Raw genomic sequence first — 230686 nt, 5'->3', positions numbered from 1 at the left:
CGTTATCACTAGTCAAGGGCATGAGCTCTTGCAGGTTATTAAGGAGAAAACGGAGGTAATAGAAGTATGATTTATACAGTCACACTCAATCCATCCATTGACTATATCGTTCGTTTGGACCAAGTCAAAGTTGGTAGTGTAAATCGTATGGACAGTGATGATAAGTTTGCTGGTGGGAAAGGAATCAATGTCAGCCGTGTCTTGAAACGTTTGAATATACCAAATACAGCGACGGGATTTATCGGTGGCTTTACTGGTAAATTTATCACAGATACTTTAGCAGAGGAAGAAATCGAGACACGTTTTGTCCAGGTGGCAGAAGATACTCGTATCAATGTTAAAATCAAAGCAGACCAAGAAACAGAAATCAACGGAACGGGTCCAACTGTTGAACCGGTTCAGCTAGAAGAATTGAAAGCTATTTTATCTAGTCTGACAGCAGAAGATACAGTTGTCTTTGCAGGTTCAAGTGCTAAAAATCTAGGCAATGTTATCTATAAGGATTTGATTTCCTTGACGCGCCAGACTGGTGCGCAAGTGGTCTGTGACTTTGAAGGACAGACCTTAAATTGATAGTTTGGACTACCAGCCTCTTCTTGTAAAACCAAACAATCATGAACTTGGAGCGATTTTTGGGGTTAAACTCGAAAGTTTAGATGAAATTGAGAAATACGCTCGTGAGTTACTGGCTAAGGGTGCTCAAAATGTTATTATCTCTATGGCTGGTGATGGCGCCCTTCTTGTCACATCTGAGGGAGCTTACTTCGCTAAACCAATCAAAGGAACAGTCAAAAATTCAGTTGGAGCTGGTGATTCTATGGTTGCTGGATTCACAGGTGAATTTGTCAAATCAAAAGACGCAGTAGAAGCCTTCAAATGGGGAGTGGCTTGCGGAACGGCAACTACCTTCTCAGATGACTTGGCAACGGCGGAATTTATTAAAGAAACATATGGAAAAGTTGAGGTAGAAAAAAGATGAAAATTCAAGACCTATTGAGAAAAGATGTCATGTTGCTAGATTTGCAGGCAACTGAAAAAACAGCTGTCATCGACGAGATGATTAAAAATTTGACAGAGCACGGTTATGTAACAGATTTTGAAACATTTAAAGAAGGAATTTTGGCGCGTGAAGCTTTGACTTCTACTGGTTTGGGTGATGGAATCGCAATGCCTCACAGCAAAAACGCTGCTGTCAAAGAAGCGACAGTTCTATTTGCTAAGTCAAATAAGGGTGTTGACTACGAGAGCTTGGATGGACAAGCAACTGACCTCTTCTTCATGATTGCAGCTCCAGAAGGTGCCAATGATACTCACTTGGCAGCCTTGGCAGAATTGTCTCAATACTTGATGAAAGACGGTTTTGCAGACAAACTTCGTCAAGCAACATCTGCAGACCAAGTTATCGAACTTTTTGACCAAGCTTCAGAAAAAACTGAGGAACTTGTTCAAGCACCTGCTAATGACTCTGGTGACTTTATCGTAGCTGTTACAGCTTGTACAACAGGTATTGTCCACACTTACATGGCCCAAGAAGCCCTTCAAAAAGTAGCTGCTGAAATGGGGGTTGGTATCAAGGTCGAAACCAACGGTGCTAGCGGTGTTGGAAATCAACTAACTGCAGAAGATATCCGTAAGGCTAAAGCTATTATCATTGCAGCAGACAAGGCCGTTGAAATGGATCGATTTGATGGAAAACCATTGATCAATCGTCCAGTTGCTGACGGTATCCGTAAGACAGAAGAGCTAATTAACTTGGCTCTTTCAGGAGATACTGAAGTCTACCGTGCCGCTAATGGTGCCAAAGCTGCAACAGCCTCTAACGAAAAACAAAGCCTTGGTGGTGCCTTGTACAAACACTTGATGAGTGGTGTATCTCAAATGTTACCATTCGTTATCGGTGGTGGTATCATGATTGCCCTTGCCTTCTTGATTGACGGTGCTTTGGGTGTTCCAAATGAAAACCTTGGCAATCTTGGTTCTTACCATGAGTTAGCTTCTATGTTCATGAAAATTGGTGGAGCTGCCTTTGGTTTGATGCTTCCAGTCTTTGCGGGTTATGTTGCCTACTCTATTGCTGAAAAACCGGGTTTGGTAGCAGGTTTCGTGGCTGGTGCTATTGCCAAAGAAGGTTTTGCCTTTGGTAAAATTCCTTATGCCGCAGGTGGTGAAGCAACTTCAACTCTTGCAGGTGTCTCATCTGGTTTCCTAGGTGCCCTTGTTGGTGGATTTATCGCAGGTGCCTTGGTTCTTGCCATCAAGAAATACGTTAAAGTTCCTCGTTCACTCGAAGGTGCTAAATCAATCCTTCTATTGCCACTTCTTGGAACAATCTTGACAGGATTTGTTATGCTAGCTGTGAATATCCCAATGGCTGCAATCAACACTGCTATGAATGACTTCCTAGGCGGTCTTGGAGGAGGTTCAGCTGTCCTTCTTGGTATCGTCCTTGGTGGAATGATGGCTGTTGACATGGGTGGACCAGTTAATAAAGCAGCTTATGTCTTTGGTACAGGTACGCTTGCAGCAACTGTTTCTTCAGGTGGTTCTGTAGCCATGGCAGCAGTTATGGCTGGAGGAATGGTGCCACCACTTGCAATCTTTGTCGCAACTCTTCTTTTCAAAGATAAATTTACTAAGGAAGAACGTAACTCTGGTTTGACAAACATCATCATGGGCTTGTCATTTATCACTGAGGGAGCGATTCCATTTGGTGCCGCTGACCCAGCTCGTGCGATTCCAAGCTTCATCCTTGGTTCAGCAGTAGCAGGTGGACTCGTTGGTCTTACTGGTATCAAACTCATGGCGCCACACGGAGGAATCTTCGTTATCGCCCTTACTTCAAATGCTCTCCTTTACCTCGTTTCTGTCTTGGTAGGAGCAATCGTAAGTGGTGTGGTTTATGGTTACCTACGCAAACCACAAGCATAAAAAATAGAAAAATGAAAAGATTGGACCGTTTGGTGCAGTCTTTTTCTCTTCCCGAAATGCCTGTGAAATATGGTATAATAGAAGAATGGCAAACAAGAATACAAGTACAACAAGACGGAGACCGTCTAAAGCAGAACTGGAAAGAAAAGAAGCGATTCAACGAATGTTGATTTCGTTAGGAATTGCGATTTTATTGATTTTCGCAGCCTTCAAATTAGGGGCTGCAGGTATAACCCTTTATAATTTAATTCGCTTGCTAGTGGGTAGCCTAGCTTATCTGGCGATATTCGGCCTATTAATCTATCTCTTCTTTTTCAAGTGGATACGAAAACAGGAAGGACTCTTATCTGGCTTTTTCACCATATTTGCTGGCTTACTCTTGATTTTTGAGGCCTACTTGGTTTGGAAATATGGTTTGGACAAGTCCGTTCTAAAAGGGACCATGGCTCAGGTTGTGACAGATCTGACTGGTTTTCGAACGACTAGCTTTGCTGGAGGAGGCTTGATCGGGGTCGCTCTTTATATTCCAACAGCCTTTCTCTTTTCAAATATCGGAACTTACTTTATTGGTTCTATCTTGATTTTAGTGGGTTCTCTCCTAGTCAGCCCTTGGTCTGTTTACGATATTGCTGAATTTTTCAGTAGAGGCTTTGCCAAATGGTGGGAAGGGCACGAGCGTCGAAAAGAGGAACGCTTTGTCAAACAAGAAGAAAAAGCTCGCCAAAAGGCTGAGAAAGAGGCTAGATTAGAACAAGAAGAGACTGAAAAAGCCTTACTCGATTTGCCTCCTGTTGATATGGAAACGGGTGAAATTCTGACAGAGGAAGCTGTTCAAAATCTTCCACCTATTCCAGAAGAAAAGTGGGTGGAACCAGAAATCATCCTGCCTCAAGCTGAACTTAAATTCCCTGAACAGGAAGATGACTCAGATGACGAAGATGTTCAGGTCGATTTTTCAGCCAAAGAAGCCCTTGAATACAAACTTCCAAGCTTACAACTCTTTGCACCAGATAAACCAAAAGATCAGTCTAAAGAGAAGAAAATTGTCAGAGAAAATATCAAAATCTTAGAAGCAACCTTTGCTAGCTTTGGTATTAAGGTAACAGTTGAACGGGCCGAAATTGGGCCATCAGTGACCAAGTATGAAGTCAAGCCGGCTGTTGGTGTAAGGGTCAACCGCATTTCCAATCTATCAGATGACCTCGCTCTAGCCTTGGCTGCCAAAGATGTCCGGATTGAAGCACCAATCCCTGGGAAATCCCTAATCGGAATTGAAGTGCCCAACTCCGATATTGCCACTGTATCTTTCCGAGAACTATGGGAACAATCGCAAACGAAAGCAGAAAATTTCTTGGAAATTCCTTTAGGGAAGGCTGTTAATGGAACCGCAAGAGCTTTTGACCTTTCTAAAATGCCCCACTTGCTAGTTGCAGGTTCAACGGGTTCAGGGAAGTCAGTAGCAGTTAACGGCATTATTGCTAGCATTCTCATGAAGGCGAGACCAGATCAAGTTAAATTTATGATGGTCGATCCCAAGATGGTTGAGTTATCTGTTTACAATGATATTCCCCACCTCTTGATTCCAGTCGTGACCAATCCACGCAAAGCCAGCAAGGCTCTGCAAAAGGTTGTGGATGAAATGGAAAACCGTTATGAACTCTTTGCCAAGGTGGGAGTTCGGAATATTGCAGGTTTTAATGCCAAGGTAGAAGAGTTCAATTCCCAGTCTGAGTACAAGCAAATTCCGCTACCATTCATTGTCGTGATTGTGGATGAGTTGGCTGACCTCATGATGGTGGCCAGCAAGGAAGTGGAAGATGCTATCATCCGTCTTGGGCAGAAGGCGCGTGCTGCAGGTATCCACATGATTCTTGCAACTCAGCGTCCATCTGTTGATGTCATCTCTGGTTTGATTAAGGCCAATGTTCCATCTCGTGTAGCATTTGCGGTTTCATCAGGAACAGACTCCCGTACGATTTTGGATGAAAATGGAGCAGAAAAACTTCTTGGTCGAGGAGACATGCTCTTTAAACCGATTGATGAAAATCATCCAGTTCGTCTCCAAGGCTCCTTTATCTCGGATGACGATGTTGAGCGCATTGTGAACTTCATCAAGACTCAGGCAGATGCAGACTACGATGAGAGTTTTGATCCAGGTGAGGTTTCTGAAAATGAAGGAGAATTTTCGGATGGAGATGCTGGTGGTGATCCGCTTTTTGAAGAAGCTAAGTCTTTGGTTATCGAAACACAGAAAGCCAGTGCGTCTATGATTCAGCGTCGTTTATCAGTTGGATTTAACCGTGCGACCCGTCTCATGGAAGAACTGGAGATAGCAGGTGTCATCGGTCCAGCTGAAGGTACCAAACCTCGAAAAGTGTTACAACAATAAAAAAATAGCTTCTTTCCAAGTTTGGAGGGAAGCTATTTTTCTGGCTATTGATTGCTTTTATTTTCTGAAGTTGGCGCATTGGACTGTTTTTCGTTTTCAGTAGCAGGTTTACTTGAAGCAGGAGTAGAAGAGTCCTGAGTTGCTGTTTTCTGATCTTCTTTTTTCTCTTCCTTGACGCTAGATTTTGGTGTTTCCTCTTGCTGTGTTTTTTCTTGACTAGTGTTAGTCTCTTTAGTTGGACTGGTGTTTTCCTTAGGGGATTCCTTTTGGATTTCTTTGACAATGGTTGTCGTCTGGCTTGTCGTAGGTTCTTTTTTAATATTTTTGTTATTATCCAAGGCGTTCATAATCGTGATACTTGCGGTAATCAAGCCAAGGATACTAGCGATTGTAGCAACGGTTTTTTGAAAGACTGTAAAGCCTTTTTTGATGTGTTCTGTTTTTGGTTTTGAAGTTCTACGATAGTTAGACATACATTCTCTCCTTTGATTATGATTTATTATACTCTGTTTCTTTAAAAAAATCTTAAAAAAAGAGAAATTTCCCTTTCTTGTCGCAAGCTCCGTTTCATGATACAATAGAGGAAGTGATTTTAGAAAGCGTGAGAAACATGATTTACTTTGATAATTCAGCGACGACCAAGCCTTATCCTGAAGCCCTTGAAACCTATATGCAGGTCGCTTCAAAAATTTTAGGAAACCCATCTAGTCTCCATCGTTTGGGAGACCAAGCAACACGAATCTTAGATGCTTCTCGCCAACAGATTGCAGATTTAATCGGTAAGAAAAGCGATGAAATCTTCTTTACCTCGGGTGGAACAGAAGGGGATAACTGGCTTATCAAGGGTGTGGCCTTTGAAAAAGCTCAGTTTGGCAAGCACATCATTGTTTCAGCCATTGAACATCCAGCAGTCAAAGAGTCAGCCCTCTGGTTGAAAAGTCAAGGATTTGAAGTGGATTTTGCTCCAGTTGATAAGAAAGGCTTGGTCGATGTTGAGGCGTTAGCAGGTTTGATACGGCATGATACAATCCTCGTTTCCATCATGGCTGTGAACAATGAAATCGGCTCTATCCAACCTATTGAGGCTATTTCAGAATTCTTGGCAGACAAGCCGACTATTTCCTTCCACGTTGATGCGGTTCAGGCGCTTGCCAAAATTCCGACTGAAAAGTATCTGACAGAACGGGTGGATTGCGCGACTTTCTCTAGTCACAAGTTCCACGGGGTTCGAGGTGTTGGCTTTGTCTATATCAAATCTGGCAAGAAGATTACACCTCTTCTTACAGGTGGTGGCCAGGAGCGAGATTATCGTTCGACAACTGAAAATGTGGCAGGGATTGCAGCGACAGCCAAGGCCCTCCGTTTGTCTATGGAAAAGCTAGATATCTTTAGGAGCAAGACTGGGCAGATGAAGGCAGTGATTCGCCAAGCTCTTCTGAACTATCCGGATATTTTTGTCTTTTCAGATGAGGAAAACTTTGCACCTCATATTCTGACTTTTGGAATCAAAGGTGTTCGAGGTGAAGTCATCGTTCACGCCTTTGAAGACTATGATATTTTCATCTCAACAACCTCAGCTTGTTCATCTAAGGCAGGAAAACCAGCCGGTACCTTGATTGCCATGGGAGTGGACAAAGATAAGGCCAAGTCAGCTGTGCGTCTTAGCCTAGACTTGGAAAATGATATGAGTCAGGTCGAGCAGTTTTTGACCAAGTTAAAATTGATTTACAATCAAACTAGAAAAGTAAGATAGGAGCATTCATGCAGTATTCAGAAATTATGATTCGCTACGGAGAGTTGTCAACCAAGGGTAAAAACCGTATGCGTTTCATCAATAAACTTCGTAATAATATTTCGGACGTTTTGTCTATCTATACCCAAGTTAAGGTAACAGCAGATCGCGACCGTGCCCACGCTTACCTCAATGGAGCTGATTACACAGCAGTTGCAGAATCTCTCAAACAAGTTTTTGGAATTCAAAACTTTTCTCCTGTTTATAAGGTTGAAAAATCTGTAGAAGTTTTGAAGTCTTCTGTCCAAGAGATTATGCGGGACATCTACAAGGAAGGTATGACCTTTAAGATTTCTAGCAAGCGTAGCGACCACAACTTTGAACTTGATAGTCGTGAACTCAACCAAACACTTGGAGGGGCTGTATTCGAAGCCATTCCAAATGTGCAAGTTCAAATGAAAAGTCCTGACATCAATCTTCAGGTGGAGATTCGTGAAGAAGCAGCCTATCTTTCTTATGAAACCATTCGTGGGGCTGGTGGTTTGCCAGTTGGAACTTCAGGTAAAGGGATGCTCATGTTGTCAGGAGGGATTGACTCACCTGTAGCAGGTTATCTTGCTCTTAAGCGTGGGGTGGATATCGAGGCAGTTCACTTTGCTAGTCCACCATATACTAGTCCTGGTGCCCTCAAGAAAGCGCAGGACTTGACTCGTAAATTGACCAAGTTTGGCGGAAATATCCAGTTTATCGAGGTGCCTTTCACAGAGATTCAAGAGGAAATCAAAGCCAAAGCGCCAGAAGCTTATTTGATGACTCTAACTCGTCGCTTTATGATGCGGATTACTGACCGTATTCGTGAGGTACGAAATGGTTTGGTTATCATCAATGGGGAAAGTCTAGGTCAAGTAGCCAGCCAAACCCTTGAAAGTATGAAGGCTATCAATGCTGTTACCAACACTCCCATCATTCGTCCTGTGGTTACCATGGACAAGTTGGAAATCATTGACATCGCCCAGGAAATCGATACCTTTGACATTTCAATCCAACCGTTTGAAGACTGTTGTACCATTTTTGCACCAGATCGTCCAAAAACAAATCCTAAAATTAAGAATGCGGAGCAGTACGAAGCGCGTATGGATGTTGAAGGCTTGGTTGAGCGAGCAGTGGCTGGAATCATGATTACTGAAATCACACCTCAAGCCGAAAAAGATGAAGTTGATGACTTGATTGACAATCTGCTCTAATTCAGAAAATCCAAAAGAATAGCGAAAATCAGTAAAAAAAGTTAGTTTTTTCTCTAAAAACAGGTAAAAAACTAACTTTTTTTATTTTTATGATATAATGATATAAAATTTTGAATATAGAGAGTTTTCTGACAATGAATCAATCCTACTTTTATCTAAAAATGAAAGAACACAAACTCAAGGTTCCTTATACAGGTAAGGAGCGCCGTGTACGTATTCTTCTTCCTAAAGATTATGAGAAAGATACAGACCGTTCCTATCCTGTTGTATACTTTCATGACGGGCAAAATGTTTTTAATAGCAAAGAGTCTTTCATTGGACATTCATGGAAGATTATCCCAGCTATCAAACGAAATCCGGATATCAGTCGCATGATTGTCGTTGCTATTGACAATGATGGTATGGGGCGGATGAATGAGTATGCGGCTTGGAAGTTCCAAGAATCTCCTATCCCAGGGCAGCAGTTTGGTGGTAAGGGTGTGGAGTATGCTGAGTTTGTCATGGAGGTGGTCAAGCCTTTTATCGATGAGACCTATCGTACAAAAGCAGACTGCCAGCATACGGCTATGATTGGTTCCTCACTAGGAGGCAATATTACCCAGTTTATCGGTTTGGAATACCAAGACCAAATTGGTTGCTTGGGCGTTTTTTCATCTGCAAACTGGCTCCACCAAGAAGCCTTTAACCGCTATTTCGAGTGCCAGAAACTATCGCCTGACCAGCGCATCTTCATCTATGTAGGAACAGAAGAAGCAGATGATACAGACAAGACCTTGATGGATGGCAATATCAAACAAGCCTATATCGACTCGTCGCTTTGCTATTACCATGATTTGATAGCAGGGGGAGTACATCTGGATAATCTTGTGCTAAAAGTTCAGTCTGGTGCCATCCATAGTGAAATCCCTTGGTCAGAAAATCTACCAGATTGTCTGAGATTTTTTGCAGAAAAATGGTAAGTTAAGAAAGGAAAAAACGAAATGCATATTGAACATCTTAGCCACTGGAGTGGTCATCTTAACCGTGAAATGTACCTTAACCGTTATGGACATGGTGGGATTCCAGTTGTGGTCTTTGCTTCATCAGGTGGTAGTCACAACGAATACTATGATTTTGGCATGATTGATGCCTGTGCTTCCTTTATCGAGGAAGGCCTTGTCCAGTTCTTTACCCTATCTAGTTTGGATAGTGAGAGCTGGTTGGCTACTTGGAAAAATGCTCATGACCAAGCGGAAATGCACCGTGCCTACGAACGTTATGTGATTGAGGAGGCCATTCTTTTATCAAGCACAAGACAGGTTGGTTTGATGGCATGATGACGACAGGTTGCTCTATGGGAGCCTATCATGCACTCAATTTCTTCCTCCAGCATCCAGATGTCTTTACCAAAGTGATTGCTCTCAGTGGTGTTTACGACGCACGTTTCTTTGTCGGTGATTACTACAACGATGATGCTATTTACCAAAACTCGCCAGTAGATTATATTTGGAACCAAAACGACGGCTGGTTTATTGACCGTTACCGTCAGGCAGAGATTGTGCTGTGTACGGGGCTTGGAGCCTGGGAACAAGATGGTTTGCCATCCTTTTACAAGCTCAAAGAAGCCTTTGACAAGAAACAAATTCCAGTCTGGTTTGCTGAATGGGGACATGATGTCGCCCATGACTGGGAATGGTGGCGTAAACAAATGCCTTATTTCCTCGGTAATCTCTATTTATAAAAGGAGTTACCTATGAATTACCTTGTTATTTCTCCCTACTATCCACAAAACTTTCAACAGTTTACCATCGAACTAGCTAATAAAGGCATCACAGTCTTGGGAATTGGTCAAGAGTCTTACGAGCAATTGGATGAGCCCTTGCGCAATAGCTTGACCGAGTATTTTCGTGTTGATAATCTTGAGAACATAGATGAAGTCAAACGTGCAGTTGCTTTTCTCTTTTATAAACATGGTCCAATTGGCCGCATCGAGTCTCACAATGAATACTGGCTTGAGCTAGACGCAACACTCAGAGAACAATTCAATGTTTTTGGTGCCAAACCAGAGGATCTCAAAAAGACGAAATATAAGTCTGAAATGAAGAAACTTTTCAAAAAAGCAGGTGTTCCTGTGGTACCTGGAGCTGTTATCAAGACGGAAGCAGATGTTGATCAAGCAGTGAAAGAAATCGGTCTTCCAATGATTGCCAAACCTGATAATGGAGTGGGAGCAGCCGCAACCTTTAAACTTGAGACAGAAGACGATATCAATCACTTCAAGCAAGAATGGGACCATTCAACCCTTTATTTCTTTGAAAAATTTGTCACTTCCAGCGAAATCTGTACCTTTGACGGGCTCGTGGACAAGGATGGAAAGATTGTCTTCTCAACAACCTTTGACTACGCCTATACACCGCTTGACCTCATGATTTATAAGATGGACAATTCTTATTATGTGCTCAAGGATATGGATCCTAAACTGCGCAAGTATGGGGAAGCAATTGTCAAAGAATTTGGTATGAAAGAACGGTTTTTCCATATTGAGTTCTTCCGTGAGGGGGACGATTATATTACCATCGAGTACAATAACCGCCCTGCAGGTGGTTTTACCATTGATGTTTATAACTTTGCTCATTCCTTGGACCTTTATCGTGGCTATGCAGCTATTGTCGCAGGAGAGGAGTTCCCGGCGTCAGACTTTGAAACTCAGTATTGTTTGGCTACTTCTCGCCGTGCAAATGCTCACTATGTTTATTCAGAAGAGGATTTGCTTGCCAAATATAGCCAGCAGTTCAAGGTTAAAAAAGTCATGCCAGCTGCCTTCGCGGAACTTCAAGGAGATTACCTGTATATGCTGACCACTCCGAGTCGACAAGAAATGGAGCAGATGATTGCAGATTTCGGACAACGTCAAGAATAAGAACTATCGGATTAAGGAAATTAACTCCCTTAATCCTTTTGTTTTGTCTGATAAAAAATAAGAGCATCCCAACAAGGTAGCTATCATAAAACTTGTTCGATAACTATTTGAAGCAGGATTAGGTGGTCAGAAATTAAATTTTAATATTTCAATTGAGTCATAGTATTGTGTTTGCGTATCCTTAAATCAGCTAAAAGGATCCATGACGACACCTATACGATATAGTTTTCAAGATACCAAACAAGTCTATTAATATTCAATGAAAATCAAAGAGCAAACTAGGAAGCTAGCCGCAGGTTTCTCAAAACACTGTTTTGAGGTTGTGGATAGAACTGACAGAGTCAGTATCATATACCTACGGCAAGGTGAAGCTGACGTGGTTTGAAGAGATTTTCGAAGAGTATAAAATATTCAGGTGACGCATAGATATAGTTAATTGAAGCTTTGTTTGAAATCTGATAAAATAATGATATTACTAAGTTTTAAAAACTAAAGAAAAGGGAAGATATGATTACAGGCGAATTAAAAAATAAAATCGATCAGCTGTGGGAAATTCTTTGGACAGAAGGAAACGCAAATCCTTTAACAAATATTGAACAGTTGACTTATCTCTTATTTATGAAAGATTTGGATAGTGTCGAGCTTGGACGTGAAAGTGATGCTGAATTTCTAGGGATTCCTTATGAGGGAGTTTTTCCAAAAGATAAACCTGAATACCGTTGGTCAACTTTTAAAAATATAGGAGATGCTCAGGAAGTTTATCGTTTAATGACTCAGGAGATTTTTCCGTTTATTAAAAATCTCAAGGGGGATACAGATGATACAGCCTTTTCACGATATATGCGAGAAGCTATTTTTCAAATAAATAAACCTGCTACGCTTCAAAAGGCAATTTCTATCTTAGATGTTTTTCCAACTAGGGGATTAGATGTAGATTTTGATAATGACAAACAAAGTATTACTGATATCGGAGATATCTATGAATATCTGTTATCAAAATTGTCGACCGCAGGTAAAAATGGACAGTTCCGTACACCTCGTCACATCATCGATATGATGGTTGAGTTGATGCAACCGACTATCAAAGATATCATCTCAGATCCCGCTATGGGTTCTGCTGGCTTCTTAGTATCTGCTAGCCGTTACTTAAAGCGTAAGAAAGATGAATGGGAAACCAATACAGATAATATCAATCATTTTCATAATCAGATGTTTCATGGAAATGATACGGATACGACTATGTTGAGACTTGGGGCGATGAACATGATGCTACATGGAGTAGAAAATCCACAAATCAGTTACCTTGACTCGCTGTCTCAAGATAATGAAGAAGCCGATAAATATACTTTGGTTTTAGCAAATCCTCCTTTTAAGGGCTCACTTGACTACAATTCAACCTCTAATGACCTTCTTGCAACCGTAAAAACCAAAAAAACAGAATTACTCTTTCTTTCTCTTTTCTTGCGAACTTTAAAACCAGGTGGACGAGCAGCAGTTATCGTACCTGATGGTGTCCTTTTTGGTTCGTCTAAAGCTCATAAAGGAATTCGTCAGGAAATTGTAGAGAATCATAAGCTTGATGCTGTAATCTCAATGCCTAGTGGTGTGTTCAAGCCTTATGCTGGAGTTTCAACTGCCATTCTCATCTTTACAAAAACTGGTAATGGTGGTACTGACAAAGTCTGGTTTTACGATATGAAAGCGGATGGTTTAAGTTTGGATGATAAGCGACAACCGATTAGCGACAATGATATTCCAGATATTATCGAACGCTTTCATCATCTTGAAAAAGAAGCAGAACGTCAGAGAACGGATCAATCTTTCTTTGTTCCAGTTGCTGAGATAAAGGAAAATGATTATGATTTGTCTATCAATAAATATAAAGAGATTGAGTATGAAAAAGTTGAGTATGAACCAACAGAGGTCATCTTAAAGAAAATCAATGATTTAGAAAAAGAAATTCAAGCTGGCTTGGCTGAATTAGAAAAATTACTCAAGTAGAGAGGTGGCTGTATGAAAAAAGTGAAGTTGGGGGAAGTCTTATCTCTAAAAAAAGGCAAGAAAGCCACTGTACTTGCTGAACAAACAACTCTAAGCCAACGTTATATTCAAATAGATGATTTAAGAAATAATAATAATTTAAAATTCACTGAAAGTTTAAATATGACTGAAGCACTCCCAGATGATATTCTGATAGCATGGGATGGAGCTAATGCAGGAACAGTTGGTTATGGATTATCGGGAGCTGTTGGTAGTACAATTACGGTCTTAAAAAAGAATGAGCGATACAAAGAAAAAATTATATCAGATTACTTGGGAGTCTTTTTGGAAAGTAAATCGCAGTATTTACGAGATCATTCAACAGGTGCAACAATTCCTCATTTAAACAAGAATATATTACTTGATTTACAATTAGAATTGCTAGGTATCGAAGAACAAGAGAACATTATCTGTATTCTTAATACGATTAAAAGGCTTATTACTAAAAGAAAATTGCAGTTAGATGAACTAAACTTGCTCGTCAAATCCCGATTTAACGAGATGTTTGGGGAAAATAAAATATTTGAAAGCATTGATAACTTATTTGATATTATAGATGGTGATAGGGGCAAAAATTATCCTAAATCAGATGAGTTGTTTAGTGAGGAGTACTGTTTATTTTTAAATACAAAGAATGTTACTAAAAACGGATTTTCATTCGATACAAAGCAATTTATCACTAAAACAAAGGATAAATTACTTCGAAAAGGCAAACTTGAGCGTTATGATATAGTCTTGACAACAAGAGGTACTGTTGGAAATGTAGCGTACTACGATGAATTAATAAAATATAAACATTTACGTATAAATTCAGGTATGGTAATATTACGTCCCAAGACACCAAATCTAAATCAGAAATTTATTATCCATGTTTTAAGGAATAATAATTATAGTCGAGTGATATCAGGAAGTGCTCAGCCTCAGTTACCAATTACAAAATTAAAAAAAATACTTCTCCCCCTCCCCCCACTAGCCCTCCAAAATGAGTTCGCAGACTTTGTAGTCCTGGTCGACAAATCACAATTTGCTTGTGAGATAGCTATAAAAGTGTGGAGAAATAGCTTGAAATTTAGTATAATATAGCTAAACTATTTGTTTAAAGTGAGAAAAAAATGGGAAATTTTAGCTTTCTTTTAAAAAATGACGAATATGAATCTTTTTCAAAACCTTGCATTGAAGCTGAAAATATGATTGCTACATCAACTGTGGCTACTGCCTTTATGGCGCGTCGTGCTTTGGAGCAGGCTGTCCATTGGATATATAGTCACGATTCATATTTAGAAGCTCCCTATCGTGCTACTCTATCTTCTTTAGTATGGGATGATGATTTTAGGGATATCGTAGATTCTGAACTCCACAAGCAGATAGTTCTGTTGATTCGGTGGGGAAACCATGCTGCTCATGGTGGTGAAATTAAGGAACGAGAAGCGATTTTAGCTTTACATCATTTGTATCAGTTTGTTAATTTTATCGATTATTGTTACAGCAATGAATTTGTGGAGCGTTATTTTGATGAGAAGTGCTTACCACTTTCAGCAAACATCAAATACCGAGAAACTCCACAATCTATGATAAAGTTACAAGACAGTTTACCAGAACTGCCTGATTTTCATGAACAGATGGCTGCTCAGTCCGTAGAAGTTCAAGAGACTTATACTGAAAAACGTGAGACTGCAGCGCAACGGCAAGATGTGCCTTTCCATATTGAACAATTATCTGAGGCAGAGACAAGAAAGCTCTTTATTGATATCGATCTCCGTTTAGCAGGATGGATATTTGAAGAAAACTGTCGTGTTGAGATAGCCGTTGATGGTCTCAAGCACGGTTCAGGAATTGGTTACTGTGACTATGTACTTTATGGTAAAAATGGGAAAATTTTAGCGATTGTAGAGGCTAAAAAAGCCTCTGTCAATCCAGAAGTAGGGGAAGTACAGGTCAAAGAATATGCTGAAGCTCTTGAGAAACATATCGGCTATCAGCCAATTTGCTTTATTACAAATGGGTTGAAGCACTATATACTTGATGGTCCGAACCGACGCCAGATTGCAGGCTTTTACTCTCAAGAAGAATTGCAATTAGTGATGGATAGACGTCATCTTCAAAAACCACTTGAGGATATTTCTAGTAAAATTAGAGATGATATTTCCGGGCGTCACTACCAAAAACATGCGATTGCAAGCGTTTGTGAAGCTTTCTCTGATCATCGTAGACAGGCACTTTTGGTTATGGCAACTGGGGCTGGGAAAACTCGTACAGCAGTTTCTCTAGTTGATATCTTATCACGTCATAACTGGGTAAAAAACGTTCTCTTCTTAGCCGATAGAACTTCCTTGGTTAAGCAAGCATATGATTCGTTTAGAAAATTACTCCCAGATCTTTCCGTTTGTAACTTCTTAGAAGATAAAGAAGGAGCTCAATCAAGTCGCATGGTCTTTTCAACTTATCCGACCATGATTGGAGCGATTAGTGGTCAAGAAGAAGTAAATCAACGCCCTTTCACTGTTGGGCATTTTGACCTTATCATAATTGACGAATCTCACCGTTCTATTTATCAGAAATACAAGTCCATTTTTGATTATTTTGATGCAAGGATTGTAGGCTTAACAGCTACTCCGCGTCAAGATTTAGATAAAAACACCTATGGATTCTTTAATTTGGAGAATGGGGTTCCAACATATGCATATGATTTGGAAGAGGCTGTTAAAGACGGATATTTAGTAGCCTATCATTCTATCGAAACCAAACTGAAACTACCTACGGATGGTCTACATTATGATGATTTGTCCAAAGAAGAAAAGGAACATTTTGATAGCAAATTTGAAGACGATAGCTGTGAAAAAGATATTGATGGGAGTGTATTTAATTCCTTTATTTTCAATAAAAGTACAGTAGAAATTGTTTTAAATGAACTCATGACAAGAGGAATTCAGACAGCCTCGGGTGATGAAATTGGTAAAACTATTATTTTTGCTAAAAATCATGATCATGCGGAATATATCAGAGGTATTTTTAACAACCGCTATCCTGAAAAAGGGAGCGACTATGCTCAGGTAATTGATTATAGTATTAAGCATTATCAGACCTTGATTGATGATTTTAAAATTAAGGAGAAGTATCCTCAAATTGCGATTTCTGTAGATATGTTAGATACAGGTATTGATGTACCAGAGGTTGTTAATTTAGTCTTCTTCAAGAAAGTACGCTCTAAAACTAAGTTTTGGCAGATGATTGGTCGAGGAACCCGTCTGTGTAAAGATTTATTTGGACCTGAGCAGGATAAGGAAAACTTCTTGGTATTTGATTATGGGGACAATTTTGATTATTTTCGTGCAGATCCAAGAGATGGAGAGGGTCGTCACATTGTTTCGTTGACTCAGCGTTTATTTAATATCAAAGTGGACTTGATTCGAGAACTTCAGGGACTCCAATACCAAGAAGATCAGTTTGCGAGAGCATACCGTCAGCAGCTTGTCTCGGAACTTCAAGGTCGTATAGAGAGCTTAAATGAGTTGGACTTCAGGGTTCGTATGGTTTTAGATACAGTTTATAGCTATAGGAAATTGGAAAGTTGGCAGAATCTAACTGCTGTTACAAGTGAAACCATTCAAAAAAATCTCTCTCCGCTTTTATTTGATGAAGATAAAGAAGATGAGATGGCGAGGAGATTTGATTTGTGGTTGCTTCATATTCAGTTGGGGCAACTGACAGCTAAATCTTCCACTGTTCATATTTCCCAAGTGATGAAGACGGCTAGAGCTCTTTCTGCTATTGGCAATATCCCGCAGGTTTTTGAGCAGGCTGAAATTATCAGGAAAGTACAGGAGCCTGAATTTTGGAAAGAAGTTAACTTGTCTGATTTGGAAAAAATTCGTCTTGCTATTCGAGATTTATTACAGTTTTTGGATAAAACAGACCGTAAACCCTACTATGTTAACTTTGAAGATCGTATACTCTCCACTGTTCACGAGACCACAGCATTTTTGCAGGTCAACGATCTTCGGTCTTACAATGAAAAAGTTGAGCATTATTTGAAAACTCATCTGGATGAGGAGTCCATTTCTAAGCTATACCATAATAAAAAGTTGACATCTGATGATATGCTTGCACTTGAAAAATTGCTCTGGGAAAAATTAGGTAGTAAAGCAGACTACCAAAGTCATTATGAAAATAAGGCAATTCCGAGATTGGTTCGTGAGATTATTTGCTTAGATAGAGAGTCTGCCAATCGTATTTTTTCTAAATTTTTGTCGGATGAGAATCTTAATGCCAGGCAGATTTCATTTGTAAAATTGATTGTAGACTACATTGTAGAAAATGGTTTTTTAGAGACGAAAGTGTTAACGCAAGAGCCGTTTAAATCTTATGGTTCTGTTCAACTACTCTTCCAACACCAACTACCAGTACTTCGTAATATTGTTCAAATCATTGAACTTATCAATAATCGAGCTGGAGAAGCGGCTTAAATTCTAAAGTGATTGCCATGCTGAGACTCATTTAAAATTAAAAAGAGTAGAAATTTATGCTATATATGAGAAGTTTTATTAGGAAGAATGTCATCGTTTTCCTAGAATACAGTATCAGTTGTTAAGTGGCTGATAAATTTCAAAGTAGATACTTGTACCACGATGTTTGTTGATCGAGTTATTAACAAAAGAGCTACTTTGATTTTAAAGAAATAGAAAACAAAAAGCCGAGCAAGAATTCAATTGCAGGAGAAAATGAAATAATACTCAATGAAAATCAAAGAGCAAACTAGGAAATTAGCTGCAGGCTGCTCAAAACACTGTTTTGAGGTTGTAGATAAGACTGACGAAGTCAGCTCAAAACATGGTTTTGAGGTTGTAGATGAAACTGACGAAGTCAGTAACCATACCTACGGCAAGGCGACGTTGACGCGGATTGAAGAGATTTTCGAAGAGTATAAATCTTCCTAGGATAAAGCAAAACGCATAGTATCAAGTGTTGAAAACCCTTGATACTATGCGTTTTCTGATGTTAAAGACTTTCTACCAGTTTTTTTAAGCATAATTGTTAGTTGTAGTCATTTATTATTCTTCAAAGAAAAATGGTGGGGCGAATTTTTTCAGTTCTTCAAAGCACTTTTGAGCAGTATCTGCATCTTCACAGATGATAAGACAGACATCATTACCACAAAGGGTAGCGATAGCGTCAGGGAAGCTCAAAGTATCAATGATAGAACCAAAGGATTGAGCCAGTCCAGGAAGGGTTTTTAGTAGGACTTGGTGTTGAACTGGGCGCATCCAGACAAGGGCGTCTTCCATGTAGAGTTCGAGACGTTTTTCCCATTTTGAGATGGAACCATTGTTAAGAACATAATAAGCGCTATCTTCTTCGCGGACTTTTGATAGGTTCATATTTTTGATGTCGCGTGAGAGGGTTGCCTGGGTTACTTGAATGTCGTTCTTAGCAAGAAGGGCTTGCAACTCAGCCTGTGTATGAATCTTGTTTTTTGTGATAAGAGCGCGTATAAGTTGGTGGCGGTGTTCTGATTTATTCATAATAATGTAACTCCTTTTAGCAAGGTAAGGTAAGCATGGACTGAGCGAGGTCGACAGTCAAGTGGTAGTCTGTATTGTCACGGATGGTGATTTCAAAGTCAGTAGTATAGAGGACTAAACGGAGAGTGTCTCCTTCTTTTAGCTTGTAAATAGTTGGCTGCAGTTCAAATTGAACGTCCATCCATTCATCTGCAGTAATATCCTCTACTAACAGTAAATCATTTCTATTTTGTAAATTAAGGTAACCTTTTGTCACGACTCGTTGTGCCTCTGGTCTAAATGGCAATTCACAGAGATTTTCCAACATGTGATAGCGACCGTTATCAATGGTTCTAGCACTTAAAATAGCTGGATAAGGTTGTAGGTATTTCTTTTGCCCAAATTCTAGCAGTTGGGCAGATAAGAGCCCCTTGTTTGTACTGGATTTGATACGAAGATTGAGCTGAGCGCGACCGTTTAGGTGGAGATCTTTAGTCACAGGAAGGTTAATAGTAATCTGATTAGCTTTCCCTTGATAGAGCTCTGTATTGAAGGTTTGGTATGTCTTACTATAGCGCTCAAAATCCTTATCTGGGTACTGGTTTTGAATAGCTTGCTCTTCTTGACCAAGTGAGAAGGTTTTACAGTTTTCTTGCCCACCGAAGTTATCAAGTGATAACCAAGTCTGTGGAGCTGTATTGTCCTGCCAGATAACAGTAGGAAGTTGAAAGTCTGTTTCCTGTCCTAGTAATTTCTTGGTTAATAAGGCATTTATGGACTCACGGAAGTCAATTGATTGCCAATTGTTCATGTAAACATGGGCACCATTATGGAAAAAGAGATGCTTGTGTATATGAGTAGGAAGAGCATGGAACATCTGGTAAACATGAAGTGGTTTGACATTCCAATCCTGAGAACCATGAGTAAAGACAACCTCTGCCTTTACTTTATGGGCATTGAGCAGATAATTGCGGTCATGCCAAAACTGATTGTAGTCCCCAGTTTTTCGGTCTAGCTGAGCTTTCACTTTTTCTAAGTCAGCTTGGTGAGCTTCATTGCCACGGATATAGTCGCCAGCTAAGAGATTACGAGAATAGGTTAACTCAGCAAGGGAGTCAAAGTCCTCACCTGGATAACCACCTGGGCTAGTCACCAGACCGTTTTCACGGTAGTAGTTGTACCATGATGAAATTCCTGCCTCGGCAATGATAACTTCTAAACCATCGACTCCTGTAGTCGCAAGACCATTGGACATGGTACCTAGATAGGAAAGTCCCGTTGTAGCAACTTTTCCGTTTGACCAATCAGCCTTGACTTGACGCTGGCGCGTGTGATCAGTAAAGGCACGGCAACGGCCGTTAAGCCAATCGATGACATTTTTATAAGCCTCGATTTGCTGGTAGTCTCCATTAGTCATGAAACCTGTCGAGTCTTTGGTACCAACACCTGAGACATAGAGATTGGCAAAGCCTCTCGGAAGGAAGTAGTCGTTTAGTGTATAGCTAGAGTTGATGTGAGTTAGCTTTTCCTCAGCCTCTGCTATAAGCTCAGCTTGACCTTGGGGTTGGACGAGATTTAGTTGAGGTTTCTCTAGCTCAATCTTGTGAGGAAGCTTAACCTCAAGCTCGCCCTCCATCTTGTAGAGAGCCTTGTCACTAGCCTTGTCATTGGTTCCCTGATGATAAGGGCTGGCTGTCATGATGGCAGGGATTTTTCCATCAAAACGAGGGCGAATAATGCTAACCTTTACTAGGTCTGATAGCCCTTTTTGGTCAGTATCGACACGAGACTCAACGTAAACGACTTCACGAATGACATCCTGGTTAGAAAAAGTAGCCAAACTCTTGCCGTTAAAGTAGTGGTAGTCATTATCCTCCGGAATAAGACCATCACTAACAAGTTGGTCGATAAGAGTATTTCCTTTTTTGGTGCGAGTATTGAGTAACTGATAGAGATTTTCAATCAAGTCACCATATATAATGGGAAATCCAGTTTCTTTACGAAAAACGTCACTATCTTCGAAGTCAACCAAATAAGAAAAGCCTAAAAGTTGAAAAGCAACAGTATAAAAAATATCTGCTGTCAGTTCATCTTCTGATTGAAAAAATGTCAGCAGGTCTGTTTTTTTATCAGCTGCTAGGATAGAAAGTGGGTAGTTGGTGTCTTGATAAGTGAAAAAGAAACGACGTAAAAAGGTTTCAAGTGAGTCTTTGTGATTGGCTGTATTTTGTAAATCAAAGCCACATTTTTTTAGCTCAGATAAGACATTTTCTTTTGGAAAATTGATATAACTATATTGATTAAAACGCATAGAACCTCCATATAGAATGACAGTTAAGGTTATTATATCAAAAAAAAAAGCAGAAAGGGAATTGTTAACTTCAAAAGGAAATAATCCAATAAAAATGAATAAAGTACTAAATTCAATATAGAGAACAGAGTAACAATAAGAATAATAGATAGGGTATAAAAGTTCTAGGAGATTTATATTATATGCTTTCTATTTTTATATACAATATAGTATAAATATAAAAATGATGACAAAAATACAAATGAATAGAAAATAAATTAGTAAGCTGATGAAATTTTTCTCAAGAGAAGCCATTTATAGGTGAAAATGGTATAATATAGTGAGAAGGATAGAGGAGAAGTGTAAATTGATCGCACAACTAGATACAAAAACAGTCTATAGTTTTATGGAAAGCGTCATTTCGATCGAAAAGTATGTGAGAGCAGCTAAAGAATACGGCTACACTCATTTGGCTATGATGGATATTGACAATCTTTATGGCGCTTTCGACTTTCTAGAGATTACAAAAAAATACGGCATTCATCCTTTGCTAGGGCTTGAAATGACAGTGTTTGTAGATGATCAGGAAGTGAATTTGCGCTTTTTATCTCTATCTAGTGTGGGCTATCAGCAGTTGATGAAGCTTTCGACAGCCAAGATGCAGGGGGAGAAAACTTGGTCAGTCCTGTCCCAGTACCTGGAGGATATCGCGGTCATTGTGCCTTATTTTGATAGAGTTGAGTCGTTAGAACTAGGCTGTGATTACTATATAGGGGTTTATCCAGAAACACTAGCAAGCGAATTTCATCATCCTATCTTACCTCTTTATCGGGTCAACGCTTTTGAAAGCAGGGATAGAGAAGTTCTTCAAGTTTTAACAGCGATTAAAGAAAATCTACCGCTCAGAGAAGTTCCCTTGCGTTCGAGACAAGATGTCTTTATATCAGCAAGTTCTTTAGAGAAACTATTCCAAGAGTGTTTTCCGCAAGCTTTGGACAATTTAGAAAAGCTTATTTCAGGCATTTCTTACGACTTGGATACTAGTCTGAAACTGCCTCGTTTTAATCCAGCTAGACCAGCAGTAGAGGAGTTGAGAGAGCGTGCTGAACTGGGGCTTGTTCAGAAGGGGTTGACTAGTAAAGAATATCAAGATAGACTAGACCAAGAATTGTCTGTTATTCATGATATGGGCTTTGATGATTATTTCTTGGTTGTTTGGGATTTGTTGCGTTTTGGACGATCGAATGGCTATTATATGGGAATGGGAAGGGGTTCTGCAGTAGGCAGTTTGGTTTCTTATGCCTTAGACATCACGGGGATTGACCCAGTAGAGAAAAATCTGATTTTTGAACGCTTTCTTAATCGTGAACGCTATACCATGCCTGATATTGATATTGATATCCCAGATATTTATCGTCCAGATTTTATCAGATATGTTGGTAATAAATATGGTAGTAAACATGCGGCACAAATCGTTACTTTTTCAACCTTTGGAGCCAAGCAAGCTCTTCGAGATGTCTTGAAACGCTTTGGTGTGCCAGAGTATGAATTATCTGCAATTACTAAGAAAATCAGTTTTCGTGACAATCTTAAGTCGGCCTATGAGGGCAATCTCCAGTTTCGTCAGCAAATCAATAGTAAGTTAGAATACCAAAAAGCTTTTGAGATTGCTTGCAAGATAGAGGGCTATCCAAGGCAAACCTCTGTCCATGCGGCTGGTGTTGTAATTAGTGACCAAGATTTAACCAACTACATTCCTCTAAAGTATGGTGATGAAATTCCACTGACTCAGTATGATGCTCATGGAGTTGAGGCTAGCGGACTTTTGAAGATGGACTTTCTGGGACTACGAAATTTGACCTTTGTCCAGAAGATGCAAGAGTTGCTTGCTGAAACAGAAGGTATTCACCTTAAAATTGAAGAAATAGATTTGGAAGACAAAGAAACGTTAGATTTATTTGCCTCTGGAAATACAAAAGGTATCTTTCAATTTGAGCAACCTGGTGCCATTCGCTTGCTCAAACGTGTTCAACCAGTCTGTTTTGAAGATGTCGTAGCAACTACTTCTCTAAATCGACCAGGTGCAAGTGACTACATCAATAATTTTGTGGCAAGGAAGCATGGGCAGGAAGAAGTGACTGTTCTAGATTCAGCTCTGGAGGATATTTTGGCTCCAACTTATGGCATTATGCTCTATCAGGAGCAGGTTATGCAGGTTGCTCAGCGATTTGCTGGATTTAGTCTTGGGAAGGCCGATATTTTGCGTCGAGCTATGGGTAAAAAGGATGCCTCTGCTATGCATGAGATGAGGGCTTCCTTTATTCAAGGCTCCATAGAAGCAGGCCATACTGCGGAAAAAGCAGAGCAGGTTTTTGATGTTATGGAGAAGTTTGCAGGTTATGGATTTAATAGATCTCATGCCTACGCCTACTCAGCCTTGGCCTTCCAGTTGGCTTATTTCAAAACGCATTATCCAGCCATTTTTTATCAGGTCATGTTAAATTATTCCAACAGTGATTACTTAATAGATGCACTTGAAGCAGGTTTTGAAGTAGCCTCTCTATCCATCAATACTATTCCCTATCACGATAAAATTGCCAACAAGTCTATCTATATAGGTTTGAAATCGATTAAGGGGCTCAGCAAGGACTTGGCGCTTTGGATTATTGAACATAGACCTTATTCTAACATTGAAGATTTTATAGCTAAATTACCTGAGAATTATCTGAAACTTCCTCTGCTAGAACCTTTGGTAAAAGTTGGTCTTTTCGATTCATTTGAAAAAAATCGTCAAAAAGTATTTAATAACTTAGCTAATCTATTTGAATTTGTGAAAGAGTTGGGAAGTTTGTTTGGAGATGCTATTTATAGTTGGCAGGAATCGGAAGATTGGACGGAACAAGAAAAATTTTATATGGAACAAGAGCTTTTAGGGATAGGTGTCAGCAAACATCCACTACAAGCTATTGCAAGTAAGGCTATTTACCCGATTACCCCAATCGGAAATTTGTCAGAAAATAGCTATGCTATTATTTTGGTTGAAGTTCAGAAAATAAAAGTGATTCGTACCAAAAAGGGTGAAAATATGGCCTTCTTACAGGCAGATGATAGTAAGAAAAAATTGGATGTCACTCTCTTTTCAGACTTATATCGTCAGGTTGGACAGGAAATAAAAGAGGGAGCCTTCTACTATGTAAAAGGAAAAATACAATCACGTGATGGCCGTTTGCAAATGATTGCACAAGAAATAAGAGAAGCAGTTGCTGAACGCTTTTGGATACAGGTGAAAAATCATGAATCGGATCAAGAAATTTCACGTATTTTAGAACAATTTAAAGGCCCAATCCCAGTCATCATCCGGTATGAAGAGGAACAGAAAACCATCGTTTCTCCCCATCATTTTGTAGCTAAATCCAATGAATTAGAGGAGAAATTGAATGAAATCGTTATGAAAACGATTTATCGCTAAAAATACGGAAAATAGAAGAATTTTAAAATCAAATGTGATATAATCAAGAAGAATGTTAAAAGAAAAAGGAGCATAAACCAATATGAAACGTATTGCTGTTTTGACTAGTGGCGGAGACGCACCTGGTATGAACGCTGCTATCCGTGCAGTTGTTCGTCAAGCAATTTCAGAAGGAATGGAAGTGTTTGGTATCTATGACGGATATGCTGGTATGGTTGCCGGTGAAATTCATCCCCTAGATGCAGCTTCAGTAGGAGACATCATTTCTCGTGGTGGTACTTTTCTTCACTCAGCTCGTTACCCAGAGTTCGCTCAACTTGAAGGGCAACTTAAAGGGATTGAGCAATTGAAAAAACACGGAATTGAAGGTGTAGTTGTTATCGGTGGTGACGGATCTTACCACGGCGCTATGCGTTTGACTGAACATGGCTTCCCAGCTATTGGTCTTCCAGGTACAATCGATAACGATATCGTTGGTACTGACTTTACAATCGGTTTTGACACAGCGGTTACTACTGCCATGGACGCTATCGATAAGATTCGTGATACATCATCAAGTCACCGTCGTACTTTTGTAATCGAAGTTATGGGACGTAACGCTGGTGATATCGCTCTTTGGGCTGGTATTGCAACTGGTGCTGATGAAATCATCATCCCTGAAGCAGGCTTCAAGATGGAAGATATCGTAGCAAGCATCAAAGCTGGTTATGAATGTGGTAAAAAACACAATATCATCGTCTTAGCTGAAGGTGTGATGTCAGCGGCTGAATTTGGTCAAAAACTTAAAGAAGCTGGAGATACAAGCGACCTTCGTGTAACAGAACTTGGACATATTCAACGTGGTGGTTCTCCAACTGCGCGTGACCGTGTTTTGGCGTCACGTATGGGTGCACATGCTGTTAAACTTCTTAAAGAAGGTATCGGTGGTGTTGCGGTTGGTATTCGTAACGAAAAAATGGTTGAAAATCCAATTCTTGGTACTGCAGAAGAAGGGGCATTGTTTAGCCTTACTGCAGAAGGTAAGATTGTGGTTAACAACCCGCACAAAGCCGATATTGAGCTATCTAGCTTGAATAAGAGCTTGTCATAATTTACAATTTAGTTAATAAGACCAAAAAGGTCATATATATAAAGGAGTCACAAAAATCATGAACAAACGTGTAAAAATCGTTGCAACTTTGGGTCCTGCGGTAGAAATCCGTGGTGGTAAAAAATTCGGTGAGGACGGATACTGGGGTGAAAAACTTGATGTTGAAGCTTCAGCTAAAAACATTGCTAAATTGATTGAAGCTGGTGCTAACACATTCCGATTCAACTTCTCACACGGCGACCACCAAGAACAAGGTGAGCGTATGGCAACTGTTAAACTTGCGGAAAAAATTGCAGGTAAAAAAGTTGGTTTCCTTCTTGATACAAAAGGACCTGAAATCCGTACAGAATTGTTCGAAGGTGAAGCTAAAGAATATTCATACAAAACTGGTGAAAAAATTCGTGTTGCAACTAAACAAGGAATCAAATCAACTCGTGAAGTGATTGCGTTGAACGTTGCTGGTGCTCTTGATATCTATGATGATGTTGAAGTTGGTCGTCAAGTTTTGGTTGACGATGGTAAACTTGGTCTTCGTGTGGTTGCTAAAGATGATGCAACTCGTGAATTTGAAGTTGAAGTTGAAAACGATGGTATCATCGCTAAACAAAAAGGTGTGAACATCCCTAACACTAAAATTCCTTTCCCAGCTCTTGCTGAACGCGATAACGACGATATCCGTTTCGGTCTTGAACAAGGTATCAACTTCATCGCAATTTCATTCGTACGTACTGCAAAAGATGTGAACGAAGTTCGTGCAATCTGTGAAGAAACTGGAAACGGACATGTTCAATTGTTCGCTAAAATCGAAAACCAACAAGGTATCGATAACTTAGACGAAATCATCGAAGCAGCTGATGGTATTATGATTGCTCGTGGTGATATGGGTATCGAAGTACCGTTCGAAATGGTTCCAGTTTATCAAAAAATGATTATCAAGAAAGTCAATGCTGCAGGTAAAGTTGTTATCACTGCAACAAACATGCTTGAAACAATGACTGAAAAACCACGTGCAACTCGTTCAGAAGTATCAGACGTATTCAACGCTGTTATCGACGGAACTGACGCTACAATGCTGTCAGGCGAGTCTGCAAACGGTAAATACCCACTCGAGTCAGTAACTACAATGGCTACAATCGACAAGAACGCTCAAGCTCTTCTTAATGAATACGGACGTCTTGATTCAGATTCATTTGAGCGTAACTCTAAGACAGAAGTAATGGCTTCTGCTGTTAAAGATGCTACTAACTCAATGGATATCAAATTGGTTGTAACTCTTACTAAGACAGGTCATACTGCACGTTTGATTTCTAAATACCGTCCAAATGCTGACATCTTAGCATTGACATTTGACGAATTGACAGAACGTGGCTTGATGTTGAACTGGGGTGTTATCCCAATGTTGACAGATGCTCCATCTTCAACTGACGATATGTTCGAAATCGCTGAACGTAAAGCGGTAGAAGCAGGTCTCGTTGAGTCAGGCGATGATATCGTTATCGTTGCTGGTGTGCCAGTAGGAGAAGCTGTTCGCACAAACACAATGCGTATCCGCACAGTACGTTAAGAAAAATATAAAAACCTATCATATCCAGCTTTCTAGCCTGTATGATGGGCTCTTTTTTTGTCCAGGGGGCAAAACTTTCATAATGGATTGATACTCTTCGAAAATCAAATTCAAACCACGTCAGCGTCGCCTTACCGTACTCAAGTACAGCTTGCGGCTAGCTTCCTAGTTTGCTCTTTGATTTTCATTGAGTATGAAATAAGATATGTACAAATTGATTAGAAAGTCAAATGAATTTCTACAAATGTTTTAGTAATCGCAATCTACTTGTCTAGATTCGATCTGATATATTTTCGATTTAATGATATGGTATTTAAAACCTCCAAAGTAGCTTGCTCCATTCTTTTACTTACGTGAGTGTAGATGTTATTTACTGTTTTAGCGTTTTTGTGTTCCACTCTAACCATTATAGCATTCTTCTCAGCTAGTGTACTAAGGAGTGTGTGCCTGAAAATATGGGAACTAAGGGGCTGGTTTATCGGTTTCTCTAGTTTAGTATTTGCCTTTTGCAAAGTGATGTTAAATGCCTTTCTCTAAATTCACATATCACTATTGTTTAACAAAATCTAATCTACTTTAGGTCACTTATTCTTTTTTTGAAATGTAGAATGAACTTTTTCAAAGTTTTTCGAATCTTTTAAAATCTGTTTGTTTTATATCGCCATTCTCCCCCTTTTTTAATTCTCCCTATATAGCCTGATAGCTTTCCCGATGGTACGAATATGGTTGCTTTCGTCTAGGTGGATGTCGGGGTATTCGGGATTGAGTTTTTTTGAGGCAGCCTTGGCGGAGTTTCTTGACATAGTTAGTGCCGTCTACTTGGAAGATGCCGATGGTATTATAGTCAATCTGTGGGGTATTCTTGATAAATAGGTAGTCGCTGTTTCTTATCTTTGGCTCCATGGACTTGCTGACGACATAAGCGATTGGGTCGTAGTCGTCTGGGATAATGGAAACTCCATAACTAAATCGTCGTCCTGCATCGAGCGGCTACCTGCAGAGATAAACTACCTAACACGAGAGTAAGTAGTCTGTCTGTAGTCGTCCAGTCTGATGATTTTTACGATACTTCGTTTTTCTGATCATACAGTTGCCTCTCGGCATAGGTCAGAACTTTACCTTGTCTGGGTGGTGCCCGTTGGTCGTAGATAGATTGGATATCGCTAGGAGAATCCTTTTGAACTGGAGGAAAGAGGGCATCAATCAAGCTACTGAATACTTTAACTAAGTCAAATATAGTATTTTTCTTAGTAGACCTAACCCTTTTTTCATAATTTCTAATGGTGTTTTTACTTATACCTATCTTAGTACCCAATTCTTATTGAGTCCAACCATTACTAGTCTATATTGTTTTATAGTTGATTGAGTTTGGAATAGTACGCTGTAGCTGCTAAAACATTTCTAGGAATTAATTTGCCTTTCCTAATAGAGTTGTTCATATCTTATTTCAATCTATTATATTTTTCGCCTCTAACAATCGCAATCTCTTCTTTATCTACGAACGAAATCGCTTTCTATTTTTGTAAGTAAAGCATCACACGAAATCCACGAAAATGAAAACCTTTGTTGTGTTTTCGTAAAAAATTTGTTGACAGAGCACGAAACGCCTACTATAATTAAATCAAGTTTAAGGAAATAACAAAAAAACAAATCGGAGGGAAAGACGATGAACACATTAAATGAGAAAGTAATCAATATCTGTAAAGCAGTAGTTAAAGAAACTTTAATCCAAGACATTTAGGAGAAAGAAATGAAGAAATCAAGAAAATTAGCCACATTAGGAATCTGTTCAGCCTTGTTTTTAGGCTTGGCTGCTTGTCAACAACAACATGCTACTTCTGAGGGTACGAATCAAAGGCAAAGCAGTTCAGCGAAAGTTCCATGGAAAGCTTCATACACCAACCTAAACAACCAGGTAAGTACAGAAGAGGTCAAATCTCTCTTATCAGCTCACTTGGATCCAAATAGTGTTGATGCATTTTTTAATCTCGTTAATGACTATAATACCATTGTCGGCTCAACTGGCTTATCAGGAGATTTCACTTCCTTTACTCACACCGAATACGATGTTGAGAAAATCAGTCATCTCTGGAATCAAAAGAAGGGCGATTTCGTTGGGACCAACTGCCGTATCAATAGTTATTGTCTTTTGAAAAATTCAGTCACCATTCCAAAGCTTGAAAAGAATGACCAGTTGCTTTTCCTAGATAATGATGCGATTGATAAAGGAAAGGTCTTTGATTCACAAGATAAGGAAGAGTTTGATATTCTATTTTCGAGAGTTCCAACTGAGGCAACTACAGATGTCAAGGTTCACGCTGAAAAGATGGAAACATTCTTCTCACAATTTCAATTCAATGAAAAAGCTCGAATGCTGTCTGTAGTCTTGCACGACAATCTGGATGGCGAGTATCTGTTTGTAGGCCACGTTGGGGTCTTAGTACCTGCTGATGACGGTTTCTTATTTGTAGAGAAATTGACTTTCGAAGAGCCCTACCAAGCGATTAAATTTGCTAGTAAGGAAGATTGCTACAAGTATTTGGGCACCAAGTATGCGGATTATACAGGCGAGGGACTGGCTAAGCCTTTTATCATGGATAATGATAAGTGGGTTAAACTTTAATAGTGTTATGATATGACAGTAATCTTAGGATTTTTATTTCTATTTTTGATAAGTTGGTGGGTTATTTCAATCGTTAATAGCCAGAAACCACGCAAAAATGAAACATTTATTGGCTATGTCCAAAGATACGATATTGATGGGAATGGCTATCAATCATTACCGTGTCCTCAGAACTGAGAGGAGTTCTTGAAATCGTAAAACCACTTTGAACAAGAGTTACTTCAACCCATTGGCTCCGACGGATTAAGTTGCTTTCGTGAATACCAAAATCAGCCGCAATTTGTTCATAAGTGCGGTATTCTCGCACATATTGAAGAGTGGCCATAAGAAGGTCTTCTAGGCTTAATTTAGGTTTTCGTCCACCTTTTGCGTGTTTAAGTTGATAAGCTGTTTTTAATACAGCTAATATCTCTTCAAAAGTCGTGCGCTGAACACCAACAAGACGTTTAAATCGTGCATCAGTTAGTTGTTTACTTGCTTCATAATTCATAGAACTACTATACCATATTTTGTTTCGCAGGAAGTCTAATGCTAAAATCTTATCAGTGAGAAGATTTCTTAAAGTTTATTCTTTGTAGTTTCATCTGTATTAGTACATAATTTAACTTAGAGAAAATAGGAGGACTAATCGAATGGAATTAAAAGATTTTACAGAAAAAGAACAGGAAATGATTAAGAAAAGGCTTACAATGTCTAATATTAGTGACAAAGAAACTACTGAGAAGATTCTGGCGCTAGTCCCACAAGACTTGATTAAGCGAATCCCGTTTTTTGTCAGAAAACATGCTACAACACGTACGATTAAACGCATTTCAATTGAATACCCTGAACTCTACGCTGTAGCTCAAACAAGTGGTGAGATTCCAGAAAAAAAAACGCGAAGAATTGCGTCAGATTATCACAACTATCTTTGAACAAAAGATGAATAAGCATAGTATTAAGTAGAGAATGAAAAAATATTTTATTGGCGGTTTGGGAAGCAATGCCTATCATAGCAAGGATTTTCTTCAAGAACTAGATTCGCAGGTCTATTTTCTAAATCCATATGAAAAGCATCTTCGAGATGAAACAGAATTGAAATCATGGTTTAAAAATGAGATTGTAGAGGAAGAATCTATCTGTCTGATAGGTCATTCTATTGGAGGCGATTTAGCTCGTTATTTCGCATCGGAATTTGAAGAAGTAAAGAAACTGATTCTTTTGGATGGTGGCTATCTAGATTTAGATAAGATTTTACCTTTGGATACAGAGTTAGAGGAAACTAAAAATTATATCAAATCTCAAATTATTTCGGACTTAGATGTTCTTACTTCTAAAGAAAAATCTGAAGCAAAGCATTGGTCAGAAAATATGGAGAAAGCTGTAAGACAGTCCTATCACTGGAATGTTGAGTATAATAGATATGAGTTGGCTATAAATTATGAAAATATAGAAGCGATACTCCGCCTACGGAGAAAAATACAAGCTTTTAAGAGAGAAGTGGGAGATACCTTGTTTATTAGTCCTCGCTATCCTAATGAAGCTACATGGAGAGAGGAAGCCCTAAAAGAATTGCCAGACTATTTTGATACTATTTTTTTAGAAAACTTTGGCCATGAGCTTTATACTCAAGCACCTAAAGAAATCGCTAGTCTAATGAATGAGTGGCTCGCTTATTTTCTATGAGCTACTTGTATTGCTGGAAATGGTATAAGATGAAAATCTACAAGTCACTAATTTTCATATAACCAAAAAACGAACAGGCTCTTTTTCTGTTATTCAGAAGAGAACTTGTTCGTTTTTATCTTGATTTTCTTAAAAAGCTCTATATACATAGGGATTTTCTGGTTTATCGACTTTGGTAAAGCTGTCGATTTCCAAGGTTGGAAGGTTTTGTTTGAGTTCTTTATGGTAGTGATTGACCAGTTTTCCTTTGGCTGAAATCCAAGTGTTGTTTTCATACTGCCGGGTATTGCCCTTGGTCAGCAATCCATAGACACCAGAATCTGCGATGCAGTGAATAATGCCGAAGCGGAACAGAAATTGGCTATTGGCATGACTGGGGTCATTATAGACAAAGCCTGTGAACTGGATTGTCTTACCCTCAAATTCATCTGGATAGTCGTAGATAGCCTCCATGACCTCCATATAGTTTTCATTAGTGATCTGAATACTATCTTGGGATAAGTATTTATCCGCCGCCGTTCGCATTTCCTTTTCATAGGCTGATTTTGAAAAATAAGAACTGGTATCTGGTTTCAAATATTGGCTTGTCGTCCCTTCGCTTGTCTGAATGGCTAGATCCGTTCCTTCCGATAGGGGGAAATGATAACCTTTAGCAGAAACGGTCTGAGAATCCAAGCTAACAGTTGGGAAAGTTAAGCCGATGACAAGTGGAATAGCCAGAAGAGAAATACTCGTCATCTTGGCTAATCGGCTGTTCAGATGACTGTGGGTTTTGACTTGCTTCATCCAGATATACAATTGAACGATAGCCAAGATAAAAGAAAGCACCATGGAGATATAGGCCAGATAGGAATAGTGCATGTTGATGTACTGGTTTAGTTTGCCCGACAGATGGAGGTAAATAGTCAGTTCAAAATAGCCAGCTAAAACTAAAAATCGAATCATAGGATGACTCCAATCAAGAGAGAATAGACTAAGACGACAAGAGTTACAATTGTTATGAAGTGACTGATAAATCGTGCTTTCAAGTAATTTTTCATCATGAGAATATTTTTGATATCCAGCATTGGACCAATGACGAGAAAGGCCAGAACTGGTGCCAAACCGAAACTCGAGAGAAGAGAAGCACCTATAAAGGCATCCGCCTCACTACAGAGCGAAAGAAGAAAGGCTAAAATCATCAAGAGCAGGATGGCAAAAAGAGGGGTCGCACTGATAGAGGTCAGAATCCGAGTCGGAACGTAGACCTGTATTATAGAAGCAAAGAGGCAGCCAAATACCAAATAACGCCCCGTATCAAAAAATTCATCAATGGCCTGCACAAAGACTTGAAAAACTTTTTTTGCAGAACTCAAGTAAGAAAAATCATGCTCATGACAAGCCAGACGATTTTCTTTCTGAATCGGTTCTTGCCAGAAAAATCCTAGAAAAATTCCTAGTATTACAGCCACAAGAATGGAACCCAGAGCTCGTAATAGGGCGACATGGAAGGAGTTGCCAAAGGCAGAATAGGTCGCAAAAAGAACAATGGGATTGATAACAGGTGCTGTCACAAGAAAAGGAACGGCCGTGTAACTTGGAACCTTTTTTTCCAGAAAACGATTGATGATGGGGACGATTCCACATTCACAAGAAGGGAAAAACATACCGACGAAGGTCCCAAAAAAGATTCTCCCCCAACGATTTCGAGGGAGAAAATGATAAACCTTGTCAGGTGTGATATAAACTTCAATCAGCCCTGAGACAATGCTTCCTATCAGAACGAAGGGAAGGGCTTCAATGATAATGGAGAGAAAAATGGCTCCAGTTTGAAGTACACTAGATGGGAGTTGTTGAAAAGCAGTCATCTAGTTTTTCTTTTCTGCTTTGGCTTTTTTCTCTTTGTCATCAGGGAAAGTAACTTGTTTCAAATCAGGGAGTTTAGCAAACTCTTCAAACATCTTGTCCAAGTCGTCTCGTTTTGTAAATTTTACAGCCATAGGTGTACCTCGATTCTAAATTCTACCTCTATTATACTATTATTTTGCGGAAAAGGGAGTTTTTTAATTTGTTTTCGATAGTTGATACTCTTCGAAAATCTCTTCAAACCACGTCAGCTTCGCCTTACCGTAGTACGGTTACTGACTTCGTCAGTTCTATCCACAACCTCAAAACAGTGTTTTGAGCTGACTTCGTCAGTTCTATCCACAACCTCAAAACAGTGTTTTGAGCTGACTTCGTCAGTCTTATCCACAACCTCAAAACAGTATTTTGAGCAGCCTACGGCTAGCTTCCTAGTTTGCTTTTTGATTTTTATTGAGTATGAAAAGGATTGGAGAAAGCCTTCCAGCTTGTGGTATAATAGATTTATGGATAAAAAATATGAAAAAATCTCTCAGGATTTGGGAGTGACGTTAAAGCAAATTGATACCGTTCTAAGTTTGACAGCTGAAGGGGCGACTATTCCCTTTATCGCGCGTTATCGCAAGGACATGACTGGTAGTCTGGATGAGGTGGCGATTAAGGCTATTATTGATTTGGATAAAAGTCTGACAAATCTCAATGACCGTAAGGAAGCTGTCTTAGCTAAGATTCAAGAACAAGGTAAGTTGACCAAGGAATTGGAAGAAGCTATCTTAGTTGCCGAAAAATTAGCAGACGTTGAAGAACTCTATCTTCCTTATAAGGAAAAGCGTCGTACCAAGGCAACCATTGCCCGTGAAGCTGGACTCTTTCCTCTTGCTCGCTTGATTTTGCAGAATATAGTTGACTTAGAGAAAGAAGCTGAAAAGTTCGTCTGTGAAGGATTTGCGACTGGCAAGGAAGCCTTGACCGGTGCAGTTGATATTTTGGTCGAAGCCTTATCGGAAGATGTGACCTTGCGTTCTATGACTTATCAGGAAGTGCTGAGACACTCTAAACTCACTTCTCAAGCCAAGGATGAAAGTCTTGATGAAAAGCAGGTTTTTCAGATTTATTATGATTTTTCAGAGACAGTTGGAACTATGCAAGGCTATCGTACCTTGGCTCTCAATCGTGGGGAGAAACTTGGTGTCTTGAAGATCGGTTTTGAACATGCGACGGACCGTATTCTTGCCTTCTTTGCTACTCGTTTCAAGGTGAAAAATGCTTATATTGATGAAGTTGTTCAGCAATCCGTTAAGAAAAAGGTCTTGCCTGCTATCGAGCGTCGTATTCGGACAGAATTAACTGAGAAAGCTGAAGAAGGAGCTATCCAACTTTTTTCTGACAATCTGCGCAATCTCCTCTTGGTTGCTCCACTGAAAGGGCGCGTGGTTCTTGGATTTGACCCAGCCTTTCGTACAGGTGCCAAGTTAGCTGTCGTGGATGCAACAGGAAAAATGCTGACAACTCAGGTTATTTATCCTGTTAAACCAGCATCAGCTCGTCAAATCGAAGAAGCCAAGAAAGATTTAGCAGATTTAATTGGTCAATACGGTGTAGAGATTATTGCCATTGGAAATGGAACGGCCAGTCGTGAAAGTGAAGCTTTTGTAGCGGAAGTTCTGAAAGATTTCCCTGAAGTCAGCTATGTTATCGTTAATGAAAGTGGTGCTTCTGTCTATTCTGCCAGCGAACTTGCTCGTCAGGAGTTTCCAGACTTGACCGTTGAAAAACGCTCTGCCATTTCTATCGCCCGTCGTTTGCAAGATCCTCTTGCGGAATTGGTCAAAATCGATCCTAAGTCAATTGGTGTCGGTCAATACCAACACGATGTCAGTCAGAAGAAACTATCTGAGAGTCTGGACTTTGTTGTCGATACAGTGGTTAACCAAGTTGGTGTCAATGTCAATACAGCTAGCCCAGCTCTTCTTTCACACGTAGCTGGACTCAACAAAACTATCTCTGAAAATATTGTCAAATACCGCGAGGAAGAAGGAAAAATCACTTCACGCGCCCAAATCAAGAAAGTTCCTCGTCTGGGAGCCAAGGCCTTTGAGCAGGCTGCTGGTTTCCTTCGTATCCCTGAAAGTAGCAATATCCTTGATAATACAGGAGTTCACCCAGAGAATTACACTGCAGTTAAGGAACTCTTCAAACGTTTAGATATTAAAGACCTAAACGAAGAAGCCCAAAGCAAACTCAAGTCCCTTTCAGTCAAGGAAATGGCTCAAGAGCTAGACCTCGGTCCAGAAACCCTTAAAGATATCATTGCAGATCTTCTCAAACCAGGTCGAGATTTCCGTGATTCCTTTGACGCACCTGTGCTTCGCCAAGATGTCCTAGATATCAAAGACCTAGTGGTAGGTCAGAAGCTAGAAGGTGTTGTGCGTAACGTTGTTGACTTCGGTGCCTTCGTTGATATCGGGATTCACGAGGACGGCTTGATTCATATTTCTCATATGAGTCGCAAGTTTATCAAACACCCTAGTCAAGTGGTGTCAGTTGGAGATTTGGTGACCGTTTGGGTCAAGAAAATTGATACTGAACGTGAAAAAGTTAATCTGTCGCTCCTCGCTCCAAATGAAACTGACTGATTATGTCAAGCAGGTTTCACTAGAAGACTTCGGGAGAGCTTTTATCCATCATGTCCAGTGGAATAGGCGTCTACGTTCGACAGGTGGGCGATTTTTCCCCAAAGATGGGCATCTGGATTTTAATCCCAAGGTTTATCAGAAACTGGGTATGGAGGTTTTTAGGAAAATTGTCCGACATGAACTCTGTCATTATCACCTTTATTTCCAAGGGAAGGGCTATCAACACAAGGATCGGGATTTTAAGGAACTTTTGAAAGCAGTGGATGGATTAAGGTTTGTACCATCCTTGCCCAATAGTAACTCTAAACCACTCAAGCTTTATCGTTGTCAATCCTGCCAGCAAAGGTATCAGCGCAAGCGTAGGATTGATACCCAACGCTATCGCTGTGGACTTTGTCGAGGTAAATTGCTTCTGATAAATCAGCCTGAGGACTGATGAAAGCCGAGCCTCCCCGTGATATACTATGTCTAACCTAGCAGAAAGAGGAAATATCATGAACAGTAAATTTTATAAAATGAGACGCAATCGCATGATTTCAGGAGTTCTGGCAGGTCTGTCAGACAAGTGGAATTTTGATGTTACCCTAGTTCGTTTCTTGTTTGCCATTTTTACAGTTGCAAACTTTGGACTTGGCGTGATTATCTATATCATCCTAGCTTCTATCATGCCTACCAAGGAAGAAATCGAAGCAGAAATGTACGGAACAGGCCCACGTAAACGCAAAGAAGCCCAAGCCATTGACGACAATGAAGGCTGGTTTTGGTGAGGTTCTACAGAAGATTTGGAATAAGCAAAAATCTTTAAATCAATAGTCTAAACTGCTTGATTTAAAGCTTTTTTACTTTTATACTCAATAAAAATCAAAGTGCAAACTAGGAAGCCAGCCACAGGCTGTAATTTAGTCGGCAATGTGAAGTTGACATAGTTTGCACTTTGATTTTTGAATAGTATTAATAATATTTCGCCAGCTTCATCCACAAACTATAGTGGATTGGAACTAGAATAGTACACCTCTACTTCTAAAACATTGTTAGAAATCGATTTGACTATCCTGATCGATTTGTCCTGTTCTTATTTCATTTTATTATAAAAGCAGTAATTTAAACTCAGTTTTTTAATCTATTTTTGCTGCTGAGACAATACATTTTTGGAAAAATGGTGGATGCTGATAACAACTGATAACCAGCAAATAACATAAGCAGTGCCGGTAAATTCTGTACCGATAAAGTGTGTGTGTTCAACTAAGAGCTGACCGATGAATGGAGAGAGCAGATAGAGAAGTCCGATGAGTATATGTTCTTTGTGTTTCATTAAAGCGCACCTTCTTTCCTTATAGGTTGAACGACTTGCAAGTGTTAAATTGAATGGTATGTTATCTAGGTAACCTTACTAAAATGTTAGTTCCCGCTTCCTCCTTTTCAAAGTAATCCTTTTCACACTTATATTTTACAACTTTAAAAATAGGAAATCAAATCATTTTCTAAGTAATTTTGCTTATATTTCACCCAATCTTACAAAAATGTAAGATTAAAGTCTCTTTTGTAAGGTTAGGTTATGGCAAGCGGTCTTTTTTTGATGTAAACTAGACTCATAAAGAACAAAGGAGTAACATCATGAAACAAATCTTACATAAGAAAACTAGAAAACCAAGTCACAAAGAAATTGAGCGCGTTCAGCTGGGATGCACTATGATGCAAGCTACATTTCATTTGATGGGATATTAAGAAAGGAGATTCTCATGACACTTTTAGATGTAAAACACGTTCAAAAAATTTATAAAACACGTTTTCAGGGCAACCAAGTAGAGGCCCTCAAGGATATTCACTTCACCGTAGAAAAGGGTGACTACGTTGCTATCATGGGTGAGTCTGGTTCTGGTAAATCCACTCTGCTCAATATCCTAGCTATGCTGGATAAACCAAGTCGTGGGCAGGTTTACCTAAACGGAACTGATACAGCAACTATTAAAAATTCACAGGCTTCTAGTTTCCGGCGTGAAAAGCTAGGATTTGTCTTCCAAGACTTTAACTTGCTAGATACTCTGTCTGTTAAGGACAATATCTTGCTTCCGCTTGTCTTGTCAAGAAGACCTATAACGGAGATGATGAAGAAATTGGTGATGACAGCTGAAAATCTGGGTATCAACCAATTGCAAGAGAAGTACCCTTACGAGATTTCTGGTGGTCAGAAACAGCGTGTAGCAGTAGCCCGCGCCATCATCACAGAACCTGAAATTCTCCTTGCGGACGAGCCAACAGGAGCCCTTGATTCCAAGTCATCTGCAGCCTTACTTGATGTCTTTAATGAAATCAATGAGCGTGGGCAAACCATCCTCATGGTAACCCACTCAACAGCAGCTGCTAGCAGGGCCAAGCGTGTTCTCTTTATCAAAGACGGCATTCTTTACAATCAAATCTACCGTGGAGAGAAGACAGAACGTCAGATGTTCCAAGAAATCTCTGATACCTTGACTGTCATGGCAAGCGAGGTGAATTAGTATGTTTCGATTAACCAATAAGTTAGCGGTATCGAACTTGATTAAAAACCGCAAACTCTACTATCCCTTTGCACTGGCTGTTCTCTTGGCAGTCACCATCACCTATCTCTTTTACTCCCTAACCTTCAATCCAAAGATTGCGGAAATCCGTGGAGGAACCACCATTCAAGCAACACTTGGATTTGGTATGTTTGTCGTTACCCTTGCGTCAGCCATTATCGTCCTCTATGCCAATAGTTTTGTCATGAAAAACCGTTCCAAGGAACTGGGTATATATGGCATGTTAGGCTTGGAGAAGCGCCATCTAATCAGTATGACCTTTAAGGAGTTAGTGCTATTTGGGATTCTAACTGTTGGAGCAGGAATCGGTATTGGAGCCTTGTTTGACAAGTTGATTTTCGCTTTCCTACTCAAACTGATGAAATTGAAGGTGGAACTGGTCGCTACCTTCCAGATGAAAGTTGTCATTACAGTACTTCTTGTCTTCGGTTTGATTTTCCTAGGCCTCATGTTCCTGAATGCCCTTCGAATCGCCCGTATGAATGCCCTCCAGCTCTCACGTGAGAAAGCTAGCGGAGAGAAAAAAGGTCGCTTCCTTCCTCTCCAAACTATTCTTGGTTCCATAAGTTTAGGGATTGGATATTATCTTGCCCTTACGGTAAAAGATCCTCTTACAGCCTTAACAACCTTCTTCATAGCTGTTTTACTGGTTATCTTTGGTACTTATCTTTTGTTCAATGCAGGGATTACCGTTTTCCTTCAAATCTTAAAGAAAAATAAGAAATACTATTACCAACCTAATAATCTCATATCTGTTTCTAACTTGATTTTCCGTATGAAGAAAAATGCAGTTGGACTAGCAACTATCGCTATTTTGTCAACAATGGTTTTGGTAACCATGTCAGCAGCGACAAGCATTTTCAATTCCGCAGAATCCTTTAAAAAAGTTCTAAATCCTCATGATTTTGGGGTTTCAGGGCAAAATGTTGAAAAAGAAGATTTGGACAAACTCTTGAGCCAGTTTGCAAGTGACAAAGGTTATAAGATTAAAGAGAAAGAAGTGCTTCGTTACACTTACTTTGCTGTTGCGAATCAAGAAGGAACCAAGTTAACTATTTTTGAAAAAGGACAAAACCGTGTCCAACCAAAAACAGTTTTCATGGTATTTGACCAAAAAGATTATGAAAATATGACTGGTCAAAAACTGTCTCTATCAGGAAATGAGGTCGGTCTCTTTGCCAAAAATGACGGACTGAAAGGACAGAAAGCTCTAACTCTAAATGATCATCAATTTTCTGTCAAAGAAGAATTTAATAAAGATTTCATTGTGAACCATGTTCCAAATAAGTTTAATATCTTGACTACTGATTACAATTACCTTGTTGTTCCTGATTTACAAGCCTTTTTGGATCAATTCCCAGATTCGGCTATCTATAATCAGTTTTACGGTGGTATGAATGTAGATGCCAGCGAAGAAGAACAACTCAAGGTCGCTGAGGAGTATGAAAACTACCTCAATCAATTTAATGCTCAATTAGACACAGAAGGTAGCTATGTTTATGGTAGCAATCTAGCAGATGCTAGTTCTCAGATGAGTGCCCTCTTTGGTGGTGTCTTCTTTATCGGTATTTTCCTATCCATTATCTTTATGGTCGGAACTGTTCTGGTCATCTACTACAAACAAATTTCTGAAGGCTACGAAGACCGTGAACGCTTTATTATCTTGCAGAAAGTTGGTTTGGACCAAAAGCAAATCAAGCAAACCATCAACAAACAGGTTTTAACTGTTTTCTTCCTTCCTTTGCTCTTTGCCTTCATACATCTCGCCTTTGCCTACCATATGCTTAGCCTGATTTTAAAAGTGATTGGTGTACTGGATACGACTATGATGTTGATTGTGACCTTGTCTATCTGCGCTATCTTCCTCATCGCCTATGTGCTGATTTTCATGATTACTTCAAGAAGTTATCGCAAGATTGTGCAAATGTAAAAAAGATACCTCGACTTCAAAATCGAGGTATTTCTTGTATTCTAAATGCTGAAAAGTTGTTCGAGCAGGAAGGTAACTCCCATGGTCAAGAGACCAATAGCAAGGTTCCGAATCATAGCTGTTCTAGTCGGATCCTTTCCAAGTCTGGCACTAGTGTAACCAGTGAGAAGAAGGGCCACACCGACAATAAGGACAGTAGCAGGGATGCGGTAATCACTTGGAAAAATGGTCACTGACAGCATTGGAGGCAAACTTCTAAGGAAAAAGGCAACGAAGCTAGAAATGGCAGCGTGCCAAGGATTGGTAAATTCTTCATACTCAATCCCATATTTTTCCTCTACCAGAGCCTTGAGTGGATTTTTAAGAAAGATCTTATTGGTCAAGAGTTGGGCAGAAGTTTTGCATTCTCCATTTTGGATATAAGCAGCATCGAGGGATTTTTTGGCTAGTTCCCTATCTTGGTCTAACAAGAGTTTTTCTCGCGAAACGGCAGCTTCCTCGGTATCTTTTGGAGTTGAAACGGATACATATTCTCCACCAGCCATTGAAAAGGCACCAGCTAAGATAGCCGCAAATCCTGATAAAAAGATAATCCAGATATTGGTCGTGGCACTGGCAACCCCGATAACCACACCAGCAATGGAAATAATTCCATCGTTAGCACCAAGAACACCTGCGCGCAGGATATTTAAACGACCTGCAAAATTTGAATCGATTTCGTGATTTGTTTCTGACGCTAAATTTCAAGTTCAAGTTAGCCATCAAGAAGTCTTCTCTGGGTGACTTGTAGTCCAAGCATTTTTTAGGATAGTTGTTAATCCACTTTTCGATGAATGCGACTTCTTTGGGAGTCATTTTCTTGGTTCCCTTAGGTAACCATCTACGAATGAACCTGTTGTGATTCTCATTAGTTCCCCTTTCCCAAGAGGCATAGGGGTGCGCATAATAAATGTGCTCCTCAGAAAATACATCAGACAAGCGATTGAATTCCGTTCCATTATCTGCCGTGATGGAAAGAATCTTGTGTTGTTTTAAGATGAGTTTTAGAGCCTGATTGACCACCTCAGCACTTTTATTTGGAATCAATCGGATGATCTGATGTCTACTCTTTCGATCCGTCAAGACAAGCAAGCAGTAGTTTTTCGCTCTCGTAAGTAGAACCGTATCAATCTCATAATGCCCATTCTCCAAGCGAAGATTGATAGCTTCAGGCCGCTGTGCGATGGATTGACCAGCAGGTTTAAAGTTGGTGCTGGCCTGTTTCTTAAGCGCTTTTCCTTTTCTAGGGTAAGGCAAATCCTGCTTGCTTAACCCCAATTTTCCATGATGAATCCAATAGTAAATGGTTGAAATTCCCACGTTAACCCCTTTAGCCATCACCATCATTTCAGGCGAAAATTTTTGGTTATGATAGTGGAGAATCTTTTCCTTTAGTTCCTTGGTCAAGCTTGATTTCTTGACCGAGCGCTTGCGATTGTTTTCATAAGACTGTTGAGCGTAGTCGGCAGAATAAACCTCTTTGAAGCGCCCTTTTCCAAGACATTGTCGGACTGTCCCACGCTTGATTTCAGTGTGGATAGTTTGAGGAGCTTTTCCAAGTAGAGAGGCAACTTCTCTATTTGATTTTCCTTCTTTTTTCCATCTTTCGATTAAGCGACGGCTATCGATTGTCAAATGTTTACCTTTTGTAGTATAATTGTCTTGCATTTCTGTGCCTTTCTTGTGTTTGTGGTTGAACAACAAGTATAACACAGAGGTGTTTTCTTATGCCTACAAGAGCTATCAGCTAGTTGAACCATCTAATTTTTAGGAGGGCTGGGTGGCTAACTTCATTATAGAACTTTCATTTACGAACATATAGTAAAATGAAACAAGAACAGAACAAATCGATCAGGACAGTAAAATCTATTTCTAATAATGTTTTAGAAGCAGAAGTGTACTATTCTAGTTTCAATCTATTATATTTTTGTTTTTTATCAAAAAATACTTTACAAGTTCTTAAAAACATGATATAGTAATAAAGCTTAGAAAATGAGATGATGTTTTCTAGCAAATATAAACCCGAGTAAAAAATGCCTACGGACAGGCAGGGTTGAATGCCGAAGCGTGGTTGAAAAGCCACATTATTGATAGGGTTAAAAGCCTACTTTTATAAGTTGATGTTAGGACACTTGTCCTAATTCATAAATTTTTAGTGTGGTGAAAGCACACGTCATCTTGTGAAACGATCAATAAAGTACGTAATATTTGCTACTAGAGAGTTAGGAAACATCGGGAACAGACATACTCAACAGAAACCAAAATAAACACGTCAGAAGATTGCAGAGCAGGTGAAAACCTGCTCTTTTTTCATGAGTCAACCTTTAGTTCCTTAGTTTTCATAAGGTCCTAAAAATATTGAAAGGAGTATGTTTTGAAAGAGTTAGATCAAAACCAAGCCCCAATTTATGAGGCCTTGGTGAAGTTACGCAAGAAAAGGATTGTTCCCTTTGATGTTCCAGGTCACAAGCGTGGACGGGGAAATCCAGAACTTGTCGAACTCTTAGGAGAAAAATGTGTAGGCATTGATGTCAATTCGATGAAACCCTTGGATAATTTAGGCCATCCTATTTCGATTATTCGTGATGCAGAGGAGCTGGCTGCAGATGCTTTTGGAGCTAGCCATGCCTTTCTAATGATTGGTGGAACAACTTCATCGGTGCAGACTATGATTCTGGCAACCTGCAAGGCAGGAGATAAGATTATTCTGCCACGAAATGTCCATAAATCTGCTATCAATGCGTTGGTTCTATGTGGTGCCATTCCCATCTATATCGAGATGAGTGTAGATCCTAAGATTGGTATCGCTTTAGGTCTTGAAAATGACCGAGTAGCACAGGCCATAAAGGACCATCCAGATGCTAAGGCTATCCTAATCAACAATCCTACTTACTACGGCATCTGTTCAGACCTAAAGGGGTTGACAGAAATGGCTCATGAAGCTGGCATGATGGTTTTAGTAGATGAAGCCCATGGAGCGCATTTGCATTTCACTGGTAAACTTCCAATTTCTGCTATGGATGCAGGAGCTGATATGGCAGCAGTTTCCATGCATAAGTCTGGTGGGAGTTTGACACAAAGTTCGCTTCTTTTAATCGGGGAGCAGATGAATCCCGAGTACGTTCGTCAGATTATAAACCTGACCCAGTCTACATCTGCCTCTTACTTATTGATGGCTAGTTTGGATATTTCACGTCGCAACTTGGCCCTTCGTGGTAAAGAGTCGTTTGAGGAAGTCATTGAGCTATCCGAGTACGCTCGTCATGAAATCAATGCCATTGGCGGTTACTATGCTTACTCAAAAGAGTTAATAGATGGTGTGTCGGTCTGTGATTTTGATGTAACCAAGTTGTCAGTTTACACTCAGGGAATAGGCTTAACAGGTATCGAGGTTTATGACCTCTTGCGAGACGAATACGACATTCAGATCGAGTTTGGTGATATCGGCAATATCTTGGCCTATATTTCCATCGGCGACCGCATCCAAGACATCGAGCGCTTGGTTGGTGCTCTGGCTGATATTAAGAGACTCTATTCACGAGATGGGAAGGACTTAATAGCTGGAGAATATATTCAGCCCGAGTTGGTGCTGTCTCCACAAGAAGCCTTCTATTCAGAGAGAAAAAGTTTGACCTTAGATGAGTCTGTTGGACAGGTCTGTGGAGAATTTGTCATGTGCTATCCTCCAGGGATTCCTATCTTGGCTCCTGGTGAACGCATTACACGAGAAATTGTAGACTATATCCAATTCGCCAAGGAACGTGGTTGCTCCCTCCAAGGGACGGAAGATCCAGAGGTCAATCATATCAACGTTATTAAGAGAAAGACAAACTATAAGAAAAGTCAATAGTTTTATCTAAACTATTTCTTATTTCAATTTGATGATTTGGCGATGATTTTAGAGCACGGCAAAAAGCCCTTGAATTAGAAGCGGTCAATCGCTTAATTTCTATCAGCTTATCAAATCCTGCCTCAATCCTTTTCTGAGGATTAGGGTAGCGTGTCAAGAGTTGGTAGGTATATTCTGAATGCTTTCCAACGATTTTATCCAACTCAGGAAAGATGATATCAAGACAACGAGTGTATTGTACTTTCCAATCAGACTGTTTTTCTTGAGACGATGAATATGTCTAGCCAGTATTTTTAGTTCTACTTGCCGATTATCGTGTTGAAATTGTTCACGATTGGGGTCAGAAAGAAGTTTAAGAGCGATGCCATGAGCGTCTTTCTTATCCGTTTTAGTCTTGCGAAGTGATAATGATTTGGCAAATTCCTTGATGAGCAAAGGATTGCAGGTGTAAACTTTATATCCTTGTTCATGCAGGAAGTTCAGTAGATTAAAGGCATAATGTCCGGTATTTTCAAGAGCGATGAGACAGTCTTGGTTGAGTTGTCGAAGAGACAGATCTAAGAGTTCAAAACCAGCTTTATTATTTGAAAAAGTGAGTGGTTTAAGAACAGTTTTTCCTGGAACATTCAAGGCTGTAACATCGTGTTTATTTTTAGCGACATCAATGCCCACATAAAGCATGGGAGTACCTCCAGATGTAGTATTTCAAGTCTACTTGGTTATCCACGAATTTTTTGTCTTGTTACCTTAGACGAGATAAAACGTCTATGCGTTATCAAACTCATTACCAATTGAAACAAAAAACTGTGGTTAGAGCCTTTCGGAAATCGTCAAGCGATTGGAGGGAATAAACTAATCCACAGTGGCTTATTCCAAGTATACCACTTGGGCTTTGGCAGTAGCTAACTGCGCTAAATATAATATAAGGAGAAATAGATGGATTTATGGTTTTCTGAAGTTCATACTCCAGATGTCAAATTGTCTCTGAGAACAGCCAAGCAACTTTACGCTGGAAAAAGTGAATGGCAGGATATCGAAGTCTTGGATACGCCAGCTTTTGGGAAAATACTGATTTTAAATGGCCATGTCTTGTTCTCAGATGCGGATGATTTCGTCTACAATGAAATGACCGTTCACGTTCCCATGGCTGTCCACCCAAATCCAAAGAAAGTATTGGTTATTGGGGGTGGTGACGGCGGTGTTGCCCAAGTATTAACACTCTATCCTGAACTGGAACAAATCGATATCGTGGAACCGGATGAGATGTTGGTCGAGGTCTGTCGTGAGTATTTCCCAGACTTTGCTGCAGGGCTAGATGATCCTCGTGTTACCATTTACTACCAAAATGGGCTACGCTTTTTGCGAAACTGCGAAGATGATTACGATATTATCATCAACGATGCGACAGATCCATTTGGCCATACGGAAGGACTCTTTACCAAGGAATTCTACGGCAATAGTTATCGAGCTCTGAAGGAAGACGGCATCATGATTTACCAGCATGGGAGTCCCTTCTTTGACGAGGATGAGTCGGCCTGCCGAAGCATGCACCGCAAGGTCAATCAATCCTTTCCAATCAGTCGGGTTTATCAGGCCCATATTCCAACTAGCCCAGCTGGCTATTGGTTGTTTGGATTTGCATCGAAAAAATACCACCCTGTCAAAGATTTTGACAAGGAAGGTTGGAAAAAACGCCAGCTTTTCACAGAATACTACACTGCAAACTTACACGTGGGATCCTTTATGTTGCCCAAGTATGTTGAGGACATTTTAGAAGAAGAGGAAGGAAAAAAATGAGTCGTTTACTAGTTATTGGTTGTGGGGGCGTTGCCCAAGTTGCTATTTCAAAGATTTGTCAAGATAGCGAAACATTTACAGAGATTATGATTGCTAGCCGTACCAAGTCAAAATGCGATGACTTGAAAGCGAAGCTAGAAGGCAAAACAAGTACTAAAATTGAAACTGCAGCACTTGATGCTGACAAGGTTGAAGAAGTGATTGCCCTGATTGAAAGCTACAAACCAGAAGCCGTTTTGAATGTAGCTCTGCCTTATCAAGATTTAACCATTATGGATGCTTGTTTGGCAACAGGTGTTCACTATATCGATACAGCCAACTACGAAGCAGAAGACACAGAAGACCCTGAGTGGCGTGCTATCTACGAAAAACGTTGTAAGGAACTTGGTTTTACAGCCTACTTTGACTACTCATGGCAGTGGGCTTATCAAGAGAAATTCAAAGAAGCAGGCTTGACTGCTCTTCTTGGTTCTGGTTTTGACCCAGGTGTAACTAGTGTCTTTTCAGCTTATGCCCTCAAACACTATTTTGATGAAATCCATTATATCGACATTTTAGACTGTAATGGCGGTGACCACGGTTATCCATTTGCAACCAACTTTAATCCAGAAATTAATCTCCGTGAGGTTTCTGCTCCAGGTTCTTACTGGGAAGATGGGAAATGGGTCGAAGTCGAAGCTATGTCTATCAAGCGTGAGTATGATTTCCCTCAAGTTGGACAAAAAGATATGTATCTCCTTCACCATGAAGAAATCGAATCATTGGCCAAGAACATTCCAGGTGTCAAACGCATTCGTTTCTTTATGACTTTTGGTCAATCTTACTTGACGCACATGAAATGTCTTGAAAATGTTGGACTCCTTCGTACGGATACCATTAACTTTAACGGCCAAGAAATTGTTCCAATTCAATTTTTGAAAGCCTTGCTTCCAGATCCTGCCAGTCTTGGGCCACGTACAGTCGGAAAAACCAATATTGGATGTATCTTTACAGGTGTCAAAGATGGCGTTGAAAAGACTATCTACATCTACAATGTTTGCGACCATCAAGAGTGCTATGCAGAAGTCGGGTCACAAGCAATTTCATACACGACAGGCGTTCCAGCCATGATTGGGACAAAATTAGTCATGAACGGAACTTGGAAACAAGCTGGAGTGTATAACCTTGAGGAGTTAGATCCAGATCCATTCATGGAAGCTTTGAATGAGTATGGTTTGCCATGGGTTGTGGTTGAAAATCCACAAATGGTGGACTAATGAAGTTAGAACAAGTACCAACACCAGCCTATGTTATTGACTTGGCCAAGTTAGAAGCTAATTGCCGCATTCTACAATATGTACAAGAAGAGGCCGGTTGCAAGGTCTTGCTTGCCCAGAAGGCATATTCCCTCTACAAAACTTATCCCTTGATTAGCCAGTATCTATCAGGTACGACAGCTAGTGGACTCTATGAGGCCAAATTGGCAAGGGAAGAATTTCCTGGTGAAGTCCATGTATTTGCGCCTGCTTTCAAGGATGCAGACTTGGAGGAATTGCTAGAGATAATGGACCATATCGTCTTTAACTCAGAGAGACAGTTGCGTAAACACGGTCCGCGTTGTCGAGAGGCTGGTGTCAGTGTTGGTTTGCGCCTCAACCCTCAGTGTTCAACTCAAGGAGATCACGCGCTCTATGACCCTTGTGCACCAGGTTCTCGCTTTGGAGTTACTATAGACAAGATTCCGAGTGATTTGCTAGATTTGGTTGACGGACTTCATTTTCATACCCTTTGCGAGCAGGGAGCAGATGATTTACAAACAACTTTGAAAGCAGTAGAAGAACAGTTTGGTCCCTACTTACATGAGGTAAAATGGCTCAATATGGGTGGTGGTCATCATATTACAAGAGAAGGTTACGATGTGGATTTGCTGATTTCAGAAATCAAGCGTATCCGAAAAACTTACAATCTTGAAATCTATATCGAGCCTGGTGAAGCCATTGCGCTTAATGCGGGTTATTTAGCAACTGAGGTATTAGATATTGTAGAAAACGGTATGGAAATCTTGGTTTTAGACGCCTCTGCGACCTGCCATATGCCTGATGTACTTGAGATGCCCTATCGTCCATCTTTGAGAAATGGCTTTGAGGCACAGGAAAAAGCCCATACCTACAGATTTTCTTCTAATACCTGTCTGACGGGCGATGTGATTGGTGATTATAGTTTTGAAAATCCAGTCCAAATCGGAGACAGACTTTATTTTCAAGACATGGCCATTTATTCTTTTGTCAAAAATAATACCTTTAATGGTATTGGATTGCCAAGTCTCTATCTCATGGACGAACAGGGAGACTGTAGCTTACTCAAAGCTTTTGGCTATCAAGACTTTAAAGGGAGATTATCATGATGGACAGTCCAAAAAAATTAGGCTATCACATGCCAGCAGAGTACGAACCCCATCATGGTACCCTCATGATATGGCCGACTCGACCAGGATCATGGCCTTTTCAAGGAAAGGCTGCTAAAAGAGCATTTACTCAGATCATCGAGACCATAGCAGAAGGGGAAAGAGTCTATCTTTTGGTGGAGCAGGCCTATCTATCTGAAGCCCAATCCTATCTTGGAGACAAGGTTGTTTATTTAGACATTCCCACCAATGATGCCTGGGCGCGTGATACTGGCCCAACCATTCTCGTCAATGATAAAGGTAAGAAATTAGCCGTGGATTGGGCCTTCAATGCTTGGGGAGGCACCTATGATGGTCTTTATCAAGATTATGAAGAGGATGACCAAGTAGCCAGTCGTTTTGCTGAGGCCTTGGGAAGGCCTGTCTATGATGCTAAACCTTTTGTACTGGAAGGAGGCGCAATCCATAGCGATGGTCAAGGAACTATTCTCGTAACTGAAAGTTGCTTGCTTAGTCCTGGTCGCAATCCTAACCTGACTAAAGAGGAGATTGAAAACACATTATTAGAAAGTCTTGGTGCTGAAAAAGTTATTTGGCTTCCTTATGGTATTTATCAGGATGAAACCAATGAACACGTCGATAATGTTGCTGCCTTTGTTGGTCCTGCTGAGCTTGTTTTGGCTTGGACAGATGACGAAAATGATCCCCAGTATGCCATGTCAAAAGCAGATCTCGAACTCTTAGAACAGGAAACAGATGCAAAAGGTTGTCACTTCACCATTCATAAATTGCCTATCCCTGCAGTTCGACAAGTTGTGACAGAAGAAGATTTGCCAGGCTACATCTATGAAGAAGGAGAAGAAAAGCGATACGCAGGTGAACGACTAGCAGCTTCCTACGTAAACTTTTATATCGCCAACAAGGCTGTCTTGGTTCCACAGTTTGAGGATGTAAACGACCAAGTGGCCTTAGATATCCTCAGCAAGTGTTTCCCAGACCGTAAAGTTGTCGGAATACCAGCCAGAGATATTCTCTTAGGTGGTGGCAATATCCACTGTATCACCCAACAAATTCCAGAATAGGAGAAAAAGATGAGAAATGTAAGAGTTGCAACCATTCAGATGCAATGCGCTAAGGATGTGGCAACAAATATCCAAACCGCAGAGCGTTTAGTACGTCAGGCTGCTGAGCAAGGAGCCCAAATTATTCTCTTGCCCGAGTTGTTTGAACATCCCTATTTCTGTCAGGAACGTCAGTATGACTACTACCAGTATGCCCAATCTGTAGCGGAAAATACTGCCATTCAGCATTTTAAGGTGATTGCTAAGGAACTACAAGTTGTTTTACCAATCAGTTTCTATGAAAAAGATGGTAATGTCTTGTATAACTCTATTGCCGTCATTGATGCAGATGGGGAAGTGCTGGGCGTTTATCGAAAGACCCACATACCAGATGACCATTATTATCAAGAAAAATTCTATTTCACGCCTGGTAACACTGGTTTCAAGGTCTGGAATACTCGCTATGCTAAGATTGGTATCGGTATCTGTTGGGATCAATGGTTCCCCGAAACAGCCCGCTGTCTTGCTCTGAATGGGGCAGAATTGCTCTTTTATCCAACAGCCATCGGTTCAGAGCCGATTTTGGATACAGATAGTTGTGGTCACTGGCAACGTACTATGCAAGGGCACGCAGCAGCGAATATTGTTCCAGTCATCGCAGCCAATCGTTATGGTTTAGAGGAGGTTACTCCTAGTGAGGAAAATGGCGGACAGAGTTCCAGTCTTGACTTCTACGGTTCCTCCTTTATGACGGATGAAACAGGAGCTATTCTAGAACGAGCTGAAAGACAAGAAGAAGCTGTTCTGTTAGCTACTTATGACCTAGACAAGGGAGCAAGTGAACGCCTAAACTGGGGCTTGTTTCGAGATAGAAGACCAGAAATGTATAGACAAATTACAGATTAGTGTGGGAGAAATGAGAGATTCATTCTGCTAGACTAACTTCTTATTAGCAACTATAAGATACTATGGCATCTAGTAAATCGATTTTTATGATTCGCTATTCTTGTCTATTGATTAGTCCGTATTTTAAAATATTAGCAAAAAAGCAAATAGCAGTAACTTCTGTCTATTTGCTTTTCTTTTTTATAGAATATATTTCTCAATAGCACGCGCAACGCCGTCTTCTTCGTTGCTTGAGGTAACGGCATCCGCAAGAGATTTGACATAATCGCTGGCATTTCCCATTGCAATCCCAAGCCCTGCAAACTGGAGCATTTCGATATCGTTATTAGCATCGCCCATGGCCATAATCTCTGAGGAATCAATCTTCAAAATCTCAGCTAGTCGTGAAAGAGCAGTAGCCTTTGTCGTTCCAAGCGGCATTGCTTCATAAATGACAGGCTGCGAACGAACTCCACTGAATCGTTGGCAAAGCTCTTCAGCAAAACGCTGCTCAAAATCGTCTGTTTGTTCTTTTGTTCCTAAAAACATACCTTGGAACATCCGTAACTTTCCACTAGTCGCTTCTTCAAGAGAAATTTCAGTCAGGTCTGAAAATACTAGTTTAGCATCATTTTCAATAACTTGATTGGGTTTGCCACCGAGAACAAAATAATGTGACTCGTCAAAAAGTGTCAACTGAACATCACTCTTTTCAGCAAGGTCATAGAGGTATTCGATGTCAGCTGGACTAAGTTCTTGCCAGTCAACCAAGCCCCAGTCGCTAGTCTGGTGAGTTGAACAACCGTTGTTAACAATCACATACTCATTCTGGAGGTCGAGTCCCAGTTTTTTGTAGTAGGGGAGGACACCGAAAAGGGGGCGACCCGTACAGAGAACCAGTTTGACACCTTTTTCAATGGCTTGGTGAATAGCAGCGATGTGAGCCTGTGGGATTTCCTTGGCTTCATTGAGGAGGGTTCCATCCATATCCAAGGCTAGTAGTTTAATCATAGGTCTTCCTTCTTTATCTTTTGCTATTATTATAGCATATTTTGGAGAAGAAATTGATAGAAAGCTTGAGACTAATTGATTTTATAGTTTAAGATGTTTTGATGACAATTCATGATTTGAAGAGGATATTTGGCAAAGATATGCTATACTATGTTTGTCAATGTTGCAACTAGACAAATTAAAAAACCAACTTAATATAATAGTTTTTTTGTAAGTAGGTATGAGTATCAGATTACTCAACTAATCTGAAGAATAATGGAGGAAATATATCATGATTTTAATGACAAAAAATATAAATCTAACAAATGAAGAATTAGAGCTGATACAAGGTGGAGCAGATCCATATGGTAAAAATCCTAATGGTAGGTACGATTGGGAAATAGAACCAGTATTAACTCTGCCGGTTCATGGATTTTGTCCCAGAGGCACCTATGATTTAGGATATATTGGAGGAGGCAATCATCTTTGCAAAGGAAGTGCTGCGAGATTTTAAGTAAAATTTATTAGTAATATGAAGAAACAAGTGGAGAAAGCAGAGAATTTAATATGAAAAAACGGGCTATTCAAATTTTACTAGCATTGTCCTTAATTTTTTACAAATCAACTTGGTTTTGGAGAGTTTTCAATCACCTCGCAAAGCCCTATCTACCAGCAAGTCGTGAATTTTTTCAGATTCTGCTTTTGATGGAGAGCGGAGTTCTTTTCTTAGCGGTCATCTATCTACTGGTTTTTGCAGGAAAGAAAATTTTTCATTTCAAGTGGCAGCTGAGGTACTTCATCTACCTTTTACTGGGCTACATCATTTCATATATGTCTGACTTCCTCTTTTCGTATTTCATATCCCTGTCTTCAAATCAGATTTCTTTGAATGAAACGGTAGAAATGATGGGGAGACAGGAGTTCCCTTATTTCTTGCTCATCGTTTGCTTCATCGCCCCTATTGCTGAGGAATTGATTTATCGAGGTGTGCTTATGACAACCTTTTTCAAAAACTCACCTTGGTACGGAGATGTTTTGCTTTCTGCTATTATTTTCGGTTATATTCATATCAATTTTGCTTTAACTCCTCTTGCTTTTTTCATTTATGCTAGTGGAGGTCTTATTTTAGCTCTATTGTATCGCATGACTAAAAATCTCTACTATCCAATACTAGTTCATATTCTCATCAATATCACTGCCTTCTGGGATGTGTGGTTACTCCTATTTTCAGGAAGTTAGCTTACTAAAAAAATGTCGGAATTTTCCGGCATTTTCTTTTTTCACAAATAGTCAACGTTTTTCTTTCCGATACTGAAGTGGTGTGTAGCCACTTATTTTTTTGAATTGATTTTGAAAATAAGATTGGCGTGAGAAAGGCAGATAGTGAAGATAGTTAAGAAGAATAGGATGTTCTTTTTTCCTTTTTGGAAAACTTCTAAAATATGGTATAATGAAAAGATAAAGAAGTTGGGGGTAGAAGATGAACATTCAACAATTACGCTATGTTGTGGCTATTGCCAATAGTGGTACTTTTCGTGAAGCTGCTGAAAAGATGTATGTTAGTCAGCCGAGTCTGTCTATTTCTGTTCGTGATTTGGAAAAAGAGTTGGGCTTTAAGATTTTCCGTCGGACCAGCTCAGGGACTTTCTTGACCCGTCGTGGGATGGAATTTTATGAAAAAGCGCAAGAATTGGTTAAAGGATTTGATATTTTTCAAAATCAGTATGCCAATCCTGAAGAAGAAAAAGATGAATTTTCCGTTGCTAGCCAGCACTATGACTTCTTACCACCAACTATTACGGCCTTTTCAGAGCGCTATCCTGACTATAAGAACTTCCGTATTTTTGAATCAACTACTGTTCAAATATTAGATGAAGTGGCGCAAGGGCATAGTGAGATTGGGATTATCTACCTCAACAATCAAAATAAAAAGGGGATTATGCAACGGGTTGAAAAGTTAGGTCTGGAGGTCATCGAATTGATTCCTTTCCATACCCATATTTATCTCTGTGAGGGTCATCCTTTAGCCCAGAAAGAGGAATTAGTCATGGAGGATTTAGCGGATTTACCAACGGTTCGTTTCAGTCAAGAGAAAGACGAGTACCTTTATTATTCAGAGAACTTTGTCGATACCAGCGCTAGCTCACAGATGTTTAATGTGACAGACCGTGCCACCTTGAATGGTATTTTGGAGCGGACGGACGCCTATGCGACAGGTTCTGGATTTTTAGATAGTGACAGTGTTAATGGCATTACAGTTATTCGTCTCAAGGATAACCTAGATAACCGCATGGTCTATGTTAAACGTGAAGAAGTGGAGCTTAGTCAAGCTGGGACTCTCTTCGTAGAAGTCATGCAAGAATATTTTGATCAAAAGAGGAAATCATGAAAAAAAGAGCAATAGTGGCAGTCATTGTACTGCTTTTAATTGGGCTGGATCAGTTGGTCAAATCCTATATCGTCCAGCAGATTCCACTGGGTGAAGTGCGCTCCTGGATTCCCAATTTCGTTAGCTTGACCTACCTGCAAAATCGAGGTGCAGCCTTTTCTATCTTACAAGATCAGCAGCTGTTATTCGCTGTCATTACTCTGGTTGTCGTGATAGGTGCCATTTGGTATTTACATAAACACATGGAGGACTCATTCTGGATGGTCTTGGGTTTGACTTTGATAATCGCGGGTGGTCTTGGAAACTTTATTGACAGGGCCAGTCAGGGCTTTGTTGTGGATATGTTCCACCTTGACTTTATCAACTTTGCAATTTTCAATGTGGCAGATAGCTATCTGACGGTTGGAGTGATTATTTTATTGATTGCAATGCTAAAAGAGGAAATAAATGGAAATTAAAATTGAAACTGGTGGTCTGCGTTTGGATAAGGCTTTGTCAGATTTGACAGAATTATCACGCAGTCTTGCGAATGAACAAATTAAATCAGGCCAGGTCTTGGTCAATGGTCAAGTCAAGAAAGCTAAATACACAGTCCAAGAGGGTGATGTCGTCACTTACCATGTGCCAGAACCAGAGGTATTAGAGTATGTGGCTGAGGATCTTCCGCTAGAAATAGTCTACCAAGATGAGGATGTGGCTGTCGTTAACAAACCTCAGGGAATGGTTGTGCATCCGAGTGCTGGTCATACTAGTGGAACTCTAGTCAATGCCCTCATGTATCATATTAAGGACTTGTCTGGTATCAATGGGGTTCTGCGTCCGGGAATTGTTCACCGTATTGATAAGGATACGTCAGGTCTTCTCATGATTGCTAAAAACGATGATGCGCATCTAGCACTTGCCCAAGAACTCAAGGATAAAAAGTCTCTCCGCAAATATTGGGCGATTGTTCATGGAAATCTGCCTAATGATCGTGGTGTAATTGAAGCGCCGATTGGCCGGAGTGAAAAAGACCGTAAGAAACAGGCTGTAATTGCTAAAGGGAAGCCTGCAGTGACGCGTTTTCATGTCTTGGAACGCTTTGGCGATTATAGCTTAGTAGAGTTGCAACTGGAGACAGGGCGCACTCATCAAATCCGTGTCCACATGGCTTATATCGACCATCCAGTCGCTGGTGATGAGGTCTATGGTCCTCGCAAGACTTTGAAAGGACATGGACAATTTCTTCATGCCAAGACTTTAGGTTTTACTCATCCGAGAACAGGTAAGACCTTGGAATTTAAAGCAGATATCCCAGAGATTTTTAAGGAAACCCTGGAGAGATTGAGAAAGTAAGAATGAAAAAGAAATTAACTAGTTTAGCACTTGTAGGCGCTTTTTTAGGTTTGTCATGGTATGGGAATGTTCAGGCTCAAGAAAGTTCAGGAAATAAAATCCACTTTATCAATGTTCAAGAAGGTGGCAGTGATGCGATTATTCTTGAAAGCAATGGACATTTTGCCATGGTGGATACAGGAGAAGATTATGATTTCCCAGATGGAAGTGATTCTCGCTATCCATGGAGAGAAGGAATTGAAACGTCTTATAAGCATGTTCTAACAGACCGTGTCTTTCGTCGTTTGAAGGAATTGGGTGTCCAAAAACTTGATTTTATTTTGGTGACCCATACCCACAGTGACCATATTGGAAATGTTGATGAATTACTGTCTACCTATCCAGTTGACCGAGTCTATCTTAAAAAATATAGTGATAATCGTATTACTAATTCTGAACGTCTATGGGATAATCTGTACGGTTATGATAAGGTTTTACAGACTGCTTCAGAAAAAGGTGTTTCAGTTATTCAAAACATCACACAGGGAGATGCTCATTTTCAGTTTGGGGACATGGATATTCAACTCTATAACTATGAAAATGAAACCGATTCATCAGGTGAATTAAAGAAAATTTGGGATGATAATTCCAATTCCTTGATTAGTGTGGTAAAAGTCAATGGCAAGAAAATTTACCTTGGGGGCGACTTAGATAATGTTCATGGAGCAGAAGACAAGTATGGTCCTCTCATTGGAAAAGTTGATTTGATGAAGTTTAATCATCACCATGATACCAACAAATCAAATACCAAGGATTTCATTAAAAATTTGAGTCCGAGTTTGATTGTTCAAACTTCGGATAGTCTACCTTGGAAAAATGGTGTTGATAGTGAGTATGTTAATTGGCTCAAAGAACGAGGAATTGAGAGAATCAACGCAGCCAGCAAAGACTATGATGCAACAGTTTTTGATATTCGACAAGACGGTTTAGTAAACATTTCAACTTCCTACAAGCCTATTCCAAGTTTTCAAGCTGGTTGGCATAAGAGTTCATATGGAAACTGGTGGTATCAAGCGCCTGATTCTACAGGAGAATATGCTGTCGGTTGGAATGAAATTAAGGGTGAATGGTATTACTTTAACCAAACGGGTATCTTATTACAGAATCAATGGAAAAAATGGAACAATCGTTGGTTCTATTTGACAGACTCTGGTGTTGCTGCTAAAAATTGGAAGAAAATCGCTGGAATCTGGTATTATTTTAACAAAGAAAACCAGATGGAAATTGGTTGGATTCAAGATAAAGAGCAGTGGTATTATTTGGATGTTGATGGCTCTATGAAGACAGGTTGGCTTCAATATAAGGGGCAATGGTATTACTTTGCTCCATCAGGGGAAATGAAAACGGGCTGGGTAAAAGATAAAGAAGCCTGGTACTATATGGATTCTACTGGTATCATGAAGACAGGTGAGATAGAAGTTGCTGGACATCATTACTATCTAGAAGAATCAGGAGCTATGAAGCAAGGCTGGCTTAAAAAGGCAAATGATTGGTATTTCTACAAGACAGGTGGTTCACGAGCTATAGGTTGGATTAAAGACAAGGATAAATGGTACTTCTTGAAAGAAAATGGTCAATTACTTGTGAATGGTAAGACACCAGAAGGCTATACTGTGGATTCAAGTGGTGCCTGGTTAGTGGATGTTCCGATCGAGAAATCTGCTACAATTAAAACTACAAGTCATTCAGAAATAAAAGAATCCAAAGAAGTAGTGAAAAAGGATCTTGAAAATAAAGAAACGAGTCAACATGAAAGTGTTACAAATTCTTCAACTAGTCAAGATTTGACATCCTCAACTTCACAAAGCTCTGAAACGAGTGTAAACAAATCGGAATCAGAACAGTAGTAGAAAAGAAGGTTTTAGGGCCTTCTTTTTCCTATCAACTCTTTTCTATTTCCTGTTATTCATGTTATAATGGATAAATATGAATAATCGGAGTGAGACTATGAAATACAAACGGATTGTCTTTAAGGTGGGTACTTCTTCTCTGACAAATGAGGATGGAAGTTTATCACGTAGTAAGGTAAAGGATATTACCCAGCAGTTGGCTATGCTGCACGAGGCTGGTCATGAGTTGATTTTGGTGTCTTCAGGTGCCATTGCGGCTGGTTTTGGAGCCTTAGGATTTAAAAAGCGTCCGACTAAAATTGCTGATAAACAGGCTTCAGCAGCGGTAGGGCAGGGACTTTTGTTGGAAGAATATACGACCAATCTTCTCTTGCGTCAAATCGTTTCTGCACAAATCTTGCTGACCCAAGATGACTTTGTGGATAAGCGTCGTTATAAAAATGCCCATCAGGCTTTGTCGGTTTTGCTCAACCGTGGGGCAATTCCTATCATCAATGAGAATGATAGTGTCGTTATTGATGAGCTCAAGGTTGGGGACAATGACACTCTAAGTGCTCAAGTAGCGGCGATGGTCCAAGCAGACCTTTTAGTTTTCTTGACAGATGTGGACGGTCTCTATACTGGAAATCCTAATTCAGATCCAAGAGCCAAACGCTTGGAGAGAATCGAGACCATCAATCGTGAGATTATTGATATGGCTGGTGGAGCAGGTTCGTCAAACGGAACTGGGGGTATGTTAACCAAAATCAAGGCTGCAACTATCGCGACGGAATCAGGAGTTCCTGTTTATATTTGCTCATCCTTGAAATCAGATTCCATGATTGAGGCGGCAGAGGAGACCGAGGATGGTTCTTACTTTGTTGCTCAAGAGAAGGGGCTTCGTACCCAGAAACAATGGCTTGCCTTCTATGCTCAGAGTCAAGGTTCTATTTGGGTTGATAAAGGGGCTGCGGAAGCTCTCTCTCAACATGGAAAGAGTCTTCTCTTATCTGGTATCGTTGAAGCAGAAGGAGCCTTTTCTTACGGTGATATCGTGACAGTATTTGACAAGGAAAGTGGAAAATCACTTGGAAAAGGACGCGTGCAATTTGGAGCATCTGCTTTGGAGGATATGTTGCGTTCTCAAAAAGCCAAGGGTGTCTTGATTTACCGTGACGACTGGATTTCCATTACTCCTGAAATCCAACTACTTTTTACAGAATTTTAGAGGTAAACTATGGTGAGTAGACAAGAACAATTTGAACAGGTACAGGCTGTTAAAAAATCGATTAACACAGCTAGTGAAGAAGTGAAAAACCAAGCCTTGCTAGCCATGGCTGATCACTTAGTGGCTGCTACTGAGGAAATTTTAGCGGCTAATGCCCTCGATATGGCAGCGGCTAAGGGGAAAATCTCAGATGTGATGTTGGATCGTCTTTATTTGGATGCAGATCGTATAGAAGCGATGGCAAGAGGAATTCGTGAAGTGGTTGCCTTACCAGATCCAATCGGTGAAGTTTTAGAAACAAGTCAGCTTGAAAATGGTTTGGTTATCACAAAAAAACGTGTAGCTATGGGTGTCATCGGTATTATCTATGAAAGCCGTCCAAATGTGACGTCTGATGCGGCTGCTTTGACTCTTAAGAGTGGAAATGCGGTTGTTCTTCGTAGTGGTAAGGATGCCTATCAAACAACCCATGCCATTGTCACAGCCTTGAAGAAGGGCTTGGAGACGACTACTATTCATCCAAATGTGATTCAACTGGTGGAGGATACTAGCCGTGAAAGTAGTTATGCTATGATGAAGGCCAAGGGCTATCTAGACCTTCTCATTCCTCGTGGAGGAGCTGGCTTGATCAATGCAGTGGTTGAGAATGCGATTGTACCTGTTATCGAGACAGGGACTGGGATTGTCCATGTCTATGTGGATAAGGATGCAGACGAAGACAAGGCGCTGTCTATCATCAACAATGCTAAAACCAGTCGTCCTTCTGTTTGTAATGCCATGGAGGTTCTGCTGGTTCATGAAAACAAGGCAGCAAGCATCCTTCCTCGCTTGGATCAAATGCTGGTTGCAGAGCGTAAGGAAGCTGGACTGGAACCAATTCAATTCCGCTTGGATAGCAAAGCAAGCCAGTTTGTTTCAGGTCAAGCAGCTGAGACCCAAGACTTTGACACCGAGTTTTTAGACTATGTCCTTGCTGTTAAGGTTGTGAGCAGTTTAGAAGAAGCGGTTTCGCACATTGAATCCCACAGCACTCATCATTCGGATGCTATTGTGACGGAAAATGCTGAAGCTGCAGCATACTTTACAGATCAAGTGGACTCTGCAGCGGTGTATGTTAATGCCTCAACTCGTTTCACAGATGGAGGACAATTTGGTCTTGGTTGTGAAATGGGGATTTCTACTCAGAAATTGCACGCGCGTGGTCCCATGGGCTTGAAGGAATTGACTAGCTACAAGTATGTGGTCACTGGTGATGGACAGATAAGGGAGTAAGGGATGAAGATTGGATTTATCGGTTTGGGGAATATGGGTGCTAGTTTAGCCAAGTCTGTCTTGCAGGCTAGACCGTCAGATGAGATTCTCCTTGCCAATCGTAGTCAAGTCAAGGTGGATGCTTTCATCGCTAACTTCGGTGGTCAGACTTCTAACAATGAAGAAATATTCGAAGAAGCAGATGTGATTTTTCTAGGTGTTAAGCCTGCTCAGTTTTCTGAACTGCTTTCTCAATACCAGACCATCCTTGAAAAAAGAGAAAGTCTTCTTTTGATTTCGATGGCAGCTGGATTGACCTTAGAAAAACTAGCAAGTCTTATCCCAAGCCAACACCGAATTATTCGTATGATGCCTAATACCCCTGCTTCTATCGGGCAAGGAGTGATTAGTTATGCCTTGTCTCCTAATTGCAGGGCTGAGGACAGTGAGCTCTTTTGTCAGCTTTTAGCCAAGGCTGGTCTCTTGGTTGAATTAGGAGAAAGCTTAATCAATGCAGCGACAGGTCTTGCAGGTTGTGGACCAGCCTTTGTCTATCTCTTTATTGAGGCCTTGGCAGATGCAGGTGTTCAGACGGGATTACCACGAGAAACAGCCTTGAAAATGGCAGCCCAAACTGTGGTAGGAGCTGGGCAATTGGTCCTAGAAAGCCAGCAACATCCTGGAGTTTTGAAAGATCAAGTTTGTAGTCCAGGCGGTTCGACTATTGCTGGCGTAGCAAGCCTAGAAGCGCATGCTTTTCGAGGAACGGTCATGGATGCAGTTCATCAAGCCTATAAACGAACACAAGAACTAGGTAAATAAGAGGTAGTTTTATCTGCCTCTTTTATGGTGGTTGATACTCTTCGAAAATCAAATTCAAACTGCGTCAGCTTCACCTTGCCGTACTCAAGTACAGCCTGCGGCTAGCTTCCTAGTTTGCTCTTTGATTTTCATTGAGTATGAAATGAGAAGACAAAAAGATTGTCACAAACCCCTATTTTTTTGATAGAATAGAAGTAGTAAAAAAGAAATGAGTTAGACATGTCAAAAGGATTTTTAGTCTCTCTTGAGGGACCAGAGGGAGCAGGCAAGACCAGTGTTTTAGAGGCTCTGCTACCAATTTTAGAGGAAAAAGGAGTAAAGGTGCTGACGACCCGTGAACCTGGCGGAGTCTTGATTGGGGAGAAGATTCGGGAAGTGATTTTGGATCCAAGTCATACTCAGATGGATGCTAAAACAGAGCTACTTCTCTATATTGCCAGTCGCAGACAGCATTTGGTGGAAAAAGTTCTTCCAGCCCTTGAAGCTGGCAAGTTGGTCATCATGGATCGTTTTATCGATAGTTCTGTTGCCTATCAGGGATTTGGTCGTGGCTTAGATATTGAAGCCATTGACTGGCTCAATCAGTTTGCGACAGATGGCCTCAAACCCGATTTGACACTCTATTTTGACATCGAGGTGGAAGAAGGGCTGGCTCGTATTGCTGCTAATAGTGACCGCGAGGTTAATCGTTTGGATTTGGAAGGGTTGGACTTGCATAAAAAAGTTCGTCAAGGCTACCTTTCTCTTCTGGATAAAGAGGGAAATCGCATTGTCAAGATTGATGCTAGTCTCCCTTTGGAGCAAGTTGTGGAAACTACCAAGGCTGTCTTGTTTGACGGAATGGGCTTGGCCAAATGAAACAAGATCAACTAAAGGCTTGGCAACCAGCTCAGTTTGACCGTTTTGTCCGTATCTTAGAACAAGACCAGCTCAATCACGCCTATCTCTTTTCAGGTTTCTTTGGAAGCTTGGAAATAGCGCAATTTTTAGCTAAGAGCCTCTTTTGTACGGATAAAGTTGGCGTCTTACCATGTGAGAAATGCCGAAGTTGCAAGCTGATTGAACAGGGAGAATTTCCCGATGTCACCTTGATTAAGCCAGTCAATCAGGTCATCAAGACAGAACGCATTAGGGAATTGGTGGGACAGTTTTCTCAAGCAGGGATTGAAAGCCAGCAACAGGTCTTTATCATCGAGCAAGCGGATAAAATGCATCCCAACGCAGCCAATTCTCTGCTCAAGGTCATCGAAGAACCCCAGAGTGAAGTTTATATTTTCTTCTTGACTAGCGATGAGGAAAAGATGTTACCGACAATCCGAAGTCGGACCCAGATCTTCCACTTTAAAAAGCAAGAAGAAAAACTTATCTTACTCTTAGAACAAATGGGACTTGTTAAGAAAAAAGCGACTCTTTTAGCTAAGTTTAGTCAATCGCGAGCTGAAGCAGAAAAGTTGGCTAATCAGGCAAGTTTTTGGACCTTGGTCGATGAAAGTGAACGCCTGCTGACTTGGTTAGTAGCTAAGAAAAAAGAAAGTTATCTACAGGTTGCCAAATTAGCCAACTTGGCAGATGATAAGGAAAAACAGGATCAGGTTTTACGGATTCTTGAAGTTCTCTGTGGGCAGGACCTCTTGCAGGTAAGAGTAAGAGTGATTCTACAAGATTTACTAGAAGCTAGAAAAATGTGGCAAGCTAATGTCAGCTTTCAAAATGCCATGGAATATCTGGTCTTGAAAGAAATATAAACTCAAAAATGAATGATAAAGAAAGGAAAGAGCTGTTTTATGGACAAAAAAGAATTATTTGACGCGCTGGATGATTTTTCCCAACAATTATTGGTAACCTTGGCCGATGTGGAAGCCATCAAGAAAAATCTCAAGAGCCTGGTAGAGGAAAATACAGCTCTTCGCTTGGAAAATAGTAAGTTGCGAGAACGCTTGGGTGAGGTGGAAGCAGACGCTCCCGTCAAGGCCAAGCATGTTCGCGAAAGTGTCCGTCGTATTTACCGTGATGGATTTCACGTATGTAATGATTTTTATGGACAACGTCGAGAGCAGGACGAAGAATGTATGTTCTGTGATGAGTTGTTATACAGGGAGTAGGCATGCAAATTCAAAAAAGTTTTAAGGGGCAGTCTCCCTATGGCAAGCTGTATCTAGTGGCAACGCCGATTGGCAATCTAGATGATATGACTTTTCGCGCTATCCAGACCTTGAAAGAAGTGGACTGGATTGCTGCTGAGGATACGCGCAATACAGGTCTTTTGCTCAAGCATTTTGACATTTCCACCAAGCAGATCAGTTTTCATGAGCACAATGCCAAGGAAAAAATTCCTGATTTGATTGGTTTCTTGAAAGCAGGGCAAAGTATTGCTCAGGTCTCTGATGCCGGTTTGCCTAGCATTTCAGACCCTGGTCATGATTTGGTTAAGGCAGCTATTGAGGAAGAAATTGCAGTTGTGACTGTTCCAGGTGCCTCTGCAGGAATTTCTGCCTTGATTGCCAGTGGTTTAGCGCCGCAGCCACATATCTTTTACGGCTTTTTACCGAGAAAATCAGGTCAGCAAAAGCAATTTTTCGACTCGAAAAAAGACTATCCTGAAACTCAGATTTTTTATGAATCGTCCCATCGTGTGGCAGATACATTGGAAAATATGCTAGAAGTCTACGGTGACCGCTCGGTAGTCTTGGTCAGGGAATTGACTAAAATCTATGAAGAATACCAAAGAGGTACCATTTCTGAATTGCTGGAAAGCATCGCTGAAACGCCACTCAAGGGCGAATGCCTTCTTATTGTTGAAGGTGCCAGTCAGGATGTGGAGGAAAAAGACGAGGAGGACTTGTTCTTAGAAATCCAAGCCCGTATCCAGCAAGGCATGAAGAAAAATCAAGCTATTAAGGAAGTAGCTAAGATTTACCAGTGGAATAAGAGTCAACTCTACGCTGCCTACCACGATTGGGAAGAAAAACAATAAAGGGAGACAGAATGTAATAATTCTGTCTGTTTCTGTTTAACTTAATTAGTGATGGTAATATAAAGATGTATCACTTGGTATAGAAGCTTTGGTATTAAGTTTTTTATTAAGCCCATACGGAATACCGATGGTTGGAGCAGCAGTTATAGCGTTCTTAGAAGGTATAAATAGAAAAATAAGGTCATTTTAAATCAAAGGATTGATAAATCAGAAAGAAGGTGATTTTTTGCGAACATACGAAAATAAAGAAGAACTAAAAGCTGAGATAGAGAAAACATTTGAGAAATATATTTTAGAATTTGATAATATTCCAGAAAATTTAAAAGATAAGAGAGCTGATGAAGTTGACAGAACTCCAGCAGAAAACCTTGCTTATCAGGTTGGTTGGACCAACTTGGTTCTTAAATGGGAAGAAGATGAAAGAAAGGGGCTTCAAGTAAAAACACCATCGGATAAATTTAAATGGAATCAACTTGGTGAATTATATCAGTGGTTCACAGATACCTACGCTCATTTATCTCTGCAAGAGTTGAAAGCAAAATTAAATGAAAATATTAATTCTATCTCTGCAATGATTGATTCGTTGAGTGAGGAAGAATTATTTGAACCGCATATGAGAAAGTGGGCTGATGAAGCGACTAAAACAGCGACTTGGGAAGTGTATAAGTTTATTCATGTAAATACGGTTGCACCTTTTGGAACTTTCAGAACTAAAATCAGAAAATGGAAGAAGATAGTATTATAAATTATATTTTTAACTTTAAAAAATTTCATAAAAATGGTTACCAAAGGCGATAGAAGAAAAACTATCGTCTTTTTCTTTGCAAATTTTTAAGAAGGGAGGTGATCTTGCATGGACTTTGAATATTTTTATAACAGAGAAGCGGAAAGATTTAACTTCTTAAAAGTACCGGAGATATTAGTTGATAGAGAAGAATTTCGGGGCTTATCAGCAGAAGCAATTATCCTTTATTCCATACTTCTTAAACAGACAGGAATGTCATTTAAGAATAACTGGATAGACAAGGAAGGCAGAGTATTTATCTATTTTACTGTCGAAGAAATTATGAAAAGAAGAAATATCTCAAAGCCAACTGCCATAAAAACATTAGATGAGCTTGATGTAAAAAAAGGAATAGGACTGATCGAAAGAGTAAGGCTTGGACTTGGTAAGCCGAACATCATTTATGTTAAAGACTTTATGAGTATATTTCAGGTAAAAGAAAATGACTTACAGAAGTCAAAAAACTTAACTTCAGAAGTAAAAGATTTTAACCTCAGAAGTAAAGAAAATGAACTTCAAGAGGTTAAGAACCTTGACTCTAACTATATAGAGAATAATAAGAGTAAGTATAGTAAGAGAGAATATAGTTTTGGTGAAAACGGACTTGGAACATTTCAAAATGTGTTTTTAGCTGCTGAAGATATATCGGATTTACAAATCATAATGAACTCACAGCTTGAGAATTACATTAGACTTCCTGCAAAACTAGAATCCTAGTTCATGATTGATAATACCAGCAATCAAATTCATTCGTAATCCGAAGCGTTTACGATGATTTCGATAGGTTGTTGAAAACATTTTAAACGTTTTTACTTTGGCAAAGATGTTCTCAACCTTGCTTCTCTCCTTAGATAGCGCATGGTTACAGGCTTTATCTTCAGCTGTTAGCGGCTTGAGTTTGCTGGATTTACGTGGAGTTTGTGCTTGAGGATATATCTTCATGAGCCCTTGATAACCACTGTCGGCCAAGATTTTACCAGCTTGTCCGATATTTCTACAACTCATTTTGAACAACTTCATATCATGACTATAGTTCACAGCGATATCCAAAGAAACAATTCTCCCTTGACTTGTGACAATCGCTTGAGCCTTCATAGCGTGAAATTTCTTTTTACCAGAATGATTCGCTAATTGTTTTCTTAGGGCGATTGATTTGTACTTCCGTCGCATCAATCATTACCGTGTCCTCAGAACTGAGAGGAGTTCTTGAAATCGTAACACCACCTTTGAACAAGAGTTACTTCAACCCATTGGCTCCGACGGAGTAAGTTGCTTTCGTGGATACCAAAATCAGCCGCAATTTATTCATAAGTGCGATATTCTCGCACATATTGAAGAGTGGCCATAAGAAGGTCTTCTAGGCTTAATTTAGGTTTTCGTCCACCTTTTGCGTGTTTAAGTTGATAAGCTGTTTTTAATACAGCTAATATCTCTTCAAAAGTCGTGCGCTGAACACCAACAAGACGCTTAAATCGTGCATCAGTTAGTTGTTTACTTGCTTCATAATTCATAGAACTACTATACCATATTTTGTTTCGCAGGAAGTCTATTGGAAAGTAAGAAATATTGGAGCTGAGGCGATTAGAAGAAATTGTGAGCGTGGTGCTATTTTTTCAGGTAAAATAAAACATCACGAAGATTCTCAGTTTAAAGGAGAGCACTATGTTGAATGTTATGCTGTTTTAGATAATACGGTTATAGCAAGAGATAGAATAACAGTCCCTATCGATCCGTTATGTGGAAAAGATTTTATAGAGTAGCATATAATTGATTCTTAACTGGAATACTCTCTATCTCTTTACATCAAGAAAATGACTAAACAGGGAAGTTTGCCTTCTTCCCTTTTTTTGTTATACTAGTAGAAGAAAAAAATAGAAAGATTTGTGGGAGTGAAAAAGTCCGGGGGACTTTTTCAGCTTGAGCCAAGAAATTCGAGAGCGAGGAAAGTCCGGGGGACTTTTTCAGCCTGAGCCAAGAAATTCGAGAGCGAAGTAAGTCCAATGGACTTTTTCAGCCTGAGCCAAGAAACTCGAAAGCTTGTAAGTCTGATTGGCTTTTTCAATGTGAATCTTAACTTCACACTCCCAAAGAGGTATTAGTGTCGTGTCTCAATCTTATATCAATGTTATCGGTGCTGGTTTGGCAGGTTCTGAAGCAGCTTACCAAATCGCAGAGCGTGGTATTCCAGTTAAACTATATGAAATGCGTGGTGTCAAGTCTACACCCCAGCATAAAACAGACAATTTTGCTGAGTTGGTTTGTTCCAATTCTTTGCGTGGGGATGCTTTGACAAATGCAGTTGGTCTTCTCAAGGAAGAAATGCGTCGCTTGGGTTCTGTTATCTTGGAATCTGCTGAGGCTACACGTGTTCCTGCCGGTGGAGCCCTTGCGGTGGATCGTGATGGTTTCTCTCAAATGGTGACCGAAAAAGTGGTCAACCACCCCTTGATTGAAGTGGTGCGTGATGAAATTACAGAATTGCCAACAGATGTTATTACAGTTGTGGCGACTGGTCCCTTGACTAGCGATGCCCTGGCTGAAAAGATTCATGCCCTTAATAATGGCGATGGCTTCTATTTCTACGATGCAGCAGCGCCTATTATCGATGTCAACACTATCGATATGAGTAAGGTCTATCTCAAATCTCGTTATGATAAGGGAGAAGCAGCCTATCTCAATGCTCCAATGACCAAGCAAGAGTTTATGGATTTCCATGAAGCCTTGGTCAATGCGGAAGAAGCACCGCTCAATTCTTTTGAAAAAGAAAAGTACTTTGAAGGATGTATGCCAATCGAAGTTATGGCCAAACGTGGCATTAAAACTATGCTTTATGGCCCTATGAAGCCAGTCGGTCTTGAGTATCCGGACGACTACACAGGACCTCGTGATGGAGAATTTAAAACACCTTATGCGGTTGTGCAACTTCGTCAGGATAATGCAGCTGGTAGCCTATACAATATTGTTGGTTTCCAGACCCACCTCAAATGGGGAGAACAAAAGCGTGTCTTCCAAATGATTCCGGGTCTTGAAAATGCGGAGTTTGTCCGTTATGGTGTCATGCATCGCAATTCTTACATGGATTCACCAAATCTTCTTGAGCAGACTTACCGTTCCAAGAAACAACCAAATCTCTTCTTTGCTGGTCAGATGACGGGGGTGGAAGGCTATGTTGAGTCGGCGGCTTCGGGCTTAGTTGCGGGAATTAACGCAGCTCGTCTCTTCAAGGAAGAAAGCGAGGTTATTTTCCCCGAGACGACAGCGATTGGAAGCTTAGCTCATTACATTACCCATGCCGACAGCAAACATTTCCAACCAATGAATGTCAATTTTGGGATCATCAAGGAGTTGGAAGGCGAGCGTATCCGTGATAAGAAGGCTCGTTATGAAAAAATTGCAGAGCGTGCCCTTGCCGACTTAGAGGAATTTTTGACTGTCTAATTTTTTTGAAAGAATTGTTCATGATACTATAAAAATCTTAGAAATTGTGATAAAATAGGTAGGATGAAAGAAGGAGAGTGAAAATGGCGAATCCCAAGTATAAACGTATTTTAATCAAGTTATCAGGTGAAGCCCTTGCCGGTGAACGTGGCGTAGGGATTGATATCCAAACAGTTCAAACAATCGCAAAAGAGATTCAAGAAGTTCATAGCTTAGGTATCGAAATTGCCCTTGTTATTGGTGGAGGAAATCTCTGGCGTGGAGAACCTGCAGCAGAAGCAGGTATGGACCGTGTTCAGGCAGATTACACTGGAATGCTTGGGACTGTTATGAATGCTCTTGTGATGGCAGATTCATTGCAACAAGTTGGGGTTGATACGCGTGTACAAACAGCTATTGCTATGCAACAAGTGGCAGAGCCTTATGTCCGTGGACGTGCCCTTCGTCACCTTGAAAAAGGCCGTATCGTTATCTTTGGTGCTGGAATTGGTTCACCATACTTCTCGACAGATACAACAGCGGCCCTTCGTGCAGCTGAAATCGAAGCGGATGCCATCCTCATGGCTAAAAATGGTGTCGATGGTGTTTACAATGCCGATCCTAAGAAAGATAAGACAGCTGTTAAGTTTGAAGAATTGACCCACCGTGACGTTATCAATAAAGGTCTTCGTATCATGGACTCAACAGCTTCAACCCTCTCAATGGACAACGACATTGACTTGGTTGTCTTCAACATGAACCAATCAGGCAACATCAAACGTGTCGTATTTGGTGAAAATATCGGAACAACAGTTTCAAATAATATCGAAGAAAAGGAATAAGAAAGAATATGGCTAACGCAATTATTGAAAAAGCTAAAGAGAGAATGACCCAGTCTCACCAATCACTTGCTCGTGAATTTGGTGGTATCCGTGCTGGTCGTGCCAATGCAAGCTTGCTTGACCGTATACATGTAGAATACTATGGAGTTGAAACTCCTCTTAACCAAATCGCTTCAATTACGATTCCAGAAGCGCGTGTTTTGTTGGTAACACCATTTGACAAGTCTTCATTGAAAGACATCGAACGTGCCTTGAACGCTTCTGATCTTGGTATCACACCAGCTAATGACGGTTCTGTGATTCGCTTGGTTGTCCCAGCTCTTACAGAAGAGACTCGTCGTGACCTTGCTAAAGAAGTGAAGAAGGTCGGCGAAAATGCTAAAGTGGCTGTCCGCAATATCCGTCGCGATGCTATGGACGAAGCTAAGAAACAAGAAAAAGCAAAAGAAATCACTGAAGACGAATTGAAGACTCTTGAAAAAGACATTCAAAAAGTAACAGACGATGCTGTTAAACACATCGACGATATGACTGCCAACAAAGAGAAAGAACTTTTGGAAGTCTAAAAATAAACAGAAAAACTCAGTTGGCATTGCTGGCTGAGTTTTATTCGAAAGAAGGAAATATGAATACAAATCTTGCAAGTTTTATCGTTGGACTGATCATCGATGAAAACGACCGTTTTTACTTTGTGCAAAAGGATGGTCAAACCTATGCTCTTGCTAAGGAAGAAGGCCAACATACAGTAGGGGATACGGTCAAAGGTTTTGCATACACGGATATGAAGCAAAAACTCCGCCTGACAAGCTTAGAAGTGACTGCCACTCAGGACCAATTTGGTTGGGGACGTGTCACAGAGGTTCGTAAGGACTTGGGTGTCTTTGTGGATACAGGCCTTCCTGACAAGGAAATCGTTGTGTCACTCGATATTCTCCCTGAGCTCAAGGAACTCTGGCCTAAGAAGGGCGACCAACTCTACATCCGTCTTGAAGTGGATAAGAAAGACCGTATCTGGGGTCTCTTGGCTTATCAAGAAGACTTCCAACGTCTTGCTCGTCCTGCCTACAACAACATGCAGAACCAAAACTGGCCAGCCATTGTTTACCGTCTCAAGCTATCAGGAACTTTTGTTTACCTACCAGAAAATAATATGCTTGGTTTTATTCATCCTAGCGAGCGTTACGCAGAGCCACGTTTGGGGCAAGTATTAGATGCGCGCGTTATTGGTTTCCGTGAAGTGGACCGCACTTTGAACCTCTCCCTCAAACCACGCTCCTTTGAAATGTTGGAAAACGATGCTCAGATGATTTTGACTTATTTGGAAAGCAATGGCGGTTTCATGACCTTAAATGACAAGTCATCTCCAGACGACATCAAGGCAACCTTTGGCATTTCTAAAGGTCAGTTCAAGAAAGCTTTAGGTGGTCTTATGAAGGCTGGTAAAATCAAGCAGGACCAGTTTGGTACAGAGTTGATTTAGGGAGGCTTATGAGAAAATCATTTTACACTTGGCTCATGACCGAGCGCAATCCTAAAAGTAACAATCCCAAAGCAATTTTGGCAGACCTCGCTTTTGAAGAGGCAGCTTTTCCAAAACATACAGATGATTTTGATGAGGTCAGTCGCTTTTTGGAGGAGCATGCCAGTTTCTCTTTTAACCTAGGAGATTTTGACAGCATTTGGCAGGAATATCTAGAACACTAGCATTTATTCATTGGGTTTGGGCTAGTAATTTCTCCATCCCTCTGCTATAATAAAAAGAAATAAAAGGATTAGAGAGGTTCTTTATTTGAAGGAACATTCAATAGACATTCAACTGAGTCATCCAGATGACCTGTTTCATCTTTTTGGTTCCAATGAACGCCATCTTCGTTTGATGGAAGAAGAGCTTGATGTTGTGATTCATGCTCGTACGGAGATTGTCCAGGTTTTGGGAGAAGAGTCTGCTTGCGAGGAAGCCCGTCAGGTTATTCAAGCTCTCATGGCCTTGGTAAATCGTGGGATGACCGTTGGTACGCCAGATGTAGTGACGGCTATTAGTATGGTCAAAAATGATGAAATTGACAAGTTTGTCGCCCTTTACGAAGAAGAAATCATCAAGGATAATACTGGGAAGCCTATCCGCGTCAAAACCTTAGGTCAAAAACTTTATGTGGACAGTGTCAAACAGCATGATGTGACCTTTGGAATTGGGCCAGCAGGTACAGGGAAGACCTTCCTTGCAGTGACCTTGGCAGTGACTGCCCTTAAACGTGGGCAAGTCAAGCGAATTATCCTAACTCGTCCAGCGGTGGAAGCGGGAGAGAGTCTTGGATTTCTTCCGGGTGATCTTAAGGAGAAGGTGGATCCTTACCTTCGTCCTGTTTACGATGCCTTGTATCAAATTCTTGGGAAAGACCAAACGACTCGTCTCATGGAGCGTGAAATTATCGAAATTGCGCCCCTTGCCTATATGCGTGGCCGGACCTTGGATGATGCCTTTGTCATTCTCGATGAGGCGCAAAACACGACCATCATGCAGATGAAGATGTTCTTGACGCGTTTAGGCTTTCATTCTAAGATGATTGTCAATGGAGATATCAGTCAGATTGACCTGCCACGTAATGTCAAGTCCGGTTTGATTGATGCTCAAGAGAAACTCAAGAACATCCATCAGATTGACTTTGTTCATTTTTCAGCCAAGGATGTGGTTCGCCATCCAGTTGTCGCTCAGATTATCCGAGCCTATGAATATTCTACTGAAGTTGCACACGACTGATTTTGAGGAAGTTCGCCTGCAAAAGAATATACTTTTGAGAGAGGAAAATCCAGTTGTATAGGCTAAAGGTTTGAGACAACGATTAGGCACGATGGAAAGAACTTTTATGTGGCTGATGACGATCAGTGCATCTTCCTGTGTCATAATCACAGGGCGCAAGAAAGTAGGAATTTGAAAAGATGATTGACCAACTATCTAAGTATTACAGTTGTAGGATACTAACTGAAAAGGATATTCCAAGTATTTTATCTTTATATGAAAGTAATCCTCTGTATTTTCAGCATTGTCCACCAGAGCCAAATTTTGCAACTGTAAAAGAGGACATGCTTTGTCTACCTGAAGGTAAAGCTAAGGCTGATAAGTTTTTTGTTGGATTTTGGAATGGATCTGACCTTGTGGCTGTTATGGATTTTGTCTATGCATATCCTGATGAGGAGACTGTTTTTATTGGTTTGTTTATGGTTGATCAAGCCTATCAGAGGAAAGGGATTGGTAGTCATATTGTGACAGAAGCACTAGCTTATTTTGCTAAGAACTTTCGAAAGGCACGTTTGGCTTATGTTAAGGGAAATCCGCAATCTCAGCATTTTTGGGAAAAGCAGGGCTTTAAATCAATTGGATGCGAGGTTAAGCAAGAACTCTATACGGTTGTTATCGCTGAACAGAGCCTAGAAGATTAGAAATGGCATCAAGTAAGAACTATTTGGAATTTGTTTTGGAACAATTATCAGGATTAGATGATGTGACTTACCGTTCCATGATTGGGGAGTATATTCTTTACTTCCGCGGCAAGATTATTGGCGGCATTTATGACGATCGCTTTTTAGTTAAACCCGTGCAAGCAGTCTTAGATAAGATTGACCAATCTTCTTTTGAGTTTCCATACAAAGGTGCCAAAGAAATGATTTGAGTGGAAGAACTTGATAATAAGATGTTTCTATAAGACCTGATTTTAGCTATGTATAACCAACTGCCAACGCCCAAACCTAAAAAGAAAAAGCAAGGGTGAACGAAGTAAAAAAGAAGTCTGCTAAGGCCCTGTCTTTGCACGGGTAAAATTTTATATATAAAAAGAAGCTGGGACTAAAGAGCTCAGCTTCCTTTGGTTTATATAATTGTCATTACAAGACGAAGTGGTTGGGCGAAACTCTGTTGACTTTATTCAATTTAGAGTTTCTTATGCACAATTGAGTCTGGAACGAAAGTCTCCAGTTGCAAAGTATACAGTACAATAAACCAACGATGTAATAGCTGATGACACAAAGCACAGTGGGTAGGACTTGCGAAGTCACCCTTTTCTTTTCAAAATTTATACTAAATCATTGATATCAGTGTAGTCACGATTAAGTCCTTGAGCAACTGGTAGGCTAGTCAAGTAACCTTGATAAGTGGTCACACCTTGACGCAAGCCTTCATCTTCAGAGATTGCTTGTGCGAATCCTTTGCCAGCCAAAGCTTCGATATAAGGAAGAGTGACATTGGTTAGGGCGATGGTTGAAGTGCGGGCAACCGCACCAGGGATATTGGCAACGGCATAGTGGAGAACACCGTGTTTTTCATAGACGGGTTCATCGTGCGTTGTCACACGGTCAGCTGTTTCGATAACGCCACCTTGGTCAACAGCAACGTCAACGATACAGAGCCTGGACGCATTTGTTTGACCATCTCATCTGTCACCAATTCCGGTGCTTTTGCACCAGGGATGAGAATGGCTCCAATCACCACATCAGCATCTCTCACACTTGCTTCAATGTTGAATGAATTAGATATAATAGTTTGAATTTGACTTCCAAAGACTTCTTCTAGAACTGAGAGACGCTTGGCACTAATATCTAAAATAGTCACTTGAGCACCAAGACCAAGGGCGATGCGGGCAGCATGTGTACCGACGACACCATCACCGATGATAGTTACTTTTCCTTTTGGAACACCTGGTACACCACCAAGTAGAACACCAGAGCCACCAGCTTGCTTAGTAAGGAAGTGAGCTCCGATTTGAACAGCCATACGACCTGCAACCTCACTCATAGGAACGAGGAGCGGTAGTTGTCCTTGATTGTCACGAACAGTTTCATAGGCAATTCCTGTTGTTTTTGCTGCTAACATAGCATCTGCTAATTCTGGAGCAGCGGCCATGTGCAAGTAGGTGAAGAGAAGAAGATCGTCGCGCAAGTAACCGTATTCAGAACTTAAAGGTTCTTTTACTTTCACAACCAACTCTGCTGCCCAAGCTTCACCAGCAGTAGCGACAATCTCAGCTCCTTGCTTTTGATAGTCAGCATCAGTAAAGCCAGAACCGAGACCAGCATTTGTTTCGATAAGGACACGATGACCACGACTAACTAAGCTATGAACACCTGCAGGTGTGAGGGCGACACGGTTTTCGTTATTTTTAATTTCTTTTGGGATTCCGATTAACATTGAGATAACCTACCTTTCAATTGACGGTCTTGTTTTGGTTGTCACATTCCAGTTCATAAATCAAAAATGTGACGGTTTCATTGTATATGAAACCGCTTCAAAAATCAAGAAAAACTTGTCATCCAAATTTTTTTATGCTAGACTAGTGAAAATCAAGCTCTAATGGAGGGAAAAGTATGGAATCAATATTTGTGAAATTTGCCCAGTATCCGTCTATAGAAACGGAGCGTTTATTGCTTAGACCTGTAACTTTGGATGATGCGGAAGCAATGTTTGACTATGCCTCGGACAAGGGTAATACACGTTACACTTTTCCAACCAATCAAAGCTTGGAAGAAACCAAGAATAACATTGCTCAGTTCTACTTGGCTAATCCCTTGGGACGTTGGGGGATTGAATTAAAAGATAACGGCAAGTTTATCGGAACTATTGACTTACACAAGATTGATCCTGTTCTTAAGAAGGCAGCTATTGGCTACATTATCAATAAAAAGTATTGGAATCAAGGATTAACGACAGAAGCCAATCGTGCTGTGATTGAGCTAGCTTTTGAGAAGATAGGGATGAATAAGTTGACTGCCCTTCACGATAAGGCTAATCCCGCGTCAGGAAAGGTCATGGAGAAATCAGGCATGCGTTTTTCCCATGCAGAACCATATGCTTGTATGGACCAGCATGAAAAAGGCCGAATCGTGACAAGAGTTCATTATGTCTTGACCAAGGAAGACTATTTTGCAAATAAATAAGCAGTTGAAAAGAAATTTTTCGACTGTTTTTTCTTCCTCTTACGAATAATCTAAGAGAGGAGAAAATATGGAAGCAATTATCGAGAAAATCAAAGAGTATAAAATCATCGTCATCTGTACTGGTCTGGGCTTGCTTGTAGGCGGATTTTTCCTGCTAAAGCCAGCTCCACAAACATCTGTCAAAGAGACGAATTTGCAGGCTGAAGTTGCAGCTGTTTCCAAGGACTCATCGACCGGAAAGGAAGTGAACAAGGAAGAGAAGGAAGAACCAGTTGAACAAGATCTAATCACAGTAGATGTCAAAGGTGCTGTCAAATCGCCAGGGATTTATGACTTGCCTGTAGGTAGTCGAGTCAATGATGCTGTTCAGAAGGCTGGTGGCTTGACAGAGCAAGCAGACAGCAAGTCGCTCAATCTAGCTCAGAAAGTTAGTGATGAGGCTCTGGTTTACGTTCCTACTAAGGGAGAAGAAGCAGTTAGTCAACAGACTGGTTCGGGGACAGCTTCTTCAACAAGCAAGGAAAAGAAGGTCAATCTCAACAAGGCCAGTCTGGAAGAACTCAAGCAGGTCAAGGGACTGGGAGGAAAACGAGCTCAGGACATTATTGACCATCGTGAGGCAAATGGCAAGTTCAAGTCAGTAGACGAGCTCAAGAAGGTCTCTGGCATTGGTGCCAAGACCATAGAAAAACTTAAAGACTATGTTACAGTGGATTAAGAATTTCTCTATTCCCCTAATTTACCTGAGTTTTCTGTTACTATGGCTTTACTACGCCATTTTCTCAGTATCCTATTTTGCTTTGTTGGGTTTTGTTTTTCTGCTAGTCTGCCTCTTTATCCAATTTCCTTGGAAATCAGCAGGTAAAGTTCTAGTGATTTGTGGAGTCTTTGGCTTCTGGTTTCTGTTTCAAACTTGGCAACAGAGTCAAGTGAGTCAAAATTTGGTGGATTCTGTTGAAAGGGTACGGATTTTACCAGACACTATTAAGGTTAACGGTGACAGTCTGTCCTTTCGTGGTAAGTCTGATGGTCGTGCTTTCCAAGTCTATTATAAACTCCAGTCCGAGGAGGAGAAAGAAGCCTTTCAAGCTTTAACTGACCTTCATGAGATAGGACTAGAAGGGAAGCTTTCGGAGCCAGAAGGGCAGAGAAATTTTGGTGGCTTTGACTACCAAGGCTATCTGAAGACTCAGGGAATTTACCAGACACTCAATATTAAAAGAATCCAGTCACTCCAAAAGGTTGGCAGTTGGGATATAGGTGAAAACCTGTCCAGTTTACGTCGAAAGGCTGTGGTTTGGATTAAGATGCACTTCCCAGACCCTATGCGCAATTACATGACAGGACTCTTGCTAGGACATCTGGACACCGATTTTGAGGAGATGAATGAGCTTTATTCCAGTTTAGGAATTATTCACCTTTTTGCCTTGTCAGGTATGCAGGTAGGGTTTTTCATGGACGGATTTAAGAAACTACTTTTACGATTGGGCTTGACACAAGAAAAGTTGAAGTGGCTGACTTATCCCTTTTCCCTTATCTATGCGGGACTAACTGGATTTTCAGCATCGGTTATTCGCAGTCTCTTGCAAAAGCTACTGGCTCAACATGGGGTTAAGGGCTTGGATAATTTTGCCTTGACGGTGCTTGTCCTCTTTATTGTCATGCCAAACTTTTTCTTGACAGCAGGAGGAGTCTTGTCCTGTGCTTATGCTTTTATCCTGACCATGACCAGCAAAGAAGGGGAGGGGCTCAAGGCTGTTACTAGTGAAAGTCTAGTCATCTCCTTGGGCATATTGCCCATTCTATCCTTCTATTTTGCGGAATTTCAACCTTGGTCTATCCTTTTGACCTTTGTCTTTTCCTTTCTTTTTGACTTGGTCTTCTTACCGCTCTTGTCTATCTTATTTGTCCTTTCCTTTCTCTATCCAGTCATTCAGCTGAACTTTATCTTTGAATGGTTAGAGGGCATTATTCGCTTGGTCTCGCAGGTGGCAAGTAGACCGCTTGTCTTTGGACAACCCAATGAATGGCTTTTAATCCTATTGTTAATTTCTTTGGCTTTGGTCTATGATTTGAGGAAAAACATTAAAAAGCTAACGGTATTGTGCTTATTGATTACAGGGCTCTTTCTCCTGACCAAGCATCCACTGGAAAATGAAATCACCATGCTGGATGTGGGGCAAGGAGAAAGTATTTTCCTACGGGATGTAACTGGGAAAACCATTCTCATAGATGTAGGTGGTAAGGCAGAATCTTATAAGAAAATCAAAAAATGGCAAGAAAAGATGACGACCAGCAATGCCCAGCGAAGCTTGATACCCTATCTCAAAAGTCGAGGAGTAGCTAAGATTGACCAGCTAATTTTGACTAACACGGACAAGGAGCATGTTGGAGATTTGTCAGAGATGACCAAGGCTTTCCATGTAGGGGAGATTCTAGTATCAAAAGACAGTCTGAAACAGAAGGAATTTGTGGCAGAACTACAGGCGACTCAAACAAAGGTGCGTAGTATGATAGTAGGGGAGAACTTGCCCATTTTTGGAAGTCAGTTAGAAGTTCTATCTCCAAGGAAAATGGGAGATGGAGGACACGATGATACCCTAGTTCTGTATGGGAAATTCTTGGATAAGTAATTTCTCTTCACGGGAAATTTGGAGGAGAAAGGAGAGAAGGACTTGCTGAAGCACTATCCAGACTTGAAAGTAAATGTTTTGAAAGCTAGCCAACATGGCAATAAAAAATCATCAAGTCCAGCCTTTCTAGAAAAACTCAAACCAGAGCTTACTCTTATCTCAGTTGGAAAGAGCAATCGAATGAAACTCCCCCATCAGGAAACATTGACACGACTGGAAGGTATCAATAGCAAAGTTTATCGAACTGACCAGCAAGGAGCTATACGTTTTAAGGGGTTGGATAGTTGGAAAATCGAAAGTGTTCGATAGGAAGGATAAATGTTGTAGATTAGTGAAATAAACTAAAAATTTGTTGCATAATAATGATAAAAACGGTATAATGAAAACGCATTCAATATTGAGGATATAAAATCATTAAAAATCAGCAAAAGTTGTTTTAGTTAGTTAGTTTATAATCTATTGGTCTTCTTCAGTCCAGTGTATCTGCTGTGACAGTCACTAAAAGTTACAAGTATGATTGGAATACGGTTTTGGAATATAGTACCAACTATCACGACCATCAGTATGCTTGGATTCCGGAATGGTCTCGTTATTACAGCTATTCTGAGTATAAAGTTGGCGGAGGCTGGAACTACGCTCGTTATGAGGTCATAAACTACTATACTGGAGGTTATTAATCCTTAAAGAGTGAGAAAAGGAGGGCTGGATATGTTAAATCTTACTCATGTTACCTTAAAAACGCGACAAGTCATCTTGCAAGATGCGGATTTTACCTTTAAAAAGGGTAGGATTTATGGCCTTCTTGCTATCAATGGCTCGGGAAAGACGACACTATTCCGAGCTATGAGCAAGTTGCTTCCCCTTAGTAGTGGACACATCGCAGTTCCTCCTTCTTTGTTTTATTATGAGAGCGTTGAATGGCTGGATGGAAACTTAAGTGGGATGGACTACCTTCGTCTCATAAAAAACATCTGGAAGTCAGACCTAAACTTGAGAGATGAAATCGCCTACTGGGAAATGGCTGACTATATCAGTCTTCCCATCCGCAAGTATTCCTTAGGGATGAAGCAACGCTTGGTGATTGCTATGTATTTTCTCAGTCAGGCCAAATGCTGGCTCATGGATGAGATTACAAATGGCTTAGACGAGTATTATCGACAGAAGTTTTTTGATAGGCTAGCACAAATCGATAGACAAGAACAGCTGGTTCTTTTAAGTTCCCACTATAAGGAAGAGTTGGTTGATATCTGCGATAGAGTAGTAACCATTCATCAGGGGCAGATAGAAGAGGTTTAGTTTATGAAAGATGTTAGTCTATTTTTATTGAAAAAAGTTTTCAAAAGTCGTTTAAACTGGATTATCTTAACTTTATTTGTATCTGTACTCGGTGTTACCTTTTATTTAAATAGTCAGACTGCAAACTCACACAGCTTGGAGAGCAGGTTGGAAAGTCGCATTGCAGCCAACGAGAGGGCTATCAATGAAAATGAAGAGAAACTCTCCCAAATGTCTGATACCAGCTCGGAGGAATACCAGTTTGCTAAAAATAATTTAGACGTGCAAAAAAATCTTTTGACGCGAAAGACAGAAATTCTAACTTTACTAAAAGAAGGGCGCTGGAAAGAAGCCTACTATCTGCAGTGGAAAGATGAAGAGAAGAATTATGAATTTGTATCAAATGACCCGACTGCTAGCTCTGGCTTAAAAATGGGGGTTGACCGCGAACGGAAGATTTACCAAGCCCTGTATCCCTTGAACATAAAAGCACATACTTTGGAGTTTCCGACCCACGGGATTGATCAGATTGTCTGGATTTTAGAGGTTATCATCCCAAGCTTGTTTGTGGTTGCGATTATTTTTATGCTAACACAACTATTTGCAGAAAGATATCAAAATCATCTGGACACAGCTCACTTATATCCTGTTTCAAAAGTGACATTTGCAATATCCTCTCTTGGAGTTGGAGTGGGATATGTAACTGTGCTGTTTATCGGAATCTGTGGCTTTTCTTTTCTAGTGGGAAGTCTGATAAGTGGTTTTGGACAGTTAGATTATCCCTACCCAATTTATAGCTTAGTGAATCAAGAAGTAACTATTGGGAAAATACAAGATGTATTATTTCCTGGCTTGCTCTTAGCTTTCTTAGCCTTTATCGTCATTGTGGAAGTTGTGTACTTGATTGCTTACTTTTTCAAGCAAAAAATGCCTGTCCTCTTTCTTTCACTCATTGGGATTGTTGGCTTATTGTTTGGCATCCAAACAATTCAGCCTCTTCAAAGGATTGCACATCTGATTCCCTTTACTTCCTTGCGTTCAGTGGAGATTTTATCTGGAAGATTACCTAAGCAGATTGATAATGTCGATCTAAATTGGAGCATGGGAATGGTCTTACTTCCTTGCCTGATTATCTTTTTGCTATTGGGAATTCTATTTATTGAAAGATGGGGAAGTTCACAGAAAAAAAGAATTTTTTAATAGATTCTAGCTTTCCTATAGGTAGGGAAAATAAGTAAAAACTAACATAGAGAGGGAATCAACTTGATTCTCTCTTTTTGATTCGAAAACCAAACCAAAATACAAACACAAACTTTTCAAAAAATAACTTTTTATCTTGACAAGAGCTAGAAAACTTGGTATCATATAAAAGTTGAGAAAAGCAGAAGTGAGAGCTTCTCGCCTTGTGACATTAAGTTGCCTGGCCCTACGGATGAAAAGTTTCGAAGAAACGCTATCATAACGTGCGGGCTTGTATATTTACGAGTCCGCTATTGTTTTTCTCTAATAAAACAAAAGAGGTGAAAACCATAGCAAAGCAAGACTTATTCATCAATGATGAGATTCGTGTACGTGAAGTTCGCTTGATTGGTCTTGAAGGAGAACAGCTAGGCATCAAGCCACTCAGTGAAGCGCAAGCTTTGGCTGATAACGCTAATGTTGACCTAGTATTGATTCAACCCCAAGCCAAACCGCCTGTTGCAAAAATTATGGACTACGGTAAGTTCAAATTTGAGTACCAGAAGAAGCAAAAAGAACAACGTAAAAAACAAAGCGTTGTTACTGTGAAAGAAGTTCGTCTAAGTCCAACTATTGACAAGGGTGACTTTGATACAAAACTTCGTAATGCACGTAAGTTCCTTGAAAAAGGAAATAAAGTTAAGGTATCTATTCGCTTTAAGGGTCGTATGATTACCCATAAAGGGATTGGTGCAAAAGTTTTAGCCGAGTTTGCTGAAGCAACTCAAGATATTGCCATCATCGAACAACGTGCTAAAATGGATGGACGTCAAATGTTCATGCAATTGGCGCCAGCGACTGACAAAAAATAATTGTCAGAAAGTTAAATAAAGGAGAAAAAATCATGCCAAAACAAAAAACACACCGCGCATCAGCTAAACGTTTCAAACGTACAGGTTCTGGTGGACTTAAACGTTTCCGTGCTTACACTTCTCACCGTTTCCACGGAAAAACTAAGAAACAACGTCGTCATCTTCGTAAAGCATCTATGGTGCATTCAGGAGATTACAAACGTATCAAAGCAATGCTTACTCGCTTGAAATAATAGCTTGACTGTAAGTAAACAATTCTAGGAAATATTTGGAGGAAATAAAACATGGCACGTGTTAAAGGTGGCGTTGTATCACGCAAACGTCGTAAACGTATTCTTAAATTAGCAAAAGGTTACTATGGAGCTAAACACATCTTGTTCCGTACTGCAAAAGAACAAGTAATGAACTCTTACTACTATGCATACCGTGACCGTCGTCAGAAAAAACGTGACTTCCGCAAATTGTGGATCACTCGTATCAATGCGGCAGCTCGTATGAACGGACTTTCATACTCACAATTGATGCATGGTTTGAAATTGGCTGAGATCGAAGTTAACCGTAAAATGCTTGCTGACTTGGCTGTTAACGATGCAGTAGCTTTCACAGCTCTTGCAGATGCAGCTAAAGCAAAACTTGGTAAATAACAACTGATGAGACTGGAACAGGATTGTCCAGTCTTTTTAAAAATAAAGGAGAAAAATATGGCTTCAAAAATGCTACACACTTGCTTACGAGTAGAAAATCTTGAAAAATCAATCGCATTTTATCAAGATGCTTTTGGTTTTAAAGAATTGCGTCGCAGAGATTTTCCAGACCATGCCTTCACGATTGTCTATCTAGGTCTTGAGGGTGATGACTATGAGTTGGAGTTGACTTATAACTACGATCACGGTCCGTATGTGGTTGGTGATGGGTTTGCCCATATCGCCCTCAGTACACCTGATCTTGAGGCACTTCATCAAGAACACAGTGCAAAAGGCTATGAAGTGACTGAGCCAAATGGTCTACCAGGAACTACACCAAACTATTACTTTGTCAAAGACCCTGATGGATATAAGGTCGAAGTCATTCGTGAAAAATAATTTCGTGCAAGTTAAGTAGAATATTCGTTTTTTACTTGACTTTTTTTAGCTGAAAGAGTATACTAATAAAAATTCAACCTTTAAGGGGAGTCCAGAGAGACTCACAAGGTGTCAGATAAAAGAATAGTGCAATTTTCTAGAGGAGACTTTTTGAGTGTGCTCTCTTGTGTTGTACGATTTTAACTGAGGCCTTGCACTAGCAAGGTCTTTTCTTTATCTGGTCCCCTTAAAATTTAAGGAGGAAAAGTTATGAATCCCACATGTAAGAAGCGTTTGGGTGTCATTCGGTTGGAAACCATGAAGGTGGTTGCACAAGAGGAAATCGCGCCAGCAATCTTTGAATTAGTCCTAGAAGGAGAAATGGTTGAAGCCATGCGAGCAGGCCAATTTCTTCATCTGCGTGTACCAGACGATGCCCATCTTTTACGTCGTCCTATTTCAATTTCGTCTATTGACAAGGCAAACAAGCAGTGTCACCTCATTTATCGGATTGAGGGAGCTGGGACTGCAATTTTTTCAACCTTAAGTCAGGGAGACACTCTTGATGTGATGGGGCCTCAGGGAAATGGTTTTGACTTGTCTGACCTTGATGAGCAGAATCAGGTTCTCCTTGTTGGTGGTGGGATTGGTGTTCCACCCTTGCTTGAGGTGGCCAAGGAATTGCATGAACGTGGAGTGAAAGTAGTGACAGTCCTCGGTTTTGCTAATAAGGATGCTGTTATTTTGAAAACGGAATTGGCTCAGTATGGTCAGGTCTTTGTAACGACAGATGATGGTTCTTATGGCATCAAGGGAAATGTTTCCGTTGTTATCAATGATTTAGATAGTCAGTTTGATGCTGTTTACTCGTGTGGGGCTCCAGGAATGATGAAGTATATCAATCAAACCTTTGATGATCACCCAAGAGCCTATTTATCTCTGGAATCTCGTATGGCTTGTGGGATGGGAGCTTGCTATGCCTGTGTTCTAAAAGTACCAGAAAGCGAGACGGTCAACCAACGCGTCTGTGAAGATGGTCCTGTTTTCCGCACAGGAACAGTTGTATTATAAGGAGAAAATTATGACTACAAATCGATTACAAGTGTCTCTACCTGGTTTGGATTTGAAAAATCCGATTATTCCAGCATCAGGTTGTTTTGGCTTTGGACAAGAGTATGCCAAGTACTATGATTTAAACCTTTTAGGTTCTATTATGATCAAGGCGACAACCCTTGAACCACGTTTTGGGAACCCAACTCCAAGAGTAGCAGAGACGCCTGCTGGTATGCTCAATGCAATTGGCTTGCAAAATCCTGGTTTAGAGGTTGTTTTGGCTGAAAAGCTACCTTGGCTGGAAAGAGAATATCCAAATCTTCCTATTATTGCCAATGTAGCTGGTTTTTCAAAACAAGAGTATGCAGCTGTTTCTCATGGGATTTCCAAGGCAACTAATGTAAAAGCTATCGAGCTCAATATTTCTTGTCCCAATGTTGACCACTGTAATCATGGACTTTTGATTGGTCAAGATCCAGATTTGGCTTATGATGTGGTGAAAGCAGCTGTGGAAGCCTCAGAAGTGCCAGTTTATGTCAAATTAACCCCGAGTGTGACCGATATCGTTACTGTCGCAAAAGCTGCAGAAGATGCGGGAGCAAGTGGCTTGACCATGATCAATACTCTGGTTGGAATGCGCTTTGACCTCAAAACCAGAAAACCAATCTTGGCCAATGGAACAGGTGGAATGTCAGGTCCAGCAGTCTTTCCAGTAGCCCTCAAACTCATCCGCCAAGTAGCCCAAACAACAGACCTGCCTATCATTGGAATGGGGGGAGTGGATTCGGCTGAAGCTGCCCTAGAAATGTATCTGGCTGGGGCATCTGCTATCGGAGTTGGAACAGCTAACTTTACCAATCCTTATGCCTGCCCTGACATCATCGAAAATTTACCAAAAGTCATGGATAAATACGGTATTAGCAGTCTGGAAGAACTCCGTCAGGAAGTAAAAGAGTCTCTGAGGTAAACTGCAATCAATCTGTTCTTGATTTTTTATTAGTTTGTAATATGAATTTAGGAGAATTTTGGTACAATAAAATAAATAAGAACAGAGGAAGAAGGTTAATGAAGAAAGTAAGATTTATTTTTTTAGCTCTGCTATTTTTCTTAGCTAGTCCAGAGGGTGCAATGGCTAGTGATGGTACTTGGCAAGGAAAACAGTATCTGAAAGAAGATGGCAGTCAAGCAGCGAATGAGTGGGTTTTTGATACTCATTATCAATCTTGGTTCTATATAAAAGCAGATGCTAACTATACTGAAAATGAATGGCTAAAGCAAGGTGACGACTATTTTTACCTCAAATCTGGTGGCTATATGGCCAAATCAGAATGGGTAGAAGACAAGGGAGCCTTTTATTATCTTGACCAAGATGGAAAGATGAAAAGAAATGCTTGGGTAGGAACTTCCTATGTTGGTGCAACAGGTGCCAAAGTAATAGAAGACTGGGTCTATGATTCTCAATACGATGCTTGGTTTTATATCAAAGCAGATGGACAGCACGCAGAGAAAGAATGGCTCCAAATTAAAGGGAAGGACTATTATTTCAAATCCGGTGGTTATCTACTAACAAGTCAGTGGATTAATCAAGCTTATGTGAATGCTAGTGGTGCCAAAGTACAGCAAGGTTGGCTTTTTGACAAACAATACCAATCTTGGTTTTACATAAAAGAAAATGGAAACTATGCTGATAAAGAATGGATTTTCGAGAATGGTCACTATTATTATCTAAAATCTGGTGGCTACATGGCAGCCAATGAATGGATTTGGGATAAGGAATCTTGGTTTTATCTCAAATTTGATGGGAAAATAGCTGAAAAAGAATGGGTCTACGATTCTCATAGTCAAGCCTGGTACTACTTCAAATCCGGTGGTTACATGACAGCCAATGAATGGATTTGGGATAAGGAATCTTGGTTTTACCTCAAGTCTGATGGCAAAATGGCTGAAAAAGAATGGGTCTACGATTCTCATAGTCAAGCCTGGTACTACTTCAAATCTGGTGGCTACATGACAGCCAATGAATGGATTTGGGATAAGGAATCTTGGTTTTACCTCAAGTCTGATGGCAAAATGGCTGAAAAAGAATGGGTCTACGATTCTCATAGTCAAGCTTGGTACTACTTCAAATCCGGTGGTTACATGACAGCCAATGAATGGATTTGGGATAAGGAATCTTGGTTTTACCTCAAGTCTGATGGCAAAATGGCTGAAAAAGAATGGGTCTACGATTCTCATAGTCAAGCCTGGTACTACTTCAAATCTGGTGGTTACATGGCGAAAAATGAGACAGTAGATGGTTATCAGCTTGGAAGCGATGGTAAATGGCTTGGAGGAAAAGCTACAAATGAAAATGCTGCTTACTATCAAGTAGTGCCTGTTACAGCCAATGTTTATGATTCAGATGGTGAAAAGCTTTCCTATATATCGCAAGGTAGTGTCGTATGGCTAGATAAGGATAGAAAAAGTGATGACAAGCGCTTGGCTATTACTATTTCTGGTTTGTCAGGCTATATGAAAACAGAAGATTTACAAGCGCTAGATGCTAGTAAGGACTTTATCCCTTATTATGAGAGTGATGGCCACCGTTTTTATCACTATGTGGCTCAGAATGCTAGTATCCCAGTAGCTTCTCATCTTTCTGATATGGAAGTAGGCAAGAAATATTATTCGGCAGATGGCCTGCATTTTGATGGTTTTAAGCTTGAGAATCCCTTCCTTTTCAAAGATTTAACAGAGGCTACAAACTACAGTGCTGAAGAATTGGATAAGGTATTTAGTTTGCTAAACATTAACAATAGCCTTTTGGAGAACAAGGGCGCTACTTTTAAGGAAGCCGAAGAACATTACCATATCAATGCTCTTTATCTCCTTGCCCATAGTGCCCTAGAAAGTAACTGGGGAAGAAGTAAAATTGCCAAAGATAAGAATAATTTCTTTGGCATTACAGCCTATGATACGACCCCTTACCTTTCTGCTAAGACATTTGATGATGTGGATAAGGGAATTTTAGGTGCAACCAAGTGGATTAAGGAAAATTATATCGATAGGGGAAGAACTTTCCTTGGAAACAAGGCTTCTGGTATGAATGTGGAATATGCTTCAGACCCTTATTGGGGCGAAAAAATTGCTAGTGTGATGATGAAAATCAATGAGAAGCTAGGTGGCAAAGATTAGTACTATAAGTGAATATGATTTGAGTGAATAGTAAGTTAAAAATCCTGATTTCAAGTAAAATCAGGATTTTTTCATGGATGCAATTTTTTTGGAGTCTGGTGTGACGCGGAGGGTCTTTTGTCCTGTGTAAGTGACAAAGCCGGGTTTTCCACCAGTTGGTTTATTGAGTTTTTTGACTTCAATCATATCTACCTGCACCAGATTCGACAGGCGCCCTTGAGAGAAGTAGGCAGCTAACTCTGCTGCGTCTGTCTTGACTGCATCAGATGGGTCAAGATTTCCTGAGATGACAACATGGCTTCCAGGAATGTCCTTAGCATGGAACCAAAGTTCCTCCTTGCGGGCCATTTTAAAGGTCAATTCCTCATTTTGAAGATTGTTTCGTCCGACATAGATGATGGTTTTGCCATCGCTTGCTAGATATTGTTCTAGTTTTTTGCGTTTCTGGATTTTCTCCCGTTGTCTTCTGCGGATAAAACCTGTTTGAATCAATTCTTCACGGATTTCAGCGATTTCTTCCAGTCCAGCTTGGTTGAGGACGGTTTCTACACTTTCCAGATAGAGAATAGTGGCTTTGGTTTCTTCAATCAAATCAGTCAAGTATTTGACAGCTTCTTTGAGTTTCTGATACCGTTTAAAATAGCGTTGGGCATTCTGGTTGGGAGTCAGAGCCTTATCAAGCGCAATCATGATAGGTTGGTTGGTATAGTAGTTGTCTAGGATAACCTGGTCTTGGTCGTTAGGCACTTGGTGGAGGAAGGTTGTCAGCAATTCTCCTTTTTGACGAAATTCTTCAGCGTTGTCTGTCGCCAGTAACTCTTTTTCCTGTTTTTTGAGTTTGTGTCGGTTTTTCTGAAGTTCATTTTCAACACGACGAATCAGTTCACTGGCCTGCTGTTTGACGCGGTCGCGCTCAGCCTTATCCTTATAGTAGGTGTCCAACAAATCAGAAAGATTTGCAAGAGGCTCTCCCACCTGATTTGCAAAAGGAACTGGACTGAAGGAAGTCTCAGTCAAGCATGGCTTGGTTTCTTGATTGAAAAAATTTCGGAAAGCGGAAAGTTTTTCACTAACCAGTATCCTTTCCAATTCATTTGCCGTATCGCGTCCCAGACCTTGAAAGAGGCTTTGAAGATTTTTTGCTGTTAGTTCTTGGGTTTGCAGGATTTCAAAGAGCTTTTCATCCTTGATAGTAAAAGGATTGAGAGATTTTGTACTTGGCGGAGCGATATAGGTCGATCCTGGAAGTAAGGTGCGGTAGCTATTTTGTGAAAAGCCGACGTGTTTGATAACTTCGAGGATTTTATGACTGCTTTTATCGACCAGTAGAATATTACTGTGTTTCCCCATAATTTCGATAATCAAGGTAGCCTGGATATGGTCTCCAATCTCGTTTTTATTGGAAACTGTAATTTCCACAATACGGTCATTTTCCACTTGCTCAATCGACTCAATCAGGGCCCCCTGCAAATACTTTCTCAAAACCATGATAAAGGTAGAAGGTTGGGCTGGATTTTCAAAAGTCGTTTGGGTCAGCTGAATGCGTCCAAAAACTGGATGGGCAGAAAGGAGCAGGCGATGGCTTTGGCGATTGCTGCGGATTTGCAAGACCAACTCTTGTTCAAAAGGCTGATTGATTTTCTGGATGCGACCATTCACTAATTCGCTTCGCAATTCCTCAACTATGTGGTGTAAAAAAAATCCGTCAAATGACATCGTTCTCTCCTTGTGATTGTATTCCATAGTATTATATCAAAAAGGTAGAATAAAATCATGGAAATGTGGTATAATAAAGCCAAGTAAAGAGAAACGAGAAGCACATGTATATTGAAATGGTAGATGAAACTGGTCAAGTTTCAAAAGAAATGTTGCAACAAACCCAAGAAATTTTGGAATTTGCAGCCCAAAAATTAGGAAAAGAAGACAAGGAGATGGCAGTCACTTTTGTGACCAATGAGCGTAGTCATGAACTTAATCTGGAGTACCGTGACACCGACCGTCCGACAGATGTCATCAGCCTTGAGTATAAACCAGAATTGGAAATTGCCTTTGACGAAGAGGATTTGCTTGAAAATCCAGAATTGGCAGAGATGATGTCTGAGTTTGATGCCTATATTGGGGAATTGTTCATCTCTATCGATAAGGCTCATGAGCAGGCCGAAGAATATGGTCACAGCTTTGAGCGTGAGATGGGCTTCTTGGCAGTACACGGCTTTTTACATATTAACGGCTATGATCACTACACTCCGGAAGAAGAAGCGGAGATGTTCGGTTTACAAGAAGAAATTTTGACAGCCTATGGACTCACAAGACAATAAACGAAAATGGAAAAATCGTGACTTGATATCCAGTTTAGAATTTGCTTTGACAGGTATTTTTACTGCTATCAAGGAAGAACGCAATATGCGAAAACACGCAGTGACGGCTCTAGTGGTCATCCTTGCAGGTTTTGTTTTTCAGGTGTCACGAATCGAATGGCTCTTTCTCCTATTGAGTATTTTCTTGGTAGTAGCCTTTGAGATTATCAACTCTGCTATTGAAAATGTGGTGGATTTGGCCAGTCACTATCACTTTTCCATGCTGGCTAAAAATGCCAAGGATATGGCGGCTGGCGCGGTATTAGTGGTTTCTCTTTTCGCAGCCTTAACAGGCGCATTGATTTTTCTCCCACGAATCTGGGATTTATTATTTTAAACAGTAAGAGGAAATTATGACTTTTAAATCAGGCTTTGTAGCCATTTTAGGACGTCCCAATGTTGGGAAGTCAACCTTTTTAAATCACGTTATGGGGCAAAAGATTGCCATCATGAGTGACAAGGCGCAGACAACGCGCAATAAAATCATGGGAATTTACACGACTGATAAGGAGCAAATTGTCTTTATCGACACACCAGGGATTCACAAACCTAAAACAGCTCTCGGAGATTTCATGGTTGAGTCTGCCTACAGTACCCTTCGCGAAGTGGACACCGTTCTTTTCATGGTGCCTGCTGATGAAGCGCGTGGTAAGGGGGACGATATGATTATCGAGCGTCTCAAGGCTGCCAAGGTTCCTGTGATTTTGGTGGTGAATAAAATCGATAAGGTCCATCCAGACCAGCTCTTGTCTCAGATTGATGACTTCCGTAATCAAATGGACTTTAAGGAAATTGTTCCAATCTCAGCCCTTCAGGGAAATAACGTGTCTCGTCTAGTGGATATTTTGAGTGAAAATCTGGATGAAGGTTTCCAATATTTCCCGTCTGATCAAATCACAGACCATCCAGAACGTTTCTTAGTTTCAGAAATGGTTCGCGAGAAAGTCTTGCACCTAACTCGTGAAGAGATTCCGCATTCTGTAGCAGTAGTTGTTGACTCTATGAAACGAGACGAAGAGACAGACAAGGTTCACATCCGTGCAACCATCATGGTCGAGCGCGATAGCCAAAAAGGGATTATCATCGGTAAAGGTGGCGCTATGCTTAAGAAAATCGGTAGCATGGCCCGTCGTGATATCGAACTCATGCTAGGAGACAAGGTCTTCCTAGAAACCTGGGTCAAGGTCAAGAAAAACTGGCGCGATAAAAAGCTAGATTTGGCTGACTTTGGCTATAATGAAAGAGAATACTAAGTAGAGGTAGGCTCATGCCTGCTTCTTGTTTTTACAGAAGGAGGACTTATGCCTGAATTACCTGAGGTTGAAACCGTTTGTCGTGGCTTAGAAAAATTGATTATAGGAAAGAAGATTTCGAGTATAGAAATTCGCTACCACAAGATGATTAAGACGGATTTGGAAGAGTTTCAAAGGGAATTGCCTAGTCAGATTATCGAGTCAATGGGACGTCGTGGAAAATATTTGCTTTTCTGCCTGACAGACAAGGTCTTGATTTCCCATTTGCGGATGGAGGGCAAGTATTTTTATTATCCAGACCAAGTGCCTGAACGCAAGCATGCCCATGTTTTCTTCCGGTTTGAAGATGGGGGCACGCTTGTTTATGAGGATGTACGCAAGTTTGGAACCATGGAACTCTTGGTGCCTGACCTTTTAGACGCCTACTTTATTTCTAAAAAATTAGGTCCTGAACCAAGCGAACAAGACTTTGATTTACAGGTCTTTCAAGCTGCCCTTGCCAAGTCCAAAAAGCCTATCAAATCCCATCTCCTAGACCAGACCTTGGTAGCTGGACTTGGCAATATCTATGTGGATGAGGTTCTCTGGCGAGCTCAGGTTCATCCAGCTAGACCTTCCCAGACTTTGACAGCAGAAGAAGCGACTGCCATTCATGACCAGACCATTGCTGTTTTGGGCCAGGCTGTTGAAAAAGGCGGTTCCACCATTCGGACCTATACCAATGCCTTTGGGGAAGATGGAAGCATGCAGGATTTTCATCAGGTCTATGATAAGACTGGTCAAGAATGTGTACGCTGTGGTACCATCATTGAGAAAATTCAACTAGGCGGACGAGGCACCCACTTTTGTCCAAACTGTCAAAGGAGGGACTGATGGGAAAAATCATCGGAATCACTGGGGGAATTGCCTCAGGTAAGTCAACTGTGACAAATTTTCTAAGACAGCAAGGCTTTCAAGCAGTGGATGCCGACGCAGTCGTCCACCAACTACAGAAACCTGGTGGTCGTCTGTTTGAGGCTCTAGTACAGCACTTTGGGCAAGAAATCATTCTTGAAAACGGAGAACTCAATCGCCCTCTCCTAGCTAGTCTCATCTTTTCAAATCCTGAAGAGCAAAAATGGTCTAATCAAATTCAAGGGGAGATTATCCGTGAGGAACTGGCTACTTTGAGAGAACAGTTGGCTCAGACAGAAGAGATTTTCTTCATGGATATTCCCCTACTTTTTGAGCAGGACTACAGCGATTGGTTTGCTGAGACTTGGTTGGTCTATGTGGACCGAGATGCCCAAGTAGAACGCTTAATGAAAAGGGACCAGTTGTCCAAAGATGAAGCTGAGTCTCGTCTGGCAGCCCAGTGGCCTTTAGAAAAAAAGAAAGATTTGGCCAGCCAGGTTCTTGATAATAATGGCAATCAGAACCAGCTTCTTAATCAAGTGCATATCCTTCTTGAGGGAGGTAGGCAAGATGACAGAGATTAACTGGAAGGATAATCTGCGTATTGCCTGGTTTGGTAATTTTCTGACAGGAGCCAGTATTTCTTTGGTTGTACCTTTTATGCCCATCTTCGTGGAAAATCTAGGTGTAGGGAGTCAGCAAGTCGCTTTTTATGCAGGCTTAGCAATTTCTGTCTCTGCTATTTCCGCGGCGCTCTTTTCTCCTATTTGGGGTATTCTTGCTGACAAATACGGCCGAAAACCCATGATGATTCGGGCAGGTCTTGCTATGACTATCACTATGGGAGGCTTGGCCTTTGTCCCAAATATCTATTGGTTAATCTTTCTTCGTTTACTAAACGGTGTATTTGCAGGTTTTGTTCCTAATGCAACGGCACTGATAGCCAGTCAGGTTCCAAAGGAGAAATCAGGCTCTGCCTTAGGTACTTTGTCTACAGGCGTAGTTGCAGGCACTCTAACTGGTCCCTTTATTGGTGGCTTTATCGCAGAATTATTTGGCATTCGTACAGTTTTCTTACTGGTTGGTAGTTTTCTATTTTTAGCTGCTATTTTGACTATTTGCTTTATCAAGGAAGATTTTCAACCAGTAGCCAAGGAAAAGGCTATTCCAACAAAGGAATTATTTACCTCGGTTAAATATCCCTATCTTTTGCTCAATCTCTTTTTAACCAGTTTTGTCATCCAATTTTCAGCTCAATCGATTGGCCCTATTTTGGCTCTTTATGTACGCGACTTAGGGCAGACAGAGAATCTTCTTTTTGTCTCTGGTTTGATTGTGTCCAGTATGGGCTTTTCCAGCATGATGAGTGCAGGAGTCATGGGCAAGCTAGGTGACAAGGTGGGCAATCATCGTCTCTTGGTTGTCGCCCAGTTTTATTCAGTCATCATCTATCTCCTCTGTGCCAATGCCTCTAGCCCCCTTCAACTAGGACTCTATCGTTTCCTCTTTGGATTGGGAACCGGTGCCTTGATTCCCGGGGTTAATGCCCTACTCAGCAAAATGACTCCCAAAGCCGGCATTTCGAGGGTCTTTGCCTTCAATCAGGTATTCTTTTATCTGGGAGGTGTTGTTGGTCCCATGGCAGGTTCTGCAGTAGCAGGTCAATTTGGCTACCATGCTGTCTTTTATGCGACGAGCCTTTGTGTTGCCTTTAGTTGTCTCTTTAACCTGATTCAATTTCGAACATTATTAAAAGTAAAGGAAATCTAGTGCGAGTAAAAATTAATCTCAAATGCTCCTCTTGTGGCAGTATCAATTACCTAACCAGTAAAAATTCAAAAACCCATCCAGACAAGATTGAGGTTTTAAAGTATTGTCCCAAGGAAAGAAAAGTAACCCTACATCTTGAATCTAAGTAGATTTTATGGTAAAATAATAGGGATTTTAAGGAGTTTGATATGTATAACCTATTATTAACCATTTTATTAGTATTATCTGTTGTGATTGTGATTGCAATTTTCATGCAACCAACCAAAAACCAATCCAGCAATGTATTTGATGCCAGTTCAGGTGATTTGTTTGAACGCAGTAAAGCTCGCGGTTTTGAAGCTGTAATGCAGCGTTTGACAGGGATTTTAGTCTTTTTCTGGCTAGCCATTGCCTTAGCATTGACGGTATTATCAAGTAGATAAGAAAATAATGGGCAGGACTAGGTCTTTGCCTCTTTTTATTTTTAAAGGATGTTTGAGAAGGTTTTACAGTAAAAGAAAATTAAAAAATCTAGAAAGAAAATATGAAAGATAGAATAAAAGAATATTTACAAGACAAGGGAAAGGTGACTGTTAATGATTTGGCTCAGGCTTTGGGAAAAGACAGTTCCAAGGATTTTCGTGAGTTGATTAAAACCTTGTCCTTAATGGAAAGAAAGCACCAAATTCGTTTTGAAGAAGATGGTAGTCTGAAATTAGAAATTAAGAAAAAACATGAGATTACCCTCAAGGGGATTTTTCATGCCCATAAAAATGGCTTTGGCTTTGTTAGTCTGGAAGGCGAGGAGGACGACCTTTTTGTAGGGAAAAATGATGTCAACTATGCTATTGCTGGTGATACCGTCGAGGTAGTGATTAAGAAAGTCGCTGACCGCAATAAGGGAACAGCAGCAGAAGCCAAAATTATTGATATCCTAGAACACAGTTTGACAACAGTTGTCGGGCAAATCGTTCTGGATCAGGAAAAACCTAAGTATGCTGGCTATATTCGTTCAAAAAATCAGAAAATCAGTCAACCGATTTATGTTAAGAAACCAGCCCTAAAATTAGAAGGAACAGAAGTTCTCAAAGTCTTTATCGATAAATACCCAAGCAAGAAACATGATTTCTTTGTCGCGAGTGTTCTCGATGTGGTGGGACACTCAACGGATGTCGGAATTGATGTTCTTGAGGTTTTGGAATCAATGGACATTGTATCCGAGTTTCCAGAAGCTGTTGTTAAGGAAGCAGAAAGTGTGCCTGATGCTCCGTCTCAAAAGGATATGGAAGGTCGTCTGGATCTAAGAGATGAAATTACCTTTACCATTGACGGTGCGGATGCCAAGGACTTGGACGATGCAGTGCATATCAAGGCTCTGAAAAATGGCAATCTGGAGCTTGGGGTTCACATCGCAGATGTTTCTTATTATGTGACCGAGGGGTCTGCCCTTGACAAGGAAGCCCTTAACCGTGCGACTTCTGTTTACGTGACAGACCGAGTGGTGCCAATGCTTCCAGAACGACTATCAAATGGCATCTGCTCTCTCAATCCCCAAGTTGACCGCCTGACCCAGTCTGCTATTATGGAGATTGATAAACATGGTCGTGTGGTCAACTATACCATTACACAAACAGTTATCAAGACCAGTTTTCGTATGACCTATAGCGATGTCAATGATATCCTAGCTGGCGATGAAGAAAAGAGAAAAAAATATCATAAAATTGTACCAAGTATCGAACTCATGGCCAAGCTTCATGAAACTTTAGAAAACATGCGTGTGAAACGTGGAGCTCTCAATTTTGATACCAATGAAGCGAAGATTTTAGTGGATAAACAAGGTAAGCCTGTTGATATCGTTCTTCGGCAGCGTGGTATTGCCGAGCGGATGATTGAGTCTTTTATGTTGATGGCTAATGAAACAGTTGCCGAACATTTCAGCAAGTTGGATTTGCCTTTTATCTATCGAATTCACGAGGAGCCTAAGGCTGAAAAGGTTCAGAAGTTTATTGATTATGCTTCGAGTTTTGGCTTGCGCATTTATGGGACTGCCAGTGAGATTAGTCAGGAGGCACTTCAAGACATCATGCGTGCTGTTGAGGGAGAATCTTATGCAGATGTATTGTCCATGATGCTTCTTCGCTCTATGCAGCAGGCTCGTTATTCGGAGCACAATTACGGCCACTATGGACTAGCTGCTGACTATTATACTCACTTTACCAGTCCAATTCGTCGTTATCCAGACCTTCTTGTTCACCGTATGATTCGGGATTACGGCCGTTCTAAGGAAATAGCAGAGCATTTTGAACAAGTGATTCCAGAGATTGCGACCCAGTCTTCCAACCGTGAACGTCGTGCCATAGAAGCTGAGCGTGAAGTCGAAGCCATGAAAAAGGCTGAGTATATGGAAGAATACGTGGGTGAAGAGTATGATGCAGTTGTATCAAGTATTGTCAAATTCGGTCTCTTTGTCGAATTGCCAAACACAGTTGAAGGCTTGATTCACATCACTAATCTACCTGAATTTTATCATTTCAATGAGCGTGATTTGACTCTTCGTGGAGAAAAATCAGGTATCACTTTCCGAGTGGGTCAGCAGATCCGTATCCGTGTTGAAAGAGCGGATAAAATGACTGGAGAGATTGATTTTTCATTCGTACCTAGTGAGTTTGATGTGATTGAAAAAGGCTTGAAACAGTCTAGTCGTAGTGGCAGAGGGCGTGGTTCAAATCGTCGTTCGGATAAGAAGGAAGACAAGAGAAAATCAGGACGCTCAAATGATAAGCGTAAGCATTCACAAAAAGACAAGAAGAAAAAAGGAAAGAAACCTTTTTACAAGGAAGTAGCTAAGAAAGGAGCCAAGCATGGCAAAGGGCGAGGGAAAGGTCGTCGCACAAAATAAAAAGGCACGCCACGACTATACAATCGTAGATACGCTAGAGGCAGGGATGGTCCTGACTGGAACTGAAATCAAGAGTGTACGAGCTGCTCGAATTAATCTCAAGGATGGCTTTGCTCAAGTGAAAAATGGAGAAGTTTGGCTGAGCAATGTTCATATCGCGCCTTACGAAGAGGGCAATATCTGGAACCAGGAACCAGAACGTCGTCGTAAACTCCTGCTCCATAAAAGGCAAATTCAAAAATTGGAACAAGAGACCAAAGGGACAGGAATGACCTTAGTTCCCCTTAAGGTCTATATAAAAGATGGCTACGCTAAGCTTCTTTTAGGACTTGCCAAAGGGAAGCATGACTATGACAAACGGGAGTCTATCAAACGTCGTGAGCAAAATCGAGATATCGCGCGTGTGATGAAAGCTGTTAATCAGCGATAAAAAGAGGAATTGAAAATGGAAAAATTAGTTGCCTATAAACGCATGCCTTTGTGGAATAAACAAACAATGCCTGAAGCTGTTCAGCAAAAGCACAATACAAAAGTTGGGACTTGGGGGAAAATTACTGTCTTGAAGGGAGCTCTCAAGTTTATTGAATTGACAGAAGAAGGGGAAGTTCTAGCTGAACACCTCTTTGAAGCAGGGGCAGACAATCCAATGGCCCAACCTCAAGCCTGGCACCGAGTGGAAGCTGCCACAGATGATGTGGAATGGTACTTGGAATTTTATTGTAAACCTGAGGATTATTTTGCTAAAAAATACAATACCAATCCTGTTCATTCAGAGGTCCTAGAGGCCATGGAGACAGTGAAACAAGGGAAAGCTTTGGATTTGGGTTGTGGTCAGGGGCGTAATTCTCTTTTTCTAGCCCAGCAAGATTTTGATGTGACGGCTGTAGATCAAAATGGACTAGCTCTTGAAATCTTGCAAAGCATTGTGGAGCAGGAAGATTTGGACATGCCTGTTGGCCTTTACGATATCAATTCAGCTAGCATTGAACAAGAATATGATTTTATCGTTTCAACAGTTGTTCTCATGTTTCTACAAGCGGACCGCATTCCAGCTATTATTCAAAATATGCAGGAGAAAACCAGTGTTGGTGGTTACAACCTTATCGTTTGTGCCATGGACACGGAGGATTATCCTTGCTCGGTTAACTTCCCATTCACCTTTAAAGAAGGAGAACTGGCAGACTATTACAAGGATTGGGAATTGGTTAAGTACAATGAAAATCCAGGCCATTTGCACCGTCGCGATGAGAATGGCAATCGTATTCAACTACGCTTTGCGACCTTACTAGCTAAGAAAATCAAGTAAACACACATGAAGATTAGGAATTTTCCTGATCTTTTTTCTTTTTTACGAATGATATAGAAAAGGAGGGAATTCATGTTTGTTGCGAGAGATGCTAGGGGAGAATTGGTAAATGTGTTAGAGGATAAACTTGAGAAGCAAGCATACACCTGCCCAGCTTGTGGAGGCCAGCTCCATTTGCGTCAAGGACCAAGTGTACGGACGCATTTTGCCCATAAATCCTTAAAAGACTGTGATTTTTTCTTTGAAAATGAAAGTCCAGAACACCTGGCCAATAAGGAATCCCTCTATCACTGGTTGAAAAAAGAGACAAAGGTTCAATTAGAGTACCCGCTTTCAGAACTTAAACAGATTGCGGATGTATTTGTAAATGGCAATCTAGCTCTAGAAGTTCAGTGTAGTCCCTTGCCTCAGAAAGTCCTTAAAGAGCGAAGTGAGGGATATCGTAGTCAGGGTTACCAAGTACTGTGGTTGCTGGGTCAAAAACTGTGGCTCAAGGAGCGTTTGACTCGTCTACAGCAAGGTTTTCTTTATTTCAGTCAAAACATGGGCTTTTATGTTTGGGAATTAGACAAGGAAAAACAAGTTTTAAGACTCAAATACCTGATTTACCAGGATCTCCGCGGTAAACTCCATTATCAAATCAAGGAATTTTCCTATGGTCAAGGTAGTTTATTGGAAATATTGCGTCTTCCCTATAAGAGACAAAAAATATCTCATTTTACAGTTTCTGAGGACAAGGACATCTGTCGCTATATCCGGCAACAACTTTATTATCAAAATCTCTTTTGGATGAAAGAACAAGCAGAAGCCTATCAAAAGGGAGAAAATATCCTGACTTATGGACTGAAAGAATGGTATCCACAAATTCGACCAATAGTGGGCAAATTTTTCCAGATTGAACAAGACTTGACTAGCTATTATCAGCACTTTTATACCTATTACCAAAAAAATCCTCAAAATGATTGGCAAAAGCTTTATCCACCAGCCTTTTATCAGCAATATTTCTTGAAAAATATGGTAGAATAGAAAGGATGGAGGAATCTAATGGTATTACAAAGAAATGAAATAAATGAAAAAGATACATGGGATCTATCAACGATCTACCCAACTGACCAGGCTTGGGAAGAAGCCTTAAAAGATTTAACAGAACAATTGGAGACAGTAGCCCAGTATGAAGGCCATCTCTTGGATAGTGCGGATAACCTACTAGAAATCACTGAATTTTCTCTTGAAATGGAACGCCAGATAGAGAAGCTTTACGTTTATGCTCATATGAAGAATGACCAGGATACACGTGAAGCTAAGTATCAAGAGTACTATGCCAAGGCCATGACACTCTACAGCCAGTTAGACCAAGCCTTTTCATTCTATGAGCCTGAATTTATGGAGATTAGCGAAAAGCAGTATGCTGACTTTTTAGAAGCTCAACCAAAGCTGCAGGTTTATCAACACTATTTTGACAAGCTCTTGCAAGGCAAGGATCACGTTCTCTCACAACGTGAAGAAGAATTATTGGCTGGAGCTGGAGAAATCTTTGGTTCAGCAAGTGAAACCTTTGCTATCTTGGACAATGCGGATATTGTGTTCCCTTATGTCCTAGACGATGATGGTAAAGAAGTTCAGCTATCTCATGGGACTTACACACGTTTGATGGAGTCTAAAAAACGTGAGGTTCGTCGTGGTGCCTATCAAGCTCTTTATGCGACTTACGAACAATTCCAACACACCTATGCCAAAACCTTGCAAACCAATGTTAAGGTGCAAAATTACCGTGCTAAAGTTCGTAACTACAAGAGTGCTCGTCATGCAGCCCTCGCAGCGAATTTTGTTCCAGAAAGTGTTTATGACAATTTGGTAGCAGCAGTTCGCAAGCATTTGCCACTCTTACATCGCTATCTTGAGCTTCGTTCAAAAATCTTGGGGATTTCAGATCTCAAGATGTACGATGTCTACACACCGCTTTCATCTGTTGAATACAGTTTTACCTACCAAGAAGCCTTGAAAAAAGCAGAAGATGCTTTGGCAGTCTTGGGTGAGGATTACTTGAGCCGTGTTAAACGTGCCTTCAGCGAGCGTTGGATTGATGTTTACGAAAATCAAGGCAAGCGTTCAGGTGCCTACTCTGGTGGTTCTTACGATACCAATGCCTTTATGCTTCTCAACTGGCAGGACAATCTGGACAATCTCTTTACTCTTGTTCATGAAACAGGTCACAGTATGCATTCAAGCTATACTCGTGAAACTCAGCCTTATGTTTACGGAGATTACTCTATCTTTTTGGCTGAGATTGCCTCAACTACCAATGAAAATATCTTGACGGAGAAATTATTGGAAGAAGTGGAAGACGACGCAACACGCTTTGCTATTCTCAATAACTTCCTAGATGGTTTCCGTGGAACAGTTTTCCGCCAAACTCAATTTGCTGAGTTTGAACACGCCATTCACCAAGCAGATCAAAATGGGGAGGTCTTGACAAGCGATTTCCTAAATAAACTCTACGCAGACTTGAACCAAGAGTATTATGGTTTGAGTAAGGAAGACAATCCTGAAATCCAATACGAGTGGGCTCGTATTCCACACTTCTACTATAACTACTATGTATATCAATATTCAACTGGCTTTGCGGCCGCCTCAGCCTTGGCTGAAAAAATTGTCCATGGTAGTCAAGAAGACCGTGACCGCTATATCGACTACCTCAAGGCAGGTAAGTCGGACTATCCACTTAATGTCATGAGAAAAGCTGGTGTTGATATGGAGAAGGAAGACTACCTCAACGATGCCTTTGCAGTCTTTGAACGCCGTTTAAATGAGTTTGAAGCCCTTGTTGAAAAATTAGGATTGGCATAAAATGGTTGAATCGTATAGTAAGAATGCTAACCATAACATGCGTCGTCCTGTCGTCAAAGAAGAAATTGTAGACTTGATGCGTCAGCGTCAAAAGCAGGTCACAGGTTTCTTGAAAGAATTGGAAGACTTTGCCCGCAAGGAAAATATTCCTATTATTCCCCATGAAACGGTTGCTTATTTCCGTTTTCTTATGGAAACCATGCAGCCTAAAAATATTCTGGAAATTGGGACGGCTATCGGTTTTTCAGCTCTCTTGATGGCTGAACATGCGCCAAATGCTAAGATTACAACTATTGATCGTAATCCAGAAATGATTGGTTTTGCCAAGGAAAATTTTGCCCAGTTTGACAGTCGCAAGCAAATCACTCTCCTAGAGGGAGATGCGGTGGATGTCTTATCTACACTGACAGAGTCTTATGATTTCGTCTTTATGGATTCTGCCAAGTCTAAATACATCGTCTTTCTGCCAGAAATCCTCAAACATTTGGAAGTTGGTGGTGTGGTTGTCTTGGATGATATTTTTCAAGGTGGTGATGTTGCCAAGGATATTATGGAAGTCCGTCGTGGTCAGCGAACCATTTATCGAGGCCTTCAAAAATTATTTGATGCAACCTTAGACAATCCAGAACTCACCGCAACATTAGTGCCTTTAGGAGATGGTATTCTCATGCTTCGTAAAAATGTAGCAGATGTTCAACTGTCTGAAAGCGAATGATTTTCAGAAAAATTTAAGAAAAAATAGTAAAATAGATAGAGTAACACTTATCTCAAAGGAGTAGACATGAAGAAAAAATTATTGGCAGGTGCCATCACACTATTATCAGTAGCAACTTTAGCAGCTTGTTCGAAAGGGTCAGAAGGGGCAGACCTTATCAGCATGAAAGGGGATATCATCACAGAACATCAATTTTATGAGCAAGTGAAAAACAACCCTTCAGCCCAACAAGTCTTGTTAAATATGACCATCCAAAAAGTTTTTGAAAAACAATATGGCTCAGAGCTTGATGATAAAGAGGTTGATGATACTATTGCCGAAGAAAAAAAACAATATGGCGAAAACTACCAACGTGTCTTGTCACAAGCAGGTATGACTCTTGAAACACGTAAAGCTCAAATTCGTACAAGTAAATTAGTTGAGTTGGCAGTTAAGAAGGTAGCAGAAGCTGAATTGACAGATGAAGCCTATAAGAAAGCCTTTGATGAGTACACTCCAGATGTAACGGCTCAAATCATCCGTCTTAATAATGAAGATAAGGCCAAAGAAGTTCTCGAAAAAGCCAAGGCAGAAGGTGCTGATTTTGCTCAATTAGCCAAAGATAATTCAACTGATGAAAAAACAAAAGAAAATGGTGGAGAAATTACCTTTGATTCTGCTTCAACAGAAGTACCTGAGCAAGTCAAAAAAGCCGCTTTCGCTTTAGATGTGGATGGTGTTTCTGATGTGATTACAGCAACTGGCACACAAGCCTACAGTAGCCAATATTACATTGTAAAACTCACTAAGAAAACAGAAAAATCATCTAATATTGATGACTACAAAGAAAAATTAAAAACTGTTATCTTGACTCAAAAACAAAATGATTCAACATTTGTTCAAAGCATTATCGGAAAAGAATTGCAAGCAGCCAATATCAAGGTTAAGGACCAAGCCTTCCAAAATATCTTTACCCAATATATCGGTGGTGGAGATTCAAGCTCAAGCAGTAGTACATCAAACGAATAGTCCAAATCAATGAGTCAGGGAAAAAAACTCGACTTCAGGAAAAAATGAAGCAAACATTCCCACAATAAAACGCATAGTACAAGGTTTGTACTGACCCCAAAAGTTAGACAATTAATTTATCTGAAGGATTTAGTTCTGTATTGCACAGGGCTAAGTCCTTTTAGTTTTACCTTAATTCTCTTATTGTTGTAATAATCAATATAGTCTATAATGGCTTGTTCCAATTGATTAAGTGATTTAAATGTTTGCTCATAGCCATAAAACATTTCGGATTTTAAAATGCCAAAGAAAGATTCCATCCTATCGTTGTCTTGGCTGTTTCCTTTGCGTGACATAGATGCTTGAATTCCCTTACTCTCTAGGAAGCAATGATAAGAATCGTGTTGGTATTGCCAGCCTTGGTCACTATGGAGAATCGTATTCTCGTAGTGCTTCTCTTTGAATGCCTGTTCCAACATTAACGATCAATCAATTTAATCATGTACCTAATATTAGAATTGTTTATCCCAAATTTATTTGAAAGCTTCTCTAAGCTATATCCTTGTTTTCTAAGTTCATAGATCTGAACTTTATCATCATAAGTTAATTTCATAATAAAAACACCCCAAAAGTTAGATTTTTTCTGTCTAACTTTTGGGGTGTAGTTCATGTACACCTGATATGATGCGTTTTATAATTTTAAAGACTTTTTGACCAGCCTCATTTTTTTAACTTGATACTCAGTGAAAAGCAAAGATTAAACTAGGAAGCTAGCTGTAGGCTGCTCAAAGAACAGCTTTGAGGTTGCAGATAAAACTTGTGAGGTAACCAACATATATAATGTGAAGCTGACGTGGTTTGAATAGATTTTAGAAGGGTATGAGTCTGGAAGTTTTAATGGATAATGCAAGATTCCATAGAATGGGTAAGCTAGAGTTCTTATGTGAAGAGTTTGGGCATAAACTTTTACCTTTTCCTCCCTACTCATATTAGTATAGAAAAGTGAATCTAAAATAGTACATAACTGCTTCTAAAACATTCTTATAAATTGATTTAAATTCTCAAATCATATTATTCAGTTCTTATTTCATTTTGCTCTACAATCCTGTTGAGAAGACACGTGTTCATATCAAAAAGGTATTGGCAAGTTGAAATACCTTTTTACAAGGTTCTTTTGTCTTATTTTTGTTTCAACTGACTATATCTCCTATGGTTCTAGTTCAGAAGGCTAGGCTATAATTATGATTGATAAGAAGTATCATTCCAAGTATTGAGAGTGAATGTTTCAAAATCATGGGTTTCTATAATGGTCAGGCTGGCATTTGCTAGACCGCCATCTTTACGAAGAAGTGGTTCTTTATAGCCTAGGAGAGTACGAAGACTGGCAGTAAGATTGGCGCCGTGTCCGACAATTAGAATACGCTCAGCTGGACTATCTTTTAATGATTTGATAAATTGGATGGTCCGCTGAGTTGTACTATAGAGGGATTCGGCTCCGAACATTCGAGTGTCAAATTGAGCAAGATTTGAACGAAAAGCCTGGATTTGTTGCGGGTAAATAGCTTCCAGAGTTGCAATTTTCAAACCTTCTAACTTCCCAAGTTGCCATTCACGGAGATTAGGAACGATTTCTAAAGAACAGGGGGTATGGAGTTGACTTTGGATAATCTCAGCAGATTTGACCGCTCGAGGTAAATCACTTGAATAAATCTGATCAAAAGGAATTTCCTTGAGATACTGACCAAGTCGTTTTAGGGTTTCAATGGATTCAGGAAGAAGAGGAGAATCACCGCTAGCACCTTGAAAACGACCTTCTTGGTTCCAGAGGGTACGACCGTGGCGGACAAAGTAGAGTTTCATTACTTGATGTCCTCCAAAATATCTACAAAATCTGCCTTTACAAAGCTAGCCAAGTCTTGTGGCGCGACGATAATGCTGTGTCCGACTTCGCCTGCAGAGACAATCATTCGATCCAAATCTAGAGCAATTTTATCGATAAAAATGGGATAATTGTGTTTCTGACGAATTCCGACAGGATTATTGGCTCCATGAATGTAACCAGTTGTTTTTTCTAAGTCCTTTTGTGGAATCATGCTCACTTTTTTATTGCCAGAAATTTTAGCTAGTTTCTTTTCAGACAAGTGCTGAGTGATAGGGACAATTCCGATAATCGGTCCGGTCTTGTCTCCCAAAAGCGCCAAGGTTTTGAAAATCTGATCTCGTTCATAACCTTGAGGAAGCTCTCCTTCTAGGGCATTGATTTGAATCCCCTGATGAGGGATAGCTGCTTTAGATAGGATTTGTTCCACCAATGTTTTTTTGATTTTAACTTTTTTTGCCATTATTTATATTTATCCTCCAATTGACTCATCCAAATACCAAGCCAGATTCCCAGCGCAAAGAAGAAGGCGATGATGACATAACCGACAAGTGAAAGTCCTGTGTATTGGATACTTTCAGCGTTTCCTGCATTTGGAATTAAGATCAAAAGGGTACTTGATAGGACGATACCGATGATGAAATGATAGACGCGTGAGTGGTAGTTGTTTAAGGCATAATCCATCAATTTTGAAAAAACGATGAGAGTTGCACCTGCACCAATTCCAATCGGAAAGAAGGTTCCCAAGAGATCAAAAGTTTTAAAACCAGTCAAGATAGGAGCATAGAGTCCCAAAATCAAAAGTAAATTCGATGGGCTGAGGCCAGGAACCAAGACGCCAAGGGCCAATAGTGCGCCTGCTAGGACGAAGTTAAGAAAGCTGGCGCTTAAGGTTCCAACGACAAAATTTAAGGCATATAGTCCTAATCCAGAAATGATAAAGGTTGTCCATAACCAAGCTAAATCAATCTTGTCTCGGTCAGATTCTCGAGTTGATTCTTTGAGGAGGCTAGGAACTGTACCGATAATAGCTCCCGCAAAGCTCCATAATACAAAGACCTGATAATTTTCAAGCAGGTATTCAATCGGGTAGGAAAATAAGCCGATTCCCAGAAGCATACCGATGGCAACTGGAATAAAGTACAAAACATTTTCTTTAAGGTCTTTAAAGGGATGGGCCAGAAAGCCAATCATTCGTTCATAGATTCCTAAGATTGCTGCTAGAACTCCTCCGGAAATTCCCGGTAGGATAAATCCAAGAGCAATTACAATCCCTTTAATAACGCGTGCTAACCATGAGAGCATATATTTCCTCCAACTATTTCTATTTCAAAAAATCCTTACTATATTGTATCACAATCAGACACAAAAAGAAAAAGCAAATGATAAACAAATGCTTTTAAGGTTTTAAAAAAAGCTTTCGAAAGGTTTCTTCTTTATTTTTTAAGGGAGAGATAACGTTGATATCTAAATCGTGGTCAAAGCCGGCAATTTTTCCTTTAGATGTGTATTGGTGAATATCATAATCTAAATCAGTTTTAGGACTGCTCTCCAAAAATCCTGAGTCTGAGCCGTAGGACGGAATCCAAACAGAGGTAAACTTGCCTGTATCAATACTGTGTTCTTCCATGAAGTAGACACCAACGTAGATGCCGATGTTTTTAGCACCTAGTGATGCTAGTTTTGCTCGAAAGTTTTCGACACCTTCGTTCATATTAGACATGGTTTTGTCTTCCACGTCAAGCCAATAGTAACTAGGGCTGTAAGGAGAGGCAGCATTGTAGAAAACTTCGGCAGCCTTTTCCATTTCTTGGACACTTTTTCCAGCTACATAAGCGTAGACAGCAACTGGGACATTCCGCTTTTGAAGTTCAGTGATATGACTCTTATAGGCCTTGTCTATTCCATTGATAAATGAAGCATCATTTTCTTTTGTCGTTTGAGCACCACTGTGAACACGAACAATAGCACCTGAAATATTTTGTGAGAGGGCATCGTAGTTGATTTCCTCAGGACGCTGCCAGCCAGAGAGGTCAATAATCGGTTTGTCTAAGTGTTTCAAAGCCTGTGCTTCAATCTGTGCTATATTGGATTTTGTTTTAAACGATTGGTTGTCATTAAGTGGGCGATTGATGATTAAAATGAACATCATAATCCCAAAAAAACTAAATAAAATAAGTGGATGAATTTGTTTTCTCATATCTTATAATTCTACCCTAAAAATCAAAAAAAATCAAAAAAATGGGTTAAGGAAGAGACTTTAGAGCATTTTTTCATTCAAGAGTGCGGAATGATTTGAAATATGGTATAATAAAAGGGAATTTCTACAGAAAAGAGAAGATTATGTCAAATTTTGCCATTATTTTAGCAGCGGGTAAAGGGACTCGCATGAAATCTGATTTGCCAAAAGTTTTGCACAAGGTTGCGGGTATTTCTATGTTGGAACATGTTTTCCGTAGTGTGGGAGCTATCCAACCTGAAAAGACAGTAACAGTTGTAGGACACAAGGCAGAATTGGTTGAGGAGGTCTTGGCTGGACAGACAGAATTTGTGACTCAATCTGAACAGTTGGGAACTGGTCATGCAGTTATGATGACAGAACCTATCTTAGAAAGTTTGTCAGGACACACCTTGGTCATTGCAGGAGATACTCCTTTAATCACTGGTGAAAGCTTGAAAAACTTGATTGATTTCCATATCAATCATAAAAATGTGGCCACTATCTTGACTGCTGAAACGGATAATCCTTTTGGCTATGGACGAATTGTTCGTAATGACAATGCTGAGGTTCTTCGTATTGTTGAGCAGAAGGATGCTACAGATTTTGAAAAGCAAATCAAGGAAATCAACACTGGAACATACGTCTTTGACAACAAGCGTTTGTTTGAGGCTTTGAAAAATATCAATACCAATAACGCTCAAGGCGAATACTATATTACAGACGTCATTGGTATTTTCCGTGAAACTGGTGAAAAAGTTGGCGCTTATACTTTGAAAGATTTTGATGAAAGTCTTGGGGTAAATGACCGTGTGGCGCTTGCGACAGCTGAGTCAGTTATGCGTCGTCGCATCAATCATAAACACATGGTCAACGGTGTTAGCTTTGTCAATCCAGAAGCAACTTATATCGATATTGATGTTGAGATTGCTTCGGAAGTTCAAATCGAAGCCAATGTTACCTTGAAAGGGCAAACGAAAATTGGTGCTGAGACTGTTTTGACAAACGGTACTTATGTAGTGGACAGCACTATCGGAGCAGGAGCGGTCATTACCAATTCTATGATTGAGGAAAGTAGTGTTGCAGACGGTGTGACAGTCGGTCCTTATGCTCACATTCGTCCAAATTCAAGTCTGGGTGCCCAAGTTCATATTGGTAACTTTGTTGAGGTGAAAGGATCTTCAATCGGTGAGAATACCAAGGCTGGTCATTTGACTTATATCGGAAACTGTGAAGTGGGAAGCAACGTTAATTTCGGTGCTGGAACTATTACAGTCAACTATGACGGCAAAAACAAATACAAGACAGTCATTGGAGACAATGTCTTTGTTGGTTCAAATTCAACCATTATTGCACCAGTAGAACTTGGTGACAATTCCCTCGTTGGTGCTGGTTCAACTATTACTAAAGACGTGCCAGCAGATGCTATTGCTATTGGTCGCGGTCGTCAGATCAATAAAGACGAATATGCAACACGTCTTCCTCATCATCCTAAGAACCAGTAGGAGCCTATCATGGAGTTTGAAGAAAAAACGCTTAGCCGAAAAGAAATCTATCAAGGACCAATATTTAAACTGGTCCAAGATCAGGTTGAATTACCAGAAGGCAAGGGAACTGCCCAACGGGATTTGATTTTCCACAATGGGGCTGTCTGTGTTTTAGCAGTAACGGATGAACAAAAACTTATCTTGGTCAAGCAGTACCGCAAAGCTATCGAGGCTGTCTCTTACGAAATTCCAGCCGGAAAATTGGAAGTAGGAGAAAACACAGCCCCTGTCGCAGCTGCCCTTCGTGAATTAGAGGAAGAAACAGCCTATACAGGGAAATTAGAACTCTTGTACGATTTTTATTCAGCTATTGGCTTTTGTAATGAGAAGTTAAAACTATATTTAGCAAGCGATTTGACAAAAGTGGAAAATCCGCGTCCGCAGGATGAGGATGAAACCTTGGAAGTCCTTGAAGTGAGCTTAGAAGAAGCGAAAGAATTAATCCAATCAGGTCATATCTGTGATGCCAAGACAATTATGGCTGTTCAGTATTGGGAGTTGCAGAAAAAATAGAGGAGGTCAGTATGGGTAAATCTTTATTAACGGATGAAATGATTGAAAGAGCTAATAGAGGCGAAAAAATTTCAGGTCCTCCTTTGCTGGATGATAATGAGGAAACTAAGATTTTACCAACCTCTTCTTCCCGTTTTGGTTATGCCAATCCTAAGGATCATGGTTTTAGCCAGGAAACCTTGAAGATTCAGGTCGAACCATCTATTCATAAAAGCCGTCGCATTGAAAATACCAAGAGAAATGTCTTCAATTCTAAGTTGAATAAAATCTTATTCGCGGTCATCTTTCTCTTGATTTTGCTTGTTTTAGCAATGAAACTTTTGTAATAGAAAAGGAATTGAAATGAAAATAGGAATTATTGCTGCTATGCCAGAAGAACTGGCTTATCTGGTCCAGCATTTAGACAATGCCCAGGAGCAAGTTGTTTTGGGGAATACCTATCATACAGGAACCATTGTTTCTCATGAAGTCGTTCTTGTAGAAAGTGGAATTGGTAAGGTCATGTCTGCTATGAGTGTGGCGATTTTGGCTGTTCATTTCCAGGTGGATGCCCTTATTAATACGGGTTCAGCTGGGGCAGTAGCAGAAGGTATCGCTGTTGGGGATGTCGTGATTGCTGACAAATTAGCCTATCATGACGTGGATGTCACAGCTTTTGGCTATGCTTATGGACAAATGGCGCAACAACCGCTTTATTTCGAATCAGACAAAACCTTTGTTGCTCAAATCCAAGAGAGTTTATCTCAATTGGACCAAAACTGGCATCTTGGTTTGATTGCTACAGGAGATAGTTTTGTTGCAGGAAATGACAAGATAGAAGCGATTAAGTCCCATTTCCCAGAAGTTTTAGCCGTGGAGATGGAGGGGGCAGCTATTGCTCAAGCAGCGCATGCCCTCAATCTCCCAGTCTTAGTCATCAGAGCTATGAGTGACAATGCCAACCATGAAGCAAACATCTTTTTTGATGAGTTTATTATCGAAGCTGGACGTCGCTCTGCCCAAGTCTTGTTGACCTTTTTGAAGGCTTTAGATTAAGCGGAAATTTGACAGTTTTTCTAGCTTATGATAAGATTTAAGTAAAGAAAAGCTAGAAAACGTTTCAGAGGATATTATGAGTATTGAAATGACCGTCAGTGAGATTGCAGAGGTCTTAGGATTATCTCGCCAAGCAATCAATAACCGTGTCAAAGAATTACCAGAAGAAGACACAGATAAAAATGACAAAGGGGTAACAGTTGTTACCAGAAGTGGCTTGATTAAGCTAGAAGAAATCTATAAAAAAACGATTTTTGAAGATGAGCCTGTCAGTGAAGATGTCAAACAACGTGAACTGATGGAGATTCTAGTGGATGAGAAGAATGCAGAAATTCTTCGTCTTTATGAACAATTAAAAGCCAAGGATCGTCAGTTATCAGAAAAAGACGAGCAGATGCGTATCAAAGACCGTCAGATTGCTGAGAAAGACAAACAATTAGATCAGCAACAACAATTGACCCTTCAAGCCATGAAGGATCAAGAAAATCTTAAGCTAGAGCTGGACCAAGCAAAAGAAGAAGTCCAATCCACTAAGAAAGGCTTTTTTGCTCGTTTATTTGGAGGATAATCAAGGAGCTGTTTAGGTTAAATGCTAACCTGATGGCTTCTTTTGTTTGTGAATAGTAGAGGAGAGGTACAGAATGGAACGATTAGAAGATTACATTGCTTTTGACTTAGAATTTAATCAGCACGAAGGACAAACACACTTGATTCAAGTATCGGCAGTGCGTTTTAGAGATGGTCGGGAAATCGATGCCTATGATTCCTATGTTCATACCAGCGTCCCTCTAAAAAGCTTTATCAATGGTTTGACCGGGATTACAGCTGAGACCTTAAAAGATGCTCCTCCAGTTGAGAAAGTCTTAGAAGAATTCCAAGAGTTTGTGGGTTCTTTGCTGATGATAGGCTACAATGCTGCTAAAAGTGATTTACCTATTTTAGCAGAGCATGGTTTAGACTATAGCCAACAGTACAAGGTGGATTTGTATGATGAAGCTTTTGAACGTCGGAGTTCAGATTTACATGGTATTGCCAATCTCAAATTGCAAACTGTTGCCTCATTTCTTGGATTTCAAGGTCAGTCTCATAATAGTTTAGAGGATGCTCGGATGACGGCGCGTGTTTACGAATCCTTCTTAGAGTCGGATCAAGCTAGGGAATTGTTAGAGACAGAAAGTAGCTTATCAAACAATCCTTTTGGTGTCTTGGACTTGTCTCAATTATTTGACTAGGAGTGCCTATGAAACCTGAAAAACCTAAAAAATTGGGTCTTAAACAGATTTACCTCAATCTTGATAAAATCCTCTTTCTATTTTTCTTGATTTTTATGATAGTGGAGTATTTGTGGGTACCATTCAATTCATGGTTGGCTAGCTTCTTATTAGATCAGACAGGTTATCTTTTTATTTCCTATAACAATGTCTTAGCCATCCTTACTCATTCTCCATTGATTAGTCTAGCTTTTTTAGCCTTGATTGTAATTAACCTTCTGGTTGCTTATTTTCAAATAGGACTCCTCTTTATTGGTGCTCGTCATCTCCTCTATAATGAAAAGCGAAGGCTAATTGAGTATATCCGCAAGGTTTTCCATGAAAGTTTTGGATTTATGAAAAAGCTAACTGGCGCTAAAGCCTTGTTTATCTTTTTCTATATAGCTATGCTGTTTCCTTTTATACGGAAAATGCTGAAGATTTATTATCTTAATAAAATCGTCATTCCAGAGTTTATCCAAGCTTATTTAGAAGATAGATATTGGATGTGGTGGCTGAGCATCCTACTTCTATCTCTTATCTTTCTCTATGTCTCTGTCAGATTGATGTTTGCCCTTCCGAAGATTGTATATGATCAGCTGACTGTTCGAGAAGCAGTGATGTTTAGCTTGGAGAAAACCAAGAAGAGAGTTACTTTTTATGCTTGGAATTTATTTTACATCTTGCTCAAAGCACATTTATTATTTTATCTTCCTTTGATTCCTTTATTATTGGCTCAAACTTTGGTAGATGATATCACTCAGAGAGAGTCTCTGATTCTTGGTATTTTGAATTTTGTCGTGATTAAAAATCTCTATTATATGGCTCTGACTTATTTTTTGGTTAAATTTGTTTCATTTTTGACAGGAAAGGAGCTGGATATGCTTCCTAGGAGAGAAAAAGATCACATCGTGCGATGGGGTGTCATGACTTGTGCCAGTCTTTTCTTTGCCTTAGAAGGTTATATTTATCTGGAGGCTCCCATGGTTCATCTACCTCAACTTATTTCTCACCGAGGGGTTTCCAATGCAAATGGGATTCAAAATACAGTAGAGTCCTTGGAAACTACAGCACAACTCAAACCAGACTTGGTGGAGACGGACGTGCAGGAAACAAAAGATGGGCAGTTTGTCATGATGCATGATGCTAACTTGAAAAATCTAGCAGGTATCAATAAAAGTCCTCAAGACTTAAACTTGGAGGAGCTTAAAGGGATTGATATTTTTGAAAATGGCTACCAGACTAAAATTTCAAGCTTTGAAGATTATCTCAGTCGAGCCAACGAACTTGGTCAAAAATTACTAATTGAAATTAAAACCAGTAAAAAAGATAGTCCAGACATGATGAACCGCTTTTTAGCCCGTTATGCTGCAAAGCTCAAGATTTATGGACATCAAATCCAGTCTTTAGACTACCATGTTGTCGAAAAAGTAAGACAGTATGATGCCGAACTGCCAGTTTATTTCATCATGCCCTACAATTCTGTCTTTCCTAAAACAAGAGCGACAGGATATACTATGGAGTACTCAACCTTGGATGAATATTTTGTAAGCAAACTATGGACAACGGATCAGAAACTTTATGTCTGGACTGTCAATGATTCAGAAGCTATCAGCAAATCTCTTCACTTAGGAGTAGATGGAGTGATTACAGATGATTTGGAAAAAGTTCAGCGGGAAATAGAAGTAGCCCAAGAAGATCCAGAATATACGGATTTGCTCTTGAAAAAAGCATTGGAATTCTTTGAATTTTAGTAATAAAAAAGAGGAACGGTTGTTCCTCCCATGATAGGTAAGTATTCTTGTGAATGCTTGCTTTTTTGTGGTTGCAATCCGTTTACGAGAATTGTTTGTATTGTTCTTGTTTCAATTTACTTTATAGTGCTTTGAAGTTGGAATGCTACACTATAACTTATAAAATATAGTAAAATGAACCAAAAATAGTACACAATGTGGTATAATCTTTTTATGGCATATTCAATAGATTTTCGTAAAAAAGTTCTCTCTTATTGTGAGCGAACAGGTAGTATAACAGAAGCGTCACACGTTTTCCAAATCTCACGTAATACCATTTATGGCTGGTTAAAGCTAAAAGAGAAAACAGGAGAGCTAAACCACCAAGTAAAAGGAACAAAACCAAGAAAAGTTGATAGAGATAGACTTAAAAACTATCTTACTGACAATCCAGACGCTTATTTGACTGAAATAGCTTCTGACTTTGGCTGTCATCCAACTACCATCCACTATGCGCTCAAAGCTATGGGCTACACTCGAAAAAAGAACCACACCTACTATGAACAAGACCCAGAAAAAGTAGCCTTATTTCTTAAGAATTTTAATAGTTTAAAGCACCTAGCACCTGTTTAGATTGACGAAACAGGATTCGATACTTATTTTTATCGAGAATATGGTCGCTCATTAAAAGGTCAGTTAAGAAGAGGCAAAGTATCTGGAAGAAGATATCAGAGGATTTCTTTGGTTGCAGGTCTAACAAATGGTGAGTTAATCGCTCCAATGACTTACGAAGAGACGATGACGAGCGACTTTTTTGAAGCTTGGTTTCAGAAGTTTCTCTTACCAACATTAACCACACCATCGGTTATTATAGTAAAATGAAATAAGAACAGGACAAATCGATCAGGACAGTAAAATCGAATTCTAACAATGTTTTAGAAGTCCATATGTACTATTCTAGTTTCAATATATCATAACTGTTCCTAGTCAACCTGCAAGCCCTATCCCAGCTCCAAGCTCAGCTCCGACTCAAGATCCTAGAGTGGTAGCAAGCGCTTCGGCTAGCTCAACGAGCACACAAGCTCAAGAGCAAGTTGACAAGTCTGAACTTCGTGCCTTGAGTCAAGAGCTAGACCAACGCTTGAAAGCTTTGGCAACAGTATCTGATCAGAAAATCGATGCAACCAAGGCTGTCCTCCTAGATGCTCAAAAAGCTCCGGAAGATAGTGCCTTGACAGAGTAAGGTCTGCATACTGCAGTAGAGTCTGTGAAGGCTGGGCTGCCTTGGACTCTCTCAAAGATGTGAAAGCAAATGCTAGCGACAGCAAGCCTGCACAGGACAAGAAGGATGCAAAACAAGGAACGGAAGATAGTAAGGATTCAGATAAGATGACTGAAACAAACTCAGTTCCGGCAGGAGTGATTGTGGTCAGTCTACTTGCCCTCCTAGGCGTGATTGCCTTCTGGCTGATTCGCCGTAAGAAAGAGTCAGAAATCCAGCAATTAAGCACGGAATTGATCAAGGTTCTAGGACAGCTAGATGCAGAAAAAGCGGATAAAAAAGTCCTTGCCAAAGCCCAAAACCTTCTCCAAGAAACCCTTGATTTCGTGAAAGAAGAAAATGGCTCAGCAGAGACAGAAACTAAACTAGTAGAGGAGCTTAAAGCAATCCTTGACAAACTCAAGTAAAACATGATTTATGAAATGTCAGACCTAAAAGACATTTTCGTTCACAAAAGCAGCGATGAGTAATCCTTGTCGTTGCTTTTTGGCTATTTTGGGGGATAAGATCCGCCTTGACTAGCAAAAGAAAAGATTGGTCCAATAGTGCCCGATACGATTTTGCGTAGCAGAAAGCTTACAAATAAAATTGAATATAGTAAAATAGGATTAGAATTATTAAGAAAGTTGGTTCTTTATTGGAAACGATAGTATTTTTAATCTCTGTTTTTCTAGCAGGTGTTTTATCCTTTTTTTCTCCTTGTATTTTTCCTCTTCTGCCAGTCTATGCTGGGATTTTATTGGATGATCAAGAAAGTGCAAAAAGCTTTTCTTTGTTTGGGAGAAAGGTTCTCTGGTCAGGCTTGATTCGAACACTTTGCTTTATCGCTGGTATCTCTCTCATTTTCTTTATTCTAGGCTTTGGTGCTGGTTACTTTGGTCATATTCTCTATGCAAATTGGTTTCGATATGGCATGGGAGCTATTATTATCATTTTGGGTCTTCACCAGATGGAAATTTTTCATTTGAAGAAATTAGAAGTTCAAAAAAGTTTTACCTTTAAAAAATCAGATTCTAATCGTTATTGGTCAGCTTTTTTACTTGGTATTACCTTTAGCTTTGGTTGGACACCTTGTATTGGTCCAGTTTTAAGTTCTGTTTTAGCACTTGCGGCTTCTGGAGGCAATGGCGCTTGGCAAGGAGCGATTTATACTCTCATTTACACTCTGGGCATGGCCCTTCCTTTCTTGGTATTGGCACTAGCTTCAGGTCTAGTCATGCCATATTTTAGTAAAATCAAGCGTCATATGATGCTACTAAAGAAAATTGGTGGTTTCCTCATTGTTTTAATGGGAATTTTGTTACTATTAGGACAAGTAAATGTTCTAGCTGGAATTTTTGAATAAAGGAGGACAAATGAAAAAAGTAATGTTTGCTGGCTTAAGTCTCTTGTCATTAGTTGTATTGATGGCCTGTGGTGAGGAAGAAACTAAAAAGACTCAAGCAGCACAACAGCCAAAACAACAAACGACTGTACAACAAATTGCTGTTGGAAAAGATGCTCCAAACTTCACATTGCAATCCATGGATGGCAAAGAAGTTAAGTTATCTGATTTTAAGGGTAAAAAGGTTTACTTGAAGTTTTGGGCTTCATGGTGCGGTCCATGCAAGAAAAGTATGCCAGAGTTGATGGAACTAGCGGCGAAACCAGATCGTGATTTCGAAATTCTTACTGTCATTGCACCAGGAATTCAAGGTGAAAAAACTGTTGAGCAATTCCCACAATGGTTCCAGGAACAAGGATATAAGGATATCCCAGTTCTTTATGATACCAAAGCAACCACCTTCCAAGCTTATCAAATTCGAAGCATTCCTACAGAATATTTAATTGATAGCCAAGGAAAGATTGGAAAGATTCAATTTGGTGCTATCAGTAATGCGGATGCAGAAACAGCATTTAAAGAAATGAACTAGAATCGATAAAATCTGATTACAAGATGTAGTCAGATTTTGGTAACTTCTAAAACTAACTTCCAGTTTCCCACAACCTAGCTTTTAGTATGAGAAAAACGCGTGACATCAGTGGAAATCCGTCTTAGACTAACTTCCACTGGTTTTCTTTTTCTTGATATATAAGGGTTCAAAAGCGAAAAGACTCAGAAAAAAGTGCACGACAAATAGCCCTAAAACAGAGTCGTTTTAGAGTAACTTCCAGTTTTGGGAGAGAGATGGAAGTTACTTTGAGAAGTTACGGTAGTCAGATTTTTTTAGAAAAACATTTTATAAATATTCACATATCTCCTATATTTATGGTAAAATAGAATCATCAGTTTATTTTGGAGTCAAAGATGAATATATTTAGAACAAAGAATGTTAGTTTAGATAAAACAGAGATGCATAGGCATTTGAAGTTATGGGATTTGATTTTGCTGGGTATTGGAGCCATGGTAGGGACAGGTGTCTTTACAATCACAGGTACTGCAGCTGCTACACTTGCTGGTCCAGCACTAGTGATTTCAATCGTTATTTCTGCCTTGTGTGTGGGATTATCAGCCCTCTTTTTTGCAGAATTTGCCTCGCGAGTACCCGCTACAGGAGGTGCCTATAGTTACCTCTATGCTATCTTAGGAGAATTCCCTGCCTGGTTGGCTGGTTGGTTAACCATGATGGAGTTCATGACAGCCATATCAGGCGTAGCTTCGGGTTGGGCAGCTTATTTTAAAGGCTTGCTCTCTCAATACGGGATAGCCCTTCCTCAGGCTTTAAATGGTACCTTTAATCCTCAAGCAGGGACATTTGTTGATTTATTGCCTATTCTTGTCTTGGTCTTGGTGACTTCGCTTGTTTTACTAAATGCCAAGGCAGCCTTACGCTTTAATTCGATTCTAGTTATTTTGAAATTTTCCGCTTTAGCTCTCTTTGTTTTAGTAGGAATTTGGAATATTAAGTTTGATAATTGGAGCAATTTTGCTCCTTACGGTTTTGGACAAATCTATGGAGCTAGTACTGGTATTATAGCTGGTGCGTCCTTGATGTTCTTCGGTTTTTTGGGATTTGAATCCATCTCTATGGCTGTAGATGAAGTCAAGACTCCTCAAAAAAATATTCCTAGAGGGATTGTCTTATCGCTTTCTATCGTAACCATTCTCTATGCCTTGGTGACCCTTGTTTTGACTGGTGTGGTTCACTATAGTCATTTAAATGTCGATGATGCCGTTGCCTTTGCCCTTCGTAGTGTTGGGATTAGTTGGGCAGCCAACTATGTGTCATTAGTGGCTATCTTGACCTTGATTACAGTTTGTATTTCGATGACCTATGCCCTATCGCGTATGATTTACAGTTTAGCACGTGACGGCTTAGTGCCTGCTGCCTTTAAGGAACTGACGAAGACTAGCAAGATACCAAAGAATGCTACTATCTTGACAGGTCTAGCTTCAGCAGTAGCAGCAGGAATGTTCCCGCTAGCCAGTATTGCAGCCTTTTTAAATATTTGTACCTTAGCCTACTTGATCCTGCTGGCTTATGGTCTGATTCGCTTACGGAAAGAAAAAGGAATGCCCAAAGCTGGGGAATTTAAAACACCATTGGTACCTCTGTTACCAATTTTATCGATCATCATTTGTTTATCCTTCATGTTACAGTATAATATGAATACCTGGATTGCTTTCCTAGTTGCGTTGTTAGTAGGAAGTATTATTTACTTCACTTATGGCTATAAGCATTCTACCATAGAAGAATAAAGTGAAAGTCTATTGAGTTGTTGACACTCAGTAGATTTTTATATGTGAAAGAAATTTCAAATTTTTTCTAAAAATATCTTGACAGATTAAATTTTCAGGAGTAGAATATTTACTAGTTAATTAAATGGTTAAGGAGTTGTTCATGAAGAAACAAAATTTATTTTTAGTCCTGTTAAGTGTCTTTCTTTTGTGCTTGGGGGCTTGTGGTCAAAAGGAAAGTCAGACAGGAAAGGGGATGAAAATTGTGACCAGTTTTTATCCTATCTACGCTATGGTTAAGGAAGTATCTGGTGACTTGAATGATGTTCGGATGATTCAGTCAAGTAGTGGTATTCACTCCTTTGAACCTTCGGCAAATGATATCGCAGCCATCTATGATTCAGATGTCTTTGTTTACCATTCTCATACACTCGAATCTTGGGCAGGAAGTCTGGATCCAAATCTAAAAAAATCCAAAGTGAAGGTCTTAGAGGCTTCTGAGGGAATGACCTTGGAACGTGTCCCTGGACTAGAGGATGTGGAAGCAGGGGATGGAGTTGATGAAAAAACGCTCTATGACCCTCACACATGGCTAGATCCTGAAAAAGCTGGAGAAGAAGCCCAAATTATCGCTGATAAACTTTCAGAGGTGGATAGTGAGCATAAAGAGACTTATCAGAAAAATGCGCAAGCCTTTATCAAAAAAGCTCAGGAATTGACTAAGAAATTCCAACCAAAATTTGAAAAAGCGACTCAGAAAACATTTGTAACACAACATACAGCCTTTTCTTATCTAGCGAAGAGATTTGGGCTTAATCAACTTGGTATTGCAGGCATCTCTCCTGAACAAGAACCAAGTCCACGACAATTAACAGAAATTCAGGAATTTGTTAAAACCTATAAGGTTAAAACGATTTTTACAGAAAGTAATGCTTCTTCAAAAGTAGCTGAAACTCTTGTCAAATCAACAGGTGTGGGTCTTAAAACTCTGAATCCTTTAGAGGCAGACCCACAAAATGACAAGACCTATTTAGAAAATCTGGAAGAAAATATGAGTGTTCTAGCAGAAGAATTAAAGTGAGGAAAGAATGAAAATCAATAAAAAATATGTAGCAGGTTCAGTGGCAGTTCTTGCCCTAAGTGTTTGTTCCTATGAACTTGGGCGTTACCAAGCTGGTCAGGATAAGAAAGAGTCTAATCGAGTTGCTTATATAGATGGTGATCAGGCTGGTCAAAAGGCAGAAAATTTGACACCAGATGAAGTCAGTAAGAGGGAGGGGATCAACGCCGAACAAATCGTCATCAAGATTACGGATCAAGGTTATGTGACCTCTCATGGAGACCATTATCATTACTATAATGGCAAGGTCCCTTATGATGCCATCATCAGTGAAGAGCTCCTCATGAAAGATCCGAATTATCAGTTGAAGGATTCAGACATTGTCAATGAAATCAAGGGTGGTTATGTCATTAAGGTAAACGGTAAATACTATGTTTACCTTAAGGATGCAGCTCATGCGGATAATATTCGGACAAAAGAAGAGATTAAACGTCAGAAGCAGGAACACAGTCATAATCACGGGGGTGGTTCTAACGATCAAGCAGTAGTTGCAGCCAGAGCCCAAGGACGCTACACCACAGATGATGGGTATATCTTCAATGCATCTGATATCATTGAGGACACGGGTGATGCTTATATTGTCCCTCACGGCAATCACTTCCACTATATTCCTAAGAGTGATTTGTCTGCCAGTGAATTAGCTGCTGCCCAAGCCTATTGGAATGGGAAGCAGGGATCTCGTCCTTCTTCAAGTTCTAGTCATAATGCAAATCCAGCTCAACCAAGATTGTCAGAGAACCACAATCTGACTGTCACTCCAACTTATCATCAAAATCAAGGGGAAAACATTTCAAGCCTTTTACGTGAATTGTATGCTAAACCCTTATCAGAACGCCATGTGGAATCTGATGGCCTTATTTTCGACCCAGCGCAAATCACAAGTCGAACCGCCAGAGGTGTAGCTGTCCCTCATGGTAACCATTACCACTTTATCCCTTATGAACAAATGTCTGAATTGGAAAAACGAATTGCTCGTATTATTCCCCTTCGTTATCGTTCAAACCATTGGGTACCAGATTCAAGACCAGAACAACCAAGTCCACAACCGACTCCAGAACCTAGTCCAAGTCCGCAACCAGCTCCAAGCAATCCAATTGATGAGAAATTGGTCAAAGAAGCTGTTCGAAAAGTAGGCGATGGTTATGTCTTTGAGGAGAATGGAGTTTCTCGTTATATCCCAGCCAAGGATCTTTCAGCAGAAACAGCAGCAGGCATTGATAGCAAACTGGCCAAGCAGGAAAGTTTATCTCATAAGCTAGGATCTAAGAAAACTGACCTCCCATCTAGTGATAGAGAATTTTACAATAAGGCTTATGACTTACTAGCAAGAATTCACCAAGATTTACTTGATAATAAAGGTCGACAAGTTGATTTTGAGGCTTTGGATAACCTGTTGGAACGACTCAAGGATGTCTCAAGTGATAAAGTCAAGTTAGTGGATGATATTCTTGCCTTCTTAGCTCCGATTCGTCATCCAGAACGTTTAGGAAAACCAAATGCGCAAATTACCTACACTGATGATGAGATTCAAGTAGCCAAGTTGGCAGGCAAGTACACAACAGAAGACGGTTATATCTTTGATCCTCGTGATATAACCAGTGATGAGGGGGATGCCTATGTAACTCCACATATGACCCATAGCCACTGGATTAAAAAAGATAGTTTGTCTGAAGCTGAGAGAGCGGCAGCCCAGGCTTATGCTAAAGAGAAAGGTTTGACCCCTCCTTCGACAGATCATCAGGATTCAGGAAATACTGAGGCAAAAGGAGCAGAAGCTATCTACAACCGCGTGAAAGCAGCTAAGAAGGTGCCACTTGATCGTATGCCTTACAATCTTCAATATACTGTAGAAGTCAAAAACGGTAGTTTAATCATACCTCATTATGACCATTACCATAACATCAAATTTGAGTGGTTTGACGAAGGCCTTTATGAGGCACCTAAGGGGTATACTCTTGAGGATCTTTTGGCGACTGTCAAGTACTATGTCGAACATCCAAACGAACGTCCGCATTCAGATAATGGTTTTGGTAACGCTAGCGACCATGTTCAAAGAAACAAAAATGGTCAAGCTGATACCAATCAAACGGAGAAACCTCAGACAGAAAAACCTGAGGAAGATAAGGAACATGATGAAGTAAGTGAGCCAACTCACCCTGAATCTGATGAAAAAGAGAATCACGCTGGTTTAAATCCTTCAGCAGATAATCTTTATAAACCAAGCACTGATACGGAAGAGACAGAGGAAGAAGCTGAAGATACTACAGATGAGGCTGAAATTCCTCAAGTAGAGCATTCTGTTATTAACGCTAAGATAGCAGAGGCGGAGGCCTTGCTAGAAAAAGTAACAGATTCTAGTATTAGACAAAATGCTATGGAGACATTGACTGGTCTAAAAAGTAGTCTTCTTCTCGGAACGAAAGATAATAATACTATTTCAGCAGAAGTAGATAGTCTCTTGGCTTTGTTAAAAGAAAGTCAACCGGCTCCTATACAGTAGTAAAATGAATGGAGCATATTTTATGGAGAAGTAACCTTTCGTGTTACTTCTCTTTTTTAGAAAAACGTAACAGAAACTTGACAAAAGTAATTTTAAATAGTAGACTATTTACTGGTTAATTAAATGGTTAAATAATCGGTTTAGAAAACTATTTAATAAAGTAAAAGAAGTTGAGAAAAAAACTTCATCATTTATTGAAATGAGGGATTTATGAAATTTAGTAAAAAATATATAGCAGCTGGATCAGCTGTTATCGTATCCTTGAGTCTATGTGCCTATGCACTAAACCAGCATCGTTCGCAGGAAAATAAGGACAATAATCGTGTCTCTTATGTGGATGGCAGCCAGTCAAGTCAGAAAAGTGAAAACTTGACACCAGACCAGGTTAGCCAGAAAGAAGGAATTCAGGCTGAGCAAATTGTAATCAAAATTACAGATCAGGGCTATGTAACGTCACACGGTGACCACTATCATTACTATAATGGGAAAGTTCCTTATGATGCCCTCTTTAGTGAAGAACTCTTGATGAAGGATCCAAACTATCAACTTAAAGACGCTGATATTGTCAATGAAGTCAAGGGTGGTTATATCATCAAGGTCGATGGAAAATATTATGTCTACCTGAAAGATGCAGCTCATGCTGATAATGTTCGAACTAAAGATGAAATCAATCGTCAAAAACAAGAACATGTCAAAGATAATGAGAAGGTTAACTCTAATGTTGCTGTAGCAAGGTCTCAGGGACGATATACGACAAATGATGGTTATGTCTTTAATCCAGCTGATATTATCGAAGATACGGGTAATGCTTATATCGTTCCTCATGGAGGTCACTATCACTACATTCCCAAAAGCGATTTATCTGCTAGTGAATTAGCAGCAGCTAAAGCACATCTGGCTGGAAAAAATATGCAACCGAGTCAGTTAAGCTATTCTTCAACAGCTAGTGACAATAACACGCAATCTGTAGCAAAAGGATCAACTAGCAAGCCAGCAAATAAATCTGAAAATCTCCAGAGTCTTTTGAAGGAACTCTATGATTCACCTAGCGCCCAACGTTACAGTGAATCAGATGGCCTGGTCTTTGACCCTGCTAAGATTATCAGTCGTACACCAAATGGAGTTGCGATTCCGCATGGCGACCATTACCACTTTATTCCTTACAGCAAGCTTTCTGCCTTAGAAGAAAAGATTGCCAGAATGGTGCCTATCAGTGGAACTGGTTCTACAGTTTCTACAAATGCAAAACCTAATGAAGTAGTGTCTAGTCTAGGCAGTCTTTCAAGCAATCCTTCTTCTTTAACGACAAGTAAGAAACTCTCTTCAGCATCTGATGGTTATATTTTTAATCCAAAAGATATCGTTGAAGAAACGGCTACAGCTTATATTGTAAGACATGGTGATCATTTCCATTACATTCCAAAATCAAATCAAATTGGGCAACCGACTCTTCCAAACAATAGTCTAGCAACACCTTCTCCATCTCTTCCAATCAATCCAGGAACTTCACATGAGAAACATGAAGAAGATGGATACGGATTTGATGCTAATCGTATTATCGCTGAAGATGAATCAGGTTTTGTCATGAGTCACGGAGACCACAATCATTATTTCTTCAAGAAGGACTTGACAGAAGAGCAAATTAAGGCTGCGCAAAAACATTTAGAGGAAGTTAAAACTAGTCATAATGGATTAGATTCTTTGTCATCTCATGAACAGGATTATCCAGGTAATGCCAAAGAAATGAAAGATTTAGATAAAAAAATCGAAGAAAAAATTGCTGGCATTATGAAACAATATGGTGTCAAACGTGAAAGTATTGTCGTGAATAAAGAAAAAAATGCGATTATTTATCCGCATGGAGATCACCATCATGCAGATCCGATTGATGAACATAAACCGGTTGGAATTGGTCATTCTCACAGTAACTATGAACTGTTTAAACCCGAAGAAGGAGTTGCTAAAAAAGAAGGGAATAAAGTTTATACTGGAGAAGAATTAACGAATGTTGTTAATTTGTTAAAAAATAGTACGTTTAATAATCAAAACTTTACTCTAGCCAATGGTCAAAAACGCGTTTCTTTTAGTTTTCCGCCTGAATTGGAAAAAAAATTAGGTATCAATATGCTAGTAAAATTAATAACACCAGATGGAAAAGTATTGGAGAAAGTATCTGGTAAAGTATTTGGAGAAGGAGTAGGGAATATTGCAAACTTTGAATTAGATCAACCTTATTTACCAGGACAAACATTTAAGTATACTATCGCTTCAAAAGATTATCCAGAAGTAAGTTATGATGGTACATTTACAGTTCCAACCTCTTTAGCTTACAAAATGGCCAGTCAAACGATTTTCTATCCTTTCCATGCAGGGGATACTTATTTAAGAGTGAACCCTCAATTTGCAGTGCCTAAAGGAACTGATGCTTTAGTCAGAGTGTTTGATGAATTTCATGGAAATGCTTATTTAGAAAATAACTATAAAGTTGGTGAAATTAAATTACCGATTCCGAAATTAAACCAAGGAACAACCAGAACGGCCGGAAATAAAATTCCTGTAACCTTCATGGCAAATGCTTATTTGGACAATCAATCGACTTATATTGTGGAAGTACCTATCTTGGAAAAAGAAAATCAAACTGATAAACCAAGTATTCTACCACAATTTAAAAGGAATAAAGCACAAGAAAACTCAAAACTTGATGAAAAGGTAGAAGAACCAAAGACTAGTGAGAAGGTAGAAAAAGAAAAGCTTCCTGAAACTGGGAACAGTACTAGTGATTCAACGTTAGAAGAAGTTCCTACAGTGGATCCTGTACAAGAAAAAGTAGCAAAATTTGCTGAAAGTTATGGGATGAAGCTAGAAAATGTCTTGTTTAATATGGACGGAACAATTGAATTATATTTACCATCGGGAGAAGTCATTAAAAAGAATATGGCAGATTTTACAGGAGAAGCACCTCAAGGAAATGGTGAAAATAAACCATCTGAAACTGGAAAAGTATCTACTGGAACAGTTGAGAACCAACCAACAGAAAATAAACCAGCAGATTCTTTACCAGAGGCACCAAACGAAAAACCTGTAAAACCAGAAAACTCAACGGATAATGGAATGTTGAATCCAGAAGGGAATGTGGGGAGTGACCCTATGTTAGATCCAGCATTAGAGGAAGCTCCAGCAGTAGATCCTGTACAAGAAAAATTAGAAAAATTTACAGCTAGTTACGGATTAGGCTTAGATAGTGTTATATTCAATATGGATGGAACGATTGAATTAAGATTGCCAAGTGGAGAAGTGATAAAAAAGAATTTATCTGATCTCATAGCGTAAGGAATAGCAGTAGAAAAAGTCTGAATCAAAAATGAAGTTCTCTCAAAAGTTAGAAATAAAACTCTGACTTTGGGAGAATTTCATTTTATTATTAATATATAAAATTTCTTGACATACAACTTAAAAAGAGGTGGAATATTTACTAGTTAATTAATTGGTTAATTAATTTATTTAATCATTTAATAATGAAGACATCATATAAATAATTATAGAAATGAGGTAATTATGAAATTTAAAAAGAAATATATAGCAGCTGGATCTGTTGTTATCCTTTCCTTAAGTCTGTGTGTTTATGCTCTGAACCAACATAGCTAACAGGCCAATACAGATAAAAATCGTGTTTCATATGTAAACAGTAATAAAGACACTAAGAAGACTGAAAATTTGACTCCAGACTAGGTTAGTCAAAAAGAAGGAATTCAAGCAAAACAAATTGTTATTAAGATTACAGATCAAGGTTATGTAACTTCTCATGGCGATCATTATCACTACTATAATGGTAAAGTTCCTTTTGATGCGCTCTTTAGTGAAGAGCTATTAATGAAAGCCCCCAACTATCAGCCGAAAGATCAAGATATCGTCAGTTAGGTTAAGGGAGGATATATTATTAAGGTAGATGGAAAGTATTATGTTTACCTTAAAGATCAAGCTCATGCAGAAAATGTACGAACAAAAGATGAAATCAATCGCCAAAAACAAGAACATGGTAAAGACGATAAAGGAGCTAGTGCAGAAGTATCTGTAGCAAAATTACAGGGACGTTATACTACCGATGATGGTTATATATAGTGAGTTGAATTTAGAATAGCACATCATAGTTTCTAAATCATTGTTAGAAATTACTTTAAAATCCCCTTATCAATTTGCTCATATTCTATTTCAATCTACTATAGTACCACATGGTGGTCACTATCATTTCATTCCTGAGAGTGACTTGTCGGCAGGTGAATTAGCAGCCACATATGTCTTTAACCCTAATGATATTGTCAGAGATACAGGTGATGCTTATATAGTAAGACATGGGGATCACTATCACTATATTCCTAAGTCATCTCTTAACAATCCCCCATCACACTCTAACACGGAAGAGGTAGGAAGTTCTTCTAGTTCTGTATTAAGTAATCCGTCACTACATGTCCATCATGAGGAAGAAGATGGTCATGGTTTTGATGCCAATCGAATTATAAGTGAAGATTCAGAAGGTTTTGTGATTCCTCATGGCGACCACAATCACTACATCAAGGTTCAAACTAAGGGATATGAAGCGGCTTTGAAAAACAAGATTCCATCCCTGCAATCCAACTATCAACCTGGAACTTTTGATGAGAAGGCAGTCTTGGCAAAAGTAGATCAACTTCTAGCTGATAGCAGAAGCATCTACAAAGACAGATTGAGTTAGCTTTAGGTCAGTTTACTGAAAGTTTGAAAAAAATAAAAGTTAGTTGATTGATTACTTCTCTAAATTTTGGGCACACTAAAAAGAGGTCTTGACACCTAAACTTTAAAATTAAAGCATATTGAATCCGTGCTGCTGTGCGAAGCGAATAGCGTCTTGGACGAACATTGTCTTATCTGGATTTCTTATTTCTGTAAGGCCTTGTAATCTTGGATTATAACTCTCCTGTTTTAGGAGTACATGGTAGATGGCAACCAATAATCTGCGACAGATAGCAAGGAAGAAGTAGAAAGTCTTTTGAGCAAGGTAAATCAACTCTTGGAACAAATCCATGAAGAAGGAATCAGACAATCCTTGGCAGAAGAAGTAGAAAATCTAAAAGCTGCCACAAACAAGGCTGATGCAGACTTGGATGAAGTAAACAGTCAGGTAAAAGATGTCTTGACTCGTATCGCTAGCGCCCTTCAACAAGAAAAGGAAAATGCTGAGCAAGATTCTCAGACACTTGTACTCTATCAAAAACTCTACGATATTCTCATGTCGCTTCACTCTTATTTAGAAAGTAATAATGGATCTGATGCGGACTTTGATAAGGTGGATGCATTATTAGATCAACTTTCTGCTAAGAGTAAAGACAAAACAGCTTTACTTGAATCGACAAAAGCTATTCTAGTTTTGAATCATCAAATCCAGTCAAAAGCTAGCGCAAGTGAAGAAACAAGTCCAGCAAGAAATGCTGAAGCAAATAGTGATAACACCAGTGCTGAGAACCAACCAAACGCAACTGCAGAATCTAACATTGAAATTGCTAGCGACGAAAACAAACCAAGCAATACAAGAGATTCTAAACCTGCTGAATCAACTTCAGAAAATGAAACAACAGAATCTTCTACAACTACTGGAAATCAAGAAAAACCAGTAGAATAAAAAGAAAGGCGAAGTAGCTGAGCTACCTCGTCTTTTTAGCCTTTATAAGCTACGATGCCAATGATGGTATCAACTGCACGTTCCATAGTCTGAAGGCTAACGTATTCAAAACGTCCGTGCATATTTTCGCCACCTGCAAAGATATTCGGAGTTGGGATTCCCATAAAGGAAATCTTAGAGCCGTCTGTTCCACCCCGGATTGGTTCGATAATAGGCGTGATACCTAGATCTTCCATAACGGCTTTAGCAATGGTAATTGGAGTCATATCTTTTTCAATGACTTCTTTCATATTGTAGTACTGGTCTGTCAAGTTGAGAGTGACACGGTAGCTCCCAAGTTCTGCATTCATCTTATCAGCGATAGATTGCATGGATGCTTTACGCGCTTCAAAGGCATCTTTTTCAAAATCACGAATGATGTAGCTTGCACGCACCTCCTCAACACTACCTGTCACATCCATTAGATGGTAAAAACCTTGGTAACCTTCAGTTAACTCAGGTCGGTCATTTTCTGGAAGTTGATTATGAAAATCAATTGCTAGCTGAAGGGCATTGACCATCTGCCCTTTGGCAGTACCAGGGTGGACATTACGGCCTTGGAAATGCAATTCAGCACCAGCGGCTGAGAAAGTCTCGTACTGAAGTTCACCTAGTGGACCACCATCAACAGTGTAGGCAAAATCCACATCAAAATCTTCTGCATCAAATTTATTGGCACCAACACCGATTTCTTCATCTGGACCAAAACCAACACGAATCTCACAGTGCTTAATTTCAGGATGAGCAGTTAGATATTCAATGGCTGTCATAATTTCAGCAATTCCTGACTTGTCATCAGCACCTAGCAAGCTTGTTCCATCTGTTGTGATGAGCGTTTGTCCTGGATATTTTTCAAGACTCTTGAAGTCAGCTGGATCGAGTTTGAAACCAGAATTCCCTAGTTCAATCACACCACCATCGTAGTTTTCAATTACCTGTGGATTGACTCCTTCAGCATTAAAATCAGCAGTATCCATGTGCGATATAAAACCAATCTTACGTGTTAAAGACGGATCGTTGGCTGGCAAGGTTCCAATAGCAAAACCATTCGGTAGATAGTAAACATTTTGCAGTCCAACACGTTTCATTTCAGGAATTAGGACATTTGTTGCGAAGTCAACCTGACTCTGTGTACTTGGAGTAGTAGTAGAGTGTTCATCAGAGCGCGTGTTGACCTTAACGTAGGTTAAGAAGCGGTCCAAGAGATTTGGATAAGTCATAAAAAAACTCCTTTTGAATTTATTTTTTCCATTGTATCATAGAAAGAAGAGAAAAACAAAAGACAGAAGATTGAGAATGTCCCTATATTAGCGTTTACTTATCGATTAATTAATGATAAAATAAACTTGATAAAAACATCACAAGGAAGCAGTCATGAAAAAAGCAATTTTAATGATGACCTTCGGTTCACCAGAAGAGATTACCTTTGAAGGTGTAGCTGATTTTTTCACAAATATTCGTCGTGGGGTGAGACCCCAAGACCACGAGATTCAGACTCTCTATGATAATTATGTACGAATTGGAGGCACGCCTCTGCAAAAAATTACCCGTCAAGAGGTTGCCTTGGTAGAAGCTAGGCTGGGGAATGAATACAGTGTCTACTTTGCTAATAAGTTTTCCAGTCCCTTTATTCCAGATGTGATCGGTCAAATGGAAGCAGACGGAATTGAACAGTGTATTTGCTTGATTTTGGAGCCCCATTATTCTTTCTACTCTGTCATGGGCTATGAAAAATTTTTAGAAAGCAAACAAATTCAATTTTTGGTCATTAAGGACTGGTATCAGGAAGAAGCGCTCTTAAACTATTGGGCAGATGAAATTGCTAAGATTTTAAAAGAAGAAGTAAAGCAAGACAGCTTTAAAGTCATCTTTTCAGCCCATAGTGTGCCCATTTTTGCCTTGGACTTTGGTGATCCTTATATAGACCAAATTTTCGAAAATAGCAAGCTAGTCGCTGAAAAACTGGGCTTGAGTTCAGAACAATATACCAACACTTGGCAGAGTGAGAGTGATATTGGTATTCCATGGATTAAACCAGATGTTTTGGAGTATCTCAGAGAACAGACAGAACATCCAGACCATTATATTTTTGTACCTATTAGTTTCATCAGTGAGCATATTGAGGTCTTGTTTGACAATGATGTAGAATGTTATGACTTATGCCAGGAATTTGGGGTAAACTACCATCGTCCACCAATGCCAAATACAGATTCTCGTTTGATTGATGCTTTGGTCAATACAGTTAGAGTCAATGAAAATCAAGAGTTTAAGGAATTTCTCCCAGAAGAAGAGACCTTTGATGAGTTAGTTCCTTCAGACGAGACGAAAAACATTTTAGCTGAATCTGAAGATTTACAAATGCCAGAATTTGTGAAAAAACTGATTGAGAAAAAAGGGCGGGAGAATGTTAAGATGCCTTATCTTATCAAAAAAATGCTTGAAAAAGCAGGCAAGTTACCCAAAGAGTAAAGAAAAAAGGATTTAGCTTTGCGCTAGATCCTTTTAATCGATTATTTTTTCTCAAGGAGAGCTTTTATTTCTTGAAGGACTTCCAATTCGGTTGGTTTTTTTTCGGCAGTTTTTTCTTTCTTTATGCCAGTCAGTTTCTGTGCTTTTTCAATGCCCTTGATAATAAAGAAGAGGGCGGTACCCACAAAGATAAAATTGATAATAGCACTTAAAAAGTTACCATAGCCGACTCCATGCCAAGAAAGTTGAGCGATACGTTCGACTTTAGCAGCTTTCAAAGCGGGATTTAAAATAAGAGGAGTGATAATGTCGTTTACAAGTGAAGTAACGATAGCACCAAAAGCAGAGGCAATGACAACACCGACAGCAAGGTCAATAACATTTCCTCGAAGCAAGAACGATTTTAGATTTTTTAACATACTGTTTTCCTTTCAATGTTTCGTGTTTCATTGTATCCTAAATCATTATAGAAGGCAATTAAAAGGCTCATAAATGGAGCATTATTTTCTAAAAATATAGACCTTGCTCAAGATATAATTGATGATAATAATGAATATTTGTGCAATTATTGTTTCAATAGCATTTATCTTATCAATGTTTTCAGTTACGAATTGCCCTATGATGTGAGGAAATTGGGTTACAAAGAGAAAAGTTAAAAACAAGTCTAACAGAAAAGTAGAAAGGCGAGCAAGAGAAAATTTCACTAAACGGATAAGTCTATTTTTCTTTTTTTGCTTAAATACAATCGTATCATTTGTGATAAAGGCAAATAAGATACCGATAATATTTGCCAAGGCCGTAGCAAGGAGTTCCTGATGACTTAGTTGATAAATGACTAGTCGTGAGAGAATCGAAACTAGAGTTGTCGCAAGGCCAAAAAAGAGATAGGCTAAGATTTCATTGTTAAAAAATTTTTGAATAGGTTTTTTCATGCTTTAAGTATAGCATAAAGCAGGCTATTGTGCTATACTAGTAAGGTTGAATGAATCAACCCTTGGTGCTTAGCTTCTTTCACCAAGCATATTACACGCGGATAACCGCCAAAGGAGAAAAGATGAAAAAATTAACTATTCGTGATGTTGCAGATATTGCAATCGTCGCTGCTATCTACGTCGTTTTGACTGTCACACCGCCCCTAAATGCCATCAGCTATGGTGCTTATCAGTTTCGTATTTCAGAAATGATGAACTTTATGGCTTTTTACAATCCTAAGTACATCATCGGAGTTACCATCGGTTGTATGATTGCTAATTTCTTTAGCTTCGGACTGCTAGATGTCTTTGTTGGTGGTGGTTCAACCTTAGTATTCCTCAGTTTAGGTGTTTGGCTTTTTGCAAAATATAGCAAAGATTACCTCTTTAACGGATTGATTCGAAAAGATCATTTCTTCTTTTCAATCCTCTTTTCAATTTCCATGTTTACTATCGCTGCAGAGTTAAATATTGTAGCAGAATTACCATTCTTCCTTACTTGGTTTACAACAGGAATCGGTGAATTTGCTTCATTGATTATTGGAGCGATTATTATTGGTAAAATTGGTCGTCGAATTGATTTAAGTAAATAGAAGAAGATAAGCTAGGTAGTTCTTACCTGGCTTTTTCCTATGGAAAATTTCTAAGGAAACTTGACAAGTTTTTCTGAATATAGTATACTTCTTAAGTAAGCTGATTTAGCTCAGTTGGCAGAGCGCATCCATGGTAAGGATGAGGTCGCCGGTTCAATCCCGGCAATTAGCATGATATGTATAGGGAAACTCTTGAATACGAGAGTTTTTTGTTATACTCGATCGAAAAAATTTCTTATTGACAAAATCAAGTATCTCTAGTAATATAGAATATGCGATGAGTCGATAGGTAGTCTTCGGACTACTATTGAGCATAAGGAGGTCATAACGCAGGAGCGGACCTTGATGAGTTGTGTGAACCTGCTCATCACATGAAGATGCCTCTTAGTCCCTAGTCTAGCGACTGGGATTTTTATTTTCCAAAAAATGATGAAAAAGCTTTGCAATTCATGGAAAAAGTAGTATAATACTTCTATTATAGAAATTTTTAGAAAATTCCGAAAGAGGTTATTTATGGGATATACAGTTGCTGTAGTCGGCGCGACAGGTGCTGTCGGTGCTCAGATGATAAAAATGTTGGAAGAATCAACACTTCCAATCGATAAAATCCGTTACCTTGCTTCTGCACGTTCAGCAGGTAAGTCATTGAAATTTAAAGATCAAGATATTACAATTGAAGAAACGACTGAAACAGCTTTTGAAGGAGTTGATATTGCTCTCTTTTCAGCAGGTGGTTCTACATCAGCTAAGTATGCACCATACGCAGTAAAAGCTGGCGTGGTAGTAGTAGATAATACATCTTATTTCCGTCAAAATCCAGATGTTCCTTTGGTTGTTCCAGAGGTCAATGCTCATGCACTTGATGCTCACAACGGAATCATTGCCTGCCCTAATTGTTCAACAATCCAAATGATGGTGGCTCTTGAGCCGGTTCGCCAAAAATGGGGCTTGGACCGTATCATTGTTTCAACTTATCAAGCCGTTTCAGGTGCTGGTATGGGAGCAATTCTTGAGACACAACGTGAACTTCGTGAAGTCTTGAATGATGGTGTGAAACCATGTGATTTGCATGCGGAAATTTTGCCTTCAGGTGGTGACAAGAAACATTATCCTATCGCCTTTAACGCTCTTCCACAAATTGATGTTTTCACTGATAATGATTACACGTACGAAGAGATGAAGATGACCAAGGAAACTAAGAAAATTATGGAAGATGATAGCATTGCAGTATCTGCAACATGTGTGCGTATTCCAGTCTTGTCAGCTCACTCTGAGTCTGTTTATATCGAAACAAAAGAAGTGGCTCCAATCGAAGAAGTAAAAGCAGCTATCGCAGCCTTCCCAGGTGCTGTTCTTGAAGATGATGTAGCTCATCAAATCTATCCTCAAGCCATCAATGCAGTTGGTTCGCGTGATACCTTTGTTGGTCGTATCCGTAAAGACTTGGATGCAGAAAAAGGAATTCACATGTGGGTTGTTTCAGATAACCTTCTCAAAGGTGCTGCTTGGAACTCAGTTCAGATTGCTGAAACTCTTCATGAACGTGGATTGGTTCGTCCAACAGCCGAATTGAAATTTGAATTAAAATAGTCATATCGTTTAGGAGTTCAGATGAACTCCTTCTTTGAAATAGAGAGGTGTTTTCGTGTCTTATCAAGATTTAAAAGAATGTAAAATCATTACAGCCTTTATTACCCCCTTCCATGAGGATGGTTCCATTAACTTTGATGCTATTCCAGCCTTGATTGAGCATTTATTGGCCCATCATACGGATGGAATTCTTCTCGCAGGAACGACTGCTGAGAGTCCAACTTTGACCCACGATGAGGAGTTGGAGTTGTTTGCGGCTGTACAAAAGGTTGTCAATGGACGCGTTCCTTTGATTGCGGGTGTAGGTACTAATGATACGCGTGACTCTATTGAGTTTGTCAAAGAAGTAGCGGAATTTGGTGGTTTCGCAGCTGGGCTTGCTATTGTTCCTTACTACAACAAACCTTCTCAAGAAGGGATGTATCAGCACTTTAAGACTATTGCAGATGCTTCTGACCTACCAATTATTATCTATAACATTCCAGGGCGTGTAGTTGTCGAATTGACTCCAGAAACCATGCTTCGCTTGGCTGACCATCCAAATATTATCGGTGTCAAAGAATGTACTAGCTTGGCTAATATGGCTTACTTGATTGAGCACAAGCCTGAAGAGTTCTTGATTTATACAGGTGAGGATGGAGATGCTTTCCATGCCATGAACCTTGGGGCGGATGGGGTTATTTCTGTTGCCTCTCATACAAATGGGGATGAAATGCACGAGATGTTTACTGCCATTGCAGAAAGCGATATGAAGAAAGCCGCAGCAATTCAGCGTAAATTCATTCCTAAGGTTAATGCTCTCTTCTCTTATCCAAGTCCTGCTCCAGTTAAGGCAATTCTTAACTATATGGGATTTGAAGCTGGACCCACTCGTCTACCTCTTGTTCCAGCACCAGAAGAAGATGCCAAACGCATTATCAAGGTTGTCGTAGATGGCGACTACGAAGCAACTAAGGCAACTGTAACAGGGGTCTTAAGACCAGATTACTAATAAAGACAATAAAATCCATGACCGAATGAAGGATCATGGATTTTTCTTATTTTCCTAAACAGAATTGGCTAAAGAGTTGGGCAATAAGTTCATCTGGAGCAGCATCCCCAGTGATTTCTCCGAGGATTTCCCAAGTACGAGTCAAGTCAACTTGAAGCAAATCAACTGGCATCCCCAGCTCAAGACCTTGATTAACGGCTTGTAGGCTTTCAACTGCTTTTTCAATCAGGGAAATGTGACGGGCGTTTGACAAGTAGGTAGCATCTTGCTCGACCAAGCCAGCATTTTCAAAGAAGAGGTTGTTGATTCGCTCTTCAATCTTGTCGATGTTTTGGTTTTTAAGGACTGAAATACGGATAACGTCTTCAGGTAGTTTCGAAGTTTCAATCGTTTCTGGCAGGTCGGTTTTATTAAGTAGAATAATGCGATTGGTATCTTGGCTAATTTCAAGAAGTTGTCTGTCTTGCGCAGTCAGTGGTTCACTGGCATTTAGCACTAGTAGAACCAAGTCGGCTTCCTTGAGGGCTTTTTTCGAACGCTCAACACCGATTTGTTCCACTATGTCATCTGTTTCACGAATACCGGCTGTATCAATCAATTTGAGAGGTACACCATTGATGTTGACGTACTCTTCGATGACATCTCGTGTTGTCCCAGCGATATCTGTTACGATAGCCTTGTCCTCACGCAAGAGGTTGTTGAGAAGGCTGGATTTCCCAACGTTGGGACGTCCGATGATAGCTGTTGAAATTCCTTCACGAAGGATTTTGCCGCGACGGGCTGTTCTAAGAAGATTGGTTAGCAATTGCTCAAACTCCATAGTCTTCTCACGGACAACGGCAGTAGTAGCTTCCTCAACATCATCATATTCAGGATAGTCGATATTGACCTCAACTTGGGCAAGTGTATTGAGGATTTCTTGACGGGTATTGTTAATGAGGTCAGAAAGGGAGCCGTCTAATTGTTTGACCGCAATGTTCATGGCCTTGTCAGTCTTGGCACGGATGATATCCATCACAGCCTCTGCCTGTGTCAAGTCTACGCGACCGTTTAAAAAAGCACGTTTGGTAAATTCACCAGGTTCTGCCAACCGAGCCCCTTCACGAATAGCTAGCTGGAGAATTTCATTGGTCACCGCAATCCCACCGTGGGTGTTAATCTCGATAATATCCTCACGAGTGAAGGTCTTTGGAGACTTCATAGCCCCAACCATAACCTCGTCCATGACTTTACCAGTCAGAGGATCAATAATGTGACCGTAGTTGAGAGTGTGGCTGGCAACCTTGTTCAAGTCTTTTCCTTTAAAAATCTTTTGCGCAATAGCAAAACTGTCTGTTCCGCTCAGGCGGACAATACCAATAGCCCCTTCACCTAGTGGAGTAGAGATAGCAGCGATGGTATCAAATTCACGTGTAATCATAATGTTTCCTTTAATTAATAGCTCTTTTCTTGGAAATTCTCCAAGTTTCTTTTCAAATTGTAACAAATTTAGGATATTTCTTCAATGAATGCTACTTGGAGATTGAAAAAGCCTAAGCAATTCTGCTTAAGCTAGCTTATTTAGTACGCATTTCCCCTTGTGGGAAGTAAGTTCCTTCTGGCATGTCGTTGATGATGACATGGACAGCAGATTGAGGGGCTCCAGTGTTGCGGACAACTGCTTCCGTTACTTCCTTAGCAAGAGCTTTCTTTTGCTCGAGCGTGCGTCCTTCAAATAAATCGATGCGTACAAATGGCATAATAGCTTCCTCCACTAGTTTTGATTTCTTCCATTTTACCACATTTTGCCGTTTAAAGCTTAAGAAAATTATGATATACTAGAATGTAGCAAAAATTTAGAAATGGACGTGAAGCAAGAAACATGGCACAGTTGTACTATCGTTATGGGACCATGAACTCTGGTAAAACGATTGAGATTCTCAAAGTGGCCTATAACTACGAGGAGCAAGGAAAAGGTGTTGTCATTATGACCTCGGCTCTGGATACGCGTGACGGTGTTGGCTATGTGTCGAGTCGAATTGGCATGAAACGCCCTGCCCTTGCGATTGAGGAAACAACGGATATCTTTGGCTATATCCGAGACCTACCAGAAAAACCTTACTGTGTTTTGGTCGATGAAGCCCAGTTTCTTAAACGCCACCATGTTTACGACCTAGCTCGTGTTGTGGACGAGTTAGACATACCCGTCATGGCTTTTGGCTTGAAAAATGACTTTCGCAATGAATTGTTCGAAGGTTCCAAATATCTCTTGCTTTTAGCAGACAAGATTGACGAAATCAAGACCATCTGTCAGTATTGCAAGAAAAAGGCGACCATGGTGTTGCGAACACAGGATGGACTGCCCGTTTACGATGGAGAACAGATCCAGATTGGTGGTAACGAAACCTATATCTCAGTTTGCCGTAAACATTATTTTACGCCAATGATAACCTCTAACAAGGAGCAAAACTATGACAATTGAACTAAGAGATGTTACAATGGAAAATTATTTTGATGTTTTAAATTTGGATGTCAAGGAATATCAAAAACAATTCATTGCAACCAACGCAATTAGTTTAGCTGAAGCATACGTCTACACTAAAAATGGAGATTTTGTAGCTACATTGGCAGTTTATGATAATGATGCAATTATAGGTTTTGTGATGATAGCTTATGATAAAAAGATCGGAATTAGTAGTGGAAATTATTTACTATTTCGTTTTATGATTGATAGGAATTTTCAAAATCAAGGATATTTTAAACCAATTATGGATAAAGTACTAGACTATGTTCGAACAGCGCCAGCAGGTTTAAGCAATAAACTTTGGTTGTCTTATGAACCAGAAAATGAACAGGCAAGATTTTGTTACCTCAGTTATGGATTTAAAGAAACTGGGGAAATAGCCGAGAATGAAGTAGTAGCAATCTATGATTTAACAATTGAGAAATAAGGAGAAAAAATGAACATCTATGATCAACTACAAGCTGTAGAAGACCGTTATGAAGAACTAGGAGAATTGCTGAGTGACCCTGATGTCGTTTCAGACACCAAGCGTTTTATGGAGCTTTCAAAAGAAGAAGCTTCCAATCGTGACACCGTAATAGCCTACCGTGAGTATAAACAAGTCCTTCAAAATATCGTCGATGCCGAAGAGATGATTAAGGAATCAGGCGGAGATGCGGACTTGGAAGAAATGGCCAAGCAAGAACTCAAAGATGCCAAGGCTGAAAAAGAAGAATATGAAGAAAAACTGAAAATTTTGCTCCTTCCAAAGGATCCAAACGATGACAAGAATATCATCCTTGAAATCCGTGGAGCAGCTGGTGGAGACGAAGCGGCACTTTTCGCTGGAGATTTGCTAACTATGTACCAAAAGTATGCGGAAGCCCAAGGTTGGCGCTTTGAAGTCATGGAAGCCTCTATGAATGGTGTCGGTGGTTTTAAAGAAGTGGTTGCTATGGTTTCAGGTCAGTCTGTATACTCTAAGCTTAAGTATGAATCAGGTGCCCACCGTGTGCAACGTGTTCCTGTGACAGAAAGCCAAGGCCGTGTTCATACTTCGACAGCGACAGTTCTTGTTATGCCAGAAGTTGAAGAGGTTGAATACGACATTGATCCAAAAGACCTTCGTGTCGACATCTATCACGCCTCTGGTGCTGGTGGACAGAACGTCAATAAGGTTGCGACTGCCGTTCGTATCGTTCACTTGCCAACCAATATCAAGGTTGAGATGCAGGAAGAACGTACCCAGCAGAAGAACCGCGAGAAGGCTATGAAGATTATCCGTGCACGCGTCGCTGACCACTTTGCTCAGATTGCTCAGGATGAACAAGACGCTGAGCGTAAGTCGACAATCGGTACTGGTGACCGTTCAGAACGGATCCGAACTTATAACTTCCCACAAAACCGTGTCACAGACCACCGTATCGGCTTGACCCTCCAAAAACTAGATACGATTTTGTCTGGTAAATTGGACGAAGTTGTGGATGCCTTGGTGCTTTATGACCAAACACAAAAACTAGAAGAATTAAACAAATAATGAAATTAGCTCAATTATTTTCAAATTTTGAAGAAGAGTTGATAAGACAAGGAGAGGAAGCGGAAAGCCTCTCTTTTGTCTATCGTAGTCTGAAAAATCTATCTTTTACAGACTTTATTTTTGCCCTCCAGCAGGAGGTGACAACAGAGGAAGAAAAACAATTTGTAGAAGATATTTACCAGCAACTAGCAGCTCACAAGCCAGCTCAGTACATCATTGGACAGGCAGATTTTTATGGAATGCATTTAAAGGTGGATGAACGGGTTTTGATTCCTCGTCCAGAAACAGAGGAGTTAGTGGAGCTTATTCTAACTGAAAATCTTGAGACGAATCTCTCAGTTCTGGATATTGGAACAGGTAGTGGAGCTATTGCTCTCGCTCTAGCAAAAAATAGACCAGATTGGTCAGTGACAGCAGCAGATGTTTCTCAAGAGGCCTTAGAGCTTGCATCAGAGAATGCTAGCGATCAAAATCTTAATATATTTTTTAAAAAATCTGATTGTTTTGCAGAAATTTCTGAAAAATATGATATAATTGTATCCAATCCACCCTATATCTCTCGTGAAGATGAGTCAGAGGTAGGCTTGAATGTTTTGCATTCGGAGCCTCATCTAGCTCTCTTTGCAGACGAGGATGGCCTAGCTATTTACTGTAGAATTGCGGAAGATGCAAAAGACTATCTCAAGGATGGTGGTAAGATTTACCTTGAAATTGGATACAAGCAAGGTCAAAGTGTTCCCGAACTTTTTAGGAAACATCTTCCTGAAAAAAGAGTTCGAACACTCAAGGACCAATTTGGTCAAGATAGGATGGTCGTGGTTGATGATGGACAGGATTAGACAAGAGTTGGAAAATGGTGGAGCTGTCATTCTGCCTACAGAGACGGTTTATGGTCTTTTTGCCAAGGCCTTAGACGAAAAAGCAGTTGACCATGTTTACCAGCTCAAACGTCGTCCTAGAGACAAGGCGCTCAATCTCAATGTTGCCTCTTTAGAGGATATCTTGCACTTTTCTAAGAATCAGCCAGCTTATCTACAAAAACTTGTAGAGACCTTTTTGCCAGGTCCCTTGACCATTATTCTCGAAGCCAATGACCGAGTTCCCTATTGGGTAAATTCTGACCTTGCAACTATTGGATTTCGGATGCCCAGTCACCCTATCACACTGGATTTAATTCGAGAGACAGGTCCCTTGATTGGGCCGTCTGCCAATATCTCAGGTCAGGCAAGTGGTGTAACCTTTGAACAAATTCTGAAGGATTTTGACCAAGAGGTTCTGGGTCTGGAAGACGATGCTTTTCTAACTGGACAGGATTCAACTATTGTGGATTTGTCTGGAGACAAGGTGAAAATCTTACGCCAAGGCGCAATTAAACGAGAAGATATTCTTGCTCGGTTGCCAGAGATTTCTTTTGAGGAGGCTTGAAATGCTAAGAGATTTGCAAGAAACAGATGTGAAAGCGATATGTGACATCAACCAAGAGGCTTTGGGTTATACTTTTAGTCCAGAGGAAACGGCTAGCCAACTAGCTAGACTGTCTCAGGATTCCCATCATTTCCTACTTGGCTATGAGGATGCAGCTAATCATGTCTTACTTGGATATGTCCACGCTGAAGTTTACGAATCACTCTATTCCAAAGCAGGATTTAATATCTTAGCTTTAGCAGTTTCACCTCAAGCGCAAGGTCAAGGTATCGGTAAAAGTTTACTACAAGGGTTGGAACAAGAAGCCAAAAGATGTGGTTATGGGTTTATCCGCTTAAATTCTGCCAATCATCGTCTGGGTGCTCATGCATTTTATGAAAAAGTTGGCTATACTTGTGATAAAATGCAGAAACGGTTTATTCGCATCTTTTAGTTTGATTTTCTTATTGTAAAATCAAACTAATGGACTAGTCACACAATAAAGGAGAAGACCTATGATTTTTGACAAAGATGATTTTAAAGCATATGATGCTGATCTCTGGAATGCTATTGCCAAAGAAGAAGAACGCCAACAAAATAATATCGAGTTAATTGCTTCGGAAAACGTAGTTTCCAAGGCTGTTATGGCAGCTCAAGGGTCTATCTTGACAAATAAATATGCCGAGGGTTACCCAGGACGCCGTTATTATGGTGGAACTGATGTAGTAGACGTTGTAGAGACTCTTGCTATTGAACGCGCAAAAGAAATTTTCGGTGCTAAATTTGCCAATGTCCAACCACATTCAGGAAGCCAAGCTAACTGTGCGGCTTACATGTCCTTGATTGAGCCAGGTGATACGGTTATGGGAATGGATTTGGCAGCAGGTGGACACTTGACCCACGGAGCTCCAGTTAGCTTCTCTGGTCAAACCTACAACTTTCTTTCCTATAGTGTGGATCCTGAAACGGAACTTTTGGACTTTGATGCTATCTTGAAACAAGCCCAAGAAGTAAAACCAAAACTGATTGTAGCTGGTGCTTCAGCCTATTCTCAAATTATTGACTTTTCAAAATTCCGTGAAATTGCAGATGCTGTTGGGGCTAAGCTTATGGTTGATATGGCCCACATCGCTGGCTTGGTTGCAGCTGGTCTTCACCCAAGCCCAGTGCCATACGCTCATATCACTACAACAACGACCCACAAAACCCTTCGTGGTCCTCGTGGTGGTTTGATTTTGACCAATGATGAGGATTTAGCTAAGAAAATCAATTCAGCTATTTTCCCTGGTATTCAGGGTGGTCCTTTGGAGCATGTTGTGGCTGCTAAGGCAGTTTCCTTCAAAGAAGTTTTGGATCCAGCTTTCAAGGAATATGCTGCCAATGTAATTAAGAACAGCAAGGCTATGGCAGATGTCTTCTTGCAAGACCCTGATTTCCGTATTATTTCAGGTGGAACTGAAAACCATCTCTTCCTTGTTGATGTGACTAAGGTTGTAGAAAACGGAAAAGTTGCTCAAAACTTGCTGGATGAAGTCAATATTACCCTAAATAAAAATTCAATCCCTTACGAAACCTTGTCACCATTCAAGACAAGTGGGATTCGTATCGGAGCAGCAGCTATTACTGCACGTGGATTTGGTGAAGAAGAAAGTCGCAAAGTGGCTGAACTCATCATTAAAACCCTTAAGAATTCAGAAAATGAGGCTGTATTAGAAGAAGTGAGAAGTGCAGTCAAAGAATTGACAGATGCCTTCCCATTATACGAGGAATAAAACTTTTATGGACATTTATATTAAGAAAGCCATTATTCACCAGTTCAGTCCGGATGATACCGAGCTGTTCTTAGCAGATAAGTTTCTCAATATTACTCCAAAAATCGAAGAATACCTACGTAAAAAAATTGAACATGTGTATTCAGATGAAGCCAAGACTGGGATTTTCGAAGAAGAAAATCCCTTCTTCAATCATATTACAGACGATTTGTTGGAGACATCAGTAACGCTGGCTAATCTCTGGAAAGAGGAGTTTAGCATTTCTGAAAATCTCAAGACCAATGACTTGATTTTTGTTCAATTTTCTAAAGAAGGTGTAGAACATTTCGCTTTCTTGCGAATTGCCCTGCGGGAGACCTTGACCCACCTCGGAGGAGAAGTTGATAATCCAATCAAGCTGACTCAGAATAACCTGCCTGGATTTGGAACGGGTGCTGACGAGGCCTTGGTGGTCAATCTTCAGAGTCGCAAGTATCACCTGATTGAAAAACGAATCAAGTACAACGGGACTTTTTTGAACTATTTTTCAGATAATCTTCTTGCTGTCGCTCCTAAGATTTCTCCTAAAAAATCTATCAAGGAACTGGAAAAAACAGCCCAGAGAATTGCTGAATCTTTTAACACAGATGATTTTCAATTTCAATCCAAGGTCAAATCAGCGATTTTCAACAACCTAGAAGAAAGCAATGAATTGTCACCTGAGAAATTGGCTAATGACCTTTTTGACAACAATCTGACGGCTCGTTTGAGCTTTATTGACCAAGTCAAAGAAGCCGTACCAGAACCTGTTCAATTTGATGAAATTGATGCAAGTCGCCAATTAAAGAAATTTGAAAACCAAAAACTCTCCTTATCAAATGGAATTGAGCTCATCGTTCCCAATAACGTCTATCAAGACGCCGAGTCTGTTGAGTTTATCCAAAACGAAAATGGAACCTACTCTATCTTAATCAAAAATATCGAGGATATCCAAAGTAAATAATGTTTAAACGAATTCGAAGAGTGCTTGTACTAGCAGTCTTCCTTTTTGCTGGCTATAAAGCTTACCGCGTTCATCAAGATGTCAAACAAGTCATGACCTATCAACCCATGGTGCGAGAAATCTTGAGTGAAAAAGACACCCCAGCAAACGAAGAGCTTGTGCTTGCTATGATTTATACTGAAACAAAAGGAAAAGAAGGCGATGTTATGCAGTCTAGTGAGTCTGCAAGTGGTTCCACCAACACCATCAATGATAATGCCTCTAGCATTCGGCAAGGCATTCAAACTCTGACAGGCAATCTCTATCTGGCGCAGAAGAAGGGTGTAGATATCTGGACAGCTGTTCAAGCCTATAATTTTGGACCTGCCTATATCGATTTTATCGCCCAAAATGGCAAGGAAAATACCTTGGCTCTAGCCAAACAGTACTCTCGTGAGACTGTTGCCCCCTTGCTTGGTAATACGACTGGAAAGACTTATAGTTATATTCACCCCATTTCCATTTTTCACGGTGCTGAACTCTATGTAAATGGAGGAAATTATTATTATTCTAGACAGGTACGACTTAACCTTTACATCATCAAATGTTTCACTCTCTTTTCAACATCTGGCTAGACCAGGTGTTTTTGTTATAAGTTTTCTTTAAGATAGATATATTACTATAAAGAAGTAAAGGAGGAAATTCCCTATGAGAAAGAAACTCTTTCTGACTAGTGCTGCGGTCTTGTGGGCAGTAACAGCTATGAATAGCGTCCATGCAGCAACAGATGTTCAAAAAGTTATCGATGAAACCTATGTCCAACCTGAATATGTCCTAGGTTCCTCCCTATCTGAAGACCAAAAAAATCAAACTCTTAAAAAACTGGGCTACAATGCCTCAACAGATACCAAAGAACTCAAGACCATGACACCTGATGTTTATTCTAAAATCATGAATGTGGCCAATGACTCTAGCTTACAGTTGTATTCATCAGCCAAGATTCAAAAGCTAGGTGACAAATCGCCACTTGAGGTCAAGATTGAAACACCAGAAAATATCACTAAGGTGACTCAGGATATGTACCGAAACGCAGCAGTAACGCTGGGTATGGAACATGCCAAAATCACTGTAGCAGCCCCTATTCCAGTTACAGGAGAAAGTGCTTTAGCAGGGATTTACTATTCGCTAGAGGCTAATGGAGCCAAGGTGCCACAAGCTAATAAAGATTTGGCTCAAGAAGAGCTAAAAGCTTTGTCAGATATCAATGCTGAAAACAAGGACAAATCAGGCTATGATGCTAATAAATTAAACGTTGCCCTAGCTGATATCAAGTCAGGACTCGCCAAAGCTAAAGAAAGCAAGGGAAATCTGACAGAAGAAGATATCCGCAAGATTGTTGAAGATACCTTAAAAAATTACAAACTTGATCAGGTCATAACAGGAAACCAGATCAATATCATCATCAATTTTGCCTTGAATCTCTCAAAGAGTGATATCCTCAGCAATGCAGATTTCACTAAAACCCTAAATGACCTTAAACAAAGCATCGTATCACAAGCTGGCGACAGTTTTAAAAATATCAACCTTAACTTTGATGCGGATAAGGCGCTAGAGGACGGTGGTAACTTCTTAAGCTCCCTCTGGCAAGCCCTTGTCAACTTCTTCAAGAGTTTTGGTTCTTAAGAAATTTCATGGTATAATGGATGGTAACCGTAACGTTACCGTCTTTTTTGTCGGCCAATAGAAAGAGAAAAGAATGTTAAAGAAAAATGATATTGTAGAAGTTGAAATTGTTGACTTGACCCATGAAGGGGCAGGAGTTGCCAAGGTAGATGGTTTGGTCTTTTTTGTAGAGAATGCTTTACCGAGTGAAAAAATTCTCATGCGTGTCCTCAAGGTCAATAAAAAGATTGGCTTTGGAAAAGTTGAAAAATACCTTGTCCAGTCACCACACCGTAATCAAGATCTAGATTTGGCTTACCTGCGTTCAGGAATCGCGGATTTAGGACACCTTTCTTATCCAGAACAGCTCAAGTTTAAAACCAAGCAAGTCAAGGACAGTCTCTACAAGATTGCTGGAATTGCAGATGTAGAAGTTGCTGAAACGCTTGGTATGGAACATCCAGTCAAGTATCGCAATAAGGCGCAGGTGCCCGTTCGTCGAGTGAATGGTGTCTTGGAAACAGGATTTTTCCGTAAGAATTCGCACGACCTCATGCCCCTTGAAGATTTCTTTATCCAGGATCCTGTCATTGACCAAGTCGTAGTAGCTCTTCGAGACCTGCTCCGTCGTTTTGATTTAAAACCTTATGACGAAAAGGAACAGTCTGGATTGATTCGGAATCTTGTGGTGCGTCGTGGTCACTATTCAGGACAAATCATGGTCGTTTTGGTGACAACTCGTCCAAAAGTTTTTCGTGTTGACCAATTGATTGAACAAGTTATCAAGCAGTTCCCAGAGATTGTGTCTGTCATGCAAAATATCAACGACCAGAATACCAATGCGATTTTTGGTAAGGAGTGGCGCACTCTTTATGGTCAAGACTATATTACGGACCAGATGTTGGGAAATGACTTCCAAATCGCTGGCCCAGCCTTTTACCAAGTCAATACTGAAATGGCGGAGAAACTCTATCAAACAGCCATTGACTTTGCAGAGTTAAAAAAAGATGACGTGGTTATTGATGCTTATTCTGGTATTGGAACCATTGGTTTATCAGTCGCCAAGCATGTCAAAGAAGTCTACGGTGTTGAACTGATTCCAGAAGCGGTTGAGAATAGTAAAAAAAATGCTCAGCTGAACAATATTTCAAACGCCCACTATGTCTGTGACACAGCTGAAAATGCTATGAAGAATTGGCTTAAAGATGGGATTCAACCAACCGTTATCTTGGTTGATCCTCCACGCAAGGGCTTGACAGAAAGCTTTATCAAAGCAAGCGCCCAAACAGGAGCCGATCGCATCGCCTATATCTCCTGCAATGTCGCAACCATGGCGCGTGATATCAAACTCTACCAAGAATTGGGATATGAATTGAAGAAAGTCCAGCCGGTGGATCTATTTCCTCAAACGCATCACGTCGAGACGGTAGCACTTTTGTCCAAACTTGATGTCGATAAGCACATAAGTGTTGAAATTGAGCTGGATGAGATGGATTTGACAAGTGCGGAGAGCAAAGCAACATATGCTCAAATCAAAGAATATGTTTGGAATAAATTTGAATTAAAAGTTTCGACATTATATATTGCACAGATAAAAAAGAAATGTGGAATAGAATTACGAGAACATTACAACAAGTCTAAAAAGGATAAACAAATTATTCCACAGTGTACACCTGAAAAAGAAGAAGCCATCATGGATGCTTTGAGACACTTCAAAATGATTTAATAGAAAAGAATGACAGTATATGACTTTCTGCATTTATTACATTCCTACTTGGTATAGGAACAGCTATTATTCCTTTCTTGCAAGGTATCAATTAGAAAATAGGCTCAATATAAAGATTGATAGGATCATTTTTATATTTAAAGGAGCGTTGAAATGATTGATAAAGGCAACAAAAAATTTTAGGATAAATTTGCTAAGTTGTATGCCCCTTTTATGAAAAAAGATAAAGAGGTTTATGATAAAGTTTGTGAATATCTTAGTCCTCATTTGAATAAAGATATGGAGGTGCTTGAACTTGCTTGTTGGTTTCGTGTCATAACAGTTATAGAGGCAAATAGTTATGTAAATATAAGGAGTTCAAGACTTCTACCAAAGTTTAAAACTCAAAAAATAAATAGTTGGTATGCTGCTTACAATATCCATTTTAATAATGGATATTGTAAGCAGCATACCAATGAATTTAAAGATTCTTTAAAGAGTCTTATTTTGTGATGAAAATTTAATATGTAAATCTCAGACGATAGAAATTAAAAACTCTATCGTCTTTTTTATACTCAAAATTAGGAGGTAAAAATGGTAAGGATAAGAGGTCCCACTTAAAACAATTTATGGCAAAATAAGGACGGAATAACACAACAAATTCTCTAAAACAAATCACTAAATCAATGTAAGATTGAATAAAATCAATATTTATGCTATAATTAAATAAATCTAATGAAGAAAAAAAGAGGGATATTATGGCACTTAACTATAAACCATTATGGATACAGTTAGCAAAAAAAGGACTAAAGAAAACAGATGTAATAGCTATGGCAGGACTTACAACAAATGTTATGGCACAAATGGGAAAGGATAAACCAATTACATTTAAGAATTTAGAAAGAATATGTAAGGCTTTATCTTGCACTCCTAATGATATTATTAGTTTTGAAGATAATTTTAGTGACGAGGAATAGAAAATGACTTTAAGGACAGAAGATCAAGTTAGGGATTATGCAAGAGAAGTATAGGCTTTAATGAAGTTGAAGAAAACATCAATCAAGGTACTGGTCAAATAACTACTTTTAATCAATTAGGCTTCAAGGGATATTCAGATAAGCCAGATGGTTGGTATTTACCTAAAAATATGAATGATGTAGCAATAATCCTTGAAACAAAATCAGAAGAAAGAGATATTAGCAAACAAATTTTTATTGATGAGTTAATGAAAAATATAGACATAATTTAACTAAAAATAAAAACTAGATCCTTTTTTGAAAAAATTATATTATTAAATTTGTAACTGTATCTATTGACAATGATAATTATTATCGATACAATAGACTTGAAATATGTTTAAGGAGTTTTTATGAAAAACAAATTTTTTCTAATAGCTATTTTAGCTATGTGTATAGTTTTTAGCGCTTGTTCTTCTAATTCTGTTAAAAATGAAGAAAATACTTCTAAAGAGCATGCGCCTGATAAAATAGTTTTAGATCATGCTTTCGGTCAAACTATATTAGATAAAAAACCTGAAAGAGTTGCAACTATTGCTTGGGGAAATCATGATGTAGCATTAGCTTTAGGAATAGTTCCTGTTGGATTTTCAAAAGCAAATTACGGTGTAAGTGCTGATAAAGGAGTTTTACCATGGACAGAAGAAAAAATCAAAGAACTAAATGGTAAAGCTAACCTATTTGACGATTTGGATGGACTTAACTTTGAAGCAATATCAAATTCTAAACCAGATGTTATCTTAGCAGGTTATTCTGGTATAACTAAAGAAGATTATGACACTCTATCAAAAATTGCTCCTGTAGCAGCATACAAATCTAAACCTTGGCAAACTTTATGGAGAGATATGATTAAAATTGATTCAAAAGCCTTAGGTATGGAAAAAGAAGGTGATGAGTTAATCAAAAATACTGAAGCTCGTATATCCAAAGAATTAGAAAAACATCCAGAAATCAAAGGAAAAATCAAAGGAAAAAAAGTATTATTTACTATGATTAATGCTGCAGATACATCAAAATTCTGGATTTATACTAGCAAAGATCCAAGAGCAAATTATTTAACAGATTTAGGTCTAGTTTTCCCTGAATCATTAAAAGAATTTGAGAGTGAAGATAGTTTTGCAAAGGAAATTTCTGCAGAAGAAGCAAATAAGATAAATGATGCTGATGTAATCATAACTTATGGTGATGATAAAACTCTTGAAGCTTTACAAAAAGATCCTCTTTTAGGTAAAATAAATGCAATTAAAAATGGTGCCGTTGCTGTAATTCCAGATAATACACCGTTAGCAGCCTCATGCACTCCAACACCACTTTCAATAAACTATACTATTGAAGAATACCTAAATCTTTTAGGAAATGCATGCAAAAATGCGAAATAAAAAACAAATAAACCTAGGCATAATTTTTGTAATCTGCCTAGGTCTTCTTATTACAATATTTTTGTCATTAAAGCTTGGAACAAAAGAAATTAATATCAGAGATTTTTTAGCAGCTTTTGGAATGGGTAATACAAATGATGATTTTATTAAATCAATTATATATAAAAGAATACCTAGAACTATTTTTGCAATTTTAGCAGGTTCTAGTCTTGCCATAAGCGGTGTATTGATGCAATCAGTTACTAGAAACCCAATAGCTGATCCAGGTATACTCGGTATAAACACAGGAGCAAGTCTTAGTGTAGTAATTGGTCTTTCTTTTTTAGGAATTTCATCAAGCATAAGCCATATAAGTTTTGCAATCATTGGTGGCTTAGTAAGTGCAATTTTTGTATACGCGATTGCTGTAAGCGGAAAAGCAGGCCTTACCCCTATAAAACTTGCCTTATCAGGAACTTGTGTTAGTATGGCTTTAAGCAGTTTTGTAAGTTTTTTAATTTTACCGAATAATAACGTCTTAGACAAATTTAGATTTTGGCAAATAGGTAGCCTTGGAGCAGCTACATTATCTTCTATATCTACACTACTACCTTTTATAATTTTAGGTCACTTGATAGCTATATTTATTTCATCAGATTTAAACGCTTTAGCTATGGGTGATGAAATGGCTGTTGGTCTTGGAGTTAATGTTAATAGGATAAGATCACTTGCAATAATTGCAAGTGTGCTTTTATGTTCAAGTATTACTGCAATTGGTGGACCTATTGGCTTCGTAGGTCTTATAGTTCCTCACTTTTGTGGCTTATTTATAAGCAAAGATATACGCACAATGACCATTTCTTCATCTTTTATAGGTGCAGAGCTCTTGCTTATATGTGATATAATCGGCCGTATGTTAGGTAAACCAGGTGAAATTGAAGTAGGGATAATTACTGCAATAATCGGGGGTCCAGTACTTATTTATGTAACTATGAAAAATAGAGGGGTTAATAACTAATGCAAAATTTAATTATAGGTATTCAAAAAAGAAAAAATAGAATAACACTATTTTCCTCACTATTTTTATTAATAATAATCAGTCTATCATTTTTCATTTTACTTATCGGAGATGAAAGTTATTCTTTTTCAACTTTGATTAAAGTCTTAAATAGTGAAACTGTTCCTGGAGCTAGTTTTTCGATTATGGAAATTAGATTACCAAAATTATTAGCAGGAATTATAGCTGGCTGGTCTTTTGGATTGGCAGGATTTATCTTTCAAACTATGTTAAGAAATCCTCTTGCAAGTCCTGATATAATCGGTGTCACAAGTTCTTCATCTATTGCAGCGGTCTTTTGCATATTGGTATTAAAAACAAATAGTTTAACTACTGGAATTATTTCAATAACTTGTGGACTAACATCATCTTTAATATTATTTTTACTAGCTAAAAAAGATGGTTTTTCAGCAGCAAGACTGATAATATTAGGCATTGGTTTTCAAGCTGTCACAAGAGCAGGCACCTCATTTTTATTGTTGAAAGTAGCAAGATATGAATTACAAGAAGTTATGAGATGGCTCAGTGGCTCTTTATCTTTTACAAAGTTAGATGACATACCTCTTGTTCTAATAGTAAGTATTATTGCTACTATATTAGTTTTATTTTTTAATAAAAGACTAGAAATTATTGAACTTGGTGAAGAAATAGCAATCGGACTTGGAGCAAATCCCGAGCTTTCAAGGCTTGTTTTAATTTTTTGCGCTGTATCTTTAACTGCTTTTTCTACTTCAATTACAGGACCAATAGCTTGTATATCTTTTTTAGCTGGTCCCATAGCCTTAAATATTGGCAAGAAAAGAAGCCCAATATTAGCTGGATTGGTTGGAATTTTACTAGTTTTGTTATCAGACATATTCTCTCAAAATATTTTACCAGCTAGATATCCAGTAGGTGTTGTAACTGGCTTGTTAGGTTCACCATACTTAATATACTTACTAATAAAAATGAACAGGAGGAATATATAATGAAAGGTCTGTGGTCAAATAATCTTACCTGCGGTTATGATGAAAAAATAATCTTGGAAAATATAAATATAAAAATACCTGAAGAAAAAATATCAGTTATTATTGGGTCAAATGGTTGTGGGAAATCAACACTCATTAAAACCTTGTCTCGACTTATAAAGCCATTAGAGGGAGAAGTATTGCTCGATAATAAATCAATTAATTCTTATAAAGAAAAAGATTTAGCAAAACACATAGCTATATTACCTCAATCTCCAATAATCCCTGAATCAATAACAGTAGCTGATCTTGTAAGCCGTGGTCGTTTCCCCTACAGAAAGCCTTTTAAGAGTCTTGGAAAAGATGACCTTGAAATAATAAACAGATCAATGGTTAAGGCCAATGTTGAAGATCTAGCAAATAACCTAGTTGAAGAACTTTCTGGGGGTCAAAGGCAAAGAGTATGGATAGCTCTAGCCCTAGCCCAAGATACAAGTATCCTACTTTTAGATGAGCCAACTACTTACTTGGATATCTCATATCAAATAGAACTATTAGACCTCTTGACTGATCTAAACCAAAAATATAAGACAACCATTTGCATGATTTTGCACGATATAAATCTAACAGCAAGATACGCTGATTACCTATTTGCAATTAAAGAAGGTAAACTTGTTGCAGAGGGAAAGCCTGAAGATATACTAAATGATAAACTAGTTAAAGATATCTTTAATCTTGAAGCAAAAATTATACGTGACCCTATTTCCAATTCGCCTCTAATGATTCCTATTGGCAAGCACCATGTTAGCTCTTAATAATTGAATATCGGAATTCATTTAAAAGTCGCAAATTTTGAACTGACCCTCAAAAGTTAGGCCAAAAAACTAACTAAAGGAGGTCAGTTTTTTAATGGCAAATACAGCACAGAATTTAAGATAAAATTAGTAAAAGAATATCATGAATGAAAAATAGGATATAGAGAATAACAGCAATATTAAAAAGATCAGGACTGATAATAAACAAAAAGAAAGTACAACGACTAGTTCAAAAGCTAAAACTTCAAGTAAAAAGTTATTCAAGAAAATCTAGAAAATACTCATCCTACAAAGGACAGGTAGGAAAAATATCGGACAACAAAATAAAAAGAAATATTTATTACCGAAAAAAAGGGGAAATCGAGTCAAGTACCAACAGGCTCATCTATTCCAAAAAGATATTTACTCGATGGAAAAACTCCTAGAATTAGTGCTACAAATATTGACAATGGTATCTTAGGTTACTACGAAGATATAGATGATAAAAATTATAGAGTTTTTGAAAATTTTATATCTGTTTCATTTTTAGGAGCAGTCTTTTATCATAAATATAAAGCAAGCCTAGATATGAAAATTCATTGTTTAAAATTAAAAAATAAAGAATTGAATAAAGAAGTAGCATTCTATTTAACTTCAATTATTAGGCAAGCTTTAAAAAATACTGAATATAAAGATCAAATATCTAGCACAGTATTGCCAGATATCAAAATTAAATTACCGATAGACAGTAGAGGTACTCCAGATTGGAATTACATGGAAAGATATAGAGATAGATAAAGAGAGAGAGGGAGAGATAGATAAAAAGTCCACCCCCATTTTTTATGGAGAATTCAAAAATGTAAGGTTAAGCAAAGAAGAATATAAAAATCTAAAAGAAAAATTAAACTCACACACAGATATAATGATAAATAAACTATCCAGATACATGGAAAGCAGTGGTAAGACCTATCAAAACCACTATGTGACAATCTTAAAATGGTATGAAGAAGATAAAGACAAACTAAGACAGAAAGGTTTAAATAAAAAAATGAATTATGATGTAGGAGAATCTTTATAGATAAAAAGAGGTGGAAAGGCACTATTAAAGACTTTAAGTCTAAAAAGGTATCAAAGTATGCCAGAGATAAAAAAATATAAATATGACACTTTAAAGGCGATTAGAAAATTAAAGAAATGCTAGAAGACTTTTAGATGACAGTTACCAAGAGGGTCTAATTTTCACTGCTACTTATGCAGTGGGAATTTGACCTTTTTATATAAGCAAATTCTATTTCAAAATTGGTTACCAAGAAAGACTTCTTTTCACTGTTAAGTATAAGAGGGTAATTTATAGAATTTTGTTACATTAAGATAAATATTTTCTGATGGTCAAATTTTAAAAAGATTAATAACTCTCGATAAATTTTGAACCTTAACAATTGAATAGACCAAGACAAGACGTTAATTATTTTTGGAGCGTAATAACCTATCCGTCAAGATCTTTCGGCTGAATAATTCGGCAAAAAAAGTTCTGCTAAGTAAAAAGAAAGTGAGCGATAAGTAAGAGTTTGAATATAGGGAGGGATACCCTATCCGCTATGAAGAAAATGAGGATAATGATACTTCTAAGGTTGAAGCCGGCTCATCCGGAATAGAGGCGGAGGTGAGATTCCTATGTTGCTAATCCAAAGCACTTGTCAATGTCAAAAAACTTAATTAAACAAATAATTATTAGATATAAAACTTTAGAGGAGGTATATATTGGACAATGACTGGAATGGATTGGCTGATTTAATAGCAAATCTGATTGCAAAATATGCTGGTGCTTTAGATTTAGATAATCTACCCGATCCAACGCCAGCAAAAAATCAAGAGATGAAAAATAGTTTTGACATGGCAAAAACACAAATTGAGACGGACTAATAAAAGTGTTATAATATACTTGAAATGATAGTCCAAACTTAAATTAAAAAAATTATATATGATATAGAAAAATTATATTGAGGTTAATACTATGTCAAAAGAAAAAATAAAAGTATACCTCTATACACGAGTATCTACGTCAATACAGATAGAGGGGTATTCGTTAGAGGCACAAAAATCACGAATGAAAGCTTTTGCTATTTACAACGATTATGAAATTGTTGGAGAGTATGAAGATGCCGGGAAGTCTGGCAAGTCTATTGAAGGTAGAATACAGTTCAATCGAATGATGGAAGATATAAAATCTGGAAAAGATGGAGTATCTTTTGTTCTTGTGTTTAAGTTATCAAGATTTGCAAGAAATGCCGCTGATGTTCTTTCTACACTTCAGATAATGCAGGATTATGGAGTTAATCTTATCTGCGTTGAAGATGGCATTGATTCATCTAAAGATGCTGGGAAACTAATGATTTCTGTTTTATCAGCTGTGGCTGAAATAGAAAGAGAAAACATCCGTATTCAAACAATGGAAGGTTGCATTCAAAAAGCAAGGGAAGGAAAATGGAATGGTGGCTTTGCTCCGTATGGATATAAACTTGAAGACGGCAAGCTGTTTATAAATGAGGAAGAGGCAGTTGCAATAAGAACGATTTTCGACCAGTATGTAAATACTACGATAGGAGCCAATGGGATATCTAAATACTTAGAGAATCATGGAATTAGAAAAATCCCAAGACAGAATGGTAAGAATCCTTTGTTTGATGCAGGTCTTATAAGAAAGATATTAAAGAATCCTGTATATAATGGGAAAATAGCATTTGGAAGAAGAACTTTAGAAAAAGTTCATGGTACAAGAAATGAATATAAGCAGGTTGAACAAGATGAATATCTAATATCTGAAGGGATACATGAAGCTATAGTTTCCGATGAAGTTTGGTAAGCTGCTCAGGTTAAGCTAAAATCTCAAGCAAAGAAATATGAGCATGTGAATAAAGGAAAAGATACACGCACACACTTGCTTTCTGGAATTGTAAAATGCCCGATATGTGGAGTGGGAATGTTTGGGAACAAGTGTATCAAGAAAAAGAAAGATGGCACAAAGTATAAAGATTTTTATTACTATGGTTGTAACCATAGGCAGATGATAAGAGGTCATAAGTGTACATTCAGTAAGCAAATTAGAGAAGAATTGTTAGATGATGCTGTTGCAGAGGTGATTGTCAAGATAGTAAGTAATCCGAAATTTGCTTCTATGATGCAAGAAAAAATCAACATGAAGGTGGATACCTCTGAAATAGAAAAAGAAATAGATAATTACCAAAAGGAATTGAGAAAGAGTCATTCTACAAAGTTTAAGCTAATTGAGGAAATAGATAATTTAGATGTTGAAGATAAGCATTATAAGAGAAGGAAACAGGATTTAGATGATAGACTATATCGTATGTATGACAAAATAGATGAATTAGAATCATCACTAATTGATGCGAAAGCAAAGAAACAGACTATTGAAGCTGAAAAGCTTACAGGAGATAACATATATAAGGTTCTGATCTATTTTGATAAGCTCTATAAAGTCATGAATGATGTAGAGCGTAGGCAGTTAATTTCAGCTTTGATTTCTGAAATTCAAGTTTATGAAGAAAAACAATCTAACGGACAATGGCTAAAATCCATTACTTTTAAGCTACCAATTATAGAAGAAAATCTCAACATAGATTTGGACAATGATGAACAAGTTGAATGTGTAAGTTTATTAGAGAAACGTAGTTAATCCTCAAAAGGTTCCCCAAACTTTTTGAGTCCCACTGACGCATCACGCTGAGGCGGTATCACTGCTTGTACGAGTTGAAGCATCAGCGAAGTAAAAGTAGATGTTCAGCCAATGCGACGAGGTGAGACCGAAGGTCGATAAGGTGTGTTCTGGGTATAGGACTCGTAAAGTAAGTAGGAAATATGATGAGATGATACAGAGAGCCTGAATTGGTCAGGTGACGTGCTTATTTACATTAGCCTGATAATGAAAATGGAGAGATTATCGATGGTTATATTGGAATTGTACCAAAATGATTATTCTAAAGATTTAGTAGCATTTGATTCCATAGAAGATGGGAAAGCCTTTGTAGCTCAAATCCCGGGATACACTCTGGAAACAGAAGATGGTTTTGAAGTGGAGTATTTTAATCCTAAAAACATACCGGATTATATGGAAATTATTTTTAACGGAAATATTGTTCCTTTATCTAAATTTATGTTCGATCCTGAGGAAAATGTAAACATTATTTGGAAAGAGATTTCAAATTTATCCCTCAAAAATGATAGAGTGATCGAAGGATATTCAAAAATTGATGCATATGTCGTTAACAACCATGAAGTTAAAGCCTATGTCGAAACAAGAGAAACGAACTATCGTAAAGCAAAAGACTTCTTAGAAAGCCGCGGATATGAAATCGACAGAAGCTTTTTCGGAAGTGAAGACGGTGAAGCGATTCTTTACAGAAAAAAAGGGATCGAAGTTTGGCATTTCTTGTGTCACTTAGACCCAATGTTTGTAGAGATTGAAGATGTAGAAGGATATGTTAAAGAAGAAGTTGGAGAGATTCAATAGTCAACCAAAGTTCCTTGTGAGTATATACCTTTGCTAGTAAAAGAGTCAAAACGTTATAACGAAGGGGGGGGAAGAAAACCCTTGAGTGTAAGTCTTTTTCTTGTTTAGAGGGAAAGTATTAGAGTAGCCGCTCATAATTTATACTAGATTTGATAACTGATTTGAGACAGATTTTATTTCTATAAATATTGTGAAAATTTTTTAATACCAAAGATTTAAAGTTACTGTGTTAAAAATCCTCTCCACTTTTAAACTAATGTATTATAAAAGCCAGTTGACACAAGTGTTACACCTGTGATAGAATTAACTCGAGGTGATGAAAATGGCAACCGATAAAAATAGAATAATGATTAGCTTGGATGATAAAAATCTAGAGAAACTTGAAAATTTAGTAGAAGATGCTAGAGATAGAAGGGGAATGCGACTAACAAAGTCCCAGGTTATTGAATTACTCCTAAATACCGTTGATTATTTCGATGATATTATGGGGGCTATTTACTCAAAAAAATAAGAGCAAAATTGCTATTATTTTTTACAAATTGGTGTAACACTAGTGATATAGGAGTGATGAAATGGTTGTTTATATTAGACAAAGTAAATTACCAAGTGAGGTTTCAATTAATAAATACAATGCTCAAGTAGGTGCCTACTTACAAGGAGAAGAAGTTATTTTATATCAATCTTTTTCTGAAATAAAAGAGTTAACAAGTGAAGATATAGTTGTAGATTATATAATGGAGACTAGAGCATTACTAAAAATGATGGGCTTAAACGTTCCGGTTCATGACTATCCTATTGAGCTTAAAGAGTTTTATGGTCGAAAGATTTATGCTGGTATTTTAGGAGAGATTGTGAATATACCTGATAATTGGGGAAAATTTATTAAGCCTAAAGCTGGTTCAAAAGTCTTTACTGGAAGAGTTGTTAATGGAACCCATGATTTAATAGGTATTGGTCTACCTTTCGACTATCCTATATGGATTAGTGAGGTTGTAGAATTCATAGCTGAATGGCGTTGTTTTGTGTTAGATGGTCGCGTATTAGATGTTCGACCCTATACAGGTGATTATCATGCACAATTTGATGCAAGTGTAATTGATGAAGCGATATCATGTTGGAAAGATGCGCCAATAGCTTATGGACTAGATATCGGTGTTACTCGCGATGGCAGAACACTTGTTGTTGAAGTAAATGATGGTTATGCATTGGGAAATTATGGCCTATCTCCTTTAAAATCAATCAATTTTCATAGAGCTAGGTGGAAAGAAATGGTAAAACCCTATTTTGAAAAAAATGAAATTTTTAAAATCCAACAGGATGTTATTTTCTAAAATAAATATGGTAGATAACCAATATAAAAAGCATCAAAATGAACAAGGAGGAATCTGATGCTTGGAGCAATTATTGGAGATATTGTCGGTTCTGTTTACGAATGGAACAATATCAAAACAAAGGACTTTCCTTTATTTCGGAAGGACTGCTTTTTTACAGATGACACGGTTATGACCTGTGCTGTTGCAGAAGCAATTATGAATGGTGGACAAAAAGACGATTTCATTGACGCGATGAAGAAATATGGCAGAATGTATCCGAATGCTGATTACGGTGCTCGGTTTAATGCATGGCTAAACAGCGATAACCGTGAGCCTTATAATAGCTTTGGGAATGGATCAGCTATGCGTATTTCTCCATGTGCTTGGATCATGGACTGTGGTTTTTATGCGAAAACTGGTATGTGGCCATCATCTAGAGGACTTACGAGTCTTTCTGCAGAGGTAACTCATAATCATCCAGAAGGTGTCAAAGGCGCTATGGCTACAGCTGATGCTATCTTTCTATGTCGTTTTTACTTTGGTGGTTATTGTAGAGAGTACGAGCAATCAATTAACGACAATCCTACAGAGTGTAAAAGACGAATTAAGGATTATATAGAAAAAGAATACGATTACAATCTATCTCAAACTTTAGATGAAATCCGTCCTAACTATCGTTTTAACGAAACATGTCAGGAAACTGTCCCTCAAGCCATTATCGCCTTTCTTGAAAGTAGAGACTTCGAAGATGCGATAAGAAATGCCATCTCACTTGGTGGCGACAGTGATACTCTCGCAGCAATCACTTGTAGCATAGCAGAGGCAGCTTACGGTATTCCTGATTGGATCAAGGATAAGGCCTATTCTTACTTGGATGAACCCTTAAAGGATGTAGTTAGGCGATGGGAAAATAGAATAAAAGCGTATTAATCTCCAGTATGTCAGATTTCTCTTTTCTGTATTTTCATTGTATAATAGGATTACATTTACTTGCATACGACGAAATGTAAACATTTCTGTTTAAAATTAAGGATAAAATCAATGAAAAAAGCAATGGTAATTATCAACCCTACTTCTGGTGGCGAGAAGGCTTTGGATTACAAAGAAAAGCTGGAGAATAAAGCAAAAGAATACTTTGAATATGTTGAAACCAAAATTACCGAAAAAGCGCTGGATGCAACACATTTTGCTGAAGAAGCTTCTCGTGAGCAGTATGATGCAGTGGTTGTGTTTGGTGGAGATGGAACTGTCAATGAAGTCATTTCAGGTATTGATGAGAGAGACTACATTCCTAAGTTAGGGATTATCCCAGGCGGTACGGGTAACCTCATTACAAAACTTTTGGAAATCAATCAAGACATCGATGGCGCAATTGACGAACTGGATTTTGATTTAATCAATAAGATTGATATCGGTAAAGCAAATGACAACTATTTTGGTTATATCTTTAGTATCGGTTCTCTGCCTGAGGCGATTCACAATGTTGAAATAGAGGACAAAACAAAATTCGGTATTTTAACCTATGCTGTAAATACCATGAAGTCTGTCATGACAGATCAGGTCTTTAACATTAAGGTTGAGACAGAAAATGGAAATTATGTTGGTGAAGCTAGCCATGTTTTGGTCCTTTTGACAAATTACTTCGCTGATAAGAAAATCTTTGAAGAAAACAAGGACGGCTATGCCAACATTTTGATTCTGAAAGATGCCTCTATATTCTCCAAATTATCCGTCATTCCTGATTTATTAAAAGGGGATGTTGTCGCAAATGATAATATCGAGTATATCAAAGCGCGTAATATTAAAATCTCTTCAGATAGTGAATTGGAGTCAGATGTTGACGGAGATAAATCAGATAACCTACCTGTAGAAATCAAAGTCCTAGCTCAGCGAGTAGAAGTATTTTCAAAACCGAAAGAGGATTAGTATATAGAGAAAGCCTTTTTTAAGGCTTTTTGTATACTTTAAAAGATAGTTCCTTTAACAACGGACATTCCTTGCAAATAGTTTACAAAAATAGTATACTGGATTCATTGAGTTTGAAAACGTTTGCGTAAAATTTGAATGAATACTTTAGGAGACAAATTGATGGAATTGAGTGCTATTTACCATAGGCCTGAGTCGGAGTATGCCTATCTTTATAAGGATAAGAAACTCCATATTCGAATTCGAACTAAGAAAGGGGACATTGAAAGCATCAACTTGCACTATGGGGACCCTTTTATCTTTATGGAGGAGTTTTATCAGGATACAAAAGAAATGGTCAAGATAACTTCTGGTACCTTATTTGACCATTGGCAGGTTGAAGTGTCAGTTGACTTTGCACGTATCCAGTATCTCTTTGAGCTCAGAGATACAGAAGGTCAAAATATTTTGTATGGCGATAAAGGGTGTGTGGAAAATTCTCTAGAAAATCTTCATGCAATTGGGAATGGATTTAAGTTGCCTTATCTTCAAGATTGATGCCTGCAAGGTTCCTGACTGGGTTTCAAATACGGTATGGTATCAGATATTTCCTGAAAGATTTGCCAATGGCAATGCTCTATTAAACCCAGAAGGGACTTTAGACTGGGATTCATCTGTCACACCTAAGAGCGATGATTTCTTTGGTGGTGATTTACAGGGGATTATTGATCATATGGATTACTTGCAAGACTTGGGTATTACTGGACTATATCTTTGTCCCATCTTTGAATCTACAAGCAATCACAAGTACAATACGACAGATTACTTTGAAATTGACCGTCATTTTGGAGACAAGGAGACCTTTCGGGAACTGGTGGATCAAGCGCATCATCGTGGCATGAAAGTCATGCTGGATGCGGTATTTAATCATATTGGTTCGCAATCTCTTCAATGGAAAAATGTCGTCAAAAATGGTGAACAGTCTGCTTATAAGGATTGGTTCCATATTCAACAATTCCCAGTGACAACTGAAAAGCTAGTTAATAAGAGAGACTTACCCTATCATGTTTTTGGTTTCGAGGACTATATGCCTAAGCTAAATACAGCCAATCCAGAGGTCAAGAATTATCTTTTAAAGGTTGCGACTTATTGGATTGAAGAGTTTAATATCGATGCTTGGCGTTTGGATGTGGCTAATGAGATTGACCATCAGTTCTGGAAGGATTTTCGTAAGGCAGTTTTAGCTAAAAATCCTGATCTTTATATCCTAGGAGAAGTCTGGCATACATCTCAGCCTTGGCTAAATGGAGATGAGTTCCATGCCATCATGAATTATCCTTTATCTGATAGTATCAAGGACTATTTCTTACGAGGAATTAAGAAGACAGACCAGTTCATCGATGAAATCAATGGAGAGTCTATGTATTACAAGCAGCAGATTTCAGAGGTCATGTTTAATCTCTTGGATTCACATGATACAGAGCGAATCCTGTGGACGGCCAATGAAGATGTTCAACTGGTTAAATCAGCCTTAGCCTTTCTCTTTTTACAAAAAGGAACACCGTGCATTTATTACGGAACCGAGCTAGCCTTGACTGGAGGACCAGATCCAGATTGTCGTCGTTGTATGCCTTGGGAACGTGTATCAAGTGACAATGATATGCTGAACTTTATGAAGAGGCTGATTAAGATTCGGAAATACGCGTCAGTAATTATTTCGCATGGCAAGTATAGCCTTCAAGAAATCAAATCTGATTTAGTAGCTCTGGAATGGAAATACGAAGGACGGATCCTCAAAGCAATATTCAACCAATCAACAGAAGATTATCTTTTAGAGAAAGAAGCAGTAGCACTAGCAAGCAATTGCCAAGAATTGGAGAATCAGCTTGTCATCTCTCCAGATGGATTTGTGATTTTCTAAAAACTAGTTGATGAAGATTATGGTACATTTCATATCTTATATAGTATAATAAGGCTAGTTACTAAACTTGTAAAGGAGAACTTAAATGAATTGTAGAGGACATGAAACAAGACAAAGAATTGTTAGAGATTTTGAAGTTTAGCCTAAAGCACATATTAAGCTGTTAGCAAATCAACAAAAACATAGTGATGCAGGAGCAACTATTGAAGATGAATATTATGTATTTATCGCTGAGAGTAAAATTGATGGCAAGAAGGAAGTTATTCAGTGTTGCATGGGTGCGGCAAGGGATTTTTTAGAACTAATTAATCACAAAGGGCTACCTCTTTTTAATCCACTTGTAGGTGATTCTCATGTAAATAATAGACAAGAATATGACAATACAGGGAGTGGAAATTTACAACCTGAAAAGTGGAATGAAACTGCAAAGCAGCTTTATAATGCTATAATGTGGTTGATTATTTTATGGAATGCTAAGCCGGATACACCTTTATTTAATTTTAAAGACGAAGTAATTAAGTATAAAACATATGAGCCTTTTGAAAGCAGTATAAAAAGAGTAAATACTACTATAAAGAAAGGTAGTAAAGGGAAAACTCTGACTGAGATGATTAATGGCTACAGAGCGGATAACGATATTAGAGATGAAATTTGTAACTTTAATATTCTGAAAAATAAAATTCGTGATATGAAAGACCAACAAGGAAATACAATGGAATCTTACTTTTAGTTATTGTTGAATTTTGGGTATTCTATAAAATATCCTAATTGAGATTTAAATAGTAGACTATACAATATAGTTAAAATATCAGTAAAAACAACACTTTATTGAGGTATTGGATACGCTTTGCTAATAGCCTAATAATCACATGTGGAGTGTTGCTACAACGAAAAAGGTGATAATCCTTGATTTCAAGCTATTTTATAAGCATTTTGTCTTTGTAGATAAAGGCAATTTTGACAATAAAAATCCTAAAAGGTGAATCGTTATAGATGTATTTGTAGATATCGTTTGCGCATCGAAAAAATTAATACAAGAATAAATATTTATGGCTCTTTAGGTGACTTTTATAGAAGTAAAGTTTAGGATAGAAAAACAAGAAATAACGCACCAAAATTGGTGTATTATGCTTTTTTATGCTATAATGGATTTATAAAAATAAAGGAGTTTGCTATGATTGGAAAGAACATAAAATCCTTACGTAAAACACATGACTTAACACAACCCGAATTTGCACGAATTATAGGAATTTCTCGAAATAGCTTGAGTCGTTATGAAAATGGAACGAGTTCAGTCTCTACGGAATTAATTGACATCATTTGTCAGAAGTTTAATGTATCTTATGTCGATATTGTAGGAGAAGATAAAATGCTCAATCCTGTTGAAGATTATGAATTGACTTTGAAAATTGAAATTGTGAAAGAAAGAGGTGCTAATCTATTATCTCGACTCTATCGTTATCAAGATAGTCAGGGAATTAGCATTGATGATGAATCTAATCCTTGGATTTTAATGAGTGATGATCTATCTGACTTGATTCATACGAATATCTATTTAGTAGAAACTTTTGATGAAATAGAGAGATATAGTGGCTATTTGGATGGAATTGAACGTATGTTAGAGATATCTGAAAAGCGGATGGTAGCTTAATGGAAATCCAAGATTATACTGATAGTGAATTCAAACATGCTTTAGCAAGGAATCTTCGTTCACTGACAAGAGGAAAAAAGTCCAGTAAACAACCTATAGCGATTTTGCTTGGAGGTCAAAGTGGTGCCGGTAAGACTACAATTCATCGTATTAAACAGAAAGAATTTCAAGGAAATATTGTTATCATAGATGGTGATAGTTTTCGTTCTCAGCATCCACACTATTTAGAACTGCAGCAAGAATATGGCAAAGACAGTGTAGAATATACCAAAGATTTTGCAGGAAAAATGGTAGAGTCTTTAGTAACAAAATTGAGTAGTTTGAGATACAATCTTTTGATAGAGGGAACTTTACGAACAGTTGATGTTCCAAAGAAAACGGCACAACTCTTGAAAAATAAGGGATATGAAGTACAATTAGCCTTGATTGCGACAAAGCCTAAGCTGTCCTATCTGAGCACTCTTATTCGATACGAAGAACTGTACGCTATCAATCCAAATCAAGCACGCGCAACACCAAAAGAACATCATGATTTCATTGTAAATCATCTAGTTGATAATACACGACAATTGGAAGAACTAGCTATTTTTGAAAGAATTCAAATTTACCAACGAGATAGAAGTTGTGTATATGATTCAAAAGAAAATACAACTTCAGCAGCAGATGTTCTTCATGAGTTATTGTTTGGAGAGTGGAGTCAGGTAGAAAAGGAGATGTTGAGGGTAGGGGAAAAGAGACTTAATGAATTACTTGAAAAATAAACAATTGATATTTTTAGGAGAGTAGAAATGAGAGGGTTTAATAACAAGATAAAGTCTGTTTATCAAGAACTAACAAATTCCAAAGAGAAATTCGGTAGCTTTCACAAGACTTTAATTCATTTGCATACACCTGTTTCTTATGATTACAAGCTATTTTCTAATTGGACTGCAACGAAATATAGAAAAATTACTGAAGATGAACTATATGATATATTTTTTGAAAATAAGAAAATAAAAGTTGATAAGACAATTTTTTTTAGTAATTTTGATAAGGTTGTTTTTTCTAGTTCAAAAGAATATATTAGTTTTCTTATGTTAGCAGAGGCAATCATAAAAAATGGAATAGAAATAGTTGTAGTAACTGATCATAATACTACCAAAGGTATTAAAAAGTTACAAATGGCAGTCTCAATCATAATGAAAAATTATCCGATTTATGATATACATCCTCATATTTTACATGGAGTAGAAATTAGTGCAGCAGATAAATTGCATATTGTATGTATATATGATTATGAACAAGAATCATGGGTTAATCAATGGTTAAGTGAAAATATTATAAGTAAGAAAGATGGAAGTTATCAACATTCACTGACTATAATGAAGGATTTCAATAATCAAAAAATAGTTAACTATATTGCTCATTTCAATAGTTATGACATTTTGAAAAAAGGTTCTCACTTATCAGGTGCATATAAACGAAAAATTTTTTCTAAAGAAAATACACGATTTTTGGAGTTTAATATTAACTCGAAAGAATCTTCGCAACAACTTGATATTCTCTATAAAGAAGTTGGTGTATTAAGTTTGGGACAAAAAGTTGTAGCCATGCTTGATTTTTTATTAGCATATAGTGACTATTCTAAAGACTTCAGACCATTGATTATTGATCAGCCTGAAGACAATCTAGACAATCGTTATATTTACAGGCATTTAGTTCAGCAGTTTAGAGATGTGAAAGCTCAACGTCAAATTATTTTAGCAACACATAATGCTACAATTGTAACAAATTCTATGACAGATCAAGTTGTTATTATGGAGTCAGATGGAGTTAACGGATGGATTGAATCACAGGGATATGTTAGTGAAAAATATATAAAAAATCATATCATCAATCAATTAGAGGGAGGAAAAGATTCCTTCAAGCATAAAATGTCTATATATGAGACGGCTTTATCAGAGTAGAGTCAGAAAAAGTAGGTTAGAAATTTAGCCTACTTTTTTCTTTGTTCGACAGGCATAGTGTACATCTGAGGTCCAAGTCCTCTGTGGATATTTGCTGCAGATGAAACCAATAGCGACTCCTAAGCCTGAATATCGTGAGGTAGGGGGGATAGGAAGGAATTAGCGAAATCAAGGTTCTACAAACAGAATCGTGACTTGAAGCCATATATAGCGGATGAGGAACTCTAAAATCCAAATAGGTGTCGTAACCTATATACGTAAATTACGAGAGTAAACTAGGAAAGATGTACGGCTTATTCCGTGAGCGTTTAGGACGTAGTACAACGAATCATGGGAGTCAGCTGAACACATAGTATTGAAGAAATTTCTGTAATGGAAATGGAGCGAAGAAGTGAACAATTAAATGAATACCTCTCTAATTAAATTTGTCAATTCTAATTCCTGGTATGAAAAGACAGTGACCTAAAAATGTAAACGATGGGAGCTGATCATAAATATAGGACGGTACATGCAGTGGTGTTAGAGATTAGTCCCTACTTGATTTGTGATAACTTCCCCAACTTTCTTCTGCTATACTTTTCTCAACTTTTAAAAATCCAACTAAGAATTTTACCTGGGAGTTTGGGGGCGTAGCCACCAAGTTATCTTATGGTTAGCTGTCAAAACTGGAAGGTTTTGGTTAGCTGGCGATATGATTTTTTGGGTATTGTGACCACAATGCCTGAGCTCGCAAAGACCGAACAAGGACTTTAAGAAATTTCCCGTATGACACACGGGGTCGGGGTTTACCCGAGAAAGGATGAAAGTGAGGAAAAGAGATGTCTGAACAGTACCGTGACATTCGAAAAGAGGTAAATCTAACCGCAGATGAGCTAAAACAGATTGAAAAAATGATGGAGGTTGATAATTATCGTCACTTTTCACCATTCGTCAGGGATAAAATTTTGATGACTGATGACAAACAGTTAGCTGCCAAAGAATGGTTTTCCCTTTGGCAGTCTCAAAAGTTTGAACAGATCAGTCGAGATGTGCATTTGGTTTTGATTATCGCAAGAGAGAATCATCAAGTGACTCAAGAGCACGTCTCAATCTTATTGACTTGTGTTCAAGAATTAATTGTAGAAGTCAATCAAGCTCAGCCACTCAGTCGTGAATTCTGTGAAAAATATATGGGATAGGAGACTGCTATGGTTTATCGTTATCGTACTAATCTAAAAAAATATTTCTAACTGATTCAGAATTGAATTAATTAAATGATCGTATTACTAAGAGTCACTGTCAAAATTTCTCAGTCTACGCCAGAAAAGTTTTGCTTAATCCCAATATGTCATTTGTCACGATTAACACTGATACTTATGAACAGTTAGTGTTTGAATTGAGGAGGATTGGAAATAACATCAATCAAATTGCGCGTGCGATTAATCAAAGCCATCTGATTTCTCAGGACCAATTACAAGAATTGAGTAAAGGAGTCGGAGAGTTAATTAAGGAAGTGGACAAAGAATTTCAAGTGGAGGTGAAAAGACTGAAGGAGTTTCATGGTAGTTACTAAATACTTTGCGACGCACGGAAAAAAATATCGTAGGCGTTTGATTAAATATATCCTCAATCCAGATAAAACAGATAATCTAAAATTAGTATCTGATTTTGGCATGAGTAATTACTTAGATTTTCCTAGCCATGCAGAAATGGTAGAAATGTACAATGTTAACTTTACTAATAACGACAAGTTGTACGAGTCCAGAAATGACCGACAAGAAAAACACCAACAAACTATTCATGCCCATCATCTCATCCAATCATTTTCTCCTGAAGATAATCTGACACCTGAAGAAATTAACCGCATTGGTTATGAGACCATGATGGAATTGACAGGAGGTCGTTTTAAGTTTATCGTAGCAACTCACACAGACAAAGATCATGTTCATAATCACATCCTAATTAACGCTATTGACCGCAATTCAGATAAAAAGTTGATATGGAACTATGCCTTGGAACGAAACCTCCGTATGATTTCAGACCGTATTTCTAAAATGGCTGGTGCAAAAATTATTGAGAAACGTTATTCCTATCGAGATTATAAAAAATATAAGGAATCTAGTCATAAATTTGAATTGAAACAACGTCTTTATTTTTTGCTTCAGCAATCTAAATCGTTTGATGATTTTTTAGAGAAAGCAAAGCAGTTGCATGTTCAGATTGATTTTAGTCAAAAGCATAGCCGTTTTTTGATGACAGATAGAACGATGATAAAACCAATTCGAGGTCGCCAACTTAGTAAACGAGATTTATATGATGAAGACTTTTTTAAAACATATTTTGCCAAACAAGAGATTGAAAGTCATTTAGAATTTTTGTTGAACCGTGTCAATTCTTTAGAAGAGTTAATAACAAAAGCAAAAGAATTGAATCTAACCATTGACTTAAAACAAAAAAATGTAACTTTTATCCTGGAAGAAGATAATCAAAAGATAAGTTTGGGTCATAAAAAAATAAGTGATAAGAAATTATATGATGTCAAATTTTTTCAAGATTATTTTAAAAATAAGGAAGTCGTTGCTTCAGAAGGATTAGAGAATTTATAGGAACAGTACCATGCTTTCCAAGAAGAACGAGATAAGGATAAAGTATCCACTGAAGAGATTGAGGAAGCCTTTGAGATATTTAAGGAAAAGAGAGATGCTGTTCGTGAATTTGAAGTGGAACTTGCAGAGAACCAAATAGAGAAGCTAGTTGATGAGGGAATTTATATCAAAGTGTCTTTTGGTATTAAGCAGAGTGGTCTTATTTTCATTCCCAATTATCAATTGGATACTATGGAAGAAGACAATCAGAAAAAATATAAAGTCTACATTCGAGAAACGTCTTCTTACTTTGTCTATAATAAAGAAAACATGGATAATAATTGTTTCATCAAGGGTAGGACCTTAATCAGACAATTGAGCAACGATAGCCAAAAACTCCCCTATAGACGACCAACTTTAAAAAGTCTTCAAGAGAAGATTTCTAAAATTAATCTTATGATTGAACTATCTAACACGAACAAACAATACCAAGAAATCAAAGATGAGCTTGTATTAGAAATTGCAGAGATTGATATGCAGCTAGAAGAAACCCAAGAAAAAATCGCCACCTTAAACAAGATGGCGGAAGTCCTTATCAATTTGAAGAGTGAAGATCATGAGACTAGAAAATTAGCTAAGTATGATTTTGACCAAATGAACATGACGGAATCAATAATGTTAGATCGACTCAATACGGATATTTTAAAATTACAACAGGAACTTGGTAATGAAATTAATAAATATGAGGAGATAGCTAGAAGATTGGATTTGTTTGTGAAAATTATTAATACCAATAAATTTACAGTTCTAAAATTTCACGAGAATGCCTTACTAGAATAATATTATTTACGACTAATTAGTTAAAAGATAGAGAATAATTTCATTTATTTTTTATTTACTAGTTTATTAAAATGGTCAGTATAGTGTAATTTTAACTTGTATTCTCCTAAAATATCGAGAACTTGTATAGCTTGTTTCATTGTTTCAATACCACTACTTAATTGACGTTTAAATTCATAGTAACCGGTTGCATAGAGAAAAACTGTCTGTTCATAAAAGTTTAATTCATTCTCTAACAATCCCTTTATCTCATTAATTAAATAAGAGCAATTAGAAAATTCTTCTTTATCTATGCTGAGAATGAAACAATTTATAGCTAGCTGAGTGACAATCCGCTTATTTGTTTTATTTAGAGATGAGTAAATATAATTATTTAACATTTCTTTAGTTAAGTAAGAAGTAGGAGTTGTAGTTAATTGTTCGTACACAGTTACCTAATAAAATAATCTCATAATAACCCCATTTTTCAACTTTAAAGAGATAATCTGCTAGTTGAAGTAATTCATCATCTGATGGAATGATTCTTGAATCCATTGTGTGTAAAATGGATTTTACCATTGTTTTTTCAAAAGAATCTAAAGTGTAATTTGAGGAATCCGAAAGTAGAGATTGTATATTATTGATGTTTTGTAATGAATATTGTTTACGGATATACTGTATTAAGTTGGCAAATGACTCAGTTTTTGTATAGTCTTCATCGTGTAAAATAAGAAACTCATCCAAAGTAATGTGTAATTTGTCTAAAATATTGATCAGTCGGATACATGATATCTCTGACTCTCCACGTTCAAATCGGGATATTTGCGATTTTGAAAGATGCTCATCAGCAACAGAGCATAGACTGATTTGTTTGCCTTTACGAACTTTTCTAAGTGTGATGCCAAGTTTTGATTTCATAGTTTTTCCCATTTTCCCAACAAAAAGTTAACTTAGTTTTATTTATTGTACAATAAATAAAAATTGAAAGGAAGTCTAAATATGAAGAAAATTTCAAAATTTTTCCCAATTTTGATGCTAGTGATGGACATTATCATTATTGTTGGTGGTTAAATCACTTAGGTGTACACCTAAGTCTTTAGAGTATCTAAAGACTATACTTACTAGCTAAAACATATTTAAGTTAAATCGTAAAATTTTAGAGAGTGGTGAGACTTTGAAACATAAAAAAGTATTAATTATAGGGTATGGTATAATGACTCGGGGTATATTAAAAATCCTGAAACAGTCGAAAAAATATAATATATACCTATATAGTAGGCATCTAAATTCAACAATAAATGGAATAATATTTATTAGAGAAGATGAATTACCTGATGCTATAAATCAGGTTGATTTTATAATCACTTGTTTTAGTAATCATATTGAAACGGATAATTTCATTAATGAGTTTTTATTAAATATACAATCACTTCGTAAAACCATAGTAATTGATTTTACAACCTCCAGGATTGATTGCGTTGAAAAATTTAAAAAAACTGTTGAAATTAAAGGGGGATACTATATAGAGGCTCCTTTCACAGGAGGTAAGTTAGGAAGTAATAGTGGTCAACTATCAATTTTTTTACATATTGATGAAGGTGTAAACTATAATAAAAAGGAGTTAATGGAATTATTAAAATTAATTTCAAAAAAAATATACTTTTTTGAAAAGAGTACGGAACCAACAAAATTCAAGTTAATTTATAACTCGTGGGGAGCGTATTTGCTTTACTCTATTAAGCTATTCAACCCTTTACAGTATGATTTTTCACCAAAGTCTCTAGAGGTAGCGAATACAATCGTATGTAATGATGGTTGGATGAGTTTAGTATGCAACTCCAAATTAGAACAGATCAATGATCAAGATTTTGATGACATACACTTTAGAGTAGAATATATGGTAAAAGATTTAGAATATGCTAATTTTTCAGTCTTTCATGATGAAGTGAAAGAAATAAATTATTTATTACAGCAATATAGGGATTGCTTAGTAACTGATAGTGGAAAAGATTATACGGTAATAGGAAAGTATGATAACTTATAGGAATGACTTGCTGTCTAAAGAATTAGATATACTAATTTCATTTTTTAAAAAATGCGAGGTAGGAAAAATTTCACTCGTTATTACTGGTTCCTTGGCAAGAGGTAATCCAAGAATCAAGGATGGGAAATTAGAATCGGATATTGATATTCTAGTTATAGTAGACAGTATTCAGCAATTAATTAGTATAAAAAAGACTTTAGAGGGAAGGTTTCACTTTGTACATAAAATTTCTTTGATTTTTTGTTTGAAGGAAAGAATAAATCGAAGTCGTTATCGTGGAATTATTAATAGTATTAGAAGTGTAGATAATCTTTTAGTAGATAATCTGCATATAAAAAATCAAATAATAGAAGCTTTAGACTCACCTACCAATATTGTGGAGCAGACTCGCTCTATGATTCAGGAATTTTGTTATTATTCATCAAAATATTTAATTTCAAAGAATAATTATTTGGAATTAAAACTAGAAAAGTATTGGAAGGAGATTGCAACATTAAATCATATCGATAAAAAGATAAAACACCTAGATTTTGAAAGAATATTTGCTGTTTTAAAAGAACACAAAATACAAATTTTGGATTCAAGTGAATATTTTTTCCAAAATGTAAAAACTTCTGAGAATATTTATTTAGAGATGAGGGATTTAGTATCTTTGGAAAATCAAGGATTAGACTTTGAACATTGTATTTTGAGCTTGGGGGAAAGATGATAATAAATACATTAGGACCAACTGCAACAGATTGTTTTTATGCAATAAATCGTATAAAATTAAAAGTAGATGTGATTGTACTGTATGATAGTTTTGATAGTATAGTTAATTGCTTTGATAAATTAAAAGGGCAATATATATTATTACCTGTAGCTTTCGAGAGTAGTATTAAAAATTATAGTTGGAAAGATTTCAACTTTGAATATCATAAGCGGATTGAAATTGTGGATTCTTTTCACTCTTTTACTAAGGGAATGGTTCTAATCGAGAATTGTAATTATAAAATTAATAGGGCGATTATCCAACCTGCAACTGAGATTTTGATGTTAAACTATTTAAAGAAAAAAAGTATGGATCTGAGGATAGATTTTACCCATAGTAAAGTTATGGCAAATAAAAAATTTCTGGAAGAAGGTTATCGTTTTTCAATAGTAAGCCAAGAAACGATAATTAATAATGATGATATTATTATTTGTGAAACTTTCTCTCCAGAAATGATTTGGTGCTTATATAGAGTGAAAGGATAGAAAATGTTTTCTGAAATTATTAAGAAATATGATATTGTTACACTGAAAGATAGTGGTTTTTTGAGAGGTGATTGGTTCATAGGTTCAGCGTTAATGGCTCATGACTATGAAAGCCTTAAGGAAGGGATATATTTCTATCCCCAGGAAACAATTTGGACAAGAATCTTGGATTTAGAATATATAAATCCGTATTGGGAAATATATAATCAAACTTATAATTTCTTATTAGTTAATAAACAAGATTCATTAGCAATGAATTTTTTAACTAGTCTTCTAAGAGAAATAGAAGTTATTTCGTCTAAAACATTAGATTTTGTTGTTATTACTTCAAACGAACACCTAATTAGGAATTTAATTGATAGAGACTATTATATTATTACAAAAGAGATTCCATTTTTTATTGAAAACTCAAAAGTTGGAAATTATTTTAAAATTTTTGTGAAAAATGGAGGACAGTTTATTCCTATAATTGACTGTACGGAATTTAAGATTCAGTCTAAGAAATATTTTGAGATAAATATTAATAAATTCTACCTGAAACTTTTGGATTACTTTCTTCATGGAGAGATTCCAGAAAAATTTAAATTTTTTGGAAATACCTCTAATTTCAATATAGAAAGCTTGTTTCTAGAATTTATTGATAGCCAAGAAAATATTCGAGTAGTTTCCTTGTTGGATTGTCTTATTCAATTATCCTCTAAAAATATTGAAATTTCAGGAAATTATAAAGGGCACACAGTGAAAAAAATACTAAAAAAATTCGCTTTATACTCAGTAATTACCAAACTTGATATAACGAAAGTAAATCATTTATTGAGAAATGATTATATCTACTTTTTAATGAAGGAAATTGACAATATTACTAAAAAATATCCAAAGTTAATTCAAAAGTACCCTAGAGATATCTTGAGTGATAGGTATGGAATAACAAATGAAGTATATAGATACTTAATCGGAGAGAATTTACATATAAAAATTAATCATAAATTAGATGAGGTTAGATATTTTACAGATATTCCATTTATTGATACTTCACTTTCTATTGAAGAGTTTGACAAAATAGTTTCTAAAATATTAAAAATTAAAGTGGGAGGGTAACTATGATAAGATTACCAAATAAATTTAAAGGTAATAATATAACTCTAGAAGTTAAACTAAATAAAGCAGTTGATGCTAGTGTATTATACCCAGATGTTAAGTCTCTAGATCAAGAATTGTATCGACAACTACAATCAGTAGAATCATTCTATCTTACCTTTTCTGATATGTATTCAGAAATTAATGAAAATAATGAAATCTTATATACAGAAATAATCTTTAAGATACCTCTTTGTATTGGAGAAGATTATTTTAATTTTCCGGTTGTATCATATGTTTCAAATCCCTATTCGTTAATAAGAGGATTTTATCTAGGTTTTCATAAGGAATTGGACTGTAACTATGTATTTGATGATGTAGAGCTTCATTTTTTTAGGGAAGGGATTTGTGAATTTAACTTCGAATTTAAAAATCAAAATTCAATCATTACAGCAGAATTACCAAGGGAGTATAACTATCCCTTGATCTTGTTTAATAATTCCAATCTGGTTAATCAATATGGAAAATATACTTTGTTAGACATAGACAAATATAAATTAGAGTCTAGAAAGATTTTTGAATTTCCAGAAATTTCTATCGGTAACTTTCTTGGAAGTGAAGCAAAATCAAATAGGGTAATTTTTAGCCAAGATAAATTTCAAATTAATGGCATAAAGAATATGGAGGTAAATTAGCATGAAATCATTATTAATAACAGGTGGAGCAGGATACATAGGATCACATACAGTTTTGGACTTGTTAGATAATAATTATGAAGTAACAATCATTGATGATTTGAGTAACTCTAAGAAAAAAGTTATTGAGTCTATTAAGCAGATATCCAAGAAGAGTAGAAATCTTCATTTTTATAAAATTGATTTAAAAAATGAAGAAAAATTGGAAAATGTTTTTAAGAGACATAATTTTGATGGAGTAATTCATTTTGCAGGGTATAAAGCTGTTGGAGAATCCGTGGTTGAACCATTGAAGTATTATGAAAATAATTTATTATCAACTATAAATATTTTAAAACTAATGAAAAAATATAAGGTATTTAATTTTGTGTTTAGTTCATCAGCTACTGTATACGAAAGTACTCCTATCATGCCATTCTATGAGACTAATCCATTAAAAGCTTCAAACCCGTATGGGAGAACAAAACAGTATATAGAAGTACTTTTAAATGATTTGTTTATTTCGAATTCAAATTGGAAAATTGTTTGTCTGAGGTATTTTAATCCATTGGGTGCACATGAAAGTGGTGATTTAGGAGAGGATCCAAATGGAATTCCGAATAATCTTGTTCCTTACATTACACAAGTTGCAATTGGAAAATTACCATATTTAAATATATTCGGAGTTGATTACAGTACTCCTGATGGGACTTGTATAAGGGACTATGTTCACGTTAACGATTTAGCAGACGGACACAGAAAAGCATTAGAGTATATTTTTAATACAGATGAAGGTTTATATGAAGTAATCAATTTAGGAAGTGGTGTTGGTTTTAGTGTATTTGAAATCCTACACAGCTTAGAGAGTGTCATAGGCTCGTATATTCCATATAAGATAACTTCAAGGAGAGCAGGAGATATGGACGTTTCAATTGCAGATATTTCAAAAGCAGAAGAGCTACTGGGATGGAAGCCAAGGTATGATATTATGAAAATGTGCCAAGATACGTGGAAATGGCAACAGAAACATCCAAATGGATATGATGACTAATAATTGAAAGGATTGGGATTAACATGCATATAGTATTATTTAGATATTCTGCACGGGTTGTTAAACTAAAATATCTGTATAACAGAAATGTAGTAATTATTGCACCTGAGGTTCAAAGAAAAAAATATGAAGATTATCTAGCTGAAGGAAATAATCTACCTAAGGTCATTTTTTTAGAAGATTTTATTCTACCAAATATCATCTTAGAAATTAGAAGGATAAGTCAAAATACAGAAGTTGAGAGTATTACAACCTTGAGTGAGGAAGACATGGATATAGTAGGTTTTTTGAATGATCATTTTGTAGAAAAAAATACTCACTCTGTGTCTAATTTATTATTTAAAGACAAATACTTCATGCGTTCATTTTTAGTTGGAGTAGTAAATCAACCGTATTTTAGGCTTTTAGAATCAGAAAATGATTTACGTGTTTTTTGGAATAATTGTAAATCTTCTGCTGCAATTTTAAAACCTAGAAATGAAGCAGGAAGTAATGGAATAAAAAAAGTTTACCCTAACGAGAAAATTGATTCAGTGTATTTTGAAAAAAACTATATTATAGAGGAATACATTGATATCGATAACATGATAACATGTGATGGTTATTCAATTGGAAGTGAGATTAAGCGATTTTATGTTCACGAATATGAGGAACTATTGTTCAATACCTTAAGTTCTAGTGGATATTATCTTGTAAGGACTAGTTCGTTATATAATGATAGTGAAAAAATTGAATACATAGAAAAAGCATTGGAAGAATGTCGCAAAGTTTTGAATGTTTTTTCTATCAATTCTGAAATAACCCCTTTTCATTTTGAATGGTTCCTTGAATTATCAACTGGTAAAATAGTCTTTTGTGAAGTTGGAAAAAGATTTGGAGGGGGAGATATTCCCCAGTTAATTGAGGATAGTCATGGAGTTGATGTAATTAAAGAATATTGGGATATTTTGACTAATTCACAAGGATTGAAAAAAATAAATTTTTCTAAAGTGATTTCTAGACCTGCTAATATCTCAGCAACGTTTGCTTTATATAGAAAGCAAGGTAAGGTTATCGAGGTACCTGATGAAAAAGAATTGGCTTGGGCAAAAAAAGTGTACATATTTATTAAACCAAATACTTACTATAAAGTATCTGAAAATGTAGTCGAAAATTCAATGTTTGTCCAATTTAATTGCAAAAATAGTTGTGAATTTGAGAAAAGGTTAGATGAACTTAAGCACATATCACAAAAGTTTAAATATGTGATTACTGATTCGGGAGAATAAAATGATTAGAGAAGAACATCACAATATTCTATCCATTGTAGCTAGTAGGATGATATCTCGAATCGGAGATATCATGTTTGATTTCGCCAATAATACCTTTCTTGCTGGTCTTAATCCAACATCTCTATCAGTGGTTGCAATTTATCAATCATTAGAAAGTATGATAGGTGTTCTATTTAATTTATTTGGTGGAGTTATTGCAGATAGTTTCAAGCGGAAAAAAATTATTATTACTACAAATATCTTATGTGGTATTGCTTGCATAACTCTTTCATTTATATCCCAAGAAAAATGGTTGGTTTATGCGATAGTCATAACAAATGTCATTTTGGCTTTTATGAGTGCTTTTTCAGGGCCATCATACAAAGCTTTTACGAAAGAAATTGTAAAAAAGGACAGTATATCATAACTTAATTCATTGCTAGAAACAACAAGTACTGTGATTAAAGTAACAATTCCTATGATTGCAATTTTCTTATATAAGTTACTTGGAATACATGGTGTGTTATTACTAGATGGATTATCGTTTTTAATTGCTGCCTCACTAATTTTCTTCATTACTCCTGTAAATGAGGAGGTGGATACAAAAGAGAATATGACGATAAGAGGAATCTTTGATGATTTAAAAATAGGATTTACGTATGTATATAGTCATAAACAAATTCTCACTATAATTGCCCTTTCAGCACTTGTTAACTTTTTCCTAGCAGCCTATAATTTGTTGCTGCCATACAGTAATCAAATGTTTGGAAGTATTTCAAGTGGGCTATATGGAACCTTTTTAACAGCCGAAGCGATTGGTGGCTTTATTGGTGCGATATTAAGTGGATTTATCAATAAATCCTTGTCAAGCAAACGTTTAATGCTCTTTTTAGCATATTCAGGTTTGATGTTAATGCTAACAGCGCCGATCTATTATATGTTCCGCAACGTCATTATTTTAGCCTTTACTCCAGCATTATTTAGTCTATTTCTTTCCATTTTTAATATCCAATTTTTCTCTATTGTTCAAAGAGACGTAGATAATGAGTTTCTTGGCAGAGTATTTGGAATCATCTTTACGGTAGCTATTCTTTTTATGCCACTAGGTACTGTTTTTTTCTCAGTAGTTTTAAATCCTAACAATACTTTTAATTTTTTTATTATTGGTGTATCTATTACGATATTATCGCTAATATTTAGCACGCTATTGAAGAGGTATGATAGAAGTTGATAGATGATAAAAAATAGCTGATATAGAGAATTTAGAGCGCCTTTGGAATATATTTTTGGAATTTAATCAATCACAGTTGAATGTGAAGGGCAATCCTTTTTAGAAGAATACAATCAAGATACCATTATGCTATTTCTTTAGTTCAGTTAAAATATTGAGAAGTATTACTTTTATTGAAAAAGCATCACAAAGGACTCCAATTAATTTTTAATGATTTTTCTAATCTAATTTTGTGGTTATTGACAAATAAAGTCTAGTTAATTGCTTTGAAATCCATGGAGTGGTCTATATACATCTGTTAATGCAACGGAAAATTTTATTGATAAGTAGGGGGTGGCTATTATTCAGCTTTTAGGTTCTGAAAGTAAGAGATTCACATTAGAAATATCATGTTGACCATTTTTCAATTTGCTGGTTAGTAGTAATCTGGACATCATTAATCCCTTCCTTAACAAAATTATGTGACTTTTGTTACCGGATTACTGCTGATTTTTTAATAGCTTATAACATCTTTAGACGGTTAATAGATTTTGACCGTCTTTCTTAATATTGTCTTACCTATAATAGATATGCTTATGAGATATGTTTAATAAATTAATTTTAGTTCAAAATGTCCAGTTTGGACACTTTGAATGATTTCTTAGTTTTATATATTATACTTTTCTCAGGAGAAAGCTAGATGTACAGACGTTTGAGAGATTTGAGGGAAGATCACGATTTGACCCAAAAACAAATAGCTAAAATACTTTCGTTTACAGACTCAGCTTATGCTAAAATTGAACGGGGTGAGCATACGTTAACAGCAGATATATTGGTAACTCTCTCAAACTTTTACGATGTCAGTACAGACTACCTATTGGGATTGACGGATTTTCCTGATAAAATTCGCTTTAGAAAATAATCTCCTCAATTTCATAGAGTGTGAAAATGCGAAGATTTTTTTTATTTGTTCTTTGACAATTGAATAGTCCAAAATGGTACTTTCCTCATTTGTGGAGCAGATTTGAATGGTTCGCCATGATAAGAGCGATATTAAAACCATCAATAAAATAGAGCGATACTTTATATGCCATGATACAAATGATATACAATGATACTTCTGACCGTTCAGGCTGCCACCGTAAAAGAGCAGCAAGTGAAATTCTTATGATGACTTCATCAGTCATGCCATGTTGAATGTGTGAGTTTGTTAGATAAACGCAATTAATCCTCAAAAGGTTCCCCGAACCTTTTGAGTTCTACAGACGCATCACGTGGAGTGTGTAAGCTTGTTGCTAAAAGCGTAAAAACCTTGGAACGAAAGGAATAATAGACTTCCTGCGAAACAAAAATATAATACAATAAAACTATGAATGATGAAGCAAGTAAACAATTGAGCGATAGCCGTTTCAAGATCCTTGTAGGTGTTCAGCGCACGACTTTTGAAGAGATGTTAGCGGTGTTAAAAACAGCTTATCAACGTAAACGCGCAAAAGGTGGACGAAAAAGCAAATTAAGCCTAGACGATCTCCTTATGGTAACTATTCAATACATGCGAGAATAGCGCACTTATGAACAAATTGCGGCTGATTTTGGCATTCACGAAAGCAACATAATTAGTCGGAGTCAATGGATTGAAGCAACTCTTATTCAAAATGGTTTTACGATTTCAAATTCTGCCTTAATTCTGTAAAAACAGTAAAATTCGAAGGATTGTAAGGTAAGAGTTTTTTTCTTTCTGAAAAAATGGTATAATAGCAATCAAAACTAGAAAATAAAACGGAATTTGGAACAGATTTGTCTGTATCCTAGTAGAGTGGTGATACTATGAAGATTAGTAAGAGGCACTTATTAAATTATTCCATCTTGATTCCCTACTTGCTTTTATCTATTTTGGGCTTGATTGTGGTCTATTCGACCACCAGTGCTATTTTAATTGAAGAAGGCAAGAGCGCCTTGCAGTTGGTTCGAAACCAAGGAATCTTTTGGATTGTTAGTTTGATACTGATTGCCTTAATTTATAAATTGAGACTAGATTTTTTGAGAAATGAGCGACTAATCATTTTAGTTATATTAATAGAAATGCTTTTATTGTTCTTGGCTCGTTTTATTGGTATTTCAGTAAACGGGGCATACGGTTGGATTTCGGTTGCAGGAGTAACTATTCAGCCAGCTGAGTACTTAAAAATCATTATTATTTGGTATTTAGCTCACCGATTCTCCAAACAGCAAGAAGAAATAGCTACTTATGATTTTCAAGTTTTGACTCAAAATCAATGGCTTCCCCGTGCTTTTAATGATTGGCGATTCGTTCTCCTAGTTCTGATTGGAAGTTTGGGAATTTTCCCTGATTTAGGAAATGCGACTATTTTAGTCTTGGTTTCCTTGATTATGTATACAGTTAGTGGAATCGCTTATCGCTGGTTTTCAACCATTCTGGCGCTCGTATCTGCCACTTCTGTCTTTGTCTTGACCACTATCAGCCTAATCGGTGTTGAGACCTTTTCAAAAATTCCAGTATTTGGCTATGTAGCCAAGCGCTTTAGTGCCTTTTTTAATCCTTTTGCCGATCGTGCTGATGCAGGTCACCAGTTAGCTAATTCTTATTTTGCCATGGTCAATGGCGGTTGGTTTGGTCTAGGTCTTGGAAACTCGATTGAAAAACGAGGTTATTTGCCAGAAGCTCATACAGACTTTGTCTTTTCTATCGTGATTGAAGAATTTGGCTTTGTTGGTGCCAGTCTTATTTTAGCTCTCTTGTTTTTCATGATTTTGCGGATTATCTTGGTCGGTATCCGAGCGGAGAATCCTTTCAATGCCATGGTTGCACTCGGTGTCGGAGGGATGATGTTGGTTCAGGTATTTGTCAATATCGGAGGGATTTCGGGCTTGATTCCATCTACAGGAGTGACTTTCCCCTTCTTATCCCAGGGTGGAAATAGTCTTCTAGTCTTATCAGTGGCAGTAGCCTTTGTCTTAAATATTGATGCCAGTGAAAAACGCGCTAAATTGTACCGAGAATTGGAAAATCAACCAATGAACCTTCTGTTGAAGTAGGATAAAGAAAGGATAGTTTATGTCTCTTCAAAAATTAGAAAATTATAGTAATAAAAGTGTTGTGCAAGAAGAAGTCTTGATTCTAACAGAATTACTGGAAGATATTACTAAAAATATGCTTGCCCCAGAGACCTTTGAAAAAATAATACAGTTGAAAGAATTATCAACGCAGGAAGATTATCAAGGTCTAAACCGTCTAGTGACTAGCTTATCAAATGATGAAATGGTCTATATTTCACGCTATTTCTCTATCTTGCCTCTTTTGATTAATATTTCAGAGGATGTGGATTTAGCTTATGAAATCAATCATCAAAATAATATTGATCAGGACTATTTAGGTAAATTATCTACAACGATTAAATTGGTAGCAGAAAAGGAAAATGCCGTTGAGATCCTAGAACACTTGAATGTTGTCCCTGTTTTGACAGCCCATCCAACACAAGTGCAACGCAAAAGTATGTTGGATTTAACAAATCATATTCATAGTCTTTTGCGTAAATACCGTGATGTTAAGTTGGGGTTGATCAATAAAGATAAATGGTACAATGATTTGCGTCGTTACATCGAAATTATCATGCAGACAGACATGATTCGTGAGAAAAAATTAAAAGTGACTAACGAAATCACGAATGCTATGGAATATTATAACAGCTCCTTTTTGAAAGCTGTACCTCATTTGACGACGGAGTATAAGCGCTTAGCGCAAGCGCATGGTCTGAATTTAAAACAGGCTAAACCAATCACCATGGGTATGTGGATAGGTGGTGACCGTGATGGAAATCCATTTGTTACAGCAAAGACCTTGAAGCAGTCTGCACTCACTCAGTGTGAAGTCATCATGAACTACTATGATAAAAAGATTTACCAACTTTATCGTGAATTTTCTCTTTCAACTAGCATTGTCAACGTCAGCAAGCAAGTCAGAGAAATGGCTCGTCAATCCAAGGATAACTCGATTTACCGCGAAAAAGAGCTTTACCGTCGTGCCTTGTTTGATATTCAATCAAAAATTCAGGCAACTAAAACCTATCTGATTGAGGATGAAGAAGTTGGGACTCGTTATGAAACCGCCAATGATTTCTACAAGGATTTGATTGCCATTCGAGATTCTCTACTAGAAAATAAGGGCGAGTCCTTGATTTCAGGTGATTTTGTGGAATTATTGCAGGCAGTAGAGATATTTGGTTTTTACTTAGCATCAATTGATATGCGACAAGACTCTAGCGTCTATGAAGCCTGTGTGGCAGAACTCTTGAAATCAGCAGGAATTCATTCTCGTTATAGCGAGTTGAGCGAAGAAGAAAAGTGTGACCTTCTCTTGAAAGAATTAGAAGAAGATCCCCGAATTCTTTCTGCGACTCACGCAGAAAAATCAGAATTATTAGCAAAAGAATTAGCTATTTTTAAGACGGCTCGTGTTTTGAAAGATAAGTTGGGAGATGATGTCATCCGTCAGACCATCATTTCACATGCAACCAACCTTTCTGATATGCTAGAATTAGCTATTCTGTTAAAAGAAGTAGGACTGGTGGATACGGAAAGGGCGCGTGTTCAGATTGTTCCCCTTTTTGAAACAATTGAAGACTTGGATCATTCAGAGGAAACAATGAGAAAATATCTTTCTCTTAGCCTTGCCAAAAAATGGATTGACTCACGAAATAACTACCAAGAAATCATGCTTGGCTACTCTGACAGTAATAAAGATGGCGGTTACTTGTCATCATGTTGGACCCTCTACAAGGCTCAACAACAATTGACTGCTATTGGAGATGAATTTGGCGTTAAGGTTACCTTCTTCCATGGTCGTGGTGGTACTGTCGGTCGTGGTGGTGGGCCAACCTATGAAGCCATTACATCTCAACCGCTCAAGTCTATCAAGGATCGTATCCGTTTGACGGAGCAGGGTGAAGTAATTGGGAATAAATACGGTAACAAAGACGCCGCTTACTATAACCTTGAAATGCTAGTATCGGCAGCTATTAACCGTATGATTACTCAGAAGAAGAGCGATACCAATACCCCAAATCGTTATGAAGCCATTATGGATCAAGTAGTGGACCGTAGTTACGATATCTACCGTGATTTGGTCTTTGGTAATGAGCATTTCTATGATTATTTCTTCGAGTCAAGTCCAATCAAGGCTATTTCAAGTTTTAATATTGGTTCTCGTCCAGCCGCTCGTAAGACTATTACTGAAATCGGTGGTTTGCGTGCCATCCCTTGGGTATTCTCATGGTCACAGAGTCGTGTTATGTTCCCTGGATGGTACGGGGTTGGTTCAAGCTTCAAGGAATTTATCAATAAAAATCCAGAGAATATTGCTATCTTACGAGATATGTACCAAAATTGGCCTTTCTTCCAATCGCTTCTTTCAAATGTTGATATGGTTTTGTCAAAATCAAATATGAATATTGCTTTTGAATATGCTAAACTTTGTGAAGACGAGCAAGTTAAGGCCATCTATGAGACTATTTTAAATGAATGGCAAGTTACTAAGAACGTTATCTTGGCTATTGAAGGACATGACGAACTCTTAGCTGACAATCCATATCTAAAAGCTAGTCTGGATTACCGTATGCCTTACTTTAATATTCTCAACTATATTCAGTTGGAGTTGATTAAACGCCAACGTCGTGGAGAATTGTCCAGTGATCAAGAACGATTGATTCATATCACGATCAACGGAATTGCGACAGGATTGCGTAATTCAGGTTGATAATTTTCAAGAGTGAATGCTAAAAGTGAATATCAAAAAAATTCTAATAGACTATTGACAAGTAGTTTAAAAATGATATAATTTAACCATTCAGAAAAGTAATCATACAAACTTTTTAGAGAGTCTGTGGTAGCTGAAAACAGATAAGTGGCGATGATGAAAATTGGGCTGAATGCTATTTAGAATTTGAAATTATAAAAATTCGGTAAGCACACCTTACAGTGCATCTCGTTATTGCGAGACTGAGCGATAGGGAAATTCCCTATAATTGAGGTGGTACCGCGCATCGACGTCCTCACACAAGTTTTTTGTGTGAGGATTTTTTTGATGGAGGTTAGTATGGAAAGAAAACGATGGCGTCGCTTGTTTAGATAAGTGAAATATGTTAAAGGAAATAAAAAGGAGAAACAGAATGAAAAATAAACGTTTAATTGGAATTATTGCTGCATTAGCAGTCTTAGTAGCAGGAAGCTTGATTTATTCTTCAATGAATAAATCAGAAGTTCAGAATAATAAGGATGAGAAGAAAATAACCAAGATTGGTGTGCTTCAATTTGTGAGCCATCCATCCCTTGATTTGATTTATAAAGGGATCCAAGATGGACTTGCAGAAGAAGGATATAAAGATGATCAAGTTAAAATTGATTTTATGAACTCAGAAGGTGACCAAAGTAAGGTTGCGACAATGAGTAAACAATTGGTTGCAAATGGGAATGACCTTGTGGTTGGTATCGCAACACCAGCAGCCCAAGGGTTGGCTAGTGCAACAAAAGACCTACCGGTTATCATGGCCGCTATTACAGACCCAATTGGTGCTAACTTGGTTAAAGATTTGAAAAAACCAGGTGGCAACGTTACAGGGGTATCTGACCACAATCCAGCTCAACAACAAGTTGAACTCATCAAGGCTCTGACACCGAATGTGAAAACAATCGGAGCTCTTTACTCAAGTAGCGAAGACAATTCAAAAACACAGGTCGAAGAATTTAAGGCTTATGCTGAAAAAGCAGGTCTGACAGTGGAAACATTTGCAGTTCCTTCAACAAATGAAATTGCCTCAACTGTCACTGTTATGACTAGCAAGGTAGATGCTATTTGGGTTCCAATTGATAACACCATTGCATCAGGATTTCCAACGGTTGTCTCTAGCAATCAAAGTTCTAAGAAACCAGTTTATCCCAGTGCGACAGCTATGGTAGAAGTAGGTGGTTTGGCATCAGTTGTAATTGACCAACATGACCTTGGTGTGGCAACAGGTAAAATGATTGTGCAAGTCTTGAAAGGTGCAAAACCAGCCGATACCCCAGTCAATGTCTTTTCAATTGGTAAGTCAGTCATCAATAAAAAAATAGCACAAGAACTAGGTATTACTATTCCTGAGTCTGTTCTCAAAGAAGCAGGACAAGTCATCGAATAAATAAGGTAGGGGGGAGGAGACTCTTCCCATTTTTTAAAAAGATGAATATAGAAAGGATTAAATAAAATATGATTGTTTCCATTATTTCTCAAGGATTTGTCTGGGCTATTCTAGGTCTGGGAATCTTTATGACATTTAGGATTTTAAACTTTCCAGATATGACGACAGAAGGTTCCTTCCCTCTTGGGGGAGCTGTTGCTGTCACTTTGATAACCAAAGGCGTGAACCCATTTTTAGCGACACTTGTTGCTGTAGGAGCAGGTTGTTTGGCTGGAATGGCAGCAGGCCTTCTTTATACAAAAGGGAAGATCCCAACCTTGCTCTCAGGGATTTTGGTGATGACTTCTTGTCACTCAATCATGCTCTTGATTATGGGACGTGCGAATTTAGGCCTGCTTGGAACCAAGCAAATTCAGGATGTTTTGCCTTTTGATTCGGATTTGAATCAACTCTTGACAGGTCTCATCTTTGTGAGTATTGTTATTGCTCTCATGCTCTTTTTCTTGGACACTAAACTCGGACAAGCCTATATTGCTACAGGGGATAATCCTGATATGGCTAGAAGTTTCGGGATTCATACTGGACGCATGGAGCTCATGGGCTTGGTCTTATCAAATGGTGTGATTGCCCTTGCAGGTGCCCTCATTGCTCAGCAAGAAGGCTATGCCGATGTGTCTCGAGGGATCGGGGTTATCGTTGTGGGGCTTGCAAGTTTGATTATTGGAGAAGTTATTTTCAAGAGTTTGAGCTTGGCAGAGCGTTTGGTTACTATCGTTGTAGGTTCTATCGCTTATCAATTTTTAGTGTGGGCAGTTATCGCACTTGGCTTTAATACAAGTTACCTTCGTTTATACAGTGCCTTGATTTTAGCAGTCTGCCTCATGATTCCAACATTTAAGCAAACAATCTTGAAAGGAGCCAAGTTAAGCAAATGACAGCAATTGTAGAATTAAAAAATGCAACCAAAATCGTTAAAAATGGCTTTGATGAAGAAAAGATTATTTTAAATGATGTTTCCTTAGAAATTTTTGAACGGGACTTTATCACGATTTTGGGCGGAAATGGTGCTGGAAAATCAACTCTCTTTAACACTATAGCAGGGACCTTATCACTAACTAGTGGAACTATCCGTATTTTAGGTGAAGATCTCACTAAGTTTTCACCCGAGAAGCGTGCCAAGTACCTGTCTCGTGTCTTCCAAGATCCAAAGATGGGGACAGCTCCCCGTATGACGGTCGCTGAAAATCTTTTAATCGCCAAGTTTCGTGGTGAAAAGCGTGGATTGTTACCAAGACGCTTGACTAGCTATAAGGATGAATTTCAGGCAACCATTGAAAAAGTAGGAAATGGTCTTGAGAAACACTTGAATACACCGATTGAGTTCTTATCAGGTGGACAAAGACAGGCTTTGAGTCTCTTGATGGCAACCTTGAAGCGACCTGAATTACTCCTGTTAGATGAGCATACTGCTGCCCTGGATCCAAAGACTAGTGTTGCTTTGATGGAATTGACAGATGAATTTGTTAAGAAAGATCAGCTAACAGCCCTTATGATTACTCATCATATGGAAGATGCTCTCAAATACGGCAATCGCTTGATTGTCATGAAAGAAGGACGGATTATCCAAGATTTAAACCAAGAAGAAAAAGCAAAAATGAAAATCTCTGATTATTATCAACTCTTTGAATAAAGTAGGGAAAATGAGTGAAATGGTTTACTTTTTTTCTGAAATAAAGTATACTATATAAAGTAAACTATGATAACATGGAGGTATTGTGTATGGTTGACAAACAAGTCATTGAAGAAATCAAAAACAATGCCAACATTGTGGAAGTCATAGGAGATGTGATTTCTTTACAAAAGGCAGGACGGAACTATCTAGGGCTCTGTCCTTTTCATGGTGAAAAAACACCTTCTTTCAACGTTGTAGAGGACAAGCAGTTTTACCACTGTTTTGGTTGTGGTCGCTCAGGTGATGTCTTTAAATTCATCGAGGAGTACCAAGGGGTTACCTTTATGGAGGCTGTCCAAATCTTAGGTCAGCGTGTCGGGATTGAGGTTGAAAAACCGCTTTATAGTGAACAGAAGCCAGCCTCGCCTCACCAAGCTCTTTATGATATGCACGAAGATGCAGCCAAATTTTACCATGCTATTCTCATGACAACGACTATGGGCGAAGAGGCCAGAAATTACCTTTATCAGCGGGGTTTGACAGATGAAGTGCTTAAACATTTTTGGATTGGTTTAGCACCTCCAGAACGAAACTATCTCTATCAACGTTTGTCTGATCAGTATCGTGAAGAAGATTTACTGGATTCAGGCCTGTTTTATCTCTCGGATGCCAATCAATTTGTAGACACCTTTCACAATCGCATTATGTTTCCCCTGACAAATGACCAAGGAAAGGTCATTGCCTTCTCAGGTCGTATCTGGCAAAAAACAGATTCACAAACTTCTAAGTATAAAAACAGCCGATCGACTGCAATTTTTAACAAAAGTTACGAATTATATCATATGGATAGGGCAAAAAAATCTTCTGGAAAAACTAGTGAGATTTACCTGATGGAAGGATTCATGGATGTTATTGCAGCCTATCAGGCTGGAATCGAAAATGCTGTGGCGTCGATGGGAACGGCCTTGAGTCGAGAGCATGTTGAGCATCTGAAAAGGTTAACCAAGAAATTGGTTCTTGTTTACGATGGAGATAAGGCTGGGCAAGCCGCGATATTGAAAGCATTGGATGAAATTGGTGATATGCCTGTGCAAATCGTTAGCATGCCTGATAACTTGGATCCTGATGAGTATCTACAAAAAAATGGTCCAGAAGACTTGGCCTATCTATTAACGAAAACTCGTATTAGTCCGATTGAGTTCTACATTCATCAGTACAAACCTGAAAACAGTGAAAATCTGCAGGCTCAGATTGAGTTTATTGAAAAAATAGCTCCCTTGATTGTTCAAGAAAAGTCCATCGCTGCTCAAAACAGCTATATTCATATTTTAGCTGACAGTCTGGCGTCCTTTGATTATGCCCAGATTGAGCAGATTGTTAATGAGAGTCGTCAGGTGCAAAGGCAGAATCGCATGGAAGGAATTTCCAGACCGACGCCAATCACCATGCCTATCACCAAGCAGTTATCGGCTATTATGAGGGCAGAAGCCCATCTACTCTATCGGATGATGGAATCCCCTCTTGTTTTGAACGATTACCGTTTGCGAGAAGACTTTGCATTTGCTACACCTGAATTTCAGGTCTTATATGACTTGCTTGGCCAGTATGGAAATCTTCCTCCAGAAGTTTTAGCAGAGCAGACAGAGGAAGTTGAAAGAGCTTGGTACCAAGTTTTAGCTCAGGATTTGCCTGCTGAGATATCGCCGCAGGAACTTAGTGAAGTAGAGATGACTCGAAACAAGGCTCTCTTGAATCAGGACAATATGAGAATCAAAAAGAAGGTGCAGGAAGCTAGCCATGTAGGAGATACAGATACAGCCCTAGAAGAATTGGAACGTTTAATTTCCCAAAAGAGAAGAATGGAGTAATAATGGCAACAAAACAAAAAGAAGTAACAACATTTGACGTACAGGTAGCAGAATTTATCCGTAATCATAAGCAAAAAGGGACAGCAACAGATGATGAAATCAATGCAAGTCTGGTTATTCCTTTTACCTTGGACGCTGATGGGATTGAAGATCTCTTGCAACGGATTCAGGATGCAGGCATTTCTATCACAGATAACGAAGGAAATCCAAGTGCGCGTGTTCTTAGCAATGAAGAAGAACCAGAACTCAGCGATGAGGACTTGGTTGGGTCAACTTCTGCTAAGGTCAATGACCCTGTCCGTATGTACTTGAAAGAAATAGGGGTCGTTCCTCTCTTGACCAATGAAGAGGAGAAAGAGTTGGCACTGGCTGTTGAAGCTGGCGATATCGAAGCCAAACAACGTCTTGCGGAAGCCAATCTTCGTTTGGTTGTTTCTATTGCCAAACGCTATGTCGGTCGTGGCATGCAGTTCCTTGACTTGATTCAAGAAGGAAATATGGGCTTGATGAAGGCGGTTGACAAGTTTGACTATTCTAAAGGGTTCAAGTTTTCAACTTATGCAACTTGGTGGATTCGTCAGGCTATCACTCGTGCTATTGCGGATCAAGCTCGTACCATCCGTATCCCAGTTCACATGGTTGAAACTATCAATAAATTGGTTCGTGAACAGCGGAATCTCCTTCAAGAATTGGGGCAAGATCCGACACCAGAACAGATTGCTGAACGAATGGATATGACACCTGATAAGGTTCGTGAAATCTTGAAGATTGCCCAAGAACCAGTATCTCTTGAAACTCCTATCGGTGAAGAGGACGATAGCCACCTTGGAGACTTTATCGAAGATGAAGTGATTGAAAATCCAGTGGATTATACGACTCGTATCGTCTTGCGTGAGCAATTGGATGAAATCTTAGATACTCTTACAGACCGTGAAGAAAATGTTCTGCGTCTACGTTTTGGACTAGATGATGGAAAAATGCGCACACTTGAAGATGTGGGGAAAGTCTTTAACGTAACTCGTGAGCGTATCCGTCAGATTGAAGCAAAGGCTTTGAGAAAACTACGCCAACCAAGCCGCAGCAAACCGCTTCGTGATTTTATTGAAGACTAAGAGTGAGGAAAATATGGCTTATACAGAAGAGCAAATTGAAAACATCAAAACACGGATTTTAACAGCCTTGGAAGAAGTCATCGACCCTGAGTTGGGAATCGATATTGTCAATCTTGGTTTGATCTATGAGATTCGTTTTGACGGTGACACAGGGCAAACAGAGATTGACATGACTTTGACAACTATGGGTTGTCCCTTAGCAGACCTTTTGACAGACCAGATTTATGATGCTATGATAGAGGTTCCAGAAGTAACGGATACTGAGGTTAAATTAGTCTGGTATCCAGCCTGGACAGTTGAAAAAATGAGTCGCTATGCCCGCATTGCCCTAGGCATTAAGTAAACATATAAAAGCATGTGAGAGACTGTTGGAAAAGCGAGGAAATTTCCCCTCTTTTCCTCTAGTCTCTCCTTTCTTTTGCTGATTTTATTCAAAGAAAATGATATAATAGTAGTTATGGAGAAAAAGAAATTACGCATCAATATGTTGAGTTCAAGTGAGAAAGTAGCAGGACAGGGAGTTTCAGGTGCTTACCGTGAATTAGTTCGTCTTCTTCACCGTGCTGCCAAGGACCAATTGATTGTTACAGAAAATCTTCCAATCGAGGCAGATGTGACTCACTTTCATACGATTGATTTTCCCTATTATTTATCAACCTTCCAAAAGAAACGCTCAGGGAGAAAGATTGGCTATGTGCATTTCTTGCCAGCTACACTTGAGGGAAGTTTGAAAATTCCATTTTTCTTAAAGGGAATTGTGAAACGCTATGTATTTTCTTTTTACAACCGGATGGAGCACTTGGTTGTGGTCAATCCTATGTTTATTGAGGATTTGGTAGCAGCTGGTATTCCACGTGAAAAAGTAACCTATATTCCTAACTTTGTCAACAAGGAAAAATGGCATCCTCTACCACAAGAAGAGGTAGTTAGACTGCGCACAGATCTTGGTCTTAGTGACAATCAGTTTATCGTAGTAGGTGCTGGGCAAGTTCAGAAACGTAAAGGGATTGATGACTTTATCCGTCTGGCTGAGGAATTGCCTCAGATTACCTTTATCTGGGCTGGTGGCTTCTCTTTTGGTGGTATGACAGATGGTTATGAACACTATAAGAAAATTATGGAAAATCCCCCTAAAAATTTGATTTTTCCAGGCATTGTATCGCCAGAGCGGATGCGCGAATTGTATGCTCTAGCGGATCTTTTCTTGTTGCCTAGTTACAATGAGCTCTTTCCTATGACTATTTTAGAAGCTGCGAGTTGTGAGGCTCCTATTATGTTGCGTGATTTAGATCTCTATAAGGTGATTTTGGAGGGAAATTATCGGGCGACAGCGGGTAGAGAAGAGATGAAAGAGGCTATTTTGGAATATCAAGCAAATCCTGCTGCCTTAAAAGATCTCAAAGAAAAGGCTAAGAATATTTCCAGAGAGTATTCTGAAGAGCATCTGTTACAAATCTGGTTGGACTTTTATGAGAAACAAGCCGCTTTAGGGAGAAAGTAAAAAGTGAGGTAATCTATGCGAATTGGTTTATTTACAGATACCTATTTTCCTCAGGTTTCTGGTGTTGCGACCAGTATTCGAACCTTGAAAACAGAACTTGAAAAGCAGGGACATGCTGTTTTTATCTTTACGACGACAGATAAGGATGTCAATCGCTACGAAGATTGGCAAATTATCCGCATTCCAAGTGTTCCTTTCTTTGCTTTTAAGGATCGTCGCTTTGCCTACCGAGGTTTTAGCAAGGCACTTGAAATTGCTAAACAGTATCAGCTAGATATTATCCATACTCAGACAGAATTTTCTCTTGGCCTGTTGGGGATTTGGATTGCGCGTGAATTGAAAATTCCAGTCATCCATACCTATCACACCCAGTATGAAGACTATGTCCATTATATTGCTAAGGGGATGTTGATCCGGCCGAGTATGGTCAAGTATCTGGTTAGAGGTTTCCTGCATGATGTGGATGGGGTTATTTGTCCTAGTGAGATTGTCCGTGACTTGCTATCTGATTATAAGGTCAAGGTTGAAAAACGGGTCATTCCTACTGGGATTGAATTAGCCAAGTTTGAGCGTCCGGAAATCAAGCAGGAAAATTTGAAAGAACTGCGTAGTAAACTAGGGATTCAAGATGGTGAAAAGACGTTGCTTAGTCTTTCGAGAATCTCCTATGAAAAAAATATTCAAGCAGTTTTAGCAGCCTTTGCTGATGTTCTGAAAGAGGAAGACAAGGTTAAACTGGTAGTAGCTGGGGATGGCCCTTATCTGAATGACCTCAAAGAGCAAGCTCAGAACCTAGAGATTCAAGACTCAGTCATCTTTACAGGGATGATTGCTCCTAGTGAGACGGCTCTTTACTATAAAGCGGCGGATTTCTTCATTTCGGCATCGACAAGCGAAACGCAAGGTTTGACCTACTTGGAAAGCTTAGCCAGTGGAACACCTGTCATTGCTCACGGAAATCCTTATTTGAACAACCTCATCAGTGATAAAATGTTTGGAACCTTGTACTATGGAGAACATGATTTGGCTGGTGCTATTTTGGAAGCCCTGATTGCAACACCAGACATGAACGAGCATACCTTATCAGAGAAATTGTATGAGATTTCAGCGGAGAACTTTGGGAAACGAGTGCATGAGTTTTATCTGGATGCTATTATTTCAAATAACTTCCAGAAAGATTTGGCTAAAGATGATACGGTCAGTCAGCGTATCTTTAAGACAGTTTTGTATCTTCCGCAACAGGTGGTTGCTGTACCTGTAAAAGGTTCTAGACGCATGTTGAAGGCTTCAAAAACACAGTTGATCAGTATGAGAGACTATTGGAAAGACCATGAAGAATAGAAAGAGGAACAGCTATGAAAAAAACAATTAATGAGAAGCGGTCGTGATAAAAAGATTGCGGGTGTTTGTGCTGGGGTGGCCCATTATCTGGATATGGATCCGACTATCGTTCGAGTCATTTGGGGTGTTCTTACTTGCTGTTACGGAGCTGGAATTGTAGCTTACATTATTTTATGGATTATCGCACCAGTAGCAACTGACTATTGAAAACTAGCTCAATTCATGCTAAGATAATAGAAAATAGAATGTAACGAAGGAGAGAAAAATGGCATTTGGAGATAATGGAAATCGTAAAAAAACTATGTTTGAGAAAATAACCTTGTTTATCGTGATTATCATGCTAGTAGCAAGTTTATTGGGAATTTTTGCAACTGCAATTGGTGCCCTCAGTAATCTATAAAATAGATTCAAGAAAATTTAGTGACTGGGATTTCCCAGCCCTTTTTTAAAGTGAGAAGAAATAATGAGTATGTTTTTAGATACAGCTAAGATTAAGGTCAAGGCTGGTAATGGTGGCGATGGTATGGTTGCCTTTCGTCGTGAAAAATATGTCCCTAATGGAGGCCCTTGGGGTGGTGATGGTGGTCGTGGAGGCAATGTGGTCTTCGTTGTAGACGAAGGACTACGTACCTTGATGGATTTCCGCTACAATCGTCATTTCAAGGCTGATTCTGGTGAAAAAGGGATGACCAAAGGGATGCATGGTCGTGGTGCTGAGGACCTTAGAGTTCGAGTACCACAAGGTACGACTGTTCGTGATGCGGAGACTGGCAAGGTTTTAACAGATTTGATTGAACATGGGCAAGAATTTATCGTTGCCCACGCTGGTCGTGGTGGACGTGGAAATATTCGTTTCGCGACACCAAAAAATCCTGCACCGGAAATCTCTGAAAATGGAGAACCAGGTCAGGAACGTGAGTTACAATTGGAACTAAAAATCTTGGCAGATGTCGGTTTAGTAGGATTCCCATCTGTAGGGAAGTCAACACTTTTAAGTGTTATTACCTCAGCTAAGCCTAAAATTGGTGCCTACCACTTTACCACTATTGTACCAAATTTAGGTATGGTTCGCACCCAATCAGGTGAATCCTTTGCAGTAGCCGACTTGCCAGGTTTGATTGAAGGGGCTAGTCAAGGTGTTGGTTTGGGAACTCAGTTCCTCCGTCATATCGAGCGTACACGTGTTATCCTTCACATCATTGATATGTCAGCTAGCGAAGGCCGTGATCCATATGAGGATTACCTAGCTATCAATAAAGAGCTGGAGTCTTACAATCTTCGCCTCATGGAGCGTCCACAGATTATTGTAGCTAATAAGATGGACATGCCTGAGAGTCAGGAAAATCTTGAAGAATTTAAGAAAAAATTGGCTGAAAATTATGATGAATTTGAAGAGTTACCAGCTATCTTCCCAATTTCTGGATTGACCAAGCAAGGTCTGGCAACACTTTTAGATGCTACAGCTGAATTGTTAGACAAGACACCAGAATTTTTGCTCTACGACGAGTCCGATATGGAAGAAGAAGCTTACTATGGATTTGACGAAGAAGAAAAAGCCTTTGAAATTAGTCGTGATGACGATGCGACATGGGTACTTTCTGGTGAAAAACTCATGAAACTCTTTAATATGACCAACTTTGATCGTGATGAATCTGTCATGAAATTTGCCCGTCAGCTTCGTGGTATGGGGGTTGATGAAGCCCTTCGTGCGCGTGGAGCTAAAGATGGGGATTTGGTCCGCATTGGTAAATTTGAGTTTGAATTTGTAGACTAGGAGACTGGTATGGGAGATAAACCGATATCTTTCCGAGATGCGGATGGTAATTTTGTTTCCGCCGCAGACGTTTGGAATGAAAAGAAATTGGAAGAACTATTTAATCGTCTCAATCCAAATCGTGCCTTGAGATTGGCACGAACTAAAAAGGAAAATCCATCTCAGTAAAGAAGCTAAAAAATCCGGCTCTTTGTCAATTGTAGTGGGTTGAAGTCAGCTAAGCTCGAGAAAGGACAAATTTTGTCCTTTCTTTTTTGATATTCAGAGCGATAAAAATCCGTTTTTTGAAGTTTTCAAAGTTTCGAAAACCAAAGGCATTGCGCTTGATAAGTTTGATGAGATTATTGGTCGCTTCCAGTTTGGCATTAGAATAGTGTAGTTGAAGGGCGTTGACAATCTTTTCTTTATCTTTGAGGAAGGTTTTAAAGACAGTCTGAAAAATAGGATGAACCTGCTTAAGATTGTCCTCAATAAGCCCGAAAAATTTCTCTGGTTCCTTATTCTGGAAGTGAAAAAGCAAGAGTTGATAGAGCTGATAGTGATGTTTCAAGTCTTGTGAATAGCTCAAAAGCTTGTCTAAAATCTCTTTATTGGTTAAATGTATACGAAAAGTAGGACGATAAAATCGCTTATCACTCAGTTTACGGCTATCCTGTTGTATGAGCTTCCAGTAGCGCTTGATAGCCTTGTATTCATGGAATTTTCGATGAAACTGATTCATGATTTGAACACGCACACGACTCATAGCACGGCTAAGATGTTGTACAATGTGAAAGCGAAGCTGTTTAGCCAAGCCATAGTAAGGGCTAAACATATCCATAGTAATAATTTTGACGCGACATCGGACAACTCTATCGTAGCGAAGAAAGTGATTTCGAATGATAGCTTGTGTTCTTCCCTCAAGAACAGTGATGATATTGAGATTGTTAAAATCTTGCGCAATGAAGCTCATCTTTCCCTTTGTAAAAGCATACTCATCCCAAGACATAATCTCAGGAAGACAAGAAAAATCATGTTTAAAGTGAAAATCATTGAGCTTACGAATAACAGTTGAAGTTGAGATGGAAAGCTGATGGGCAATATCAGTCATAGAAATCTTTTCAATTAACTTTTGAGCAATCTTTTGGTTGATGATACGAGGGATTTGGTGATTCTTCTTGACGATAGAAGTTTCAGCGACCATCATTTTAGAACAATGATAGCACTTGAAACGACGCTTTCTAAGGAGAATTCTAGTAGGCATACCAGTTGTTTCAAGATAAGGAATTTTAGAAGGTTTTTGAAAGTCATATTTCTTCATTTGACTTCCGCACTCAGGACAAGATGGAGCTTCATAGTCCAGTTTGGCGATGATTTCCTTGTGTGTATCCTTATTGATGATGTCTAAAATCTGGATATTAGGGTCTTTAATGTCTAGTAATTTTGTGATAAAATGTAATTGTTCCATATGATTCTTTCTAATGAGTTGTTTTGTCGCTTTTCATTATAGGTCATATGGGACTTTTTTTCTACACAAAAATAGGCTCCATAATATCTATAGGGGATTTACCCACTACAAATATTATAGAGCCAAAAATCCCGTGCCTCATCAGACACAGGATTTTGTGGTACGACGGGCATGTATAGCGAACTGAATCTGGAATAGCACAGCATATCTTCTAAAATATAGTAAAATGAAATGAGAACAGGACAAATCGATCAGGACAGTAAAATCGATTTCTAACAATGTTTTAGAAGCAGAGGTGTACTATTCTAGTTTCAATCAACTATATTGCTATAAATTGATTTGAATTTCAAAATTAAATTGTTTTATTCTTATTTCAATTTGTTATAGTATATCTGATGTCAAAGTTCTCGGCGAGTCAAATAGTGATTCCCAAGCCTGACTATCGTGAGGTAGCGGATTAAAATGGTCTGGGGATAGACCGTTTTAAGTCTGACGCTGGAAATAAGAATCGTCAGAAGAAGGGATAGCGAAATCGTGGCTCTACGAACAGGAACGTGATAATAAGGCGTATATAGCGGATAAGAGGGCCTCAAATTCTAAAGTCCAAAAAGGTAGTCGTAACCTATATGCGTAAATCACGAGAGTAATTGAATTCGTACTAAGATTTTCTATTTTCACTGTAACCTTTTAACGTCCTCATATCTTGTATACACGAGAAAAGATGTACGACTTATCCCGTGAGGTCTATCACTATAAAGAGAAAACGACAGATAGAAGTGATCCTGAGTCACGGTTATCTTTAAAATAGATTGTCTGATAGGATGCTAGCCTGAAAACGTCTTGTTCATGAAATATAGGACGGTATGTATAAAACGCTTCTGTGAACTGAGAGAAGGGAGAGAAGTTCTTGCTAAAATTTAGTTGAACAGCCGTATTCCGATATTTAGATAAGAGATCTAGTCTTAGCTCCTACTCGGTTTCAGGGGATAAAAAAGGGGCAATAGCGATTCGAGAAAGATTATACTCTTCGAAAATCTCTTCAAATCACGTCAATATCGCCTTGCCGTACGTGTAGGATACTGACTACGTCAGTTCCATCTACAACCTCAAAACAGTGTTTTGAGCAACCTGCGGCTAGTTTCCTAGTTTGATCTTTGATTTTTATTGAGTATTAGTAATTCAGTTACTAACTCGTCAACTCTGATTTATCCAATAAAATTGAAAAGGATGGAAAAAAGGATAAATTTATGATATACTTTATTTTGAAGACCTTATTAGAAATCTTGAAAGAGTATTGAAAACTTAGAATGAGAAAAATTGTTATCAATGGTGGATTACCACTGCAAGGTGAAATTACTATTAGTGGTGCTAAAAATAGTGTTGTGGCCTTAATTCCAGCTATTATATTGGCTGATGATGTGGTGACTTTGGATTGTGTTCCAGATATTTCGGATGTAGCCAGTCTTGTCGAAATCATGGAATTGATGGGAGCTACTGTTAAGCGTTATGACGATGTATTGGAGATTGACCCAAGAGGTGTTCAAAATATTCCAATGCCTTATGGTAAAATTAACAGTCTTCGTGCATCTTACTATTTTTATGGGAGCCTCTTAGGCCGTTTTGGTGAAGCGACAGTTGGTCTACCGGGAGGATGTGATCTTGGTCCTCGTCCGATTGACTTACACCTTAAGGCGTTTGAAGCTATGGGTGCCACTGCTAGCTACGAGGGAGATAACATGAAGTTATCTGCTAAAGATACAGGACTTCATGGTGCAAGTATTTACATGGATACGGTTAGTGTGGGAGCAACGATTAATACGATGATTGCTGCGGTTAAAGCAAATGGTCGTACTATTATTGAAAATGCAGCCCGTGAACCTGAGATTATTGATGTAGCTACTCTCTTGAATAATATGGGTGCCCATATCCGTGGGGCAGGAACTAATATCATCATTATTGATGGTGTTGAAAGATTACATGGGACACGTCATCAGGTGATTCCAGACCGCATTGAAGCTGGAACATATATATCTTTAGCTGCTGCAGTTGGTAAAGGAATTCGTATAAATAATGTTCTTTACGAACACCTGGAAGGGTTTATTGCTAAGTTGGAAGAAATGGGAGTGAGAATGACTGTATCTGAAGACAGCATTTTTGTCGAGGAACAGTCTAATTTGAAAGCAATCAATATTAAGACAGCTCCTTACCCAGGCTTTGCAACTGATTTGCAACAACCGCTTACCCCTCTTTTACTAAGAGCGAATGGTCGTGGTACAATTGTCGATACGATTTACGAAAAACGTGTAAATCATGTTTTTGAACTAGCAAAGATGGATGCGGATATTTCGACAACAAATGGTCATATTTTGTACACGGGTGGACGTGATTTACGTGGGGCCAGTGTTAAAGCGACCGACTTAAGAGCTGGGGCTGCACTAGTCATTGCTGGGCTTATGGCTGAAGGTAAAACTGAAATTACCAATATCGAGTTTATCTTACGTGGTTATTCTGATATTATCGAAAAATTACGTAATTTAGGAGCGGATATTAGACTTGTTGAGGATTAAACCGTAGAGGTGTTTATGAATATTTGGACCAAATTAGCAATGTTTTCTTTTTTTGAAACGGATCGCTTGTATTTGCGTCCTTTCTTTTTTAGTGATAGTCAGGACTTCCGCGAGATAGCTTCAAATCCAGAAAATCTTCAATTTATTTTCCCAACGCAGGCAAGTCTGGAAGAAAGTCAATATGCACTGGCCAATTACTTTATGAAGTCCCCTTTGGGAGTGTGGGCAATTTGTGACCAGAAAAATCAACAAATGATTGGTTCTATTAAATTTGAGAAGTTAGATGAAATCAAAAAAGAAGCTGAGCTTGGCTATTTTTTGAGAAAAGATGCTTGGTCGCAAGGATTTATGACAGAGGTTGTTAGAAAAATTTGTCAGCTTTCTTTTGAGGAATTTGGCTTAAAACAATTATCTATCATTACCCACCTTGAAAATGAAGCTAGCCAAAGAGTTGCTCTTAAGTCTGGATTTAGTTTGTTCCGTCAGTTTAAGGGAAGTGATCGTTACACAAGAAAAATGCGGGATTATCTTGAATTTCGGTATGTAAAAGGAGAGTTCAATGAGTAAGCATCAGGAAATTCTAAGCTATTTGGAGGAATTACCAGTAGGTAAAAGGGTCAGTGTTCGTAGCATTTCGAATCATCTAGGAGTTAGTGATGGAACAGCCTATCGGGCTATTAAAGAAGCTGAAAACCGTGGAATTGTGGAGACCCGTCCTAGAAGTGGAACAATTCGTGTTAAATCCCAGAAAGTTGCTATAGAGAGATTAACGTTTGCTGAAATTGCAGAAGTGACTTCTTCTGAGGTTCTGGCTGGGCAAGAAGGTTTAGAGAGAGAATTTAGTAAGTTTTCAATTGGTGCCATGACTGAACAAAATATCTTGTCTTACCTTCATGATGGGGGGCTCTTGATTGTCGGAGACCGAACCCGTATTCAGTTGCTAGCCTTGGAAAATGAAAATGCAGTTCTAGTTACAGGTGGATTTCAGGTCCATGATGATGTGCTAAAACTGGCTAATCAAAAAGGGATTCCTGTTCTGAGAAGCAAGCATGATACTTTCACTGTCGCGACCATGATCAATAAAGCCTTGTCAAATGTTCAAATTAAAACAGATATTTTGACAGTTGAGAAACTTTATCGCCCTTGTCACGAATATGGATTTCTAAGAGAGACTGACACTGTTAAAGATTATTTGGACTTGGTACGTAAGAATCGTAGCAGTCGTTTCCCTGTTATTAATCAACATCAGGTTGTTGTTGGAATTGTAACCATGAGAGACGCTGGTGATAAATCACCAAGCACGACAATTGATAAGGTCATGTCTCGTAGTTTATTTTTTGTTGGATTATCAACAAATATTGCCAATGTGAGTCAACGGATGATTGCTGAAGACTTTGAAATGGTACCAGTTGTTCGGAATAATCAAACCTTGCTTGGAGTTGTGACACGACGAGATGTCATGGAGAAGATGAGTCGTTCCCAAGTTTCGGCTCTACCTACTTTTTCTGAGCAGATTGGTCAAAAACTTTCTTACCACCATGATGAAGTAGTGATTACAGTGGAACCCTTTATGCTTGAGAAGAACGGTGTTTTGGCTAATGGTGTATTGGCAGAAATTCTGACCCATATGACCCAAGATTTGGTTGTTAATAGTGGTCGCAATCTCATTATCGAGCAGATGCTAATCTACTTTTTGCAGGCTGTTCAGATAGATGATATACTGCGCATTCAAGCACGCATTATCCATCATACGAGACGGTCAGCTATTATTGATTACGATATTTATCATGGTCATCAGATTGTTTCAAAAGCAAATGTAACCGTTAAAATTAATTAGAAACTAGGAGAAAAAATGATAACATTAAAATCAGCTCGTGAAATCGAAGCTATGGATAAGGCCGGTGATTTTTTAGCAAGTATCCATATTGGCTTGCGTGATTTGATTAAGCCTGGCGTAGATATGTGGGAAGTTGAAGAATATGTCCGCCGTCGTTGTAAAGAAGAAAATTTCCTTCCACTTCAGATTGGGGTTGACGGTGCCATGATGGACTATCCTTATGCTACCTGTTGCTCTCTTAACGATGAAGTGGCTCACGCTTTCCCTCGTCATTATATCTTGAAAGATGGTGATTTGCTCAAAGTTGATATGGTTTTGGGAGGTCCCATTGCTAAATCTGACCTAAATGTCTCAAAATTAAACTTCAACAATGTTGAACAAATGAAAAAATACACTCAGAGCTATTCTGGTGGTTTAGCAGACTCATGTTGGGCTTATGCTGTTGGTACACCGTCCGAAGAAGTCAAAAACTTGATGGATGTAACCAAAGAAGCTATGTACAAGGGTATTGAGCAAGCTGTTGTTGGAAATCGTATCGGTGATATCGGTGCGGCTATTCAAGAATACGCTGAAAGTCGTGGTTACGGTGTAGTGCGTGATTTGGTTGGTCATGGTGTTGGCCCAACTATGCACGAAGAACCAATGGTTCCTAACTATGGTATTGCAGGTCGTGGACTCCGTCTTCGTGAAGGAATGGTCTTAACCATTGAACCAATGATCAATACAGGCGATTGGGAAATTGATACAGATATGAAAACTAGTTGGGCGCATAAGACCATTGACGGTGGATTGTCATGTCAGTATGAACACCAATTTGTCATTACGAAAGATGGACCTGTTATCTTGACTAGCCAAGGTGAAGAAGGAACTTATTAATAAAAAGTGAAAAGACTACTGGAAGTTTATTATGAAAAAATCCAGTAGATCTTTTCATAATAAAACGCATTGTATCAAGTGTTAGGGGCTGATATCATGCGTTTTTCTGCTTTTAAGATTTTTTCCAACTCTGTTTGTAAGCGCATCATAACAAAGGGTCTAGGATTCAGGGCTCTCCTCCTATATACTATTAGTAAAGTAAAACTAAGGGAGGATATTTTAGTGTCGCAGTCTATTGTTCCTGTAGAGATTCCACAATATTGTCGTTTTGATTCTAAAAAGAGAAATGGAATTCTGTTTAATGTTCGTATTGCCAATCTTAAATTTACCTTTTTTAGATTAGACTTCCTGCGAAACAAAACATGGTATAGTAGTTCTATGAATGATGAAGCAAGTAAACAACTAACTGATGCACGATTTAAGCGTCTTGTTGGTGTTCAACGCACGACTTTTGAAGAGATGTTAGCTGTATTAAAAACAGCTTATCAACTTAAACACGCAAAAGGTGGACGAAAACCTAAATTAAGCCTAGAAGACCTTCTTATGGCTACTCTTCAATATGTGCGAGAATATCGAACTTATGAACAAATTGCGGCTGATTTTGGTATCCACGAAAGCAACTTTATCCGTCGGAGCCAATGGGTTGAAGTAACTCTTGTTCAAAGTGGTGTTACGATTTCAAGAACTCCTCTCAGCTCTGAGGACACGGTAATGATTGATGCGACGGAAGTACAAATCAATCGCCCTAAAAAAAGAATTAGCGAATGATTCTGGTAAAAAGAAATGCCACGCTATGAAGGCTCAAGCGATTGTCACAAGTCAAGGGAGAATTGTTTCTTTGGATATCGCTGTGAACTATTTGTTATGATATGAAGTTGTTCAAAATGAGTCGCAGAAATATCGGACAAGCTGGTAAAATCTTGGCTGACAGTGGTTATCAAGGGCTCATGAAGATATATCCTCAAGCACAAACTCCACGTAAATCCAGCAAACTCAAGCCGCTAACAGCTGAAGATAAAGCCTGTAACCATGCGCTATCCAAGGAGAGAAGCAAGGTTGAGAACATCTTTGCCAAAGTAAAAACGTTTAAAATGTTTTCAACAACCTATCGAAATCATCGTAAACGCTTCGGATTACGAATGAATTTGATTGCTGGCATTATCAATCATGAACTAGGATTCTAGTTTTGCAGGAAGTCTAATAAAGAAACTAGCAAGGTCAGGCCTTACTTTATTGGTGGACATCCAGGATTTAATTGTCCTCTACTTGATGATGAAGTCTATGAAGATTATTATCTAGAGTTTGAGAAAGAAGAGATTTGCTCTGTTCCACGTCTTTTCCCAGAAACAGGTATGTTGGATTTCCAAGATAGAAGTCCATGGCTAGAGGGACAAAAAGAAATAGATCTTAGTTATGATCTTTTCAGCACAGATGCAGTGACTTTGGATGAATTGCAATCTCGAACAATTGCCCTTCGTTCTCTTAAACATGATAAGGGATTGAAAGTGCATTTTGCAGAATTTCCAAACCTCATCATCTGGTCAACTTTGAACAAGGGACCTTTCATTACCTTTGAACCATGGTCTGGCTTGTCAACATTCCTTGAAGAAGGAGATCATTTAGAAGATAAGAAGAATGTTTGTCTCTTAGAAGCCAATCAGGTTGAAGAATTAGGGTTTGAGATAGAAGTTTTATAAAAAAGCAAAAAATAAATAACAAAAACAAACACAAACTATTGACTTCTTCAAACAATAGTAGTATATTATGTTTGTGAGGACTAATTGACTGTTTTTTTAAAGACAGCCAATACACTGCTGGAATCCAGCATAGAAAAAATAAAAAGGAGTATACAATATGTCTATTGTTATCGGTGCAGATGCTGCAGGTTTGAGATTGAAAGAAGTTGTGAAAGACTTCTTAGAAAAAGAAAACTTCCACCTTGTGGATGTTACAGCTGAAGGTCAAGACTTTGTTGATGTGACTCTCGCTGTTGCTGCAGAAGTAAACAAAGAAGAACAAAACCTTGGTATCGTGATTGATGCTTATGGAGCTGGTCCATTTATGGTTGCAACTAAGATCAAAGGAATGGTTGCTGCAGAAGTATCTGACGAACGTTCAGCTTATATGACTCGTGGCCACAACAACTCACGTATGATCACTATGGGGGCACAACTTGTTGGTGATGAATTGGCTAAAAACATCGCTAAAGGATTTGTTAATGGTAAATACGACGGTGGTCGTCACCAAATCCGGGTTGACATGTTGAACAAAATGGGCTAATTAGATTATAGTAAGAAAGGTAAGTTAAAAATGAGAATTGCAATTGGATGTGACCACATCGTAACAGATGAAAAAATGGCGGTTTCAGAATTTTTGAAATCAAAAGGATATGAAGTCATTGACTTTGGTACCTATGACCATACACGTACTCACTACCCAATCTTTGGTAAAAAAGTAGGGGAAGCAGTAACTAGTGGTCAAGCTGATCTCGGGGTATGTATCTGTGGTACTGGTGTTGGTATCAACAACGCTGTAAATAAAGTTCCAGGTGTTCGTTCTGCCTTGGTTCGTGATATGACAACAGCCCTTTATGCTAAAGAACAATTGAACGCCAACGTTATCGGTTTTGGTGGTAAGATTACTGGTGAATTGCTCATGTGCGATATCATCGAAGCTTTCATCCATGCTGAATACAAACCATCTGAAGAAAACAAAAAATTGATTGCGAAAATTGAACATGTTGAAACACACAATGCTCAACAAACAGATGCAAACTTCTTCACTGAATTCCTTGAAAAATGGGATCGCGGAGAATACCACGACTAAGAGGTGACCTATGATTTTAACAGTCACAATGAACCCATCCATTGATATTTCCTATCCCTTGGATGAGTTGAAGATTGATACTGTCAATCGTGTGGTAGATGTAACCAAAACGGCTGGTGGTAAGGGGCTCAATGTTACACGCGTACTTTCAGAATTTGGCGATTCTGTTCTTGCTACTGGTTTAGTAGGTGGCAAACTTGGTGAGTTTTTGGTTGAACATATCGATAATCAAGTAAAGAAAGATTTCTTCTCAATTCAGGGAGAAACTCGGAACTGTATCGCTATTCTTCATGGAGATAACCAAACAGAAGTTCTTGAAAAAGGTCCCGAGGTATTGGAACAGGAAGGTCAAGACTTTTTGGAACATTTCAAAAAACTCTTGGAGTCAGTTGAAGTAGTAGCTATCTCAGGTAGTCTGCCAGCTGGCCTTCCAGTTGATTACTACGCCAGCTTGGTAGAACTTGCTAATCAAGCTAGCAAGCCTGTTGTCTTGGACTGCTCTGGTGCAGCACTTCAGGCGGTTCTTGAATCACCACATAAACCAACAGTCATCAAACCAAATAATGAGGAATTATCTCAGCTTCTTGGAAGAGAAGTTTCTGAAGATTTGGATGAATTAAAAGAAGTCCTTCAAGAACCTTTGTTTGCAGGGATTGAATGGATTATCGTTTCGCTTGGTGCCAACGGTGCCTTTGCCAAACATGGTGACACTTTCTACAAGGTAGATATTCCTAGAATTCAGGTGGTAAATCCTGTTGGATCTGGAGATTCTACTGTGGCAGGGATTTCTTCAGGACTTCTTCACAAAGAATCGGATGCAGCATTACTCATCAAGGCAAATGTCCTTGGTATGCTCAATGCTCAAGAAAAAATGACTGGTCATGTCAACATGGCCAACTATCAAGCTCTATATGATCAATTAATAGTAAAAGAGGTATAAAATGGCTTTAACAGAACAAAAACGTGCACGCTTAGAAAAACTTTCTGATGAAAATGGTATCATCTCAGCTCTTGCATTTGACCAACGTGGTGCTTTGAAACGCCTCATGGCTCAACACCAAACAGAAGAACCAACTGTGGCTCAAATGGAAGAACTGAAAGTCTTGGTAGCAGATGAATTGACTAAATACGCTTCATCAATGCTTCTTGACCCTGAGTATGGACTTCCAGCAACTAAAGCTCTTGATGAAAAAGCTGGTCTTCTCCTTGCTTATGAAAAAACAGGTTATGACACAACAAGTACAAAACGCTTGCCAGACTGCTTGGATGTTTGGTCTGCAAAACGTATTAAAGAAGAGGGTGCAGATGCAGTTAAATTCTTGCTTTACTATGATGTAGATAGTTCAGACGAACTCAACCAAGAAAAACAAGCTTATATCGAGCGTATCGGTTCTGAGTGTGTGGCTGAAGATATCCCATTCTTCCTTGAAATCCTTGCTTACGATGAAAAAATTGCTGACGCTGGTTCTGTAGAATACGCTAAAGTAAAACCACACAAAGTTATCGGTGCTATGAAAGTCTTCTCAGACCCACGCTTTAACATTGATGTCTTGAAAGTTGAAGTTCCTGTTAACATTAAATATGTTGAAGGTTTTGCTGAAGGTGAAGTAGTTTATACACGTGAAGAAGCAGCAGCCTTCTTCAAAGCTCAAGATGAAGCAACTAACTTGCCATACATCTACTTGAGTGCTGGTGTATCAGCTAAACTCTTCCAAGATACTCTTGTATTTGCTCACGAATCAGGTGCAAACTTTAACGGAGTTCTTTGTGGCCGTGCTACATGGGCTGGATCGGTTGAAGCTTACATCAAAGATGGTGAAGAAGCAGCACGCGAATGGCTTCGCACAACTGGATTTGAAAACATTGACGAACTCAATAAAGTTCTTCAAACAACAGCGACTTCATGGAAAGAACGAGTGTAAGAAAGCCCTTCCGGTTTAGGAACATGAATCTAAAAAAAAATTTAAAAAAGCTACATGTAAGGGTTTACAAAATAACTTACTTGTGCTATACTTAGATCACAAGTTAATATGAATTAGAAAATAACTATATGAAGTATAATAAAAATAGGATATAGTTTATTTTACGAGCTAGGAAGGAAAAATACGGAAACAATATTGCCAGAATAAACTATATTTAGATGCACATTTCATTCATTGTTCTATAAAAGGAGAAGATAAATGGCTACTAAAAAGAGTTTTAAAGCGTTAGTTGTAGGACTAGGTATTGTTTCAATATTCTCATCAGCCTTACCTATGCTTAGTGGTTCTGTATTTGCAGATAGTGCCCTAACTACAGTAGATAAAGCAAATGATATTGTTTTGAATGTTGATGGGAATAAATTTTATAATGTTTCGGTTTCAGAAGATATTGTAAATGCTGGTCAAATTTTGGAAGATTATTTTTATGTAGATAAATTTGGAAATATAAATTTAAAAGGCACTCCTGAAGAGTTAGCAAAAAATATTGGTATTTCTGTACAAGAAGCAAGTTTGATGTATGAAGCTGTAAAAGAGTTGCCCAACGTTTACGAAAGAGGTCCTGTAGGTTTTCGTTTCAATCTTGGTCCTCAAGTGAGGGGGATGGGTGGCTGGGCTGCTGGAGCTTTCGCTACTGGATATGCTGGATGGCATTTGAAACAATTTGCGGTTAATCCTGTTACATCTGGATTTGTTGCTGTAATAAGTGGTGCGATTGGCTGGGCTGTAAAAACTGCTGTAGAAAATTATTGGACAGTTGCTGTAGCTACAGTAGAAGTGCCGTTTGTGAACCTTGTTTACACCATAGATTTACCTTAGAGGTTATTTCTTTATGAATCATTCTTTTAAAAAAATAACTGTATTTTGTTTTATAGTTTCTTGTGTTCTTTGTTTATTAGACTTAATGAATTTTAAAAATGTAGCTACTTTTTTATTTTTCTGTCTTCCTGTTTTTGTTTTGATTTACAAAAATAAATAAAAACAGAGCCTCTGTTTGATGAATTTTAGAACATAGTTAAGTTTTAAAAAAAGTTGTATGTAAAGGTTTACAAAACAACCGACTTGTGCTATACTTAAATCACAAGTTAATACAAGGTGAGTGTTACTAAGTAATATTAGGCATGATCACAGGTGAATTAGAAATCAGCTGATTTTCTAGTTCATTTGTGGTCATTTTTTGTACTCATATACCTTTAAGATATAAAAGGAGGTTGACATGTATCGAATTCTAAATCCAATGAATCACAATGTCTCGCTTGTCAGAAATGATAAGGGAGAAGAGGTGATTATAATTGGTAAGGGGATTGCATTCGGAAAAAGGAAGGGGGATTTGATTGCTGAAAATCAGGTTGAGAAAATCTTTCGGATGAAGACCGAAGAGTCCAGAGAAAACTTTATGGCTCTTCTCAAAGATGTTCCGCTTGATTTTATCACAGTGACCTATGAAATCATTGATAAGCTATCAAAGAAATATCATTATCCGATTCAAGAGTATCTCTATGTAACCTTGACAGATCATATTTACTGTTCTTATCAAGCTCTAACTCAAGGAAGGTACAAGGATAGTAATCTGCCAGATATTTCCGCTAAGTATCCTGTCGCTTTTCAAATCGCAAATGAAGCTTTTGAAATTTACCGTCAGAAGCTAGCAGATCATTTTCCTGAGGACGAAATTATTCGGATTGCTTATCATTTCATTAATGCTGAAGGTGAAAATGAAGTGGAACTTGTGGAGTCGATTGATAAGAGGAAAGAAATTCTCAGGAATGTTGAAGAAGTTTTAACGGACTATGCAATTCAACGAACTAAAAAGAATAACCATTTCTATGATCGCTTTATGATCCATTTGAATTATTTCTTGGATTATTTAGACAGATCTAGAGATGATAACCAATCACTTCTGGATATGGAAGATCATATTAAACAATCCTATCCAAAAGCCTTCGAGATTGGTTCCAAGATCTATGATGTGATTACGCAACATACGGGTCTTGATTTGTATAAAAGTGAACGAGTTTATCTAGTTCTACATATCCAACGTTTATTGTCATAAAAATTTATTTAAAACTATATAAGGAGAATTCTATCATGAATAGAGAAGAAGTAACATTGTTAGGTTTTGAAATCGTAGCCTATGCTGGCGATGCTCGTTCAAAACTATTGGAAGCCTTGAAGGCTGCTGAAGCTGGTGATTTTGAAAAAGCGGACGCTCTGGTAGAGGAAGCTGGTAGCTGTATTGCAGAGGCTCACCACGCGCAAACAAGTCTATTGACTAAGGAAGCTTCTGGTGAGGACTTAGCGTATAGTGTGACCATGATGCATGGTCAAGATCACTTGATGACAACTATCTTGTTAAAAGACCTAATGCACCATTTAATTGAACTTTACAAGAGAGGAGTTAAATAAAATGGATAAGTTAATAATTTTTATTGAGAAAGGAAAGCCTTTCTTTGAGAAATTATCGAGAAATATATACTTAAGAGCGATAAAAGATGGTTTTATTTCCAGTATGCCAGCAGTATTATTCTCAAGTATTTTTATACTAATAGCTGCTGTGCCCAATATTTTTGGGTTTAAATGGTCTGATGAACAGTTAGCTTTTATTTTGAAACCTTACAACTACTCAATGGGAATTTTAGCTCTCTTAGTAGCTGGGACAACTGCAAAATCGTTAACAGATTCAGTTAATACACGTAGTATGGAGAAAACCAACCAAATCAACTACATGTCAACTTTTTTAGCAGCTGTTGTTGGATTGTTAATACTGGCAGCTGATCCAATTGAAGGTGGATTTGCTAATGGTCTTTTAGGTACTAGAGGATTACTTACTGCATTTTTGGCAGCTTTTATTACAGTAAATATCTATAAAGTATGTATTAAAAATAATGTAACCATTAGACTTCCTGAAGAGGTTCCACCAAATATTGCACAAGTTTTTAAAGATGTTATTCCGTTTGCCTTATCTGTTCTTTCAATATATGGATTGGATTTAATTGTTAGAAATATTTTTGGTACAAATGTAGCAGAATCTGTTGGTAAAATATTAGCCCCTCTATTTTCAGCTACTGATGGTTATATCGGTTTAGCTATTGTATTTGGTGCTTATGCTTTCTTTTGGTTTGTTGGAATTCATGGGCCATCTGTTGTAGAACCTTTAATTGTAGCTATCAGTTATGCAAATATAGAAGCTAATGTTCAGCTTGTGCAAGCTGGTATGCACGCAGATAAAATTTTAAATCCAGTTACTCAAACTTTTGTTGTAACAATGGGTGGTACTGGTGCAACACTAGTAGTTCCATTTATGTTTATGTGGTTATGTAAATCAAAAAGAAATAGAATTGTCGGACGTGCGTCTGTAGTTCCTACTTTCTTTGGCGTAAATGAACCAATCCTATTTGGTGCTCCAATTGTTTTAAATCCTATCTTCTTTATTCCGTTTGTTACTGCTCCTATTATCAATGTTTGGATTATGAAATTTTTTGTAGATGTTCTACAAATGAATAGTTTCAGTATTATTTTACCTTGGACAACACCTGCTCCAATTGGTATTGTTATGGGAACGGCGCTGGCTCCATTGTCATTCGTCTTGGCTATAACTTTAATCATTATCGACACTTTAATCTATTATCCATTTGTTAAAGTTTATGACCATCAAATTTTAGAAGAAGAACGGAAAGGAAACTCTTCATCTGAATTGAAAGAAAAAGTTGCTGCAAACTTCAACACTGCAAAAGCGGATGCTATTCTTGAAAAAGCGGGTGTCGATGCAGCACAAAATACCATCACTGAAGAAACAAATGTCCTCGTTCTCTGTGCTGGTGGAGGTACAAGTGGACTCCTTGCAAATGCTTTGAATAAGGCAGCAGCAGAATACAATGTCCCTGTGAAAGCAGCAGCAGGCGGCTATGGTGCTCACCGTGAAATGTTGCCAGAGTTTGATTTGGTTATCCTTGCTCCTCAAGTTGCTTCAAACTTTGAAGATATGAAGGCAGAAACAGATAAGCTCGGTATTAAACTTGCTAAGACAGAAGGCGCTCAATACATCAAATTAACTCGTGATGGAAAAGGTGCCCTAGCATTCGTACAAGAGCAATTCGATTAAGGCTAGGAACTGTGAAACAGTCTCCCATCGTTACGGAAATCGCTATGGCGAATTTCCTAATCGCCTTATTAATTCGTCGGTAAAAAGATATCGTTTTTACCTCCTCATGTCACAATTCAGTGACTTGGTACAAGAAGTGAGATGGAGAAGCATGGCTCACTGACTCCTCTCCTCTCACTTTTACTTTATTTAAATCAAGAAATAGGTGAAAAAAATGACAAAAACACTTCCAAAAGACTTTATTTTCGGTGGCGCAACAGCTGCTTATCAAGCAGAAGGTGCTACACATACTGATGGAAAAGGACCAGTTGCTTGGGATAAATATCTTGAGGATAACTACTGGTACACTGCCGAACCAGCTAGTGATTTTTACAATCGATATCCAGTTGACCTCAAGCTAGCAGAAGAGTATGGTGTCAATGGTATTCGAATTTCTATTGCTTGGTCACGTATTTTCCCGACTGGTTACGGCCAAGTAAATGCTAAAGGTGTTGAGTTTTATCATAATTTATTTGCAGAGTGTCACAAACGTCATGTTGAGCCTTTTGTAACTCTTCATCACTTTGACACGCCAGAAGCTCTCCACTCAAATGGAGACTTCTTAAACCGTGAAAATATCGAACATTTTGTAGACTACGCTGCCTTCTGTTTTGAAGAATTTTCAGAAGTAAACTATTGGACAACCTTTAATGAAATTGGACCAATCGGTGATGGTCAATATTTGGTTGGGAAATTCCCTCCAGGTATCCAGTACGACCTTGCCAAAGTCTTTCAATCACACCACAATATGATGGTGTCTCATGCACGCGCGGTAAAATTGTACAAAGAGAAAGGCTATAAAGGGGAAATTGGTGTTGTTCACGCCCTGCCTACTAAATATCCTCTAGATCCTGAAAATCCAGCAGATGTTCGTGCAGCTGAGTTGGAAGATATCATCCACAATAAATTCATCTTAGACGCAACTTATCTAGGTCGCTATTCATCTGAAACCATGGAAGGTGTCAACCATATCTTATCAGTCAATGGTGGTAGCTTGGATCTTCGTGAAGAAGATTTCACAGCATTAGAAGCTGCAAAAGACTTGAACGACTTCCTAGGAATCAACTACTATATGAGTGACTGGATGGAAGCCTTTGATGGAGAAACTGAAATTATCCATAATGGTAAAGGTGAAAAAGGAAGCTCTAAGTATCAAATCAAAGGTGTTGGTCGTCGTGTAGCTCCTGACTATGTACCACGCATGGATTGGGATTGGATTATCTACCCTCAAGGTTTGTATGACCAAATCATACGTGTGAAGAAAGATTATCCTAACTACAAGAAGATTTACATCACTGAAAATGGTCTCGGCTATAAAGATGAGTTCGTTGATAACACTGTTTACGATGATGGTCGTATTGATTACGTGAAACAACACTTGGAGATCTTGTCTGATGCGATTGCAGATGGAGCTAATGTAAAAGGTTACTTCATTTGGTCATTAATGGATGTCTTCTCATGGTCAAACGGTTATGAAAAACGTTACGGTCTCTTCTACGTAGATTTTGAAACTCAAGAACGTTATCCTAAGAAATCAGCTCACTGGTATAAGAAAGTAGCGGAAACTCAGATTATAGACTAGTAGAATTAGTCATTAGATATAGAATTTTAGTGAGTCAAAAAGATGTTCAAAGATTTTATCCAATCTATTTATGAAAAAAAGTTTATATTATAAATTTCGAAAAATGCTCTCAAATACCGTGTTTGACGAGTGAAGAATTGAAAAGTCTTGGAAAATGGTATGTCTCGACTGGTAAAGAATGGATTTGTCATTCAGATGATGAGCTGGAAGAATTTAAAAATCTATTTTTAAATTTTATCAATCCTGAAGAATGGGATACTATCTCCTTTGATTCAGATTTTATGCCGTTTCAACAATCGTAACCAATTTCTCAAAAAAGTTAAATCTTATATTTAGTACTCTGTAAAACTCTTATCTAATCACGTTGCTTATACTCAATGAAAATCAAAGAGCAACTTTAAACTAGGAAGCGAGTCGCAGATTTCTCAATGCATAGCTTTGAGGAATTGGGCAAAAAGTCTTTGATATAGAAAAACGCATAGTATCAGGTGTTTCAACACCTGATATTATGCGTTTTATTGTGGGAAGATTTACTTTTTTTCTTCTGAAATTGAGTTGTTACCCAGGCTCTTTCAGTTTATTAAGGCTTGATGACTTTAATGTGTTTAGATAGCTTAAAAAGGATTGAATCACTTAGTTTAGAATCTGAAACAATAGTATCAAGATTTGATACATTATAAAAAGTATAAAAATCAAACTTATTGAACTTGCTATGATCTGCGAGTAAATATTTTTTATTAGAATTATTTAAAGCGATGCGTTGAGCCTCTCCCTCTTCCTCGCTAAAAGTAGCTAGAGCTCCGTTTTGAATACCATTACAGCTAACGAAAGCTTTAGAAAATTGGAGATTAGAGAGATTTTGTAGGGTCAATGTACCAACAAAAGCACCTGTAATATCGCGATAATTTCCACCTATTAAAATCAAATCTGTTAATTTTCGTTCGCTTAAAATCAGAAAAACAGGTAGACTGTTGGTTACGACGCGGATATTGTCAATAGGCAACTCACGCGCAAAAAACTCTAATGTTGTTCCTGGTCCAATGAAAATAGTTTCTCTTTCTTCTACTAGACTGCCTGCAAAATGGGCTATTTCTTGTTTTTCTGCCGTTTGGAGGGCTTGTTTTTCAATATTTGATCGCTCATTAGTCAAAAGGGAGTTGGTTCGAAGTTTTTCAGCTCCACCATGCACACGAATCAGCAAATCTTTATCAGCTAATTCCTGTAAATAGCGCCTTGCAGTCATATCTGAAACGGCTATTTCGTCCATAATCTGTTTAACTGTTATGGTTCCTTTACTATTTACTATCTCTAAAATTTTGGTTAATTTTTCTTGTTTGAGCATATTATCACCTCGTTTCCTACTACTATCTTACCATAAACAAACTCATCATTCAAATACAAAAACAACAAAATGAAACAAAAACAAAAATATCGAAGTTTGTTTTCAAAACTTTCGATATTTTTGTTGGGTTATAACTTTGATGTTTCTAGTTTACTTTTTGATGATTGAGAGTGATGGAGAATTAGTCTAAACCGTAGTTATAGTCATCGTCTTGCATGGCTTCAACTTCGCCAAGAAGGTAACCATTTCCGACTTGAGAGAAGAAGTCATGGTTGGAAGTTCCTGTTGAAATACCGTTCATAACGATTGGGTTGACATCTTCAGCTGAATCTGGGAAAAGTGGATCTTGTCCCATGTTCATGAGAGCTTTATTGGCATTGTAGCGAAGGAAGGTTTTAACCTCTTCAGTCCAACCAACACCGTCATAAAGACTCTCTGTGTAGCCTTCTTCATTTTCATAAAGAGTATAGAGTAGGTCGTACATCCATTCTTTGAGTTTTTCTTGCTCTTCTTCAGGCAATTCATTGAAACCAAGTTGGAATTTGTAACCAATGTAGGTTCCGTGAACAGACTCGTCACGAATAATCAATTTAATGATTTCTGCAACGTTGGCTAGTTTGTTGTTACCGAGATAGTAGAGGGGAGTGAAGAAACCAGAGTAGAAGAGGAAGGTTTCGAGGAAGACGCTGGCAACTTTCTTTTCAAGTGGGCTGCCGTTTAGGTAGATTTCGTTGACAATCTCAGCCTTCTTTTGTAGGTAAGGATTGGTATTGGTCCATTCGAAAATTTCTTCAATCTCAGCCTTAGTATTCAAGGTAGAAAAGATTGATGAGTAAGATTTAGCGTGGACAGATTCCATAAATTGGATGTTATTGAAAACAGCTTCCTCATGTGGTGTACGGATGTCTGCGCGAAGGGCTTGAACCCCAGTTTCAGATTGCATAGTGTCAAGAAGGGTTAAACCACCAAAAACTTTTCCGACCAAGTCTTTCTCTTTGTTAGATAGCTTTCTCCAGTCATCCAAGTCGTTTGATAAGGGAATACGTGTATCGAGCCAAAATTGCTCCGTCAGTTTTTCCCAAGTTGATTTGTCGATGACATCTTCGATGGCATTCCAGTTAATGGCTTTGTAGTAAGTTTCCATTTAAAATCTCTTTCTGTGTTTAGTATTGCGAACTCACAATTATTTCTACTTTACCATAATTCTATAGGAGTATCGCACAAAAAGTCGGAAGCCCGACTTTTAAAATGTTACATAAATTATGTTATGACATAGTAGATTTGATTTTATCAGTGCTGCTTAGGGAAAAATAATGTTTCTATGCTAGAAACTAAATCACACAGCTTTCACATTGGTTGGCGCCGACTTCTCCACCGTCATCTGTAAAGGTACGGACGTAGTAGATAGACTTGATTCCCTTGTTAAAGGCATAGTTACGAAGGATGGACAAATCACGTGTCGTTTGTTTATTTTCCCTCTTCCATTCGTAAAGGCCTTTTGGAATGTCACTGCGCATGAAGAGGGTGAGTGAAAGTCCTTGATCCACGTGTTCAGTCGCAGCAGCGTAAACATCGATGACTTTACGCATATCCATATCGTAGGCAGAAGTGTAGTAAGGAATGGTTTCTGTAGACAAGCCAGCAGCAGGGTAGTAGATTTTACCAATTTTCTTCTCTTGGCGTTCTTCGATACGTTGCGTAATCGGGTGGATAGAAGCAGAAACGTCGTTGATATAGCTGATAGAACCATTTGGCGCTACAGCAAGGCGATTTTGGTGGTAAAGACCATCTTCTTGAACCTTGTCGCGAAGTTCAGCCCAATCAGCAACACCAGGGATAAAAACATTTTTGAAGAGTTCTTTAACACGGTCTGATGTTGGAACAAATTCACCAGTTACATACTTGTCAAAGTAACTTCCGTTAGCATAGTCTGATTTTTCAAAGTTGTGGAAGGTAATACCACGTTCACGCGCAATATTGTTTGACTCTACCAAGGTCCAGTAGTTCATAAGCATAAAGTAGATGCTTGTAAATTCAACAGACTCAGGTGAACCATATTCAATGAGTTGTTGGGCAAGGTAGCTGTGCAGTCCCATGGCACCGAGACCAAAGGTGTGGGCTTGGCTATTTCCATGGTCAATCGTTGGTACAGCTACGATATGTGAACTATCTGTAACGAAAGTAAGGGCACGAACCATAGCACGGATAGAACGACCAAAATCAGGTGAAGTCATCATGTTAACCACGTTGGTTGAACCCAGATTACATGAAACATCTGTTCCCATTTGAAGGAATTCTTGAGCATCGTTGATCAAGCTTGGTTCTTGAACTTGAAGAATCTCAGAACACAAGTTACTCATGATAATCTTTCCATCAACAGGATTTGCACGGTTAGCCGTATCGATGTTGACTACATAAGGATAGCCAGACTCTTGTTGCAATTTAGAGATTTCAGTTTCCAAATCCCGCGCCTTGATTTTTGTCTTGCGAATATTTGGATTTGCGACCAATTCATCGTATTTTTCAGTAATGTCGATGTAATTGAATGGCACACCGTATTCTTTTTCTACAGAGTAAGGGCTGAAGAGGTACATTTCTTCATTTTTACGAGCCAATTCGTAGAATTTATCAGGTACTACAACACCAAGTGATAGAGTCTTGACACGTACTTTTTCATCAGCGTTTTCTTTCTTAGTTGAAAGGAAAGCGATGATATCTGGGTGAAAGACGTTGAGGTAGACAACACCAGCACCTTGACGTTGCCCCAATTGGTTGGAGTAAGAGAAGCTGTCTTCAAAAAGCTTCATAACAGGAACGACACCTGAAGCAGCTCCTTCATAGCCTTTGATAGGTGCACCAGCTTCACGAAGGTTGCTGAGGGTAATTCCCACACCACCACCAATACGTGAAAGTTGAAGAGCTGAGTTGATAGAACGTCCGATAGAGTTCATATCATCCGTCACTTGGATTAGGAAACAAGATACCAACTCCCCACGACGAGCACGTCCAGCATTCAAGAAGGAAGGAGTAGCAGGTTGGTAGCGTTGGTGGATGATTTCATTGGCAATATCGATTGCAACAGCTTCATTCCCATCAGCGAAATAAAGGGCGTTGAAGAAGACACGGTCTTCCATATTTTCAAGATAGTATTCACCGTCATTAGTCTTTAAGGCATATTGATTGTAAAATTTATAAGCTGCCATGAATGACTTGAATTGGAAGTTTTGGTCTTTGATAAATTGAGCCAATTCTTCCAAGAACTCTGGACGGTATTTCTTGATAAAGGCTGTTTCGATGTAGTTGTGTTCAATGAGGTAATTGATTTTGTCTTTGATTGAATCAAAAACCATAGTGTTTGGAACTACATTTTCTTTAAAGAAAGCATCCAAGGCTTCCTTATCTTTATGAAGCATGATTTGTCCATTAACAGGACGGTTAATTTCGTTATTAAGACGGAAGTAAGTCACGTCTTCAAGATGTTTTAATCCCATAAAATTTCCCTTATCTAATTACAAAAGAAAGGCTTCTAAGTTAGCCCTAAAAGCAGTTTCTTCTGGATGATGTACTAAGATTATGCTAATTGTTTCAGTTTTCCTGGTTGGAAACCTGAAAAGACTTCAGTTGGTGTTTGGATAACAGGAGCTGCGCTAAAACCGAGCTCTTTAACTTGATCGACGTACTCAGGTTGCTCATCAAGATTGATTTCACGATAAGAGACATTATTACTGTCCAAGAAACGCTTGGTCATTTTACATTGGACACAATTGTTTTTAGAATAAACGGTTACCATTGTGTAACTCCTCTTCAAAATTTAATACTATCTTAGTATATCAGAAAATAAAATTTTGTCAATGATTTGAACTAAATATAGTGGTGTTCTTTTGTTGTTTTTATATATAAACACAATATATAGTGTTTGTATTGTGAAATAGCAATGATTATCCTATAAATTGTTTTTAAAGAAACTATATCCTGTGTTTTGTTATCTAGGATAGAAGATTTTCAGCAAGTTATCTGAAAGGAAATTGAAGGAAAATCCAGAAAATGCTTGAAAAAAATCCTAGAAGATGGTATAATACTAAATTGTAAGGGTTATCACATATAACTCAAAAAAAGAAAGAACAAAAGGAGAGTCAAACTATGGCTTCTAAAGATTTCCACGTAGTGGCAGAAACAGGTATTCACGCACGTCCAGCAACATTGTTGGTACAAACTGCTAGCAAATTTGCTTCAGATATCACTCTTGAGTACAAAGGTAAATCAGTTAACCTTAAATCAATTATGGGTGTTATGAGTCTTGGTGTTGGTCAAGGTGCTGACGTAACTATCTCAGCTGAAGGTGCAGATGCAGATGACGCTATCGCTGCAATCTCAGAAACAATGGAAAAAGAAGGATTGGCATAAGGGAAATGACAGAAATGCTTAAAGGAATCGCAGCATCTGACGGTGTTGCAGTTGCAAAAGCATATCTACTCGTTCAGCCGGATTTGTCATTTGAGACTATTACAGTCGAAGATACAAACGCAGAAGAAGCTCGCCTTGATGCCGCTCTACAGGCATCACAAGACGAGCTTTCTGTTATTCGCGAGAAAGCAGTAGGTACGCTCGGTGAAGAAGCAGCTCAAGTTTTTGATGCTCACTTAATGGTTCTTGCTGACCCAGAAATGATCAGCCAAATCAAGGAAACTATCCGTGCGAAGAAAGTGAATGCAGAAGCAGGTCTGAAAGAAGTTACAGATATGTTTATCACTATCTTTGAAGGCATGGAAGACAACCCATACATGCAAGAACGCGCAGCGGATATCCGCGACGTGACAAAACGTGTATTGGCAAACCTTCTTGGTAAAAAATTGCCAAACCCAGCTTCTATCAATGAAGAAGTGATTGTGATTGCGCATGACTTGACTCCTTCAGATACAGCTCAATTGGACAAAAACTTTGTAAAAGCTTTTGTAACCAACATTGGTGGACGTACAAGCCACTCAGCTATCATGGCACGTACACTTGAAATTGCTGCTGTATTAGGTACAAACAACATCACTGAAATCGTTAAAGACGGTGACATCCTTGCTGTTAACGGGATCACTGGAGAAGTGATTATCAACCCAACAGATGAACAAGCGGCAGAATTTAAAGCAGCTGGTGAAGCCTATGCGAAACAAAAAGCTGAATGGGCACTTTTGAAAGATGCTCAAACAGTGACTGCTGACGGTAAACACTTCGAGTTGGCTGCCAATATTGGTACTCCAAAAGACGTTGAAGGTGTTAACAACAACGGTGCAGAAGCTGTTGGACTTTACCGTACAGAGTTCTTGTACATGGATTCTCAAGACTTCCCAACTGAAGATGAGCAGTATGAAGCATACAAGGCTGTTCTTGAAGGAATGAACGGTAAACCTGTTGTCGTTCGTACAATGGATATCGGTGGAGATAAGGAACTTCCTTACTTCGATATGCCTCACGAAATGAACCCATTCCTTGGATTCCGTGCTCTTCGTATCTCTATCTCTGAGACTGGAGATGCTATGTTCCGCACACAAATCCGTGCTCTTCTTCGTGCGTCTGTTCACGGTCAATTGCGTATCATGTTCCCAATGGTTGCGCTCTTGAAAGAATTCCGTGCAGCGAAAGCAGTCTTTGATGAAGAAAAAGCAAACCTTCTTGCTGAAGGTGTTGCAGTTGCGGATAACATTCAAGTTGGTATCATGATCGAGATTCCTGCAGCGGCTATGCTTGCAGACCAATTTGCTAAAGAAGTTGACTTCTTCTCAATTGGTACAAATGACTTGATCCAATATACAATGGCAGCAGACCGTATGAACGAACAAGTTTCATACCTTTACCAACCATACAACCCATCAATCCTACGCTTGATTAACAATGTGATCAAAGCAGCTCACGCTGAAGGTAAATGGGCTGGTATGTGTGGTGAGATGGCTGGTGACCAACAAGCTGTTCCACTTCTTGTCGGAATGGGCTTGGATGAGTTCTCTATGTCAGCAACATCTGTACTTCGTACACGCAGCTTGATGAAGAAACTCGACACAGCTAAGATGGAAGAGTACGCAAACCGTGCCCTTACAGAATGCTCAACAATGGAAGAAGTTCTTGAACTTCAAAAAGAATACGTTAATTTTGATTAATCGAAAAGTCCCTGCAACTCAGTTACAGGGACTTTTTTTGATATTTTAAAAAGAATTTTCAAGAAAATCTTTCTTATAAAAAGTCCAACCTTGAAAAAGTAGTGGTCAGAACAAAAAATACTTAAATGGTTCATAAAATTCTTGACAAGTTGGAGATTTAGGAGTAAACTATTAACCAGTTAAGTAATAGAGAGGAGTTTCTGCAATTTAGAAATGAATTGCAACTAGAAATATCAAATAGAAAGAGAGTTTCGATGAAAATTAATAAGAAATACCTTGTTGGTTCTGCGGCAGCTTTGATTTTAAGTGTTTGTTCTTACGAGTTGGGACTGTATCAAGCTAGAACGGTTAAGGAAAATAATCGTGTTTCCTATATAGATGGAAAACAAGCGACGCAAAAAACGGAGAATTTGACTCCTGATGAGGTTAGCAAGCGTGAAGGAATCAATGCTGAGCAAATCGTCATCAAGATAACAGACCAAGGCTATGTCACTTCACATGGCGACCACTATCATTATTACAATGGTAAGGTTCCTTATGATGCGATTTTCAGTGAAGAATTACTCATGAAAGATCCAAACTATAAGCTAAAAGATGAGGATATTGTTAATGAGGTCAAGGGTGGATATGTTATCAAGGTAGATGGAAAATACTATGTTTACCTTAAGGATGCTGCCCACGCGGATAACGTCCGTACAAAAGAGGAAATCAATCGACAAAAACAAGAACATAGTCAACATCGTGAAGGTGGGACTCCAAGAAACGATGGTGCTGTTGCCTTGGCACGTTCGCAAGGACGCTATACTACAGATGATGGTTATATCTTTAATGCTTCTGATATCATAGAGGATACTGGTGATGCTTATATCGTTCCTCATGGAGATCATTACCATTACATTCCTAAGAATGAGTTATCAGCTAGCGAGTTGGCTGCTGCAGAAGCCTTCCTATCTGGTCGGGGAAATCTGTCAAATTCAAGAACCTATCGCCGACAAAATAGCGATAACACTTCAAGAACAAACTGGGTACCTTCTGTAAGCAATCCAGGAACTACAAATACTAACACAAGCAACAACAGCAACACTAACAGTCAAGCAAGTCAAAGTAATGACATTGATAGTCTCTTGAAACAGCTCTACAAACTGCCTTTGAGTCAACGCCATGTAGAATCTGATGGCCTTGTTTTCGACCCAGCGCAAATCACAAGTCGAACAGCTAGAGGTGTTGCAGTGCCACACGGAGATCATTACCACTTCATCCCTTACTCTCACATGTCTGAATTGGAAGAACGAATCGCTCGTATTATTCCCCTTCGTTATCGTTCAAACCATTGGGTACCAGATTCAAGGCCAGAACAACCAAGTCCACAACCGACTCCGGAACCTAGTCCAGGCCCGCAACCTGCACCAAATCTTAAAATAGACTCAAATTCTTCTTTGGTTAGTCAGCTGGTACGAAAAGTTGGGGAAGGATATGTATTCGAAGAAAAGGGCATCTCTCGTTATGTCTTTGCGAAAGATTTACCATCTGAAACTGTTAAAAATCTTGAAAGTAAGTTATCAAAACAAGAGAGTGTTTCACACACTTTAACTGCTAAAAAAGAAAATGTTGCTCCTCGTGACCAAGAATTTTATGATAAAGCATATAATCTGTTAACTGAGGCTCATAAAGCCTTGTTTGAAAATAAGGGTCGTAATTCTGATTTCCAAGCCTTAGACAAATTATTAGAACGCTTGAATGATGAATCGACTAATAAAGAAAAATTGGTAGATGATTTATTGGCATTCCTAGCACCAATTACCCATCCAGAGCGACTTGGCAAGCCAAATTCTCAAATTGAGTATACTGAAGACGAAGTTCGTATTGCTCAATTAGCTGATAAGTATACAACGTCAGATGGTTACATTTTTGATGAACATGATATAATCAGTGATGAAGGAGATGCATATGTAACGCCTCATATGGGCCATAGTCACTGGATTGGAAAAGATAGCCTTTCTGATAAGGAAAAAGTTGCAGCTCAAGCCTATACTAAAGAAAAAGGTATCCTACCTCCATCTCCAGACGCAGATGTTAAAGCAAATCCAACTGGAGATAGTGCAGCAGCTATTTACAATCGTGTGAAAGGGGAAAAACGAATTCCACTCGTTCGACTTCCATATATGGTTGAGCATACAGTTGAGGTTAAAAACGGTAATTTGATTATTCCTCATAAGGATCATTACCATAATATTAAATTTGCTTGGTTTGATGATCACACATACAAAGCTCCAAATGGCTATACCTTGGAAGATTTGTTTGCGACGATTAAGTACTACGTAGAACACCCTGACGAACGTCCACATTCTAATGATGGATGGGGCAATGCCAGTGAGCATGTGTTAGGCAAGAAAGACCACAGTGAAGATCCAAATAAGAACTTCAAAGCGGATGAAGAGCCAGTAGAGGAAACACCTGCTGAGCCAGAAGTCCCTCAAGTAGAGACTGAAAAAGTAGAAGCCCAACTCAAAGAAGCAGAAGTTTTGCTTGCGAAAGTAACGGATTCTAGTCTGAAAGCCAATGCAACAGAAACTCTAGCTGGTTTACGAAATAATTTGACTCTTCAAATTATGGATAACAATAGTATCATGGCAGAAGCAGAAAAATTACTTGCGTTGTTAAAAGGAAGTAATCCTTCATCTGTAAGTAAGGAAAAAATAAACTAATGAAAAATGAAAGTCTCGATAAAGAGGCTTTCATTTTTATTATGTATATATGTAAAATTCTTGACAAGCAATATTAAAAAGAGTAAACTATTAACTAGTTAATTAACCGGTTTATTACTTTATAGTGAATCAAATATACTTAAGAAAAGAGGAAAGAATGAAAATCAATAAAAAATATCTAGCTGGGTCAGTAGCTACACTTGTTTTAAGTGTCTGTGCTTATGAACTAGGTTTGCATCAAGCTCAAACTGTAAAAGAAAATAATCGTGTTTCCTATATAGATGGAAAACAAGCGACGCAAAAAACGGAGAATTTGAATCCTGATGAGGTTAGCAAGCGTGAAGGAATCAATGCCGAACAAATCGTCATCAAAATAACAGACCAAGGCTATGTCACTTCACATGGGGACCACTATCATTATTACAATGGTAAGGTTCCTTATGACGCTATCATCAGTGAAGAATTGCTGATGAAGGATCCAAACTACCAGCTAAAGGACGAGGATATTATCAGTGAAATCAAGGGTGGTTATGTGATTAAGGTAGATGGAAAATACTATGTTTACCTTAAGGATGCAGCTCATGCGGATAATGTCCGTACAAAAGAAGAAATCAATCGACAAAAACAAGAGCATAGTCAACATCGTGAAGGTGGGACTCCAAGAAACGATGGTGCTGTTGCCTTGGCACGTTCACAGGGACGCTACACCACAGATGATGGTTATATCTTTAATGCTTCTGATATCATTGAAGATACTGGTGATGCTTATATCGTTCCTCACGGCGACCATTACCATTACATTCCTAAGAATGAGTTATCAGCTAGCGAGTTAGCTGCTGCAAAAGCCTTCCTATCTGGTCGGGGAAATCTGTCAAATTCAAGAACCTATCGCCGACAAAATAGCGATAACACTTCAAGAACAAACTGGGTACCTTCTGTAAGCAATCCAGGAACTACAAATACTAACACAAGCAACAACAGCAACACTAACAGTCAAGCAAGTCAAAGTAATGACATTGATAGTCTCTTGAAACAGCTCTACAAACTGCCTTTGAGTCAACGCCATGTAGAATCTGATGGCCTTATTTTCGACCCAGCGCAAATCACAAGTCGAACCGCCAATGGTGTTGCTGTACCGCACGGAGACCATTATCACTTTATTCCTTATTCACAACTGTCACCTTTGGAAGAAAAATTGGCTCGTATTATTCCCCTTCGTTATCGTTCAAACCATTGGGTACCAGATTCAAGACCAGAACAACCAAGTCCACAACCGACTCCGGAACCTAGTCCAAGTCCGCAACCTGCACCAAATCCTCAACCAGCTCCAAGCAATCCAATTGATGAGAAATTGGTCAAAGAAGCTGTTCGAAAAGTAGGCGATGGTTATGTCTTTGAGGAGAATGGAGTTCCTCGTTATATCCCAGCCAAGGATCTTTCAGCAGAAACAGCAGCAGGCATTGATAGCAAACTGGCCAAGCAGGAAAGTTTATCTCATAAGCTAGGAGCTAAGAAAACTGACCTCCCATCTAGTGATAGAGAATTTTACAATAAGGCTTATGACTTACTAGCAAGAATTCATCAAGATTTACTTGATAATAAAGGTCGACAAGTTGATTTTGAGGCTTTGGATAACCTGTTGGAACGACTCAAGGATGTCTCAAGTGATAAAGTCAAGTTAGTGGAAGATATTCTTGCCTTCTTAGCTCCGATTCGTCATCCAGAACGTTTAGGAAAACCAAATGCGCAAATTACCTACACTGATGATGAGATTCAAGTAGCCAAGTTGGCAGGCAAGTACACAACAGAAGACGGTTATATCTTTGATCCTCGTGATATAACCAGTGATGAGGGGGATGCCTATGTAACTCCACATATGACCCATAGCCACTGGATTAAAAAAGATAGTTTGTCTGAAGCTGAGAGAGCGGCAGCCCAGGCTTATGCTAAAGAGAAAGGTTTGACCCCTCCTTCGACAGACCATCAGGATTCAGGAAATACTGAGGCAAAAGGAGCAGAAGCTATCTACAACCGCGTGAAAGCAGCTAAGAAGGTGCCACTTGATCGTATGCCTTACAATCTTCAATATACTGTAGAAGTCAAAAACGGTAGTTTAATCATACCTCATTATGACCATTACCATAACATCAAATTTGAGTGGTTTGACGAAGGCCTTTATGAGGCACCTAAGGGGTATAGTCTTGAGGATCTTTTGGCGACTGTCAAGTACTATGTCGAACATCCAAACGAACGTCCGCATTCAGATAATGGTTTTGGTAACGCTAGCGACCATGTTCAAAGAAACAAAAATGGTCAAGCTGATACCAATCAAACGGAAAAACCAAACGAGGAGAAACCTCAGACAGAAAAACCTGAGGAAGAAACCCCTCGAGAAGAGAAACCGCAAAGCGAGAAACCAGAGTCTCCAAAACCAACAGAGGAACCAGAAGAAGAATCACCAGAAGAATCACCAGAGGAATCAGAAGAACCTCAGGTCGAGACTGAAAAGGTTAAAGAAAAACTGAGAGAGGCTGAAGATTTACTTGGAAAAATCCAGAATCCAATTATCAAGTCCAATGCCAAAGAGACTCTCACAGGATTAAAAAATAATTTACTATTTGGCACCCAGGACAACAATACTATTATGGCAGAAGCTGAAAAACTATTGGCTTTATTAAAGGAGAGTAAGTAAAGGTAGCAGCATTTTCTAACTCCTAAAAACAGGATAGGAGAACGGGAAAACGAAAAATGAGAGCAGAATGTGAGTTCTAGTTCTCATTTTTTTCATGAAAATGTGCAAAATATAGTAGATTGAAACTAGAATAGTATACCTCTACTTCTAAAACATTGTTAGAAATCGATTTGACTGTCCTGTTCTTATTTCATTTTACTATATCTTAACAGATAGTGTAAATAAAGATAAACTATTTACTGGCTAATTGATCAGTTAAACACTAGTTAAGGAGTAATGATGAAAAAAAGAACAATACTATTATTGATGGCCAGTCTGTTAGCTCTTGTCTTAGGAGCATGTGGTTTCTTGGACATATTGATCCTGGATCATTCTCATCAGGATTACTCTTTACTGCTATTTTAGAAACTGGGGTGGTTTGATGGAAAGTATTGGTATTGGTCTTGTTATCGTTTCACATTCCAAATACATTGTAGAAGGTGTTGTTGAACTGATTAGTAAAGTAGCTAAAGATGTTCCGATTACTTATGTAGGAGGAACCGAGGGCGGAGGAATTGGAACGAGTTTTGATTAAGTAGATAGGGTTGTTTCCGAAAATACAGCAGATACTTTACTTGCCTTTTTTGACCTAGGTTTTGCTAAAATGAACTTAAAAATGGTGACTGATTTCAGTGATAAAAGTATCATCATCAACAGGGTTCCAATTGTAGAAGGTGCCTATAATGCAGCTGCTCTTCTTCAGGCTGGTGCAGAACTGTCAGTTATTCAAACACAGTTAGCGGAGCTTGAAATCAATAAATAAGGAATTTTACTATAACTCTTTTTATAGGTAAGCTATTGATTATCTCAACTATAAAATGTTAAGTAAATGATTTCAAAATCAGAAAGGGATTGCTTTATGCAGTTCCTTTTTATTTTAACAGGAGTGAAACTATAGTGTTTCTAAATTGTGAATCAATCAAAACTGATTGTGATGGGGCTATTCTAGCTTTAGAAACCTTCAAAAATTAAAATTTAAGGCAATCAATTACTTGGAAGAGTATGAAAGCATTTAGTTTATAGGAATTCTAGGTCTAGAATTACACATATATTTATGAATACGGGGTGCTCGATAGTTAGTATTGTTCTATTCTGAAAGATTTGAGCTGTCAGTTGTATAGAAAGTGTTCGAATTTTTTTAAGTGATTAAATTAGTTAATTGTATGAGGTGCTTTATGATATAATGTTCTTAATGAATTTTCAGAAAGGAAAACCTCAAATTGTTCTACAAATTTCTACTCTTCGACCTCGACCACACTCTTCTTGATTTTGATGCTGCTGAGGATGTGGCTTTGACCCAACTTCTAAAAGAAGAAGGAGTTGCGGATATTCAGGCTTATAAAGATTATTACGTTCCTATGAACAAGGCTCTCTGGAAAGACTTGGAGCTGAAGAAAATCAGTAAACAAGAGCTGGTTAACACGCGCTTTTCTCGTTTATTTTCTCATTTTGGACAGGAAAAAGACGGTAGTTTTCTTGCCCAGCGTTACCAATTTTATCTCGCTCAGCAGGGACAAACACTATCGGGCGCTCATGATCTCTTGGACAGCCTCATTGAGCGTGATTATAACTTGTATGCTGCGACAAATGGCATTACTGCCATTCAGACAGGACGTTTGGCTCAATCTGGTCTAGTACCTTATTTCAATCAAGTCTTTATCTCAGAACAGTTGCAAACTCAAAAGCCGGATGCTCTCTTTTATGAAAAGATTGGCCAGCAAATTGCTGGATTTAGTAAAGAAAAGACGCTGATGATTGGAGATTCTCTAACCGCCGACATTCAAGGTGGCAATAATGCGGGGATTGACACTATCTGGTATAATCCTCATCACCTCGAAAATCACACACAAGCCCAGCCGACTTACGAAGTCTATTCTTACCAAGACTTGCTGGATTGTTTAGATAAAAATATTCTTGAAAAGATCACATTTTAAAGGAGATTAGCTAATGACTACAAAAAAAGCTAATATTACTATTGAAGAGTACATTGAAATGTCTGAAGTTGATTTTAATGAAGCTGTTAATTATGAATTTACATCTGACACTTGTCAATTAGCAAATAGTATTTATCAATCTCTTTTTAAGTTTTTTGATAAGAAAAATTTCTCTGGCGATTTAATTTTTACTTGGAAATCTCCATCATTAGTCAAAGAAGGGGATTATATTGGGAGAAGGGATTCACAAGTAGATAATCTTAGAGTAATAGGAAATATATTTCCGAATTATCTTACTAATCGAAAATATAGCCTCAATATGAATCGTAATGGCTGTATGGGAGATTTTCCTCATGACTTTTTTGATATATACCTAGATCATGTAGCAAAATATGCCTACGAACAAAAAGTTAATAATATTAAAGAGTATTATCCTTTAAAAAGAGCGATTTTACACCAAGAGAATGCATTGTATTTTCGATTTTTTTCTAATTTTGACGACTTTTTAGAAAAAAATTATTTAAAGACTATATGGCAAGTTTCTAAAGAAACTCCTTTTTCTGAAATGGATTTTAATATGTTTAAAAATATTTCAGAAAAGATAATCTTCGAAAGAGGTAGTAAAATGCTTAATGATTTAAAAAGTAATTATAAAAAATAGCCAGTCTTTATAAACTGTATTCACGTATTCAAATCGTATATATAGTCGATTTATTAAATCTTTAGATAAACTGTAAAAAGTGGTTTCCATAGCCACTTTTTGCTATAATAGAGGCAGTAAAAATGAAGGAGTCGGCTATGGAACACTCGTCTTGGCATGCTTTGATTAAGGCGCAATTACCTGAGGGTTATTTCGGGAAAATCAATCAGTTTATGGAGCAGGTCTATTCTCAGGGGATTATTTATCCACCCAAGGAAAAGGTTTTTCAGGCTCTCTTGACAACACTGCTTGAAGAAGTTAAGGTGGTAATTCTAGGGCAAGACCCCTATCACGGACCAGGTCAAGCGCAGGGCTTGAGTTTTTCTGTACCTGACTCTATCCCAGCTCCACCATCCTTGCAAAATATCTTGAAAGAATTGTCAGATGATATCGGAGTTAAGAAATCTCATGATTTGACATCTTGGGCTGAGCAAGGAGTCTTGCTTCTTAATGCTTGTTTGACTGTTCCTGCTGGACAGGCCAATGGTCATGCTGGTCAAATCTGGGAGCCTTTTACTGATGCTGTGATTCAGGTGGTCAATCATCTAGATAGACCAGTCGTTTTTGTACTCTGGGGAGCTTATGCACGTAAGAAGAAGGCATTAGTTACCAATCCTCATCACTTGATTATCGAATCAGCCCATCCAAGTCCTTTGTCGGTTTATAGAGGATTTTGGGGTTCCAAGCCCTTTTCCAAGGCCAATGCATTCTTAAAAGAGACAGGACAAGAGCCAATCGATTGGCTTAGATAAGGAGAAAATATGCCTCAGTTAGCGACGATTTGCTACATTGATAATGGGAAAGAACTGCTCATGCTCCATCGTAATAAGAAACCCAATGATGTCCATGAAGGGAAATGGATTGGTGTGGGTGGTAAGCTAGAGAGAGGAGAGACGCCCCAGGAATGCGCGGCGCGTGAAATCCTTGAAGAAACAGGGCTCAAAGCCAAGCCAGTTCTAAAAGGTGTCATCACTTTTCCTGAATTTACACCAGATTTAGACTGGTACACCTATGTTTTTAAGGTGACGGAGTTTGAGGGCGACTTGATTGACTGCAATGAGGGGACGCTAGAATGGGTTCCCTATGATGAGGTTTTGAGCAAGCCGACTTGGGAAGGTGACCACACCTTTGTTGAGTGGCTTTTAGAGGATAAACCCTTCTTTTCAGCCAAGTTTGTTTATGATGGGGATAAATTGTTGGATACCCAAGTTGATTTCTATGAATAAAGGAGAAAGCAGATGCTACTAATCAAAAATGGTCGTGTAATGGATCCCAAGTCTGGTTTGGATCAAGTTTGTGATGTCTTAGTTCAAGATGGGAAAATTATCAAAATTGCGCCTGAGATCACGGAAGAAGGAGCAGAAACGATTGATGCTACTGGTCTTGTGGTTGCTCCTGGTTTGGTCGATATTCATGTGCATTTCCGTGAACCTGGTCAAACACATAAAGAAGACATTCATACTGGTGCCCTGGCAGCCGCTGCAGGTGGTTTTACTACTGTCGTCATGATGGCTAATACCAGTCCAACCATTTCAGACGTGGAGACTTTGCAAGCAGTTCTCCAGTCAGCTGCCAAAGAGAAGATTAATGTCAAGACAGTTGCGACCATTACTAAAAACTTTAATGGTAAAAACTTGACTGACTTTAAGGCGCTCTTAGAAGCTGGTGCGGCTGGTTTCTCTGATGACGGTATTCCGCTTGAGAGCAGTAAGATTGTCAAGGAAGCCATGGAGGAAGCCAAAAAACTCAATACCTTTATCAGCCTTCATGAGGAAGATCCAGGTTTGAACGGTGTTCTTGGCTTTAATGAAAATATTGCTAGAGAACATTTCCATATCTGCGGTGCTACTGGGGTGGCTGAGTACGCTATGATGGCGCGTGATGTCATGATTGCCTATGCAACTAAAGCCCATGTTCACATCCAGCATTTGTCTAAGGAAGAAAGTGTTAAAGTAGTGGAGTTTGCTCAGGGGTTAGGTGCAGAAGTCACAGCAGAAGTAGCGCCACAGCATTTCTCTAAGACAGAAGCACTTTTTTTAACACAAGGTAGCAATGCTAAGATGAATCCACCGCTTCGTTTGGAATCAGACCGTCGTGCCGTTATCGAAGGTCTCAAATCAGGTGTCATCACAGTTATTGCGACTGACCACGCCCCTCATCATGTAGATGAAAAAAATGTTGAGGATATTACCAAAGCGCCATCTGGTATGACTGGCTTAGAAACATCCCTGTCTCTCAGCTTGACCTATTTAGTAGAAGCTGGTGAGTTGAGCTTGATGGAATTACTTGAAAAAATGACATACAACCCAGCCAAGCTTTACAACTTTGAAGCAGGTTACTTGGCTGAGAATGGTCCAGCAGATATCACTATTTTTGATGCCAAGGCTGACCGCCTTGTGGACTCCCATTTTGCTTCCAAAGCAGCTAATTCACCATTCATCGGTGAAACCTTAAAAGGGCAGGTTAAATATACCATCTGTAAGGGACAAATCGTCTATCAAGCTTGATAGGAGTTAGAATATGAATTATTTTCGAAAACGTAGGGAGAGACAAGCGAAATCTAATAGTGGAATTTACTGTCCCGCAGCTAATCGTTCCAAAATTCAATATGAAACTAAAGAAAAAGCTGACCATGCGGTTCAATATGATAACGGAGGTTTAGTTAGAAGCTATTATTGTCGTACATGTGCGTGTTGGCATACTACTTCAAAATCTAATAAACCTCCGCTAAGTTTGAAAAACTATGGTCTGAAACTCTTTGGTTTAGATAAATCAGAATAGAAAGAGAAGTATGTATAAGACAAAGTGTTTACGAGAGAAGTTAGTATTATTTTTAAAAATTTTCTTCCCAATCCTGATTTACCAATTTGCCAATTATTCTGCCTCTTTTGTTGATACTGCAATGACAGGTCAATACAACACTATGGACTTGGCTGGTGTATCTATGGCAACCAGTATCTGGAATCCTTTCTTTACATTTCTAACAGGGATTGTGTCAGCCTTGGTGCCTATCATTGGTCACCATCTTGGTCGAGGAAAAAAGGAAGAAGTTGCGTCTGATTTTTACCAATTTATTTATTTGGCCTTGGGCCTATCTGTGGTATTGCTGGGGATGGTACTTTTTTTGGCACCAACAATCTTGAATCATATTGGGTTAGAAGCAGCAGTAGCGGCAGTAGCGGTTCGCTATCTTTGGTTTTTATCTATCGGGATTATCCCCTTGTTGCTCTTTAGCGTCATTCGTTCCTTGCTGGATTCGCTGGGCTTGACCAAACTGTCCATGTACCTCATGCTTTTGTTACTCCCTCTCAATAGCGGATTTAACTATCTCTTGATTTACGGTGCCTTTGGTGTTCCAGAACTGGGAGGGGCTGGTGCTGGTTTAGGAACATCCTTGGCCTACTGGGTCTTGCTTGGGATTTCTGTTCTGGTTTTATTTAAACAGGAGAAGCTCAAAGCCTTACACCTTGAGAAACGAATTCCACTTAATATGGATAAAATTAAGGAAGGAGTTCGTTTAGGTCTGCCTATTGGGGGAACTGTCTTCGCGGAAGTGGCTATCTTTTCAGTGGTTGGCTTGATTATGGCTAAGTTTTCGTCCTTGATTATAGCTAGTCACCAGTCAGCTATGAACTTTTCAAGTCTTATGTACGCCTTTCCTATGAGTATCTCATCGGCTATGGCTATTGTCGTTTCCTATGAAGTGGGAGCCAAGCGATTTGATGATGCGAAAACCTATATTGGTCTAGGAAGATGGACTGCCCTCATTTTTGCGGCCTTCACCTTAACCTTCCTTTACATTTTTAGGGGAAATGTGGCCAGTCTTTATGGTAACGACCCAAAATTTATCGATTTGACAGTGCGTTTTTTAACTTATAGTCTTTTCTTCCAGTTAGCAGATACCTTTGCGGCGCCGCTTCAGGGAATTTTGCGGGGGTATAAGGATACAGTTATTCCTTTTTACCTTGGTTTGCTTGGTTATTGGGGCGTAGCAATCCCTGTGGCTACGCTATTTGATTCTCTAACAGATTTTGGAGCTTATTCTTACTGGATCGGCTTGATTATTAGTTTGATTGTGAGTGGGGCGCTCTACCGTTGGCGTTTAACTGTGATTATGAAGAGATTTGAATCTTTAGCAAAATCCAAACGCTAAAAAGTTTGTGAAAAAATATTCTTGATAAGAAAATCCCTTGTTTTCACGGGGTTTTCTTTTTTATTTTGTGAAATTTCTTTTAGAAAAACTTTGACAGTATTTGCCAAAAACGGTAAAATAGTAAGGTAAGAAGAAAGTTAGAAAGGCAAGAAGATGTCAACTTTAGATAAAAATCTTTTGCTAGAAATGTTCCGTAAGATGGAAGAAATCCGTCGCATGGACTTAAAAATTGCACAATTAGTAAAGAAAGGGAAAGTGCCAGGAATGACGCACTTTTCTGTTGGTGAAGAGGCAGCTAACGTGGGGGCTATGTTAGCTCTCAATCCAGATGATCTGATTACCTCAAACCACCGTGGACACGGGCAAGCTATTGCTAAAGGGATTGACCTCAACGGAATGATGGCTGAAATCCTTGGTAAATACACTGGAACCTGTAAAGGGAAAGGTGGATCTATGCATATCGCTGACCTTGATGCTGGGAACCTTGGTGCCAATGGTATTGTAGGTGGTGGTATGGGGATCGCTGTCGGTGCAGCCCTCAGTCAGCAAATGCAAAATACCGGTAAAATCGTTGTCTGCTTCTTTGGAGATGGTGCGACCAATGAAGGTGTTTTCCACGAAGCAGTGAACATGGCTTCTATCTGGAACCTGCCAGTCATTTTCTATTGCATTAACAACGGTTACGGTATCTCTGCGGATATCAAGAAAATGACCAATATAGAACATATCCATCAACGTAGCGCCGCTTATGGAATTCCTGGAATGTTCATCGAAGATGGTAACAATGTCATCGATGTCTATGAAGGATTTCAGAAAGCTGTGGACCATGTTCGCAGTGGCAATGGTCCAGTCTTGATTGAAAGTGTAACTTATCGCTGGCTCGGTCACTCATCATCTGACCCTGGTAAATATCGTACGCGTGAAGAAGTGGAATTGTGGAAACAAAAAGATCCAATCGAAAACCTCCGCAATTACCTTATTGAAAATAACATTGCAAGTGCCGAAGAATTGGAAGAAATCCAAGCGCAAGTAAAGGAAGCAGTAGAAGCTTCTGTTAAATTTGCAGAGGAAAGCCCATTCCCACCGCTTGAATCAGCCTTTGAAGATATTTACGCAGACTAAGGAGAAAGAGATAAAATGGAAACAAAAACAATGTCCTTCCGTGACACCATTATCCTTGCTATGTCTGAGGAAATGCGTCGCGATGAAAATGTGTTCTTGATGGGAGAAGACGTCGGTGTCTTCGGAGGAGACTTCGGTACTTCTGTTGGAATGCTTGAAGAATTTGGTCCAGAACGCGTCCGTGACTGTCCGATTTCTGAAGCTGCCATCTCTGGAGCAGCAGCAGGAGCAGCCATGACAGGACTTCGTCCAATCGTCGATATGACCTTCATGGACTTCTCTGTTATTGCCATGGACAATATCGTCAACCAAGCTGCTAAAACACGTTACATGTTTGGTGGTAAAGGTCAGGTTCCAATGACTGTTCGTTGTGCAGCTGGTAACGGAGTTGGCTCTGCCGCCCAGCACTCACAATCTCTAGAGTCTTGGTTTACTCACATTCCAGGACTTAAGGTTGTGGCACCTGGAACACCTGCGGACATGAAAGGCCTGCTTAAGTCTTCTATCCGTGATAAAAACCCAGTTATTATACTTGAGTACAAGTCAGAATTTAACCAAAAAGGGGAAGTGCCAGTTGATCCAGACTACACAATTCCACTTGGGGTTGGTGAAATCAAACGCCAAGGAACGGATGTAACAGTTGTTACTTATGGAAAAATGCTTCGCCGTGTGGTTCAAGCTGCTGAAGAATTAGCAGAAGAAGGAATTTCAGTTGAAATTGTTGACCCACGTACCCTTGTTCCGCTTGATAAGGATATCATCATAAACTCAGTGAAGAAGACTGGTAAGGTTGTTCTGGTCAACGATGCCCACAAAACAAGTGGCTATATCGGTGAAATTTCAGCTATTATTTCAGAATCAGAAGCATTTGACTATCTAGATGCACCAATTCGCCGTTGTGCAGGAGAAGATGTGCCGATGCCTTATGCACAAAACCTAGAAAATGCAATGATTCCAACAGTTGAAAGTATCAAAGATGCAATCCGAAAAACTTATAACAAAGAATAGAGTTACATAAGATAAGTTATGTAAATAAAATAAAGCTGACGAGAAACTTTGTATCTTTTAGGTGCAGAGCTCTTCGTCATTAATATCTTAGATTAGAGCACGGGCTAAAAGCTCGGAAAAAAGATAAATCTCCTTGGCTTCATCGAAGCCATCGTCGATTTCCTATTTTTCAGTCGCTTTTGACGCCCTTTGTATCATAAATAGAATTGGAGAGGTCATGGCTGATGACAAGCTAAGAGCGACTCCTGCAGCTAGAAAGTTAGCGGATGATTTAGGGATAAACCTCTACGACGTTTCTGGCTCAGGTGCAAACGGTCGTGTCCACAAAGAAGACGTGGAAACTTATAAAGACACAAACGTGGTTCGCATTTCGCCACTTGCAAAACGAATTGCCCTCGAACATAACATTGCTTGGCAGGAAATCCAAGGAACCGGTCATCGTGGTAAAATCATGAAGAAGGATGTTTTGGCCCTGCTTCCTGAAAATATCGAAAACGATAGCATCAAATCTCCTGCTCAGATTGAAAAAGTGGAAGAAGTCCCTGATAACGTAACACCATATGGTGAAATCGAGCGTATTCCAATGACACCAATGCGTAAGGTTATTGCCCAACGCATGGTTGAATCTTACTTGACTGCGCCAACCTTCACCCTCAACTATGAAGTTGATATGACTGAAATGTTGGCTCTTCGTAAGAAGGTTCTTGAGCCAATCATGGAAGCAACTGGGAAGAAGACTACTGTAACAGACCTTCTTTCGCTTGCAGTTGTTAAGACTCTTATGAAACACCCATACATCAACGCTTCATTGACAGAAGATGGCAAGACTATTATCACTCACAACTATGTCAATCTTGCCATGGCAGTTGGGATGGATAATGGATTGATGACACCTGTTGTTTACAATGCTGAGAAAATGAGTCTTTCAGAACTGGTTGTAGCCTTTAAGGATGTTATTGGCCGTACCTTGGATGGTAAATTGGCTCCAAGTGAGTTACAAAATTCAACATTCACAATCAGTAATTTGGGAATGTTTGGTGTTCAGTCCTTTGGTCCGATTATTAACCAACCCAACTCAGCTATCCTTGGTGTCAGTTCGACAATCGAGAAGCCAGTTGTCGTCAATGGTGAAATTGTGATTCGCCCAATCATGAGTTTAGGATTAACCATTGACCACCGTGTCGTAGATGGTATGGCTGGTGCTAAGTTTATGAAGGACTTGAAAGAGTTGATTGAAACGCCAATCTCAATGTTAATTTAAGAGCAAGAGTATTCATTTTTAAGATATAGATAAAGGAAGGAAGACATGGCCTTAGAAGTAATTATGCCAAAAGCCGGCGTGGATATGACAGAAGGACAAATCGTCCAATGGAATAAAAAAGTCGGAGAATTTGTAAAAGAAGGAGAAATCCTTTTGGAAATCATGACTGATAAAGTCAGCATGGAATTGGAAGCCGAAGAAGATGGGTACTTGATTGCCATTCTCAAAGGAGATGGTGAAACTGTCCCTGTAACGGAAGTTATCGGTTACCTTGGTGAAGAAAGGGAAAACATCCCAACAGCTGGAGCAGCATCGCCAGAAGCTAGCTCTGTACCTGTAGCAAGTACCTCAAACGATGATGATAAGAGCGATGATGCTTTTGATATCGTTGTGATTGGTGGAGGTCCTGCTGGTTATGTTGCAGCCATTAAAGCTGCCCAATTCGGCGGTAAGGTTGC

206 protein-coding genes, 1 tRNA gene, 32 pseudogenes, 1 riboswitch and 2 other annotated features (2 of these 242 only partly in view) are annotated in these 230686 nt (G+C 38.7%); of the genes and pseudogenes, 202 read left to right on the top strand and 37 right to left on the bottom strand.

Annotated features, from left to right (window positions below; genetic code table 11):
* The 4 genes and pseudogenes from AT689_RS09440 to AT689_RS09425 form a co-directional block, all read left to right on the top strand.
* Positions 1-70, top strand: partial view of a DeoR/GlpR family DNA-binding transcription regulator gene (locus tag AT689_RS09440; protein ID WP_000920643.1) — the end only. 671 nt of this gene lie to the left of the window's left edge; 70 of the gene's 741 nt are visible here — the last part of the coding sequence; its start codon lies beyond the left edge, outside the window; it ends in the stop codon at positions 68-70.
* A pseudogene (pfkB, locus tag AT689_RS09435) lies at positions 67-979 on the top strand (1-phosphofructokinase). The gene AT689_RS09440 and the pseudogene pfkB overlap by 4 nt, the downstream one beginning before the upstream one ends.
* A complete protein-coding gene (locus AT689_RS09430) occupies positions 976-2928 on the top strand; it encodes a fructose-specific PTS transporter subunit EIIC (RefSeq protein WP_000701442.1) in 1953 nt (650 codons plus the stop codon). Before pfkB ends, AT689_RS09430 begins: the two are co-directional and overlap by 4 nt.
* A gap of 136 nt (positions 2929-3064) precedes the next feature.
* Complete coding sequence (locus AT689_RS09425) at positions 3065-5317, top strand: DNA translocase FtsK (RefSeq protein ID WP_277592615.1); 2253 nt, start codon at positions 3065-3067, stop codon at positions 5315-5317.
* A gap of 44 nt (positions 5318-5361) precedes the next feature.
* On the opposite strand, the gene AT689_RS09420 is transcribed toward AT689_RS09425, so the two are convergent.
* Complete coding sequence (locus tag AT689_RS09420) at positions 5362-5790, bottom strand: DUF6556 family protein (RefSeq protein ID WP_000073937.1); 429 nt, start codon at positions 5788-5790, stop codon at positions 5362-5364.
* Between the two features lie 137 nt (positions 5791-5927).
* Between AT689_RS09420 and AT689_RS09415 the strand changes: the two genes are divergently transcribed.
* The 10 genes and pseudogenes from AT689_RS09415 (at position 5928) to AT689_RS13525 (ending at position 18166) form a co-directional block, all read left to right on the top strand.
* Entirely contained in the window at positions 5928-7070 is a 1143-nt protein-coding gene (locus AT689_RS09415; RefSeq protein ID WP_000638907.1) for a cysteine desulfurase family protein, read from the top strand.
* Positions 7071-7078: 8 nt separating this feature from the next.
* Positions 7079-8293 carry a tRNA uracil 4-sulfurtransferase ThiI gene (gene thiI / locus AT689_RS09410; protein ID WP_001200084.1) on the top strand — a complete coding sequence of 405 codons (1215 nt, stop codon included), beginning with the start codon at positions 7079-7081 and terminating at the stop codon, positions 8291-8293.
* Between the two features lie 134 nt (positions 8294-8427).
* Complete coding sequence (locus AT689_RS09405) at positions 8428-9252, top strand: alpha/beta hydrolase (protein WP_001076704.1); 825 nt, start codon at positions 8428-8430, stop codon at positions 9250-9252.
* Positions 9253-9273: 21 nt separating this feature from the next.
* Positions 9274-10013, top strand: a pseudogene (locus AT689_RS13735) (esterase family protein).
* 12 nt (positions 10014-10025) lie between these two features.
* A complete protein-coding gene (locus tag AT689_RS09390; RefSeq protein ID WP_001108647.1) occupies positions 10026-11192 on the top strand; it encodes an ATP-grasp domain-containing protein in 1167 nt (388 codons plus the stop codon).
* A gap of 259 nt (positions 11193-11451) precedes the next feature.
* On the top strand, positions 11452-11577 hold the full coding sequence (locus AT689_RS13530; RefSeq protein ID WP_001813706.1) for a hypothetical protein: 126 nt from the start codon (positions 11452-11454) through the stop codon (positions 11575-11577).
* Between the two features lie 122 nt (positions 11578-11699).
* Positions 11700-13193: a type I restriction-modification system subunit M gene (locus tag AT689_RS09385; RefSeq protein WP_000627748.1), complete on the top strand. Its 1494-nt coding sequence runs from the start codon at positions 11700-11702 to the stop codon at positions 13191-13193.
* Positions 13194-13205: 12 nt separating this feature from the next.
* Positions 13206-14315: a restriction endonuclease subunit S gene (locus tag AT689_RS09380; RefSeq protein ID WP_000756161.1), complete on the top strand. Its 1110-nt coding sequence runs from the start codon at positions 13206-13208 to the stop codon at positions 14313-14315.
* Positions 14316-14344: 29 nt separating this feature from the next.
* On the top strand, positions 14345-17695 hold the full coding sequence (locus AT689_RS09375; protein ID WP_000526338.1) for a DEAD/DEAH box helicase family protein: 3351 nt from the start codon (positions 14345-14347) through the stop codon (positions 17693-17695).
* A 270-nt stretch (positions 17696-17965) separates the two neighbouring features.
* Positions 17966-18166 carry a hypothetical protein gene (locus tag AT689_RS13525; RefSeq protein WP_000693053.1) on the top strand — a complete coding sequence of 67 codons (201 nt, stop codon included), beginning with the start codon at positions 17966-17968 and terminating at the stop codon, positions 18164-18166.
* A gap of 114 nt (positions 18167-18280) precedes the next feature.
* Here AT689_RS13525 and AT689_RS09365 read toward each other — a convergent pair whose 3' ends face one another.
* Positions 18281-18751, bottom strand: coding sequence for an arginine repressor (locus tag AT689_RS09365; RefSeq protein ID WP_001042996.1), 471 nt, complete (start codon positions 18749-18751; stop codon positions 18281-18283).
* Positions 18752-18767: 16 nt separating this feature from the next.
* Complete coding sequence (locus AT689_RS09360) at positions 18768-21041, bottom strand: Xaa-Pro dipeptidyl-peptidase (RefSeq protein WP_001212049.1); 2274 nt, start codon at positions 21039-21041, stop codon at positions 18768-18770.
* A gap of 346 nt (positions 21042-21387) precedes the next feature.
* Between AT689_RS09360 and AT689_RS09355 the strand changes: the two genes are divergently transcribed.
* The 3 genes from AT689_RS09355 (at position 21388) to pyk (ending at position 27143) form a co-directional block, all read left to right on the top strand.
* Positions 21388-24489 (top strand): DNA polymerase III subunit alpha, encoded by a 3102-nt coding sequence (locus AT689_RS09355; RefSeq protein WP_000561536.1) that lies wholly within the window; start codon positions 21388-21390, stop codon positions 24487-24489.
* Between the two features lie 82 nt (positions 24490-24571).
* Complete coding sequence (gene pfkA / locus AT689_RS09350; protein WP_000820852.1) at positions 24572-25579, top strand: 6-phosphofructokinase; 1008 nt, start codon at positions 24572-24574, stop codon at positions 25577-25579.
* A 58-nt stretch (positions 25580-25637) separates the two neighbouring features.
* Positions 25638-27143 (top strand): pyruvate kinase, encoded by a 1506-nt coding sequence (gene pyk, locus AT689_RS09345; RefSeq protein WP_001042808.1) that lies wholly within the window; start codon positions 25638-25640, stop codon positions 27141-27143.
* A 263-nt stretch (positions 27144-27406) separates the two neighbouring features.
* Here pyk and AT689_RS13730 read toward each other — a convergent pair whose 3' ends face one another.
* Both AT689_RS13730 and AT689_RS13810 read right to left on the bottom strand, forming a co-directional pair.
* Entirely contained in the window at positions 27407-27655 is a 249-nt protein-coding gene (locus AT689_RS13730; RefSeq protein WP_001167984.1) for a site-specific integrase, read from the bottom strand.
* A 331-nt stretch (positions 27656-27986) separates the two neighbouring features.
* Positions 27987-28070 (bottom strand): annotated as a pseudogene (locus AT689_RS13810) (S24 family peptidase); the annotation flags it as partial.
* Between the two features lie 823 nt (positions 28071-28893).
* Here AT689_RS13810 and AT689_RS09330 point away from each other — a divergent pair.
* The gene (locus AT689_RS09330) at positions 28894-29766 is read left to right on the top strand and encodes a DUF4300 family protein (protein WP_000749599.1); all 873 of its coding nucleotides are present in this window, start codon (positions 28894-28896) and stop codon (positions 29764-29766) included.
* Between the two features lie 145 nt (positions 29767-29911).
* On the opposite strand, the pseudogene AT689_RS09320 reads toward AT689_RS09330, so the two are convergent.
* Positions 29912-30256 (bottom strand): annotated as a pseudogene (locus AT689_RS09320) (helix-turn-helix domain-containing protein); the annotation flags it as partial.
* Positions 30257-30398: 142 nt separating this feature from the next.
* On the opposite strand from AT689_RS09320, the pseudogene AT689_RS09315 reads away from it, so the two are divergent.
* Both AT689_RS09315 and AT689_RS09310 read left to right on the top strand, forming a co-directional pair.
* A pseudogene (locus tag AT689_RS09315) lies at positions 30399-30711 on the top strand (hypothetical protein).
* Positions 30712-30714: 3 nt separating this feature from the next.
* Complete coding sequence (locus AT689_RS09310; protein WP_000759775.1) at positions 30715-31431, top strand: alpha/beta hydrolase; 717 nt, start codon at positions 30715-30717, stop codon at positions 31429-31431.
* Between the two features lie 129 nt (positions 31432-31560).
* Here the strand turns inward: AT689_RS09310 and AT689_RS09305 are convergent, their stop codons facing one another.
* The 4 genes from AT689_RS09305 to AT689_RS12985 all read right to left on the bottom strand — a co-directional run bounded on the left by AT689_RS09305 (position 31561) and on the right by AT689_RS12985 (position 33664).
* Positions 31561-32376, bottom strand: coding sequence for a TIGR03943 family putative permease subunit (locus tag AT689_RS09305; RefSeq protein WP_000617843.1), 816 nt, complete (start codon positions 32374-32376; stop codon positions 31561-31563).
* Positions 32373-33278, bottom strand: a complete 906-nt coding sequence (locus AT689_RS09300; protein WP_000123621.1) for a permease — start codon at positions 33276-33278, stop codon at positions 32373-32375. Before AT689_RS09300 ends, AT689_RS09305 begins: the two co-directional genes overlap by 4 nt.
* Positions 33279-33410, bottom strand: coding sequence for an SPJ_0845 family protein (locus AT689_RS13520; RefSeq protein WP_000268685.1), 132 nt, complete (start codon positions 33408-33410; stop codon positions 33279-33281).
* A 113-nt stretch (positions 33411-33523) separates the two neighbouring features.
* Positions 33524-33664, bottom strand: a complete 141-nt coding sequence (locus tag AT689_RS12985; RefSeq protein WP_001821185.1) for a hypothetical protein — start codon at positions 33662-33664, stop codon at positions 33524-33526.
* A 115-nt stretch (positions 33665-33779) separates the two neighbouring features.
* Between AT689_RS12985 and AT689_RS09285 the strand changes: the two genes are divergently transcribed.
* From AT689_RS09285 to AT689_RS09275, 3 genes are read left to right on the top strand one after another with little or no spacing between them, the layout of a single operon-like run.
* Positions 33780-35909, top strand: coding sequence for a Tex family protein (locus AT689_RS09285; RefSeq protein WP_000359137.1), 2130 nt, complete (start codon positions 33780-33782; stop codon positions 35907-35909).
* Complete coding sequence (locus tag AT689_RS09280) at positions 35896-36345, top strand: SprT family protein (RefSeq protein WP_000778578.1); 450 nt, start codon at positions 35896-35898, stop codon at positions 36343-36345. Before AT689_RS09285 ends, AT689_RS09280 begins: the two co-directional genes overlap by 14 nt.
* 58 nt (positions 36346-36403) lie before the next feature.
* The gene (locus AT689_RS09275) at positions 36404-36676 is read left to right on the top strand and encodes a PspC domain-containing protein (RefSeq protein ID WP_001085044.1); all 273 of its coding nucleotides are present in this window, start codon (positions 36404-36406) and stop codon (positions 36674-36676) included.
* Between the two features lie 353 nt (positions 36677-37029).
* Here AT689_RS09275 and AT689_RS09270 read toward each other — a convergent pair whose 3' ends face one another.
* Positions 37030-37221, bottom strand: a complete 192-nt coding sequence (locus AT689_RS09270) for a hypothetical protein (protein WP_000680766.1) — start codon at positions 37219-37221, stop codon at positions 37030-37032.
* 427 nt (positions 37222-37648) lie between these two features.
* Between AT689_RS09270 and AT689_RS09265 the strand changes: the two genes are divergently transcribed.
* Together AT689_RS09265 and AT689_RS09260 are read left to right on the top strand one after the other, a co-directional pair.
* The gene (locus AT689_RS09265; protein ID WP_000173353.1) at positions 37649-38407 is read left to right on the top strand and encodes an ABC transporter ATP-binding protein; all 759 of its coding nucleotides are present in this window, start codon (positions 37649-37651) and stop codon (positions 38405-38407) included.
* A gap of 1 nt (position 38408) precedes the next feature.
* Entirely contained in the window at positions 38409-40397 is a 1989-nt protein-coding gene (locus tag AT689_RS09260; RefSeq protein ID WP_000489353.1) for an ABC transporter permease, read from the top strand.
* 41 nt (positions 40398-40438) lie between these two features.
* On the opposite strand, the gene AT689_RS09255 is transcribed toward AT689_RS09260, so the two are convergent.
* The gene (locus tag AT689_RS09255) at positions 40439-41113 is read right to left on the bottom strand and encodes a VIT1/CCC1 transporter family protein (protein ID WP_257001360.1); all 675 of its coding nucleotides are present in this window, start codon (positions 41111-41113) and stop codon (positions 40439-40441) included.
* Positions 41055-42104, bottom strand: a complete 1050-nt coding sequence (locus tag AT689_RS09250; protein ID WP_001153921.1) for an IS30 family transposase — start codon at positions 42102-42104, stop codon at positions 41055-41057. The genes AT689_RS09255 and AT689_RS09250 overlap by 59 nt, the downstream gene beginning before the upstream one ends.
* Before the next feature lie 706 nt (positions 42105-42810).
* On the opposite strand from AT689_RS09250, the gene AT689_RS09245 reads away from it, so the two are divergent.
* On the top strand, positions 42811-44286 hold the full coding sequence (locus AT689_RS09245; protein ID WP_000661011.1) for an aminotransferase class I/II-fold pyridoxal phosphate-dependent enzyme: 1476 nt from the start codon (positions 42811-42813) through the stop codon (positions 44284-44286).
* Here AT689_RS09245 and AT689_RS13725 read toward each other — a convergent pair.
* A pseudogene (locus AT689_RS13725) lies at positions 44258-44374 on the bottom strand (transposase); the annotation flags it as partial. The gene AT689_RS09245 and the pseudogene AT689_RS13725 sit on opposite strands and share 29 nt — an antisense overlap.
* Positions 44363-44967: pseudogene (locus AT689_RS09235) on the bottom strand (IS110 family transposase); the annotation flags it as partial. The pseudogenes AT689_RS13725 and AT689_RS09235, both read right to left, overlap by 12 nt.
* A 255-nt stretch (positions 44968-45222) precedes the next feature.
* Between AT689_RS09235 and speE the strand changes: the two are divergent.
* Genes speE through aguB form a run of 5 tightly spaced genes read left to right on the top strand, consistent with a single transcriptional unit; the run spans position 45223 to position 50433 of the window.
* Complete coding sequence (speE, locus tag AT689_RS09230; RefSeq protein WP_000366722.1) at positions 45223-46083, top strand: polyamine aminopropyltransferase; 861 nt, start codon at positions 45223-45225, stop codon at positions 46081-46083.
* The gene (locus tag AT689_RS09225) at positions 46080-47339 is read left to right on the top strand and encodes a saccharopine dehydrogenase family protein (RefSeq protein WP_000088773.1); all 1260 of its coding nucleotides are present in this window, start codon (positions 46080-46082) and stop codon (positions 47337-47339) included. Before speE ends, AT689_RS09225 begins: the two co-directional genes overlap by 4 nt.
* Positions 47339-48466: a carboxynorspermidine decarboxylase gene (nspC, locus tag AT689_RS09220; protein ID WP_000764351.1), complete on the top strand. Its 1128-nt coding sequence runs from the start codon at positions 47339-47341 to the stop codon at positions 48464-48466. The genes AT689_RS09225 and nspC overlap by 1 nt, the downstream gene beginning before the upstream one ends.
* Positions 48463-49548, top strand: a complete 1086-nt coding sequence (gene aguA, locus AT689_RS09215; RefSeq protein WP_000969456.1) for an agmatine deiminase — start codon at positions 48463-48465, stop codon at positions 49546-49548. Before nspC ends, aguA begins: the two co-directional genes overlap by 4 nt.
* A 9-nt stretch (positions 49549-49557) precedes the next feature.
* Positions 49558-50433: an N-carbamoylputrescine amidase gene (aguB, locus tag AT689_RS09210; protein ID WP_001246755.1), complete on the top strand. Its 876-nt coding sequence runs from the start codon at positions 49558-49560 to the stop codon at positions 50431-50433.
* A 180-nt stretch (positions 50434-50613) separates the two neighbouring features.
* Here aguB and AT689_RS09205 read toward each other — a convergent pair whose 3' ends face one another.
* Positions 50614-51423 (bottom strand): Cof-type HAD-IIB family hydrolase, encoded by an 810-nt coding sequence (locus AT689_RS09205; RefSeq protein WP_000593565.1) that lies wholly within the window; start codon positions 51421-51423, stop codon positions 50614-50616.
* A gap of 271 nt (positions 51424-51694) precedes the next feature.
* On the opposite strand from AT689_RS09205, the gene AT689_RS09200 reads away from it, so the two are divergent.
* Both AT689_RS09200 and AT689_RS09195 read left to right on the top strand, forming a co-directional pair.
* The gene (locus AT689_RS09200) at positions 51695-51916 is read left to right on the top strand and encodes an SP_0924 family bacteriocin-like peptide (protein WP_000602451.1); all 222 of its coding nucleotides are present in this window, start codon (positions 51695-51697) and stop codon (positions 51914-51916) included.
* A 53-nt stretch (positions 51917-51969) separates the two neighbouring features.
* Entirely contained in the window at positions 51970-52641 is a 672-nt protein-coding gene (locus AT689_RS09195) for a CPBP family intramembrane glutamic endopeptidase (RefSeq protein ID WP_000745372.1), read from the top strand.
* A gap of 51 nt (positions 52642-52692) precedes the next feature.
* Here the strand turns inward: AT689_RS09195 and AT689_RS09190 are convergent, their stop codons facing one another.
* Positions 52693-52890 (bottom strand): AraC family transcriptional regulator, encoded by a 198-nt coding sequence (locus tag AT689_RS09190; protein ID WP_001809535.1) that lies wholly within the window; start codon positions 52888-52890, stop codon positions 52693-52695.
* Here AT689_RS09190 and AT689_RS09185 point away from each other — a divergent pair.
* From AT689_RS09185 to AT689_RS09125, 14 genes and pseudogenes are all read left to right on the top strand, one after another.
* On the top strand, positions 52883-53791 hold the full coding sequence (locus AT689_RS09185) for a LysR family transcriptional regulator (RefSeq protein ID WP_001025700.1): 909 nt from the start codon (positions 52883-52885) through the stop codon (positions 53789-53791). The two genes, AT689_RS09190 and AT689_RS09185, sit on opposite strands and share 8 nt — an antisense overlap.
* A complete protein-coding gene (gene lspA / locus AT689_RS09180) occupies positions 53788-54249 on the top strand; it encodes a signal peptidase II (RefSeq protein ID WP_000745387.1) in 462 nt (153 codons plus the stop codon). Before AT689_RS09185 ends, lspA begins: the two co-directional genes overlap by 4 nt.
* Entirely contained in the window at positions 54239-55126 is an 888-nt protein-coding gene (locus AT689_RS09175; RefSeq protein ID WP_000403213.1) for an RluA family pseudouridine synthase, read from the top strand. Before lspA ends, AT689_RS09175 begins: the two co-directional genes overlap by 11 nt.
* A gap of 2 nt (positions 55127-55128) precedes the next feature.
* Entirely contained in the window at positions 55129-57012 is a 1884-nt protein-coding gene (cbpE, locus tag AT689_RS09170) for a phosphorylcholine esterase CbpE (RefSeq protein WP_000728264.1), read from the top strand.
* A gap of 100 nt (positions 57013-57112) precedes the next feature.
* Positions 57113-58222 carry a glutamate 5-kinase gene (gene proB, locus AT689_RS09165; protein ID WP_000875741.1) on the top strand — a complete coding sequence of 370 codons (1110 nt, stop codon included), beginning with the start codon at positions 57113-57115 and terminating at the stop codon, positions 58220-58222.
* A 9-nt stretch (positions 58223-58231) separates the two neighbouring features.
* Entirely contained in the window at positions 58232-59494 is a 1263-nt protein-coding gene (locus AT689_RS09160; protein ID WP_000254688.1) for a glutamate-5-semialdehyde dehydrogenase, read from the top strand.
* A gap of 3 nt (positions 59495-59497) precedes the next feature.
* Entirely contained in the window at positions 59498-60295 is a 798-nt protein-coding gene (gene proC / locus AT689_RS09155) for a pyrroline-5-carboxylate reductase (protein ID WP_000689700.1), read from the top strand.
* A 219-nt stretch (positions 60296-60514) separates the two neighbouring features.
* Positions 60515-61153: a dTMP kinase gene (tmk, locus tag AT689_RS09150; RefSeq protein ID WP_000033388.1), complete on the top strand. Its 639-nt coding sequence runs from the start codon at positions 60515-60517 to the stop codon at positions 61151-61153.
* A complete protein-coding gene (locus AT689_RS09145) occupies positions 61150-62040 on the top strand; it encodes a DNA polymerase III subunit delta' (RefSeq protein ID WP_000806708.1) in 891 nt (296 codons plus the stop codon). Before tmk ends, AT689_RS09145 begins: the two co-directional genes overlap by 4 nt.
* A 39-nt stretch (positions 62041-62079) precedes the next feature.
* Positions 62080-62397 (top strand): DNA replication initiation control protein YabA, encoded by a 318-nt coding sequence (yabA, locus tag AT689_RS09140; RefSeq protein ID WP_000358228.1) that lies wholly within the window; start codon positions 62080-62082, stop codon positions 62395-62397.
* Positions 62398-62399: 2 nt separating this feature from the next.
* On the top strand, positions 62400-63269 hold the full coding sequence (gene rsmI / locus AT689_RS09135) for a 16S rRNA (cytidine(1402)-2'-O)-methyltransferase (protein WP_001166878.1): 870 nt from the start codon (positions 62400-62402) through the stop codon (positions 63267-63269).
* 61 nt (positions 63270-63330) lie between these two features.
* Positions 63331-63459: pseudogene (locus AT689_RS13105) on the top strand (CD1845 family protein); the annotation flags it as partial.
* A 36-nt stretch (positions 63460-63495) separates the two neighbouring features.
* A complete protein-coding gene (locus AT689_RS09130) occupies positions 63496-64014 on the top strand; it encodes a ClbS/DfsB family four-helix bundle protein (protein ID WP_001261452.1) in 519 nt (172 codons plus the stop codon).
* A gap of 108 nt (positions 64015-64122) precedes the next feature.
* A complete protein-coding gene (locus tag AT689_RS09125; protein WP_000345254.1) occupies positions 64123-64770 on the top strand; it encodes a replication initiator protein A in 648 nt (215 codons plus the stop codon).
* Here the strand turns inward: AT689_RS09125 and AT689_RS12010 are convergent.
* Positions 64759-65564 (bottom strand): annotated as a pseudogene (locus tag AT689_RS12010) (IS5 family transposase). The gene AT689_RS09125 and the pseudogene AT689_RS12010 sit on opposite strands and share 12 nt — an antisense overlap.
* Here AT689_RS12010 and AT689_RS09110 point away from each other — a divergent pair.
* The 9 genes and pseudogenes from AT689_RS09110 (at position 65541) to AT689_RS09070 (ending at position 72079) form a co-directional block, all read left to right on the top strand.
* A complete protein-coding gene (locus AT689_RS09110) occupies positions 65541-65813 on the top strand; it encodes a nucleotide-binding domain-containing protein (protein WP_001844690.1) in 273 nt (90 codons plus the stop codon). The pseudogene AT689_RS12010 and the gene AT689_RS09110 overlap by 24 nt on opposite strands.
* Positions 65814-66156: 343 nt before the next feature.
* Positions 66157-67491: a methylenetetrahydrofolate--tRNA-(uracil(54)-C(5))-methyltransferase (FADH(2)-oxidizing) TrmFO gene (gene trmFO, locus AT689_RS09105; protein WP_000083731.1), complete on the top strand. Its 1335-nt coding sequence runs from the start codon at positions 66157-66159 to the stop codon at positions 67489-67491.
* A gap of 83 nt (positions 67492-67574) precedes the next feature.
* A complete protein-coding gene (pyrH, locus tag AT689_RS09100) occupies positions 67575-68312 on the top strand; it encodes a UMP kinase (RefSeq protein WP_000002997.1) in 738 nt (245 codons plus the stop codon).
* Between the two features lie 8 nt (positions 68313-68320).
* Positions 68321-68878 carry a ribosome recycling factor gene (gene frr / locus AT689_RS09095; RefSeq protein WP_001262221.1) on the top strand — a complete coding sequence of 186 codons (558 nt, stop codon included), beginning with the start codon at positions 68321-68323 and terminating at the stop codon, positions 68876-68878.
* A gap of 59 nt (positions 68879-68937) precedes the next feature.
* Positions 68938-69792: an RNA-binding virulence regulatory protein CvfB gene (gene cvfB, locus AT689_RS09090; RefSeq protein ID WP_001095433.1), complete on the top strand. Its 855-nt coding sequence runs from the start codon at positions 68938-68940 to the stop codon at positions 69790-69792.
* An 8-nt stretch (positions 69793-69800) separates the two neighbouring features.
* The gene (locus AT689_RS09085) at positions 69801-70016 is read left to right on the top strand and encodes a YozE family protein (protein WP_001232078.1); all 216 of its coding nucleotides are present in this window, start codon (positions 69801-69803) and stop codon (positions 70014-70016) included.
* 85 nt (positions 70017-70101) lie between these two features.
* Positions 70102-71070, top strand: coding sequence for a PhoH family protein (locus AT689_RS09080; protein ID WP_000658181.1), 969 nt, complete (start codon positions 70102-70104; stop codon positions 71068-71070).
* A 179-nt stretch (positions 71071-71249) separates the two neighbouring features.
* Positions 71250-71750, top strand: a complete 501-nt coding sequence (locus AT689_RS09075) for a GNAT family N-acetyltransferase (RefSeq protein ID WP_000566988.1) — start codon at positions 71250-71252, stop codon at positions 71748-71750.
* Positions 71751-71752: 2 nt separating this feature from the next.
* Positions 71753-72079 (top strand): annotated as a pseudogene (locus tag AT689_RS09070) (TfoX/Sxy family protein).
* A 300-nt stretch (positions 72080-72379) separates the two neighbouring features.
* On the opposite strand, the pseudogene ald reads toward AT689_RS09070, so the two are convergent.
* Positions 72380-73491 (bottom strand): annotated as a pseudogene (gene ald / locus AT689_RS12005) (alanine dehydrogenase).
* 176 nt (positions 73492-73667) lie between these two features.
* Between ald and AT689_RS09055 the strand changes: the two are divergent.
* The 13 genes and pseudogenes from AT689_RS09055 to lytB all read left to right on the top strand — a co-directional run bounded on the left by AT689_RS09055 (position 73668) and on the right by lytB (position 85484).
* Positions 73668-74237 (top strand): GNAT family N-acetyltransferase, encoded by a 570-nt coding sequence (locus tag AT689_RS09055; RefSeq protein WP_000443745.1) that lies wholly within the window; start codon positions 73668-73670, stop codon positions 74235-74237.
* 67 nt (positions 74238-74304) lie between these two features.
* Positions 74305-74955 carry a helix-hairpin-helix domain-containing protein gene (locus tag AT689_RS09050; RefSeq protein WP_000387352.1) on the top strand — a complete coding sequence of 217 codons (651 nt, stop codon included), beginning with the start codon at positions 74305-74307 and terminating at the stop codon, positions 74953-74955.
* Positions 74939-77179, top strand: a pseudogene (locus AT689_RS09045) (DNA internalization-related competence protein ComEC/Rec2). The gene AT689_RS09050 and the pseudogene AT689_RS09045 overlap by 17 nt, the downstream one beginning before the upstream one ends.
* A gap of 179 nt (positions 77180-77358) precedes the next feature.
* A complete protein-coding gene (locus AT689_RS09040) occupies positions 77359-77547 on the top strand; it encodes a hypothetical protein (RefSeq protein ID WP_010976492.1) in 189 nt (62 codons plus the stop codon).
* A 31-nt stretch (positions 77548-77578) separates the two neighbouring features.
* On the top strand, positions 77579-78166 hold the full coding sequence (locus tag AT689_RS09035) for an ABC transporter ATP-binding protein (protein ID WP_000933542.1): 588 nt from the start codon (positions 77579-77581) through the stop codon (positions 78164-78166).
* 3 nt (positions 78167-78169) lie between these two features.
* Positions 78170-79345 (top strand): ABC transporter permease, encoded by a 1176-nt coding sequence (locus AT689_RS09030; RefSeq protein WP_000655959.1) that lies wholly within the window; start codon positions 78170-78172, stop codon positions 79343-79345.
* A gap of 173 nt (positions 79346-79518) precedes the next feature.
* Positions 79519-79650 (top strand) — a sequence feature (ribosomal protein L20 leader region).
* A 15-nt stretch (positions 79651-79665) separates the two neighbouring features.
* A complete protein-coding gene (gene infC / locus AT689_RS09025; protein ID WP_025172502.1) occupies positions 79666-80196 on the top strand; it encodes a translation initiation factor IF-3 in 531 nt (176 codons plus the stop codon).
* 32 nt (positions 80197-80228) lie between these two features.
* On the top strand, positions 80229-80429 hold the full coding sequence (rpmI, locus tag AT689_RS09020; protein WP_001125943.1) for a 50S ribosomal protein L35: 201 nt from the start codon (positions 80229-80231) through the stop codon (positions 80427-80429).
* A gap of 51 nt (positions 80430-80480) precedes the next feature.
* Positions 80481-80840 carry a 50S ribosomal protein L20 gene (gene rplT / locus AT689_RS09015; RefSeq protein WP_000124836.1) on the top strand — a complete coding sequence of 120 codons (360 nt, stop codon included), beginning with the start codon at positions 80481-80483 and terminating at the stop codon, positions 80838-80840.
* Positions 80841-80897: 57 nt separating this feature from the next.
* Positions 80898-81278: a lactoylglutathione lyase gene (gene gloA / locus AT689_RS09010; protein WP_000157154.1), complete on the top strand. Its 381-nt coding sequence runs from the start codon at positions 80898-80900 to the stop codon at positions 81276-81278.
* Between the two features lie 249 nt (positions 81279-81527).
* Positions 81528-82328, top strand: a complete 801-nt coding sequence (locus AT689_RS09005; protein ID WP_001070102.1) for a dihydroorotate dehydrogenase electron transfer subunit — start codon at positions 81528-81530, stop codon at positions 82326-82328.
* Positions 82291-83277, top strand: a complete 987-nt coding sequence (locus AT689_RS09000) for a dihydroorotate dehydrogenase (protein ID WP_001844686.1) — start codon at positions 82291-82293, stop codon at positions 83275-83277. The genes AT689_RS09005 and AT689_RS09000 overlap by 38 nt, the downstream gene beginning before the upstream one ends.
* A 41-nt stretch (positions 83278-83318) precedes the next feature.
* Positions 83319-85484, top strand: coding sequence for an endo-beta-N-acetylglucosaminidase (lytB, locus tag AT689_RS08995; protein ID WP_001845048.1), 2166 nt, complete (start codon positions 83319-83321; stop codon positions 85482-85484).
* A 60-nt stretch (positions 85485-85544) separates the two neighbouring features.
* Here lytB and pavA read toward each other — a convergent pair whose 3' ends face one another.
* Complete coding sequence (pavA, locus tag AT689_RS08990; protein WP_000006703.1) at positions 85545-87200, bottom strand: Rqc2 family fibronectin-binding protein PavA; 1656 nt, start codon at positions 87198-87200, stop codon at positions 85545-85547.
* A 104-nt stretch (positions 87201-87304) separates the two neighbouring features.
* On the opposite strand from pavA, the gene ybeY reads away from it, so the two are divergent.
* From ybeY to prsA, 15 genes are all read left to right on the top strand, one after another.
* Positions 87305-87802, top strand: coding sequence for an rRNA maturation RNase YbeY (ybeY, locus tag AT689_RS08985; RefSeq protein ID WP_000275156.1), 498 nt, complete (start codon positions 87305-87307; stop codon positions 87800-87802).
* On the top strand, positions 87783-88178 hold the full coding sequence (locus AT689_RS08980) for a diacylglycerol kinase family protein (protein WP_000378166.1): 396 nt from the start codon (positions 87783-87785) through the stop codon (positions 88176-88178). Before ybeY ends, AT689_RS08980 begins: the two co-directional genes overlap by 20 nt.
* 16 nt (positions 88179-88194) lie before the next feature.
* A complete protein-coding gene (era, locus tag AT689_RS08975) occupies positions 88195-89094 on the top strand; it encodes a GTPase Era (protein ID WP_000143265.1) in 900 nt (299 codons plus the stop codon).
* Positions 89095-89142: 48 nt separating this feature from the next.
* The gene (gene mutM / locus AT689_RS08970; protein WP_001114574.1) at positions 89143-89967 is read left to right on the top strand and encodes a DNA-formamidopyrimidine glycosylase; all 825 of its coding nucleotides are present in this window, start codon (positions 89143-89145) and stop codon (positions 89965-89967) included.
* The gene (coaE, locus tag AT689_RS08965) at positions 89967-90572 is read left to right on the top strand and encodes a dephospho-CoA kinase (protein ID WP_000516190.1); all 606 of its coding nucleotides are present in this window, start codon (positions 89967-89969) and stop codon (positions 90570-90572) included. Before mutM ends, coaE begins: the two co-directional genes overlap by 1 nt.
* The gene (locus AT689_RS08960; RefSeq protein ID WP_000136147.1) at positions 90559-91758 is read left to right on the top strand and encodes a multidrug efflux MFS transporter PmrA; all 1200 of its coding nucleotides are present in this window, start codon (positions 90559-90561) and stop codon (positions 91756-91758) included. The genes coaE and AT689_RS08960 overlap by 14 nt, the downstream gene beginning before the upstream one ends.
* Positions 91758-91907, top strand: coding sequence for a 50S ribosomal protein L33 (gene rpmG, locus AT689_RS08955; protein WP_001809104.1), 150 nt, complete (start codon positions 91758-91760; stop codon positions 91905-91907). The genes AT689_RS08960 and rpmG overlap by 1 nt, the downstream gene beginning before the upstream one ends.
* A 39-nt stretch (positions 91908-91946) precedes the next feature.
* Positions 91947-92180, top strand: coding sequence for a preprotein translocase subunit SecG (gene secG / locus AT689_RS08950; RefSeq protein WP_000282517.1), 234 nt, complete (start codon positions 91947-91949; stop codon positions 92178-92180).
* Between the two features lie 101 nt (positions 92181-92281).
* On the top strand, positions 92282-94636 hold the full coding sequence (rnr, locus tag AT689_RS08945) for a ribonuclease R (RefSeq protein WP_000654877.1): 2355 nt from the start codon (positions 92282-92284) through the stop codon (positions 94634-94636).
* The gene (gene smpB / locus AT689_RS08940; protein ID WP_001051753.1) at positions 94599-95066 is read left to right on the top strand and encodes an SsrA-binding protein SmpB; all 468 of its coding nucleotides are present in this window, start codon (positions 94599-94601) and stop codon (positions 95064-95066) included. The genes rnr and smpB overlap by 38 nt, the downstream gene beginning before the upstream one ends.
* A gap of 15 nt (positions 95067-95081) precedes the next feature.
* Positions 95082-95942 (top strand): SAM-dependent methyltransferase TehB, encoded by an 861-nt coding sequence (tehB, locus tag AT689_RS08935; protein WP_000413758.1) that lies wholly within the window; start codon positions 95082-95084, stop codon positions 95940-95942.
* Positions 95943-96014: 72 nt separating this feature from the next.
* Entirely contained in the window at positions 96015-96968 is a 954-nt protein-coding gene (gene coiA, locus AT689_RS08930) for a competence protein CoiA (protein WP_000495909.1), read from the top strand.
* Between the two features lie 18 nt (positions 96969-96986).
* Positions 96987-98789: an oligoendopeptidase F gene (gene pepF / locus AT689_RS08925; RefSeq protein WP_000244122.1), complete on the top strand. Its 1803-nt coding sequence runs from the start codon at positions 96987-96989 to the stop codon at positions 98787-98789.
* A 1-nt stretch (position 98790) separates the two neighbouring features.
* The gene (locus tag AT689_RS08920) at positions 98791-99504 is read left to right on the top strand and encodes an O-methyltransferase (RefSeq protein ID WP_000230399.1); all 714 of its coding nucleotides are present in this window, start codon (positions 98791-98793) and stop codon (positions 99502-99504) included.
* A gap of 66 nt (positions 99505-99570) precedes the next feature.
* The gene (prsA, locus tag AT689_RS08915) at positions 99571-100512 is read left to right on the top strand and encodes a peptidylprolyl isomerase PrsA (protein ID WP_000727933.1); all 942 of its coding nucleotides are present in this window, start codon (positions 99571-99573) and stop codon (positions 100510-100512) included.
* Between the two features lie 116 nt (positions 100513-100628).
* Here the strand turns inward: prsA and AT689_RS08910 are convergent.
* A pseudogene (locus tag AT689_RS08910) lies at positions 100629-100970 on the bottom strand (transposase); the annotation flags it as partial.
* A 412-nt stretch (positions 100971-101382) separates the two neighbouring features.
* Here AT689_RS08910 and AT689_RS12615 point away from each other — a divergent pair.
* Positions 101383-101478: pseudogene (locus AT689_RS12615) on the top strand (IS630 family transposase); the annotation flags it as partial.
* 252 nt (positions 101479-101730) lie between these two features.
* Here AT689_RS12615 and AT689_RS08900 read toward each other — a convergent pair.
* From AT689_RS08900 to AT689_RS08885, 4 genes are all read right to left on the bottom strand, one after another.
* Entirely contained in the window at positions 101731-102351 is a 621-nt protein-coding gene (locus AT689_RS08900) for a histidine phosphatase family protein (protein WP_000780813.1), read from the bottom strand.
* Positions 102351-102833, bottom strand: coding sequence for an aminoacyl-tRNA deacylase (locus tag AT689_RS08895; RefSeq protein WP_001085888.1), 483 nt, complete (start codon positions 102831-102833; stop codon positions 102351-102353). The genes AT689_RS08900 and AT689_RS08895 overlap by 1 nt, the downstream gene beginning before the upstream one ends.
* On the bottom strand, positions 102833-103675 hold the full coding sequence (locus tag AT689_RS08890; protein WP_000954121.1) for a DUF368 domain-containing protein: 843 nt from the start codon (positions 103673-103675) through the stop codon (positions 102833-102835). Before AT689_RS08890 ends, AT689_RS08895 begins: the two co-directional genes overlap by 1 nt.
* Before the next feature lie 94 nt (positions 103676-103769).
* On the bottom strand, positions 103770-104570 hold the full coding sequence (locus tag AT689_RS08885) for a GH25 family lysozyme (RefSeq protein WP_001231222.1): 801 nt from the start codon (positions 104568-104570) through the stop codon (positions 103770-103772).
* A 143-nt stretch (positions 104571-104713) separates the two neighbouring features.
* On the opposite strand from AT689_RS08885, the gene glmU reads away from it, so the two are divergent.
* The 18 genes and pseudogenes from glmU to AT689_RS13840 form a co-directional block, all read left to right on the top strand.
* A complete protein-coding gene (glmU, locus tag AT689_RS08880; protein ID WP_000064410.1) occupies positions 104714-106093 on the top strand; it encodes a bifunctional UDP-N-acetylglucosamine diphosphorylase/glucosamine-1-phosphate N-acetyltransferase GlmU in 1380 nt (459 codons plus the stop codon).
* Between the two features lie 9 nt (positions 106094-106102).
* On the top strand, positions 106103-106648 hold the full coding sequence (locus AT689_RS08875) for an NUDIX hydrolase (protein ID WP_000393812.1): 546 nt from the start codon (positions 106103-106105) through the stop codon (positions 106646-106648).
* A gap of 11 nt (positions 106649-106659) precedes the next feature.
* Positions 106660-106974, top strand: coding sequence for a cell wall synthase accessory phosphoprotein MacP (gene macP, locus AT689_RS08870; protein WP_000520411.1), 315 nt, complete (start codon positions 106660-106662; stop codon positions 106972-106974).
* Between the two features lie 16 nt (positions 106975-106990).
* On the top strand, positions 106991-107683 hold the full coding sequence (locus AT689_RS08865; protein ID WP_000689786.1) for a 5'-methylthioadenosine/adenosylhomocysteine nucleosidase: 693 nt from the start codon (positions 106991-106993) through the stop codon (positions 107681-107683).
* Between the two features lie 76 nt (positions 107684-107759).
* Positions 107760-108251, top strand: a complete 492-nt coding sequence (gene rocS / locus AT689_RS08860; protein WP_000021242.1) for a chromosome segregation protein RocS — start codon at positions 107760-107762, stop codon at positions 108249-108251.
* 73 nt (positions 108252-108324) lie between these two features.
* Positions 108325-108915, top strand: a complete 591-nt coding sequence (locus AT689_RS08855) for a 3'-5' exonuclease (RefSeq protein ID WP_000440256.1) — start codon at positions 108325-108327, stop codon at positions 108913-108915.
* Between the two features lie 8 nt (positions 108916-108923).
* Positions 108924-110687 (top strand): glycerophosphoryl diester phosphodiesterase membrane domain-containing protein, encoded by a 1764-nt coding sequence (locus AT689_RS08850; RefSeq protein WP_000801732.1) that lies wholly within the window; start codon positions 108924-108926, stop codon positions 110685-110687.
* Between the two features lie 213 nt (positions 110688-110900).
* A pseudogene (locus AT689_RS11995) lies at positions 110901-111542 on the top strand (IS630 transposase-related protein); the annotation flags it as partial.
* 166 nt (positions 111543-111708) lie between these two features.
* Positions 111709-111909, top strand: a complete 201-nt coding sequence (locus tag AT689_RS08835) for a hypothetical protein (protein WP_000226586.1) — start codon at positions 111709-111711, stop codon at positions 111907-111909.
* 41 nt (positions 111910-111950) lie between these two features.
* On the top strand, positions 111951-112355 hold the full coding sequence (locus AT689_RS08830; RefSeq protein WP_000377663.1) for an EGFR-like transmembrane domain-containing protein: 405 nt from the start codon (positions 111951-111953) through the stop codon (positions 112353-112355).
* Between the two features lie 230 nt (positions 112356-112585).
* Positions 112586-113293, top strand: a complete 708-nt coding sequence (gene ccdA2 / locus AT689_RS08825; RefSeq protein WP_000447990.1) for a thiol-disulfide oxidoreductase-associated membrane protein CcdA2 — start codon at positions 112586-112588, stop codon at positions 113291-113293.
* A gap of 10 nt (positions 113294-113303) precedes the next feature.
* Complete coding sequence (gene sdbB, locus AT689_RS08820; RefSeq protein WP_000757374.1) at positions 113304-113861, top strand: thiol-disulfide oxidoreductase-associated lipoprotein SdbB; 558 nt, start codon at positions 113304-113306, stop codon at positions 113859-113861.
* A 374-nt stretch (positions 113862-114235) separates the two neighbouring features.
* Positions 114236-115627, top strand: a complete 1392-nt coding sequence (locus AT689_RS08815; RefSeq protein ID WP_001020318.1) for an APC family permease — start codon at positions 114236-114238, stop codon at positions 115625-115627.
* Between the two features lie 142 nt (positions 115628-115769).
* Positions 115770-116687 (top strand): zinc-binding lipoprotein AdcAII, encoded by a 918-nt coding sequence (adcAII, locus tag AT689_RS08810; RefSeq protein WP_000744533.1) that lies wholly within the window; start codon positions 115770-115772, stop codon positions 116685-116687.
* A gap of 7 nt (positions 116688-116694) precedes the next feature.
* Positions 116695-119226: a pneumococcal histidine triad protein PhtD gene (phtD, locus tag AT689_RS08805; RefSeq protein ID WP_060544781.1), complete on the top strand. Its 2532-nt coding sequence runs from the start codon at positions 116695-116697 to the stop codon at positions 119224-119226.
* Positions 119227-119436: 210 nt separating this feature from the next.
* Positions 119437-122556: a pneumococcal histidine triad protein PhtE gene (gene phtE / locus AT689_RS08800; protein ID WP_000672595.1), complete on the top strand. Its 3120-nt coding sequence runs from the start codon at positions 119437-119439 to the stop codon at positions 122554-122556.
* 225 nt (positions 122557-122781) lie between these two features.
* Positions 122782-123342, top strand: a pseudogene (locus AT689_RS13845) (pneumococcal-type histidine triad protein); the annotation flags it as partial.
* Between the two features lie 100 nt (positions 123343-123442).
* A pseudogene (locus AT689_RS13840) lies at positions 123443-123990 on the top strand (pneumococcal-type histidine triad protein); the annotation flags it as partial.
* A 73-nt stretch (positions 123991-124063) separates the two neighbouring features.
* Here AT689_RS13840 and AT689_RS08790 read toward each other — a convergent pair.
* A pseudogene (locus AT689_RS08790) lies at positions 124064-124228 on the bottom strand (IS110 family transposase); the annotation flags it as partial.
* On the opposite strand from AT689_RS08790, the pseudogene AT689_RS08785 reads away from it, so the two are divergent.
* Positions 124226-124879 (top strand): annotated as a pseudogene (locus AT689_RS08785) (pneumococcal-type histidine triad protein); the annotation flags it as partial. The pseudogenes AT689_RS08790 and AT689_RS08785 overlap by 3 nt on opposite strands.
* A 35-nt stretch (positions 124880-124914) precedes the next feature.
* On the opposite strand, the gene pepT reads toward AT689_RS08785, so the two are convergent.
* Entirely contained in the window at positions 124915-126138 is a 1224-nt protein-coding gene (pepT, locus tag AT689_RS08780) for a peptidase T (RefSeq protein ID WP_000222039.1), read from the bottom strand.
* A gap of 154 nt (positions 126139-126292) precedes the next feature.
* Here pepT and hemH point away from each other — a divergent pair, with 154 nt between their 5' ends.
* Positions 126293-127387 (top strand): ferrochelatase, encoded by a 1095-nt coding sequence (gene hemH / locus AT689_RS08775; protein ID WP_000709247.1) that lies wholly within the window; start codon positions 126293-126295, stop codon positions 127385-127387.
* 41 nt (positions 127388-127428) lie between these two features.
* Here the strand turns inward: hemH and mscL are convergent, their stop codons facing one another.
* Both mscL and AT689_RS08765 read right to left on the bottom strand, forming a co-directional pair.
* Positions 127429-127806: a large conductance mechanosensitive channel protein MscL gene (gene mscL, locus AT689_RS08770; RefSeq protein ID WP_000916795.1), complete on the bottom strand. Its 378-nt coding sequence runs from the start codon at positions 127804-127806 to the stop codon at positions 127429-127431.
* Positions 127807-127887: 81 nt separating this feature from the next.
* Positions 127888-128319: a GtrA family protein gene (locus tag AT689_RS08765; RefSeq protein WP_000742997.1), complete on the bottom strand. Its 432-nt coding sequence runs from the start codon at positions 128317-128319 to the stop codon at positions 127888-127890.
* Between the two features lie 28 nt (positions 128320-128347).
* Positions 128348-128444: riboswitch (PreQ1 riboswitch) on the top strand.
* Between AT689_RS08765 and AT689_RS08760 the strand changes: the two genes are divergently transcribed.
* The 4 genes from AT689_RS08760 to dapA all read left to right on the top strand — a co-directional run bounded on the left by AT689_RS08760 (position 128442) and on the right by dapA (position 131532).
* A complete protein-coding gene (locus AT689_RS08760; protein ID WP_000737071.1) occupies positions 128442-128951 on the top strand; it encodes a QueT transporter family protein in 510 nt (169 codons plus the stop codon). (Overlaps the previous riboswitch by 3 nt.)
* Before the next feature lie 99 nt (positions 128952-129050).
* Positions 129051-129123: transfer RNA gene (locus tag AT689_RS08755), tRNA-Thr, on the top strand.
* A 341-nt stretch (positions 129124-129464) separates the two neighbouring features.
* A complete protein-coding gene (locus tag AT689_RS08750; RefSeq protein WP_000542470.1) occupies positions 129465-130541 on the top strand; it encodes an aspartate-semialdehyde dehydrogenase in 1077 nt (358 codons plus the stop codon).
* Between the two features lie 55 nt (positions 130542-130596).
* On the top strand, positions 130597-131532 hold the full coding sequence (dapA, locus tag AT689_RS08745; protein ID WP_000121629.1) for a 4-hydroxy-tetrahydrodipicolinate synthase: 936 nt from the start codon (positions 130597-130599) through the stop codon (positions 131530-131532).
* Positions 131533-131578: 46 nt separating this feature from the next.
* Here dapA and mnmE read toward each other — a convergent pair whose 3' ends face one another.
* On the bottom strand, positions 131579-132952 hold the full coding sequence (gene mnmE, locus AT689_RS08740; RefSeq protein WP_000632725.1) for a tRNA uridine-5-carboxymethylaminomethyl(34) synthesis GTPase MnmE: 1374 nt from the start codon (positions 132950-132952) through the stop codon (positions 131579-131581).
* Positions 132953-133088: 136 nt separating this feature from the next.
* On the bottom strand, positions 133089-133271 hold the full coding sequence (locus AT689_RS08735; RefSeq protein WP_001117401.1) for a 4-oxalocrotonate tautomerase: 183 nt from the start codon (positions 133269-133271) through the stop codon (positions 133089-133091).
* 122 nt (positions 133272-133393) lie between these two features.
* Here AT689_RS08735 and AT689_RS08730 point away from each other — a divergent pair, with 122 nt between their 5' ends.
* The 35 genes and pseudogenes from AT689_RS08730 (at position 133394) to AT689_RS11975 (ending at position 164895) form a co-directional block, all read left to right on the top strand.
* Positions 133394-133993: a thymidine kinase gene (locus AT689_RS08730; RefSeq protein WP_000068146.1), complete on the top strand. Its 600-nt coding sequence runs from the start codon at positions 133394-133396 to the stop codon at positions 133991-133993.
* Complete coding sequence (locus AT689_RS08725) at positions 133983-134462, top strand: GNAT family N-acetyltransferase (RefSeq protein ID WP_000151339.1); 480 nt, start codon at positions 133983-133985, stop codon at positions 134460-134462. The genes AT689_RS08730 and AT689_RS08725 overlap by 11 nt, the downstream gene beginning before the upstream one ends.
* A gap of 9 nt (positions 134463-134471) precedes the next feature.
* Positions 134472-135551, top strand: a complete 1080-nt coding sequence (gene prfA / locus AT689_RS08720; RefSeq protein WP_001028801.1) for a peptide chain release factor 1 — start codon at positions 134472-134474, stop codon at positions 135549-135551.
* Positions 135551-136390, top strand: coding sequence for a peptide chain release factor N(5)-glutamine methyltransferase (gene prmC, locus AT689_RS08715; protein ID WP_000761904.1), 840 nt, complete (start codon positions 135551-135553; stop codon positions 136388-136390). Before prfA ends, prmC begins: the two co-directional genes overlap by 1 nt.
* Positions 136377-136976: an L-threonylcarbamoyladenylate synthase gene (locus AT689_RS08710; RefSeq protein ID WP_001809176.1), complete on the top strand. Its 600-nt coding sequence runs from the start codon at positions 136377-136379 to the stop codon at positions 136974-136976. The genes prmC and AT689_RS08710 overlap by 14 nt, the downstream gene beginning before the upstream one ends.
* Position 136977: 1 nt before the next feature.
* The gene (locus AT689_RS08705; RefSeq protein ID WP_000942936.1) at positions 136978-137409 is read left to right on the top strand and encodes a GNAT family N-acetyltransferase; all 432 of its coding nucleotides are present in this window, start codon (positions 136978-136980) and stop codon (positions 137407-137409) included.
* 61 nt (positions 137410-137470) lie between these two features.
* On the top strand, positions 137471-138727 hold the full coding sequence (gene glyA, locus AT689_RS08700; RefSeq protein WP_000575514.1) for a serine hydroxymethyltransferase: 1257 nt from the start codon (positions 137471-137473) through the stop codon (positions 138725-138727).
* A 7-nt stretch (positions 138728-138734) separates the two neighbouring features.
* On the top strand, positions 138735-139709 hold the full coding sequence (locus AT689_RS08695; protein WP_000356089.1) for a nucleoid-associated protein: 975 nt from the start codon (positions 138735-138737) through the stop codon (positions 139707-139709).
* On the top strand, positions 139709-140323 hold the full coding sequence (pmp23, locus tag AT689_RS08690; RefSeq protein WP_000476375.1) for a cell wall hydrolase Pmp23: 615 nt from the start codon (positions 139709-139711) through the stop codon (positions 140321-140323). Before AT689_RS08695 ends, pmp23 begins: the two co-directional genes overlap by 1 nt.
* 73 nt (positions 140324-140396) lie before the next feature.
* Entirely contained in the window at positions 140397-141371 is a 975-nt protein-coding gene (locus tag AT689_RS08685; protein ID WP_001227756.1) for a DUF1002 domain-containing protein, read from the top strand.
* Between the two features lie 73 nt (positions 141372-141444).
* A complete protein-coding gene (rlmD, locus tag AT689_RS08680) occupies positions 141445-143076 on the top strand; it encodes a 23S rRNA (uracil(1939)-C(5))-methyltransferase RlmD (protein ID WP_000914572.1) in 1632 nt (543 codons plus the stop codon).
* A gap of 213 nt (positions 143077-143289) precedes the next feature.
* On the top strand, positions 143290-143568 hold the full coding sequence (locus AT689_RS08675; protein WP_000710807.1) for a hypothetical protein: 279 nt from the start codon (positions 143290-143292) through the stop codon (positions 143566-143568).
* 245 nt (positions 143569-143813) lie between these two features.
* The gene (locus AT689_RS08670; RefSeq protein ID WP_001207345.1) at positions 143814-144032 is read left to right on the top strand and encodes a helix-turn-helix domain-containing protein; all 219 of its coding nucleotides are present in this window, start codon (positions 143814-143816) and stop codon (positions 144030-144032) included.
* A gap of 392 nt (positions 144033-144424) precedes the next feature.
* A complete protein-coding gene (locus AT689_RS08665) occupies positions 144425-145450 on the top strand; it encodes an iron-siderophore ABC transporter substrate-binding protein (RefSeq protein WP_000790743.1) in 1026 nt (341 codons plus the stop codon).
* A complete protein-coding gene (locus AT689_RS08660; RefSeq protein WP_001244693.1) occupies positions 145440-146447 on the top strand; it encodes a FecCD family ABC transporter permease in 1008 nt (335 codons plus the stop codon). Before AT689_RS08665 ends, AT689_RS08660 begins: the two co-directional genes overlap by 11 nt.
* A complete protein-coding gene (locus AT689_RS08655) occupies positions 146447-147454 on the top strand; it encodes a FecCD family ABC transporter permease (RefSeq protein WP_001180357.1) in 1008 nt (335 codons plus the stop codon). Before AT689_RS08660 ends, AT689_RS08655 begins: the two co-directional genes overlap by 1 nt.
* Positions 147454-148248 carry an ABC transporter ATP-binding protein gene (locus AT689_RS08650; RefSeq protein WP_000677520.1) on the top strand — a complete coding sequence of 265 codons (795 nt, stop codon included), beginning with the start codon at positions 147454-147456 and terminating at the stop codon, positions 148246-148248. Before AT689_RS08655 ends, AT689_RS08650 begins: the two co-directional genes overlap by 1 nt.
* A 164-nt stretch (positions 148249-148412) precedes the next feature.
* A pseudogene (locus AT689_RS13510) lies at positions 148413-148583 on the top strand (IS3 family transposase); the annotation flags it as partial.
* Positions 148582-149025 carry a restriction endonuclease subunit S gene (locus AT689_RS11980; protein ID WP_306293086.1) on the top strand — a complete coding sequence of 148 codons (444 nt, stop codon included), beginning with the start codon at positions 148582-148584 and terminating at the stop codon, positions 149023-149025. The pseudogene AT689_RS13510 and the gene AT689_RS11980, both read left to right, overlap by 2 nt.
* Positions 149006-149305 (top strand): annotated as a pseudogene (locus tag AT689_RS12930) (hypothetical protein); the annotation flags it as partial. The gene AT689_RS11980 and the pseudogene AT689_RS12930, both read left to right, overlap by 20 nt.
* A gap of 683 nt (positions 149306-149988) precedes the next feature.
* Complete coding sequence (locus AT689_RS08635; RefSeq protein WP_000368174.1) at positions 149989-150150, top strand: hypothetical protein; 162 nt, start codon at positions 149989-149991, stop codon at positions 150148-150150.
* Positions 150151-150241: 91 nt separating this feature from the next.
* Positions 150242-151921: pseudogene (locus AT689_RS08630) on the top strand (recombinase family protein).
* 267 nt (positions 151922-152188) lie between these two features.
* The gene (locus AT689_RS08625; protein WP_000234983.1) at positions 152189-152755 is read left to right on the top strand and encodes a hypothetical protein; all 567 of its coding nucleotides are present in this window, start codon (positions 152189-152191) and stop codon (positions 152753-152755) included.
* Positions 152756-153077: 322 nt separating this feature from the next.
* Positions 153078-153266 (top strand): hypothetical protein, encoded by a 189-nt coding sequence (locus tag AT689_RS08620; protein ID WP_000179769.1) that lies wholly within the window; start codon positions 153078-153080, stop codon positions 153264-153266.
* A 61-nt stretch (positions 153267-153327) separates the two neighbouring features.
* Positions 153328-154086: an ATP-grasp domain-containing protein gene (locus tag AT689_RS08615; RefSeq protein ID WP_000262024.1), complete on the top strand. Its 759-nt coding sequence runs from the start codon at positions 153328-153330 to the stop codon at positions 154084-154086.
* A 57-nt stretch (positions 154087-154143) separates the two neighbouring features.
* On the top strand, positions 154144-154998 hold the full coding sequence (locus AT689_RS08610; RefSeq protein ID WP_000900020.1) for an ADP-ribosylglycohydrolase family protein: 855 nt from the start codon (positions 154144-154146) through the stop codon (positions 154996-154998).
* A 111-nt stretch (positions 154999-155109) separates the two neighbouring features.
* Positions 155110-155994, top strand: a complete 885-nt coding sequence (locus tag AT689_RS08605) for a diacylglycerol/lipid kinase family protein (RefSeq protein ID WP_000710109.1) — start codon at positions 155110-155112, stop codon at positions 155992-155994.
* 162 nt (positions 155995-156156) lie between these two features.
* Positions 156157-157894, top strand: a pseudogene (locus AT689_RS08600) (glycoside hydrolase family 13 protein).
* A gap of 274 nt (positions 157895-158168) precedes the next feature.
* Entirely contained in the window at positions 158169-158624 is a 456-nt protein-coding gene (locus AT689_RS08590) for a hypothetical protein (RefSeq protein WP_000500470.1), read from the top strand.
* A gap of 444 nt (positions 158625-159068) precedes the next feature.
* The gene (gene pezA, locus AT689_RS08585; RefSeq protein ID WP_000579612.1) at positions 159069-159545 is read left to right on the top strand and encodes a type II toxin-antitoxin system antitoxin PezA; all 477 of its coding nucleotides are present in this window, start codon (positions 159069-159071) and stop codon (positions 159543-159545) included.
* Entirely contained in the window at positions 159545-160306 is a 762-nt protein-coding gene (gene pezT / locus AT689_RS08580; RefSeq protein WP_000405367.1) for a type II toxin-antitoxin system toxin PezT, read from the top strand. Before pezA ends, pezT begins: the two co-directional genes overlap by 1 nt.
* A 27-nt stretch (positions 160307-160333) precedes the next feature.
* Positions 160334-161491, top strand: a complete 1158-nt coding sequence (locus AT689_RS08575; RefSeq protein ID WP_001213953.1) for a hypothetical protein — start codon at positions 160334-160336, stop codon at positions 161489-161491.
* 818 nt (positions 161492-162309) lie between these two features.
* Positions 162310-162669: an SAG1252 family conjugative relaxosome accessory protein gene (locus tag AT689_RS08570; RefSeq protein ID WP_000003746.1), complete on the top strand. Its 360-nt coding sequence runs from the start codon at positions 162310-162312 to the stop codon at positions 162667-162669.
* A 9-nt stretch (positions 162670-162678) separates the two neighbouring features.
* Positions 162679-163043 (top strand): annotated as a pseudogene (locus AT689_RS08565) (MobC family plasmid mobilization relaxosome protein).
* Positions 163030-164895 (top strand): annotated as a pseudogene (locus AT689_RS11975) (SAG1250 family conjugative relaxase). Before AT689_RS08565 ends, AT689_RS11975 begins: the two co-directional pseudogenes overlap by 14 nt.
* A 44-nt stretch (positions 164896-164939) precedes the next feature.
* On the opposite strand, the pseudogene AT689_RS12610 reads toward AT689_RS11975, so the two are convergent.
* Positions 164940-165792 (bottom strand): annotated as a pseudogene (locus tag AT689_RS12610) (Rgg family transcriptional regulator).
* An 81-nt stretch (positions 165793-165873) separates the two neighbouring features.
* Between AT689_RS12610 and AT689_RS12605 the strand changes: the two are divergent.
* The 25 genes and pseudogenes from AT689_RS12605 to AT689_RS08425 all read left to right on the top strand — a co-directional run bounded on the left by AT689_RS12605 (position 165874) and on the right by AT689_RS08425 (position 190042).
* Entirely contained in the window at positions 165874-165945 is a 72-nt protein-coding gene (locus tag AT689_RS12605; RefSeq protein WP_001810617.1) for an SHP2/SHP3 family peptide pheromone, read from the top strand.
* Positions 165946-166048: 103 nt separating this feature from the next.
* On the top strand, positions 166049-166918 hold the full coding sequence (locus AT689_RS08545; protein ID WP_000680920.1) for an NAD(P)-binding domain-containing protein: 870 nt from the start codon (positions 166049-166051) through the stop codon (positions 166916-166918).
* A gap of 7 nt (positions 166919-166925) precedes the next feature.
* Positions 166926-167627 carry a nucleotidyltransferase family protein gene (locus AT689_RS08540; RefSeq protein ID WP_223687579.1) on the top strand — a complete coding sequence of 234 codons (702 nt, stop codon included), beginning with the start codon at positions 166926-166928 and terminating at the stop codon, positions 167625-167627.
* Positions 167624-168154, top strand: a complete 531-nt coding sequence (locus tag AT689_RS08535) for a hypothetical protein (RefSeq protein WP_000586362.1) — start codon at positions 167624-167626, stop codon at positions 168152-168154. The genes AT689_RS08540 and AT689_RS08535 overlap by 4 nt, the downstream gene beginning before the upstream one ends.
* A gap of 3 nt (positions 168155-168157) precedes the next feature.
* On the top strand, positions 168158-169252 hold the full coding sequence (locus tag AT689_RS08530; RefSeq protein WP_000490587.1) for a hypothetical protein: 1095 nt from the start codon (positions 168158-168160) through the stop codon (positions 169250-169252).
* Between the two features lie 2 nt (positions 169253-169254).
* On the top strand, positions 169255-169926 hold the full coding sequence (locus AT689_RS08525) for a hypothetical protein (RefSeq protein WP_000620361.1): 672 nt from the start codon (positions 169255-169257) through the stop codon (positions 169924-169926).
* Position 169927: 1 nt separating this feature from the next.
* Positions 169928-170956 (top strand): UDP-glucose 4-epimerase GalE, encoded by a 1029-nt coding sequence (gene galE / locus AT689_RS08520; protein WP_000838665.1) that lies wholly within the window; start codon positions 169928-169930, stop codon positions 170954-170956.
* A gap of 23 nt (positions 170957-170979) precedes the next feature.
* Positions 170980-172224: an ATP-grasp domain-containing protein gene (locus tag AT689_RS08515; protein ID WP_000548394.1), complete on the top strand. Its 1245-nt coding sequence runs from the start codon at positions 170980-170982 to the stop codon at positions 172222-172224.
* Position 172225: 1 nt separating this feature from the next.
* Positions 172226-173437 (top strand): annotated as a pseudogene (locus AT689_RS11960) (MFS transporter).
* A gap of 679 nt (positions 173438-174116) precedes the next feature.
* Complete coding sequence (locus tag AT689_RS08500; RefSeq protein WP_000286245.1) at positions 174117-174338, top strand: helix-turn-helix domain-containing protein; 222 nt, start codon at positions 174117-174119, stop codon at positions 174336-174338.
* 447 nt (positions 174339-174785) lie between these two features.
* A pseudogene (locus AT689_RS11950) lies at positions 174786-175100 on the top strand (helix-turn-helix domain-containing protein); the annotation flags it as partial.
* A gap of 143 nt (positions 175101-175243) precedes the next feature.
* Positions 175244-176473, top strand: coding sequence for a cell division peptidoglycan polymerase FtsW (ftsW, locus tag AT689_RS08490; RefSeq protein WP_000703361.1), 1230 nt, complete (start codon positions 175244-175246; stop codon positions 176471-176473).
* 19 nt (positions 176474-176492) lie between these two features.
* Complete coding sequence (ppc, locus tag AT689_RS08485) at positions 176493-179189, top strand: phosphoenolpyruvate carboxylase (protein WP_000058197.1); 2697 nt, start codon at positions 176493-176495, stop codon at positions 179187-179189.
* Between the two features lie 82 nt (positions 179190-179271).
* Positions 179272-179489: a binding site (T-box leader), on the top strand.
* Between the two features lie 112 nt (positions 179490-179601).
* The gene (gene trpX, locus AT689_RS08480; RefSeq protein ID WP_000792168.1) at positions 179602-180606 is read left to right on the top strand and encodes a tryptophan ABC transporter substrate-binding protein; all 1005 of its coding nucleotides are present in this window, start codon (positions 179602-179604) and stop codon (positions 180604-180606) included.
* Between the two features lie 68 nt (positions 180607-180674).
* Entirely contained in the window at positions 180675-181541 is an 867-nt protein-coding gene (locus AT689_RS08475) for an ABC transporter permease (protein ID WP_000637238.1), read from the top strand.
* A complete protein-coding gene (locus AT689_RS08470) occupies positions 181538-182296 on the top strand; it encodes an ABC transporter ATP-binding protein (protein ID WP_000125408.1) in 759 nt (252 codons plus the stop codon). The genes AT689_RS08475 and AT689_RS08470 overlap by 4 nt, the downstream gene beginning before the upstream one ends.
* Before the next feature lie 89 nt (positions 182297-182385).
* A complete protein-coding gene (gene dnaG / locus AT689_RS08465; RefSeq protein ID WP_000227891.1) occupies positions 182386-184146 on the top strand; it encodes a DNA primase in 1761 nt (586 codons plus the stop codon).
* Between the two features lie 2 nt (positions 184147-184148).
* Positions 184149-185258 (top strand): RNA polymerase sigma factor RpoD, encoded by a 1110-nt coding sequence (rpoD, locus tag AT689_RS08460; RefSeq protein ID WP_000201902.1) that lies wholly within the window; start codon positions 184149-184151, stop codon positions 185256-185258.
* Positions 185259-185271: 13 nt separating this feature from the next.
* Positions 185272-185601 carry a metal-sulfur cluster assembly factor gene (locus AT689_RS08455; protein ID WP_000331928.1) on the top strand — a complete coding sequence of 110 codons (330 nt, stop codon included), beginning with the start codon at positions 185272-185274 and terminating at the stop codon, positions 185599-185601.
* 114 nt (positions 185602-185715) lie between these two features.
* Entirely contained in the window at positions 185716-186759 is a 1044-nt protein-coding gene (gene cpoA, locus AT689_RS08450) for an alpha-galactosylglucosyldiacylglycerol synthase (RefSeq protein WP_000412279.1), read from the top strand.
* 15 nt (positions 186760-186774) lie between these two features.
* On the top strand, positions 186775-188100 hold the full coding sequence (locus AT689_RS08445; RefSeq protein ID WP_001219426.1) for a glycosyltransferase family 4 protein: 1326 nt from the start codon (positions 186775-186777) through the stop codon (positions 188098-188100).
* A gap of 30 nt (positions 188101-188130) precedes the next feature.
* Positions 188131-188307, top strand: a complete 177-nt coding sequence (locus tag AT689_RS08440; RefSeq protein WP_001256254.1) for a PspC domain-containing protein — start codon at positions 188131-188133, stop codon at positions 188305-188307.
* A gap of 58 nt (positions 188308-188365) precedes the next feature.
* Positions 188366-188500, top strand: a complete 135-nt coding sequence (locus AT689_RS08435; RefSeq protein ID WP_000863859.1) for a DUF4044 domain-containing protein — start codon at positions 188366-188368, stop codon at positions 188498-188500.
* 63 nt (positions 188501-188563) lie between these two features.
* The gene (gene obgE / locus AT689_RS08430; RefSeq protein WP_000061639.1) at positions 188564-189874 is read left to right on the top strand and encodes a GTPase ObgE; all 1311 of its coding nucleotides are present in this window, start codon (positions 188564-188566) and stop codon (positions 189872-189874) included.
* A gap of 9 nt (positions 189875-189883) precedes the next feature.
* Positions 189884-190042, top strand: coding sequence for a hypothetical protein (locus AT689_RS08425; protein WP_001808548.1), 159 nt, complete (start codon positions 189884-189886; stop codon positions 190040-190042).
* 49 nt (positions 190043-190091) lie between these two features.
* On the opposite strand, the gene AT689_RS08420 is transcribed toward AT689_RS08425, so the two are convergent.
* Positions 190092-191321 (bottom strand): ISL3 family transposase, encoded by a 1230-nt coding sequence (locus AT689_RS08420; protein ID WP_000436532.1) that lies wholly within the window; start codon positions 191319-191321, stop codon positions 190092-190094.
* A 1307-nt stretch (positions 191322-192628) separates the two neighbouring features.
* Between AT689_RS08420 and AT689_RS08415 the strand changes: the two genes are divergently transcribed.
* The 16 genes and pseudogenes from AT689_RS08415 (at position 192629) to AT689_RS11935 (ending at position 207431) form a co-directional block, all read left to right on the top strand.
* Positions 192629-193888 carry a UDP-N-acetylglucosamine 1-carboxyvinyltransferase gene (locus AT689_RS08415; protein WP_001227083.1) on the top strand — a complete coding sequence of 420 codons (1260 nt, stop codon included), beginning with the start codon at positions 192629-192631 and terminating at the stop codon, positions 193886-193888.
* A gap of 15 nt (positions 193889-193903) precedes the next feature.
* On the top strand, positions 193904-194455 hold the full coding sequence (locus AT689_RS08410; protein WP_001028733.1) for a GNAT family N-acetyltransferase: 552 nt from the start codon (positions 193904-193906) through the stop codon (positions 194453-194455).
* Positions 194448-195725: a CBS-HotDog domain-containing transcription factor SpxR gene (gene spxR, locus AT689_RS08405; protein ID WP_000033823.1), complete on the top strand. Its 1278-nt coding sequence runs from the start codon at positions 194448-194450 to the stop codon at positions 195723-195725. The genes AT689_RS08410 and spxR overlap by 8 nt, the downstream gene beginning before the upstream one ends.
* A 15-nt stretch (positions 195726-195740) precedes the next feature.
* Positions 195741-196601, top strand: coding sequence for a methionyl aminopeptidase (locus AT689_RS08400; protein WP_000631545.1), 861 nt, complete (start codon positions 195741-195743; stop codon positions 196599-196601).
* Between the two features lie 378 nt (positions 196602-196979).
* Positions 196980-197785, top strand: a pseudogene (locus AT689_RS11940) (IS5 family transposase).
* Between the two features lie 15 nt (positions 197786-197800).
* A pseudogene (locus AT689_RS08385) lies at positions 197801-198298 on the top strand (aldose epimerase family protein); the annotation flags it as partial.
* A 157-nt stretch (positions 198299-198455) separates the two neighbouring features.
* Positions 198456-198881: a galactose-6-phosphate isomerase subunit LacA gene (gene lacA / locus AT689_RS08380; RefSeq protein WP_000029272.1), complete on the top strand. Its 426-nt coding sequence runs from the start codon at positions 198456-198458 to the stop codon at positions 198879-198881.
* Between the two features lie 30 nt (positions 198882-198911).
* On the top strand, positions 198912-199427 hold the full coding sequence (gene lacB, locus AT689_RS08375; protein ID WP_001216915.1) for a galactose-6-phosphate isomerase subunit LacB: 516 nt from the start codon (positions 198912-198914) through the stop codon (positions 199425-199427).
* 10 nt (positions 199428-199437) lie between these two features.
* Positions 199438-200367 (top strand): tagatose-6-phosphate kinase, encoded by a 930-nt coding sequence (locus AT689_RS08370; protein WP_000604278.1) that lies wholly within the window; start codon positions 199438-199440, stop codon positions 200365-200367.
* 1 nt (position 200368) lies between these two features.
* On the top strand, positions 200369-201349 hold the full coding sequence (lacD, locus tag AT689_RS08365) for a tagatose-bisphosphate aldolase (protein ID WP_001229115.1): 981 nt from the start codon (positions 200369-200371) through the stop codon (positions 201347-201349).
* Between the two features lie 258 nt (positions 201350-201607).
* Positions 201608-202225 carry a hypothetical protein gene (locus tag AT689_RS08360; protein WP_000201671.1) on the top strand — a complete coding sequence of 206 codons (618 nt, stop codon included), beginning with the start codon at positions 201608-201610 and terminating at the stop codon, positions 202223-202225.
* A gap of 397 nt (positions 202226-202622) precedes the next feature.
* A complete protein-coding gene (locus tag AT689_RS08355; RefSeq protein WP_000285699.1) occupies positions 202623-203459 on the top strand; it encodes a PRD domain-containing protein in 837 nt (278 codons plus the stop codon).
* Positions 203460-203494: 35 nt separating this feature from the next.
* On the top strand, positions 203495-203812 hold the full coding sequence (locus AT689_RS08350; RefSeq protein ID WP_001078331.1) for a PTS lactose/cellobiose transporter subunit IIA: 318 nt from the start codon (positions 203495-203497) through the stop codon (positions 203810-203812).
* A 1-nt stretch (position 203813) separates the two neighbouring features.
* Positions 203814-205508 carry a lactose-specific PTS transporter subunit EIIC gene (locus AT689_RS08345; protein ID WP_000359338.1) on the top strand — a complete coding sequence of 565 codons (1695 nt, stop codon included), beginning with the start codon at positions 203814-203816 and terminating at the stop codon, positions 205506-205508.
* 214 nt (positions 205509-205722) lie between these two features.
* Complete coding sequence (gene lacG, locus AT689_RS08340) at positions 205723-207129, top strand: 6-phospho-beta-galactosidase (RefSeq protein ID WP_000169278.1); 1407 nt, start codon at positions 205723-205725, stop codon at positions 207127-207129.
* A 122-nt stretch (positions 207130-207251) separates the two neighbouring features.
* Positions 207252-207431 (top strand): DUF3884 family protein, encoded by a 180-nt coding sequence (locus AT689_RS11935; protein ID WP_001812958.1) that lies wholly within the window; start codon positions 207252-207254, stop codon positions 207429-207431.
* Between the two features lie 278 nt (positions 207432-207709).
* Here the strand turns inward: AT689_RS11935 and AT689_RS08335 are convergent, their stop codons facing one another.
* From AT689_RS08335 to nrdH, 4 genes are all read right to left on the bottom strand, one after another.
* Positions 207710-208471, bottom strand: a complete 762-nt coding sequence (locus AT689_RS08335) for a DeoR/GlpR family DNA-binding transcription regulator (RefSeq protein ID WP_000917601.1) — start codon at positions 208469-208471, stop codon at positions 207710-207712.
* Positions 208472-208652: 181 nt separating this feature from the next.
* Positions 208653-209615 (bottom strand): class 1b ribonucleoside-diphosphate reductase subunit beta, encoded by a 963-nt coding sequence (nrdF, locus tag AT689_RS08330; RefSeq protein ID WP_000451369.1) that lies wholly within the window; start codon positions 209613-209615, stop codon positions 208653-208655.
* Positions 209616-209802: 187 nt separating this feature from the next.
* A complete protein-coding gene (nrdE, locus tag AT689_RS08325) occupies positions 209803-211962 on the bottom strand; it encodes a class 1b ribonucleoside-diphosphate reductase subunit alpha (protein ID WP_000523249.1) in 2160 nt (719 codons plus the stop codon).
* An 80-nt stretch (positions 211963-212042) separates the two neighbouring features.
* A complete protein-coding gene (gene nrdH / locus AT689_RS08320) occupies positions 212043-212261 on the bottom strand; it encodes a glutaredoxin-like protein NrdH (RefSeq protein WP_000259249.1) in 219 nt (72 codons plus the stop codon).
* 350 nt (positions 212262-212611) lie between these two features.
* On the opposite strand from nrdH, the gene AT689_RS08315 reads away from it, so the two are divergent.
* The 17 genes and pseudogenes from AT689_RS08315 to lpdA form a co-directional block, all read left to right on the top strand.
* A complete protein-coding gene (locus AT689_RS08315) occupies positions 212612-212875 on the top strand; it encodes a phosphocarrier protein HPr (protein ID WP_000146947.1) in 264 nt (87 codons plus the stop codon).
* Positions 212876-212880: 5 nt separating this feature from the next.
* The gene (gene ptsP / locus AT689_RS08310; protein ID WP_000138135.1) at positions 212881-214614 is read left to right on the top strand and encodes a phosphoenolpyruvate--protein phosphotransferase; all 1734 of its coding nucleotides are present in this window, start codon (positions 212881-212883) and stop codon (positions 214612-214614) included.
* Between the two features lie 254 nt (positions 214615-214868).
* On the top strand, positions 214869-217319 hold the full coding sequence (gene phtA, locus AT689_RS08305) for a pneumococcal histidine triad protein PhtA (RefSeq protein ID WP_000700436.1): 2451 nt from the start codon (positions 214869-214871) through the stop codon (positions 217317-217319).
* A gap of 157 nt (positions 217320-217476) precedes the next feature.
* Positions 217477-220011, top strand: a complete 2535-nt coding sequence (locus tag AT689_RS08300) for a pneumococcal-type histidine triad protein (protein ID WP_000700261.1) — start codon at positions 217477-217479, stop codon at positions 220009-220011.
* A 347-nt stretch (positions 220012-220358) separates the two neighbouring features.
* Positions 220359-220433 (top strand): annotated as a pseudogene (locus tag AT689_RS13715) (dihydroxyacetone kinase subunit L); the annotation flags it as partial.
* Positions 220433-220813 (top strand): annotated as a pseudogene (dhaM, locus tag AT689_RS12595) (dihydroxyacetone kinase phosphoryl donor subunit DhaM). The pseudogenes AT689_RS13715 and dhaM, both read left to right, overlap by 1 nt.
* Positions 220814-221270: 457 nt before the next feature.
* Positions 221271-221984 carry a YjjG family noncanonical pyrimidine nucleotidase gene (locus AT689_RS08290; RefSeq protein ID WP_000499437.1) on the top strand — a complete coding sequence of 238 codons (714 nt, stop codon included), beginning with the start codon at positions 221271-221273 and terminating at the stop codon, positions 221982-221984.
* A gap of 13 nt (positions 221985-221997) precedes the next feature.
* Positions 221998-222645: a hypothetical protein gene (locus AT689_RS08285; protein WP_001809355.1), complete on the top strand. Its 648-nt coding sequence runs from the start codon at positions 221998-222000 to the stop codon at positions 222643-222645.
* 137 nt (positions 222646-222782) lie between these two features.
* Positions 222783-223436 (top strand): uracil-DNA glycosylase, encoded by a 654-nt coding sequence (locus AT689_RS08280; protein WP_000401329.1) that lies wholly within the window; start codon positions 222783-222785, stop codon positions 223434-223436.
* 9 nt (positions 223437-223445) lie between these two features.
* Positions 223446-223910 carry an NUDIX hydrolase gene (locus AT689_RS08275; RefSeq protein ID WP_001135768.1) on the top strand — a complete coding sequence of 155 codons (465 nt, stop codon included), beginning with the start codon at positions 223446-223448 and terminating at the stop codon, positions 223908-223910.
* A 12-nt stretch (positions 223911-223922) separates the two neighbouring features.
* A complete protein-coding gene (locus AT689_RS08270; RefSeq protein WP_000924489.1) occupies positions 223923-225191 on the top strand; it encodes a dihydroorotase in 1269 nt (422 codons plus the stop codon).
* A 13-nt stretch (positions 225192-225204) separates the two neighbouring features.
* On the top strand, positions 225205-225465 hold the full coding sequence (locus AT689_RS08265) for a hypothetical protein (RefSeq protein WP_001105925.1): 261 nt from the start codon (positions 225205-225207) through the stop codon (positions 225463-225465).
* Positions 225466-225475: 10 nt separating this feature from the next.
* A complete protein-coding gene (gene pdrM / locus AT689_RS08260) occupies positions 225476-226837 on the top strand; it encodes a sodium-coupled multidrug efflux MATE transporter PdrM (RefSeq protein ID WP_000278534.1) in 1362 nt (453 codons plus the stop codon).
* Between the two features lie 153 nt (positions 226838-226990).
* Positions 226991-227959 carry a thiamine pyrophosphate-dependent dehydrogenase E1 component subunit alpha gene (locus AT689_RS08255; RefSeq protein ID WP_000105360.1) on the top strand — a complete coding sequence of 323 codons (969 nt, stop codon included), beginning with the start codon at positions 226991-226993 and terminating at the stop codon, positions 227957-227959.
* 15 nt (positions 227960-227974) lie between these two features.
* Complete coding sequence (locus tag AT689_RS08250) at positions 227975-228967, top strand: alpha-ketoacid dehydrogenase subunit beta (RefSeq protein WP_000448709.1); 993 nt, start codon at positions 227975-227977, stop codon at positions 228965-228967.
* A gap of 217 nt (positions 228968-229184) precedes the next feature.
* On the top strand, positions 229185-230228 hold the full coding sequence (locus tag AT689_RS08245; protein ID WP_000752697.1) for a dihydrolipoamide acetyltransferase: 1044 nt from the start codon (positions 229185-229187) through the stop codon (positions 230226-230228).
* Between the two features lie 45 nt (positions 230229-230273).
* On the top strand, positions 230274-230686 hold the 5' end (the start) of the coding sequence (lpdA, locus tag AT689_RS08240; RefSeq protein WP_001162938.1) for a dihydrolipoyl dehydrogenase. Its footprint extends 1291 nt past the window's final position; 413 of the gene's 1704 nt are visible here — the first part of the coding sequence; its start codon is at positions 230274-230276; its stop codon lies off the right edge, out of view.

Source organism: Streptococcus pneumoniae, assembly GCF_001457635.1.
GTDB classification, from domain to species: domain Bacteria; phylum Bacillota; class Bacilli; order Lactobacillales; family Streptococcaceae; genus Streptococcus; species Streptococcus pneumoniae.
The sequence above is the reverse complement of the archived record's forward strand: the minus strand, read 5'-3'. Positions and strand labels throughout refer to the sequence as shown.

Bases quoted from the DNA above. Each gene is read 5' to 3' on its own strand.
- AT689_RS09430 (WP_000701442.1), top strand. From the start codon at position 976: ATGAAAATTCAAGACCTATTGAGAAAAGATGTCATGTTGCTAGATTTG.
- AT689_RS09420 (WP_000073937.1), bottom strand. From the start codon at position 5,790: ATGTCTAACTATCGTAGAACTTCAAAACCAAAAACAGAACACATCAAA.
- AT689_RS09415 (WP_000638907.1), top strand. From the start codon at position 5,928: ATGATTTACTTTGATAATTCAGCGACGACCAAGCCTTATCCTGAAGCC.
- thiI (WP_001200084.1), top strand. From the start codon at position 7,079: ATGCAGTATTCAGAAATTATGATTCGCTACGGAGAGTTGTCAACCAAG.
- AT689_RS09405 (WP_001076704.1), top strand. From the start codon at position 8,428: ATGAATCAATCCTACTTTTATCTAAAAATGAAAGAACACAAACTCAAG.
- AT689_RS09390 (WP_001108647.1), top strand. From the start codon at position 10,026: ATGAATTACCTTGTTATTTCTCCCTACTATCCACAAAACTTTCAACAG.
- AT689_RS13530 (WP_001813706.1), top strand. From the start codon at position 11,452: ATGAAAATCAAAGAGCAAACTAGGAAGCTAGCCGCAGGTTTCTCAAAA.
- AT689_RS09385 (WP_000627748.1), top strand. From the start codon at position 11,700: ATGATTACAGGCGAATTAAAAAATAAAATCGATCAGCTGTGGGAAATT.
- AT689_RS09380 (WP_000756161.1), top strand. From the start codon at position 13,206: ATGAAAAAAGTGAAGTTGGGGGAAGTCTTATCTCTAAAAAAAGGCAAG.
- AT689_RS09375 (WP_000526338.1), top strand. From the start codon at position 14,345: ATGGGAAATTTTAGCTTTCTTTTAAAAAATGACGAATATGAATCTTTT.
- AT689_RS13525 (WP_000693053.1), top strand. From the start codon at position 17,966: ATGAAAATCAAAGAGCAAACTAGGAAATTAGCTGCAGGCTGCTCAAAA.
- AT689_RS09365 (WP_001042996.1), bottom strand. From the start codon at position 18,751: ATGAATAAATCAGAACACCGCCACCAACTTATACGCGCTCTTATCACA.
- AT689_RS09360 (WP_001212049.1), bottom strand. From the start codon at position 21,041: ATGCGTTTTAATCAATATAGTTATATCAATTTTCCAAAAGAAAATGTC.
- pfkA (WP_000820852.1), top strand. From the start codon at position 24,572: ATGAAACGTATTGCTGTTTTGACTAGTGGCGGAGACGCACCTGGTATG.
- pyk (WP_001042808.1), top strand. From the start codon at position 25,638: ATGAACAAACGTGTAAAAATCGTTGCAACTTTGGGTCCTGCGGTAGAA.
- AT689_RS09330 (WP_000749599.1), top strand. From the start codon at position 28,894: ATGAAGAAATCAAGAAAATTAGCCACATTAGGAATCTGTTCAGCCTTG.
- AT689_RS09310 (WP_000759775.1), top strand. From the start codon at position 30,715: ATGAAAAAATATTTTATTGGCGGTTTGGGAAGCAATGCCTATCATAGC.
- AT689_RS09305 (WP_000617843.1), bottom strand. From the start codon at position 32,376: ATGATTCGATTTTTAGTTTTAGCTGGCTATTTTGAACTGACTATTTAC.
- AT689_RS09300 (WP_000123621.1), bottom strand. From the start codon at position 33,278: ATGACTGCTTTTCAACAACTCCCATCTAGTGTACTTCAAACTGGAGCC.
- AT689_RS13520 (WP_000268685.1), bottom strand. From the start codon at position 33,410: ATGGCTGTAAAATTTACAAAACGAGACGACTTGGACAAGATGTTTGAA.
- AT689_RS09285 (WP_000359137.1), top strand. From the start codon at position 33,780: ATGGATAAAAAATATGAAAAAATCTCTCAGGATTTGGGAGTGACGTTA.
- AT689_RS09280 (WP_000778578.1), top strand. From the start codon at position 35,896: ATGAAACTGACTGATTATGTCAAGCAGGTTTCACTAGAAGACTTCGGG.
- AT689_RS09275 (WP_001085044.1), top strand. From the start codon at position 36,404: ATGAACAGTAAATTTTATAAAATGAGACGCAATCGCATGATTTCAGGA.
- AT689_RS09270 (WP_000680766.1), bottom strand. From the start codon at position 37,221: ATGAAACACAAAGAACATATACTCATCGGACTTCTCTATCTGCTCTCT.
- AT689_RS09265 (WP_000173353.1), top strand. From the start codon at position 37,649: ATGACACTTTTAGATGTAAAACACGTTCAAAAAATTTATAAAACACGT.
- AT689_RS09260 (WP_000489353.1), top strand. From the start codon at position 38,409: ATGTTTCGATTAACCAATAAGTTAGCGGTATCGAACTTGATTAAAAAC.
- AT689_RS09250 (WP_001153921.1), bottom strand. From the start codon at position 42,104: ATGCAAGACAATTATACTACAAAAGGTAAACATTTGACAATCGATAGC.
- speE (WP_000366722.1), top strand. From the start codon at position 45,223: ATGGATTTATGGTTTTCTGAAGTTCATACTCCAGATGTCAAATTGTCT.
- AT689_RS09225 (WP_000088773.1), top strand. From the start codon at position 46,080: ATGAGTCGTTTACTAGTTATTGGTTGTGGGGGCGTTGCCCAAGTTGCT.
- nspC (WP_000764351.1), top strand. From the start codon at position 47,339: ATGAAGTTAGAACAAGTACCAACACCAGCCTATGTTATTGACTTGGCC.
- aguA (WP_000969456.1), top strand. From the start codon at position 48,463: ATGATGGACAGTCCAAAAAAATTAGGCTATCACATGCCAGCAGAGTAC.
- aguB (WP_001246755.1), top strand. From the start codon at position 49,558: ATGAGAAATGTAAGAGTTGCAACCATTCAGATGCAATGCGCTAAGGAT.
- AT689_RS09205 (WP_000593565.1), bottom strand. From the start codon at position 51,423: ATGATTAAACTACTAGCCTTGGATATGGATGGAACCCTCCTCAATGAA.
- AT689_RS09200 (WP_000602451.1), top strand. From the start codon at position 51,695: ATGATTTTAATGACAAAAAATATAAATCTAACAAATGAAGAATTAGAG.
- AT689_RS09195 (WP_000745372.1), top strand. From the start codon at position 51,970: ATGAAAAAACGGGCTATTCAAATTTTACTAGCATTGTCCTTAATTTTT.
- AT689_RS09185 (WP_001025700.1), top strand. From the start codon at position 52,883: ATGAACATTCAACAATTACGCTATGTTGTGGCTATTGCCAATAGTGGT.
- AT689_RS09190 (WP_001809535.1), bottom strand. From the start codon at position 52,890: ATGTTCATCTTCTACCCCCAACTTCTTTATCTTTTCATTATACCATAT.
- lspA (WP_000745387.1), top strand. From the start codon at position 53,788: ATGAAAAAAAGAGCAATAGTGGCAGTCATTGTACTGCTTTTAATTGGG.
- AT689_RS09175 (WP_000403213.1), top strand. From the start codon at position 54,239: ATGGAAATTAAAATTGAAACTGGTGGTCTGCGTTTGGATAAGGCTTTG.
- cbpE (WP_000728264.1), top strand. From the start codon at position 55,129: ATGAAAAAGAAATTAACTAGTTTAGCACTTGTAGGCGCTTTTTTAGGT.
- proB (WP_000875741.1), top strand. From the start codon at position 57,113: ATGAAATACAAACGGATTGTCTTTAAGGTGGGTACTTCTTCTCTGACA.
- AT689_RS09160 (WP_000254688.1), top strand. From the start codon at position 58,232: ATGGTGAGTAGACAAGAACAATTTGAACAGGTACAGGCTGTTAAAAAA.
- proC (WP_000689700.1), top strand. From the start codon at position 59,498: ATGAAGATTGGATTTATCGGTTTGGGGAATATGGGTGCTAGTTTAGCC.
- tmk (WP_000033388.1), top strand. From the start codon at position 60,515: ATGTCAAAAGGATTTTTAGTCTCTCTTGAGGGACCAGAGGGAGCAGGC.
- AT689_RS09145 (WP_000806708.1), top strand. From the start codon at position 61,150: ATGAAACAAGATCAACTAAAGGCTTGGCAACCAGCTCAGTTTGACCGT.
- yabA (WP_000358228.1), top strand. From the start codon at position 62,080: ATGGACAAAAAAGAATTATTTGACGCGCTGGATGATTTTTCCCAACAA.
- rsmI (WP_001166878.1), top strand. From the start codon at position 62,400: ATGCAAATTCAAAAAAGTTTTAAGGGGCAGTCTCCCTATGGCAAGCTG.
- AT689_RS09125 (WP_000345254.1), top strand. From the start codon at position 64,123: ATGGACTTTGAATATTTTTATAACAGAGAAGCGGAAAGATTTAACTTC.
- pyrH (WP_000002997.1), top strand. From the start codon at position 67,575: ATGGCGAATCCCAAGTATAAACGTATTTTAATCAAGTTATCAGGTGAA.
- frr (WP_001262221.1), top strand. From the start codon at position 68,321: ATGGCTAACGCAATTATTGAAAAAGCTAAAGAGAGAATGACCCAGTCT.
- cvfB (WP_001095433.1), top strand. From the start codon at position 68,938: ATGAATACAAATCTTGCAAGTTTTATCGTTGGACTGATCATCGATGAA.
- AT689_RS09085 (WP_001232078.1), top strand. From the start codon at position 69,801: ATGAGAAAATCATTTTACACTTGGCTCATGACCGAGCGCAATCCTAAA.
- AT689_RS09075 (WP_000566988.1), top strand. From the start codon at position 71,250: ATGATTGACCAACTATCTAAGTATTACAGTTGTAGGATACTAACTGAA.
- AT689_RS09055 (WP_000443745.1), top strand. From the start codon at position 73,668: ATGGAATCAATATTTGTGAAATTTGCCCAGTATCCGTCTATAGAAACG.
- AT689_RS09050 (WP_000387352.1), top strand. From the start codon at position 74,305: ATGGAAGCAATTATCGAGAAAATCAAAGAGTATAAAATCATCGTCATC.
- AT689_RS09035 (WP_000933542.1), top strand. From the start codon at position 77,579: ATGTTAAATCTTACTCATGTTACCTTAAAAACGCGACAAGTCATCTTG.
- AT689_RS09030 (WP_000655959.1), top strand. From the start codon at position 78,170: ATGAAAGATGTTAGTCTATTTTTATTGAAAAAAGTTTTCAAAAGTCGT.
- rpmI (WP_001125943.1), top strand. From the start codon at position 80,229: ATGCCAAAACAAAAAACACACCGCGCATCAGCTAAACGTTTCAAACGT.
- rplT (WP_000124836.1), top strand. From the start codon at position 80,481: ATGGCACGTGTTAAAGGTGGCGTTGTATCACGCAAACGTCGTAAACGT.
- gloA (WP_000157154.1), top strand. From the start codon at position 80,898: ATGGCTTCAAAAATGCTACACACTTGCTTACGAGTAGAAAATCTTGAA.
- AT689_RS09005 (WP_001070102.1), top strand. From the start codon at position 81,528: ATGAATCCCACATGTAAGAAGCGTTTGGGTGTCATTCGGTTGGAAACC.
- AT689_RS09000 (WP_001844686.1), top strand. From the start codon at position 82,291: ATGGTCCTGTTTTCCGCACAGGAACAGTTGTATTATAAGGAGAAAATT.
- lytB (WP_001845048.1), top strand. From the start codon at position 83,319: ATGAATTTAGGAGAATTTTGGTACAATAAAATAAATAAGAACAGAGGA.
- pavA (WP_000006703.1), bottom strand. From the start codon at position 87,200: ATGTCATTTGACGGATTTTTTTTACACCACATAGTTGAGGAATTGCGA.
- ybeY (WP_000275156.1), top strand. From the start codon at position 87,305: ATGTATATTGAAATGGTAGATGAAACTGGTCAAGTTTCAAAAGAAATG.
- AT689_RS08980 (WP_000378166.1), top strand. From the start codon at position 87,783: ATGGACTCACAAGACAATAAACGAAAATGGAAAAATCGTGACTTGATA.
- era (WP_000143265.1), top strand. From the start codon at position 88,195: ATGACTTTTAAATCAGGCTTTGTAGCCATTTTAGGACGTCCCAATGTT.
- mutM (WP_001114574.1), top strand. From the start codon at position 89,143: ATGCCTGAATTACCTGAGGTTGAAACCGTTTGTCGTGGCTTAGAAAAA.
- coaE (WP_000516190.1), top strand. From the start codon at position 89,967: ATGGGAAAAATCATCGGAATCACTGGGGGAATTGCCTCAGGTAAGTCA.
- AT689_RS08960 (WP_000136147.1), top strand. From the start codon at position 90,559: ATGACAGAGATTAACTGGAAGGATAATCTGCGTATTGCCTGGTTTGGT.
- secG (WP_000282517.1), top strand. From the start codon at position 91,947: ATGTATAACCTATTATTAACCATTTTATTAGTATTATCTGTTGTGATT.
- rnr (WP_000654877.1), top strand. From the start codon at position 92,282: ATGAAAGATAGAATAAAAGAATATTTACAAGACAAGGGAAAGGTGACT.
- smpB (WP_001051753.1), top strand. From the start codon at position 94,599: ATGGCAAAGGGCGAGGGAAAGGTCGTCGCACAAAATAAAAAGGCACGC.
- tehB (WP_000413758.1), top strand. From the start codon at position 95,082: ATGGAAAAATTAGTTGCCTATAAACGCATGCCTTTGTGGAATAAACAA.
- coiA (WP_000495909.1), top strand. From the start codon at position 96,015: ATGTTTGTTGCGAGAGATGCTAGGGGAGAATTGGTAAATGTGTTAGAG.
- pepF (WP_000244122.1), top strand. From the start codon at position 96,987: ATGGTATTACAAAGAAATGAAATAAATGAAAAAGATACATGGGATCTA.
- AT689_RS08920 (WP_000230399.1), top strand. From the start codon at position 98,791: ATGGTTGAATCGTATAGTAAGAATGCTAACCATAACATGCGTCGTCCT.
- prsA (WP_000727933.1), top strand. From the start codon at position 99,571: ATGAAGAAAAAATTATTGGCAGGTGCCATCACACTATTATCAGTAGCA.
- AT689_RS08900 (WP_000780813.1), bottom strand. From the start codon at position 102,351: ATGAAACTCTACTTTGTCCGCCACGGTCGTACCCTCTGGAACCAAGAA.
- AT689_RS08895 (WP_001085888.1), bottom strand. From the start codon at position 102,833: ATGGCAAAAAAAGTTAAAATCAAAAAAACATTGGTGGAACAAATCCTA.
- AT689_RS08890 (WP_000954121.1), bottom strand. From the start codon at position 103,675: ATGCTCTCATGGTTAGCACGCGTTATTAAAGGGATTGTAATTGCTCTT.
- AT689_RS08885 (WP_001231222.1), bottom strand. From the start codon at position 104,570: ATGAGAAAACAAATTCATCCACTTATTTTATTTAGTTTTTTTGGGATT.
- glmU (WP_000064410.1), top strand. From the start codon at position 104,714: ATGTCAAATTTTGCCATTATTTTAGCAGCGGGTAAAGGGACTCGCATG.
- AT689_RS08875 (WP_000393812.1), top strand. From the start codon at position 106,103: ATGGAGTTTGAAGAAAAAACGCTTAGCCGAAAAGAAATCTATCAAGGA.
- macP (WP_000520411.1), top strand. From the start codon at position 106,660: ATGGGTAAATCTTTATTAACGGATGAAATGATTGAAAGAGCTAATAGA.
- AT689_RS08865 (WP_000689786.1), top strand. From the start codon at position 106,991: ATGAAAATAGGAATTATTGCTGCTATGCCAGAAGAACTGGCTTATCTG.
- rocS (WP_000021242.1), top strand. From the start codon at position 107,760: ATGAGTATTGAAATGACCGTCAGTGAGATTGCAGAGGTCTTAGGATTA.
- AT689_RS08855 (WP_000440256.1), top strand. From the start codon at position 108,325: ATGGAACGATTAGAAGATTACATTGCTTTTGACTTAGAATTTAATCAG.
- AT689_RS08850 (WP_000801732.1), top strand. From the start codon at position 108,924: ATGAAACCTGAAAAACCTAAAAAATTGGGTCTTAAACAGATTTACCTC.
- sdbB (WP_000757374.1), top strand. From the start codon at position 113,304: ATGAAAAAAGTAATGTTTGCTGGCTTAAGTCTCTTGTCATTAGTTGTA.
- AT689_RS08815 (WP_001020318.1), top strand. From the start codon at position 114,236: ATGAATATATTTAGAACAAAGAATGTTAGTTTAGATAAAACAGAGATG.
- adcAII (WP_000744533.1), top strand. From the start codon at position 115,770: ATGAAGAAACAAAATTTATTTTTAGTCCTGTTAAGTGTCTTTCTTTTG.
- phtD (WP_060544781.1), top strand. From the start codon at position 116,695: ATGAAAATCAATAAAAAATATGTAGCAGGTTCAGTGGCAGTTCTTGCC.
- phtE (WP_000672595.1), top strand. From the start codon at position 119,437: ATGAAATTTAGTAAAAAATATATAGCAGCTGGATCAGCTGTTATCGTA.
- pepT (WP_000222039.1), bottom strand. From the start codon at position 126,138: ATGACTTATCCAAATCTCTTGGACCGCTTCTTAACCTACGTTAAGGTC.
- hemH (WP_000709247.1), top strand. From the start codon at position 126,293: ATGAAAAAAGCAATTTTAATGATGACCTTCGGTTCACCAGAAGAGATT.
- mscL (WP_000916795.1), bottom strand. From the start codon at position 127,806: ATGTTAAAAAATCTAAAATCGTTCTTGCTTCGAGGAAATGTTATTGAC.
- AT689_RS08765 (WP_000742997.1), bottom strand. From the start codon at position 128,319: ATGAAAAAACCTATTCAAAAATTTTTTAACAATGAAATCTTAGCCTAT.
- AT689_RS08760 (WP_000737071.1), top strand. From the start codon at position 128,442: ATGAAAAAATTAACTATTCGTGATGTTGCAGATATTGCAATCGTCGCT.
- AT689_RS08750 (WP_000542470.1), top strand. From the start codon at position 129,465: ATGGGATATACAGTTGCTGTAGTCGGCGCGACAGGTGCTGTCGGTGCT.
- mnmE (WP_000632725.1), bottom strand. From the start codon at position 132,952: ATGATTACACGTGAATTTGATACCATCGCTGCTATCTCTACTCCACTA.
- AT689_RS08735 (WP_001117401.1), bottom strand. From the start codon at position 133,271: ATGCCATTTGTACGCATCGATTTATTTGAAGGACGCACGCTCGAGCAA.
- AT689_RS08730 (WP_000068146.1), top strand. From the start codon at position 133,394: ATGGCACAGTTGTACTATCGTTATGGGACCATGAACTCTGGTAAAACG.
- AT689_RS08725 (WP_000151339.1), top strand. From the start codon at position 133,983: ATGACAATTGAACTAAGAGATGTTACAATGGAAAATTATTTTGATGTT.
- prfA (WP_001028801.1), top strand. From the start codon at position 134,472: ATGAACATCTATGATCAACTACAAGCTGTAGAAGACCGTTATGAAGAA.
- prmC (WP_000761904.1), top strand. From the start codon at position 135,551: ATGAAATTAGCTCAATTATTTTCAAATTTTGAAGAAGAGTTGATAAGA.
- AT689_RS08710 (WP_001809176.1), top strand. From the start codon at position 136,377: ATGGACAGGATTAGACAAGAGTTGGAAAATGGTGGAGCTGTCATTCTG.
- AT689_RS08705 (WP_000942936.1), top strand. From the start codon at position 136,978: ATGCTAAGAGATTTGCAAGAAACAGATGTGAAAGCGATATGTGACATC.
- glyA (WP_000575514.1), top strand. From the start codon at position 137,471: ATGATTTTTGACAAAGATGATTTTAAAGCATATGATGCTGATCTCTGG.
- AT689_RS08695 (WP_000356089.1), top strand. From the start codon at position 138,735: ATGGACATTTATATTAAGAAAGCCATTATTCACCAGTTCAGTCCGGAT.
- pmp23 (WP_000476375.1), top strand. From the start codon at position 139,709: ATGTTTAAACGAATTCGAAGAGTGCTTGTACTAGCAGTCTTCCTTTTT.
- AT689_RS08685 (WP_001227756.1), top strand. From the start codon at position 140,397: ATGAGAAAGAAACTCTTTCTGACTAGTGCTGCGGTCTTGTGGGCAGTA.
- rlmD (WP_000914572.1), top strand. From the start codon at position 141,445: ATGTTAAAGAAAAATGATATTGTAGAAGTTGAAATTGTTGACTTGACC.
- AT689_RS08675 (WP_000710807.1), top strand. From the start codon at position 143,290: ATGAAAAAAGATAAAGAGGTTTATGATAAAGTTTGTGAATATCTTAGT.
- AT689_RS08670 (WP_001207345.1), top strand. From the start codon at position 143,814: ATGGCACTTAACTATAAACCATTATGGATACAGTTAGCAAAAAAAGGA.
- AT689_RS08665 (WP_000790743.1), top strand. From the start codon at position 144,425: ATGAAAAACAAATTTTTTCTAATAGCTATTTTAGCTATGTGTATAGTT.
- AT689_RS08660 (WP_001244693.1), top strand. From the start codon at position 145,440: ATGCGAAATAAAAAACAAATAAACCTAGGCATAATTTTTGTAATCTGC.
- AT689_RS08655 (WP_001180357.1), top strand. From the start codon at position 146,447: ATGCAAAATTTAATTATAGGTATTCAAAAAAGAAAAAATAGAATAACA.
- AT689_RS08650 (WP_000677520.1), top strand. From the start codon at position 147,454: ATGAAAGGTCTGTGGTCAAATAATCTTACCTGCGGTTATGATGAAAAA.
- AT689_RS08625 (WP_000234983.1), top strand. From the start codon at position 152,189: ATGGTTATATTGGAATTGTACCAAAATGATTATTCTAAAGATTTAGTA.
- AT689_RS08620 (WP_000179769.1), top strand. From the start codon at position 153,078: ATGGCAACCGATAAAAATAGAATAATGATTAGCTTGGATGATAAAAAT.
- AT689_RS08615 (WP_000262024.1), top strand. From the start codon at position 153,328: ATGGTTGTTTATATTAGACAAAGTAAATTACCAAGTGAGGTTTCAATT.
- AT689_RS08610 (WP_000900020.1), top strand. From the start codon at position 154,144: ATGCTTGGAGCAATTATTGGAGATATTGTCGGTTCTGTTTACGAATGG.
- AT689_RS08605 (WP_000710109.1), top strand. From the start codon at position 155,110: ATGAAAAAAGCAATGGTAATTATCAACCCTACTTCTGGTGGCGAGAAG.
- AT689_RS08590 (WP_000500470.1), top strand. From the start codon at position 158,169: ATGGGTGCGGCAAGGGATTTTTTAGAACTAATTAATCACAAAGGGCTA.
- pezA (WP_000579612.1), top strand. From the start codon at position 159,069: ATGATTGGAAAGAACATAAAATCCTTACGTAAAACACATGACTTAACA.
- pezT (WP_000405367.1), top strand. From the start codon at position 159,545: ATGGAAATCCAAGATTATACTGATAGTGAATTCAAACATGCTTTAGCA.
- AT689_RS08575 (WP_001213953.1), top strand. From the start codon at position 160,334: ATGAGAGGGTTTAATAACAAGATAAAGTCTGTTTATCAAGAACTAACA.
- AT689_RS08570 (WP_000003746.1), top strand. From the start codon at position 162,310: ATGTCTGAACAGTACCGTGACATTCGAAAAGAGGTAAATCTAACCGCA.
- AT689_RS08535 (WP_000586362.1), top strand. From the start codon at position 167,624: ATGATAATAAATACATTAGGACCAACTGCAACAGATTGTTTTTATGCA.
- AT689_RS08530 (WP_000490587.1), top strand. From the start codon at position 168,158: ATGTTTTCTGAAATTATTAAGAAATATGATATTGTTACACTGAAAGAT.
- AT689_RS08525 (WP_000620361.1), top strand. From the start codon at position 169,255: ATGATAAGATTACCAAATAAATTTAAAGGTAATAATATAACTCTAGAA.
- galE (WP_000838665.1), top strand. From the start codon at position 169,928: ATGAAATCATTATTAATAACAGGTGGAGCAGGATACATAGGATCACAT.
- AT689_RS08515 (WP_000548394.1), top strand. From the start codon at position 170,980: ATGCATATAGTATTATTTAGATATTCTGCACGGGTTGTTAAACTAAAA.
- AT689_RS08500 (WP_000286245.1), top strand. From the start codon at position 174,117: ATGTACAGACGTTTGAGAGATTTGAGGGAAGATCACGATTTGACCCAA.
- ftsW (WP_000703361.1), top strand. From the start codon at position 175,244: ATGAAGATTAGTAAGAGGCACTTATTAAATTATTCCATCTTGATTCCC.
- ppc (WP_000058197.1), top strand. From the start codon at position 176,493: ATGTCTCTTCAAAAATTAGAAAATTATAGTAATAAAAGTGTTGTGCAA.
- trpX (WP_000792168.1), top strand. From the start codon at position 179,602: ATGAAAAATAAACGTTTAATTGGAATTATTGCTGCATTAGCAGTCTTA.
- AT689_RS08475 (WP_000637238.1), top strand. From the start codon at position 180,675: ATGATTGTTTCCATTATTTCTCAAGGATTTGTCTGGGCTATTCTAGGT.
- AT689_RS08470 (WP_000125408.1), top strand. From the start codon at position 181,538: ATGACAGCAATTGTAGAATTAAAAAATGCAACCAAAATCGTTAAAAAT.
- dnaG (WP_000227891.1), top strand. From the start codon at position 182,386: ATGGTTGACAAACAAGTCATTGAAGAAATCAAAAACAATGCCAACATT.
- rpoD (WP_000201902.1), top strand. From the start codon at position 184,149: ATGGCAACAAAACAAAAAGAAGTAACAACATTTGACGTACAGGTAGCA.
- AT689_RS08455 (WP_000331928.1), top strand. From the start codon at position 185,272: ATGGCTTATACAGAAGAGCAAATTGAAAACATCAAAACACGGATTTTA.
- cpoA (WP_000412279.1), top strand. From the start codon at position 185,716: ATGGAGAAAAAGAAATTACGCATCAATATGTTGAGTTCAAGTGAGAAA.
- AT689_RS08445 (WP_001219426.1), top strand. From the start codon at position 186,775: ATGCGAATTGGTTTATTTACAGATACCTATTTTCCTCAGGTTTCTGGT.
- AT689_RS08440 (WP_001256254.1), top strand. From the start codon at position 188,131: ATGAGAAGCGGTCGTGATAAAAAGATTGCGGGTGTTTGTGCTGGGGTG.
- AT689_RS08435 (WP_000863859.1), top strand. From the start codon at position 188,366: ATGGCATTTGGAGATAATGGAAATCGTAAAAAAACTATGTTTGAGAAA.
- obgE (WP_000061639.1), top strand. From the start codon at position 188,564: ATGAGTATGTTTTTAGATACAGCTAAGATTAAGGTCAAGGCTGGTAAT.
- AT689_RS08425 (WP_001808548.1), top strand. From the start codon at position 189,884: ATGGGAGATAAACCGATATCTTTCCGAGATGCGGATGGTAATTTTGTT.
- AT689_RS08420 (WP_000436532.1), bottom strand. From the start codon at position 191,321: ATGGAACAATTACATTTTATCACAAAATTACTAGACATTAAAGACCCT.
- AT689_RS08415 (WP_001227083.1), top strand. From the start codon at position 192,629: ATGAGAAAAATTGTTATCAATGGTGGATTACCACTGCAAGGTGAAATT.
- AT689_RS08410 (WP_001028733.1), top strand. From the start codon at position 193,904: ATGAATATTTGGACCAAATTAGCAATGTTTTCTTTTTTTGAAACGGAT.
- spxR (WP_000033823.1), top strand. From the start codon at position 194,448: ATGAGTAAGCATCAGGAAATTCTAAGCTATTTGGAGGAATTACCAGTA.
- AT689_RS08400 (WP_000631545.1), top strand. From the start codon at position 195,741: ATGATAACATTAAAATCAGCTCGTGAAATCGAAGCTATGGATAAGGCC.
- lacA (WP_000029272.1), top strand. From the start codon at position 198,456: ATGTCTATTGTTATCGGTGCAGATGCTGCAGGTTTGAGATTGAAAGAA.
- lacB (WP_001216915.1), top strand. From the start codon at position 198,912: ATGAGAATTGCAATTGGATGTGACCACATCGTAACAGATGAAAAAATG.
- AT689_RS08370 (WP_000604278.1), top strand. From the start codon at position 199,438: ATGATTTTAACAGTCACAATGAACCCATCCATTGATATTTCCTATCCC.
- lacD (WP_001229115.1), top strand. From the start codon at position 200,369: ATGGCTTTAACAGAACAAAAACGTGCACGCTTAGAAAAACTTTCTGAT.
- AT689_RS08360 (WP_000201671.1), top strand. From the start codon at position 201,608: ATGGCTACTAAAAAGAGTTTTAAAGCGTTAGTTGTAGGACTAGGTATT.
- AT689_RS08355 (WP_000285699.1), top strand. From the start codon at position 202,623: ATGTATCGAATTCTAAATCCAATGAATCACAATGTCTCGCTTGTCAGA.
- AT689_RS08350 (WP_001078331.1), top strand. From the start codon at position 203,495: ATGAATAGAGAAGAAGTAACATTGTTAGGTTTTGAAATCGTAGCCTAT.
- AT689_RS08345 (WP_000359338.1), top strand. From the start codon at position 203,814: ATGGATAAGTTAATAATTTTTATTGAGAAAGGAAAGCCTTTCTTTGAG.
- lacG (WP_000169278.1), top strand. From the start codon at position 205,723: ATGACAAAAACACTTCCAAAAGACTTTATTTTCGGTGGCGCAACAGCT.
- AT689_RS08335 (WP_000917601.1), bottom strand. From the start codon at position 208,471: ATGCTCAAACAAGAAAAATTAACCAAAATTTTAGAGATAGTAAATAGT.
- nrdF (WP_000451369.1), bottom strand. From the start codon at position 209,615: ATGGAAACTTACTACAAAGCCATTAACTGGAATGCCATCGAAGATGTC.
- nrdE (WP_000523249.1), bottom strand. From the start codon at position 211,962: ATGGGATTAAAACATCTTGAAGACGTGACTTACTTCCGTCTTAATAAC.
- nrdH (WP_000259249.1), bottom strand. From the start codon at position 212,261: ATGGTAACCGTTTATTCTAAAAACAATTGTGTCCAATGTAAAATGACC.
- AT689_RS08315 (WP_000146947.1), top strand. From the start codon at position 212,612: ATGGCTTCTAAAGATTTCCACGTAGTGGCAGAAACAGGTATTCACGCA.
- ptsP (WP_000138135.1), top strand. From the start codon at position 212,881: ATGACAGAAATGCTTAAAGGAATCGCAGCATCTGACGGTGTTGCAGTT.
- phtA (WP_000700436.1), top strand. From the start codon at position 214,869: ATGAAAATTAATAAGAAATACCTTGTTGGTTCTGCGGCAGCTTTGATT.
- AT689_RS08300 (WP_000700261.1), top strand. From the start codon at position 217,477: ATGAAAATCAATAAAAAATATCTAGCTGGGTCAGTAGCTACACTTGTT.
- AT689_RS08285 (WP_001809355.1), top strand. From the start codon at position 221,998: ATGACTACAAAAAAAGCTAATATTACTATTGAAGAGTACATTGAAATG.
- AT689_RS08280 (WP_000401329.1), top strand. From the start codon at position 222,783: ATGGAACACTCGTCTTGGCATGCTTTGATTAAGGCGCAATTACCTGAG.
- AT689_RS08275 (WP_001135768.1), top strand. From the start codon at position 223,446: ATGCCTCAGTTAGCGACGATTTGCTACATTGATAATGGGAAAGAACTG.
- AT689_RS08270 (WP_000924489.1), top strand. From the start codon at position 223,923: ATGCTACTAATCAAAAATGGTCGTGTAATGGATCCCAAGTCTGGTTTG.
- AT689_RS08265 (WP_001105925.1), top strand. From the start codon at position 225,205: ATGAATTATTTTCGAAAACGTAGGGAGAGACAAGCGAAATCTAATAGT.
- pdrM (WP_000278534.1), top strand. From the start codon at position 225,476: ATGTATAAGACAAAGTGTTTACGAGAGAAGTTAGTATTATTTTTAAAA.
- AT689_RS08255 (WP_000105360.1), top strand. From the start codon at position 226,991: ATGTCAACTTTAGATAAAAATCTTTTGCTAGAAATGTTCCGTAAGATG.
- AT689_RS08250 (WP_000448709.1), top strand. From the start codon at position 227,975: ATGGAAACAAAAACAATGTCCTTCCGTGACACCATTATCCTTGCTATG.
- AT689_RS08245 (WP_000752697.1), top strand. From the start codon at position 229,185: ATGGCTGATGACAAGCTAAGAGCGACTCCTGCAGCTAGAAAGTTAGCG.